This window comes from Flavobacterium gelidicaeli (assembly GCF_013294005.1).
Taxonomy (GTDB): domain Bacteria; phylum Bacteroidota; class Bacteroidia; order Flavobacteriales; family Flavobacteriaceae; genus Flavobacterium.
The window spans coordinates 57672-220109 of the sequence record NZ_JABSNK010000007.1 but is presented as its reverse complement, the minus strand read 5'-3'; the positions used below and the strand labels follow the sequence as shown (position 1 = coordinate 220109).

General features: G+C 34.0%; 135 protein-coding genes, 1 tRNA gene, 1 pseudogene and 2 riboswitches (1 of these 139 cut by a window edge). Of the genes and pseudogenes, 64 read left to right on the top strand and 73 right to left on the bottom strand.

Translation table 11 applies throughout. The annotated features are described in order from the left end of the window. Positions 1-808 precede the first annotated feature (808 nt). Positions 809-2044, bottom strand: a complete 1236-nt coding sequence (locus HNP99_RS12455; RefSeq protein WP_173853714.1) for an ABC transporter permease — start codon at positions 2042-2044, stop codon at positions 809-811. Between the two features lie 77 nt (positions 2045-2121). Here HNP99_RS12455 and HNP99_RS12450 point away from each other — a divergent pair, with 77 nt between their 5' ends. Beyond that, complete coding sequence (locus HNP99_RS12450; RefSeq protein WP_173853713.1) at positions 2122-3384, top strand: exo-beta-N-acetylmuramidase NamZ family protein; 1263 nt, start codon at positions 2122-2124, stop codon at positions 3382-3384. Between the two features lie 2 nt (positions 3385-3386). Here the strand turns inward: HNP99_RS12450 and HNP99_RS12445 are convergent, their stop codons facing one another. Continuing rightward, positions 3387-3881 carry a YkgJ family cysteine cluster protein gene (locus HNP99_RS12445; RefSeq protein WP_173853712.1) on the bottom strand — a complete coding sequence of 165 codons (495 nt, stop codon included), beginning with the start codon at positions 3879-3881 and terminating at the stop codon, positions 3387-3389. A gap of 82 nt (positions 3882-3963) precedes the next feature. Here HNP99_RS12445 and HNP99_RS12440 point away from each other — a divergent pair, with 82 nt between their 5' ends. Together HNP99_RS12440 and HNP99_RS12435 are read left to right on the top strand one after the other, a co-directional pair. Further along, entirely contained in the window at positions 3964-4671 is a 708-nt protein-coding gene (locus tag HNP99_RS12440; RefSeq protein WP_173853711.1) for a class I SAM-dependent methyltransferase, read from the top strand. A 69-nt stretch (positions 4672-4740) separates the two neighbouring features. Next, the gene (locus HNP99_RS12435) at positions 4741-5226 is read left to right on the top strand and encodes a YfiT family bacillithiol transferase (RefSeq protein ID WP_371810471.1); all 486 of its coding nucleotides are present in this window, start codon (positions 4741-4743) and stop codon (positions 5224-5226) included. Positions 5227-5304: 78 nt separating this feature from the next. Here HNP99_RS12435 and HNP99_RS12430 read toward each other — a convergent pair whose 3' ends face one another. From HNP99_RS12430 to HNP99_RS12395, 8 genes are all read right to left on the bottom strand, one after another. Further along, positions 5305-5709 carry a DUF2059 domain-containing protein gene (locus HNP99_RS12430; protein WP_173853710.1) on the bottom strand — a complete coding sequence of 135 codons (405 nt, stop codon included), beginning with the start codon at positions 5707-5709 and terminating at the stop codon, positions 5305-5307. Positions 5710-5765: 56 nt separating this feature from the next. Further along, complete coding sequence (locus HNP99_RS12425; RefSeq protein ID WP_173853709.1) at positions 5766-6398, bottom strand: 7-carboxy-7-deazaguanine synthase QueE; 633 nt, start codon at positions 6396-6398, stop codon at positions 5766-5768. A 128-nt stretch (positions 6399-6526) separates the two neighbouring features. Next, the gene (locus HNP99_RS12420; RefSeq protein ID WP_173853708.1) at positions 6527-8197 is read right to left on the bottom strand and encodes a tetratricopeptide repeat protein; all 1671 of its coding nucleotides are present in this window, start codon (positions 8195-8197) and stop codon (positions 6527-6529) included. 22 nt (positions 8198-8219) lie between these two features. Further along, positions 8220-9149: a PstS family phosphate ABC transporter substrate-binding protein gene (locus HNP99_RS12415; RefSeq protein WP_173853707.1), complete on the bottom strand. Its 930-nt coding sequence runs from the start codon at positions 9147-9149 to the stop codon at positions 8220-8222. Between the two features lie 233 nt (positions 9150-9382). Continuing rightward, positions 9383-10183 (bottom strand): energy transducer TonB, encoded by an 801-nt coding sequence (locus HNP99_RS12410; protein WP_173853706.1) that lies wholly within the window; start codon positions 10181-10183, stop codon positions 9383-9385. 40 nt (positions 10184-10223) lie between these two features. After that, entirely contained in the window at positions 10224-10769 is a 546-nt protein-coding gene (locus HNP99_RS12405; RefSeq protein ID WP_173853705.1) for an ExbD/TolR family protein, read from the bottom strand. 19 nt (positions 10770-10788) lie between these two features. Then, a complete protein-coding gene (locus HNP99_RS12400) occupies positions 10789-11400 on the bottom strand; it encodes an ExbD/TolR family protein (RefSeq protein WP_173853704.1) in 612 nt (203 codons plus the stop codon). 37 nt (positions 11401-11437) lie between these two features. After that, positions 11438-12256: a MotA/TolQ/ExbB proton channel family protein gene (locus tag HNP99_RS12395; RefSeq protein WP_173853703.1), complete on the bottom strand. Its 819-nt coding sequence runs from the start codon at positions 12254-12256 to the stop codon at positions 11438-11440. 375 nt (positions 12257-12631) lie between these two features. Here HNP99_RS12395 and HNP99_RS12390 point away from each other — a divergent pair, with 375 nt between their 5' ends. Together HNP99_RS12390 and HNP99_RS12385 are read left to right on the top strand one after the other, a co-directional pair. Then, the gene (locus tag HNP99_RS12390) at positions 12632-14176 is read left to right on the top strand and encodes a helicase HerA-like domain-containing protein (protein ID WP_173853702.1); all 1545 of its coding nucleotides are present in this window, start codon (positions 12632-12634) and stop codon (positions 14174-14176) included. A 55-nt stretch (positions 14177-14231) separates the two neighbouring features. Beyond that, a complete protein-coding gene (locus tag HNP99_RS12385) occupies positions 14232-14594 on the top strand; it encodes a cupin domain-containing protein (RefSeq protein ID WP_173853701.1) in 363 nt (120 codons plus the stop codon). A 75-nt stretch (positions 14595-14669) separates the two neighbouring features. Here the strand turns inward: HNP99_RS12385 and HNP99_RS12380 are convergent, their stop codons facing one another. Together HNP99_RS12380 and HNP99_RS12375 are read right to left on the bottom strand one after the other, a co-directional pair. Beyond that, positions 14670-16007, bottom strand: coding sequence for an FAD-dependent oxidoreductase (locus HNP99_RS12380; protein ID WP_173853700.1), 1338 nt, complete (start codon positions 16005-16007; stop codon positions 14670-14672). Between the two features lie 273 nt (positions 16008-16280). Next, a complete protein-coding gene (locus HNP99_RS12375) occupies positions 16281-18665 on the bottom strand; it encodes a penicillin acylase family protein (RefSeq protein ID WP_173853699.1) in 2385 nt (794 codons plus the stop codon). Positions 18666-18825: 160 nt separating this feature from the next. On the opposite strand from HNP99_RS12375, the gene HNP99_RS12370 reads away from it, so the two are divergent. Beyond that, the gene (locus HNP99_RS12370) at positions 18826-19470 is read left to right on the top strand and encodes a flavin reductase family protein (RefSeq protein ID WP_173853698.1); all 645 of its coding nucleotides are present in this window, start codon (positions 18826-18828) and stop codon (positions 19468-19470) included. A gap of 82 nt (positions 19471-19552) precedes the next feature. On the opposite strand, the gene HNP99_RS12365 is transcribed toward HNP99_RS12370, so the two are convergent. Beyond that, complete coding sequence (locus tag HNP99_RS12365) at positions 19553-19978, bottom strand: YMGG-like glycine zipper-containing protein (RefSeq protein ID WP_173853697.1); 426 nt, start codon at positions 19976-19978, stop codon at positions 19553-19555. A 226-nt stretch (positions 19979-20204) separates the two neighbouring features. Here HNP99_RS12365 and HNP99_RS12360 point away from each other — a divergent pair, with 226 nt between their 5' ends. Beyond that, positions 20205-21767: an AsmA family protein gene (locus tag HNP99_RS12360; RefSeq protein WP_173853696.1), complete on the top strand. Its 1563-nt coding sequence runs from the start codon at positions 20205-20207 to the stop codon at positions 21765-21767. Between the two features lie 44 nt (positions 21768-21811). On the opposite strand, the gene kynU is transcribed toward HNP99_RS12360, so the two are convergent. The 5 genes from kynU to HNP99_RS12335 all read right to left on the bottom strand — a co-directional run bounded on the left by kynU (position 21812) and on the right by HNP99_RS12335 (position 27377). Continuing rightward, positions 21812-23083, bottom strand: coding sequence for a kynureninase (gene kynU / locus HNP99_RS12355; protein WP_173853695.1), 1272 nt, complete (start codon positions 23081-23083; stop codon positions 21812-21814). A 341-nt stretch (positions 23084-23424) separates the two neighbouring features. Further along, positions 23425-24474, bottom strand: a complete 1050-nt coding sequence (gene queA, locus HNP99_RS12350; RefSeq protein ID WP_173853694.1) for a tRNA preQ1(34) S-adenosylmethionine ribosyltransferase-isomerase QueA — start codon at positions 24472-24474, stop codon at positions 23425-23427. A gap of 193 nt (positions 24475-24667) precedes the next feature. After that, positions 24668-25906, bottom strand: a complete 1239-nt coding sequence (locus HNP99_RS12345; RefSeq protein WP_173853693.1) for a 3-phosphoshikimate 1-carboxyvinyltransferase — start codon at positions 25904-25906, stop codon at positions 24668-24670. Between the two features lie 79 nt (positions 25907-25985). Next, positions 25986-26312, bottom strand: coding sequence for a nucleotide pyrophosphohydrolase (locus HNP99_RS12340; protein ID WP_173853692.1), 327 nt, complete (start codon positions 26310-26312; stop codon positions 25986-25988). 72 nt (positions 26313-26384) lie between these two features. After that, positions 26385-27377, bottom strand: coding sequence for a helix-turn-helix domain-containing protein (locus tag HNP99_RS12335; protein WP_173853691.1), 993 nt, complete (start codon positions 27375-27377; stop codon positions 26385-26387). Positions 27378-27487: 110 nt separating this feature from the next. On the opposite strand from HNP99_RS12335, the gene HNP99_RS12330 reads away from it, so the two are divergent. The 3 genes from HNP99_RS12330 to HNP99_RS12320 are packed head-to-tail and all read left to right on the top strand — an operon-like array spanning position 27488 to position 32138. Next, positions 27488-29857 carry a TonB-dependent receptor gene (locus HNP99_RS12330; RefSeq protein WP_173853690.1) on the top strand — a complete coding sequence of 790 codons (2370 nt, stop codon included), beginning with the start codon at positions 27488-27490 and terminating at the stop codon, positions 29855-29857. A gap of 60 nt (positions 29858-29917) precedes the next feature. Then, entirely contained in the window at positions 29918-31081 is a 1164-nt protein-coding gene (locus HNP99_RS12325) for a PepSY-associated TM helix domain-containing protein (RefSeq protein WP_173853689.1), read from the top strand. A 10-nt stretch (positions 31082-31091) separates the two neighbouring features. After that, positions 31092-32138 carry an alpha/beta hydrolase gene (locus tag HNP99_RS12320; RefSeq protein ID WP_173853688.1) on the top strand — a complete coding sequence of 349 codons (1047 nt, stop codon included), beginning with the start codon at positions 31092-31094 and terminating at the stop codon, positions 32136-32138. 93 nt (positions 32139-32231) lie between these two features. Here HNP99_RS12320 and dtd read toward each other — a convergent pair whose 3' ends face one another. From dtd to HNP99_RS12290, 6 genes are all read right to left on the bottom strand, one after another. After that, positions 32232-32684: a D-aminoacyl-tRNA deacylase gene (gene dtd, locus HNP99_RS12315; protein ID WP_173853687.1), complete on the bottom strand. Its 453-nt coding sequence runs from the start codon at positions 32682-32684 to the stop codon at positions 32232-32234. Next, entirely contained in the window at positions 32681-33661 is a 981-nt protein-coding gene (rsgA, locus tag HNP99_RS12310) for a ribosome small subunit-dependent GTPase A (RefSeq protein WP_173853686.1), read from the bottom strand. The genes dtd and rsgA overlap by 4 nt, the downstream gene beginning before the upstream one ends. A gap of 141 nt (positions 33662-33802) precedes the next feature. Continuing rightward, positions 33803-34885, bottom strand: a complete 1083-nt coding sequence (locus HNP99_RS12305; protein WP_173853685.1) for a bifunctional 3-deoxy-7-phosphoheptulonate synthase/chorismate mutase type II — start codon at positions 34883-34885, stop codon at positions 33803-33805. Positions 34886-34952: 67 nt separating this feature from the next. Further along, entirely contained in the window at positions 34953-35810 is an 858-nt protein-coding gene (locus HNP99_RS12300; protein WP_173853684.1) for a prephenate dehydrogenase, read from the bottom strand. 155 nt (positions 35811-35965) lie between these two features. Beyond that, on the bottom strand, positions 35966-37111 hold the full coding sequence (locus HNP99_RS12295; RefSeq protein WP_173853683.1) for a pyridoxal phosphate-dependent aminotransferase: 1146 nt from the start codon (positions 37109-37111) through the stop codon (positions 35966-35968). 37 nt (positions 37112-37148) lie between these two features. Continuing rightward, the gene (locus tag HNP99_RS12290) at positions 37149-37982 is read right to left on the bottom strand and encodes a prephenate dehydratase (protein WP_173853682.1); all 834 of its coding nucleotides are present in this window, start codon (positions 37980-37982) and stop codon (positions 37149-37151) included. Between the two features lie 444 nt (positions 37983-38426). Here HNP99_RS12290 and gldA point away from each other — a divergent pair, with 444 nt between their 5' ends. Next, complete coding sequence (gene gldA, locus HNP99_RS12285) at positions 38427-39323, top strand: gliding motility-associated ABC transporter ATP-binding subunit GldA (RefSeq protein WP_173853681.1); 897 nt, start codon at positions 38427-38429, stop codon at positions 39321-39323. An 84-nt stretch (positions 39324-39407) separates the two neighbouring features. Here the strand turns inward: gldA and HNP99_RS12280 are convergent, their stop codons facing one another. The 12 genes from HNP99_RS12280 to HNP99_RS12225 form a co-directional block, all read right to left on the bottom strand. Further along, positions 39408-40190 (bottom strand): hypothetical protein, encoded by a 783-nt coding sequence (locus HNP99_RS12280; RefSeq protein ID WP_173853680.1) that lies wholly within the window; start codon positions 40188-40190, stop codon positions 39408-39410. Positions 40191-40278: 88 nt separating this feature from the next. Then, positions 40279-41235 (bottom strand): methylenetetrahydrofolate reductase [NAD(P)H], encoded by a 957-nt coding sequence (gene metF / locus HNP99_RS12275; RefSeq protein WP_173853679.1) that lies wholly within the window; start codon positions 41233-41235, stop codon positions 40279-40281. 81 nt (positions 41236-41316) lie between these two features. Then, positions 41317-43998, bottom strand: coding sequence for a methionine synthase (gene metH, locus HNP99_RS12270; protein WP_173853678.1), 2682 nt, complete (start codon positions 43996-43998; stop codon positions 41317-41319). A gap of 863 nt (positions 43999-44861) precedes the next feature. Continuing rightward, positions 44862-45188, bottom strand: a complete 327-nt coding sequence (locus HNP99_RS12265) for an NTF2 fold immunity protein (RefSeq protein WP_173853677.1) — start codon at positions 45186-45188, stop codon at positions 44862-44864. A gap of 26 nt (positions 45189-45214) precedes the next feature. Next, positions 45215-46216: a homocysteine S-methyltransferase family protein gene (locus tag HNP99_RS12260; protein WP_173853676.1), complete on the bottom strand. Its 1002-nt coding sequence runs from the start codon at positions 46214-46216 to the stop codon at positions 45215-45217. A gap of 248 nt (positions 46217-46464) precedes the next feature. After that, a riboswitch (SAM riboswitch) is annotated at positions 46465-46584 on the bottom strand. Positions 46585-46677: 93 nt separating this feature from the next. After that, the gene (locus HNP99_RS12255; protein ID WP_173853675.1) at positions 46678-47730 is read right to left on the bottom strand and encodes an NAD(P)/FAD-dependent oxidoreductase; all 1053 of its coding nucleotides are present in this window, start codon (positions 47728-47730) and stop codon (positions 46678-46680) included. 248 nt (positions 47731-47978) lie between these two features. Then, positions 47979-48563, bottom strand: a complete 585-nt coding sequence (locus HNP99_RS12250) for a precorrin-2 dehydrogenase/sirohydrochlorin ferrochelatase family protein (protein WP_173853674.1) — start codon at positions 48561-48563, stop codon at positions 47979-47981. Further along, a complete protein-coding gene (cobA, locus tag HNP99_RS12245) occupies positions 48550-49344 on the bottom strand; it encodes a uroporphyrinogen-III C-methyltransferase (RefSeq protein ID WP_173853673.1) in 795 nt (264 codons plus the stop codon). The genes HNP99_RS12250 and cobA overlap by 14 nt, the downstream gene beginning before the upstream one ends. Next, positions 49337-51427 (bottom strand): HEPN domain-containing protein, encoded by a 2091-nt coding sequence (locus tag HNP99_RS12240; RefSeq protein WP_173853672.1) that lies wholly within the window; start codon positions 51425-51427, stop codon positions 49337-49339. The genes cobA and HNP99_RS12240 overlap by 8 nt, the downstream gene beginning before the upstream one ends. Before the next feature lie 219 nt (positions 51428-51646). Then, complete coding sequence (locus HNP99_RS12235) at positions 51647-52891, bottom strand: sulfate adenylyltransferase subunit 1 (protein ID WP_173853671.1); 1245 nt, start codon at positions 52889-52891, stop codon at positions 51647-51649. Positions 52892-53059: 168 nt separating this feature from the next. After that, positions 53060-53959, bottom strand: coding sequence for a sulfate adenylyltransferase subunit CysD (cysD, locus tag HNP99_RS12230; RefSeq protein ID WP_173839282.1), 900 nt, complete (start codon positions 53957-53959; stop codon positions 53060-53062). A 110-nt stretch (positions 53960-54069) separates the two neighbouring features. After that, positions 54070-54771, bottom strand: a complete 702-nt coding sequence (locus HNP99_RS12225; RefSeq protein ID WP_173853670.1) for a phosphoadenylyl-sulfate reductase — start codon at positions 54769-54771, stop codon at positions 54070-54072. Positions 54772-55084: 313 nt separating this feature from the next. Between HNP99_RS12225 and HNP99_RS12220 the strand changes: the two genes are divergently transcribed. Continuing rightward, positions 55085-55873 carry a sulfite exporter TauE/SafE family protein gene (locus HNP99_RS12220; RefSeq protein WP_173839280.1) on the top strand — a complete coding sequence of 263 codons (789 nt, stop codon included), beginning with the start codon at positions 55085-55087 and terminating at the stop codon, positions 55871-55873. An 83-nt stretch (positions 55874-55956) separates the two neighbouring features. Here the strand turns inward: HNP99_RS12220 and HNP99_RS12215 are convergent, their stop codons facing one another. The 7 genes from HNP99_RS12215 to HNP99_RS12185 form a co-directional block, all read right to left on the bottom strand. After that, positions 55957-56367, bottom strand: a complete 411-nt coding sequence (locus tag HNP99_RS12215) for an RrF2 family transcriptional regulator (RefSeq protein WP_173839279.1) — start codon at positions 56365-56367, stop codon at positions 55957-55959. A gap of 75 nt (positions 56368-56442) precedes the next feature. Then, on the bottom strand, positions 56443-57615 hold the full coding sequence (locus tag HNP99_RS12210; RefSeq protein ID WP_173853669.1) for a trans-sulfuration enzyme family protein: 1173 nt from the start codon (positions 57613-57615) through the stop codon (positions 56443-56445). A gap of 100 nt (positions 57616-57715) precedes the next feature. Beyond that, positions 57716-58162 (bottom strand): OsmC family protein, encoded by a 447-nt coding sequence (locus HNP99_RS12205; protein ID WP_173853668.1) that lies wholly within the window; start codon positions 58160-58162, stop codon positions 57716-57718. Positions 58163-58265: 103 nt separating this feature from the next. Then, a complete protein-coding gene (locus tag HNP99_RS12200; protein WP_173853667.1) occupies positions 58266-58952 on the bottom strand; it encodes a hypothetical protein in 687 nt (228 codons plus the stop codon). 60 nt (positions 58953-59012) lie between these two features. Continuing rightward, entirely contained in the window at positions 59013-62399 is a 3387-nt protein-coding gene (thrA, locus tag HNP99_RS12195; protein ID WP_173853666.1) for a bifunctional aspartate kinase/homoserine dehydrogenase I, read from the bottom strand. 80 nt (positions 62400-62479) lie between these two features. Then, positions 62480-62588, bottom strand: a riboswitch (SAM riboswitch). A gap of 180 nt (positions 62589-62768) precedes the next feature. Then, on the bottom strand, positions 62769-62972 hold the full coding sequence (locus tag HNP99_RS12190) for a hypothetical protein (RefSeq protein ID WP_173853665.1): 204 nt from the start codon (positions 62970-62972) through the stop codon (positions 62769-62771). Between the two features lie 543 nt (positions 62973-63515). Then, positions 63516-64790 carry an O-acetylhomoserine aminocarboxypropyltransferase/cysteine synthase family protein gene (locus HNP99_RS12185; protein ID WP_173853664.1) on the bottom strand — a complete coding sequence of 425 codons (1275 nt, stop codon included), beginning with the start codon at positions 64788-64790 and terminating at the stop codon, positions 63516-63518. Between the two features lie 857 nt (positions 64791-65647). Here HNP99_RS12185 and metK point away from each other — a divergent pair. Further along, on the top strand, positions 65648-66898 hold the full coding sequence (gene metK / locus HNP99_RS12180) for a methionine adenosyltransferase (RefSeq protein ID WP_173853663.1): 1251 nt from the start codon (positions 65648-65650) through the stop codon (positions 66896-66898). Between the two features lie 178 nt (positions 66899-67076). On the opposite strand, the gene HNP99_RS12175 is transcribed toward metK, so the two are convergent. Beyond that, complete coding sequence (locus HNP99_RS12175) at positions 67077-67598, bottom strand: outer membrane beta-barrel protein (RefSeq protein ID WP_173853662.1); 522 nt, start codon at positions 67596-67598, stop codon at positions 67077-67079. Positions 67599-67767: 169 nt separating this feature from the next. On the opposite strand from HNP99_RS12175, the gene HNP99_RS12170 reads away from it, so the two are divergent. Both HNP99_RS12170 and HNP99_RS12165 read left to right on the top strand, forming a co-directional pair. Continuing rightward, positions 67768-68559 (top strand): hypothetical protein, encoded by a 792-nt coding sequence (locus HNP99_RS12170; protein ID WP_173853661.1) that lies wholly within the window; start codon positions 67768-67770, stop codon positions 68557-68559. Further along, positions 68559-69173, top strand: a complete 615-nt coding sequence (locus tag HNP99_RS12165) for a deoxynucleoside kinase (protein WP_173853660.1) — start codon at positions 68559-68561, stop codon at positions 69171-69173. The genes HNP99_RS12170 and HNP99_RS12165 overlap by 1 nt, the downstream gene beginning before the upstream one ends. A gap of 309 nt (positions 69174-69482) precedes the next feature. Here HNP99_RS12165 and HNP99_RS12160 read toward each other — a convergent pair whose 3' ends face one another. From HNP99_RS12160 to HNP99_RS12150, 3 genes are all read right to left on the bottom strand, one after another. Beyond that, positions 69483-70013 carry an inorganic diphosphatase gene (locus HNP99_RS12160; RefSeq protein WP_173853659.1) on the bottom strand — a complete coding sequence of 177 codons (531 nt, stop codon included), beginning with the start codon at positions 70011-70013 and terminating at the stop codon, positions 69483-69485. A 284-nt stretch (positions 70014-70297) separates the two neighbouring features. Then, entirely contained in the window at positions 70298-72784 is a 2487-nt protein-coding gene (locus tag HNP99_RS12155; protein ID WP_173853658.1) for a DUF5686 family protein, read from the bottom strand. Between the two features lie 71 nt (positions 72785-72855). After that, a complete protein-coding gene (locus HNP99_RS12150) occupies positions 72856-73836 on the bottom strand; it encodes a pyruvate dehydrogenase complex E1 component subunit beta (RefSeq protein ID WP_173853657.1) in 981 nt (326 codons plus the stop codon). Between the two features lie 269 nt (positions 73837-74105). Between HNP99_RS12150 and HNP99_RS12145 the strand changes: the two genes are divergently transcribed. From HNP99_RS12145 to HNP99_RS12130, 4 genes are all read left to right on the top strand, one after another. Beyond that, entirely contained in the window at positions 74106-74852 is a 747-nt protein-coding gene (locus HNP99_RS12145) for an electron transfer flavoprotein subunit beta/FixA family protein (protein WP_173853656.1), read from the top strand. Positions 74853-74924: 72 nt separating this feature from the next. Continuing rightward, the gene (locus HNP99_RS12140) at positions 74925-75893 is read left to right on the top strand and encodes an electron transfer flavoprotein subunit alpha/FixB family protein (protein WP_173853655.1); all 969 of its coding nucleotides are present in this window, start codon (positions 74925-74927) and stop codon (positions 75891-75893) included. Positions 75894-76051: 158 nt separating this feature from the next. Beyond that, entirely contained in the window at positions 76052-76678 is a 627-nt protein-coding gene (locus HNP99_RS12135; RefSeq protein WP_173853654.1) for a bifunctional nuclease family protein, read from the top strand. 87 nt (positions 76679-76765) lie between these two features. Further along, the gene (locus HNP99_RS12130; protein ID WP_173853653.1) at positions 76766-77590 is read left to right on the top strand and encodes a thymidylate synthase; all 825 of its coding nucleotides are present in this window, start codon (positions 76766-76768) and stop codon (positions 77588-77590) included. Here the strand turns inward: HNP99_RS12130 and HNP99_RS12125 are convergent. Next, positions 77587-77883, bottom strand: coding sequence for an isoamylase early set domain-containing protein (locus HNP99_RS12125; RefSeq protein ID WP_173853652.1), 297 nt, complete (start codon positions 77881-77883; stop codon positions 77587-77589). The two genes, HNP99_RS12130 and HNP99_RS12125, sit on opposite strands and share 4 nt — an antisense overlap. A gap of 235 nt (positions 77884-78118) precedes the next feature. Between HNP99_RS12125 and HNP99_RS12120 the strand changes: the two genes are divergently transcribed. Further along, complete coding sequence (locus tag HNP99_RS12120; protein WP_173853651.1) at positions 78119-78448, top strand: 2TM domain-containing protein; 330 nt, start codon at positions 78119-78121, stop codon at positions 78446-78448. Positions 78449-78460: 12 nt separating this feature from the next. Further along, a complete protein-coding gene (locus HNP99_RS12115) occupies positions 78461-78943 on the top strand; it encodes a dihydrofolate reductase (protein ID WP_173853650.1) in 483 nt (160 codons plus the stop codon). Positions 78944-79145: 202 nt separating this feature from the next. Here the strand turns inward: HNP99_RS12115 and HNP99_RS12110 are convergent, their stop codons facing one another. Continuing rightward, entirely contained in the window at positions 79146-79463 is a 318-nt protein-coding gene (locus HNP99_RS12110) for a hypothetical protein (RefSeq protein WP_217424418.1), read from the bottom strand. Between the two features lie 228 nt (positions 79464-79691). Here HNP99_RS12110 and ubiE point away from each other — a divergent pair, with 228 nt between their 5' ends. Together ubiE and porT are read left to right on the top strand one after the other, a co-directional pair. Further along, the gene (gene ubiE / locus HNP99_RS12105) at positions 79692-80423 is read left to right on the top strand and encodes a bifunctional demethylmenaquinone methyltransferase/2-methoxy-6-polyprenyl-1,4-benzoquinol methylase UbiE (protein WP_173853649.1); all 732 of its coding nucleotides are present in this window, start codon (positions 79692-79694) and stop codon (positions 80421-80423) included. Positions 80424-80448: 25 nt separating this feature from the next. Then, on the top strand, positions 80449-81153 hold the full coding sequence (gene porT / locus HNP99_RS12100; RefSeq protein WP_173853648.1) for a type IX secretion/gliding motility protein PorT/SprT: 705 nt from the start codon (positions 80449-80451) through the stop codon (positions 81151-81153). 11 nt (positions 81154-81164) lie between these two features. Here porT and HNP99_RS12095 read toward each other — a convergent pair whose 3' ends face one another. Continuing rightward, complete coding sequence (locus tag HNP99_RS12095) at positions 81165-81893, bottom strand: TrmH family RNA methyltransferase (RefSeq protein ID WP_173853647.1); 729 nt, start codon at positions 81891-81893, stop codon at positions 81165-81167. 36 nt (positions 81894-81929) lie between these two features. Between HNP99_RS12095 and tamL the strand changes: the two genes are divergently transcribed. The 3 genes from tamL to accD all read left to right on the top strand — a co-directional run bounded on the left by tamL (position 81930) and on the right by accD (position 86561). Continuing rightward, positions 81930-84494, top strand: a complete 2565-nt coding sequence (gene tamL, locus HNP99_RS12090) for a translocation and assembly module lipoprotein TamL (RefSeq protein WP_173853646.1) — start codon at positions 81930-81932, stop codon at positions 84492-84494. Between the two features lie 67 nt (positions 84495-84561). Beyond that, a complete protein-coding gene (gene fbaA, locus HNP99_RS12085; protein ID WP_173853645.1) occupies positions 84562-85629 on the top strand; it encodes a class II fructose-bisphosphate aldolase in 1068 nt (355 codons plus the stop codon). Between the two features lie 77 nt (positions 85630-85706). Continuing rightward, the gene (accD, locus tag HNP99_RS12080) at positions 85707-86561 is read left to right on the top strand and encodes an acetyl-CoA carboxylase, carboxyltransferase subunit beta (RefSeq protein ID WP_173853644.1); all 855 of its coding nucleotides are present in this window, start codon (positions 85707-85709) and stop codon (positions 86559-86561) included. Between the two features lie 156 nt (positions 86562-86717). Here accD and HNP99_RS12075 read toward each other — a convergent pair whose 3' ends face one another. The 3 genes from HNP99_RS12075 to HNP99_RS12065 all read right to left on the bottom strand — a co-directional run bounded on the left by HNP99_RS12075 (position 86718) and on the right by HNP99_RS12065 (position 89522). Beyond that, positions 86718-87671, bottom strand: a complete 954-nt coding sequence (locus HNP99_RS12075) for an ISAon1 family transposase (protein ID WP_371810470.1) — start codon at positions 87669-87671, stop codon at positions 86718-86720. A gap of 13 nt (positions 87672-87684) precedes the next feature. Next, complete coding sequence (locus tag HNP99_RS12070) at positions 87685-88047, bottom strand: ISAon1 family transposase N-terminal region protein (RefSeq protein ID WP_173853643.1); 363 nt, start codon at positions 88045-88047, stop codon at positions 87685-87687. A gap of 224 nt (positions 88048-88271) precedes the next feature. Further along, positions 88272-89522: an ABC transporter permease gene (locus HNP99_RS12065; RefSeq protein ID WP_173853642.1), complete on the bottom strand. Its 1251-nt coding sequence runs from the start codon at positions 89520-89522 to the stop codon at positions 88272-88274. 197 nt (positions 89523-89719) lie between these two features. On the opposite strand from HNP99_RS12065, the gene purH reads away from it, so the two are divergent. The 6 genes from purH (at position 89720) to rodA (ending at position 96940) form a co-directional block, all read left to right on the top strand. After that, on the top strand, positions 89720-91246 hold the full coding sequence (purH, locus tag HNP99_RS12060) for a bifunctional phosphoribosylaminoimidazolecarboxamide formyltransferase/IMP cyclohydrolase (RefSeq protein ID WP_173853641.1): 1527 nt from the start codon (positions 89720-89722) through the stop codon (positions 91244-91246). 54 nt (positions 91247-91300) lie between these two features. Then, positions 91301-92329 carry a rod shape-determining protein gene (locus tag HNP99_RS12055; protein WP_173853640.1) on the top strand — a complete coding sequence of 343 codons (1029 nt, stop codon included), beginning with the start codon at positions 91301-91303 and terminating at the stop codon, positions 92327-92329. A 102-nt stretch (positions 92330-92431) separates the two neighbouring features. Further along, positions 92432-93256, top strand: coding sequence for a rod shape-determining protein MreC (gene mreC / locus HNP99_RS12050; protein ID WP_173853639.1), 825 nt, complete (start codon positions 92432-92434; stop codon positions 93254-93256). After that, entirely contained in the window at positions 93249-93755 is a 507-nt protein-coding gene (locus HNP99_RS12045) for a rod shape-determining protein MreD (RefSeq protein WP_173853638.1), read from the top strand. The genes mreC and HNP99_RS12045 overlap by 8 nt, the downstream gene beginning before the upstream one ends. Then, complete coding sequence (mrdA, locus tag HNP99_RS12040; protein WP_173853637.1) at positions 93752-95686, top strand: penicillin-binding protein 2; 1935 nt, start codon at positions 93752-93754, stop codon at positions 95684-95686. The genes HNP99_RS12045 and mrdA overlap by 4 nt, the downstream gene beginning before the upstream one ends. Before the next feature lie 18 nt (positions 95687-95704). Continuing rightward, positions 95705-96940, top strand: coding sequence for a rod shape-determining protein RodA (gene rodA / locus HNP99_RS12035; RefSeq protein WP_173853636.1), 1236 nt, complete (start codon positions 95705-95707; stop codon positions 96938-96940). A gap of 15 nt (positions 96941-96955) precedes the next feature. Here rodA and HNP99_RS12030 read toward each other — a convergent pair whose 3' ends face one another. The 3 genes from HNP99_RS12030 to HNP99_RS12020 are packed head-to-tail and all read right to left on the bottom strand — an operon-like array spanning position 96956 to position 101159. Continuing rightward, on the bottom strand, positions 96956-97792 hold the full coding sequence (locus HNP99_RS12030) for a DNA/RNA non-specific endonuclease (protein WP_173853635.1): 837 nt from the start codon (positions 97790-97792) through the stop codon (positions 96956-96958). Between the two features lie 24 nt (positions 97793-97816). Further along, positions 97817-98923, bottom strand: a complete 1107-nt coding sequence (locus tag HNP99_RS12025; RefSeq protein ID WP_173853634.1) for an ABC transporter permease — start codon at positions 98921-98923, stop codon at positions 97817-97819. A 13-nt stretch (positions 98924-98936) separates the two neighbouring features. Next, entirely contained in the window at positions 98937-101159 is a 2223-nt protein-coding gene (locus tag HNP99_RS12020; RefSeq protein WP_173853633.1) for a carboxy terminal-processing peptidase, read from the bottom strand. Positions 101160-101367: 208 nt separating this feature from the next. Between HNP99_RS12020 and surE the strand changes: the two genes are divergently transcribed. The 5 genes from surE (at position 101368) to HNP99_RS11995 (ending at position 106170) form a co-directional block, all read left to right on the top strand. After that, entirely contained in the window at positions 101368-102147 is a 780-nt protein-coding gene (gene surE, locus HNP99_RS12015; protein WP_173853632.1) for a 5'/3'-nucleotidase SurE, read from the top strand. Beyond that, on the top strand, positions 102140-102412 hold the full coding sequence (locus tag HNP99_RS12010) for a hypothetical protein (RefSeq protein WP_173853631.1): 273 nt from the start codon (positions 102140-102142) through the stop codon (positions 102410-102412). Before surE ends, HNP99_RS12010 begins: the two co-directional genes overlap by 8 nt. Positions 102413-102483: 71 nt before the next feature. Further along, positions 102484-103596, top strand: a complete 1113-nt coding sequence (lpxB, locus tag HNP99_RS12005) for a lipid-A-disaccharide synthase (RefSeq protein ID WP_173853630.1) — start codon at positions 102484-102486, stop codon at positions 103594-103596. Between the two features lie 6 nt (positions 103597-103602). Next, positions 103603-104100, top strand: coding sequence for a C40 family peptidase (locus HNP99_RS12000; RefSeq protein ID WP_173853629.1), 498 nt, complete (start codon positions 103603-103605; stop codon positions 104098-104100). 39 nt (positions 104101-104139) lie between these two features. After that, entirely contained in the window at positions 104140-106170 is a 2031-nt protein-coding gene (locus tag HNP99_RS11995) for a ComEC/Rec2 family competence protein (protein WP_173853628.1), read from the top strand. A gap of 3 nt (positions 106171-106173) precedes the next feature. Here HNP99_RS11995 and HNP99_RS11990 read toward each other — a convergent pair whose 3' ends face one another. From HNP99_RS11990 to HNP99_RS11965, 6 genes are all read right to left on the bottom strand, one after another. Further along, on the bottom strand, positions 106174-106632 hold the full coding sequence (locus HNP99_RS11990; RefSeq protein WP_173853627.1) for a thioredoxin domain-containing protein: 459 nt from the start codon (positions 106630-106632) through the stop codon (positions 106174-106176). A 100-nt stretch (positions 106633-106732) separates the two neighbouring features. Further along, a complete protein-coding gene (locus tag HNP99_RS11985; RefSeq protein ID WP_173853626.1) occupies positions 106733-107200 on the bottom strand; it encodes a thioredoxin family protein in 468 nt (155 codons plus the stop codon). A 41-nt stretch (positions 107201-107241) separates the two neighbouring features. Next, positions 107242-108792: a peptide MFS transporter gene (locus HNP99_RS11980; protein ID WP_173853625.1), complete on the bottom strand. Its 1551-nt coding sequence runs from the start codon at positions 108790-108792 to the stop codon at positions 107242-107244. A gap of 31 nt (positions 108793-108823) precedes the next feature. Next, positions 108824-110338 (bottom strand): peptide MFS transporter, encoded by a 1515-nt coding sequence (locus HNP99_RS11975; protein WP_173853624.1) that lies wholly within the window; start codon positions 110336-110338, stop codon positions 108824-108826. A gap of 22 nt (positions 110339-110360) precedes the next feature. Further along, on the bottom strand, positions 110361-111875 hold the full coding sequence (locus HNP99_RS11970) for a peptide MFS transporter (RefSeq protein ID WP_173853623.1): 1515 nt from the start codon (positions 111873-111875) through the stop codon (positions 110361-110363). A gap of 7 nt (positions 111876-111882) precedes the next feature. Beyond that, entirely contained in the window at positions 111883-114051 is a 2169-nt protein-coding gene (locus tag HNP99_RS11965) for a S9 family peptidase (protein ID WP_173853622.1), read from the bottom strand. A gap of 181 nt (positions 114052-114232) precedes the next feature. On the opposite strand from HNP99_RS11965, the gene HNP99_RS11960 reads away from it, so the two are divergent. Both HNP99_RS11960 and HNP99_RS11955 read left to right on the top strand, forming a co-directional pair. Further along, positions 114233-115549 (top strand): hydroxymethylglutaryl-CoA reductase, degradative, encoded by a 1317-nt coding sequence (locus HNP99_RS11960; RefSeq protein WP_173853621.1) that lies wholly within the window; start codon positions 114233-114235, stop codon positions 115547-115549. A gap of 121 nt (positions 115550-115670) precedes the next feature. Continuing rightward, complete coding sequence (locus HNP99_RS11955) at positions 115671-116582, top strand: GYDIA family GHMP kinase (RefSeq protein WP_173853620.1); 912 nt, start codon at positions 115671-115673, stop codon at positions 116580-116582. Positions 116583-117105: 523 nt separating this feature from the next. On the opposite strand, the gene HNP99_RS11950 is transcribed toward HNP99_RS11955, so the two are convergent. From HNP99_RS11950 to HNP99_RS11925, 6 genes are all read right to left on the bottom strand, one after another. Continuing rightward, complete coding sequence (locus HNP99_RS11950; RefSeq protein WP_173853619.1) at positions 117106-119202, bottom strand: peptidylprolyl isomerase; 2097 nt, start codon at positions 119200-119202, stop codon at positions 117106-117108. A gap of 107 nt (positions 119203-119309) precedes the next feature. After that, positions 119310-120569 (bottom strand): hemolysin family protein, encoded by a 1260-nt coding sequence (locus HNP99_RS11945; RefSeq protein ID WP_173853618.1) that lies wholly within the window; start codon positions 120567-120569, stop codon positions 119310-119312. 3 nt (positions 120570-120572) lie between these two features. Further along, positions 120573-120767, bottom strand: coding sequence for a hypothetical protein (locus tag HNP99_RS11940; protein WP_173853617.1), 195 nt, complete (start codon positions 120765-120767; stop codon positions 120573-120575). 17 nt (positions 120768-120784) lie between these two features. After that, entirely contained in the window at positions 120785-121339 is a 555-nt protein-coding gene (gene lptC / locus HNP99_RS11935; RefSeq protein WP_173853616.1) for an LPS export ABC transporter periplasmic protein LptC, read from the bottom strand. Between the two features lie 41 nt (positions 121340-121380). Beyond that, a complete protein-coding gene (locus HNP99_RS11930; RefSeq protein ID WP_173853615.1) occupies positions 121381-122631 on the bottom strand; it encodes a hypothetical protein in 1251 nt (416 codons plus the stop codon). Continuing rightward, positions 122624-123358: a type III pantothenate kinase gene (locus tag HNP99_RS11925; protein ID WP_173853614.1), complete on the bottom strand. Its 735-nt coding sequence runs from the start codon at positions 123356-123358 to the stop codon at positions 122624-122626. Before HNP99_RS11925 ends, HNP99_RS11930 begins: the two co-directional genes overlap by 8 nt. A gap of 99 nt (positions 123359-123457) precedes the next feature. Between HNP99_RS11925 and HNP99_RS11920 the strand changes: the two genes are divergently transcribed. The 10 genes and pseudogenes from HNP99_RS11920 (at position 123458) to acs (ending at position 135144) form a co-directional block, all read left to right on the top strand. After that, positions 123458-123530, top strand: a tRNA-Phe gene (locus tag HNP99_RS11920). Between the two features lie 610 nt (positions 123531-124140). Then, a pseudogene (locus tag HNP99_RS17880) lies at positions 124141-124236 on the top strand (transposase-like zinc-binding domain-containing protein); the annotation flags it as partial. 21 nt (positions 124237-124257) lie between these two features. After that, positions 124258-124560, top strand: a complete 303-nt coding sequence (locus tag HNP99_RS11915) for a helix-turn-helix domain-containing protein (RefSeq protein ID WP_173853613.1) — start codon at positions 124258-124260, stop codon at positions 124558-124560. 107 nt (positions 124561-124667) lie between these two features. Next, positions 124668-125906 carry a hypothetical protein gene (locus HNP99_RS11910; RefSeq protein WP_173853612.1) on the top strand — a complete coding sequence of 413 codons (1239 nt, stop codon included), beginning with the start codon at positions 124668-124670 and terminating at the stop codon, positions 125904-125906. Between the two features lie 26 nt (positions 125907-125932). Beyond that, positions 125933-126193, top strand: coding sequence for a DUF4212 domain-containing protein (locus HNP99_RS11905; protein ID WP_173853611.1), 261 nt, complete (start codon positions 125933-125935; stop codon positions 126191-126193). Positions 126194-126219: 26 nt separating this feature from the next. Further along, complete coding sequence (locus HNP99_RS11900) at positions 126220-127971, top strand: sodium:solute symporter family protein (protein ID WP_173853610.1); 1752 nt, start codon at positions 126220-126222, stop codon at positions 127969-127971. A gap of 266 nt (positions 127972-128237) precedes the next feature. Further along, positions 128238-130946, top strand: a complete 2709-nt coding sequence (locus tag HNP99_RS11895) for a sensor histidine kinase (protein WP_173853609.1) — start codon at positions 128238-128240, stop codon at positions 130944-130946. After that, positions 130943-131305, top strand: coding sequence for a response regulator transcription factor (locus HNP99_RS11890; protein ID WP_173853608.1), 363 nt, complete (start codon positions 130943-130945; stop codon positions 131303-131305). The genes HNP99_RS11895 and HNP99_RS11890 overlap by 4 nt, the downstream gene beginning before the upstream one ends. A 17-nt stretch (positions 131306-131322) precedes the next feature. Continuing rightward, complete coding sequence (locus tag HNP99_RS11885; RefSeq protein WP_173853607.1) at positions 131323-133224, top strand: AMP-binding protein; 1902 nt, start codon at positions 131323-131325, stop codon at positions 133222-133224. A gap of 12 nt (positions 133225-133236) precedes the next feature. Next, positions 133237-135144 (top strand): acetate--CoA ligase, encoded by a 1908-nt coding sequence (gene acs / locus HNP99_RS11880; protein WP_173853606.1) that lies wholly within the window; start codon positions 133237-133239, stop codon positions 135142-135144. 179 nt (positions 135145-135323) lie between these two features. On the opposite strand, the gene HNP99_RS11875 is transcribed toward acs, so the two are convergent. From HNP99_RS11875 to HNP99_RS11860, 4 genes are all read right to left on the bottom strand, one after another. Next, positions 135324-138224, bottom strand: a complete 2901-nt coding sequence (locus tag HNP99_RS11875) for an alpha-amylase family glycosyl hydrolase (protein ID WP_173853605.1) — start codon at positions 138222-138224, stop codon at positions 135324-135326. Positions 138225-138285: 61 nt separating this feature from the next. Then, positions 138286-139395: a SusE domain-containing protein gene (locus tag HNP99_RS11870; protein ID WP_173853604.1), complete on the bottom strand. Its 1110-nt coding sequence runs from the start codon at positions 139393-139395 to the stop codon at positions 138286-138288. 22 nt (positions 139396-139417) lie between these two features. After that, complete coding sequence (locus tag HNP99_RS11865; protein WP_173853603.1) at positions 139418-141022, bottom strand: RagB/SusD family nutrient uptake outer membrane protein; 1605 nt, start codon at positions 141020-141022, stop codon at positions 139418-139420. A 37-nt stretch (positions 141023-141059) separates the two neighbouring features. After that, complete coding sequence (locus HNP99_RS11860) at positions 141060-144035, bottom strand: SusC/RagA family TonB-linked outer membrane protein (protein WP_173853602.1); 2976 nt, start codon at positions 144033-144035, stop codon at positions 141060-141062. A gap of 226 nt (positions 144036-144261) precedes the next feature. On the opposite strand from HNP99_RS11860, the gene HNP99_RS11855 reads away from it, so the two are divergent. The 11 genes from HNP99_RS11855 to HNP99_RS11805 all read left to right on the top strand — a co-directional run bounded on the left by HNP99_RS11855 (position 144262) and on the right by HNP99_RS11805 (position 159410). Continuing rightward, complete coding sequence (locus HNP99_RS11855) at positions 144262-145296, top strand: LacI family DNA-binding transcriptional regulator (RefSeq protein ID WP_173853601.1); 1035 nt, start codon at positions 144262-144264, stop codon at positions 145294-145296. A gap of 191 nt (positions 145297-145487) precedes the next feature. Further along, the gene (locus HNP99_RS11850) at positions 145488-146840 is read left to right on the top strand and encodes an MFS transporter (protein ID WP_173839212.1); all 1353 of its coding nucleotides are present in this window, start codon (positions 145488-145490) and stop codon (positions 146838-146840) included. A gap of 79 nt (positions 146841-146919) precedes the next feature. Then, the gene (pgmB, locus tag HNP99_RS11845) at positions 146920-147576 is read left to right on the top strand and encodes a beta-phosphoglucomutase (protein ID WP_173853600.1); all 657 of its coding nucleotides are present in this window, start codon (positions 146920-146922) and stop codon (positions 147574-147576) included. A 69-nt stretch (positions 147577-147645) separates the two neighbouring features. Beyond that, positions 147646-149952 (top strand): glycoside hydrolase family 65 protein, encoded by a 2307-nt coding sequence (locus tag HNP99_RS11840; protein ID WP_173853599.1) that lies wholly within the window; start codon positions 147646-147648, stop codon positions 149950-149952. A gap of 221 nt (positions 149953-150173) precedes the next feature. Beyond that, the gene (locus HNP99_RS11835; RefSeq protein ID WP_173853598.1) at positions 150174-152561 is read left to right on the top strand and encodes a glycoside hydrolase family 31 protein; all 2388 of its coding nucleotides are present in this window, start codon (positions 150174-150176) and stop codon (positions 152559-152561) included. Positions 152562-152565: 4 nt separating this feature from the next. Next, complete coding sequence (locus HNP99_RS11830) at positions 152566-154224, top strand: alpha-amylase family glycosyl hydrolase (RefSeq protein ID WP_173853597.1); 1659 nt, start codon at positions 152566-152568, stop codon at positions 154222-154224. Between the two features lie 221 nt (positions 154225-154445). Continuing rightward, complete coding sequence (locus HNP99_RS11825; protein WP_173853596.1) at positions 154446-155003, top strand: NfeD family protein; 558 nt, start codon at positions 154446-154448, stop codon at positions 155001-155003. A 14-nt stretch (positions 155004-155017) separates the two neighbouring features. Beyond that, positions 155018-156544 (top strand): flotillin family protein, encoded by a 1527-nt coding sequence (locus HNP99_RS11820; protein ID WP_173853595.1) that lies wholly within the window; start codon positions 155018-155020, stop codon positions 156542-156544. Between the two features lie 127 nt (positions 156545-156671). Then, positions 156672-157349, top strand: a complete 678-nt coding sequence (locus HNP99_RS11815) for a glycerophosphodiester phosphodiesterase (RefSeq protein WP_173853594.1) — start codon at positions 156672-156674, stop codon at positions 157347-157349. Positions 157350-157378: 29 nt separating this feature from the next. Continuing rightward, complete coding sequence (locus HNP99_RS11810) at positions 157379-158599, top strand: BaiN/RdsA family NAD(P)/FAD-dependent oxidoreductase (protein ID WP_173853593.1); 1221 nt, start codon at positions 157379-157381, stop codon at positions 158597-158599. An 82-nt stretch (positions 158600-158681) separates the two neighbouring features. Beyond that, positions 158682-159410, top strand: coding sequence for a peptidase associated/transthyretin-like domain-containing protein (locus HNP99_RS11805; RefSeq protein WP_173853592.1), 729 nt, complete (start codon positions 158682-158684; stop codon positions 159408-159410). 122 nt (positions 159411-159532) lie between these two features. Here HNP99_RS11805 and HNP99_RS11800 read toward each other — a convergent pair whose 3' ends face one another. Continuing rightward, positions 159533-160009: a TspO/MBR family protein gene (locus tag HNP99_RS11800; protein WP_173853591.1), complete on the bottom strand. Its 477-nt coding sequence runs from the start codon at positions 160007-160009 to the stop codon at positions 159533-159535. A gap of 112 nt (positions 160010-160121) precedes the next feature. Between HNP99_RS11800 and HNP99_RS11795 the strand changes: the two genes are divergently transcribed. The 4 genes in view from HNP99_RS11795 to HNP99_RS11780 are tightly spaced (at most 33 nt apart) and all read left to right on the top strand, a layout consistent with a single transcriptional unit that may run on beyond the window. Continuing rightward, positions 160122-161225, top strand: a complete 1104-nt coding sequence (locus HNP99_RS11795) for a diphosphomevalonate decarboxylase (protein ID WP_173853590.1) — start codon at positions 160122-160124, stop codon at positions 161223-161225. A gap of 33 nt (positions 161226-161258) precedes the next feature. Continuing rightward, positions 161259-161477 carry a hypothetical protein gene (locus HNP99_RS11790; protein WP_173853589.1) on the top strand — a complete coding sequence of 73 codons (219 nt, stop codon included), beginning with the start codon at positions 161259-161261 and terminating at the stop codon, positions 161475-161477. Then, positions 161477-161773, top strand: coding sequence for a type II toxin-antitoxin system RelE/ParE family toxin (locus tag HNP99_RS11785; protein ID WP_173853588.1), 297 nt, complete (start codon positions 161477-161479; stop codon positions 161771-161773). Before HNP99_RS11790 ends, HNP99_RS11785 begins: the two co-directional genes overlap by 1 nt. 32 nt (positions 161774-161805) lie before the next feature. Further along, positions 161806-162438 carry the 5' portion of a mevalonate kinase family protein gene (locus tag HNP99_RS11780; RefSeq protein WP_173853587.1) on the top strand. 306 nt of this gene lie beyond the right edge of the window, so the window shows 633 of its 939 coding nt (coding positions 1-633); its start codon is at positions 161806-161808; its stop codon lies off the right edge, out of view.

The following is a 162438-nucleotide window of genomic DNA, read 5'->3' as shown; positions in this document are numbered from 1 at the left end:
TCAAACTCTTCATCGTATATTATTTGCTTATTACTAAGCTATTTATTTTTGACTGAAGATCTATTGGTTATACTCTAATCTATCTATTCTATTACTCTTATTCTTTTGTTCTAACATCTCTATTAAAACGGCTGTCAATTCAATATGTCTAGGAACGTGTTCTTATCTTTTTTTTAACCTCGTTTTCATGTTAAACATGTTTCCCGAAGCGGGTGCAAAAGTAATAAACTCTTTTATTTCTCACAAGCTTTTTTTAAAATAATCTGAAAATAAATTCTCAACTTATTTCGTTTTGCTTGTCAAAATGTAAAGAACTTATTCGCTGTTGCGGGTGCAAAAGTACTGACTCTTTTCCGTTAAACAATACTTTTGATTGCCTTTTTTTAATGTTTTTATAACTTTAATTTTAAACTACTGGGAATCTTGTCTTTGAAAAAGAGTTGCTGGTGCGGTTTTGTGTAAAAGTAGGAATTATTACTGTTGTAGATTGGGTTTTTATTAGATTTACATCCTGTTTATGGTTTTCTCAAAGGTGCAACTCGTTTAAAAAACCTTTCATTAAACTACTTTACAGTCAAGAGCTACTTTGCAGAAGCTACTAATCCTCTTAACACAACTCAGTTATTACCTTTTATTACTAAATGTGATTTGAATAAACTAATTACTCCTTATATAGGTAGCAAAATCTTGATTCAATCACGCCACTCCTACCTAGCCCTGATAGTAGTGGAAATCCTAGGGAGCCGGTGTTCGGCGAACTAGATTGTAGCGGATAGCAGGAAATAGCTCCTGTAAATTAAATAAATAACTAATCGTAGCGTATTGCTTTTACTGGAGAAATCTTTGTTATTATGTAGGACGGGATCAGCAGCACAATAAAACAAACTGTTATTGTGAATAAATTCAATAGTGCTATGTAACCTAAATTAATATAAACAGGTGCTTGGTCTACATAATAATTTTCAGGATTTAGTTTTATTACCCCAAAATACTGCTGGATAAGCAAAATTACAATTCCAATTAGATTACCCCAAAACAATCCACGTAAAATAAGATACGAAGCGTTATATAAAAATATTTTACGCACAGTCCAGTTATTAGCTCCCAATGCCTTTAAAATCCCTATCATTTGTGTGCGTTCGAGAATTAAAACTAACAATGCTACCACCATATTTATTGTTGCCACAATAATCATTACTACTAATATGACGATTATATTAAAATCAAACAATTGCAACCACTCAAATATATAACTGTATTTTTCGATAATTGTTTTTGTATCCAGCGTAGAACTTGTTTGTTTATAAACCTGATCACCTACCTCTTTTATTTGATCAAAATCTTTAACAAAAACTTCAAACGCTCCTACCTGATCAGCTTTCCATTTATTTATGCGTTGCATGTGACGAATATCCCCTACTATATAGGTAGCGTCAAACTCTTGAAAACCTGAATTAAAAATACCCGTAATTTTAAACCTTCGAATATTAGGTAACTTATTCTCTCCTTCCTTCATAAAGAAAGTATTAAAAGCATCACCAACTCTTAAATGCAATCTATTTGCTAAGAATTGTGAAATAACCACATCCTCATTCAAATTTTTCGAAAAATCAGGCAATTTCCCTTCAACGAGATATTCCTTTATATTATCCCATTTATAATCGGCACCTACTCCTTTGAAAATAATTCCCTCAAAAGCATTTTCGGTTCTGATTATTCCTGCTTTGCTCGCAATAGCCTGTATGTGACTTACACCAGGAACGCTAGTAAATTTAGGATAGAAACTTTGGTTTTTAGAAATTGGAGTAAGTGTTGCGTCAGATTGATTACTATCGTAATTAGTAATTGTAATGTGCCCATTGAATGCAGCAATTTTCTCACGAATTTTCTGTTGTAACCCAATTCCAGTTGCCACTGAAACGATCATCATTACCATACCGATAGCAATAGCAGCTATCGCAATTTTTATAATTGGCGCAGATATACTACTTTTATAATCTTTAGCAGTTACAAGTCTTTTGGCTATGAAATATTCTAAATTCAATTTGATTGCGTTTCTAATTTGGCTCCAAAAATACAGCTAAAACACGAATTACACTAACTTATTCTACATCAAAAAAAATGATTCTATTTATAAAAAAAATCTCCATTACTTTAATTCCGTTATCCATTATGATTGCTTGTTCAGGATTAATCGATGGTAAAAAAAGCTCAGTTACCAGCGCGGTACAAGACACTATTGAGAGTAACGAGATACTAACTTCAGATACAACCGAAAAAACGCTAGTTAAAAATTTAAGCATAAGAACTGGTGCAGATAATTTTGAGGAGTATTTGCCGCTATTAAGAAATAAAAAAATAGGGGTGGTAACAAATCAATCAGGCATACTTGCAAATAAAACGCACTTAGTAGATTTTTTACTTTCGAAAAACATTAAAATTCAAAGTATTTTTGCTCCAGAACACGGTTTCAGAGGAACTGCAGATGCTGGTGAACACCTATTAGATGGGAAAGATAATAAAACTGGACTTTCGATTATATCATTGTATGGGGATAATAAAAAACCAAAAGCAGCACAGCTTGTTGGGATTGACATTATGGTTTTTGACCTCCAAGATGTAGGCGCCCGTTTTTACACTTACATCTCTTCATTACATTATATCATGGAAGCTTGCGCAGAAAACAATATAGAATTAATGATTTTAGACAGACCTAATCCAAATGGAAATATTGTTGACGGCCCTATTTTAGAAAAAGCCTACTCCAGCTTTGTAGGAATGCACGCAATACCACTACTACACGGGATGACAATAGGAGAATATGGTAAAATGATTAACGGTGAAAAATGGTTAAAAAATGGCGCTCAATGTAAACTAAACGTAATTCCGTGTACAAATTATAACCGGAATATGCCTTACAGCCTACCTGTAAAACCCTCCCCAAATTTACCAAATGATCAAGCTATAAACTTATATGCAAGTTTGTGTTTATTTGAAGGCACCAACGTAAGTGTAGGGCGTGGAACAGAAAAACAATTTCAAATATATGGATCTCCTTATCTTCCAAAAACCGATTTTAGCTTTACACCAAAACCAAACATTGGAGCCCAAAACCCAGTTTATAACGGCACAGCATGTTATGGCGAAGATTTAGCGGCTACAGCCAAAGTAAAACAACTTGAAATTAAATGGTTAATTAAAGCATACAGTAACACTGCCGATAAATCAAAATTCTTCAATTCATTTTTTACAAAATTGGCCGGTACCAAAAAACTACAAGAACAAATTAAAAATAATATTTCTGAAGAATCAATAAGAGCTAGCTGGAAAAAAGGCTTGACAGACTTTAAAATTAAAAGATCAAAATACCTGATTTATAAATAAAATTATAGTGGTAATTTTTTCTTCATTTCTTCAACAATATTATATGCCGCTGGACAAATAGGAATATTTTTTAGTGTTAAGTCGGTTATTTGTTGAAACTTCTTTCTATCAGTATGAGGGAATTCCCTGCATGCTTTTGGTCGGACATCATATATGAAACAAGAATTATCTGCATCTAGAAAATTACAAGGAACAGTTTGCAATACATAATCTTGTTCCTCATCCATACGCAAATATTGCTCTATAAACTGCTGTGGTTTTTGTTTTAGATATTTAGAAATACGCTCAATATCTGCTGATGTAAATAACGGTCCCGTTGTTTTACAACAATTAGCACAATCTAAACAATCTGTCCTTTTAAATTCAGCGTCATGTATATCTTGCATTACATAATCCAATTTTTTAGGCGTTTTCTTTTTCAGCTTATCAAAATACTTTTTGGTTTCGATATGCGTATCTTTGGCTAGTTTCCCGAGTTCGTTTAAAGAAGGTTTCAAATGATCTATTTTTTTTTACAAAACTAGCACTTTTAAAACAATGTTCTGGGATTAAACCATTTTCAATTTTGAAATACATATTATGAAAGACCTTTTTGGCAGAGCCATACTTGATTATCAAACAAATAATTCCCCTGAAGACCTACTTACAGAGACCAGTATATCCGAAGAAGATGAAATGAGCGTGTCATACCTCTTTAGAACACATGACGAAATGCCTAAAATCGAACAACATGCTTTATCGCTAGCGAAAGGAAAAGTTCTTGACATAGGTTGTGGTGCAGGTAGTCATAGTTTGTACCTACAAAAAAATCCAGATTTAGAAGTTACCGCTATCGATATTTCTATAAAAGCTATCGAAGCCTGTAAATTAAGAGGAATAAAAGATGCACGGGTACATGATTTCATGAATCTAGAAGGAGAAAAATTTGACACCATTTTATTATTAATGAATGGAACTGGTATTTGTGGAAAATTAAAAAAGTTACCAAAATTTTTATCTCAATTAAAATCATTATTGAGTCCGGGGGGGCAAATATTAATTGACAGCTCGGATATTATTTACATGTTTGATGAAGATGAGGATGGTGGAAAATGGATTCCGTCAGAAAATGATTATTATGGAGAAATCACTTTCAACATTTCTTACAAAGGAGAAAAAGAAGCACCTCTAGATTGGTTATATTTAGATTACAACACACTACAAAATGCTGCTTTCGCCAATGGACTACAGTCGGAATTATTAATGGAAGGAGAACATTATGATTATTTAGCTAAATTATATCATTAATAAAACAGCTATGAAAGACGAAACTCTAGAAAATTAAAATATCCAATTGGAAAATTTTAAGCACCCGAAATTTATTCCGCAACATATTTATCAGCAAAAATTGAAGAAATCGCTAGTTTCCCCGAAAGGTTAAGAGTAGTTGTCACGAATTTAATTGAAGAACAGCTTGACACAAACTATAGAAATGAGGGCTGGACCGTTCGTCAAGTAATTCACCATTGCGCCGAAAGTCACATGAACTGCTATATAAGAATAAAATGGGCTTTAACAGAGAATAATCCGGTCATAAAATCATACGATGAGAACTTATGGTCCACATTAGATGATAGTATACAAATGCCTATTCAACCATCACTTTCTATACTTGATGGATTGCATTATAGACTAGCTTATATTATGCGAAATTTATCAATAACAGATTTAGAAAAATCATTTATTCATCCTGAAAGCGGTGCTACAGTAAAAATAAAACATATGATAGGAACGTATGCATGGCATAGCAATCATCACTTGGCTCATATAACCGAATTAAAGAGAAGAAAAAATTGGAAATAATCAAAGCTCGTTAGCACAACTAAAAAAGCCAAACAATTTAAAATTATTTGGCTTTTTATAAATTAAGAGTCACTAAAACTACTGTGCGTACTTAGCCATTATTCCTTGTAAGTCTGTGCCCCAAGTTTGAGATGCAGCTATAATTTTTTGCGTAAAAGTACCCATATTACTACTCATCTTTTTTCCAACAGGACTTTCATAAAAAGCAATCATGTCTTTAACATCCTTTTCATTGTACATTTCCACATAGATATCAGCCATTGAATCATAAAGAGCTGGTAGTGTAGCGTCAAACTCTTTCAAGAAAGCTTCCCGTTTATCTGTAGGAATCATATTTATGATTTGATCCTTAGCTACTTTTATTGAAGAATCACTTCCGCTTAAAGTAATTAATTTCATTACTTGAGCTTTAGTAGCTGGTGCTTGCGCAAAATTTACTTGAATTACACATAATAAAATTGCTGTAAAAAAAAGTCTTTTCATAATAGAAATAATATTCATTGGTTAATATTCTACTAATATAGTACTATAAAATTAAATTACGGAATATTTAAATACTTATGCGTTTGTAAGGAAACACGCCATTTAGGATTATTCATTACATAATCTACTATAAGAGGAGTCATCTCTTCTTTTTTACTCCATTCTGGCTGTAAAAACAAAATAGCATTATCATTTACCAACTCTGCTTGCTCTTCAGCAAAAATAAAATCGTGTTTATTATGAATAATCACTTTCAGTTCATGTGCATTATCATACACAGTTTGGGTGGGTAATTTATTCTTTTTTGGAGAAAGGCAAATCCAATCCCAAGTACCTGACAAAGCGTATGCTCCTGAAGTTTCAATATGTACTTTTCTATTATTCTCTTTTAACTTTTGCGTAAGCAATGTCATGTCCCACATAAGAGGCTCTCCACCTGTAACGACTACCGTTTCTGCATATTTACTCGCATTGGCTACAATCAAATCTAATGCTGTAGGTGGATGTAATTCCGCATTCCAACTTTCTTTAACATCACACCAGTGGCAACCTACATCGCATCCACCAATTCTAATAAAATAAGCAGCAGTTCCTGTATGATAACCTTCACCCTGGATGGTATAAAATTCTTCCATTAACGGCAGCATTGCTCCTTTGTTAACTTCTAATTGTATTTCTTTTGATAACATTTTTTTAATTTAAAGGGCAAAGATAACTAATTATAAAAGGACTTAATTAAAAACAGCAATAGACTTAGATATAAAACAAAAAACCCGATAGTTAATAACTATCGGGTTTTAATATTAATATTGGTATCTTATTTATTAAGAATACCTAAAGATTGAGTTGCATAAGCGTTTGTTGGGTCAATCGTTAATGTCTTTTGGAAATATTCTTTAGCTTTTGGTTTATCAAAATTTGCATAACCTGCCGCCATAGTATTATAACATTCCACAAGTTTAGATTGAACTGCTGGCTTAGCTAATTCTTCAGGACCTTTTTTAGTGACTAGATCAATATATTGTTGATAATACATGATCATCGCTTTATCATCTTCTAATAAACTATTAGTTCTAGCACGAGAAAGGTAAACATCTTGTGTATCAGGAGACGCTTTAATTACATTTCCATAAGCAATATCCGCTTTTTTAAGTGCAATAGTATCCTTTACAACTCCTGCTTTTGCATTATCAAAATAGATTGCATTTCCTAAATAGTAATTATCATATAAGAAACCATTAGTTTTAGGATTAGATGTTGCAATTTCTAAAATCGCAGCAGCTTCTTTATATAATTTTTGCTCATATAAATTCTTACCTACCTCACCTAAATCATTAGTAACTGATACTTCCATATCAACTGCTTTTTTAATATTTACAATTCCTTTTTCAAAAAGAACTGGATCGATAGCTGAACCATCAGCATTTGTACCTTTTTTAATATTAGATAGACCTAAATATAAATAATCTAAATTGATAATTTTATTATCAGCACCTGCTGTAAAATCTTCTAATGATTTGATCGCTAAATCAACATTCCCATTTTGGTAAGCCGAATATCCTAAATAACGTAAGATACGTGGATTTACTTTATCCAACTCTTTCATTTTATTAGCTTCAATTTCTAAAGCTTTATAATCTTTAGCTAATATCAAAAAGTCAGCATGACGCATACGAGATGCCAAAGAGTAATCAGTCAAAGTCATGTACTTTTCGTAATATCCTAATGCTTTTTTCAAGTATTCATCTTGTCTACCTGGAACATTTAATCCCCATAAATAGTATGTTTCAGCTAATTCACGGTAAAGAGGACCATAGTTAGGGTTTGTTGCTAATACTTCATTATAAGCCGCAACCGCTTCAGTGTATGCTTTTGCACCTTTAAGCAAAACACCTAATTGTACTTTAGCTCTAATTAAACTATTATCAGCTTGAAAAGCATTACGGTAGTTTGAATAAGCTTCATTTTGGTTTTTATCGCCATAATAAGCATCTCCAAAAGCTAAAAGAATTTGAGGCTCTTGACCATTTTTTTCCTTAGCTAAATTTAAAGTAGCAATAGCACTTTTATAGTCTGGTTTCGTAGAATTCATGTAAGCTCTCGCAACATATTGGTATTCTTCAAAATCTTTTCTTCTCATTTCCTTGATCGCTAAATCAAAGTTTGTTTTTGCAGCTGCTTTATTGCCGTTATCAAGATCTATTTGTCCTAGACCAATACGATTAAAATGCTCATTATCTTTAGCAGATAAACCACTTTGATAAGCCATTTTAGCAGAATCTGCTATATTTTGATAAAGGTAAACATTTCCTAAAAGGAAGAATGCTTTACCCTCTGAAGGATCTGATTTTACAATTGATTTCAAAGTTACCTTCGCATCTTGGTATTTTTCGGCGTCAATTTCTTTTTTAGCTTGATCAATGTTTTGAGCATAACTAGCCGTCATTCCGGCCAAAAAGGCAACTCCTAGAATTTTAAATTTGTTCATTTTAACTTTATTTGATTTATTCTTATTCATTTTCTTTATCTTTTGATGCTTTGTTTATAAATATAATTTTACGTCCTGGTGTACGTATTGGGTATAAACCAGACTTCAAAATTATTCTTTGCCCAATATCTCCAGCAACAAAGGAAGAGAAACCCATTCCTAAGCCAGATGATCCTTGACAATTAATTATATACAAATCACGTGCCAAAGGATAGATTTCTTCAGCTATATTATTTTGTGTAGGCGAAACATACACATCACTTTTAAGTCCTTTAACGCTTAAAGCTTTAATTTGACTTACATATTTTTTACCAGTTGGAGTAGGTTGGTACAACCAGTTAAGTCCTACAACACCAACCATTCCATCATTTTCAGAAACAAACTTTATAACATCTTCATTTGTCTTAAATGAAAAAACTCCTGTTTCTGGCAGATCTTTTATACCAGCTAGATCAGTGATGTATCTAACCGTACTTGAATTAGGATTATCAAAGACCAATCCTTTGATATTCGTTACTGATTTCCCTTGCATAAAACTAACAACATCTTGTAATGCAATCAATGTATCCTTAGTATTTTGATTTGCTATAAACGCAATAGCGTCTTTACCAATTTTAGTTACTCTAGGGAAAATTTTTTTTAATTTGAAATTTTTAATCTCATTCTCATTTAAGTCTCTTGAAAGAACGGCAATTCCAGAAGTATCATTTAAAAAAGCTTGAACCACTTCTTTTTCTGACTTAGCAATAAGTGTAATTTTAGCATCATACCTACTTTCAAAGACCGCAATTTGATCTTCAAGAATTGGTTTAAAAGATTCATCAACTAATATACTAGCACTTCCTTTAAGAATTGTTTCTTTATCTGCTTTTTCATCTTTACAACTAAAGACAACTGCAGAAACAAATAAAAGCAAAAAAGCGATGTATGGAATTTTATTAAACTTTTTCATAGATTAATCTTTGTTATTATAAATGATTCGAACAAATCTTATAAAAGAGTAGACGATTAAAATTACTCCAAAAGCAATCCTATAAATTCTAGGCATTTCTAAAGGAAATTTCTTCATAAAGATAATAAATAATCCTAAAATAAAATAAAAGATAAAAAACAAAATCCCTATAACGAGAAGAAATCGCTCTTTTGGCGATTTCTTCTGAATATTTTTAATAATATTATCCAACATTAATCTGCAGTTTGAATAGTAATTGGTAATGAGTAAAGCACCCTTACTGGTTTTCCATTTTGTACTCCAGGATTCCATCTTGGACATTTGTTTAAAACTCTAATAGCTTCTTTTCCTGTTCCATAACCAATATCTCTTAAAACTTTAATATCTGTTAATGAACCATCTTTTTCAACTACAAAAGTTACATAAACTTTTCCTTTAAGTCCTTCCTCTTCAGGTGCACGATAGTTATCTCCTACAAACTTGTAAAATTTAGCCATACCACCTGGAAATTCAGGTTTTACTTCAATTCCTGCTGTACTATAAATTTCATTATCTACTGCATCAACTACTATAGCAGGTCCTTTTCCAACTGGAGCTACTGTTAAAACAGCATCTGGATCCCCTTTAATAGTTTCAGCACCAAGCTTTTTTTCCTTGATCTCGACAATCTTTGGTGGCTCTTCAGTCACTTCTTCTGCCTTAGCTACGACTGGCTTGACGAACTTTACTTGATCCACTTTTGGTGGCGGAGGTAATGGTGGCGGCGCATTTAACTTAGGTGGCTCAACTTTTTTAGGCGGTAATTTTATTGCAGTAATCTTAACGTCTCTTACAACATCATCATTCTCAGTTTCAGGTAAGAGATCTGCAATAAGCGGTGCCGCTAAAGCTACTGTAAAAATAATAGCACCAAAAATAAGCGCTTTTATTGTTGTACCTCTATTAGTCTTTCTTAATTCATAAGCTCCGTAAGTTTTATTACGTCCCTCAAAAACTATATCAAGCCATTGGTTTTTTAATATATCTAATTTCATTTTTCTTAATTATTAGGTTATTAAGAAAACAAGATGAATCTTATTTTCCTTCCAACAATTTTAGTTCCTCAGGCGACAAATCGTTAACGATAGTATAGGTAGGTACATCAGATATAACCATTTCATCCAGAATATCAATCATGTTTTTATAACTTGATTTCTTACTTGGTTTAATAATTACAATCATCCCTTTTTCCTTATCACCAGTATATTCAAATACTGATTTCTTTCTAACAAGTATTTCTTTACGAATACCGTCTTTACCATATGCCATGTCCTTAGGCCCTGCAATTGGAGTAGCCAATAAACCCATATAATATACTAGTTTATTATCCTCTCCTAACATTAAAGTCATAGTACGATTCTCATCAACTTTAATATCTTCATTATCTTTAACAGGATCTTTATCTGGCAATCCCAAGCTCATCGATTGAGGTTTAGACAACGTTGTGGTAAGCATAAAGAAAGTAATCAATAAGAAGGCTAAATCCACCATAGCAGTTAAATCTACTTTTGAATTTTGTTTTTTACTCCTTACTTTTCCACCTTTTCCGCCTCCACCGTCGCCGGTATTTAATTCAGCCATTTTAGTGTCTTTTTATTAATTAAAATTCTTCTCCTCTTAAGCCAGTAACCAAACTAAAGCTGTTGATTTTTTGCTCTTGACAGATATCCATTACTTTACGAATTTCATCATATCGCTCTTTTGCATCTCCTTTTATAGCGATTTGCAATTCTTTATCATTCACTTCAATATTAGCAATTCTAGCATTGTAGATCCACTCTTTCAATTGATTATCTGTAGAATCCATAGGGATCCCTGTTTGACCAGCTTTAATCCTGTCTGAAGACTTCATGTCGATAATTTGCTTAAGACTTTGAATTGGAACACCAAAACCATCCATTAAAGCAAATTTATCTTTGTCCTCATCTGTAAAGGAAACACCGTATTTTTCACTCATAAGCTCAAGAGTTTTTCTACGAACCTCTCTACCTTTTAAATCAAAAAACACCATTCCTTTTCCTACTGTCATAGTAGCCAAATCAGATTCTGGCAACTTAATCAAAACAGTAGAAGATGGAGTATCTACAGGTAGCGCCTCAGGCAACTTAGCTGTTGAAGTCATTACAAAGAAGGTAAGCAAAAGGAATGCGACATCACACATCGCAGTCATATCCGTAGACCCCGGATTTTTTTTTATTTTTATTTTAGCCATTCTTTTGGTTTTTTATTTGATATAAATATCAATATAATTATTGCTTCAAACTTCCTCTGAATCTTCTGTAAGTATTTACAATAGAAACAGCAGCTTCATCAATTGAGTAAGTTAAATCATCAATTTTAGAAGTAAAGAAGTTATAAGAGATAATTGCTACAGCAGATGTACCAATACCTGTTGCAGTATTAATAAGTGCCTCAGAAATACCATTTGCTAGAGCCGCTTGATCAGGAGTTCCTGCCGCTGCCAAAGCACCAAATGCTTTAATCATACCTGATACCGTTCCTAATAATCCAATAAGAGTACCTAAAGAAACTAAAGACGAAATAATTGTCATGTTCTTTTGTAACATTGGCATTTCAAGTGATGTAGCCTCTTCAATTTCTTTGTGAATTGTTTCAGACGCTTCTTCACTGTTGAAACCTTCTTTTTTAACTGCTTGGTATTTTACTAATGCTGATTTAATTGCATTTGCAACAGAACCTTGTTGTTTATCACATGCTACAATCGCTTCGTCAATTTCACCTTGTTTGATACTTGCTTGTACTTTAGTCATAAAAGTATCTAATTTAGTTTTTCCAGCTGCCTTAGATATAACAATATATCTTTCGATAGAAAACACAAGAACCATTAATAACATTCCTAATAATACTGGCACAACAGCCCCACCGTGATAAACTTGACCTAAAAGATTCAAGGGATGTCCTGTTTCAAGATTTCCTCCTTCAAAATTCGCAGGATTACCCATAATGAATTTCCAGATCATCACACCAACACCAATACACGCAACAATAATAAGTCCTGAAACCATTCCTCCACCGTTTGAAGTGCTTTCTTTTTTAACGTTTGCCATTTTTTTTAATTTTAATAGTTTTAAATAATTTATTTTAGTTGTAATAAACTTGTAGTTCCGCAAATTTATATGTTTAGTTGAAATAAAAAAACTTTTTTTAATTTTATTCGAATTAATTTTAGTTAAAAAAAAATCAAACAAAATTAATAATTAAACTTTTATCAGTTTACAAAGCATAAATTGGGTTTTTTAGAAAAATAACACAATAAATTAGGAATAAAACCTCCATTTACACAACAATTATAACGTTGTAGTAAAAAAATCTTTTTTTAATTATTAGCAATAAAAAAGGAATTAAATTACAGTTAACGCTATAAAGTACAATATAAGAAAAATAATAATATCTTGCATATAATTATAACAACAAATTCAATTATGAATAGCACAGAAGATTTTATAAAACACATTAACGAAGGATACACCTCTAAAGGAGAGAGCATTACCCTTGGAGGAGCAATTCTTAATGGAGAAGCTATAGCAGATGCCTTTGTAAAAATACCTTTAAAGACATTAAATAGGCACGGATTGATAGCTGGAGCTACTGGAACTGGAAAAACAAAGACAATTCAAGTATTTTCAGAGCAATTATCGTCTTTTGGAATCCCTGTACTAATGATGGACATCAAGGGAGACTTTAGTGGAATTGCTAAAGAAGGAGAAGAAAAATCCTTTATTACTGACCGCCACGCCAAGATCAACCTGCCGTATCAAGTTGCTAAATTTCCAGTTGAACTTCTAACACTATCAGAACAAAATGGCGTTCGCCTTCGGGCTACAGTTTCTGAGTTTGGACCTGTACTTTTTTCTAGAATATTAGATTTAAATGATACCCAGTCAGGGGTAATCTCCATAATATTTAAATATTGTGATGATAATAAGATGCCTTTATTAGACCTTAAAGACATCAAAAAAGTAATTAATTACATTACTGAAGAAGGAAAAGAAGAGATTACAAAGAGCTACGGAAAAATATCTACATCGACTACAGGAACTATTCTACGTAAGATAATCGAATTAGAGCAACAAGGCGGAGATATCTTTTTTGGTGAAATGTCATTTGATATTGAAGATTTAATGCGCATTGATGAAAACGGAAAAGGCTACGTAAATATTCTTCGTTTAACTGATATACAAGACAAACCAAAACTTTTTTCAACATTCATGCTAAGCATGCTTGCCGAAATATACCAGCAAATGCCTGAAAAAGGAGATTCAGAACAACCTGAATTGGTTATTTTTATTGATGAAGCACATTTAATTTTCAATGAAGCCAGCAAGGCATTATTGGAACAAATAGAAACAATCGTTAAATTGATCCGTTCTAAAGGAGTCGGAATCTACTTTGTAACACAAAACCCAATGGATGTGCCTAGTGGTGTTCTAGCGCAGTTAGGTTTAAAAATACAACATGCTTTAAGAGCCTTTACAGCAAATGACCGAAAATCAATTAAGCAAACTGCTGACAATTATCCTACTTCCGAATACTATAACACTAGTGAAGTTTTGACGAGTTTAGGTATTGGAGAAGCCTTAGTTACTGCTTTAAATGAAAAAGGAATCCCTACTCCTCTTGTTGCAACTATGCTTAGAGCACCTATGAGTAGAATGGATATTTTATCAGAAACAGAAATTCAAGAAATCAACAATAAATCGAGATTAGTCAAGAAGTACAGTGAACTTATTGATCGTGAGAGTGCGTATGAAATGCTAAACAAGAAAATTACGGTTATCGAAAACGAAGCTGCTGCTGAAGCTCAAAAAGAAGCCGATGAAAAAGCGGAAGAAAAGGCAGCAAAAACCAGAACAACTAAATCTAACAATACAACTAGTGCAGTAAGCAAGTCGGTTATTAAAGTACTTACTAGTGCCACCTTTATTAGAGGTGTATTTGGTGTACTGACAAAAATATTCAAAAAGTAAAATCATTTATAACCTCTCTTAACTAATTAGGAGAGGTTAACTTATTTTTAGCATTATGAAGCAATACTTAATACAAAACAACCCCTTTATTGTTCCAACAACTGACGGAAAACGTATCGAAGAACACCACGGACTTGCAGCAACAAACAATCCTGAAATCTCGATTGCACACATGGTTGCTCCTCCAAAATGGGCAGAGCCATTTCAAACTCCAGAATTTGAAGAGTACACCTATATAATAAGAGGTAAAAAACAATTTATTATTGAAGACGAAACCATAATTCTAGAAGCTGGACAATCTATCAAAATCGAAAGAAATACGCGCGTGCAATATTCAAATCCTTTTGATGAAGAATGTGAATACATTGCAATTTGCAAACCCGCTTTTGACTTTACTAAAGTCCATCGCGAAGAATAAAACATTACACAAAAAAAACCAACTTACTTTTTTAAAATAAGTTGGTTTTTTTTTGTATTTTAATTCACGTTAATATTACCCTAACAGCGCTAATATTTTATCTTCAATTTCTTTACTGTCCCAGATTTCATCAATGTTCTCAGTTTTCAAAACTTTTTGCATTATTTCGTTTTGCAAATCACCAATCGCAAGCGCTTCTGCATACGGGCGATCACTAAAAGTCACTCTACTGTATAACGGAATCCATTTTTCAGGATGCCTCTCTGAGAATAATTTTTCAATTTTCTTTTGCAACAAGAATTTATCATCAGCTGTTTTAGAGCTCATCTCCATAAAATTACGATAGGACAATTCTGCTATTGCATCAGCATTTGGTTTACGAGAATCTTGATATTCTGAGAATATTTTTTCCCAATCATCTCCGTATTTCTCCATCATTTCATACAAAACAGAAATATCTTCAAAACCTGCATTCATCCCTTGTCCATAAAATGGAACAATCGCATGACACGCATCCCCAATTAAAGCCACTTTATTCTCGTAAGTCCAAGGAAAACATTTCATAGTCACTAAAGTACTCGTAGGGTTTTTAAAGAAATCTTCAGTCAACATAGGAATAACCTCTATGGAATCCGGAAAATTCTTTTCAAAAAAGCTCTCAACATCCTTCACCTCTTTCAAAGAATCAAAGGAGTTCTCCCCTTCAAAAGGCATGAATAAAGTACAGGTAAAACTTCCGTCAAGATTAGGCAGTGCAATCAACATATATTCGCCACGAGGCCAAATATGAAATGAATTCTTATCTAATTTATGTGTTCCATCGGCATTAGCCGGAATATTCAATTCTTTATAACCAATATTTAAAAATTCTTGCGAATAATTAAACATACTCTGGCGTTGCATGCGGTGTCTTATTCTAGAAAAAGCACCATCAGCTCCAAAAACCATATCGTATTGCTTCTCTTCCCAAACTCCTCGCTCTGTTTCTCCAGTATGTAAAGTCGCTTCTTTTAGCGTAACATCCCATATTTTTTCATCAAAGAAAAACTCTGCTCCAGCAGCTTCGGCAAGATCAATCATTTTTCTATTTAAAATCCCCCTTGAAATCGAATAAATCGCCTCTCCTTCTTGTCCATAAGACTGAAAATTAAGTTTATCAACTAAGTGAATTGCGCGTTTATCCATTGGGATCGCAATGTCTCTAACTGCATCACCCACACCTACTCCATCAAGTGCTTTCCAGCCCCTGTTAGACATTGCCAAATTAATGGAGCGTCCCGAAAAGATGATTTTACGAATATCTGGACTTCGATCATAGATATGAACCGTGTGTCCAGCTTTTTTTAGATAAATTGCCAGCAATGAGCCAACTAATCCCGAACCTACAACAGCAATTTTAAGTGGAGTTTGCATCAAAAAAATTCTAATTATAAGTTCGTAAAAATAAGTATATAATATAAAGAAGCCATTAAAAAAAACATAAAATTTAAATTATTAGCAACAAAATAATGATTTGGGCGTGCCCTTCGCTAAAAAGCTTCGGTCGGGTTTTTCGCTGCAATCTTTTTATCGTTCCTCAAAAAAGGATTTCCACTACAACCCCTCACGCAAAAGCGCCAATAACATTATCCCTAAAACAACAAATTCTATTTTCTAAACCCAAAATAAAACTTTTTAAAACAATTTCTATTTTGCTTTAAAAACCAACTTAGTACCAGTCTTTACAATCTCCTCTTTGTTCATTTTCATCTTTCTAAATTTTCCTTCGTTATACAATTTAGCCTGGTCGTTATAATGTTTGCTAAAAGGATTTCCAGATTGTCCAGTTGGTAATATACTCCAACTGTTTTCTACATCCGAAAAATCTATAATTATCCTAGTAGAGGGACCTCCTGTCACAGTATATTCTTTGTCGTTAGTATAATGAAACATTTGATTGTTTATCACTTCATTAGAGCCCGAAACAGCAAACGGACCTACATTAAAAATTTTGCGTAAAGCAGCAACCTTACCTAAAGGATGCTTAAACTCTACATTATGAACCGTACTCCAACTCCATTTTTCAACCGTATTCCCTAATTGCTTTTCTAACGAACCAATAGCCTGCTTGAACGATTGGGAAACAATCTGGCTACGTGTTTCTTTTTTACCCTTAGTTGTAACATTATCCCACCACAAAGACTTTTCGTTTTCAAGCAACTTAGCAATTGCTTGTTTCATAATGTGGGTGCTTAAAAATTGCTCAAAACCATCAGCTCCTAATTCATCCTCAAAAGTATTTTTTAAATAAAAATAGATCCATTTATTATAAATTGTTGGTGCAATATCAGTAACATCATTCCTGCCACTCCAGTTTTTTAAATATTCTAATGCTTTGCCCTCATTTTTAGTAAGCTTTTTTAAAGCTAAATTATGAATCAATTCGGCCGCCACAATTGGCGAAACTGGAGACGTGTTATCAGTAAGCATTTTTGAGACAGCCTCTTTATCCCAATCCGACTTTGGATCTAATAAATTTATGATGCGTTTTGCTCTGTCTTCAGGTAAATAATAGCCTGGATATAGGAACCCATCAACTGCTTCGGGCTGATTGTTTGCTGAATAAACATAATTCCAATCGGGATTCATTGCCGAAGGATTTTTGGAGAAATCCAAAAACTCTTGAATATCATCATTACCTGATGCTCCGTTTAAAATAAAATTAGAATTCACTCCTTCCTTATGTTTATATAATTTCCCGGTAGCCCACCAAGCAACATTTCCTTTAGCATCACCATACATAATATTTAAACCGGGTGCTGCAATCAACTTAACACCACGTTGAAAATCGGTTATATTTTTAGCATGAGACAACGTATAAACCGCATCTAATATTTTTATGGGTTGTTGTGTATAGATCCAGGACATAGCTACTGGATTTTTAGAATTTAATCCTTTAATCAAATCATTCATGATTGGTCCATGGCGACTCACTTTTACATTCAATACGCAATCACTAGTATCTTTAACTTTTATGATCTTTTTTATAATAGTATAGTCAGCAAAACCGGTTGGAGTTTTGTATTGATTAGCGTTCGCACTGTTATTTTCTTCTTGGTACAAATCAATATCATCATTTTCAAACATAGTCAAACCATAGGCATAATCACGATTGTGTGCTAATAAAGGAAACGGAGTACCGGCTAAGTAGCAACCATACAATTCAAATTCAGGCGTAACAATATGTGCTTCATACCACGTTCCTGGTTGCGAAAACCCAATATGCGGATCATTAGCAAAAAGCACTTTACCACTTTTAGTCTTCTTACCTCCTATTACCCAACTGTTGCTTCCTATAAATGGTGGAATAGGAGATTTATTCAGTAAAGCAGCAACCGACTTTGAAATCGCAGCATATTCCTCTGGTTTGCTCTTCGAATTTTTAATTTTTACCGAATTAAATGCGCCGTCAATACCTAAATCTTTCAGGTATTCCATGCCATATTTATTACGAATATCAGTCATTAAAGGATCTGATTTTTGAGCCATCGCAAAACTGAATGACATATAACCAAAAATATTATAAACATCTTTTATAGTAAACTTTTCTTTTTTGACACCTAATAATTGAAACTCAATAGGCGTAACCTCTTCATCCATGTATTGATTGATTCCGTCTAAATATGCCATCGTTAATTGATAGCTAGGACTATTTTTATCAAGAGTAGCAATTGCTTTTGCAGAAGCTTCTTCAATTCCTAATCCTGCAAAAAACATATCATTATCTATTGCGACACTACCAAAAATGGCTGATAATTTACCCGGTGCTATCCTGCGCATTAATTCCATTTGCCATAATCTATCTTGCGCATGCACATACCCTAAAGCAAGCATAGCATCCTTAGGGTTATCAGCATAAATATGCGGAATACCATAATCATCAAAGTACACTGTAGTTTCTTTATTTAAATCTTTTAATAAAACTTCGCCTTCATACTTAGGTTTGAGATAGAAAATATAGCTTATTAAGGCTATTGCCAAAAGCAAAATAACAACTACTAAAACTAAAAGACTTTTCTTGATTATTTTCATAATAGATAATAAATTGAGTATAACAAATATAAATTATTTCAGAAGCAAAAACAGTTTCTTCAACTAGCTAGTCATTTTAAAATACAATAAAACTACACTTGTTTAATTTTATTGTATTTTTGTTAAACAAAAAAAACACTTTATCTTTAAATAAAAGAATATGAAGGAAATAACAGCAGCAGCTATTGCTAAAATGCAAAAGATAGAAAGACTCAATTTAATCAACTCTTGTACGGGATATAAATCAGCTAACTTGATCGCTACTAAATCTGTTAACGGAATAAATAATGTAGCCGTATTTAGCAGCATTACTCATTTAGGAAGTAATCCAGCTTTGATTGGTTTTATTATGAGACCTACAACTGTTCCTCGAGATACATATAAGAATATTACAGAGACGGGATATTTCACTGTTAATCACATTACAGTCACAATGATTTCTGATGCACATCATACATCGGCAAATTATGACCCCGATGAATCAGAGTTTGACAAAACAAATTTACAGGAAGAATTTAAAACGGATATAGCAATTCCTTTTGTAAAAGGCAGTCCTGTACAGTTATATTGTAAATATCTTAATGAATATTACATTAAAGAAAATGACACAGTACATGTTATAGCTAGCATTGAAAAATTATTTTATAATGAAGAACTCGCTGACAAAGATGGATGGTTACAAATTGACAAAGAAAATGTAGTAGCGCTTAACGGACTAGACGGATATTGCTTACCCAAATTAATTGACCGTTATGAATATGCTAGAAGAGATACACCTACAAAATCCTTTTACAGTAAAGAATAATTAAATAATGTCATTACTTAAAAGCCATAAAAAAAGCGCTTAGAATTAATATAACTCTAAGCGCTTTCTATAATAAAAAGGATTACTTTTTCTTTCCGTCAATAATTGCACCTGTTCCAGCACCAACTCCTGCTCCAGCTAAGCCACCAATAATAGCACCTTGTCCTTTTTTCTTGCTGATAATTGCACCTGTTGCAGCACCTACTCCAGCTCCTATAACAGCTCCTTTTGCAGTACTACTCCAACCTTTCTTTTCAGTAGTGGTTGTAGTGGTCGTTGCATTAGTAGACGCTGTAGTGTTTGCTGGCTGATTCACGACAATAACCTCTTTTTTCTGTGTTTCCACTTTAGCCATTTCCGTTTGCATTGAATCTATTACTTTTTGTTTTTCAATCTGGATTTTCATTGAATCAATACTAGCCTGTTTAGCATCTTTGATATCCATTGACCCTTGATTTCTACATGAAACAATCGCTAACGATAGTAAAACAAAATAAAGTGCTCTCATAATAATAATTTTATATTTATAATCCAGCAAAGTAAAGCTAATAATAGGCGTAAATTGTTATGTCATACCGTAAATTACTTATACAATTACAAGTTTAAAATTTTTATATGCACTAAAAGCTACAAAACTAGTATCCAGTCTTATAATGTTACAACTCTTCATTAAAATAGCATTAATTATTTTAGGAAGATAAGAGTACTTTTATACGACAATTAAAAAACATTGGATGAATAATTATAAAAAAATAGCCATAGCAATAATTGCTTTATTGAGTTTGCTCGTAGTATTGAATATTGGTTTGAATTTTTGGATTAATAAACAGCTACCCAAAATCATCTCTGATAAAAACGAGACTCCTTATGCTATTTCATATACTGACCTTTCTATAAATCTTTTATCGAGAACAATCTCTGCCGAAGGAATTGCTATTATTCCAAAAAAGAGAGACACAGTAGTTAATGAAAAACTTGGAATCTATTCTAAAATAAAATCTATAGAAATTAATGACTTTAAAATTTGGCCTATATTATTTAACAACAAAATAAAAGCGAGTAGTATTACAATTAATACTCCGCAAGTGTTACTTTATAAAAAGACTGAAAAAGCCATCAATAACTCCAAAAGTTTAAGCTCAGAGGTTTTTAAACCCTTCCAAGAAATCATTGTTGTTTCAAAAATCAAACTTCTTAAAGGAAACCTCAAAATTATCCATACGCAAACTAGTCAACCCATTTTAAGTATCAATAATATCAATTTAGAAATTAACGGAATAGTCATTAATGAAACAAGTTTGAATAATACGATTCCATTTATGTTTGATGATTACAATATAAGTGGTGATAGCTTGTATTACAAAACAAATGAATTTTATCATTTGACCGCTCAAAACATACAAACTACCAATAAAGACTTAAAAATCAGTAAATTTAAATTAACTCCAGAATATAGCCGAAGAGAATTTACCAACAAATTAAGTAAAGAAAAAGATTTATTTACACTACAATTAGACTTGATAAAAATTACCGCCTTAGACTGGGGATTCAAAAATAAGAAACCCTATTTTAACGCAAGTAAGATCGCTATTGAAAAATTAGCAGCTAATATCTACAGGAACAAAATACCTACTGATGATTTAAGTAAAAAACCGCTTTACAATAAGTTATTACGTGATTTAAAATTCCCTTTAAAAGTAGATACACTTGCTATTAAAAACTCCTTATTAGTTTATGAGGAGGAAATTGATTTTACAAAAGGCCCTGGAATACTCACTTTCAATGAATTTAACTTAATAGCAACAAACATACAGAGTGGTTTTGAACAAAAGAAACTTAAGGATATTAAAATTGCCATTAACTGTAAGTTCATGAACAACTCCCCTTTTAAAGTGCATTGGAATTTTAATGTATTAGATAAAAAAGACCGTTTTAATTTTACAGGGAAAATTACTAATTTAAATACCGCTTCACTTGCTCGATTTACAAAACCGTATATTAACGCAACCACCAAAGGAACTTTTGACTACTTAGAATTTAAAATTGACGGTAATGATTATAACTCCTATGAAACTGCTGCATTACAATATCATGATTTAAAGGTCACTTTGTATCAAAAAAATGGGTCTAAGAAAAAAAGCATTATTAAAAGTGTTATTGCTAATTTAATTGTAAAAAATGATACTGATGATAAAACTACAACCACGACGGTTAAAACAGAAAGGATACCTGAGAAATCCTTCTTTAATTTCTTATGGCTTAATGTTGCAGGAATTTTGAAACAAATCGTAATTTAAAACAAAGCCCCCATTTTCAACAATGAAAATGGGGGCTTTGTCTATTATTTTAAAATTCCTTGTTTTAATATTTGTCCAAAATTATACATGTCCTCAAAAGAACAATATAACGGTACGGGCGCTAACCGAATCACATTAGGCTCACGCCAATCAACAATGACTCCGTTTTCCATTAAGTAATCAAACAAACTGCGTCCTTCTCCATGTAATAAAACTGACAATTGGCTTGCTCTTTCTGATGGATTAGAAGGAGTAATTATCTCAAAACTACTATCAACTTCTTTGTCAATTTCTTGAAGAATGAACTCTAGATACGAAGTTATTTTATTTCTTTTTTCTATTAGAGCATCCATTCCAATTTCTGCAAACATATCTACTGAGGCTAAGTAGGGTGCAAGTGATAAAACGGGTAAATTACTTATTTGCCAGCCATCAGCACCGTGAACCGCGTCAAACTTAGGCTCCATTTTAAAACGTCTTTCTTTATTATGTCCCCACCAACCCGCAAATCGAGGTAAGTTAGCATTGTGATGTTTTTCATGCACAAATACTCCGGAAGCATTACCAGGTCCTGAATTCATATATTTATAACTACACCATGCGGCAAAATCCACATCCCAATCGTGCAATTCTAGTTTAATATTTCCTGCTGCATGCGCAAGGTCCCAACCTACTTTTGCCCCTGCTTTATGACCAACAGCGGTAATTGTTTTCATGTCAAAAACTTGACCAGTGTAATAATTAACACCACCTATTAAGACTAAAGCAAGCTCATCTCCTACTTCTTCAATTTTAGCGAGCACATCTTCCAGTCGAATATTATGTTCTCCTTCTCTGCGTTTGATTTCTACAATAGCATCCTCGGGTGCATAGCCGTGAAAATCAACTTGGCTTTGAAACATATACTGATCAGAAGGGAAAGCTTTTTCTTCGCAAATGATTTTAAAACGCGTTGCAGTAGGTTGGTAAAAAGAAACCATCAATAAATGAAGATTCACCGTTAGTGTATTCATAACGGTAACTTCACTAGGTAAAGCGCCTACTATTTTACTAAGTGGCGCGGCAAAACGTTCGTGATAATCCCACCAAGGTTTTTCGGCATAAAAATGACCTTCTACAGCAAGATTTGCCCAATCATCCATCACTTCATCAACATAGGCTTTAGTCCGTTTTGGTTGTAAACCCAGCGAGTTTCCTGTAAAATAGACAACTTCTTTGTTGTTTACTTTAGGGAAAATAAATTCTGATCTGTAATTATGTAGTTTGTCTTGCGAATCTAATTGTTGCGCAAAAGCTTTAGTATTTTCGAAAGTCATATTTTAATTTTTGTTTTGTAAAAATAACAATTAAAAGCGGGCTATCAAATGGGTTTTATAGCTTTAACAAAAATCAATTGTGTTTATTTTGACAAGTAATATTACAAATTGGAATGAAATTTATTCCAATCTTTAACAATGTACGTTATTAAGAGCAAGGTTTTGCGTGAGGGATAGTCGTGGAAATCTTTTTTTATAATGTAGCGGTAGCGGAATTAAAAAAAGATTGTAACAATAGCCCGACCCTTTTGGGTCACGCCCAAATTTAAGTAGGAATGGAGCAAAAAAAAATCTCGCCAATTTACTGACGAGATTTTTAATGAATTAACCTTTATGGTTTTTTAGATAATCAACATTGCATCACCGTAAGAGTAGAATTTATAGTGCTCTTCGATTGCTATAGCGTACGCTTTTTTCATCAAATCGTGACCACAAAAAGCGGAAACCATCATTAATAGCGTTGACTTAGGTGTATGGAAATTAGTTATCATACAAGTAGGAATAGTGAATTCATGAGGAGGAAAAACAAATTTATTTGTCCAACCATCAAATGGATTCAATGTTCCGTGAGATGATACAGAGCTTTCAACAGCACGCATAGAAGTAGTTCCTACTGTACAAATACGTTTTTTATTAGCTTTTGCATCATTTACAATATCACAAGCTTCTTGATTGATTTTTAACTCTTCTGAGTCCATTTTATGTTTAGATAAATCTTCAACCTCAACTGGGTTAAAAGTCCCTAAACCTACGTGAAGTGTTACCTCAGCAAATTTAATTCCTTTGATTTCTAATTTTTTTAATAGGTGTTTAGAAAAGTGTAATCCTGCTGTAGGAGCTGCAACTGCACCTTCCTCTTTAGCATAGATTGTTTGGTAACGCTCCGCATCTTCGGGAGTTACTTCTCTTGAGATATATTTAGGAATTGGAGTTTCTCCAAGTTCTGTTAATTTGCTTCTGAATTCTTCGTAAGAACCGTCGTAAAGAAAACGCAACGTTCTACCACGAGAAGTTGTGTTATCAATAACCTCAGCTACTAATGAATCATCATCACCAAAATATAATTTATTTCCAATTCTGATTTTACGTGCTGGATCTACTAATACATCCCAAAGGCGTTGCTCTGCGTTAAGTTCTCTCAATAAGAAAACTTCGATTCTTGCTCCCGTTTTTTCTTTATTTCCGTACAAACGTGCTGGAAAAACTTTAGTATTATTCAAGATTAAAACATCCCCATCATCAAAATAATCAATTACATCTTTGAACATTTTATGTTCGATAGTTTGTTTTTTACGATCAATAACCATAAGACGTGCTTCATCTCTGTTTTCTGAAGGGAATTCAGCAAGAAGTTCTTTTGGTAAATCAAATTGAAAATGTGATAATTTCATTTATATTTTATATTAGAGTTAACCCTTTGACGATGCTCAGGGTGACAAAAAGTTAATTGAAAAACAAATAACTAAGCGGATGCAAATATACGACTGTGGAATAGGCGTTGTCAAGTATTTTAGTGTTTAATTTAGTTTTATTATTTAAAAATCACTATAGAATTGACGAATGCCTTGTAAACACTGTAGTTTTTTATTGAATTTGAGCTACTTTAAAATCTAATTTTTTCATGTCTTCCCAAAAATCAGGGTAGGATTTAGACACAACCTCAGCATTTTCTATAATTATGGGCACTTTTAAAGCCAGTGGAGCAAATGCCATTGCCATTCTATGGTCATTATATGTTGCAATTTTTATATTTTGATTGATTACTGTTGTAGATTCCAGCGTTAAACTATCATTAGTAACAGAGATATTTGCTCCTAGTTTTGTTAGTTCAATTTTTAAGGCTTCTAAACGGTCTGTCTCTTTAATTTTTAAGGTATGTAAGCCTGTCAAATGACAACCAATACCCAGACCCAGACAGGTAACCACTATTGTTTGCGCAATGTCTGGCGTGTTGTTTAGTTCGAAATTGACTATTTTATGGTTAAAATTAGCTATTTTAGTTAAGGTTAACGTATTGTTTTCAAAATGAGAGTCAACACCTAATTCTTTATAAATACCTACTAGGGCAGAATCTCCTTGTAAACTATTTTCTTTATAACTACTAATTTTTATAGAAGCGGAATCAGCCAAAGCTACTAGACTAAAAAAGTAAGAAGCGGAACTCCAGTCAGACTCCACAGTCATTACTTTAGCATCAACAGTCGCTACCGGAAATACTTTAATTACATTTCCTTCAAAACTAGTTTTTATAGCCAAATCATTTAGCAAAGCTAAAGTCATCTTGATATAAGGAATTGAAGTTATCTCGCCTTCAAGAGTTAATTCTATTCCGTTTTTTAATGTTGGAGCAATTAATAAAAGTGCTGAGATGTATTGGCTGCTTACATTGGCATTCATGCTCACTTTTGAAGCGATAATGTCTTGGCCTTTTATTCTTATTGGTGGATAACCCGATTCGTTCTCGTATGAAATTTGAGCACCTAATTGTTGTAAAGCGTCAACCAAAACTTTAATAGGACGTTCTTTCATTCGGGTTGACCCTGTAAGCACTACTTCGCGACCTTCTCTTGAGGCGAAATATGCAATTAGAAAACGCATTGCTGTTCCCGCGTGATGAATATCTATTTCTTGACAATTGGAAAAATCTTTACTTTCTAATGCTTTTTGCATTACTTCACTGTCATCAGAATTTGAAGTATTGGCTAATGCGATTTTTGGAAACAATGCTTGTAATAATAACAACCTATTGGTTTCACTTTTTGATCCTGTAACCGCTATGTTAGCTTGTAAGTTGGAATGATCAGTTTGTAATAATAAATTCATTTTAAAAATATTGATTGGTCTGTTCTACAAATTTATTTTAAATAAAGTTGCCGCCAAAGTTTTATAACTACTTATAACATTATTTTAGTTTATCGTTGTTTTTATGGCGGTCTTTATCACGAACTGACTTTAAATCCATCTTTTTATCAAAGGCTGCCTGCAAATCAATACCTGTTTGATTTGCTAAACACATCACCACAAAGACAACATCGGCTAATTCTTCGCCTAAATCTTTGTTTTTATCGCTTTCTTTTTCAGATTGCTCTCCGTAACGACGTGCAATAATACGAGCAACCTCTCCTACTTCTTCCGTAAGTTGTGCCATATTTGTAAGTTCGTTAAAATAACGAACACCGTGTTCTTTGATCCAGTTGTCTACGTCTAGTTGGGAATCTTTTAAGTTCATAATTTTTTAAATTTGGTTAAAATGATCAAAGCAAAAATACAGCTATTAACAGCTTCATTAAAATTAAATGAATTATTTATTTTTTAATTTACTAGGCAAATACCCAAAATGTTTTTTGAAAGTTACTGTAAAATGATGCGGGTTTTTGTATCCTAAGTCTTCTGATAGTAATGCTATCGAAATATCATTTTCTATTAAATACTGTTTAGCATACTCCATCCTTATTTCAGTCAAAAATTTAAATACAGTAGTTTTATAAATAAGTTTAAAATATTTTTTAATTTTAAAATCATTCAGTCCCACACCTACTGCTAAACTTTTCAAAGTATGTTTTTTTTTAAAATCTTTTTGCAGCATATTTTCTACAGCTTCAATCTTTCTATAATCTTCTAAACTAATCTTTGTCGTTTTTTCAATAGCGTCATTATTAATAATTAAGGAAAACAAATGGGATAACATTTCGACTACTTTTGATTCTAAGAACGTTTTTTTTATCTTACCTTGATATTTGCATTGCAAGATATCTTCTATCAAGTTGTACAATTTAGGTGAGATACTTTTACTAGTATTCCACATAGTAAAAGCTTTCTCTTCATTTATTGCTTCCGCTAAAAAGGGTACAGTTCCCTCAAAATTAGGATAGAATAATTCCATTAAATATGCAGCGGTAAATGTAATTTCGAGAGTCTTTCTTTTTTTAGTTTCATATCTCAAATTCCCTTTTATTTTAGGGAGATAAAATAAGTTGTAATGTCCGCTTGGAATATACACTGATTGTTCATCGGGGTTTTCGGGTGTGTACCTATTGTCTCCTTCAATTTCAAAATGCAACTTGATGAATGAAAAATCATGTTCAATTTCCATTTCATAGGAACCACTACTAATTTTAACATCACGACTTACAAGGTGAATTCCGTTTAAACGAGTATCTGCATTTGTTCCAACAATCCCATTGCTATCAATACGAGACGTTTTCTCTATAAATTTCTCATTCCCTATTGGAATAGGGTTGGTCACAACAACGGTGTTATCATTAAAAATAATACTCTTCATAATCGTTTTCATATAATCCGTTTTGCGTTTATTTTAATCCGTTTTACGATAGTTTACTGACTTACTTATCGTTTATTTTTGCACAAATTTAACTATTTTTAATAAATCTAAATAAGTATAATATGATTTTTTGTAAAAAACTGAAACGAAAAACAATTTTACCCCTACTATTATTCTTTTCACTGCTGTTCACTAGTTTTTCACAAGCACAATTGAAAGCAGGAACCATTACAGGTAAAGTATTAACAGCAGACCATCACATAGGTAAATCAGCAACTGTTTTGGTAACTGAGACCGCTGTATCAGTATTCACTGATAGTGAAGGAAATTTCACTATCAACAACTTAAATGAAGGGACTTACACTTTAAAGGTTAGCCTTTCTGGTTATGAAACTGCAAGTACTACCGTTTCTGTTATCAAAGATCAAACTGCAGCAATCAAAATTGAACTTAAAACGTCATTAAAACAACTTGAAGAAGTCATAGTAGTTTCGGCAGCACAAAAATTTGCTGAGAAAAAGAGTAGTTATGTATCACGACTACCCATTAGCAATTTAGAGAATCCGCAAGTGTACACGGTTGTACCAAAAGAACTTTTTGAAGAGCAAATTGCCGTTGATTTTAAAAGTGCTTTGAAAACGGCACCCGGATTGAGCAATATAACACAAAGTGTGGGTTCTGGTGGTGTGGGTTTAAGCATCAGAATGCGTGGTTTTAGTGGTGCATCTGCAGCTGGCTCCATTCGTAACGGAATGAGTACTAACTGGGTTACCTTAAGCGATCCTGTAAATTTGGAAAGCATAGAAGTCATTAAGGGCCCTTCTGCAACTTTATTTGGTTCTACTTTAACTACCTACGGAGGTTTAATAAACCGTGTAACCAAAAAACCTTTTAGCACTTTTAAAGGTGAAGTAAGCTACACCACCGGAAGTTGGGCATTAAGTCGAACTACTGTAGACATTAATACCCCTGTTAATGAAGATAAAACCATGTTATTTCGCATAAATGCCGCCGTTGACAACCAAAAAACGTGGCAAGATTATGGTAAAAGCAGTACTGTAGTAATTACTCCTTCTTTTGCTTATCAAATCAATGACCGTTTAAAGCTAGATTTTGATTTAGAATTATACAAAGGAAGCTTAAACTCTACTTCAATAGGTTTAGGATCTGGAACAACGACAACGGCTAATAGTTTAAATGACCTTCAATTTGATTTTAAAAGATCTTTCACAACTGATGAATTACAAAATGAGGCCAAAAACACTAATGTATTTGCAAAATTAACATACAGATTATCAGATACTTGGGAGTCACAAACCAACTTTTCGAATGCCTTTACAGACAACAAAGCCAACTACTTATTTCTTTTAATAAACAGTGACGAGGATTTGCAAAGACGTTTGTATAACATCAACAGTACTTTTAAAACATCTCAATTACAGCAAAACTTTATTGGCGACTATAAAATTGGATCTGTTAGAAACCGATTATTGGTAGGGTTAGACTACACATATGTTAGCACCAATGACAACCGATGGCTAATAAACTCCTACGATGTAGTAAAAATAAACGAAGATCCCGCTTTTATCAATATGGAGAAATACCGAGCATTAATTGCTGCCATGTCTGCTCCCACGACAGCGAATAACAGAGACCTAAGAACAACCAGCGCTTACGCCTCTGATGTCGTTAACGTCTCAGACCGACTAATTGCAATGGCAAGTATCCGTTTTGATCATTATGAAAATTTAGTATCCGACTACAACCAAAATGCTTTTTCACCAAAGATGGGATTGATCTACCAAGTGGTAAAAGATAAAGTATCCTTGTTTGGAAATTACATGAATGGATTTAACAATGTATCCCCAGCGACAACAGCCGCCAGCCCTACCGAAACAGTTGACTTTAAACCCGAGCAAGCCAATCAAATTGAGGCCGGAGTTAAAGTAGAACTGTTGAAAGGGAAATTGAACGGAACACTTAGTTACTACGATATCTCTGTACAAAATAAAGTACGTACAGATCCAGATAACAGTTTATATTCTGTTCAAGATGGAACACAAAAAAGTAAAGGATTTGAAGCGGACTTGATTGCTAACCCAGCAAGAGGGTTGCATATCATTTTAGGGTATGGCTACAATGACAGTAAATATACTAAGGCAAATGCTTCTGTGGAAGGAAACAGACCTTACTCTACACCTGCAAATGTAGCCAATCTTTGGATTAGCTATAAAATACTTGATGGTCAAGCCAAAGGTTTAGGGTTTGGTTTTGGTGGAAACACGCAAAGTGACAGCTTTATAAATGATGCGAATACGTTCACAGTAAATGGATATACTGTTTGTGATGCTTCCGTATTCTATGAAAAACCTAAATTAAGAATTGGATTAAAATTAAACAATATTGCTAATAAAGAATATTGGTCCGCAGATTACTGGGCAACGATGATGCCTACAAGACAGTTAGTTGCAAACGTTACGTTCAAGTTTTAATTTTTTTTTTGGCCAAATCAGTCGCTCAAAAAGCGATTGGTTTGGTTTTTTAACTTATTTATGAAAAATTCAATCTTAAAACAGGGAAAAAGAAGCCCTAATAGAAAAAGCCGCTGGAGTACATTTAATGCTTGGTTGCATTTATGGCTGGGTCTTAGTTCCGGTATTATTGTTTTCGTAGTGTCAATAACGGGAGCTCTTTTTGTTTTCTGTGACCCTATAATTGATGCTTTAGCTTACGATTCTTTATATGTAAATGAAATAAAAGATACACGGCTGACGCCAGAAGAACTGATTTCTGCATTCAAAAAAGAAAACCCTGATAGAATACCTAGTTATTATATTATGTATCGTGACCCAACAAGATCCGTAAAAATGGGATCGTATACAAAGGAACGTAATTTACAATTTACGTGGATGGATCCCTACACGGGTAAAACACTCACGAATGGAAGCGCCTATAACTTTTTTTATATTGTAGCTCATATTCACAGTGGAGAGATGCCGTTTGGTAAAGCAGGGGGATTGATTGTAGAAATAGCAGTCTGGATATTTTTAATCGAATTACTTACAGGTATTATTTTATGGTGGCCTAAAAAATGGAATAAGACAACTAAGAAGCAAAGCTTCTCGATAAAGACAAATGCCAGTTTCAAACGTTTAAATTACGACTTACATAACGTACCCGGTTTTTACAGTCTACTACCTGCACTAATGATTACTGTAACAGGCTTAATCGTGGTGAACAAACCATTGAACAACATTACTCATAAAATACTTGATAGGACATCGAAACCCTTTACTAAAATAAGAAAACTTAGTCCTGAATATAATCCAACAAAAACGTTCTCCCCCTTAACACCAGTAGTAACTGCTCTTTTTGAAAAAAATGCGTCCGTGGAACAAGTAAAGCTATCAGTTCCTAAAAAAGATAGTATTACTACCTTATTTGCTGTCGCAGCGAAAGACATAGGATTAAAAGGAATTGAAAACGGAAAAACGTACCTCATTAATCGCTACACCGGAAAAGAAGTAGAAATTCCAATGCAACTAATGAACGGACTAGCTATAGACAACATGAATATGAACTTACACATTGGTTTTTGGGTAGGTTGGCTTGGAAAAACACTAACATTTATAGTTGGAATAGTTTGCAGTTGCTTGCCTGTTACCGGATTTTTAATTTGGTACGGAAGAAGAAATAAAAAGAAATCCATTGCCTAAAATACTACAGATGAAAAAACTATCCACATTATCCTTACTTTTATTTTATACCCTGACCTTATTTTCGCAAGAAAATATTACCATTGGAACTACACATACTTTACATTCAAAAATACTAAATGAAGATCGAAAAGTTTTGATTTACCTTCCTGATGCTTACAACAATAAAGAGTACCAATTGGCAAAATATCCCGTCGTTTACCTATTAGATGGTGAACAAAATTTTCATTCCTTTACGGGAATTTCATCTGAGCTATCAAAAGCTCCCTATGCCCACATTCCACAAATGATTGTAGTTGCTATTTGTAATACCAACAGAACGCGAGATCTGACCCCATCGCTTGCAGGCGAACAATCTTTTTTTACAAAAAACAACAAAAAAATACAGCAAACTGGAGGCAATAATCTTTTTATAAATTTCATCGCAGAGGAATTACAGCCTTACATTGATTCTAATTTTAGAACCTCGGGTTATAAAGTATTAAATGGACATTCATTTGGGGGATTAACAGCTATAAATATCCTTTTAAATCACACCGAATTATTCAATGCTTATGTCATCATAGACCCTAGTTTATGGTGGGATGATGAACTTTTAAATAAACAAGCAGACTCGCTACTAGGAACAACCGACTTTAAAAAAAGAAATGTATTTATTGCAATGGCACAACATAAAGTAATAGCCCAAGATGCAACAACAAATATGGAACGTGGAATTAACAACTTCAAGCACTTATTAGAAACTAAAAAACCAAATAATCTTCGTTGGGGATTTCATTTTTATGAAAAAGAAGATCATGGCACCATATCTATTCCTGCAGAATATGATGGTTTACGGTTTTTGTTTGAAAATCATTTAATTAAAGTAAAGGAAGCAGTGAATAAACCCGAACTAGTAGAACAAAGTTTTCAAAAACTGTCCGCTCAAACAGGTTTTAATTTTTATCCATCGCAAACCTTCTTAGAATGGATGATTAATTATTGCACGAGAATTGAACAACCAAAACAAGCGACCCCATTTGTAAAAATGTTTAATAAATATTATAATGCAGAATAAAAAATTGAAACTAAATCCCTATTTCAGTACTGACAAATTACAATAACAATCGGAGCTCTCCCGTGTGTCCTAGTTAATGTCACACAATATTAATTATTCTCTATTTTTTGAATCTATGAGTATCGTAACAGGACCGTCGTTTAACAAACTTACTTTCATATCGGCGCCAAACTGCCCTGTTTGTACTTCTTGAGTGACTTCCTTTTGAAGTGTTGCTACAAATGCTTCGTAAAGTGGTATTGCTACTTCTGGCCTAGCGGCCTTTATATACGAGGGGCGGTTCCCTTTTTTGGTTGCAGCATGTAGTGTAAATTGACTTACAACCAAAACCTGTCCATCAATATCTTGAACGGATAGATTCATCACTTGACTTTCGTCTTCAAAAATGCGAATTTTAGTGATTTTACCTACCAACCAATCAATATCGTTTTGATTGTCTTCCGTTTCAATTCCGACCAGAATTAGCAAGCCTTGTTGAATGTCGGCTACCACCTGGCCTTCAATTGTTACAGAAGCAGTACTTACTCTCTGAATTACAATTCTCATAACCCTCTAGTTTTATCACTTTCAGCTCTGTCTTCATTGTAAATATCCGTACGATAGTGCTCTTCGTCTCCTTCTAGTATTTTTAAATAACTGTTGTAACGTGACCAAGCAATTTCATCTCTATCCAACGCTTCTTTAACGGCACATTTAGGTTCTTCTTTATGCAAGCAATTGTTGAACTTACATTGGTCTTTCAATTTAAAGAACTCAGGGAAGTACCCCCCTATTTCTGCTGGCTCCATATCTACCATTCCAAAACCTTTAATTCCTGGTGTATCTATAATTCTAGCATCAAATGACAAATCATACATCTCAGCAAATGTGGTAGTATGTTGTCCTTGTTTACTAGCGTCTGAAATAGTTTTTGTTTTTAAATGTAAAGATGGCTCCATAGCATTTACCAATGTTGATTTACCAACACCTGAATGCCCTGAAAACATACTTACTTTGCCTATCATCATTTCTTTCAAGGCTTCAATCCCCTTCATTTCAGTAGAAGAGACCCGAAGGCACTTATAACCTATTTCTTGATACACATGTTGCATATACAACTGTTCATCAAGCGTAGCTTCATCAAAAGTGTCAATTTTATTAAAGACTAAAACCGTTTCTATTCCGTATGCCTCAGCAGTGATTAGAAACCGATCAATAAAATTAAAAGTAGTTGGCGGATTATTTACTGTAATCAATAAAAAAACGCGATCAATGTTTGATGCAATAATATGCATCTGATGCGATAAATTTACTGATTTACGAACAATATAATTCTTTCTTTCATGAATATGATGAATCGTACCAGTTACTGTGTCTGAAGTTTCTTCTAATTCATAATCCACCACATCACCTACGGCAATAGGGTTTGTGCTCTTAATCCCTTTGATTCTAAACTTCCCCTTCATCCTACACTCAATAAAATCTCCTTGATCTGATTTTACGGTGTACCAACTTCCTGTAGATTTATAAACGATTCCTGTCATGTTGCAAAGATAAAATTTTGTTTCAAGTTTGTTCTGTAGTCTCTAAATAAAGTTTAAAGTTTTTAAACCCCAATTACATAAAAAAACTCCACAGCTTAAAAACAAGTTGTGGAGTTTTATTTTATAAAATACAGACTGTAATTATGCGTTAAGCACTTTGTCCTGATGACCAATACTCTCTTGGTGAATTGCTTTAAACATTCTAAGAACAAATTCTTCCGAAAGTCCTTTTTTCTCTCCTTCAAGAATCATTTTTCCTAAAATTTCATTCCAACGCTTATTTTGCAACACAGCAACATTCGCTTCTTTTTTCACCTGACCTATTTCGTCAGCGATTTTCATTCTTTTTCCTAATAACTCTAATAAGTTAGCATCTAGAACATCAATATTAGCTCTTAATTTTGTCATTTTATTAGTAAATTCATCCGAAGCATCGTTTACTTTTCTAACTCTTAAATCTTTGAAAATTTGTTTTAAAGTATCTGGCGTTACTTGTTGCGCAGCATCACTCCATGCATTATCTGGATCAGTATGCGTTTCAATGATCATACCATCATAATTCAAATCTAATGCTTCTTGTGTTACCTCAAGAATCATTTCACGATTTCCTGTAATATGAGATGGGTCAATGATTAAAGGTAAATCAGGAAATTTATTTTGCAATTCAATAGCAATTTGCCATTCTGGAATATTTCTGTATTTTGTTTTTTCGTAAGTAGAAAAACCTCTATGAATAACTCCTAAGTTTTTAATTCCTGCATTATACAAACGCTCTACTCCACCTAACCATAAAGCCATATCTGGATTTACTGGGTTTTTAATTAAAACGATTTTATCAGTTCCTTTCAATGAATCAGCAATTTCTTGCACTGCAAATGGATTTGCTGTAGTACGAGCTCCAACCCATAAAACATCAATATCATGTTCTAAAGCTAATTTACAATGTGCAGCAGTCGCAACTTCTGTCCCCATCAACAAACCAGTTTCAGCCTTAGCTTTTTGCAACCACTTTAATCCTATTTCTCCAACACCTTCAAAACCTCCTGGACGAGTTCTTGGTTTCCATATACCTGCTCTAAATACACTAACGTCCGAATCTTTCAATTCATGTGCAATTTTCAATACTTGTTCTTCTGTTTCAGCACTACAAGGTCCCGCGATCACAAATGGGTGAGTTAAATTAAATTCATTCAACCAATTTCTCATTTCTTTCTTGTTTTCCATCTTTTCTAATTTTATTATTTTTATTATTTTTTTATGTGTTGTTCTCTATTATTCTGTTTAAACAGACTTACCTTTTACTATTCATCCCGTTCAAAATTTCTTTTATTCTATTTACGCTTTCCATCTCTTCAAAAATAGCGTCGTAATCATCATTTATCAACAAGTCTTTGAACTGCGTTAAATTAGAAATATATTCTTCTAACGTCTCTACAACTTGCTCTTTATTTTGTCTAAAAATTGGTGTCCACATTGCTGGAGAACTTTTAGCTAATCGTACTGTACTTTCAAAACCTGAACCTGCCATATCAAATATATCTTGCTCGTGTTTTTCTTTATTAATCACCGTTTTCCCAAGCATAAATGAGCTAATGTGTGATAAATGCGACACATAAGCAATATGTTTATCATGCGATTTTGGATCCATATAACGAATTCTCATTCCTATAGCCTTAAATAAATCCAATGCTTTCTCTTGCAACTTAAACGCCGTACGCTCTACTTCACAAATGATATTTGTTTTCCCTTCATACAATCCTCTAATCGCAGCTGATGGTCCTGAAAATTCTGTCCCAGCAATGGGATGCGTCGCAATAAAATTCCTCCTTTTTGGATGTTTTGCAATCGCTTCACAAATTGGGCTCTTAGTCGAACCCACTTCAAAAACAATCGTATTTTCTCCTATGCTATCTAAAACTTGCGGTAAAACCACTAATGCAACATCTACCGGTACTGAAACAATTACAAAATCTGCTGTTGCAATAGCCTCCATTTTCCCTTCAGCCGCTATAACACCTAGTGCAATCGCCTCGTCAACATGCCTTTTATTGGTATCTATTCCGTAAATAGCCGCCTCAGGATGCACCGCTTTAATATCCAGCGCCATAGAACCACCTATCAATCCTATTCCAATTATATATACGTTCATTTTATATTTTATTTGTAGCTAATCCTGCTATCCGCTGTATCTTTTTCTGGCAAAAAAGCCAGAAAAAGGATGCCGCTTCTATCAGGGCTAGGTATTCCCTTTCTCAATAAATTTTAGTTATACCTACAATTACATTACTACCTATTATTAGAGTACTAAAATCTATCTATCGCTTCTTGCACTTTCGTTTCATCTACGCACAATGAAAACCGAATATACCCTTCTCCATTACTACCAAAAATAGTTCCCGGTGTAATAAATAAATGCTTCTCATATAGAATAGCATCGATAAATGCTTCTGCAGAAGCAACTCCATCTGGTAATTTAGCCCATACAAATAATCCAACGCCCTCTTTATATACTTTACAATTCAGCTTTTCAGCCAACTGCTCTGTTAGCACTCTTCTTCTTTTATAAATTGCATTTTGTTCTTCAAACCAAGATTTTCCACAATTTAACGCTGCAATTGCTCCTTTTTGAATTCCGTAGAACATACCGCTATCCATATTGCTTTTCACTTTCAAAATTGCATCAATAGCTTCCGCATTTCCTAAAACCATTCCTACTCGCCATCCTGCCATGTTGAATGTCTTACTCAAAGAATTTAGTTCTAATGCAACATCCTTTGCACCTGCAACTTGCAACAAACTCATTGGTTTATCATTCAAAACAAAACTATACGGATTGTCATTAATTAACAATATCTCATGTTTTTTGGCGAAAGCCACTAACTTTTCAAACAAAGCAATACTTCCTCTTGATCCCGTAGGCATGTGAGGATAGCCTATCCACATGATTTTTACTTTCGATAAATCTAATTTTTCTAGCGCTTCAAAATCGGGCTCCCAATTCGTTTCCTCTTTCAAATCATAATAAACAGGCACAGCTCCCACTAAATTTGTCACTGAAGTATAGGTTGGATATCCAGGATTCGGAATTAAAACATGATCACCTTCATTTAAGAACGCCAATGAAATATGCATAATTCCCTCTTTTGAACCCATCAAAGGCAGTATTTCGGTCAATGGATTAATAACCGCACCATAATTATTTTTGTAAAAATCAGCCATGCCCTGACGTAATTCAGGAAGCCCTTGATAGCTTTGATATTGATGTGCATTTTCATCAGTAACTGCTGACTGTATTGCCGCAATCACTTCTGGTGACGGACTCATATCAGGACTACCAATTCCCATATTGATAATTGGTTTCCCTTCAGAAGCTAACTGCCTCACTTCTCTTAACTTAGAGGAGAAGTAGTACTCTTCTATAATATCTAAACGTTTTGCTAATTTAATCATGGTCTGTTTTATTACTTTGCTGCTAAATCTTTGTTGGTTATGATAAGGGTTTTGTGTTTTTATACTCTCCCAATACTTTGAAATATTCTGCCATAATTTCTAATAACGACTTTGTTTTAGCATAATCACTGTATTTCTCAAAAGTGACATCCACAAAAAAAGAATATTTCCAAGGCGTTTCAATTTTTGGCAATGATTGTATTTTGGTTAAATTCATTTTACAATCACTCAATACATTTAAAACTGCCGCTAGACTACCCCGTTTATGATCTAATTCAAATTTTAAAGAAGCCCTATTAATTGCTTCTTGCGGCACAAATGAATTATCTTTTTTAAGAATTACAAAACGAGTCATGTTATCATTTATCGTTTGAATCTCTGGTGCCAAAATTTCTAAATCATACATTTTAGCAGCCGTTTTACTTGCAATTGCCGCTATCCCTTTTATATTATTCTGCTGGATTCTACGTGCCGTTTCTGCAGTATCCTTATCTTCTACTCGTTTAATATTTGGATACTTTTTTAAGAAATCCATACATTGCAACAAAGCCATTGGATGTGAGTGTACCTCAGTAATATCTTCAATTTTTTGACCACCTAAAGCCATTAAATTTTGATGAATTCGCAAATAATGCTCTCCTATAATGTGTAAATTATTCTTATCAATAAGTGCGTAATTTGGAATAATAGGTCCCGCAATCGAATTTTCAATTGCCATTACCGCTTGATCTGTTTTTCCAGATAACAAACTGTCTACCAGCTCGTCAAAAGACAAACACTCATCAACCTGAACATCTTCTCCAAAATATTCTTGCGCCACTTGATGGTGAAAAGAACCTTTAATCCCTTGTATTGCGATTTTTATTTCCATTTATTCCAAAAAAAAATCCCGATTCGCATCGGGATTGTATATTTATAATTATAATTTAATTTTCTAATTAAATAACCATACGACAATCCCTATCCTCTTTCCAGAAGAAATAATAAGTATTGCTAAAATAAAATCGGTTGTTTAACATGATTCCTGTATTGATTACTTTGCGAATGTATAACTAATTTTTAGTGCGCCAAAAAAAAAACGCCATTTTAGCAAACTAAAAAAGAATTCTTTAAAAAATGCCTTTTAAATTACACATTAATTAAAAAAACAGCCTAAACTCTTTTTTAAAAACAGCGTAAATACTTCAACAAGAAGCCACTTTAAATTGGCATTGCATCAGAAAGCCATTTTGTAATAATAATATCTTGATGAATTGGAAAAATAAAAACAGCAAATCATTGTTTTTCTTTTTACTTTTGCTACAAATAATTCATCATGTCAATAGCAGTAAATAACATCTCAAAAAGTTACGGTACACAAAAAGCACTAGATTCTATCTCTTTTTCTATTCAAAAAGGAGAAATTGTAGGTTTCCTAGGTCCTAATGGTGCTGGAAAATCAACTTTGATGAAAATATTAACAACCTATCTTGCTGCAGATAGTGGTACCGCTCTCGTTAACAATCAAGATGTAACAGTAAATCAAAAAGCGGTTCAGTTATCTATAGGGTATCTACCAGAACACAATCCGTTGTATTTAGATTTATATGTTAGGGAATATTTAGCCTTTAATGCTGATGTTTATAAAGTTGCTAAATCAAGAATTGAAGAGGTGATCAAACTAACAGGTTTGACTACTGAAAGCCATAAAAAAATTAGTCAATTATCTAAAGGTTACCGTCAACGTGTAGGCTTAGCAAACGCGTTATTACATAATCCAGATGTTTTGATTTTAGACGAACCTACCACCGGTTTAGATCCCAATCAGCTAATCGAAATTAGAAATGTTATTAAAAATGTAGGGAAAGACAAAACCGTTTTCCTTTCTACGCATATCATGCAGGAAGTAGAAGCAATTTGTGATCGCGTGATTATCATTAATAAAGGTAAAATTGTAGCCGATAAAAAATTAGATAATTTAATATCAGAAGAAGCGGAGCAAGTTATCGAAGTAGAGTTTGATTTTAAAATTGAAGAACAAGCAATTGCTAAAATCGAAAACCTTGTTAGTTTTAAAAATACCCATGATATGATTTGGGAGTTAACTTTTAAAACCGACAAGGATATGCGTCCTGCCGTTTTTGATTTTGCTACAGCAAATGGTTTAAAAACACTTCAACTGAATCAAAAAAACAAGAATCTGGAAGCGATTTTTAGAGAAATCACAAAATAAAACATTTGCTTTTTAGCTAAATAAAAACACGCTCGTTAAAATTAATTTAACGAGCGTGTTTTTTTATATAAAGAAACTTAATATCTATGTTTTGGGCAATGGTGCTCCAACGGCAATATCACATCTATGCCCCTCTTTTCCATGTGCTGGATTCATTCCTGATGGAGTCGCAGCATCAGTAGTTCCAGTTGCCAACAATGAAGGCAAAGCAGGTTGTACATTTATTTGCTGTGATACTTGTCCTGAATTAGCGGCAGGTGCTTCAGGTGATTTTGAGTTTAAAGGTGCTCCAACAGCAATATCACATCGGTGATTTTTTTCTCCATGTGGTGGGTTCATTCCTTTAGCTGTCGTTGTTTTAGCAGCAGTACTTGCTTGATTTACCACATAATTAGGAGTTTGAACTGGCGCTGCAGCTTTTGAATTTAAAGGTGCTCCAACGGCAATATCGCATCGGTGATTTTTTTCTCCATGTGGCGGATTCATTCCGCTAGCAGTTACGATATTACTTGGTGTGGCAGTAACTACTTGTTGGGTTTGTACATTTGTGTTTTGAGTAGGAGCAGTTCCGTTTGGAGCTGAGTTTAAAGGTGCGCCAACAGCAATATCACATCGGTGATTGGGTTGCCCATGAGCAGGATTAATTCCGCTTAAAACTGTAGTAGTTGCAACCGAATTGCTTTCATGAAATAAGTTATGATCTCCTGATGTAGCTGTAGTCACCGGAGTAGTATTCGCTGTTAATGCAGTTTGCTGTGTAAAAGGAACTAATAATCTTGGATCTCCTTCGTTTTTTGCGGTTTCATCATTTTTACATGAAGTTGCAGTAATAGCAATTAGTAAAAAAGCACCATAAAAATATTTCATATTCAAATTGATTTATAAATAAATTGCAATATAAGATTTTATTACAACACTACCTAAATCCAACATACACACCATATAAAAAATATCCTTAAAAAAGTTTACTCGCAATTTGTCTAATATTCTCTGATTTCCCCATAGAATAATAATGCAAAACAGGAACACCAGCCGCTTTCAACTCTAATGACTGTTGAATTGCCCATTCGATTCCCACTTGTTTCACATCGCCATTTGTCTTGCATTTATCTACAGCATCAATTAAATCTTCTGGCAAATCTATCCTGAAAATTTGTGGTAAAACATGCAAATGCCTTTGTACGGCCAATGGTTTTATACCCGGAATAATAGGCACCATAATCCCCATTTCTCTTGCCTTGGCTACAAATTCGAAATATTTAGCATTGTCAAAAAACATTTGCGTAACCACATAGTCTGCACCACCATCTACTTTTTCTTTCAATCTTTTTAAATCCGAAAGCAACGAAGGAGACTCTAAATGCTTTTCAGGATAACCTGCCACACCAATACAAAAATCAGCTTTATTGTCTACATGCATTACATCATGCAAATATTGCCCTTCATTTAGCAATTTTATTTGCTGCACTAAGTCAACAGCGTAATTATTCCCACCTGGTTTTGGTACAAAAGATTGTTCATCTTTCATCGCATCACCACGCAAAGCCATAACATTATTGATTCCTAAATAATGACAATCTACTAATAAATATTCTGTTTCTTCCTTGGTAAAACCACCACACAATACATGGGGAACGGTGTCTACATTGTATTTGTGTTTAATGGAAGCACAAATACCCAATGTTCCAGGTCGCATTCTTGTTAGTTTTTTATCTAATAATCCGTTTCCTTTATCCACATAAATAAACTCCTCACGAGAAGTAGTTACATCAATAAATGGTGGTTTAAACTCCATCAACGGATCAATATTATCGTACAATTCCTGAATCCCTTTTCCTTTTTGAGGCGGTATAATTTCAAATGAGAATAATGTTTTCCCTTTTGATTCTTCTATATGTTGTGTTACTTTCATTTTATTTTTTGTTTCAGGTTTAAAGTTTAAAGTTTAAAGTTCTCTTGAGCAACTTGAAACCTTAAACTTTAAACAACTTTTCTAGTCTGCTATATTCGGGTTCAACCATTTAGTTGCCATATCTGTAGAGATACTTCTTCGTTTGGCGTAATCGATTACTTGGTCTTCTTTTATTTTCCCAAGTCCGAAATACTTACTTTCTGGATTCCCAAAATAATATCCCGAAACAGATGATGCTGGCCACATTGCCATACTCTCAGTTAAGGTTACTCCTATTTCTTTTTCGACATTCAGTAATTTCCAAATTGTGGGTTTTTCTAAATGGTCTGGACATGCAGGATATCCTGGTGCAGGTCGAATTCCTTTATAGGTTTCTGCAATCATATCTTCGGTGCTCAATGCTTCATCAGCCGAGTATCCCCAAATTTCTTTACGTACTTTTTCGTGTAAATATTCAGCAAAGGCTTCTGCAAAACGGTCCGCTAGTGCTTTTACCATAATCGAATTGTAATCGTCTAAATCTTTTTCGAATTCAGCTGCCCATTCATCAACTCCAAAACCAGTAGTCACACAAAAAGCACCCATGTAATCTCTCACTCCATTGTCTTTTGGCGCGATAAAATCAGAAAGAGCTATATTTGGCGCACCTTTTGTTTTTTGTGATTGTTGGCGTAATGTCAAAAATGTTTGTAATGGTTTTCCGTTTTCATCTGTCAGCTCGATATCATCATCGTTAATTTGATTCGCAGGGAAGATTCCGTAGATTCCTTTGGCTGTCAGTTTCTTTTCTTTCAAAATCACAGCCAACATTTCTTGTGCATCCGCAAAAACCGAAGTTGCTTGTTCCCCAACTACTTCATCCGTTAAAATCGCTGGATATTTACCAAACAATTCCCATGTTCTAAAAAAGGGCGTCCAGTCGATATACGGAACCAATACATCTAGCTCTACTTCAATAACTTGTTCACCAATTATATTTGGTTTTACAGGAGTAAAATTATCCCAATCTAATTGCAATTTATTTTTTCGAGCTTGTTCAATTGTCAAGAAGTTTTTATCACGAGAACGATTTAAAAACGTTTCTCTAAACGCATCATATTCCGCTCTTATATCACTAGCATATATTTTTTTATCTTTATTCAACAAGCTTCCAGCTACAGTTACCGCTCTCGAAGCATCGTTAACATGAATGACTGTTTCTCTATACTGCGGTGCAATTTTCACAGCGGTATGCGCACGCGAAGTCGTTGCTCCACCTATCATTACCGGAATTTTCATTCCACGTTTGTCTAATTCTTTGGCTAGATATACCATCTCGTCTAGCGAAGGTGTGATCAAACCACTTAGTCCAATAATATCCACTTCGTGTTCTATGGCAGCAGCAATGATTTTTTCTGGCGCGACCATAACACCCAAATCCACAATCTCATAATTATTACAAGCCAACACCACAGAAACAATATTTTTACCAATATCATGGACATCTCCTTTTACAGTTGCCATCAATATTTTTCCGTTCCCTTGTTTGTCACCCGCTTGTTTACTCGCTTCGATGTACGGCAATAAATACGCCACCGCTTTTTTCATTACACGCGCCGATTTTACCACTTGCGGCAAAAACATTTTACCCGAACCAAATAAATCTCCCACCACGTTCATTCCCGTCATCAAGTTGATTTCGATTACTTCAATAGGTTTTGTGGCAGCCTGTCGCGCTTCTTCAACGTCTAGTTCTATAAAAGCATCTACTCCTTTTACCAGCGAGTGCGTGATTCTTTCTTGAACCGTTCCTGAGCGCCATTCTTGAATTGCCTTTTCATTGCTCTTTACATCGCCTTTTACATTCTCAGCAAAGTCTAATAAGCGCTCCGTAGCGTCATCGCGTCTATTCAGGATCACGTCTTCAACATGCTCTAATAAATCTTTTGGAATATCATCATAAATCGTCAACATCTCTGGGTTTACAATCCCCATCGTCATTCCGTTTTTGATCGCGTGATACAAGAAAACCGAGTGCATCGCTTCCCTAACCGTATCATTACCTCTAAATGAAAACGACACATTACTCACCCCACCGCTTATGTGTGCGTGCGGTAAATTTTCGCGAACCCACTTGGTTCCTCTAAAGAAATCCAAAGCGTTCAATCGGTGTTCTTCCATTCCTGTAGCAACCGGAAATATATTCAAATCGAAAATAATATCCTGAGGCGGAAAACCCACTTTATCAACCAAAATATCATACGAACGTTGGCAAATTTCGACTCTACGATCGTAATTATCAGCCTGACCTGTTTCGTCAAAAGCCATGATAATCGCTGCAGCACCGTAACGCTTAATCAACTTAGCATGATGAATAAAAGCCTCTTCGCCTTCTTTTAACGAAATCGAATTCACCACACTTTTTCCTTGTACTACTTTTAATCCAGCTTCGATAATATCCCATTTCGAGCTATCAATCATGATAGGCACACGCGAAATATCCGGTTCGGCAGCAATTAAATTCAGGAATTTTGTCATGGCATATTCGCCATCCAGCATCCCTTCATCCATATTAATATCGATGATTTGCGCGCCGCCTTCCACTTGCTCCTTAGCAATACTTAGTGCTTCTTCGTATTTTTCTTCCTTGATTAACCGAAGGAATTTTCTAGAACCCGTCACATTGGTACGTTCCCCAATATTCACAAATACGCTTTCGGGCGTAATGATCAAAGGCTCTAATCCCGCTAATACAAGGTTTCTTCTAGTTTCTTGTTCTGCCATTTTTTCTTAAATTCCTGAGTTACTATCCCAATAGCTATCGGGAGCTAGTCTCTAAGTTTATATTTTGTGCTTTTTAAAAAGCTGTTTTTTTTCATTATTATTTGGGCGTGACCCAAAAGGGTCGGGCTATTCGTTCCCGCTCTTTTTCTTAAATTACCTCGGATTTCAACCCGAGACAATTCAAGAAAAAGGAGCTCCACTTTTATCCCTCACGCAATTTTGTGCATTCTATGTCATTGCGAGGAACGAAGCAAAGCAATCTCACTCAGCATATCTCATCAACATTATTTCAATTACCTGATTTCCTTTAAGGAAGAATCACTTCACTTACTCTCGATACGTGATTCCTTCGTTCCTCGGAATGACTAATGCGAATTTTCTTGTCATTGCGAGGAACGACGCAATCTCACTCAGTATATCTCATCAACTTTATTTCAATTACCTGATTTCCTTTAAGGAAGAATTACTTCACTTACTCTCGATACGTGATTCCTTCGTTCCTCGGAATGACTGATACGAGCTTTCTTGTCATTGTGAGGGACGACGCAATCTTACCCAACATATCTCATCAACATTATTTCAATTACCTGATTTCCTTTAAGGAAGAATTACTTCAGTTACTCTCGATACGTGATTCCTTCGTTCCTCGGAATGACTAATGCGGATTTTTTTGTCATTGCGAGGAACGACGCAATCTCACTCAGCATATCTCATCAACTTTATTTCAATTACCAGATTTCCTTTAAGGAAGAATTACTTCAGTTACTCTCGATACGTGATTCCTTCGTTCCTCGGAATGACAAATTTGACTAATTTTATTTTTCAAAAACGCTTAATTTCAATGTTTTGAAGGTTAAATAAAATCACTTACCGTGAAACATTTCAACAACCTTTCCATCTTTTGCAGATATACTAATATCGAAAACCCCTCCGAAACCTACACTCCAAAAAGTTCCCTCAAGATGCCATATGGAATCCTTTTCAATTGTCACTCTATACGGTCTTTCACCTTCAATTTTATCTTTCCCATATGATTCAAATAAAACTGATTCTGCTATCCCAACTGCCGTTTCTTCTTTAGTTACTAAACAATCTTCACAAATAATATTTTTTTCAATCACAGAAGTAGTCTTTGCTACCTGATTACAACTTAAAACCAAAAAGCAAACTAAAACTAAAAGCTTCCTCATAATAAAATGTTTATAGAAACAATAATTTACATAACCGCTACCGAAACTCTTGGTTTATAATCCTTAGCGATATCTGCAATTAGCCTGATGTGTTCTGGGGTTGTACCGCAACATCCACCTATGATGTTTACTAAATTATCGTCAAGGTATGTTTTTATCTGGGCTTGCATTTCTGCGGGGGTTTCGTCGTATTCTCCAAAAGCGTTTGGCAATCCTGCATTAGGATGCGCTGATACATTGAAGGCGGTGTTTTGGGACAAAGTCTGTAAATATGGTTTCAGTAAATCGGCACCAAGGGCGCAATTGAAACCCACACTTAACAACGGAATATGCGAAACAGAAACTAAGAATGCTTCTACCGTTTGTCCCGAAAGTGTTCTTCCTGAAGCATCGGTGATTGTTCCGGATACCATGATTGGAATATCGATATTGCGTTCGTCTTTTACTTCTTCGATGGCAAAAAGTGCGGCTTTGGCATTTAGTGTGTCGAAAATAGTTTCGACTAATAAAATATCACTTCCGCCATCAATTAACGCTTCCACTTGTTGCTTGTAAGCAATTCGCAAATCATCAAAAGTTACGGCTCTGTATCCTGGATCGTTTACGTCTGGTGACATACTCGCTGTTCTATTTGTGGGCCCGATTGAACCCGCTACAAAACGAGGTTTATCTGGATTTTTGGCGGTGAATTCATCGGCTACTTCGCGGGCTAGTTTAGCCGACTCATAATTCAATTCATATACATACTCTTCAAGGAAATAATCGGCCATACCGATGGTGGTTCCTGAGAACGTATTGGTTTCAACGATATCAGCTCCGGCTTCAAAATACGCAGCATGCACCGCTTTTATAGCTTGTGGCTGTGTTAATGATAGTAAATCGTTGTTCCCTTTTAGAGAATGTGGAAAATCTTTGAAACGCTCTCCTCTAAAATCTTCTTCAGAGAAATTGTAACGTTGCAACATAGTTCCCATGGCTCCATCGAGGATGAGTATGTTTTTTTTAATGGCTTCGTGAATGCTTGACATAACTTTTTATTTCTTGTAAATCACAATCGGAATTGAGATAAATACTTTTGATTAATAGTTCTAAAAGTTCACTATTGTTTGTCTTTAGCCCTGATGGAAGCGGCATCCTATTGTGCCGGTGTTCGGCGCAATAGATATAGCGTACAGCAGGAAGGATCGTGGTTAAAATGCACCGTTGATCTGCTCTAAAAAAATAATATCGATAAGTTGTCAAGAAAAGGTTTGAGAAATACGTGAGACGTATTCTTGTGTTATCTATCTTAGAAACTAAAAAAAATCAGTTTAAAGTAGAATGTAGCACCTTCTTTATAATATAAAGGGTTGCTAAGGTTTCATCGGGTCTTTCCCTCCGCCTTTCGTGATAACGATCAATAAATATAGGAACACTGCAAAGAAAAGACATAGCGCTATTACTTGCAAGTATTAGCGCTATATTTTTTAACTTGTATTTATGTTTTTTGTTAAACTATTGCTTTAACAACAGCTTTTGGTGCTTCTTTACGAGTTCCGTCAAATCCGTCCACTCCTGAAACTGTAGTATATTTCAATACATAACGTTTTCCGGGATTGATAATTTGGTAGGCCGCTTGACACATTAATGTTGCTTCATGGAAACCACAAAGAATTAACTTCAATTTTCCTGGGTAGGTATTTACATCACCAATGGCAAAAATACCTGGAATATTCGTTTGGTAATCTAAAGCATTATTTACTTTGATAGCATTTTTTTCTATTTCTAATCCCCAGTTTCCTATAGGACCTAATTTTGGCGTAAGACCAAAAAGCGGAATAAAGAAATCGGTATCAATAGTACGATTGGCTCCATTTTCCTCGATTACAATCGACTCGACGTGCTCTGCTCCATTCACTCCTACTACCTCAGCTGGTGTAATCATACGAATTTTTCCAGCATCTTTTAATTCTTGTACTTTTTCGACAGAATCTAAAGCTCCACGGAATTCATTACGACGGTGAATCAAAGTCACCTCTGAAGCGACATCTGTCAAGAAAATACTCCAGTCTAATGCTGAATCTCCTCCACCGGCAATAACCACTCTCTTATCTCTGAACTCTTCTGGATCTTTAATAAAATACTTGATTCCTTTATTTTCGTAGAAATTGATTCCGTCGATTAATGGTTTTCTAGGTTCAAAACTTCCTAAACCTCCAGCAATAGCAATTACCTTAGCGTGGAACTGAGTTCCTTCGTTTGAAGTAACAATAAAACTTCCGTCTTCTTGTTTATCGATAGTTTCAGCACGTTCTCCAAGTGTAAAACCTGGTTCGAATTGCTTGATTTGTTCCATCAAGTTATCTACTAAATCTCCTGCTAAGACATCAGGAAAACCTGGGATATCATAAATAGGTTTTTTAGGGTACAACTCTGATAACTGCCCTCCTGCTTGTGGTAAAGCATCTAAAATATGGCATTTTAATTTTAATAATCCTGCTTCAAAAACTGCAAAAAGACCAGTTGGGCCTGCTCCTATTATTAGGATATCTGTTTCAATCATGTTCGTATTAATTTTTCCTCCCCCCATCCCCCTCCAACCCCGATAGCTATCGGGAGGGGTGACTGGGTGGAGTTTCTTTTGTTATACTAGTTCTTACTTATTATTATTATTTTGCAAAGGAACGATTGAATATCTCTCATTCAAATGATAAATATCATCCGAACACTTTACTCTTAATTCTTAAATCTTTCCTCTAACCTCAATTCTCTTTATTCTTGGCTCTTGCCTATTGACTCTTGCCTCTAACTTCAATTCTCTTTATTCTTCAAACTTTCGGTGATCTCATTCATCTTCTGAACTTTCTCTTCAAAATCTCCTTTTAGCGTTTTGCGAAATTCATTCAAGTTTTCGACCATTGTATTAATGTCCTCTGGAATTACTTCTTCAAAAAACTCTCTTAATCTTTTGGCTGTTGTTGGTGATTTTCCATTGGTCGAAATAGCAATTTTCACATTTCCTTTAGTTACAATTCCGCCTAAATAATAATCACATAAAGGTGGCGTATCGGCAATATTGCAAATCAAATACCGCTCTCGAGATAAATCATATATCTTTTTATTTACTTCAAGATTATCCGTACAAGCAATAACCATATGCCTTTTCTTGAGCATCTTTTTCTTGAATTTCTTCATGGTTAATTTTACCGAATTATGCTTGTTGACCAGCTCAACTAACTCTGGTAAAAAACGCGGAGCAACTACCTCAACATTAGCATTAGGACTGGATTTTAGTAAAAAAGATAGTTTCTCTAAACCTACATTTCCGCCTCCAACAATCAATACATTAAGATTGTTGAGTTTTAGAAATACGGGATATAATTCATTCCTTTCCATATAATACTTGTTTGTTGCTAATGGATTTTAATTCTTTATAAAACCCAGTGCTTTTCTTGCTATCTCCTACCACTTCTCCAATTACAATAATCGCGGGAGAACTTAGATTCTTGTCAGCAACTACTTGCTGAATCGAATTTATTGTTCCTATTCCAATTTTCTCTTCTGGAGTGGTTCCGTTTTGAATAATCGCAACTGGTATTTCCCCTTTAGATTCTTTTTTGAAAATTGCCACAATTTCATGCAATTTACTCATTCCCATCAAAACAACAACAGTTGCTGATGATTGAGCCGCCAAAGCCACATCTGTTGATAATTTTCGCGCCGAAGTTGTCCCTGTTATTACCCAAAAACTCTCCGAAACGCCTCTTTTTGTCAAGGAAATTCCTTGCGAAGCAGGTACGGCAATCGAGGAAGAAATTCCAGGAACAACAAATGTAGGAATTCCAAAGCTTTCTACATAGTCAATTTCTTCACTTCCTCGTCCAAAAATAAAAGGATCACCACCTTTAAGACGAACGACATGACCATAAGTCAAGGCATTATCTACAATTAGTTGGTTGATTTGATCTTGCGTGTACGCGTGGCATCCTTTTCTTTTCCCAACAAATATTTTCAACGCTTTCTTTGGAGCGTAACTTAATAACTCGTCATTTGCCAAAGCATCATATAAAACCACATCGGCTTCAGCAAGTGCTTTTGCTCCTTTTATAGTAAGCAAATCTGGATCTCCTGGACCAGCTCCTACTAAAGTTACAATAGGTTTTACAATTTTATGCATTTGCTAAATCTTTTGTTCTGTAGGTTTCTATATTTTGAAAAAAAGCAATTGCTTCTTGTATGTATTTTTTGGCGAAAGCCTCAGAAGGTTCGTTTTGATTAATTTGGTATACTAAATCTTTGAAGTTTGTATCTAAAGTGATTTTGTTACTTTCTACAAAAACAGTGTCAAACAAATTAATGATTCCTGCATGGTGGTTTGTTTTTTGGTTTTCAGCCAATAACAATGCTTTAGCACCGTTAACAAAACCAGCATAAGCCAAGTAAATAGCATCAGCCCAATTTTTATCTTCGAAAGCCTCTTGAGCAAACGTCAATTTATCTTTTGCTTCCAAAATTAAAGTGGCAACCAAGTCAATTACAACTCCCGCACATTCTCCTACTCCAACTGCTTTTACATAATTATCTGCATTTCCCCAATCGATAAAATCTTCGTCAGTAAGATTAGTCACATCTGCCAAGGGTTTTAAGAATTCGTAAAAATACTTTTCTCCCTGCGCATCGTAGTAATCTAAGAAAGATTTTCCGTTAGCATTCGCTTCAAAATCGTTTAAAATAAATCGCAATGCATCTGGTCCTCTACGACTTGGAATTTTAATTACTTTATCAGAAAAACGTCCTTTTCCATCTCCTAAAATTCCACCACCAAGCAATACTTGTAAAGCTGGCGCTACTAATTTACCAGAGTTGATCGACATTCCTTGAAAACCTATTGACGACATGTTATGTTGCCCACAAGCATTCATACAACCGCTGATTTTAATTGTAATTTCGCGATTCTCTTTGTATTGCGGAAACTCTAATTTCAATACGCGTTCTAGCTCTTCGGCAATTCCAGTACTACTTGCAATCCCAAGGTTACAAGTATCTGTTCCTGGACAAGCGGTAATATCATTAATTGTATCGTAACCTAAAGTAACAAAATCTAGTTTGGCTAATTCTTGGTAGAAGAATGGTAAATTCTCTTCTTTTATATTTCTAAGAACAATGTTTTGTTTTAGTGAAAAACGCAATTCATTAGCTCCGTAATTTTTAATTAATTCAGCTAAAGCTCTTGCTTTGTCTGTATAAAAATCTCCTAACAGCACTTTGATTCCAATCGCAACATAACCTGCTTGTTTTTGAGCAATCACGTTCGATTTTTTCCAAGCTTCGTAAGCAGCTGCATCATCAATGGTTACTGCAGGTACTTCTAATAAAGGAGCTGGAATTGCACCATCAAAAGCGGTAGTGTCTATTTCGTATGACTGGTAGGATAATGCTTTTTTCTCTTCCTCTACCAAACGTAAAAACTCTTCTTTACCAATGTCTTTGATTAAGAATTTCATACGTGCTTTTAAACGCTTGGCTCTTTCACCATGACGGTCAAAAACTCTTAAAACTCCTTCGGTAGTTGGGATGATTTGGTTTACCGGAATAAATTCGGATAACAATTCGGCGTGATGTGGTTGCGATCCTAATCCTCCTCCTAACATCACTTTAAAACCACGTTCCCCATTTACAATCTTTGGAATAAATCCTAAATCATGTAAATAACTCAAGGCAGTATCTTTATCTGAAGAAGAGAATGATATTTTGAATTTACGTCCCATCTCTTGACAAATAGGATTTCTCAAGAAAAATTGAAACATGGCGTGCGCATAAGGCGAAACATCGAAAGGTTCGTCTACATCAACACCCGCTAATTCACTTGCTGTGATATTACGTACGGTGTTCCCGCAGGCTTCACGCAATGTGATATCGTCTTTGGCTAAATTTGCCCAAAGCTCTGGAGTTCTATCTAAACTCACATAATGAATTTGGATATCCTGACGCGTTGTGATATGCAAACGCCCTGTTGAGTACTCATCAGAAACTTTAGTAATACGCTGCAATTGTTCGCTTGTCACCTTACCAAAAGGCAATTTGATACGAATCATTTGCACGCCTTCTTGACGCTGCCCGTAAACTCCACGCGCTAAACGCAGACTACGGAAACGCTCATCATCAATTTTACCGTCTTTGAATAATGCTATTTTTCTTTCTAAATCGATGATCTCTTTTTGAACAATCGGATTTTCTATTTCGGTTCTAAAACTTTCCATACCTATTTTTACTATTATCCTCCCCCCGGCCCCCTCCGAAGGAGGGGGAGCCATTGAGGAGCTTTATTGTGTTATATAATCTGATTGTATTTTTAATAACCAGAATAAAAATCAACCTATTTTGTTGTTCAAGAAATAAGCCTTATACCCACAAAGCTTATCTACAAACATTTTCTACAATCTCTCCCTCCCCTTCGGGGAGGGCTGGGGTGGGGATCCTTATCGTATAAACCCTACTCCCGCAGTCGTATTAGTTGCTGCATCAATTAAGATAAAAGCACCGTTTGATTTATTATCGTTGTAAGCATCAAAATAAATTGCTTTGCTTAACTTGATGTTTACTTCTCCTATTTCGTTAATTGCTAATTGAGATGCTTCTGTTGTTCCTGAAAAATCAGTTGCAATCACGTTTTTCACGCTATCAATTTTAGCTAAAACTCTATTCGTATTGTGTTGTACAAAATATTTTGCGCCTGGAATTAGCTTTTTACTGTCCATCCAACAAACTGTAGTATTGATATCTTTTTCTACTTTAGGCAACTCAGATGATTTTACAATCATGTCTCCTCTAGTTACATTGATATCATTTTCTAATTCGATAGTAATTGAAGATCCTACTGAAGCTTCGTCAAATTGTTTATCGAAAAAGTGAATGTTGGTTACTTTCGATTCTGTTAAAGAAGGCAAAACCGTTACAGCATCTCCTACTTTAATATTGTTTCCGTACAATTTACCAGCGTATCCTCTAAAATCGTGGTACTCTTCTGTTTTTGGACGAATAACGGTTTGCACTGGGAAACGTGCTTTACCTTTTTCATATACATCAGCTGGCTCTAAAGCCTCTAAGTGTTCTAAAATTGTTTGTCCTTCGTACCAAGGCATGCCACCTAAAGATTCCACGACATTATCACCCGTCAAAGCACTCAACGGAATGTAACTTACGTTTTGCTCTTTGAAAGTACTTTTGGCGTTTAATGCTTCAAAGTCGGCTTTGATTTTATTAAAAACTTCCTCTGAATAATCAACTAAGTCCATTTTATTTATAGCAACAATTACTTCTTTTACTCTCAACAAATTATTGATAAAAAAGTGACGGTAGGTTTGCTCAATAACCCCTTTACGAGCATCAATCAAAATGATAGAAACTTGTGAAGTCGAAGCTCCAGTTACCATGTTACGCGTGTATTCAACATGTCCTGGAGTATCAGCAATGATGTAACTTTTCTTAGCTGTAGAGAAATAAATATGCGCCACATCAATCGTGATTCCCTGTTCTCTCTCAGCCACTAAACCATCCGTAGCCAAAGAAAAATCTAGATAATCATATCCTTTTTGCTTGCTGCTTTTTTCAATTGCTTCTAATTTATCTGTAGTCAAAGATTGTGTATCGTATAATAATCTCCCGATTAAGGTACTTTTTCCGTCATCTACACTTCCTGCTGTTGCTATTTTTAAAACTTCCATATTCTTATTTTTCCCCACCCCGGCCCTCCCCGAAGGGGAGGGAGACGAGTCTGGTATGTTTTTATGAACTAATATATTTTTTATTTTCTTCCTTTAAAGATCAAAACTCGAAATTACTACTAATCGGCTTTGACCTCCTCCCCTTCGGGGAGGGTTGGGGTGGGGATTCTAAAAGTATCCTTGTTGTTTTCTTTTCTCCATCGCTGCCTCTGAACGTTTATCGTCAATTCGAGCACCTCTTTCAGAGATTGTAGAAGCTCTAATTTCGCCTACTACTTCTGAGATTGTTGCTGCATACGAATCAACTGCTGCAGTACAACTCATATCACCCACTGTTCTAAAACGAACAATGCGTTCTTCAATTTCTTCGTTTTCTTCTTGGTACACATATGGAGAGTGTGACCAAATCATTCCATCTCTCAAGAATACTTTACGCTTGTGTGAAAAGTAAATGGAAGGAATCTCGATTTGCTCTTGTTCGATGTAACTCCAAACATCCAATTCTGTCCAGTTCGAAATAGGAAAAACACGTACGTTTTGACCGTTTTCGATTTTACCATTTAATAAATCAAACAATTCTGGACGTTGGTTTTTTTCATCCCATTGACCAAAGTCATCACGAACAGAAAAAATACGCTCTTTAGCTCTCGCTTTTTCTTCATCACGACGAGCACCACCAATACAAGCATCAAATTTAAACTCTTCGATTGCGTCTAATAAAGTGGTTGTTTGCAAACTGTTTCTACTAGAGTATTTCCCAGTTTCTTCAACAACCTTACCTTCGTCAATTGCATCTTGTACATTACGAACGATTAATTCTAAACCTAATTCTTTTACCAATCGGTCTCTAAATTCTATTGTTTCTGGAAAATTATGCCCCGTATCTACGTGCAATAACGGAAACGGAATCTTAGCAGGAAAAAACGCTTTCTGCGCTAAGCGAACCAATGTAATTGAATCTTTTCCTCCAGAAAAAAGCAAAACTGGCTTATCAAATTGAGAAATTACTTCTCTAAAAATGTATATCGCTTCGCTTTCTAATGCGTTTGTTTTTAATATTGAACTCATGTCTTTTGTTTTATCCTCCCCCCAACCCCCTCCGAAAGAGGGGGAGAGCAAACGGAGTTATATTCGTTTATAAATCTTAATTAGAACCTCTATCTACTTATTTTTGAACTTTATTTCCCGTGTAAACCACATTCTTTATGGCTTGATTCCCACCACCATCTACCGGCTCTAATGTCTTCACCTTCTGCGATTGCTCTGGTACAAGGCGCACAACCTATGCTAACAAATCCTTTTTTATGCAAAGCATTTTGAGGAACATTATTAAGCTCTATATAATCCTCTACTTCTCTCAAAGTCCATTTTAAAAGCGGATTGAACTTGATAATTTCAAATTTCGAGTCATATTCAAAAAGATGTAAATCATTTCTGTTGTCTGATTGCTCTGCTCTTAATCCTGTAATCCAAACTGAATTTCCTTTTAAGGCTTTAGTCAATGGTGCTACTTTTCGAATAAAACAACACTCTTTTCTATTGTCAACCGACTCATAAAAACTATTAGGACCTTTTGCATTCAATAAGTTTTGAACATCAGTCGCTTCAGGAAAATATACTTCAATGTGCTTTTTGTATTTCTTTAATGTCTTATGAAAAACATCATAAGTTTCTTGAAACAACCGACCCGTATCTAAAGTGAAAATAGTGATAGCCGTATTACTATTTGCAATCAACGCCGTGATCACTTGATCTTCTTGCCCGAAAGACGTAGAAAAAACCACCTTATCTTTATATTCCTCTGCCAAAAAAGCAAAAGTCTCTTCAATTGAAAAGTCTTTTGTTTTGTCTATTAATGCTTGTACTATTATTGCGCTCATTTGTCTAATTTAATAAAAATCCATTACCCTATCGGATTAGTAGATTAGATTACAAAAGTAACACTTAAATCCTAACAAAAAAATAAAAACAAGTATTTTATTTACTCTCGAATTTTGTCTGAAGTCTTAAACAATAGCGGTTTACAGCAGTTATTAAATATTTCTAAAAAATACTGCTCTCCAAATTACTATTTCAAAATACAATGGCTATTTCAATAACATATTCGCAAAATTGAATAAAAATATTCATTAGTCTACTTCCCCTATAGGATAATAATAAAATAGTAGTTAATTTTGTCCAAAATATTTTGTTATGGATTTTCAGTTGGGTTTGATCATTGCAGGTTTGACGGTAGGCTTTATAGTGGGACTCACAGGTGTAGGTGGTGGTTCATTGATGACTCCTATATTATTGTGGTTTGGCATCCCTCCCACAACGGCGGTTGGTACTGATTTACTATATGCTGCTTTCACAAAAATGGGAGGTATCTATGTGCACCATAAAAAGAATAATATTAATTGGAAAATAACTGGATGGCTTTCTCTTGGAAGTGTACCAGCGGCATTAATTACCTTATGGATTTTACATAGTATAAAGGCGGATATCTCCTCATTGAATTCAGTAATCAAATATAGTTTGGGTTGGGCACTTCTATTTACTTCAATAGCGGTATTGTTCAAGAAAAAATTATTGGCTATCTCTCAAAAGCATTCTGGAAACAAATTTCACACTGAGAGTCGTACGCAAAATTGGTTAACTGTGGCGATTGGAGTATTGCTAGGAGCTACGGTAACTTTAACCTCTATTGGCGCAGGAGCTTTAGGGACAGTGACATTGTTCTTTTTATACCCACTATTAGCAACACCAAAATTAGTGGGTACCGAAATAGCTCATGCCGTTCCCTTAACTTTAGTCGCAGGACTTGGTCATGCCAGTATGGGAAATTTAGATTTGGGTTTACTAGCGCAACTACTAATGGGGTCGCTACCAGGAATATTTATAGGAAGCATGTTAAGCGGTAAAGTTCCTGATTTATTTTTACGAAATGCAATTGCAGGAATGTTATTCTTTGTAGGTTACAAATTAGTTTTCATGGCTTAATTTAAAATTTAAGATGTGAAAAGCCCCTTACTAGAAAATAGCAAGGGGCTTTTTATATTTTAACCACAAATGAATTCACATATTTAAAAGGCAATATCTGCCAGTGTATTATTCTCTAATATTTGTAGTGTATTATCTCTTACTTCAGTCATTAATTTTCGAACTGCACAAGAAACCTCATCTTGACAGTCGTCACACTTTTCATAAAAATTATGACTAGCACATGGCAATAAGGCAATCGGTCCTTCAAGGATTCGGTATACTTTGGCCATATTAATGTCCTTTGGCTCTTTGATTAAATAATAACCTCCGCCTTTTCCTTTTTTAGCACCTAAAAAACCAGAATGACGTAATAGCAATAATATACTTTCTAAAAACTTAACAGAAATATTTTCACTTTTTGCAATATCAGCAATGGCAACCGGTGTTTGATCTTCTTGGCGAGCCAAAAAAGTCAAAGCTTTGATTCCGTATTTAGTTTTCTTTGAAAGCATAATTTAGTAACTGATATTTATTTCATTATTGATACCAAATCTACAATCTAATTTTCGCAATAACAAGCACCCAATTTAATCTAAAGCCTGATTTAAATCTGCAATGACATCAGCGACTGTTTCTAATCCTACAGATACACGTACCAAACCATCTGAAATACTAACTTTTAAGCGTTCCTCCACAGATAATTTACTATGCGTTGTAGAGGCAGGATGTGTAACAATGGTTCTTGTGTCACCTAAATTTGGCGAAAGCGAACACAGTTTTATCTTATCTAAAAAATTTCGACCTGCTTCCAGTCCACCTTTTATTTCGAAAGCGACAATGTTACCACCAGCTTTCATTTGTTTTTTGGCGATTTCGTGTTGCGGATGCGATCTCAAAAACGGATATTTCACTTTATTTACATTGGGATGCTGCTCTAAGAACTCAGCAACTTTCAATGCATTTTCGCAATGTCTGTCTAATCGAATAGCCAAAGTCTCCAAACTCTTTGACAAAACCCAAGCATTAAACGGTGATAATGATGGCCCTGTTAATCGGCTGAATAAGTATATCTTCTGAATCAACTCAGGATCTCCCACTGTTACTCCGCCCAAAACGCGTCCTTGTCCGTCCATTAATTTCGTAGCAGAATGCACTACTAAATGCGCTCCCCATTTTATAGGTTGCTGTAAATAAGGCGTCGCAAAACAATTGTCGATGATTAAAATCAGATTGTGCTTTTTGGCAATATTTCCCAGCAATTCTAAATCGATAATATCAACCGCAGGATTTGTTGGTGATTCTGCGAAAAGAATCTTTGTATCTGGGGTGATAAAACTTTCGATAGTTTCTGGTTTATTGATGTCAAAATAGGATGTTTGAATGTTCCATTTTGGAAAATAGTTCACAAACAAGGAATGCGTCGCTCCAAAAACACTACTTGACGAGACAATATGATCACCAGATTGCAATAAAGCAGCCATGGTCGAATACACCGCAGCCATCCCAGAAGCAAAGGCAAAACCAGCAGTTGCTCCTTCCATTTTGCATACTTTTTCTACAAACTCATTAGTATTTGGATTGCTGTAGCGGCTGTAGATATTTCGGTCTTTTTCTTCTGCAAATGAGGCACGCATGTCTTCTGCATCTTCAAATACAAAACTTGAAGTCAAGTACAAAGGAACCGAATGTTCTAAATATTGTGTGCGTTCTAATTGGGTGCGGATGGCTTCGGTTTCAAAACCGAAATTATTATTTTCCATAAAATAGCCCCCTCACCCCCAAAGGGGGAATTGATACTGGGGTGATTTAAATTGTTACTAAATATTATTAATTCTCTCAGATTGTGATTTTCACCATAATCTATAGCGTTCCCCCTTCGGGGGTTAGGGGGATCCCATTCAAAATTACTTTGTAATGTATTGTCGCTGTTGGCTCCAATGTTTTAGAAACCGAGCAATATTTATCAAAAGAAAGTTGGGCAGCTTTTGCAGCTTTGTCTTCTTTTATATCTCCTTCCAACGAAAACACCAAATAGATATCCTTAAAAGGTTTTGCTTCGCCTACTTGCACGCGTTCTCCTTCGACCTCAGCTTTGAATGAAGTGATTACTTGGCGTTGTTTTTTTAGAATCGAAATCATATCAATGGCACTACATCCAGCAACACCCATTAATACTAATTCCATTGGGCTTGGTCCTTGATCATCGCCTCCAAATTCTGGGCGGCTGTCTACGTTTACTATATGTCCTCTTTCGTTTTTTAATTCGAAATGGAAATTGTCATTTACTCTATTTAATGTAATTTTCATACTGTTTTTTTTGAACGTTGCTCTTGTATCTTTTGAAAGCCTATAAACCGACTTTAAAAAACGCCAACAACTTATATTTTTTTATTTCTTAGATAAAACTTTATTATTTTTTCTTTTTAGGACTAGCTTTTTCCGGAGCTTCTACTTTAATAGGTTTATTACAATCGTTGGTTTCATACAACTCAATTAACTTGTTTATCAAAGTATTTTTTTTGAAGTTTTCAGCATTAACGGCAGCTAAAAATTTGGGACAATCTTTAAACAATAAATCACAATGTTTTCTAACTGATTTATCCATTCCAACGTTAACAGACATCATGTCAGACAAATAAAAAACAAAAAACACACCATCTTCTTTTTCTTTACCCATGTAAAGAATTGTACCGCCACCCATTCCTGTACTAGTCCCATTTGAAGGGTTGTATCTAAGTGTTGACACAGCAATATCTACTGCAAGCTTAATACCCTTTGAATAAACAACATAAAGCCAATATTTTTTGTCTGTTTGCTTAATTCCTTTTTCTCCTTTGTCCGTTTTAATAAAAAGTCTTTCAGCTATGGTTATATTACCTTCGCTATCAATATACGCTATTTTTTTAAGACCTTCACTTAGTATTTTTTCGGTATCTCCCTTTTCAGTAAGTCTAAACTTAACTTTTGAATCATTTATTTCAACCATTTCTGCAAAACCTTCTTTTGTGGTACCATTTTCAAAAGTAAGTGTTGCTTTTATAAACTTTGCCTGCATGCTAATTGACATTAGACAAAAGAGAACAATAATTTTTTTCATTTTTTTTTAATTTTTTTTTAAACTCAAAAGTACTTAATTTTGGGATCTAAATATCCCATTTTATCCCTTATCCGATAGTCTCAAAATATCTCCAAAAACGCCTCTTGCAGTAACTGCTGATCCAGCTCCAGCTCCTTGTATTACGATTGGTCGGTCTCCGTACGATTCTGTGTAGATTTCGAAGAAAGAATCCGATCCTTTTAACCCACCCAAAGCGGTATCCGAAGGTACGGAAACTAATTTTACTTCCAAAATTCCTTTGTCATGTTGTAAATCTCCAGACAACTCCCCTATGTATCTCAAAACATGATTCGGTTTTTGATCTTTCTTTATTTTATCATAAATAGGATCAAACTCTTTCAATTTAGTCAAGAAATCGGCAGCGCTACCTTCACGTAAGTGTTCCGGAATTAAATTTTGGATAGCTACCTCATCAAACTCGTTTTGTAAATCCAATTCTCTGGCTAAGATCAATAGTTTTCGACCTACATCATTCCCACACAAATCTTCTCTTGGGTCGGGCTCTGTGAATCCACTATCAATTGCTTCTTTTAATATTTCGCTAAACGGAACATCTTTGGCAGAGAAATGATTGAACAAATAACTCAAAGTTCCTGAGAATACCCCTTTAATTTTTGTAATGTTTTCACCCGAAAGGTGTAGCAACTTAATAGTATCAATAAGCGGTAAACCGGCACCAACATTGGTTTCGTACAAATAATTCTTTTGATTTTCGGCTAGTACATTTCGTAATTCTTTGTAAAAGCCATAACTCAAGGTATTGGCTACTTTATTAGACGAAATCAAATCAAAACTATGCTCTGCTAACGGAATATAATTTTCTACAAACGTAGCGCTCGCAGTATTATCAACTGCAATCAAATTCTCTAAATGATGTTCGTTTGCATAAGCGATCACATCATCAATAGTATACGAAGCGCCATTAGTATCAATTTGGTTTTTCCAGTCAGCGGCAACTCCGTTTTTATTTAAAAGCACTTTCTTAGAATTGGCGATAGCAAAAACATTCAGCTTAACGTCTTTTCTTTTTTCAATGGCTTTTGCCGATTCCAGAATTTGGTTAATCAATGTTCCTCCCACTAATCCATGTCCAAAAATGGCAATATTAATTTTCTTGGCTACACCAAAAATTTCTCCGTGAATTACGTTTAACGCTTTGTTGAGTTCAGACTTTCTAACCACCAAACTCACGTTTTTACCCGTAACGGTATTATTGAATAAAATAGGAACGATTTTGTTTTTAATCAAAGCCGTGTACGGTTTATGAAATGTACTTAAATCTTGCCCGATAATCGAAATAACAGATACATTGTCAACAACCGTAATTTTATTGACATCTTTAGAATAGAAATCATTTTCGAATTCTTTTTCTAATTCGATCATCGCTTTTGTGGCTTTATCAGCCGCTACTACAAGACCAATTCCGCGTTCTGATGAACCTTGAGAAATGATACTTACACTAATATCATTGTCACCCATCACTTTAAAAATACGGGCATCAACACCAGTTTTCCCTAACAAACCTCTTCCTTCAAGATTAACCAAAGCCACATTCTCTAAAACAGACAAGGTTTTAATTCCGCTTGCATTAGAGTTTGACGTAATTAAAGTCCCTTTGTTTTCATGATTGAAGGTATTCAAAATACGGAGTGGAATGTTTTTTTCTAACAACGGAATGATTGTTTTGGCGTGCAAAATATTCGCCCCAAAGTTGGCCATTTCATTCGCCTCATTATAGGATAACGATTCGATTTTTTTAGCATCGAGAACCAACTCAGGATTGGCCGTGTAAATTCCGTCTACATGAGTGAAGTTTTGCAATTCCTCAGCATTGATATAATTTGCGATTAATGATGCTGTATAATTACTCCCATTTCTTCCCAAAGTAGTCGTTTCTTGTTTCGCGTTCGAACCAATAAAACCCGTAAGTACTAAAACCGAATCTTTATTTTCTTTAAAAACTTGAATAACATTCTTTTTCGAAATCGCATCTACTGGCTGCGCATCACCAAAGTTTGAGTCGGTAATTATCAATTCTCTTGTATCGGCCAGCTTTGCAGGAATGTTTTTTTGGTTTAACAAAAAAACTACTAATTTTGCTGCAAGCACTTCTCCTTGCGCTAGTACTTGGTCTTTAATTTTGTCGCTATAATCACCAATCAAGCTTACGCCTTCAAATAGTTTGTCTAATTTATCAAACTCTGCCGAAAAATCGACTGCATCAAAACCATCCTTTTGATAGGTTTTAAAACTTTCGAGCAATGGTTTGTAATTCCCGTTTTTGGCAGCAATTGTCAAGATATCGTCTAATTCATCGGTTGCTTTCCCTCGTGCCGAAACAACAACAGCAATTTTCTCTTCTTGCTTTATTTTACTCTCAATAATATCTAAAACTTTATTGATCCCTTCGCCATTAGCCAAAGATTTTCCACCAAATTTTACTATTTTCATCTGCTTTTTATTTTTGAAAACAACTTCTAATAAATTGTCTAATTGTTCGTATTCCATCAAGAAAGCATCATGACCATGTGCAGAGTCAATCTCACTGTAGAATACATTATTTTTAAATTTCTTGATTTCCATGTAGGTTTCTCTATTCTCCTTTGCTGTAAAAAACAAATCAGAATTAATTCCTACGATATAAATATTAGCTTCTACTTTTGAAATGATTAATTCCAATGACTCGTGATTCCGAGTAATATCAATCGTTTTTAAAAGCTGATTCATCATTTTGTAAGCCGCAAGCTGAAATCTTTTCTCTAATTTTTCTCCATGATAGTTCAACCAACTCTCCACTTGAAAAGTCTCTAGTTGTACATTGATATCGCGATTGAATTTTTCCTTAAAAGATTCTGGCGTGCGGTAACACAACATGGCATGTATGCGCGCATCTTCGATTGGTTTTTTAGAATTATTAAGGATTTGCTCTTGCAAATAACAATTGGCAATCAACCAATCTGTAGCTTTCCAATCTGTGGCGATGGGAATAAAATTTTGCGCCAGTTTAGGCTCTAAGGCCAAAATTTCCCAGGCAATTCCACCTCCTACCGAACCTCCGATAAGGGCAAATAAAGAATCAATCTTTAAAACGCGAAGTCCTTCGATAAAAATTCGAGCAATATCTCTAGCAATAAAATCTCTGTAGTTCTCAATGGTAGCTGAGTTGAAACCATTACCAGGCACATCAAAGGAGACGATGGTATATTTTCGAGTATCAATTGTTTTGTCTATGCCTACAATATCATTCCACCAACCCGACTCTCCAATCACTTGAGAATTTCCAGTCAAGGCATGATTAATTAAAATAATAGGTGCAGTATGCAGGGGCGCCCCAAAAACCTGATAACTTAAGTTTAAGGTAGCATAAACAGCACCATTGTGTGTGGTGAAATTTTGTATGGCTATGTGTGTTGGTTTATTTTCCAATGTCAAATCTTTTATTGATTTTGATTTGTATTTGGAAATATTAAAAAGAAAAAACTAGGTGAATACTAGAGAAATTCTTGTTGTTATCTTTCCACTTTTGGGAGTGGTAGAATGCAGCACCTTCTTCGATTTCTCAAAGGGTTGCTAAGGCTTCATCGGGTCTAATCCCTCGTCCTTTCTTTATAACATTTCAATACGTGTGTGAACTTAAAGATACAAATTAACTATTATTTTTTTTAACAAGCAAATAATAATAGCGTCCTTTTAGGATATAAAACATAATGTAACAAAAAAACGTAAGACATCACTGAACATAACAATTCAGAAATTACTTGCGTGTAAATCACTATAGAGATAGCTAGTTATCAATTAGATAAAAAGAGTATCGTTTTCCTTTGAATACATCAAAAACTGTAACGAATTTGGCGATTTATTTAAATCATTAGCATTTGTATCATTGATGCCAAATCTTGGATGAACTAAATCATCAACTGTAATTTTTATAATATTTTTTTTAGCCTTTAAATTCTTTAAAAAACTTACTGCTCTGGTAATTCTACTAATTGTCCCCATGTGTCTACTTATTTAATTGTTGTTATGTTTATCCTTGCTTGTTTATTACTCTTTATTCTATTTAAATACTATAAAAAAACCCTTTTGGGTGTATACCAAAAGGGTTTAAGTTATAATAACTTATACTTTTGGTGTATCAACAAATTTTCACAAATAAGGTAATCAGTAGCGATTTATTATTTCTAAAAAAATGTTTTCCCATATTAATTATCTTTAAATTCTAAATTATTTTAATAAAAAAGCCCTCCAATAATATAGGAAGGCTGATGCTTAATTATAGATATAATGTAAGGCAATCACTTCCTTGCGGATGATTCCGAAATAGTTTTAAAATTTACAATAATGATTAAATTCATCTTTGGTATTTTCTCGAGACAAATTTCAGTATTTTTTTCCTGTTTTCCTAATGATATTCAACATTTTAACGCTTATTTAAGCAAAATATTATAATGTTATAAACCGAGATTATAATAGTATAAAACTCACCTTACATTTAGTCCTAAAAACTGTTTTTAATCGATAATAATCGCTCTTTATAAATTCTTACAAAAAATCAAAAACTGCTTTTAAGTCGGATTTTAAATCATCAATATCTTCCAAACCTACAGATAGCCGAATTAAATCCTTAGAAACCCCCGAAGCCAATTGTTGTTCATCTGATAATTGTTGGTGCGTTGTACTTGCTGGATGAATAATTAATGATTTTGTATCTCCAATATTAGCCAATAACGAAAACAACTTTGTATCATCGGCTACTTTTTTTGCCGCTTCAAAACCACCTTTTAAACCAAAGGTCACTAAACCGTTTTGTCCCTTTGGCAAATAACGTTTCGCTAATTCGTGGTATTTGCTTGATTGCAATCCTGGATAATTAACCCAAGCCACTTGATCTTGACTTTCTAACCATTGCGCTAAGGCTAATCCGTTTTCGCTGTGTCTTTTTACACGAACAGCTAATGTCTCTAAGCCTTGAATGATTTGAAACGCATTAAACGGACTCAAAGCAGCTCCATAATCACGTAGTCCTTCTATACGCACTCTTGCTATAAAAGCAGCGTTTCCTAAAGCTTCATGATAAACCAAACCATGATAACCAGCATTAGGTGTTGTAAACTCTGGAAAACGACCACTACTCCAGTCAAAAGTTCCCGCATCAACTATAACACCTCCTAAAGAGGTACCATTACCTGATATGTATTTTGTCAAAGAATGAATAACAATATTTGCTCCGTGCGCTATTGGATTCAGTAAATAGGGAGAAGCAACCGTGTTATCTACAATTAAAGGAACTTTTAATGCTTTTGCTTCAGCTGAAATAGCTTCAATATCTAATACATCTAACTTTGGGTTACCTAAACTTTCGATAAAAAACACTTTTGTATTCTCATTCGCTGCCTTAGTAAAATTAGCTGGGTCAGAAGGATCTACAAAAGTGGTTGTAATTCCTAGTCGTGGTAAAGTTGTTTGCAATAAGTTGAAGGTTCCACCATACAAACTGCTCGAAGCCACAATGTGGTCTCCCGTTTTTAACAACACTAATAAAGCTGTTGTGATGGCCGCAGTACCTGAAGCAGTCACTACAGCTCCTATTCCGCCCTCTAATGCAGCCAAACGTTGCTCCAGAATGTCATTAGTAGGATTATTAAGTCTCGTATAGATATACCCAGCTTCAGAAAGTCCGAACAAATTAGCAGCATGTTCTGAATTATCAAAAACATACGATGAAGTTTGGTAAATAGGCACTGCTCTCGTTCCTGCGTGCTTTGTTACATCATGACCTGCATGCAATGCGTTTGTTTCAAATTTATTAGTACTCATAATTAGTTTATTTATTAGTGTTAATACGATTATTAATTTCAAAAAAAAACCTCCCAATATCATGGGAGGCTTTGCAAAAAATCTTAGTTATATTTAGATTCAAACAATAGAGCATTCCCAGGAAGTATCCTGAAACTTAGTGCACATCATTTGTTTAATTACAGCCATTGTTATTATTTTATATTCCAAATTTGCAAACTAATTACCAAACCACCAAACTATCTCAACATAATTAACAAATTTATTAGTATTTGTTGTTTTTTAATAATATTAAAACAAATTATAAAGAGACCTTGAAATAATTTATACCATTATAACTAAAGTAATATTAATTTGAAGCAGAAGATTCCGTATTCAAGAACATCACTCCTGCTCTTCGCTAAATCTCCTGTATTTGCTAGCGCAATACAAGAGGATACCGCTGCGATCAGGGCTAGCAAACAAGATCTCATTTTAAAAACACAACCCTGATTGTACTATTATTATAAACGCGCTCAATTACAAATTAAAACAGCAACGTTCACATTTAACCTGATCAAATGACCGTCTTGAAAATACAATAAGAGCTCAATTTATCATCGTAAATACAGTCTAATAACGTTATTTTTCACTTTAATCAATTGTCATGCTTTTATCTTAAAAAAAAAGTTAAGTTTAATTTGCAATTCAAAATCGTTTCATACCTTTGCACTCTAATACAAGAGGAAAAATTTGAACTGATTGCAACCTCTTCATAATGAAATGAATTCATTATGGATGCTGAAAAATTTTCAGTAGAAAAAATGCTAAAGCAGAAACTCTACTTTAGTATTTCCCGCAATTATTTTTCCTCCGTTAATTTTAAATTTATATTTATTATGGCATATTTATTTACGTCAGAATCTGTGAGTGAAGGACATCCAGACAAAATTGCAGATCAAATTTCGGACGCATTAATCGATAACTTTTTAGCATTTGATGCTAATTCAAAAGTAGCATGTGAAACTTTAGTAACTACAGGTCAAGTAATTTTGGCTGGAGAAGTAAAGTCAAATACCTACTTAGACGTACAACAAATTGCTCGTGATGTAATCTCAAAAATAGGTTACACTAAAAGCGAATATATGTTTGAAGCAAATTCTTGTGGTATCCTTTCGGCTATACATGAGCAATCTGCGGATATCAATCAAGGTGTTGATCGCTCAAGCCCAGAAGAACAAGGTGCCGGTGATCAAGGAATGATGTTTGGTTACGCTACAAATGAAACAGAAAACTACATGCCACTAGCATTAGACCTGTCTCATAAATTACTAAAAGAACTAGCCATATTAAGACGCGAAAACAATGAAATTACTTATTTACGTCCTGATGCTAAGTCCCAAGTTACTCTAGAATATAGTGAGGATAACAAACCAACGCGTATTGAGGCGATTGTTATCTCTACACAACACGATGATTTTGCTGAAGAAGCGATTATGCTTGCTAAAATCAAAAAAGACATCATTGAAATATTAATCCCAAGAATCATTGCTAAAAATCCAGCTAGCGCTCATTTATTTAATGATACTATTCAATACCACATTAACCCAACGGGTAAATTTGTTATTGGTGGGCCTCATGGTGATACTGGTTTAACTGGTAGAAAAATCATTGTTGATACATATGGAGGTAAAGGTGCACACGGTGGTGGTGCATTTTCGGGTAAAGATCCAAGTAAAGTAGATAGAAGTGCTGCTTATGCTACCCGTCATATCGCTAAAAATCTAGTTGCTGCAGGTGTAGCTGACGAAATTTTAGTGCAAGTTTCTTATGCTATTGGTGTTGCAAAACCAATGGGGATTTTTATAGAAACATACGGTACATCAAAGGTGAATTTAACTGATGGTGAAATTGCTAAAAAAGTAGAAGCAATCTTTGATATGCGTCCTTACTTTATTGAGCAACGTTTAAAGTTAAGAAACCCAATCTATAGCGAAACAGCTGCTTACGGACACATGGGACGTACGCCAGAAACGGTAACAAAAACTTTCTCAGCACCAGGAGGATTAACAAAGACAGTTAACGTTGAGTTATTTACTTGGGAGAAATTAGATTTTGTTGATCAAGTCAAAACAGCTTTTGGATTGTAATTTAAAAACATACTTAAATTTAAAAACGGCTATCTATTAAGATGGCCATTTTTTTTGCCATATTAATCAGAGTGAACTCGTATAACATTACGAATTCGCAAGTTTCCCATTACTTAAAACATAAAAAAGGCTGCTTCTAGAAAGAAACAACCTTTTTAAAATTATCTAAATTGTTTAATTACAATTTGTATGTGATACCAGCTCTAACACCACTAGTTGAAGTACCTCCTCCTAATTGTAAGTTTACACCAAAGTTATCTGTGAAAAAATAACGACCCCCTACATGTAATCCTAAACCAATATTATCTGGAGTATTATCATAAATAACAATACTATTATTATTATCATCATCGTTTTTTGAAAACCAATTATAATAATTCAAACTAGCTCCTGCATAAACATCCCACTTACTTGGAACATTAAGTAATTCATTAAAATGGTAATTCCCATTAGCCTGTATTCCTAATGCATTTTGGCTATAATCGTAACCATATCTAGTTTCTCCCCAAGATTGATAAGATAGTTCCGCTCCAATAGTAATATTAGGAAGAAGGCCATAATCAAGACCCACATATCCTAATCCTCCCCATCCTGAAGATCCTAATCCACCATTCAATTGTATCCCACCTTTTTCTAAAGGTGCCTGTGCATTGACAAAGCCAAAAGCAAATAAAGATAATAATAAAGCAATTTTTTTCATTCTTTAAGTTTTAAATTAAGCTTCACATCATGTGAAAACCGATAAGTAAAAGTAGTATTTTTCAACTAAAAAATTTATTTTTAAGTTGAAAAAACTTATAATAACAATATTAAATGAAATAACGAAGATTGCGACTTATTATTATGCGGTTTATTGTAATTTTACTTTTATGAAAAAACTGCTTTTTTTATTCCTTGTTTTACAATTCACTTTTGCGAAAGCGCAGAGTGAAAAAGTTAATATTACTAAAATAAATACCTTTCCATTTCAAGCGGAACAGTTTATTGGTTTTGACTCTTATCAATTTTATTATTTTATCGAAAACAATGTTTTGCACCGAATTAAAGACCACAAATCCTTAGAATACAAAAATATTTCACTGGGTAAAATTACCCAAGTAATTATAGAAAACCCACTTAAAATCATTCTGTTTTACGGAGACTTTAACACAATCATAATACTAGACAACCAACTTAATGAAATCCAGAAAATTAATTTGACAGAGAATAATATCCCCATTATTGCAAGTAGTACCGGGATTGCAGTACAAAATCAATTGTGGATTTACGATAGTTTAAACCAGCAAATTGGACTTTACAATTACCTAAAAAATAGTTTCCGTTACATCTCAACTTCTTTCCCAGATCAGTCAAAATATGAGCAATCAGACTTTAATAATTTTTACTGGATAGACAAAAAAAACAATTGGTATAGTTGCGATATTTTTGGTAAAATAAACTTGATTGCTAAAATCCCTGATTTTGAAATGGTTAAAATATTAAATGAAAAAGAATACATCTACTTTAAAAACGGAAACTTTTTTTATGTAGATGTAAATAAAAAAGAAATACAACAATTTGAAATTTTGGAAAAAACGTTTAAAAATTTCTATTACAAAGACCAAATTTTAGCTATTTTTACATCAGAAGGAATTATCAATTATAAAATCACAACACCGTAATGCACATAGCAGTAGCAGGAAATATAGGTTCTGGAAAAACAACTTTAACACGTTTGTTAGCAAAACAATTTAAATGGGAACCCCATTATGAAGACGTCGTTGACAATCCTTACTTAGATGATTTTTACCATCAAATGGAGCGCTGGTCTTTTAACTTGCAAATTTACTTCTTGAACAGTCGTTTTAGACAAGTAATGCAAATTCGCGAAAGCGGTAAGAAAATCATTCAAGATAGAACCATTTATGAAGATGCGCATATTTTTGCTCCCAATCTTTTTGCCATGGGATTAATGACCAACCGTGATTTTCAAAATTACTCTTCGCTTTTTGAATTAATGGAATCAACAGTTAAAGCTCCTGATTTATTAATTTATTTAAGAAGCTCAATTCCCAACCTAGTGGGACAAATTCATAAAAGAGGACGTGAATACGAGAACTCCATATCAATAGATTATTTAAGTCGCTTAAACGAGCGCTACGAAGCTTGGATCCACACTTATGATCGTGGAAAATTGTTAATTATAGATGTAGACAACATTAACTTTGTAGATAATCCCGAAGATTTAGGAACAATTTTTAATCGAATTGATGCCGAATTAAATGGATTATTTTAGTTTATTATATCATCATACATGCTAAAGAAGTGGTTGCTTCATAATAAGAAGCAACCTCTTTCTATTTATTAAAGAATGGATTATCCCCAAGTTAAACTATTATACCTAATTTTTGCTGTTCCAGAAGATTGGCAAAACTCAGCTGTTTTAAAATAATACACATTATCAAAACTTGAACCCAAGCTTTAATAAAAAGCTGATTTTTAAAACAATTAAAAAAGAAATAAAAATAGCATCAAAAAGTTATAAGCATAAAAAAAAAGCAATATTCAATTAAGAATATTGCTTTTTGAACTTTATATCGTAAAATTATTTAATACTAAATAATCCTGCTGGTTTGTTTTCTAATGCATTAAAACGGTCTGTACATTTTTTAATAATGTCATGCGCTTCAGTAACATCTCCCCATCCACCTACATCAACAGTTTTGTTTTCAAGGTCTTTGTATACTCTAAAAAAGTGTTCAATTTCTTTAATTAAATGTGGGTTCATATCAGACAAGTCATTTAATGAATTCCAAATAGGATCAGAAACTGGTACACAAATTACTTTCTCGTCTGGTCCTTTATCATCAGCCATATGAAAAACACCAATAGGCTTCACTTCCATTACACATCCAGGAAAAGTTGGTTCAGTCAATAAAACCAATACATCTAATGGATCTCCATCTAAAGCTAGTGTTTCAGGAATAAATCCGTAATCAGCTGGATACATCATTGATGAATATAACATTCTATCAAAACGCATTCTTTTTATTTCAAAATCGTACTCGTATTTATTTCTACTTCCTCTTGGAATTTCGATTAAAACATCGAAAGTGGTTATTTTGTCTGCTGTCATTTTATTATTTTGTTATCTTATGTACTTTTTATGCGGAGGCAAAAGTAGTTTAAAATCCTTTTTATTACAAGAATTATCACAGTTAAAACGCAATACCGCAAAAGCTTCCTTATTTATTTGTCACTAATTAGGTTATCCATTTCGATAAAAATCCCAACTACAAGTTTAAATATTGTTATCAAAGTTAAACTATTTTGGCCTACGCCAAAGTTTTTAAGAACAATTGGTGCTTTTACACTAAAATACTTTTACATCTGTAAGCTCTAAAATCAGTAGTGTAGCTATTAGAAATAAAAACCAAAAGAACCTTTAACTGTAAACTTTTGAGCATCTGGTGTGTTTAGGTAATTCCCTCTCCAACCAAAATCAATTCTAAAAACCTTGAAGATATTACCAATACCAGCGCTATATTCCCAGTAAACACTTTCTGGAGCAACATAAGTCAAGCCAGATGCATTTATTGCTCTATTAGCATCAGAGATTGTTCCGTAAACTCCTTTAGCACCTATAATCTCTCTCCAATTGAGTTTGCGCATAAACGGAATTCTGGAAAAAAGTCTTCCTCCAAAATTATGTTCCCATTGCACTGTAGCATATTGATCAGTTACAAACTCATAGAAATTAAGATTACTAAATGTATTCTCAATAGTAAAATAAGTTTGGTTTCCAGGAATCACACTCATCAATCCTAACGGAATAGTTCCAAATGTTTTACCCGCCTCAACTATAACATTAGAACGCCCTAATGGCCCTATTATTATAGGTTGCTTATAATACAACTGCAATCTGTCATACTGAAAATCACTACCTAACAATCCTTTGAATCCATGACTGTAGTTTACATAGAAACGACTAAACGGACTATCAACATCTGACCTTTCTACACCATAACCTATTGTCTTTCTATTTGGCGTAAACTCAACTTGAAAATTCACCTCAGATTGTTTTACTCTACTTTCTACAACTGTATTGGCTGCATCAGTATAATAATCCAAACTAAAGCTATCCGAAGCTGCCTCTAAGGTTCTATAAGAAAAACCGGTTTGAAAAGTAAGGTTTTTAATAGGCTCCATTTCGATACCTACATTAGTCAAATTAATATTGGTAAGCTTACCGTTGCTCCCTGTAGAAAACAATGATGACGAAGCAAAACTTCTACCTAGAACATCATTTGTTGTGGTCAAACTCGCACCTATTTGCTCAATATCTCTACGATTACCTCCAGAGATAATAATACGTTTCTTTTTATCAATCATCCATTTACCTGACAACCCGTATTTGAATTTATTATCATCAAATCCGTACGCGGTGTACCCTTGTAAACGCCAAGCATCATTAGGTCCAAAATAAGTTCTACCTCCTACTCTCAATCGAACTCCCTCTACCTCATTATAACCAAAAGTAGAAAATATAGGTCCATAATCAAAATGACCAAACTGCATGTATCCACTTCCTAGAATAGAAACTAAATTATATAAATTCTTAAACTTCTTGACGGTTTGTAGGGTGTCAAGCATTTTATAAACCCCTTTTTCATCTTTATTTAGATTCTCGAACCGGTTTTCATCCCAGTATTCATCTGATCGATTATAAACATCATTATCTATATAATTAACTTCCTCCTTATAAAAAGCGGCTGGTTTCTCTATATTAAATTTATGACTATCATAAAGTGTGGTTCTTTTTCCATAAACCCCTTTAGACCCTTCTTTTTTATTCAAAGCAAAGTCTGACATCATATAATCACGTGTTAATAAAAACACTGAATCATTTTGAACATCAAATTCTTGCTCAATATAAATTTCTTTCACCCAGTTAATATTAGCACTTCTAGTGACAGCCATATTAATTTTCTTAATCGCATAGGTGGTATCATTTACCCAAAAGTCACCTTTAAAAGTCAACTCATTTTTTCTTCTTGGATAAAAAACAATATTATAACACCACTTTTTATCTATGTAAGCACTGTCTCTTAAAATGTAATTGTAAACATCAATTCCAGTTTTTGATAAAGGACTTGTAAAACTCTTGTCAAAAAAAGTTAAGTGATTGTTATAAATATCGTAGTCAGAATACAAATCTTTTACAAAAGACAAAATTTGCTGGTTATCACTAAAGCCCGAATTTTTATTAGCATTAAGCTTCTCTTTTACTTTTTTAAGTTTATTATTTCCGTAAACTTCAGATAATGTCTCATTTATAAAAATTGGTAAATAGGTTTTTCCAGTAACTCTAGACGTATCCATATGGTCAAAAATAAACTCCATACCCTTGAAAAGCTTATTTTTCATGAAAGCACTATCAATAGTATTCATATCAAACTCAACCTTTTCATATTTCTCCATTTGATATTGATCAAACTGATACAAACCGTTTTTACGCTTTCTTTCCCAAATCTTTCTAAGAATATCAAGTGCAGGATTGTCTTTTTTAGATGTTTTACCAGTAAAAATCACCACTTCATTCAGCGTTTCCGTCTCCCCCAGTTTAACTTTTAAATTATAACTTACCGCTTGCAGCAAATTAATTTCTCTATCATTAAAACCTACAGACGATACTGTTAAAACAGTATAAGTACTAGGTGATTCTAAATAAAAACGACCATCTTCATTAGAAACAATCCCTTCGCTAGAACCTTTAAAGGCAACATTAGCAAAAGGAATAGGCAAGTTATCTTTATCAAGAATAACACCGCTTACTTTAGTTTGCCCAAACAAACTAGTAGCAACCATCATCAATAAAAACAAACTTAAAAAAATATATTTTTTCATAATTCAACTTTAAAAAAAAACTTCATCACACTAATGTATGATGAAGCTTTAATAGTATTATTTGCAATGTATTATTTTTTATACATTACTTTTTTAACTGCCTTAACAACATCATCAGCATTAGGCAACCACTCCTTTAATAAAACAGGAGAATATGGTGCTGGTGTATCAGCAGTAGTAATTCTTTGTATTGGCGCGTCAAGAAAATCAAAAGCACGTTCTTGAACAATATATGTAATCTCCGAAGCAACACTTGCAAAAGGCCAAGCCTCTTCAAGAACCACCAAACGATTTGTTTTTTTAACCGACTTTAAGATCGTGTCATAATCCATAGGACGAACCGTTCTTAAATCAATAATCTCACATGAAATTCCTTCTTTGGCTAATTCCTCAGCAGCGATATGTGCTTCTTTGATAATTTTTCCAAAAGAAACAATCGTCACATCAGTACCTTCACGTTTTATATCAGCTACTCCTAGTGGAATTATATATTCTCCATCAGGAACCTCACCTTTATCACCATACATTTGTTCTGACTCCATAAAAATTACAGGATCATTATCACGAATGGCAGCTTTTAAAAGCCCCTTAGCATCATAAACTGTAGATGGAACAACTACTTTAAGACCCGGAGTGTTAGCAAACCAGTTTTCTAATGCTTGTGAGTGTGTCGCACCTAATTGACCTGCAGATGCAGTTGGACCACGAAAAACGATAGGAACATTAAATTGTCCTCCAGTCATTTGACGCATTTTAGCTGCGTTATTTATAATTTGATCAATACCTACTAAACAAAAGTTGAAAGTCATATATTCAACAATAGGACGACAACCATTCATCGCTGAACCTACAGCAATACCAGTAAAACCTAACTCAGCAATAGGAGTATCAATAACTCTCTTTGCACCAAATTCATCAAGCATACCTTTAGATGCTTTATAAGCACCATTATATTCAGCAACTTCTTCACCCATTAAATAAATGGACTCATCATGACGCATCTCTTCACTCATCGCTTCGCAAATGGCCTCTCTAAATTGTATCGTTCTCATATTTATATTGTATATGTGTATTTTTCGAAAAGCAAAAATAAATATTTTAAATCACTTTTATGCATAAAATTCTTTAAAATAATTAGAAGCTATTTCCGGCTATCCGCTTTATCTTGCTGTGGCTAAAGGAGCCACAGCAAGGATACCACTCCTATCCGGGCTACGAAATCGAAATAGTGTTAAAAAAAATATTATGCACGCATAGTATATTATTCAAATTATTATTTTAAATTTGTAAAAGAAATTACGAAAATTAAAAACATACAACCATGAAAATATTAGTTTGCATCAGTCACGTTCCTGATACTACTTCGAAAATTAATTTCGTCAATGGCGATTCAGAATTTGACACAAATGGAGTACAATATGTAATCAACCCAAATGACGAGTTTGGTTTAACAAGAGCTATTTGGTTTCAAGAGAAACAAGGAGCTACAGTTACAGTTGTAAATGTAGGAGGTCCTGAAACAGAACCAACTTTAAGAAAAGCACTTGCAATAGGAGCTAACGAAGCAATTCGTGTTAATGCTAATCCTACTGATGGATTTTTTGTTGCAAAACAATTAGCCGAAGTAATCAAAACAGGAGGTTACGATTTAGTAATTGCTGGTAAAGAATCATTAGACTACAATGGTGGTATGGTTCCTGGAATGATTGCTGGAATCCTTGGATACAACTTCCTAAACTCTTGTACGGAATTAACTGTTGATGGAAATAACGCAACAGGAGTTCGTGAAATTGACGGAGGTAAAGAAACTGTTTCTACAACATTACCATTAATCATTGGTGGTCAAAAAGGATTAGTTGAAGAAAAAGATTTACGTATTCCTAACATGAGAGGAATTATGACCGCTAGATCAAAAGCATTAGCAGTAGTTGAACCAGTTGACGCAGCTGTAAATACTAAAGCAGTGAAATTTGAAAAACCAGCTCCAAAATCAGCAGTGAAATTAGTTGCTGCAGATAATTTAGATGAGTTAATCAATTTATTACACAACGAAGCGAAAGTAATTTAATTTAAGACCTCTCTTTCACATAGAAATTGAATCTTTAAATAATTACATTTTCCAATCTTTAAATTTAAAATTATGTCAATATTAATATATGCAGAATCAGCAGAAGGAAAATTCAAAAAAGTAGCTTTTGAATTGGCTTCTTATGCAAAAAAAATAGCTGAATCTTTAGGAACAACAGTTACAGCTGTAGCAATAAATGCTGGAGACGTTTCTGAATTAGCAAAATACGGAGTAGACAAAGTATTAAAAGTAAACAACGATAAACTTAAGGGTTTTACTGCAAAGGCTTATGCTGATGTAATTAAACAAGCTGCTGAAAAAGAAGCGACTAAAGTGGTTGTTCTATCTTCTACAACTGATAGCATTTACTTGTCTTCACTTGTAGCCGTTGCTTTAAATGCTGGTTACGCGTCTAACGTTGTTGGACTTCCTGTAAGTACAACTCCTTTTCAAGTAAAAAGAAATGCTTTTTCAAACAAAGCTTTTAACATTACTGAAATTACAACTGATGTAAAAGTATTAGGATTAGCCAAAAACTCTTACGGGATTTTTGAAAACGCAGCAACTTTAACAGAAGAAGACTTTAACCCAACTATTGCCGATAATGACTTTGGAGTAAAAGTAGAATCAGTTGAAAAAGTTTCTGGAAAAGTTTCTATTGCTGATGCTGACATCGTGGTATCTGCAGGTCGTGGATTAAAAGGACCAGAAAACTGGGGAATGATTGAAGAATTAGCTTCAGTACTTGGTGCTGCAACTGCTTGTTCAAAACCAGTTTCTGACTTAGGATGGAGACCTCACTCTGAGCACGTAGGACAAACAGGAAAACCTGTTGCTACGAACTTATATATCGCTATTGGAATCTCTGGAGCAATTCAACATATTGCAGGTATCAACTCTTCTAAAGTAAAAGTAGTTATCAACACTGATCCTGAAGCACCTTTCTTTAAAGTAGCTGATTATGGTATCGTAGGAGATGCCTTTGAAGTAGTTCCTCAATTAATTGAGAAACTAAAAGCATTCAAAGCGCACAACTCATAATATAATAATTTATTAAAAAATTAGCTGCCAAAAAAGATAATTGTATCTTTGTTTTTGGCAGCTTTTTTTATGCCCATTTTTTAACAAAGAAAGCACCAAATCTAATTCCATATTAAAAACTTTAAATTAAGTACCAAGTACTTTACATTACAGCAATTATGAGCTTAGTTAAATTGTCAATTAAAGGAATTTCTTATAGTCAAACTCAAAATGGTGCGTACGCGCTTATTCTAAACGAGGTTGACGGCGAAAGAAAACTTCCAATTGTTATAGGTGCATTTGAAGCACAATCTATTGCTATAGCTCTAGAAAAAGAAATCAAACCACCACGTCCATTGACTCATGATTTATTTAAGAATTTTGCCGAGCGTTTTGATATCGTAGTTAAACAAGTGATTATTCATAAACTTGTAGATGGCGTTTTCTACTCTAGTATTATTTGCGAAAGAGATAAAATTGAAGAAATTATAGATGCTAGAACATCTGATGCTATTGCTTTAGCATTGCGTTTTAACGCTCCTATTTTTACTTACAAAAATATTCTTGATAAAGCAGGTATTTATCTAAAAGCAAACCCACTTGAAACAGATAGTGATTCGCAAGAAATTGATGACATCCTTTCTAATCCAGAAACTTTTGGAACTGAAACCGATAATGACCAATTAGGTCGCACCTACATGAAACATAGTTTAGAGGAATTAAATGATCTATTGCAACAAGCAGTAGAACATGAAGATTATGAAAAAGCGGCAAAAATAAGAGACGAGATTTCTAAAAGAGACTAATAACTCCCTACTATTTGTTTGATTTTATTTTGGCGAAACCCATTAATTTTCAACAACATTATATTTTATTACAAAGCAACAATTCAAATGAAGCAATATTTAGATTTAGTACAACACGTAATGGAAAACGGTTGTCAAAAAGGAGATAGAACCGGAACTGGAACAAAAAGTGTATTTGGATACCAAATGCGTTTTGATCTAGCCGAAGGTTTTCCAATGGTAACTACTAAGAAGTTACACCTAAAATCTATTATTCATGAATTGCTATGGTTTTTAAAAGGCGACACTAACATTAAATACCTTCAAGAAAACGGAGTAAAAATCTGGGATGCTTGGGCAGACTCTAACGGGGATTTAGGCCCTGTTTACGGTCACCAATGGCGCAACTGGAATAGTGAGGAAATTGATCAAATTACTGATTTAATTACCGAATTAAAAACCAACCCTAATAGCCGCAGAATGTTAGTTTCTGCATGGAACCCTTCTGTATTACCGGACACCACAAAAACATTTGAAGAAAATGTAGCTAATAACAAAGCAGCGCTTCCACCCTGTCACGCATTTTTTCAGTTTTACGTAGCAGATGGAAAGCTATCTTGCCAATTGTATCAAAGAAGTGCCGATATTTTTCTGGGCGTACCATTTAACATTGCTTCTTATGCACTATTTACAATGATGATTGCACAAGTATGTGACCTAGAATACGGAGAATTTATCCATACTTTTGGCGATGCACACATCTACAATAATCATTTTGAGCAACTAGAGTTACAACTATCTAGAGAGCCAAAAAAATTACCTAAAATGCTTTTAAATCCTGAAATTAAAAACATCTTTGATTTTACATTTGATGATTTTACTCTAGAAGGTTATGACCCGCATGCAGGAATAAAAGGAAGCGTCTCAGTTTAAACTACTAAAACTCCATTTTCAGACCCAGCATAATCATTCCATTTATAATAATCTGCTTCTGTTTCATTAACATAAGCACCATCAATCATGTACTTAAATTCATACGAAGCGTCTTTATTTAAATCAAAAACACCTTTAAAATTTCCGTTTTTCAATTTACTCAAAACTCCTACTTCAGGATTCCACTCATTAAAATCACCTACAACCGATGCTTTTTCAGCATTACCTCCAGCAATTATAAATGTAACTTTACATACTGGTTTTGACTTTACAAACCGCTTTTTTAAAGACATAATTATTTCATTTTTAATATATTAGCTAATTTAATATAAAATATCACTCATAGTAAAATTCGAGTACGATTTATAACAAATTACAAATGGGTGTTAAATTTTAATTAATTCAATAATTTTACAGCCCTAATATTTATCAGAATAAAAAAACAGAACCATCACAGCTCAAATATTACACAACATGAAGTTGAAAATTACGTTTTATACTTTATCTTTATAACCAAAATTATGCCTTATGGAAAAAGAACAACATGAATTATATGAATACGCCCGTAGAAGAATTAAACAAAAAAAAGGGCTTTACTATCATTTTGTACTTTTATTTCTAGTAAGCTTATTTTTATTTATAGCGATTAAACTGTTTAATTTTAGCGCTGAATCCAATTTATTTATCTGGATAATTACGGCTTGGTTTTTTATTTTCCTACTGCATTTCATTAAAGTTTTCATCACTGATCGTTTTATGAATAAAAACTGGGAAAGAGAGCAGATTGACCGTTTAGTTACTTTACAACAAAACAAAATAAATGAATTACAAGATCAAATAGAAGATACTACTAAATAAAGTTTACAACCAATGATTACAATGATTGCTGCGGCAGCTAAAAACAATGAACTAGGAAAAGACAATAAATTAGTTTGGCATTTGCCAGATGATTTTAAACGTTTTAAAGCAATTACTTCAGGTCATTATATCATTATGGGAAGAAAAACATTTGAAAGCTTTCCAAAACCGCTACCTAATAGAACACATGTTGTAATATCAAGGCAAAACAACTACAAACCGGAAGGCTGTATAGTAGTCAACAGTATTGAAGAAGCAATTAAAATTTGCCCTCAACAAGAAGAAGTATTTGTAATAGGAGGTGGAGAAATATACGCTTTAGCAATGCCCTTAGCAGATAAGATTGAACTCACTAGAGTGCATCACAAATTTGAAGCAGACGCTTTCTTTCCTGAAATCAATAGTAAAAACTGGAAACTCAGTAAATCAGAATTTCACGAGAAAGATGAAAAACACCTGTTTGAGTTTACTTACGAGACTTACTTAAGAAAATAAAAACACTTCATGAAATAAATTACCCCAAAAAAAGTTTACTGCTTTTTTTGGGGTAATTTCATTTATAAAAAGTACTTAAATACAATTATAAACAAAAAAAGCCCGGTGCACTACCGGACTTAATTTGATTTTCAAATTATTTCTTTAAAAGAAACCCTTTGAAATAAGGTTTTTACTTTGAACAATGATTAGGAAAAATGACTTATCCCTGAAATAATATTTGATAACATAACAAAATTATTACAAACGTTAAAAACACTCCAGAAGCGAAGGTAATAACATTAGAAATTTTTTGAGAGTACATCTCAAAAAAGCCTTTAATACCAAATACCACGAAGGTACTAAAGACAAAGAAAATTAAAATTTCCAAAAACAAATTTAATCCTAAGAACGTATTTTGCGTAGTCGTTACGCTGCCGTGATTTAACACAGCTCCATCAAAAAAGCACACAAGGCCAAGCGATAAAATTAACGCAAGTAACAACCACTTGATTTGAGCCACTAATCCTTTTTTAATCATTCAAAAAATACCTTATATTTTTACAATGTAAAACTCGTTATTAAAAACGTACCTCACAATACCCACTTTTAGTGATATTTCAATTTATTTTCACAAAAAAATCCATTACTACTTACTTTTGACTCAAAAACCTAAAAACCAAGCTTAACGTATATATATTTATAGAGAAATCTAAAAACTAGATAACAATAAAATCAGATTGTAGTATATTTGTGAAAATTTAAAAAAATGTCAAAAAACATCACCCCATATAAAGACTCATCCCTTGGTAAAAAAGAACAAGTAGCCCAAATGTTCGATACTATCTCTGGAAATTACGATAATTTGAACCGTGTTATTTCATTTGGTATCGACATTAAATGGCGTAAAAAAGTATTGGATATTGTAAGTAAAAAAAATCCTGAAACTATTTTAGATATTGCAACCGGAACAGGTGATTTAGCAATATTAATGGCACAAACAAAAGCAAAAAAAATTATCGGATTAGATATTTCTGCAGGAATGCTTGAAGTAGGTGATAAAAAAATTGCTGCAAAAAACTTATCTAACATTATAGAAATGGTTTTAGGTGACTCAGAGAACATGCCATTTGATGACAATCACTTTGACGCAGTAACAGTTGCCTTTGGAGTTCGCAACTTCGAAACTTTAGAAAAAGGATTAACTGAAATATTAAGAGTACTGAAACCTAATGGCGTATTTGTAATTTTAGAAACTTCGGTTCCTGATAAAACACCTTACAAACAAGGGTATAATTTCTATAGTAGAAACATCCTTCCATTAATAGGAAAACTATTTTCTAAAGACAATGTTGCCTATGGTTATTTATCAGAATCGGCTGCTGCTTTTCCTTATGGCGAAGCTTTAAACAATATTTTAAGAAAAGTTGGGTTTATAGATGTTGTAGCTTTGCCACAAACATTTGGTGTTGCTACAATTTATTCTGCATCAAAAAAATAATTAGTCCAGATACTATATAAAGTCTATGAAAAAAATAGTCCTACTTATACTCCTTATTATTGCAATTAAAGGGAACGCACAATTCAACAAAGGGATGTTTAGTAAAAACCCTATTCTTAACTTGGAGAACTTTCAAAAACAACGCGTTTATTTTGGGTACTACCTAGGATTCAATAGCTTTGATTATAAAATTGATTATAAAACTGTAGGTCCAGACATACAAACAATAAAAACTACTGGTTTTAACGTAGGAGTTGTAGGTGACCTACGATTACACGAATACATTAGTCTTCGTTTTGAGCCAGGACTGTATTACTCGAAAAGAAATTTGCAATATCCTGGTTTTACAAATGAAATTGACGCAATAAGAGAAGTAAACAGCACCTACATTCACTTTCCGCTATTGGTAAAGCTTATGGGATTGAGAGCAGGAAATGTACGCCCTTATGTACTGGGAGGACTATCAGCAACGCTTAATCTATCTAGTAATGAAAAAGCACAAGACGATAATCTAGAACAAAAATTTAGAGTTAAATCCTGGACTACTAATTATGAATTAGGTTTGGGTATTGACATTTTCACAGAGTACTTTATTTTTTCACCATCTGTAAGAGGTGTTTTTGGCTTAGGTGATGAGCTTGTTCGAGACAAAGACCCAAATAGCCCATGGACTAGCAACATTGAATCAATAAAAAACAGAGCAATCTTAGTTAATTTTACTTTTCACTAAAATAAAATCAACTAATTATTCCTCCTAAACTCACTTAATACAATTGCTGTTGCGGTAGCAACATTTAAGCTTTCCGTTTTTTGGATGTCTCCAAAACGCGGAATTGAGAGTCGGTTTATAATTATTTTTTCAATTTCTTCCGAAATTCCGTTAGCTTCATTCCCCATTACCACGATTCCTTCTTTAGGTAAAGTAGTTTTATAAATAGAATTCCCATCCATAAATGTACCAAAAAGAGGTAATTTGGCTTCAGCCAAATAAAGGTTTAAATCTACATAACTAACATTAACCCTACTAATAGATCCCATTGTAGCTTGTACTACTTTTGAATTATAAAGATCAACTGTTTCATTAGAACAAATTAACTGCTTCACTCCATACCAATCACATAAACGCAAAATAGTACCTAGATTACCTGGATCCCTAACATTATCTAAAGCTATAATTAGGCCTGAAGAAATTATTTCTTTATGTGTTGGAATTTTAAAAACCGCTAAACAGGTATTAGGATTTGCTAACGCACTTATTTTTTTTAAATCACTTTCATGAATAAGCGTTCGCTTTGATGACTCAACGTTATCAAAATCATTTTGAGTAGAATATAAATGATCTAATTCTAAGTTAGAATCTAACAATTCTTGGATTACCTTTACACCTTCTGCAAAGAACAGTTTGTGAGCTATTCTATACTTTTTTTGCTGTAAACTTGTTATAAGTTTTATTTGGTTTTTACTAACCATAAAAATATGTACTTTTGAATTAAATATTTTAAACCCTTGAAAAAAATTTCAGCAAAAATATCACTATTTATTCTAATAGGAATAATAATATCCGCTTGTAACACTGAAAAAAGAGTTCCTGACGGAAAAATGCGACTTGTAAAAAACAAAATTGTTGTAAATGACAAAGTCACAAGTGAGGAAAACGCTTATAATCAGTTATATCAAAAACCCAATAGTACTTTTGTGCTGGGATACCCATTACGTTTAAATTTATACAATTTAGCAAATTTAAACCCAGACTCAACTTATCTAGCAAAATTTAAAAATCACCCAGGATTATACGAGCGTCAATCAAAATTCCTTTCGGCAAAACAGGTGGACCGGTTAGGAAAATCTTTTCTTTATCACGGCATTCATGAGTTCTTAAAAAAAGTAGGTGAACCGCCAGCAATTATTGATACATCAAAAACTTTTAAATCAGTTACACGCTTGAAATATTATTATTTCAACAAAGGGTATTTTGATGTAACTACAAGCTATAAATTAGATACTATAAAAAATAAAAAAGCAAAAATTAGTTACCTAATAGATACTAAAAAACCATACCTACTTGACTCTTTAAAAACCACAATTTCTACACCCGTTTTAGATTCGCTATACAAAACGCAAGTATCAAACTCGTTGATCAAGTCAGGTATGCAATATAAAACTGCTGATTTTGACGAAGAAAAAAACCGTATCGCTACTCATTTTAGAAATAATGGAGCTTATTATTTTCAGCCCACTTATGTAAGTTTTAACATTGACACCATTAACAAAGTAAATAAGGCCAATGTAAATTTAATCATTAACGACTATACCTATCAAAATAAAGATTCTACAACCACAGAGCCTTTTAAACTATATAAAATTAGTGATGTGAACATCTATACCGATTACGTTACTAATAAATCAAATCAAGTTTTTAAGGATAGCGTAACCTATAAAAACTTTAATTTATACAGCCAAGAAAAATTAAAATACAAACCATACGCCATTGCTGATGCAATTTTCATTACTAAAGGTTCCAAATATGCTGATTTTAAAACCGTCCTAACAACACGTTATTTAAATAATTTAAAAATATTTAATTATCCAAGTATTCAATACGAGGTTGATAAAAGAGACAGTACAGCAAGTTCGCTTATAGCAAAAATTTATTTGACTCCCAGAAAAAAATATAGTTTTGGTGCTTTTTTTGATATAACCCATTCAAACATTCAAGATATTGGTATTTCACTTAGTCCTTCAATAACTATTAGAAACGTTTTTAATGGAGCCGAAACACTTGAGCTTTCAGGTCGGGCAAACATAGGTTCATCAAAAGATTTAGCAAACCCTAACAATCAGTTCTTTAATGTCTCGGAATATGGTGCCGACTTAAAACTAAGTATTCCAAGGATATTCTTGCCTTTCTCTACAGAGAGGATTATTCCTAAAAGCATGATCCCGTCTACACTTATGTCGCTTGGTCTCGCGAGACAAACTAATATAGGTCTAGACAAGGAAAACTTTACTGGAGCAGTTACCTACAATTGGAATCCAAAGAGAAACAATACAGCTCGTTTTGACTTATTTAATGCACAGTTTGTTCGCAATCTTAATCCAGACAACTATTTTAATGTTTATGGTTCTTCTTATGATGCGCTAAATGCAATAGGAAAAACGTACAACACTATTAATGACTATTTTGACAATACAACTGATAAAAACTTAATCATTCAGTCAGGCACAACAGGTTTTACAAACGCAGTACTGAATAATTCTACAGGATTGACATCAACAGATGATGATTATCAATCTGTAAAAAGTATTGAAGAAAGAAGAGTTCGTTTGACTGAAAATGATTTTATATTAGCCACCAGCTTTACCTATACAAAGACCACTAAAAAAGATTTACAAGACAAAACTTTTTATCTATTTAAAACTAAAATCGAATCGGCTGGATCATTATTATCCTTAATTGCTGATGCTACAAATCAATCGGTCAACGCCAATGGGAACCGAGAGATTTTTAATTTAGAATACTCAGAATATATAAAAACAGAATTCGATTATATCAAACATTGGGATTTAACTAAAGAGAAAGTACTTGCCATTAGAAGCTTTTTTGGTATAGCAATTCCGTTTGGCAATTCTGACAACATTCCATTCTCAAGAAGTTATTTCTCTGGTGGATCGAATGATAATAGAGCTTGGCAACCTTATAGCTTAGGACCAGGACGCAGTGGCGCTGTGAATGACTTTAATGAGGCCAACATGAAAATAGCTTTAAGTGCTGAATTTAGATTTAAAATATTAGGAGATTTTAAAGGTGCACTATTTGTTGATGGCGGAAATATATGGAACGTACTCGATAATGTAACTGATGAAAAATCCACATTTAATGGATTTAAAAGCCTAAAAGACATTGCGGTAGGATCAGGAATTGGATTACGATATGATTTAAATTTTTTAGTAGTAAGATTTGACTTTGGATTTAAAACCTATGATCCAGCAAATGAAACAGAAAAAAAATGGTTTAGAGATTATAATTTTGGGAACTCTGTTTTAAATTTTGGAATAAATTACCCCTTCTAATGCTATTTAATTCTTATTTTTGCAGTCTTGAACTAATAACAAAAAAAAACCACTAAAAAATTTTACAATGGCACACAACATCAAACCAGGAGTAGCTACAGGAGATCAAGTACAAGAAATTTTCAATTATGCGAAAGAAAAAGGCTTTGCTCTACCTGCAGTAAACGTTACTGGATCTAGTACAATAAATGGAGTTTTAGAAACTGCTGCAAAATTAAACGCACCTGTTATTATTCAATTTTCTAACGGAGGAGCACAGTTTAATGCTGGAAAAGGACTTTCTAACGCAAACGAGAAATCAGCTATTGCTGGAGGAATCGCTGGAGCAAAACACATCCATGCATTAGCAGAAGCTTACGGAGCTACAGTGATTGTTCATACTGACCACTGCGCTAAAAAACTTTTACCTTGGATCGACGGATTATTAGATGCTTCAGAAGAACATTTTGCTGCAACTGGAAAACCATTGTTTAGCTCTCACATGATTGACTTATCAGAAGAGCCAATTGAAGAGAACATTGAAATTTGTAAAGGATACTTAGCTAGAATGAGCAAAATGGGAATGACATTAGAAATCGAACTTGGAATCACCGGAGGTGAAGAAGATGGTGTTGATAACTCTGATGTTGATAGCTCTAAATTATACACACAACCTGAAGAAGTAGCATTTGCTTACGAAGAATTATCTAAAGTAAGTCCTCGTTTTACAATTGCAGCAGCTTTTGGAAACGTACACGGAGTTTACAAACCAGGGAATGTAAAATTGACTCCAAAAATCTTAAAAAATTCTCAAGATTTTGTTCAAAAGAAATTCAACACAGGAAACAACCCTGTTGATTTTGTTTTTCACGGAGGATCAGGTTCTACACTTGAAGAAATCAGAGAAGGAATTAGCTACGGAGTGATCAAAATGAATATTGATACTGACCTGCAATTTGCATACACTGAAGGAATTCGTGATTACATGATCAAAAACATCGATTATTTAAAAACACAAATTGGTAATCCTGAAGGAGCTGATATTCCTAATAAAAAATATTACGATCCAAGAAAATGGATACGTGAAAGCGAAGTGACTTTCAACACAAGATTGGAACAAGCATTTGCTGACTTAAACAACGTGAATACACTATAACAAAAAGTTTAAAGTTTCAGGTTTAAAGTTTAGTAAAACAATTAAACTTTAAACCCAAAACAAAAAAAACAATAAATATGGCTTGGTTTAAAAGAAAAGAAAAAGGAATTACGACGGCTACCGAAGATAAAATGGATGTTCCAAAAGGACTTTGGTACAAATCACCTACCGGTAAAATAATTGATGCTGACGAGTTAGAACGCAATTTATTTGTAAGCCCAGAAGACGGCTTTCACGTTAGAATTGGTAGTGCAACCTATTTTGAAATTTTATTTGACAACAATGAGTTTGTTGAATTAGATAAAAACCTAACCTCTAAAGATCCTTTACATTTTGTTGATACAAAAAAATATGCAGATCGATTAAAAGATGTCATGGAAAAAACCAAACTTAAAGACGCTGTGCGTACAGGAGTAGGAAAATCTAAAGGTAAAGAATTAGTGATCTGCTGTATGGACTTTGCATTTATTGGAGGATCTATGGGAGCTGTTGTTGGTGAGAAAATTTCGAGAGGAATTGATCATGCAATAAAAAACAAACTTCCATTTGTAATGATTTCTAAATCTGGAGGTGCCCGTATGATGGAAGCTGCTTATTCATTAATGCAATTAGCTAAAACATCAGTAAAACTAGCACAACTAGCCGAAGCAAAATTACCGTATATTTCATTATGTACTGATCCTACTACTGGAGGAACAACGGCATCTTACGCAATGTTAGGAGATATTAATATCTCTGAGCCAGGCGCTTTGATTGGATTTGCAGGGCCTAGAGTTGTTAGAGACACAACTGGTAAAGATCTACCAGAAGGTTTTCAAACATCAGAATTTTTATTGGAGCACGGTTTCTTAGATTTTATTACACCAAGAAAAGAATTGAAAGACAAAATCAATTTATACATTGATTTAATTCAAAACAATACTGTTAGATAATTCTGAATTATTTAATAAACTAAAAAATCCCAAGAATTTACTTCTTGGGATTTTTTTTTGTGCTATGAAGCCAAAACGCTTATTCTTTATTTACCGTTACACCAATATTATTTATAGAAAAACGGATCATAACGAAAACCTGTGGGGAAGTAAAAATTAGGCATATATATTTGTTAGCCTAAAAAGGAAGAACTCGATGTTTCTTACTCCTCTAAATTGAGACCTAAAAGCTTTTATCTTTGCGTTAAAAGATTCTGCAGACGCATTTGTACTTCTGTTATCAAAGTAGTTTAGTATTGTTTGATAATGATTCTGTATCGTTCTAGATATTGTATTAAAGGATTTAAATTCTGCTTGATTTACTTTTTCATGCCATTTAGCTAATCTGGTTAGTGAGTATATTTTATCAGTTGTGTTTTCAAAAACATTTCGTAAATCTTGAGCTAATCCGTACGCTTTTTCAATATCGGGGTATAATTCGAATAGCAATTTGGCTCTTTCCGTTTGGTTTTCTGACCATTTTGATTTGTTTTTATACAAGATGTATCGACTTCGGGCTAGTAATTGCTTAATGGTATCTCCATTTGATAAAATTGTAGGTTCGAATTTTTTCTTGTTTTTCTTAGCTTTTTCTATAGCCTCGTTTTCGTGGTCTATTGCTTGCCAACGGTATTTTATTCTTATTTCTTGTAAAGCCTCTGTAGCTAGTTTTTGTACATGAAATCTATCAGTAACTCGTGTTGCATTTGGGAAGCATTTCTTGGCGATTAGACCCATATTTCCTGCCATATCTAAAGTGATTTCAGTGACTAAATTTCGTCGCTTAATTGGGATTTTTTCAATGATTGAAATTACTGTTTCAGCTTTAGTGCCAGCAATCATAGCTACTATAGCTCCTTTTCTTCCTTTTGCAGTTTTGTTTGTCAAAATAGTATAGAGTTCACCATTGGATAGTGAAGTTTCGTCTATAGACAAACGTTTGCCAATATTTTGGGCAAATAGAAGCCATTGTTTAGCATGTGGTTTTTGATCCCAAATTTTAAAATTACTTAAAAAATCCTTGTATTGATGTTGTAGATTTTTTCCTTTAACTCCATAAAAAGAGGCTATGGCATTACAGTCATTAGCCTTGGAATCTATTGATCTCTTTTAAAAAAGACGCAAACTCTTGTGTTACTCGAGTTCCGTCTGCTACTAAATTCCAATCTCTAAATACAACTTTACCAGTGTCTTCGTTAAGCCATCTTCTGCGTGTGATATGAAGATAAACCTGATGTCCTCGAATGGGAAAATCTTGAACTGTTATTTCATCAAAGAATCCCTTGGAACTTAATTTGTCATTACGATATTCTTTAGGGGTGGAATTAATCTCTTTTAAGTATAAATGCAAAACTTCATCTGCTTTCTTATATGAGGTTAACTCAAAATAGTCAACAATAATTTCGGGTAGTAATAATTTGAGAAGTTCGGTAAAAGAATCTTGCATTTGTATCTTATTTTTAAAAACACAAATATCCCTTTTTTAATATTTCCCCACAACTTTTAGACTTGATCCAGAAAAACCCTTTTGTAAATTCAGTAAAACCATAAACATTTATTTAATTTCGATTCGTTTAATGCAACAAAAATTAGATTGGACTATATTGTACTTAATTTAGTTTTCTACGAAACTAAATCACTTTATAAATTTTAGACAAAGCAATCTACGAATTACATTCCCGTTCTAATCGCTTCAACAGGATCTAATTTAGACGCACTTATTGCAGGAAGAATTCCAGCTATTAAACCAATTAAAGCCGCTAAACTTGTTCCTAGTATTATATTTGAAGTGCTTAATACAAACTCAAAATCCAACAAGTTTGTTAAGATAATAGATATCAACCAAACAAGTATTAATCCAATAATCCCTCCAATAACAGACAGAATAACTGCTTCAAACAAAAACTGAAATAAAATAAACCTATTTTTCGCGCCAAGCGATTTCTGAATTCCTATTAAATTAGTACGCTCCTTAACCGAAACAAACATAATATTCGCTATTCCAAAACCACCAACTAATAGCGAAAATCCACTTATTATCCAACCTACAAAATTCATCTGACCTATTATTCCATCAATTAAATCCGTAAATCCAGACATTACATTAATGAAAAAATTATCAATTTCACCTGCTTTTAGTCCGCGTACGTTTCTTAATTTCTGAGACACTTCTGCTTTATACGCATCCATATCAACGCCTTTATTGGGCTTGATTAAAATAACCGGAGTCATTGAATCATTATTATCACCATACAACCTTCTTAAGAAATTCACTGGAATATACGCTGATGTATCATCATTATCTCCAAACATTCCCTCTCCTTGCTTTTTTAAAACCCCAATAACCGTAAAGCGTTGTCCGTACAAACGAACATTTTTACCAATAGGGTCTAATTCATCAAAAAGCCCGCTTGCTATTTCACTACCCAAAACAATCACAGCAGTACCTGAATTAGATTCAGATGCATTGTAAAACCTCCCCTTCTCAAACTCTAATCCTTGAATATCAATTAACTCATTAGAAGCCGGAGTAATATTCACGTCACTTACTAATTTAGACTCATATTTTATACTTTCATTTTTTACAAAAAGTTGGTACGCAATTTCATCCGTTTTCGTCAATGCTCCTTGCAAATAAGTATACTCATCGTATTTGACATTAGGAAATTGCTCTCTTTTCCATTTCGGAATTTCAGAGGGACCAAAAGAAAAACGCATTAAATAAATGGTATTTTTATCTAAACTACTCAAGTCTTTTGTGATTTTTTTATCCAAAGAATCTACTGCAGCAAGTACCGCAATGATAGATAAAATACCAATTGTCACTCCTAACAAAGAAAGTAATGTTCTTAGCTTATTATTTGTTAAAGCACTTATTGCAAAAGCAAAACTCTCTTTTAATAATCGAAAATAGACTATCATAATGTAATAATTTCTGTTAAAGTAAAATTCTATAATTTAAATTCAAAAACCTAATGAAATAAGTAATCCTTGCATATCTGCACTTTGATTTTGCTTGTTATCGAAAATTAGCAGAGTATTAACAAATTATCTCTTTTTCAAATAGTTTAATTTTCAGTTTAAAAAACTATTTTTGCACCTTATAACTACAACTAAACATGGACACAACAAAAACAATTAAATCTGCATTAATTTCAGTATTTTCGAAAGAAGGCCTTGAACCTATTGTAAGACTACTAAACAGTCAAAACGTTACACTTTATTCAACAGGAGGAACAGAAGATTTTATAAAAAACCTTGGAATTCCAGTTGTACCGGTTGAAGACGTTACTTCTTACCCTTCAATTTTAGGTGGAAGAGTTAAAACATTACACCCAAAAGTTTTTGGAGGAATCTTAAATCGTCAAGACAACGAGAGTGATGTGCAACAAATGAAAGAGTTTAACATCCCACAAATTGATTTAGTAATTGTTGACTTATACCCATTTGAAAAAACTGTCGCATCTGGCGCAAGCGAATCAGATATAATTGAAAAAATTGATATTGGTGGAATTTCTTTAATTAGAGCTGCTGCCAAGAATTTTAAAGATACTGCAATCGTAGCTTCAGTAGACGAATACAGCTTATTACTCGAGATGATTAGCACTCAAAATGGCGCTACAACTTTTGCAGATAGAAAACTATTAGCTACAAAAGCTTTTCACGTTTCTTCACATTACGATACCGCTATTTTCAACTACTTTAACACTGATGAAACAGTATATAAAGAAAGTATTGCTGAAGGACAAGTTTTAAGATACGGAGAAAACCCACATCAAAAAGGTTATTTCTTTGGTGACTTTGACGCTATCTTCAAAAAAGTACACGGAAAAGAATTATCATACAACAACTTACTTGATGTAGACGCAGCTGTAAATTTAATCAATGAATTTAAAACTGATGGACCTACATTTGCAATTCTAAAACACAATAATGCTTGTGGATTAGCATCTAGGAAAACAATTAACGAAGCTTACGTAGCCGCATTAGCTTGCGATCCTACTTCAGCATTTGGAGGTGTTTTAATTTCGAATACAAAAATAGATGTAGCAACTGCAACAGAAATAAACAAGTTGTTTTGTGAGGTGGTAATCGCTCCAGAATACGACAAAGAAGCTATTGCAATTTTACAAGAAAAAAAGAATCGTATAATACTAATTCAAAACGAAGTAGCATTACCAGCAAAACAAGTGAGAACTTGTCTTAACGGTTTGTTAATTCAGGAAAGAAATGGGATTACAGACAATAAAGACGATTTAAAAACCGTTACAATAACAAGTCCAACATCACAAGAAATTGAAGATTTGATTTTTGCCTCTAAAGTGTGCAAGAATACAAAATCAAATACGATCGTTTTTGCAAAAAACGGAACCCTTATTTCATCTGGAACGGGACAAACTTCAAGAGTGGACGCCTTACTTCAAGCAATTGAAAAAGCAAAAACATTTGGATTTGATTTACATGGAGCTTCTATGGCCAGTGACGCCTTTTTTCCATTTCCTGATTGTGTAGAGATTGCAAAAAATGCAGGAATCACAGCTGTAATTCAGCCAGGTGGATCAATAAAAGATGAATTAAGCATCAACTATTGTAACGAAAATAAACTTGCAATGGTATTTACAGGAACACGTCATTTTAAACATTAATTTGTTTAACTTTGCTAGCTCTTAATTTTTAACTTTTAAACCCCTAAAAAACTTATGGGATTTTTTGATTTCATGACTGAGGATATCGCGATAGACCTTGGTACAGCTAACACTTTAATCATACATAATGATAAAGTTGTAATTGACAGCCCATCAATTGTTGCCAGAGACAGGATTTCTGGTAAAATCATTGCCGTTGGTAAAGAAGCCAACCTGATGCAGGGTAAGACACATGAAAACATTAAAACAATAAGACCTTTGAAAGACGGTGTAATTGCGGATTTTGATGCTTCAGAAAAAATGATCAGCATGTTCATAAAGAGCATACCAGCATTGAAAAAGAGGATGTTTACTCCTGCTCTAAGAATGGTAGTATGTATCCCTTCTGGAATTACAGAAGTAGAGATGAGAGCGGTTAAAGAGTCCTGCGAGCGTGTAAATGGTAAAGAAGTTTACTTAATTCACGAACCAATGGCTGCTGCTATAGGAATAGGAATTGATATCATGCAGCCTAAAGGAAACATGATTGTTGATATAGGTGGTGGAACAACTGAGATTGCTGTAATCGCATTAGGCGGAATCGTTTGTGACAAATCTGTTAAAATTGCAGGTGATGTTTTTACAAATGATATCGTTTATTATATGCGTACACAACACAATCTTTTTGTTGGAGAAAGTACTGCTGAAAAAATAAAGATTCAAATTGGAGCTGCTATAGAAGATTTAGAAACAGCACCAGAAGATATGTCTGTTCAAGGTAGAGATTTATTGACAGGGAAACCCAAACAAGTTGACGTTTCTTATAGAGAAATTGCAAAAGCATTAGACAAGTCTATTCAAAGAATTGAAGATGCCGTTATGGAAACCTTATCTCAAACTCCTCCAGAATTAGCTGCTGACATCTATAACACCGGAATTTATTTAGCTGGTGGAGGTTCTATGTTAAGAGGTCTTGACAAAAGAATTTCACAAAAAACAGATTTACCTGTTTATATTGCTGAAGATCCATTAAGAGCAGTTGTTAGAGGAACCGGAATGGCACTTAAAAATATCGGGAAATTTAAAAGTATCTTGATAAAGTAAGAATATTCAAAAGGTATTATTTCACTAAAATAGATTTTTATATTTGATTTTAGTGAAATAGCACCTTGAGAACTTCTTTAAATAATAAAACAAAGACAAGAAATGCAGCAAATATTTAATTTCATATTTAAAAACAGTAATCGTTTACTGTTTTTGCTGTTATTATGCATTTCATTAGCACTCACAATACAATCTCATTCGTACCATAAAAGCAGAGTAATTAGTTCTGCTAATTTTTTAAGCGGTGGTGTTTACGAGAAAATTAATAATGTAAGTGAATATTTGAATTTAAAAACGCAAAACGAGGCGCTGGCTTTAGAAAATGCACGACTAAAAAGTGTGATTTTTAAATCAAAAGACTCTACAGCGATTAAAAAATTTCAAAACTTAAAAACAGACTTACCTGATGATATCATGGTATCTAAAGTTATTCACAATTCTTTTAATGTTCACGAAAACTTCCTGACCTTAAATTCTGGAACTCTTGCAGGTGTTGAGCCTGATATGGGAGTAGTAAACAACTTAGGAATTGTAGGAATAGTCGATAAAACATCTCCTAATTACGCTACTGTAATTAGCATCTTGAATGTTAAATCACGTATAAACGCAAAAGTTAAAAAATCAAACCATTTTGGATCTTTAGTATGGAATGGAAAAAATACTGGATTCGTTCAATTAATAGACGTACCGAGGTTGGCTGCTATAAGAAAAGGAGATACTATCGTTACAGGAGGACAATCGGTTATATTTCCTGAAAACATAAATATTGGAACAATTTATAAAGTAGAAATAGACGAGCAAACTCATTATTATACTATAACTGTTAAACTATTCAATGACATGACTAATTTAGGCCATGTTTATATTATCAAAAGCAAAAACAGAGACGAACTTAATAATTTAGAAAAAACAACGAAAGATGAATAGCACTTTGTTAGTCAATATTTCTCGGTTTATTTTATTATTAGCCGTTCAGATAGTTATTTTTAACAATATGACATTTTTGGGTTTTATAATGCCCTTCCCTTACCTATTGTTTATTATACTATATCCAGTAAACGGAAACAAATCAGGATTATTAATTGCTAGTTTTTTTCTAGGATTAGTAATGGATTTCTTTTCTAATTCAGGAGGAATTCATGCCACAGCTTGTTTGTTACTAGCTTACATGAGACCCTCAATATTTAAATTTTCATTTGGCGTCAGTTATGAATACCAAACCATTAAATTAAATGATTCTTTAACACCCGAACGATTTTCATTTATATTAATCTCGGTTGTATTACATCATTTTACACTGTTCATATTAGAAGCTTTTCAAATTAGTTTCTTCTTAGACATATTAATACGTGCTTTATTAAGTACCGTTTTCACCACTATCAGTTGCATTATTATAATATACCTTATTAAGCCTAACAAAAGATGAGAAAATTTCTGCTGCCTTCATTAATAATCATTGCAGCATCTTTGCTACTAATCCGCATTTTTTATTTGCAAGTCATCAACGATACTTTCAAATTAAAATCAGAAAATAATGGTATTAAGAAAAAATTCGAATATCCTGAAAGAGGCTACATCTACGATAGAAATGGCAAATTATTAGTTGCAAACCAGGCGTCGTATGACATCATGGTTATTCCTAGAGAACTTAAAAAAATTGACACTTTAGAGTTCTGTGAACTATTAAAAATTACTAAAGAGGATTACATCAAGAAAATCGCTAAGGCGAAGGTGTATAGCCCAAGACTTCCATCAGTATTTTTATCGCAATTAAATAAAAGTGAATTCGCTGCTTTTCAAGAAAAAATAAGAAAATTTGAAGGCTTCTACTTTCAAAAAAGATCCCTACGAGATTATGAGGTAGATTATGGCGCTAATATTTTTGGCTTCATTACTCAAGTAAATGAAAAGTTAATTGCTAAAAAACCGTACTATAATAGCGGTGATTTAATTGGTAAACAAGGAGTTGAAGAAAATTACGAAGAAATTTTACGCGGGATAAAAGGAGTAAAATACATTCAAAAAGACAAATACAACAGAGAAATAGGTTCGTACAAAGACGGTAAATATGATACAATAGCCGTACAAGGAGAAGACATCACACTATCTATAGATGCTGAAATTCAAAAATATGGTGAACAGTTAATGATTAATAAAAGAGGAGGTATTGTAGCTATAGAACCTAGTACAGGTGAAATATTAGCTTTAGTAACAGCCCCTTCTTACGACCCTTCCATTTTAGTGGGAAGACAGCGCTCAAAAAACTACACTTTATTGTATCATGATTCAATTGCAAAACCTCTTTACGATCGAGGTCTATTAGCTGAATACCCTCCTGGATCGCCTTTTAAAATCCTTACTGGGTTAATTGGTCTGCAAGAGGGGGTTATAGATGAACAAACCACATTTATGTGTCACCACGGATTTAGCTATGCACGAGGCCGATTCATGAAGTGTCACGGTTTTGGCCCACACAGTTTAAATAACGGAATATATAATTCATGTAACACCTATTTTGCACAAGTATACATGCGCACTATAAATAAATATGCGAAACCAGCTTATGCAGTAGACGTATGGAGCAAGCACGTACGTAGTTTTGGATTAGGACAATTTATGGGTTATGATTTACCTACTGGAAAAAGAGGAAATATTCCGGATTCTAAAACCTACAAACGTATTTACCCAAATGGTGGCTGGAGAAGCACAACTATTATATCCAACTCTATAGGACAAGGAGAAGTTTTAATGACCCCTATTCAATTAGCAAACATGATGGCAACAGTTGCCAATGAAGGATATTATTACACTCCTCATATCATAAAAAATATTAAGGGCGGTAAAATAGAACCTAAGTTTACTGAAAAACATGTAACCACTATTGACCGAAAGTTTTTTAAACCCGTTATTCAAGGATTATTTGATGTTTACAATATGGGGACTGCAAGAAGTTTACGCGTAGAAGGGATTGACATTTGTGGTAAAACAGGAACTGCTGAAAATTATGCCAAAATAAATGGTAAACGTACAAAACTTGAAGATCACTCTATATTTGTAGCCTTTGCACCAAAAGACAATCCAAAAATTGCGATTGCGGTTATGGTAGAAAATGGTGGATATGGAGCGACAATCGCAGGACCTATTGCAAGTTTAATAATCGAAAAATACCTGCGAAAAAAGATATCAAGAGTTGACTTAGAAACAAGAGTCTTAAAAATAAGCTTAAGAGATCGTTATGCTAAATTAGGAGGTATGAAAGAAGCAAGCGCTATTGAAACTACACCTAAAAACAATTTCGAAAAAAAGCCTACAAACGTAGATACTGCTGCAATAAGCGACAGCACATCTAAAAACTAATATAGCTATTCATTTCAAATGAAAAATCAAAGCATTAAAAAAAACCTTGACTGGACGTGTATTATCATATACATATCATTAGTTGCGATGGGATGGATTAACATCTACTCTTCCTCGTTATCAGCGACTGATGATACCGCTCAAAAACAACTTATATTCATCTTATTAACAATTCCGTTAATTTTTATAATCTTAGCTGTTGATGGTAAATTTTATGAAAAATACGCTAGTATTATTTTCGGTGGCGCGCTACTACTGCTTGCCGGATTATTCCTTTTTGGGAAAACTATTGCCGGACAACGCTGTTGGTATGCAATAGGAAGTTTTACATTACAGCCATCAGAGTTTGCTAAAGCAGCTACAGCATTGGCTTTAGCCAAATTCCTCAGTGATTCGCAAATAAACTTAAAAGAAACCAATAGGCAAATTCAAGCATTAGCTATTGTGTTCTTACCAGTAATGCTTATTTTACCACAGCCAGACCCTGGAAGTGCTCTTATCTATAGTATTTTTATAATTGTACTTTACCGCGAAGGGCTACCTTCTTGGTATGTGTGGACTGGTTTTATAGCTATTTTATTGTTTGTTTTAACGCTTGTTATCCAACCTATATATATTATTCTAGCCTCTTTATTAATTATTTTAATAATTTACTACAGATCTAGATTAGGAGATCGCAATCCTATTGCAAGCTTAGTGATCTTCGGATTAATAAGTGGATTTGTTTTATCAGTAAACTATGTATTTAATAATGTATTTAAACAACACCATCGTGACCGTTTTAATATATTATTAGGTAAAACAGTCGATTTAAAAGGAATTGGATACAACACTAATCAATCTGAAATTGCTATTGGATCTGGGGGTTGGATAGGAAAAGGTTTTCTAGAAGGCACACAAACTAAAGGTGGTTTTGTCCCAGAACAACATACTGATTATATTTTTACAACAGTAGGTGAAGAATGGGGTTTCTTAGGTTCGGTAACGGTAATCATATTATTTGTAACTTTATTTCTTCGCGTTATTTATTTGGCCGAAAGGCAAAAAACAAAATTTAGCAGAGTATATGGTTATTGTGTAGCAGGAATATTATTCATTCACTTCTTTGTGAATATTGCTATGGTTATTGGTATATTTCCAACAATTGGAGTACCATTACCTTTCTTTTCTTATGGAGGTTCAGGTCTCTGGGGATTTACAATTTTGCTGTTTATATTCCTAAAAATGGATGCTAACAAAGTAAATGAGTGGTAGTATTAAATCTTTTTTTTAATTAAAAACCCATGCTTTAATACTGCTATTTTTCTCTAAATTATTTTCAACAGCATCCTCTAGTTTAGGAAAGAAATCAATACCAGTCATTTTTTCGATACTATCCACAGATACTACAAAATCATACAAAGGTTTATTGCTTTTTACATTAGGAATCAAGAAAGCAATCATTTTATATTTTCCATTTGATTCATCAAGAATAATTTTATAGAAAAAATCAGGAACCACTACCTTTTCCGTACCTATGGTTTTAGAGGTGTTTTTTAACACTCCTCCTGTAACAACATAAACCCCATCATATCTTTGTGCCCAATAGCGTACTTTTTGCTCCAAACGATTCCATATTCCGCCATTAAAATCATGATTTTGTGGAGAAATATTAGAAGTATAAAACGTATCATCATAAGCCGATTTACTAAATTCCATATCTCCTGCTGGACAAAGATGCCCCTTATCATACCCAGACCTTTTATAATTCCTCCAGTCAGCTGATTGTGATTTTACTTTAGGATCTTCAATAAAATAAGGTCTTTTAAAATCATTATTAATGATGTAATTTTTTTTTAGTTCGTAAGCCAACCATTCTGCCTGCTCAGCATCTTCATTATAAGACAACGTGTAATAATCGTGTTTTATAATTTGATTATTCGTAGCAGTAGGCAAATAATCAAAAACAATATCCCCTACCGTTTGCCCTGCTTTAACTCTAGTATCATTTCTTACATCAAGACTATCCAATAATGTGACGTTATCTTGATATGCAGTTCCTTTTTTACAAGAAACTAAAGCAACTAAACATACTATTGAACTTAAAAACAGTTGGTTAATTCTCATATTTATTTTTAATTATAACATTTATTATTGTTTTACATCTAGTGCATCGCGTAATGCATTACCCATCATCATAAAAGCTAAAGTAAGCGACATAATTGCTAAGCCAGGCACCATTGCTAAATAGGGTTTCCCCAAAATAATATAACTGTAATGATCTTTGATGATACTCCCCCAACTAGGTATTGGCGGCTGTGCTCCTAATCCTAAAAAGCTTAATCCACTTTCCACAAGAATAGCACTAGCAAAGTTTGCTGCCGAAATCACAATAACGGGAGCCATAATATTAGGCAGAATATGATTGAATATAATTCTGAAATTACCAAAACCCAATGCTTTTGCCGCAGTTACATATTGCATTTCTTTCACGCTAATTACTTGTCCTCGAACCACACGCGCAACCTCTACCCACATGGTCAAACCTACGGCAACAAATACCTGCCAAAATCCTTTACCTAGAGCAAGTGTAATTGCAATTACTAATAATAACGTAGGAATAGACCATATAATATTTACTACCCACATAATAAGCGCATCCGTTTTCCCTCCAAAATAGCCACCAATAGCACCAAAAAAGATACCTACAACTAAGGAGATAACTACAGCAACAACACCAATAGAAATCGAAACCCTTGAACCTATTAACATTCTGCTCAAAAGGTCTCTACCATATTTATCAGTACCCAAATAAAAAGTTCTACTTGATATAAATTTACCTGCTGCCGCTTCAATTGACGTCTCTCCAACAAAAGTTTTCAAAGAAACTTCTTTTACCATTTGAAGAGATGGCTCGTCAGAATAGGCTACGTATTCAATTACATTATTCTTGATTTTATAACTCGATATGGGAATTTCAGTCAAACTATTGGCACCGCCAAAAAAATAATCAGAAAAACTACTTTCAATTTTATCCCCCAAAGGAATTGCCATGATTTTCACATTAAAACCTGGTGGCTTTGAGTGAATTGATAAATGCATTTGGTTTGCATTAGCTGATTTATCTGGCGCTAGAACATAAGCAAATACAGATACAAAGACTAAAACAAGTATAAATGCAAAACTAAAAACGCCCCAAAAATTCTTTTTGAATTTTTGGAGCGCAATAGCTGTTAAAGATTGTGTATTATTATTCATTTATAAACTACTACTATGATTTTACTAATTTATCGTTTTTTAGTTTATCGTTTTTCATTTTTGTCATGCTTCGCTTTTGATCAACACTTGTTTGTAAATCATCAAGAACATTTAAAGCCTCTTCGATATAAATATCTTTAGCTAAACTTTCATGCCATCTTTCTCGCTTTTCTTTCAAACTAGGATCTTGATTCATTTCAGTAACTTCATAAGGTAAAGATGTAAATTCCAAACCATTTTTATACTGAGAAAGCGGACGGTATTTTTTAGCTTTATCTTCAATTTCACGTTGAGCAACTTTAAACTTTTCCATGTTTAAACTGTACGTATTATCATTACTACGACTATCAATCCATTTTGCGTTTTCTTCCATCAATTGAAACTGTGGATTACTTGCAATACGTTGTTTACTATTGTTAATAGCTAAATTAAATCGCTGTGTTTTATTCCAAATAGTATATTGTGCTGGATCAATTTTATCCCATGGCATGGCATTATCAACATCACGTTCTCCCATTTTTAAATAAGCATAACGGTCTGGCATAACCACATCACTACTTACTCCTTCAAGTTGAGTAGACCCACCATTAATTCTATAAAATTTTTGAGTTGTTGTTTTCAAAGCCCCTAAATCACCTACAGTACTACTTCTAACAAACTGATTCAAATCAATTACATTTTGTACTGTTCCTTTACCATATGTTTGTTTACTACCAATTATAATTCCTCTTTTGTAGTCTTGTATAGCTGCAGCCAAAATTTCTGAAGCCGAAGCAGAGAAACTATTAACTACAATAACTAAAGGTTTGTCCCATTCAATTTTTGGGTCTTTATCATATAACACTTCTTTTTTTCTACCAGAAGATTTAATTTGAACAATAGGCCCTTGCTCGATAAACAATCCCGCAATATCAACAACTGTAGATAAAGATCCACCACCATCATCACGAACATCAAGAACTATTCCGTCAACATCAGCTTCTTTGAATCGCTCTACTTCTAACGCAATATCTTTTCCAGCATCTCTACCGTCTTTATTTTCGAAATCAATATAGAATTTTGGTAAATAAATAACCCCATATTTCAATCCATTTTTCATTACTACACTTGACTTAGCATAAGTCTCTTCAATTTCAACGATATCTCTAATTATTGAAATTACTTTTATAGTTCCATCAACTTTTTTAACGGTAAGCTTCACTTCAGAACCTTTTGGTCCTTTTATTTTCTTTACTACATCATCAAGACGCATTCCTACAATATCAACAGGTTTTGCATCGCCTTGAGCAACTTTCATTACAATATCACCAGCTTCAAGATCTTTACCTCTCCATGCAGGACCACCAGAGATAAGATCAGAAATCTCGGTATAATCATTTTTCTTTTGTAAACGCGCACCAATTCCTTCAAGTTTACCACTGATACTTACGTCAAAACGTTCTTTTTCTTCAGGAGCAAAATAATTTGTATGTGGATCAAAACGGGCAGTAATCGAATTGATATACACTGAAAACCAATCTTCTCTATTCAAATCATTCATAAACCCAAAATACTCATCTAATGATTTTTGAGCATTTTCGCGCGTTTCTTTTTCTAGTTCAGCGTACGATTTAGATTTATCAGTATTAGTTATTTTTGTGTCTTTATTTTCCGGGTCAGCTTCTTTTTTAGCATTTTCTTCTTGCGTTTTTAAACGATCAGTTAATGAAGACAAAGTCGACAATTTGATCTGCTTGCGCCATCTTTCCTTTAATTCATTAGAATTTTTAGCATAAGGCGCTTTTTCATAATCCGTATCAAAAGACTCATCAACTTTATAATTAAAAGGTGATTTTAAAATACCACAATAAATATTTTTACTCTCTTGCATTCTTTTCATCAAGCGTGTATAAGTAAGATTAAAGAACGTTAAATCTTTATTCACTAACTCATCATCTAATTGTGTTTCGTATTTAGAAAACTCATCTATATCAGACTGTAAGAAAAAACGTTTAGAAGGATCTAAAGCTTGTACATAATCTTTATAAATACCCCTAGAAAAGTTGTCATCTATCGCAGCAGGATTATAGTGTCCTTTTTCTACAACAAACATTAATAATTCTAAAAGTAACTTGTCTTTATCCGGGTCTGGTTCGTCTCCTGATTTAATTTTAAAAGCAAACAATGTCGCTGAAAGCGCAACAACTGCTAGGAGTATTTTATAATGTCTTTTCATAAAGATAATAATTGTATTCATTCATTTTTTAAACTAAGTTACGGTAAAAACTATGCCAGCAACCGTGAACTGCCTATAAATTTTTGTTAAAGATATAAAAATGTTTTTTTGTTTTAGCTTTAACGGTCGAAGTTAATAAAATTTGTTTCCTTTGTTTATGATTACTTGATTTAGAAACACATTTTGTAATCGAGATAAAAAATACAATTAAAATTCAAATTAAAAAAATATGTCAAAGACTAAACCATTAATTTTAGTGACTAATGATGACGGAATAACAGCTCCCGGGATGCGTGCATTGATTGCAGTAATGTCTGAAATAGGAGAAGTTGTAGTAGTTGCACCAGACAAACCACAAAGTGCAATGGGACATGCCATTACTATAAATAGCACATTGTATTTAAATAAAATATCTAAAGAAGGTGCTGACATAACGGAATATAGTTGCTCCGGAACACCGGTTGATTGTGTAAAATTAGCAGTCAACGAAATTTTAAAAAGAAAACCAGACTTATGTGTTTCAGGAGTTAATCATGGATCTAATTCTTCTATAAATGTGATTTATTCCGGAACAATGAGTGCTGCAGTTGAAGCAGGTATTGAAGGAATTCCAGCTATTGGTTTTTCCCTTTTAGATTACGACTGGAATGCCGACTTTGAAACCATAAAACCTTTTATAAAAAAAATAACTCAGGAAGCATTACATAACGGACTACCTAAGGATGTAGTGTTGAATGTGAATTTTCCAAAATTAAAAAAGGAGCAAATAAAAGGAATCAAAGTTTGCCGTCAAGCGAAAGCAATATGGGCTGAAAAATTTGATAAAAGAGTAACACCTCAAGGAAAAGACTATTACTGGCTAGCGGGTGAATTTATAAATTTAGACAAAGGCGAAGATACCGATGAGTGGGCGCTTGCAAATGGATATATTTCAGTTGTACCAGTACAATTTGACTTAACTGCGCATCACACAGTACAACAACTTAACAACTGGAAATGGAATGAATAAGTTAGCTGTTTTTTATGGTTTATTATTGGGTTTTGCTGGCACTTTGTTAGGTAGTTATATCTTTGTAACCTTATTTACTGAATATACTTTTTATACAGGTGTTCAAATAATAAAAATGCAAGGTTCATTAGGCAAACTTATTACTTTAGGATCAATTCCAAATCTTATAATTTTTGCCATTTTATTAAAAATGAATAAAGATATTATAGCACGTGGAATTATTTTATCTTTATTAATAATGACTTTAATTACGGTATTAATTTAAACACATCGTAATTAAATTACCGAGTGAGTTTTGGATTTTGGATGTTGCAGTTTTACACTAATTGTTTTTAAATGAAATATTATATTATAGCCGGAGAGGCATCAGGAGATTTACACGGATCTAATTTGATTAAGGAAATTCTCAAAGAAGATAATAACGCTCGAATTAGATGTTGGGGTGGTGATTTAATGCAACAAGCTGGAGCTGAATTAGTCTCTCATTACAAAGAGCGCGCTTTTATGGGTTTTGCGGAAATCATAAAAAACCTATCTTCTATTCTGAAATTTATTGACTTTTGCAAAGAAGACATTGAAGCTTTTAATCCCGATGCTTTAATTTTTATTGATAATTCAGGCTTTAATCTCCGAATTGCAAAATGGGCAAAACCAAAAGGCTATAAAACATTTTATTACATTAGTCCACAAGTATGGGCTTCAAGACCTGGAAGAGTAGAAACAATTAAGAATACAATTGATCACATGTATGTGGTATTACCTTTTGTAAAGCCCTTTTATGAAAAATACGATTACGAAGTAGACTACGTAGGACACCCATTAATTGATGCTATTCAAAATCAAAAAAACATAGATGAACCTACTTTTAGAAAAGAAAACAACCTAGACCACAAACCCATAATTGCCTTACTTCCCGGCAGCCGTAAACAAGAAATCACAAAAATGTTAACAGGAATGTTAAGTATTGTTGATGATTTTCCTGATTATCAATTTGTCATTGCTGGTGCACCAAGTCAAGATTATGCCTTTTATAAAAAATTCATTATTAATAAAAACATTAAATTCATAACAAATAAAACATATGATTTACTGAAAATTTCCACTGCAGCATTAGTAACATCAGGAACAGCAACTCTTGAAACTGCGCTATTTAAAGTTCCTGAAGTAGTTTGTTATAAAGGTAGCTGGCTATCATACCAAATTGCAAAACGTATTATTACCTTAAAATACATCTCGCTTGTAAATCTTGTTATGGATGAAGAAGTAGTAACCGAATTAATACAAGACGACTTTAACTATAAAAACATTAAAAAAGAGCTTACTAAAATTTTAGAACCTAATTATCGAAAAACACTTCTTACTAAATATGATGTACTCGAAGAAAAGTTAGGCGGAGTTGGCGCAAGCAAAAAAACTGCTGAGTTAATCGTAGCAGAATTAAAAAAATAAATTATTTTGAAAAACCTTTTATATCTACTTGCTTTCACAATAGTTTTTAGCTCTTGTAAATCGAGCTCAATTGTCACTAGTAAATCTTCAAAAAAAAGCACAAAATCAAGCAATCAACTAGCCGAAAATATTATTGAATCGGCTACTGATAATTTAGGAATAAGATATAAAACAGCAGGCACAACAAGAGCAGGGTACGATTGTTCTGGATTGGTTTTTACAGTTTATAGTGAATATAATGTAAAACTTCCTAGAACTTCAATTCAGCAGTCTCAAACGGGAATAAACTTAGGAAAAGATATATCAAAAGCCGAAAAGGGAGACTTAATTTTCTTTAAAACAAATAACCGTTCCCAAATAAATCATGTAGGAATTGTAACTGAAGTGTATGATGATGAACTCCAATTTATCCATACCTCTACTTCAAAAGGAGTAATTCTTTCTTCAACAAAAGAAGCATATTATCAAAAAACATTTGCACAAATAAATCGCGTACTTTTTTAAAAATCTGACTATCTAATTATAATTCTGTACTTTAGAAGAATGAAAGTACTAGAATTTCCATTAACCCAAATTACAATAGCTTTTATACTTGGTATAATTGCTGCAAATTTAACTGCTTTAAATAGTACTTTACTATTTGGCTTACTTTCATTATCATCACTAATTTTAGTAGTTTTTTATTTTATTAAAAAACGCATTATTGCACTTAATCTTTACTTTGTCTTTTCCGTTTATATCGTTTCTTTTTTTATTGGAATCACCACACAAATTACACATACTGATACTTTACAAGAAAGTCATTACACCAATAATCCATTAGCTTTTACCGCAAATCAAGAAATAGAACTCGTTCTTCACGAAAAGCTAAAAATGTCAACATATTCAGAACGCTATATCGCTTTTATAACAAAAATAAATGGCAATAAAACCACTGGAAAAGTCATTATAAACTTCCCAAAGCAAAAACAAACTGCCCATTTACTAACCGGAAGCTATATTAAACTAAAAACAAAATTGCTCCCTCACAAAACAGTTTTAAATCCTAATCAATTTGATTATGGTAAATATTTAGAGCGAAAACAAATTAATGCGCAACTGTACACTAACGATAATACTGTTGTTATAGGCAAAAAATTAAAAGAAGACATTTGGTTTTATATTTCCAATTTAAGAAACACTATTATAAGTAATTTAGAAAATAAAGGATTCCACAAAACCGAACTAAGTGTCGCAACTGCTTTGATAATGGGACAAAAACAAGACATTTCTCCTGATATTTTACAAGATTATCAATATGCAGGAGCAATACATATTTTATCGGTTTCTGGATTGCATGTTGGTTTTTTATTGTTGTTTATGAAATTTATTTTAAAACCCATTCCTAACACTAAAAAAGCTTCATTTATAAAATTAGTCATCACCATTGCCGTCTTACTATTCTTTGCGTTATTAGCAGGATTATCTCCTTCAGTGGTGCGCTCAGTAACTATGTTTTCTTTTTTAGCAATAGGATATTATTTGAAACGAAAAAACTCCATCTACTATACCCTAATAATTTCAATGTTGCTTATCCTACTTTTTCAGCCGTCATTTCTATTTGACGTAGGCTTTCAACTGAGTTACCTCGCGTTATTTTTTATTCTTTGGTTACAACCAATACTCTTTAAACTATGGAAACCAAAGAACAAATTACTTAAATACGCATGGAATTTACTCACCGTTGCCTTTGCAGCACAACTAGGAACGTTACCTCTTAGCATTTATTACTTCCATCAATTTCCTGGATTATTTTTTATAACCAACCTAGTTGTCATTCCGCTATTGAGTATTATTATGGTTTTGGGAATTATAGTAATGTCATTAGCCGCTTTTGGATACACTCCTATAATTTTAATAAAACCATTTGAATGGAGTATCTTTTATTTGAATAAAATCATCAATACAATTGCATCTGCAGAACAATTTATAATTAAAGACATTCCGCTAAATGCAGCTTTATTGATCAGCTTATATTTAGCTATAATCACTCTTACACTTTGGTTACAAAAACCAAAACTCAAACAACTTGCATTTACTTTAATAGCTATTATGATACTACAGCTAACTTATTTTCAAACACAATGGAACATAGGTAACCAAAAAGAATGGATTGTTTACAACTCTAGCAGGAACACCATTATCACAAAAAGAATGGGTAAAGACATTGCAATTTATGGTAATGACAGCATTTTAAAAGCTAAAAAAGATATTTTGAAAACTTATGAAATAGCCAATTTTAGTACGATAATAAGCAAAGAAAAAACACCAAATATATTCTACTTTAAAAATAAAAAAATATTATTAATAGATGCTTCAGGAGTATATATAGAGAAAAGCAAACCAGATATAGTTGTTTTGACACAATCGCCTAAAATAAATTTAGAGCGCTTAATTAATAAACTAAAGCCTAGTATAATAGTAGCAGACGCATCAAATTATAAAACAGTTCAAGAACTATGGAAAAAGACTTGTGAGAAACAAAAAACCCCTTTTCACGCTACTGCAGAAAAGGGATTTTATATACTAAAATAGCGATTAATAATCAGATGGACCACTTAAAACTTGTTTAGCATTAGCAATCCAAGCTTTAACTCCACCAGGTCTATAACCTGTTTTACCAATTAACTGGTAATTAATTCTCTCTTTACGAATGTCAGCTTTCGAAAAACATATAGTTGGTACTTCCTGCACACCAAAAGCTTTTTTTAGAGATAAATTACGTTCTAAAAATTCATTATTAGGACTATCAGTAAGGTCTAATTTCACTAAAATAACATTATCTCTTGACCAAAGTGCAAAATCTAATGTGTTAAAAATTTGTGCTTCTAAAACGCCTTTACTTGAGTAATCATCAGTAAACAAAAGCAACATTGGCTTCCGCTCTGTATTACTTATTGGAATTGCACTAACAACATCAGTATTCCAATTAATAACTTGAGAATTCATACTAAAGCAAAATAACAATAAAAGCGAAAAGAGTAATTTCTTGATCATATGGTTTGTTTTGGGGATATTTAGTAAAACTAACAAATAAACCAATAATTCCCAACAAAAGAAGAGATTACTTTAATATAATTAACTAAAAAAGGAAAAACTACGATTTATTTCCATTTACAATCTTATCAGCTACTGCTAACCAAGCTGTTGGACCGCCAGCAACATACCCTGTACTACCCAAACCTTCAAAATTCACTTTATCGTTTTTAGTTATTCCCTTAGCAAAATGAATTGTTGGAAAACCTTGAATACCGAAAGCTTGCTGTAATTCAATGTTTTGCGCTTTAATTTCATTAGTTTGAGGAGTTCTTCTTGGATAATCTAATTCTACCAAAACAACATTTTCACTCGCCCACTTTTTAAATTCTGGAGTTAACAAAACCTCTTTTTGCAAACGAATACACCATCCGCACCAGTCACTACCAGTAAAGAACAATAATAAAGGTCGCTTTTGTTTTTCACTAACAGCAATTGCTTCTTTTACATTAGTATGCCAAACTAGTTCTTGAGATTGCGCAAACTGCACCCCAAAAATCAATAAAAATAGTATTACAATTTTTTTCATTTTATTATATTTTAAATAATCTTTTTCAAGGAAAATACTTTTTACTTTACACCGTGCATTAATTTTTTCATCAATGGAGACAATAACACCATCAATAAACCAGCTCCAACAGGTACAATTGTAAAAATCAAAAAGAAAGTAGACAAACTATACTGATGTGTAATTGTTTCAATCATTCCTCCCATTGATCCTGCAATTTTGTTTCCCATACCAATGAAAAGGTAATAAACTCCAAACATGATGCCAATCCATTTAGCAGGAACCAATTTACTTACATAAGACAATCCTACCGGAGAAATACACAATTCACCTAGTGTATGGAATAAATAAGCAGCAATCAACCAGAACATACTTACTCGAACTACTGATACCGCACTAGTATCAATACCCATACTTCCATATGCTAAAAATCCAAAACCTAAACCTAATAAAGTAAGTCCTAATCCAAATTTCATAGGACCAGAAAGATTGTATCTACTCTCCCACCATTTAGAAAATACTGGTGCAAAAACAACTATAAATAACGAATTTAATATTCCGAACCATGTTGCTGGCACCTCAGTACCTGTAGCAGAGAATTCTCTACCTACTTTCCAAAGAACAATTGCCCAGATTATCACAAAACTGATAGACAAGATTATATTTCCTTTAGAATATCTTTTAAACGTTTTAGAAAATAATTTAATCAATACATAAGTAATAATCAATAAAGGAACTATTGTTAATAAAGTATCGGCTATTTTAAATAATGAAGCACTACTACCAAACAATTCTCTTTGCGTAAATTTCTCAGCAAAAATAGTCATTGAACCTCCAGCTTGCTCAAATGCAGCCCAGAAGAAAACGGTAAATACTGAAAAAATCAAAACCGCAATAATACGATCGCGAACAATATTAGCAGGTACTTTAACTTGTGCTGCTTTGTCTAAAGATTCTTGCTTAGAAGCTGCTGTTGGTTTTAAACCAATATTTCCAAAAATGTCCTGTGTAAAATAAAATTGTAACATCCCGAAGAACATAAATATTCCGGCTAGACCAAATCCCCAGCTCCAAGATATTTTTTCTCCAATGTAACCACAAAGCATAATTCCTAAAAATGCCCCAGCATTTACTCCCATGTAATATAAAGAGTAAGCACCATCTTTTTTCTCAGGATGACTTTCATAAGCATTAGATATTATCGAAGTCATATTAGGCTTAAACAAACCGTTCCCTACAATCAAACAACCAATACCAATATACAACATAAGTGGCGTTTCAAATGCCATTGAAGCGTGACCCAAAGTCATTGCTAAAGCACCTAAAATTACTGCCCAACGATAACCTAAATATTTATCTGCTAAAAAACCACCTATTACAGGAGTAAAATAAACCGACATGGTATACGTACCGTACAATCCTAAAGCATCCTCTACACTCCAGGCCCAACCACCTTTGGCAATTGAAGAAGTTAAAAACAATACTAATAAAGCACGCATTCCGTAATAAGAAAAACGCTCCCACATTTCTGTAAAAAACAAAACGAATAATCCTGCGGGATGACCTAAAACAGAATCTTTAAAAAATTGATCCGAAGAAGTATCTTGACTCATATAAATATATTTAATTGTAATCTAATAATTATTATTTTTCGTTATCCTCAGCACCGTGAGTTAAACGATTAAGTGGTTTTAGCAACATTAAGAACAAGGCACCTATGACAATAGTAAAAACTAAAATACCCATAAAAACAGCATACTCACCTAAAGCACTCGCTGATTCTCCAATAATTCCCGCTACTTTATTCCCTAAACCTGTTGCAGCAAAATAAACTCCCATCATTAACGATGCGTATTTAACTGGCGATAATTTAGTAATAAAGGATAAGGCAACTGGTGAAATACATAGCTCCCCAATAGTATGGAATAAATATGCCATTACCAACCATAACATACTTGATGAACCTACTTTTTCGAATTCCATTGTAGCAAATACCATGAATAAAAAACCAAAACCCATGATAATGATACCAATCGCCATTTTAAAAATTGAAGAAGCTTCTTTTCCTTTTAATTTTCTTTTGGCCCAAAAAGAAGCCACAATAGCAGCAAAAATAATGATAAAACCTGCATTCAAACTTTGAAACATTACCGTAGGAACTTGCATTCCTAATAGCATTCTGTCTGTTTTAGAATCAGCATATAAGTTCATTAACCCTCCAGCTTGCTCATAAGCTCCCCAGAAAATAATTACCATTATAAACGATAATAGTAAGACTAAGAAACGGTCTTTATCTTGTTGCGAATCTAATTCTTTGTAAATCATCATCATTAAAGCAGCAATTACTGTCAAAAAGATAAATAATAATCCAAATCCCCATCCTAGACTATACCACCCAAAAAGAGATACAATTGCCAAAGCAATAGTAACCGTTAATTGTTTTTTGGAAGTCAATAAATTCTGAAAAAGCACTCCATAAGAACTTTCGTCAACTTCTTTTTTGTCTTGAACTTCTAAATTACCAACATGTGTCAAGTATTTTTGCCCCCATACATAAACAACAAGTCCTAAAACCATTGCAATTCCGGCTAAACCGAAACCAGCATGCCATCCGTATTGTGCTACAACAAAACCAATAACCATAGTTGCTAGAAGAGATCCTGTATTAATTCCGATATAGAAAATACTGAATCCTTTATCTCTACGAATATCACCTTGTGCATATAACCCTCCTACCATGGTAGAAATATTAGGTTTTAATAAACCAACACCTAAAATCACTAATCCTAAACCAGTATAAAACGCCCATGTATCTGTAAAAACTAATACACCGTGACCAACACAAAGTATAACTGCTCCTAAAAGAACAGCCTTCTTTTGCCCTAATAACTTATCAGCTATCATTCCTCCCGGAATAGACATAACATAAACTAACATTGTGTACCAACCATATAAAGCAAGTGCTTCTTGGCTAGTCCAACCCAAACCTGGTCCTCTTGCGTCACCCATTGTTTCAGTTGTCATATAAAGCACTAGTAAAGCTCTCATTCCGTAATAAGAAAAACGTTCCCACATTTCTGTAAAAAACAAGATATACAATCCGATCGGGTGACCGAACAATGTTGATTTTAAATGAGCATCTGCAGTAGTGTTTGACATATTTTGTTTTTTGGTTTGTATTCTATTTAACTTCTTGCATTAATTTTTTCACCAGAGGAGAAATTGCAATTAAAATAACACCTGCAATTAATGCATAAATTGCTAAGTCTTTATATCCATCGGCATAAACCGATAATTTTTCTAAATTCGTTGCGTGTTCTGAAGCTTCGGCAATATTTGCACCTAATAAACCTGCAAAGTATTGACCATACGCACTTGCTAGAAACCACATCCCCATCATTACTGCTTGGGTTTTATGTGGAGAAAGCTTTGTCATTACTGACATTCCTATTGGCGATAAGCATAATTCTCCAAAAGTAATTATAAACCAACCAAAAGTAAACAAATCTAAAGAAGTTTTCCCATTTGCGTCAGCAAAGAATTTTGTGTAATAAAAAACATAAAATCCTCCAGCCAAAAATAGGAAACCTAATCCAAACTTAACCACCGTATTGGGTTCAATTTTTCTTTTGTGCATCCATAGCCATACCAAACCTACTAAAGCAGCAAAAATAATTACAAAAAATGAATTCGCTGAATTGTTAACTCCGTTAGCGTCTAAAGGTATCCCAAGTACCGTATTATCTAAATTATGTGCTGCAAATAAACTTAAAGAACCACCACTTTGTTCGAAAAAAGCCCAAAAGAATATTGAAAAAATAATAAATACTAAAGCTGCAAATAATTTTTTATTTTCTGAAATAGATAAATTTCTCATTTCGTAAAACAAATACAATAAGGAAGCAGGTCCAATGATAAACATGAATATATCCGTATATTCTGTATTAGAAACCATGGTCATAATAATAGGAATTATTACTAATGATCCTATATAGGTAACTATTTCAAGTGTTTTTCTTTTCGATTTTTCTAAATCGGCTAAAGGAGAAAGTCCTATATCTCCCAAATTTTTTTGGGTTTGTGTAAAAGTCAATAAACTAATTAACATTACAAAAGCCGCAAAGCCAAAGGCTACATTCCATCGTAAATGTGGCGGAACTATTGAGGTTAACATTGATCCATTTGCAACAGCGATACATAGATATCCACCTATTAAAGCGCCTAAATTCACTCCTGCATAAAACAATGAAAAACCAGCATCACGCCTGTGATCATCATCTTTATATAATTTCCCTACCATTGTAGAGATATTTGGCTTAAAAAAACCAGTTCCAATAATGGTGAAACTTATTCCAAAAAAGAAAAACTGCTTCGGATCATACGCCAGAATCATACTTCCAACAATCATTAACAATCCTCCCCAAAAAAGGGATTTTCGATAACCTAAAATTTTATCGGCAAACAAACCTCCAATAAAGGTAAACGCATAAACAAAAGCTTGTGTGGCACCGTATTGCAAATTAGCAACCCGATCATTCATAGCAAGCTCACTTACCATAAATATAACCAACATTCCGCGCATTCCGTAGAAACAAAAACGTTCCCACATTTCGCTAAAAAACAAATACCACAATTGTTTTGGATACTTGCCTTTGAAGTTTTGAATTTCTTCTAAAGATAAATTTGTTGCGCTCATTACCCGATTACAAGTTAGCTTTGATAAAATTAGTCATTTTGTTATATAACTGAATTCTAGTCATACCACCATATATTCCGTGATTTTTATCTGGATAAATTTGAGAATCAAATTGTTTGTTAGCTTGAATTAAAGCTTCCATCATTTGCATCGAGTTTTGCACATGTACATTATCATCTCCGCTACCGTGAATCAATAAAAACTTCCCTTTTAAGCCATCTACATAATTTATAGGCGAATTATCATCGTATCCACTTGCATTTTCTTGTGGTGTATGCATGTATCTTTCAGTGTACACACTATCATAAAATCTCCAGTTTGTTACTGGTGCAACAGCAATAGCCATTTTAAAAGTATCATTCCCTTTAAAAAGACAATTAGAAGCCATAAAACCACCAAACGACCATCCAAAAATTCCAATTCTTGCTTTATCAACATAAGGATAATCACCAATTACTTTAGCAGCATCAATTTGATCTTCTACCTCATATTTTCCTAATTCTAATTGCGTTACTTTTTTGAAGTCGGCTCCTTTGAAACCTGTTCCCCTACCATCAACACAAGCAATAATATAACCTTGTTGCGCTAGCATCATGAACCAATACTCATTTGAACTTCCCCAAGCATTAACTACTTGTTGCGATCCTGGCCCTGAATATTGATACATGAATACTGGATATTTCTTTGCAGCATCAAAATCTTTTGGCTTGATCATCCAAGCGTTTAACTCATTTCCTTTAGCCGTTTTTAAAACAAAAAACTCTTTTTCAGGTAAATCATATGCTTTTAAACCATTGGATAAAGCCGCATTATCTTCAATAACTTGTAATTCTTTTCCAGCTTTAGCTTCGTTTAAAGTAAACACGGTAGGTTGAGCAGCACTTGAAAAAGTGTTTATAAAGTATTTAAAATTTGGACTGAAGGTTGCATCATTTGTTCCAACTTTATTAGCTAAAACTTGTTTGCTCTTTCCGTTTAAACCAATACTATAAACAGCTCTATTAATAGAACCATTCTCTGTAGATTGGTAGAAAATAGTACTTGATTTTTCGTCAAAACCATAATACGAAGTCACTTCCCAGTTTCCTTTAGTAACTTGATTTTTTAATTTCCCGTTTTTATCATAGACATAAATATGGTTGAAACCGTCTTTTTCACTAGTCCATATAAAACTATTGTCTTTCAAGAAGGTCAAATTATCAGTAATATCAACATAGGCTTTGTCTTTTTCGTTCAAAGCAACTTTTACAGCCGCTGTAGTTCCGTCAATAAAAAGCAAGTCCAAATTATCTTGGTGACGATTTAAAACCTGAGCTGATAATACATTGGCATCATTTGTCCATTGCATGCGTGCGATATAGAAATCTTCGTAATTCCCTAAGTTGACTGCCTTAGTAGTATTTGCGGAAGCGTCATAAATATGTAACGACACTAGCGAGTTCTTCTCACCTGCTTTTGGGTATTTAAAAGTTTCAACTGTAGGATACAAAGCAGTACCAAACATTGACATAGAAAATTCAGGAACTTCACTTTCGTCAAAACGAATATAAGCTAATTTCTTACTGTCTTTACTCCAGTCAAATGCTTTTACAAATGCAAATTCTTCTTCGTAAACCCAGTCCGTAATTCCGTTTATGACAGCGTTTTTCTTTCCGTCAGTAGTGATTTGCGTTGTTTTTTTAGTTGCCAATTCATACACAAAAAGATTATTGTCTTTTGCGTAAGCGATCATCTTACCATCTGGAGAAAACGTAGGCTCTTGAATTTGAAAGTCAAACAACTTTGTTAATTCTTTATTTGTAGTATTAAATAAATAATAATCTGCTGTAAAAGAGTGGCGAAAGATTTGATTTGAGTTACAAGCTAACAAAATCATTTTTTCGGTAGCGTCAAATGTGTAACTATCAATCGCTGGTAAAGTAGCGTAATCTTTAGTATTAATTAAAGTAGCGGTCTTTTTTAGAGTAGCAAAATCGTATAAATCGATTTGCATTGTTCTCGTTGATCGATCATAATTTAAGACCGTGTATTGATTTGAATTTTTCAAAGATTGTAATTCATCCATTCCTTGCGTGCGAAATGCACCTGTGTAAATTTCTTCAACCGAAATTTTTTGCTGTCCGAAAACAGTAAAACACAAAAATAAAAATAAGACCGAGAATTGTTTAGATTTCATACTATTGATTTATATGTAAAAAAGAGTTCAATTTTAGTGAAAATTTTACAATTAATTTACATTTTGGGTGTTAAATATTCAAAACAATATTTCATAGGCAGTTGTAAACCTACTAATTTAATCGCTTTCAAAAGCACTAAATCAGTATATTTGCGGTAAATTACATTATAATCAATTGAAAATGAATAACCCTATCGCTGGATTTTCAAAATTATCCAAAGAAGAAAAAATAAACTGGATTGCAAAAGAATACTTTTCGTCTCCTACTGATGCTATTGCATTAATTAAAAACTACTGGAATACAGACGAAAAACTACAGAAATTACATGATGAATTTATTGAAAACACCATCACAAATTTCTATATACCATTAGGCGTTGCTCCAAATTTCTTGATAAACGGTAAATTTAGCACTGTTCCTATGGCTATAGAAGAAAGCTCTGTTGTGGCTGCGGCTTCAAAATCGGCTAAATTTTGGTCCACTCGTGGCGGATTTAAAGCTACCGTGATCGATACTGAAAAAATAGGCCAAGTGCATTTTATCTATAAGGGAGACGAATCTAAACTAGCCTTATTTTTCGCTCAAATAAAAAATAAATTTTTCTCTAATACCGAAAGCATAACTAGAAACATGCAAAAACGCGGTGGCGGAATTTTAGATATTAAACTAAACGATAAAACAAATTTACTACCAAACTACTTTCAGCTTCATGCCACTTTTGAAACTAAAGACAGTATGGGTGCTAATTTTATCAATTCATGTTTAGAACAATTTGCCAAAACTTTAAAAGACGAAGCACAAGGTTACGCCCTTTTTAATCCCGAAGAAAAAGACATTCAGGTAGTCATGAGCATCCTTTCAAACTATGTTCCCAACTGTATTGTTCGCGCAGAGGTTTCTTGCCCAGTAGATGATTTAAAGGAAAAACAAATAAATAATCCCTTAGATTTTGCACAACGCTTTGTGCAAGCAGTACAAATTGCCGAAGTAGAACCATTTAGAGCAGTAACACACAACAAAGGAATCATGAATGGTGTTGATGCAGTTGTCCTGGCTACAGGAAATGATTTTAGAGCCGTAGAAGCTGGAATTCATGCTTACGCCTCTAAGTCTGGTCAGTACACTAGTTTGTCACACGCTAAAATTGAAAACGGAATATTTACTTTTTGGCTCGAAATCCCATTAGCTTTAGGAACCGTAGGCGGACTAACTTCGCTTCATCCTCTAGTTAAACTGTCACTTGAAATGTTAGAGAATCCATCGGCTAAAGAGTTAATGCAAGTAGTTGCCGTTGCGGGTTTAGCACAAAATTTTGCTGCTTTGCGCTCTCTTACAACAACCGGAATTCAAGAAGGCCACATGAAAATGCACCTCAATAACATCTTGAATCAGTTTGACACTAACGACAAAGAACGCCATGCGATCAACAAACATTTTAAACACAATACCGTTACACATAGCGCTGTGGTAGCTTTCATCGCCGAATTACGAAAATAATTTTTAGGAGCTAATCACGCTATCCGCTATATCCAGCCTTTTTTTCGTCCCTCTCTAAAGGCTGGGATGCCGCTACTATCGCGGCTGAAAAAAAGACAAAAATAGGAACAAATTTAGTACAATGAAGAACACTTATTACAGCAACGGAAAACTACTAATCACCGGAGAATACCTGGTTCTAGACGGCGCAAAAGCATTTGCATTACCTACAAAATTTGGCCAAAGCCTAACAATTGAACAAGGAGACAACCAAGTCATCCACTGGAAAAGTTACGACAATGACAAAAGTGTTTGGTTTGAAGACTGTATTTTATTCAACGAAATCATAGCGCCAAAAAACAGCTACTCATCTGTAAAAGATACCTTAATTACTATTTTACATCAAGCCTACCTAGTAAACCCTAATTTTATAAACAATAAAAAAGGGTATCGTATAACTACTGAACTTACTTTCCCTAGAAAATGGGGACTAGGAACATCATCTACATTAATTAACAATATTGCACAGTGGCTAGAAATTGATGCATTTGAACTGCTTAATACAAGTTTTGGGGGGAGCGGTTATGATATTGCTTGCGCTCAAAACAACAACCCTATTATCTATCAATTAGACAAAGGTAAACCTGTAGTTAAAAAAGTAAATTTTGATCCTGAATTTACAAAAAACATTTATTTTGTATACCTTAATAAAAAACAAAGTAGTAAAAATGCCATTGCTAATTATCAAAAAAACAAGAGTCACCATTTAGATAAAGATATTGCTACAATCAACGCGATAACCATTGATTTACTAAACGCAACTAACATTGAGCAACTTAACCAAGGTATTGTAAAGCATGAAGCTAAAATGAGTCATATATTAGAAACTACCACTATTAAAGAATCTATATTCCCAGATTTTCATGGAGAAATAAAAAGTCTAGGCGCATGGGGAGGAGATTTTGTAATGGTCATTTCCCAATTAGATCCAATAGATTATTTTAAAGAAAAAGGTTATGAGACTCTACTTACCTATGCTGAAATGATATTATAACGTCATCTCCTAATGAATTAGACTCTTAAAAAAACCTGATACTCTCATTATAAAATTAGAGTATCAGGTTTTATTATTTAATATTGCAAGCCAATTTGAAAATTTAAGACTGCTTTGCGCCATTATTATTTATTTACCCTTGGAAGTATCTTAAAAAGTTTGAAGAGTTATTATTACTAATTTGCCTTTTTTAATCAGTCACAGCGCATTTATAGGGATTTTTAACAGCATTAAAATTACCCACAAACTTAACTAAAACAACACAAACTGTAATTTCACGCATTTGATTTGGCAGACTTAAAGTCTACAATGGTCGTTTGCAAAAAATAGTAAAAATCAGCGCAGACTAAATTGATTCCCACAGAATAAAACCTTTTGATTACATTATTTTGAGGTCAAAATTTTATAAGCTAAAGCAATATAATGTACTTAAAGCACATAGTCTTCAACTCCATTTAAGGCATAAAAAAACCCGATACTAAGTATCGAGTTTTTTTATGGAATTAATAATAACTACTTAATATTAGTAATTAAATTGTTTTCTATTGTCTTTAATCTCAGCGTTATCTTTAAGAGCAGGTAAAACTCTGTTTACATCTCCTGCAGATTGTGCTTTTAATTTAGCAATATAAGGTGCAAAATCTTTAATAGATGGTGCTTTTACAGTACTCATGTTTTTTACAACATAAACTCCTGTAATTCCTTCAATAGGACCAGATATTTTATTAGCAGCTAATGCAAATGCACTACCTACTACTTGTGGTTCTTGACCAGCACCCACTAATGTTGGGTTATCAAGAGTTACGTCAGTAGCTTGTTGTATTGTTGAACCAGCTGTTTTAGCAATTGCTTCAAGAGAGCTTCCCGTCATTTTTCCTTTGATGATAGCCGCTTTTTTCTTGTTTTTAAGAATTGACTCCACATAAGGTCTTGCTTGTGTCACAGATGCTAAACCTGAATCGTCGATACTCTTAACACGAGCAATAACGTGACCAACATTAGCAACTTCAAAACGTTTAACAGTTCCTACTTTAGAATCATCTTCAAAAGCCCATCTTACAATAGTTCTTTGATTTCCTAATGGTCCAAAGTTCTCTTGCATTGCAGTAATCGTTGCAGGAGCAGCAATAGTTAGACCCATATCTTTAGCAACTTTAGTAAAGTCTTTATCTGTAGCATCCATTTCAAACTTAGTTGCTTGTGTAAAAACTCTATCAGAAGTAGCTTCAGAAGCTTCAACTTTTTGTGCAATTGTAGCTAAACGTATTCCGTCTTGCTTGTCTGTAATTTTTATAATATGAAATCCAAAAGGAGTTTCTACTAAACCTACTTTTCCAATTCCGTTATTGAACACAAAATCATTAAATGGTTTAACCATTTGGTTTGGTCCAAAATATCCTAAATCTCCACCTTGTTGTGCTGATGAATCATCAGAACTACTAAAAGCCAACATTAAGAAACTATCCGGATTAGCATTTACTTGTGCCAAAATTTCTTCTGCTTTAGCTTTAGCTTCTTCTTTTGTTCTTTTTTCTTTTTGGTTTGGAACCTGAGTTCCTTCATAACTAATTAGGATATGACTTGCTTTAGCATTTACCCCTAATTTTTTACCCATTGATTTAGAAATACAATAGTATTTTCCAAACATATAAGGTCCATAAACTTCTCCAGGAGCAAGATTAAATAATTGATCAGCATCAACAGCTGGCAAATCTTTCTTCGCAATATAAGTAGAGTCATAAGCAACATCAGAATTTGAATTTACAAATTCAATTGTGTTTTTAGCTGCTTTAAATCCTGATAAAGTATCGTTTTTATTTGTTGCTTGGTTATAAACAACACTTCCTGACAACAATCCTGTTATTTTAGCTTTAACCTCAGCAACATCTTCTTTAGAAGGTTTGTCTTCGATTAACACATATTCTACTTCACGAGATTCATCAGCTTTGAATTTTTTCTCGTTTTTCTTCATGTAGTCAGTAATTTCAGCATCAGTAATTTTTACATCACTGTCTTTTACTGTCGAATATAAACCAGCAACATAAGCAAAGTTCACTTTGTTAGCTTCCATTTCATATTTCAATTTCCCTTCACTAGCAGTTGTATATACAGCTGATTTGATCAAAGTATTGTAAATTTGAAACTTTGCATTTAACTCTGCATCTTTTTCTCTGTCTTTTAAAAACTGAGCTTGTGCAGGGTTCGCTTTAAAGTATTCTTTAAATTTGTTTAAATCAAACATTCCAGCAGCATTCATAAACATTGGGTTTTTACCAATACTTTGATCTGCTTGTAAAACTTCTAAGATATGTTTTTCACCTACTCTCAATCCTAATTTATCAAACTCAGATGTTAATAAAGCAACCGAAACTTCTTGATCCCATACTTTATTTGCTGCAGCAGTAGAAGAGATTCCTTCACCACTTTTTTCAACATTACTAACTTTGAGTCTGAAGTCTTCAAATGAAATACCATTTCCATTAATACTTCCTACGTCTTTTGATGTACTGTTGAAACTACCACTTTTGAATAAATCACCGATGATAAATGCAAATAAACCTAATGCAATAACTGCAATCATTAAAGCGGAACGTTGTCTAATTTTTGATAAAACTGCCATTTTTATTGTTGTTAATTTTATATTCAGTTTGCGAAAATACAATTATCTAATTAATAATTATACTAGTAGCGTTTTATTTTACAAAAAAAATATTTTTATAAAATAAATTACTCTTTTATGGTTAATTTAACCAATTCAATTTTCTTGTTTGTTGCCTCTTGTATTTCAAAATGATAGTTCCCTATCGTAATCTCCTCACCTACTAGCGGAATATCATTAGCAAAATCTACGATAAAACCTCCTAATGTTCCGTAGGAATCACTTTCAGGAATGGCTAATTTATAGGTTTGATTTAAATATTCAACATCAAAACGTGCAGAAAATACAAATTGATTTTCTCCAAGCTCTTTTTCTATCAGTTCCTCATCTGAATCATGCTCATCTTCAATCTCCCCAAAAAGCTCTTCTACAATATCTTCGATAGTAACAATTCCAGATGTACCTCCGTATTCATCCAAGACAACTGCAACACTCTTGCGCTTCTTTGTCAACAAACTCATGACGTCTTTTATAAATATAGTTTCAGGAACAAATTCAACCGGAATAATTATAGAGCTAATCGTTTCAGGTTTTTTAAACAAGTCAAATGAATGTACATACCCTAAAATATCATCGAGTGAATTTTGATAAATCAAAACCTTAGAATACCCTGTTTCTATAAACAAATCCTTTAAACTCTCAATAGAATCAGTCATTTCAATGGCAACAATTTCTGTTCGCGGACTCATTACATCTCTCGCTTTTACACTTGAAAAGTCTAACGCATTTTGAAACATTTGAATCTCCGAATCTACTTCGTCATCATCTTCAACCGTACTCATTTGCTCATTAATGTAATCCCCCAATTCAATTTTTGTAAAAAACAACTGCACTTGATCACCATCAGTTCTAAAGAATTTTTTCAATACAAAATCTGAAACCCAAATGAAAAAAGTAGAAATAAAATAAAAAAGCTGATAGAAAAAGTATGCGGGAATAGCAAAAACTTTAATTAAGGTATTTGCATATATCTGAAAAAATACTTTAGGTAAAAATTCTGCAGTAAGCAACACTAATAAAGTTGATAAAACAGTTTGAATCAACAAATTAGAAAGATCTGAAAAATGATAAACTAATGAATTAATCCAGCGCATTAACAACTCACCCATGAAAAAACCATATACAACTAAAGCAATATTGTTTCCAATAAGCATTGCTGCAATAAACTTAGACGGCTTTTCAGTAAGTTTAGTAAGTATTTTTGAAAGGAAATTATCTTGTTTCTTTTCGATTTCAAGATAAATTTTATTTGAAGAAATAAAAGCAATCTCCATTCCAGAGAAAAAAGCACTCAGTATTAAGCATAATATAATAATGCCAATTTCCATAAATTATGATTTATTATTACGGTCTGCCATTTTTTTAGCAAATTTCCTTCTGAAGAAAAACATAAAAACAGCAAGTCCTGCAATTAGCAGACTTAAAACCGGTGTCGCCTGAGGATCGCTCCATTTAGCAATGCCATCATAGATAAAATAGCCTGCAAAAATAAGATAAATGTAAGGCGTGTATTTCATGTAAGTCATAGGGTAATTTTTAAATTTTATTCAGCTGAATCAAATTCACCTGTTATTTTCTGTGAATTTACTATTTTAAAATCCCTACTAAAGTCAATACCTTGACCGTTAGAAGATCCTTTAATATCGGTAAATTTAAACCTTTTTTCAGTAAAAAACCATTCATTTTTCTGATCGTAATACAATTGCTCTGTTTCAAGCAACTGCCCTTTTTCGGTAGCAATTTTCACTTTTCCTTGTAAATCAATGATACCAGTCTCTTTATACGAAATAGCATAATTAGACGTTACTCTAGTTTTTTGTGCTTTATTATCATAAAAAGTCACATCAATCCCTTTTGGGAATTCAGTAAAAGGAAAACTAACACTTGAAAAATCAAGCATTTTAGGACTAATTAAGATCACTTTTATCAAGCCTGAATCAGTGTATTTTAAATCCACATTATCAGCATCACCACTAGGTGTGAATTCAGTAAAATTAATCTTTTGCACCTCCTTAAAGTTACTTTCGCACCCTAAACACAGAGTCACAGCAAGAGCCGTGACTAAGAGTAATATTCTATATTTTTTTAATATAATCATTTATAAATACTGACTAAGAAACACATACATAATCATTTTTATTAATCAAACTTTCTTTTATTAAACCACTTATCGCTAAATGAAAATCCAACACTAATATTAGCATAATTTTCCTGTACTAAACCTGCATTAGTCGTTCCTCTTTTCCCTAATTCTAAACCAATATTGATATTAGAAAAAGTTCCAGAAACCGGCATCCCTATACCTAAAGTCAACGCCATATCATTAACTGACTCCGAGTTAATTACCAATCCAGTTTTTTCGTAGCGTAATCCTCCTCTATAAACAATGCGTTTAAGGTAATTATTAAACGAGTTGTAATTTGGAATAAAATAACCTCCTAAACTCACACTTCCGTAACGACCGTATTCCACATTTGAAGCCATATTATAACTGTTTGCCTCGCCTGGTGATTTTTGATACGAAACCTTACCTCCTATAAGCCATCTTCTTGCTTCTCCAATACCAGCACTTACTGACAGTTTACTTGGGAAAGTTAATTTATTCTTTGTTGTTTCTTCGCCTAAAACATCAACAGTTGAAATATCGAAATTAGAATTATAGAATGCTGTAGAAATATTTCTAGTATTTCTAGAATTCAAAGTATTTTCTAATGTATAATTAATCGCTCCGTAAAGATTCAATTTATCTGTAAATTTTCTTTGATACATAGCGCCAAGATTAAAATTAACCCCAGATAAATTAGCTGTATTCATTTCACTTGTCCCAATAGTAACTCCAGTTATATACTCAAAACTAGTCGTTTCTATTCTTCCAAAATTATAATTAACATCAACACCAACACTAAAATTAGGATTAATTTTATACCCTACACCTAAAAAAGCTTTATTCAAACCACCTGATCCGTTATACCTGCTGCTAATTGCATCAGTAACAGTTGACAAAGATTGTATTTTATATCCTACTGAAGAATAAGGAATCAAACCAAAACCAACCCCTAATTTACCCATAGGTAATCCTACAGCGAGATAATCTAAAGTTGTTCTTCTTGCTTTTTCTTCATTAGTATCAGATTTTAATCTTGTTGTATTATAAGTACCTCCAACAGTAAAAGTAGTTAGTTTTAGGTGAGCAAAACTTGCTGGGTTTTCTAAATTAATATGAATACTATCTTGTTCTACTGAAACACCACCCATAGCACGGTTTTCTGCAGTTCCTTTAAACCTAACTTCACCAATACCGTAAAAAGAATATGGTGATGAAGAACCCTCTTGAGCAAAGGAAACTAATGACAAAAGCAAACAAGCGCTTATAATAATTTTTTTAATCATTTTTGATTTTATATTGAAATGTTTGGTTTAAACTCTCTAAAAGAAAATTTGAATTGGCAAATATGGTATTTTTTAATCGTTTAGCCAAAAAAACTGTATCGCCGCCCGTTAAAATTATTATAAAATTTATGCTCAGTGCTTTATATTCATCTATAAAACCATCCATTTCATAGACCAATCCATTTACAACACCTGAATGAATTGACTCTGAAGTACTGTCGCCAATAAATCCCACAGGACTTTCTAATTGCAACAACGGCAACTTTGAAGTAAAATTATGCAATGCTTCATAACGCAATCGCAACCCTGGCGAAATGGCACCCCCCAAATAATTATCATTTGCATCAATAAAATCATAAGTAACACATGTACCTGCATCAATTACTAACCTGTTTTGATTAGGGAATTGCAATGTGGCTCCTGTTGCCAATACCATTCTATCAATACCTAATGTTTTAGGCGTAGCATATTTATTTACAAAAGGAAACAAGTCATCATGTGAAACAAAGTGCACAATAACGTCTTTATCAAAACTTAAAAAAAGTGTTTTAGCAACATCACCCACCGAAGCCACTACCAAATTCTTGATTCCTTGAAAATTAAACAGAATTTCTTTAATTTTTTTTTCAAGATCATTTTTATCAAATACAAAAAACTCCAACATGGTATCCTGCTCAAAAACAGCACCTTTAATTCTTGTATTTCCTATGTCAATTGTTAAAACCATAAACTCCTTTTTGATCCCGCAAAGGTACGAATAGATTTTTTTTTAAAATTATATTGCACAAACAAAAAAACATTCTATATTTGCAACCGCAATACGCAAGGTACCTTAGCTCAGATGGTAGAGCAATGGACTGAAAATCCATGTGTCCCTGGTTCGATCCCTGGAGGTACCACAAAACCCACTAAGCAATTAGTGGGTTTTTTGTTTCAAGTAATATCAGTACTATTTTCAAAATAGTTTGAGCTGTATCGAGAACTTCAATTGCATCTCGACAGTACTAGATGTAAAAAAATTAAGTTTGACAATATTGTACTTATTTTTAATACGAACCTATGCATTGCTTTATACCTTTTACAGCAAATCAACTGATAACTTTTTACCCGAAAAACTCCTAATTTATCTAATGGCTTTAATTTTGGAATTACAAAAATCTTTAAATCAAGAACCAAACTTGCGGAATAAGATTTCTTTAAAAAGAAAATTTGTTCTGTGAGTCATCAAGATTAATTTTACATTGACCATCTTTAATCTGAAATAATTATCCCTTCAGTCGCAATTACCCCTTTTCTAACTCAGCCTTAAATCGATAATCAAAACCAACTTACTTGGTTGCATTATTATTTTATCAGAAATCACTTTGGATATTAGTTTTACAAAAAAAATATCAAAACCCCAACAAAATCAAGTATTAGATAGTATTTTCGTAAATTAAACAATATATTTTTACATTATTCTCTTTCACATTATTACTAATTTAGTATATTTATGCAAATTAAATATACATGGAGATATTATCGTGCCCAAAATGCCAAGACAATCACATCATTAAAAGTGGCGTTGTCAACAATAAACAAAGGTATCTATGTAAAAAATGCAACTACTTTTTTACTGTTAATAAAATGGGAAAAAAAATAGACGATTACTATGTTACTAAAGCTTTACAACTCTACCTTGAAGGATTAAGTTATCGAGAAATTGAGCGTATTATAGGGGTTTCACACGTTACCATAAGCAACTGGGTAAAGTCATTCAATATAAAAAAACCATCACACGGCAACTACCATCCTACTTACAAGATATTTAACCACTTAGAATTAGTAGAATACATTAAAAACAAAGATTTATTATCCGGTGCAGGAATGATTATAACCGAACTTGGTGACAAGTTTATGCTTATAAAATGGGAGCGTTTCAAAGATTAACTATACTACTTTACAATTATATATATCTTATTTTTTTTTCTTAACAAAAAATTAGAATTTGGTACTATTAAAACTAACCATTTTATTAACCAAACTTATAATTTATCATGAAAAAAATTTATTCGATTGCGGTAATTATGTTGCTATCACTTAAAGGTTTTTCTCAAGGCTCTCCTGATTATGGTGCCGGAATGAAATTCAACTTAAATGATGACGGGTCTAAATATCTTAGAGTATTATCTTGGGCACAAGTATGGGGCCAGTATAACTCTGACCGTCCTCTTGATGGAAACGGAAATGAACAAGCTGATCTTGACTTCAGCGTTAGAAGAGCACGTGTTTTACTATACGCTCAAATAAACAAAGACTTTTTAATTGTAACTCACTTTGGATTAAACAGCCTCAACGCTACGACACTTAGCCCAACTGGAAAAGGTGATGGCTCCCAATTATTTATGCATGACGCCTACGTGCAATATAGCCTTGGCAAAAACAACGCTGTTGGTGGTGGTCTACATTACTGGAACGGAATTTCTCGTTTAAACAATCAAAGTACTTTAAATTTAATGACACTCGACAATCAAAGGCAAGCCTGGGCAACGCTAGGGTTATCTGATCAGTTTGCGAGACATATAGGCGCTTACGCAAAAGGAGCATTTGGTAAATTTCAATACCGAGTTGCCATAAACGGCGCCGCTACAAACAACTTACAAGCAACAACCGTACCTACAAATGGTGGTGCTGCAACCTATACCGGAACAAGACTTTTAGGCTCTAAAGAAGCTGGAAGAACATATGCTGGTTATTTTGAATATGGCTTTTTAGATGCCGAAAGTAACTTCCTCCCTTATAAAGTAGGAACCTATTTAGGAACTAAAAAAGTATTCACCATAGGAGCTGGATTTTTTGCACATCCTAACGGTGCTGTAATTGCAGATCTCGCAGGAAATTTAAGCGGAGAAAACGTCACTATTTTTGGACTTGATGCTTTTTATGACGCACCTATAGGTATACAAGGCGCTGCGCTTACTGCTTATGCTTTATACCAAAACTCTGATTACGGAAAAAACTACACCTTAGGGACTACTTACGAAACTGGATCTATGCTTCACGGACACGTAGGCTACGTTATTCCTGGAAAATCAAAAACCCGTTTCCAACCTTATCTTTCCTATGATAACCGAAAAATAGACGCCATAAATGACAATGCTTCTCAAATAGGTATTGGAGCAAATGCCTTCTTTAGCGGACATAATTCTAAACTTACACTAGAATACCAAACTTTAAAATACGCTACAAACAAAGCCGTAAACACTATTACGCTTCAAGCAATGATTTACCTATAATCTATTCATTTTTAATCTAAAGTATTATGAGCACTAAACAAGATAAAGCGTCAGCTTATTGGAAGGAAAACCTAAGATACCTTCTTATTTTATTAAGCATTTGGTTTGCTGTTTCCTATGGAGCAGGAATCATTTTTAAACAAGCACTCGACTCCATAAAATTAGGTGGCTTCCCACTGGGGTTTTGGTTTGCTCAACAAGGTTCAATTTACATATTTGTCATATTGATATTTGTCTACGTTCGGTTAATGAACAAACTAGATAAAAAATACGGATACGACGAATAATTTTTAAACTATAAAAATAAAACATCATGGATTTACAAACTTGGACCTACATAATTGTTGGAATAACATTTGCACTTTATATCGGAATTGCAATCTGGTCGCGTGCAGGAACTACTAAAGAATTTTATGTTGCTGGAGGAGAAATTTCACCACTCGCAAACGGGATGGCTACTGCCGCTGACTGGATGAGTGCCGCATCATTTATATCGATGGCTGGAATTATTTCCTTTGATGGCTACGATGGAGCTGTTTACTTAATGGGATGGACGGGCGGATACGTTTTACTAGCGCTTTTACTCGCACCCTATCTTAGAAAATTCGGTAAATTTACTGTTCCTGATTTTATTGGAGAACGTTATTACTCTAACAGTGCCCGTACGGTGGCTGTAATTTGCGCACTTGTAGTCTCTTTTACTTATGTTGCTGGGCAAATGCGTGGCGTAGGACTAGTATTCTCTAAATTTCTAGAGGTTGATATTAATACCGGAGTAATTATAGGGATGATTATCGTACTTTTTTACGCAACCTTAGGAGGAATGAAAGGTATCACCTATACGCAAGTAGCACAATATTGTGTGTTGATTTTTGCTTTTATGGTTCCTGCAATTTTTATTTCGATCCAAATGACAGGAAATCCAGTTCCACAATTAGGAATGGGAAGTACCGTTACAGGAACTGATACGTATTTACTAGATAAATTAAATGGATTATCAACTGATTTGGGTTTTGCCGTTTACACAGATGGAACCAAATCAATGATTGATGTTTTTGCGATAACACTTGCCTTAATGGTAGGAACAGCTGGATTACCACATGTAATTGTTCGTTTCTTTACCGTAAAAAGAGTGAAAGATGCAAGAAAATCAGCTGGGTACGCTTTAGTTTTAATAGCCATTTTATACACTACTGCACCTGCTATTGCTGTTTTTGCAAAAACAAATTTAATTGAAACCGTAAACGGAAAAGAATATTCATCAATGCCTGCTTGGTTTACTAAATGGGAAACTACAGGATTACTTGCTTTTGATGATAAAAACGGAGATGGAAAAATTCAATATTATAATGACAAATCTACTGATACTGCATTTTTAGCCGCTCAAGAAGCAAAAGGAAATAAAGGAAGTGAATTGACCATTGACAAAGACATTATGGTACTTGCAAATCCTGAAATTGCTAACTTACCTAATTGGGTTATTGCATTAGTTGCAGCTGGAGCTTTGGCTGCTGCTTTATCTACTGCTGCTGGATTATTATTAGTGATTTCTGCATCAGTATCTCATGATATTATTAAGAAAATGATCAACCCAGATATTTCTGAAAAAGGAGAACTTTGGGCTGCTCGTGGAGCCGCAGCTGTTGCTGTTGTGATTGCTGGTTATTTCGGGATCAATCCTCCCGGGTTTGTCGCCGCCGTCGTCGCATTAGCATTCGGACTGGCTGCCGCATCACTTTTCCCTGCGATTATACTTGGTATTTTTGATAAAAAAATGAATAAAGAAGGTGCTATCTCAGGAATGGTAATCGGGTTATTGTTAATGCTTTTCTATATGTTGAAATTTAAATTCGGATTATTTGATGGCGGAAAAGATGCTGTTGCTGGCTTAAAATCAAGCTGGTGGTTCGGGATTTCTCCTGAAGGTTTTGGAACAATCGCCATGGTTGTAAACTTTGCTACTGCTTTCATCGTTAAAAGCTTCACTCCTGACCCTCCTAGTGATGTTCAAGATATTGTAGAAAATATCCGTATCCCATCTGGAGCTGGCGATGCTACGCACTAGTTGTTATTTAATAGATTAAAATAATTTTTAAACAATACAATCTCTACATTTGTTTGTAGAGATTGTATTATTTAATGCCATGAAAAAAAGACACGAACAAAAATTAGTTATTTTATCACTGCTAATGTTATTGGTATTGAATATTCCGCTGTTGTTGTTATTTGATAATGCCTCAGCTGTTTTAGGCTTCCCTGTTATTTATTTGCACATTTTCTCTGCATGGCTATGTTCAATCCTCATCTCTTTCATTATTATAAAAAGGTATTATGAGTAGTCTCGGCCTCTTATTAATTTTAACCATCTATGTATCAATATTATTTTACATAGCACATTGGGCTGAAAAAAAGAGTCGGTCTAAATGGACAAATAACGCCTACATTTATTCCTTTTCTCTTGCCGTTTACTGTTCTGCATGGACTTATTATGGCAGTATTGGTGTAGCTGCAGACTCAGGCTTGAGTTATTTAACAATTTATATAGGCCCCATTATTATCATTCCTACTTGGATGATTATTTTAAAAAAAATAATCCGAATTTCAAGAGTGAATAAAATAACCAGTATTGCTGATTTTATTTCTCTTCGTTATGGCAACAGCAGGTTTTTAGGAGCACTAGTAACTCTAGTGTGCATCTTTGGGGTTTTACCCTACATCGCACTGCAACTAAAATCTATTTCAGATACCTTTAATATCGTCACAAAAACCCAATCAAGCACTAATATTTTTAGTGACACCACAACTTATGTTTGTATTGCATTAGCTTTATTTGCTTCTTATTATGGTACAAGATATGTTGATGCTTCAGAAAAAAGACGCGGTATTGTTACCGCTGTAGCAATAGAGTCTATTCTTAAATTAATCTTCTTTTTGATCATCGGGATTTACGTTACTTACTTCGTTTTTGATGGATTTGATGATATTTATACCAAAGCTTCATTACTAGAAAATTTTGATAAAAAAAACACCATCGGCGGACTATCCGAAGGAATCAATTGGTTCTTTCTTTGTATTTTATCCATGTTTGCCATTTTTCTTTTGCCAAGACAGTTTCACACAGCTATTGTCGAGAACAATAAAGAAAAACACATACAAACAGCCATTTGGTTGTTTCCATTATACTTATTGCTATTTAATATTTTTGTTTACCCAATTGCTTGGGGCGGAAACATACTTTTTGAAGGACAAGGATTAAATGCAGACACCTATTCCTTATTAATTCCGCAGTTTTTCAACAATAAATTCCTGACTGTATTGGTGTTTCTGGGTGGTTTTTCAGCAGCAATTTCCATGATTATTGTATCCTCCATTTCTCTGGCCACAATGTTAAGTAACAACCTACTTATTCCGTATGGATTTGTAGGATCTTTAGAAGATATTTCCGAAGAAAAAAACAGCAAACGCATTGTAATCAGTAGAAAAATAGGCATCTTCTCGTTGATTATTTTTGCCTATGCCATCTATCGCGGTTTCGTTCTTGATTACTCTTTAGTATCCATTGGCTTGGTCTCTTTTGTTGTAATTGCACAACTCGCACCTGCCTTTTTTGGTGCAATATTCTGGCGTAGGGGTTCTAAAAAAGGTGCTGTAACCGGTATAATTCTAGGATTTCTAGTCTGTTTATACACCATCTTGATTCCGTATGCCATCGGTGTAACTAAATCTTCAAGCACCTTCATTCAAGAAGGGCCGTGGGGAATTACAATGCTCAAACCATTTGAGATTTTAGGCTTAAATTATTTAGACCCTATTCAACATGCCTTTTTCTGGAGTATGCTATTGAACGCCATGAGTTACCTCGCTGTTTCTGTGAGTTTTAAAGGCAATTACAGAGAACGCAATTATGCCGAAATGTTTGTAGATATTGACAAATACATCACCAATCATGAAAACGCATTTGTCTGGAAAGGAATTGCGTATGTATCTGACATTCAAAAAGTTCTAAAACGTTTTCTAGGCGAAGCAAGAACAAAACGTGCATTGACTATTTTCAACCAAAAATACAATGTAGACAAAAACAACAATACGGCTGACGCCAAATTTATAAAGTTTGCCGAGAATTTATTGACGGGTCACATAGGTACGGCTTCCGCCAAAATTTTAATAGCGAGCGTAATTAAAGAAGACAAAATAAGTTTACCCGAGGTACTCCGAATTCTGGAAGAGTCAAAAGAAAACATCATTATCAATAAGAAACTAACTGATACTTCAAAGGAACTTAAATCGATTTCAGAAAAATTAAAAAATGCCAATCAAGAACTAGTTAATAAAGACATTCAAAAAGATGAATTTTTAGATACCGTCACACATGAGCTACGCACCCCTATTACAGCAATTAGAGCGGCAAGTGAAATCCTTCATGATGATGACGATATTCCACCAGAAATTAGAAAACAGTTTTTAAAAAGTATCATCACAGAGTCAGATCGTTTGAACCGTTTGATTGATAAAATTTTAGACTTAGAAAAATTTGAAACTGGCAAACAAAAGCTTTACCTTTCTAAAAACAATATTTCTAAAACCATAAAAAACACTTTAGAATCAGTTAATCAACTTATAAAAAACAAAAATATAAGTATCGAACTTCATTCAACTTCAAATGAAGTAAAAGCTTTTTATGACGAAGAGAGAATCATTCAAGTCATACATAATTTACTTTCGAACGCTATAAAATTTTGCTCAGATACAGCTGGTAAAATCACGATTACTATACTTGAAAACAATCAAAATGTAGTAATCAAAATTCACAATAACGGTAAGGAAATAAAAAAGGAGGACATGGATTCTATATTTGACAAATTCTATCAATCCCGAGATCAAAATGTAAAAAAACCTATTGGTAGCGGTTTAGGTTTGGCTATTTGCAAACAAATTATCGAACACCATAAAGGAAAAATCTGGACAGAAACCACAAAAAATGGCGCTACCTTTATTTTCACTTTACCCAATTACAACACCACGGAAAAAAATATCATATGAAAAAAATTTTAATTGTAGATGACGAACCTAACATTGTGATGTCACTCGAATATACTTTTAAAAAAAATAATTTCGAAGTTTACATTGCACGTGACGGTCAAGAAGCACTAGACATCCTGGAAAAACAACTTCCAGATATTATTATTCTAGATGTAATGATGCCTATGGTAGATGGTTTTGCTACTTTAGAACAAATAAAAAAAGATAGTAAACTGCAGCATTGCAAAGTCATTTTCCTTTCGGCAAAAAACAAACAGCACGACATTGACAAAGGACTCGAATTAGGAGCCAATTTATATGTGGTAAAACCTTTTTCGATAAAAAAACTAGTAGAACAAGTACAAGAATTAACACAATAATTTACAATAGTAACCGTATGAATTACAATAATTTTTACACAGAAAGCATTCGTGATCCCGAAAAGTTTTGGGCTACACAAGCAGACACTATTGCCTGGTACAAAAAACCAGAGACGATTTTGTCTGAAGATAAAAACGGCTATCCGTTATGGTATAAAGATGGCGAACTTAATCTTTGTTACTTAACAATCGATAAACATGTAGAAGAGGGTTACGGTGATGAAATCGCCTTAATTTACGATTCTCCCGTAACGCAAACCGTCAAGAAATACAGCTATAGCGACATCAAAACAGAAGTTGCAAAACTAGCTGGCGGCATGCTGGCTTTAGGATTAAAAAAGAATGATACGGCAATTATTTACATGCCTATGATTCCGCAAACAGCATTTGCCATGTTGGCTTGTGCTAGAATTGGCGTGACGCATTCGGTCGTTTTTGGTGGGTTTGCTCCTCATGAGCTGGCCATTAGAATCGATGATTGCAAGCCTAGAGTGATTATCACTGCCTCATCAGGAATAGAAGTTGACCGCTTAATTGCTTACAAACCATTAGTAGACGAAGCGATAAGCCTTGCCGAACACAGACCGAAAAAAGTAATTGTTTTTAACCGAAAACTGGGCGCTAAAGTTCCGTTTAAAAAATACGATGTGGATTATGAAACGCTCGTTTACGGTTCAGAGGAAACTCCTTGCGTTCCTCTGCCCGCGACACATCCTTTATATATTCTATACACTTCGGGCACCACCGGAAAACCAAAAGGGATTATTAGAGACACTGGTGGTTATGCCGTAGCACTTTTATTCTCAATGAAATATATCTATGACGTACAACCAGCTGAGACTTTTTGGGCTGCATCTGACATGGGTTGGGCTGTAGGACACAGCTACATTCTTTACGGCCCTTTGTTGAACCGAAATACAACGGTAATTTTTGAAGGAAAACCAATTAAAACTCCTGATGCAAGTACGTTCTGGAGAGTCATTGCTGATCATAAAGTAAACACGATGTTCACTGCTCCCACAGCCATTAGAGCAATTAAAAAAGAAGACCCTGATGGTGACTTTATAAAACGATATGATTTAAGTTGTTTGAAAAATCAGTTTTTAGCAGGAGAACGTTGCGACAATGCTACGATAGAATGGTTTCAAAAACACATTCCTATTCCGGTAATTGACCACTGGTGGCAAACAGAATCTGGCTGGCCTATGGTGGCAAACTCACTAGGATTAGAAAAAATGCCTGTAAAGTCTGGATCAGCAACGAAAGCGGTCTGTGGTTATGATATTAAAATTTTTAATGAAAACGGAGAGGAAGTTGGGACTAACGAAGAGGGCTTAGTAGTTATTAAACTCCCTCTTCCGCCGGGAAATATGTTAGGTATTTGGGGAAACGAAGCCCGTTTTAAAGCAAGCTACTTTGATAAATTTGATGGGTATTATCTTTCTGGTGACGGTGGTTACAAAGACAACGACGATTACATTTTTATAACAGGAAGAGTTGATGATGTGATAAACGTTGCTGGTCACCGATTTTCGACCGCAGAGATGGAAGAAATCGTATCTTCACATGAGCTAATTGCGGAGTGTGCGGTGATAGGAATTCATGATGAGTTAAAAGGACAAGTACCTTTTGCTTTGGTTGTAACCAAATTAAATGCCACTATGAGCCATTTTCAATTGCAGCAAGAAATTGAGAATTTAGTGCGACAACAAATTGGGGCTGTTGCCTCCCTAAAAAATATAGTAATTGTAAAACGATTGCCCAAAACGCGCTCCGGAAAAACATTGCGCAGGTTATTACGCAGTTTATGTGATGGCGAAGAATACCAAATTCCATCTACCATTGATGATGAAAGTATTATCGATGAAATAAATAGCGTTTTAAAAGAACATGAAATTGGTTGTTATAAAATTAAATAAAACTTAAAAATTATGAGCCGTTATAAAATAAATAATCTAGAAGAATATTTTAAAGAATATAAAAAATCAGTTCGAGAGCCTAAAAAATTCTGGGACAAAATAGCTTCTGAAAATTTCACTTGGTACCAACAGTGGGATAAAGTAGTCGATTTTAATATGGCTGAAGCCGAAATAAAATGGTTTACCGAAGCTAAAGTCAACATTACAAAAAACTGTATCGATAGGCATCTGGCAAAAAAAGGCGATAAAACCGCTATTATTTTTGAACCAAATGATCCAAAAGAAGATGCTTTGCACATCACTTACAATGAATTGCATCACCGCGTAGGTAAAATGGCCAATGTTTTGCGCGATCAGGGAGTAAAAAAAGGCGATCGCGTTTGTATTTACTTGCCTATGATTCCTGAATTAGCGGTTGCTACTTTGGCTTGTGCTAGAATTGGAGCCATCCACTCAGTTGTCTTTGCCGGATTTTCAGCATCAGCAGTAGCTACTAGAATTAAAGACAGCGACTGTAAAATAGTCATCACCTCTGATGGTGGTTATCGCGGAAACAAAACAATTGATTTAAAAGAAATCATTGACGAAGCCTTGACTGATTGTGCCTGCGTAGAAAATGTTTTAGTAGTTAAAAGAACGAACAATCCTGTGACTATGAAAGAAGGTCGCGATCAATGGCTACAGCCTCTTTTAGACGATGCATTAGAGAATAATGTGGCTGAAATCATGGATGCCGAGGATCCATTATTTATATTATACACTTCTGGCTCAACTGGAAAACCAAAAGGAATGGTGCATACCACAGCAGGATACATGGTGTACACGGCATATACTTTTAAGAATGTTTTTAATTATGAAGAGAATGATATTTACTGGTGTACCGCTGATATTGGTTGGATTACTGGACATTCTTATATCCTTTATGGTCCGTTATTAAACGGAGCTACAACGGTAATTTTTGAAGGTGTACCGTCTTACCCTGATTATAGCCGTTTTTGGGAAATTATCGAAAAACATAACATTACACAGTTCTACACTGCTCCAACTGCTATTAGAGCTTTAGCAAAAGAGAGCTTGGACTATGTACAAAGATTTCCCTTAAAAACATTAAAAGTAATTGGCTCCGTGGGAGAACCAATTAACGAAGAAGCTTGGCACTGGTACAACGATCACGTGGGAGACAAAAGATGTCCTGTTGTAGATACCTGGTGGCAAACAGAAACGGGTGGAATTATGATTTCGCCAATACCTTTTGTAACCCCTACAAAGCCAACCTATGCAACTTTACCTTTACCAGGAATTCAACCTGTTTTAATGGATGAAAAACGCAATGAAATTGAAGAAAACCAAGTGGTAGGTAGTTTGTGCATTAAATATCCTTGGCCGGGAATTGCGCGCACTATTTGGGGAGATCACAAACGTTATAAAGAAACCTATTTCTCTGCTTTTCCTGGTAAATATTTTACTGGTGATGGTGCTTTGCGTGACGAAGTAGGCTATTATAGAATTACAGGAAGGGTTGATGATGTGGTTATTGTTTCAGGTCACAACTTAGGAACTGCTCCTATTGAAGATGCCATCAACGAACACCCAGCAGTAGCCGAAAGTGCTATTGTAGGTTTTCCTCATGATATAAAAGGAAATGCTTTATATGGTTTTGTAATTCTTAAAGAATCAGGAGAATCACGAGACAAGGAAAACCTTAAAAAAGAGATTAATCAACAAATTTCGAACCAAATAGGACCTATTGCTAAACTTGATAAAATACAGTTTGTTTCTGGCTTGCCTAAAACACGTTCTGGAAAAATCATGCGTAGAATTTTGCGTAAAATAGCCGAAGGTGATTATTCTAATTTTGGAGATACCTCAACGTTATTAAATCCTGAAATTGTTGAAGAAATAAAAGAAGGAAGAATCTAATTTTTTATATCGAGCGCAATCGAGATGCAATAATAATTATCTACTCTGCTCAAACTAACAATTGGATTATTTTATAAATAGTATTGACATTAAAGCTACTTCCTTGACTGAAGTAGCTTTTTTTTATATAAAAAAAGCTGCCTTTTCAGACAGCTTAACCAAAATAAAAAAACAAATTACTAACTTTTTACCAACTTCATTACCTGAAGTTGCTGTTCTTGATTATAGACTTTTACCATGTAAACACCCTTTGGTAAATCATTTACATCGTATTGATGGTCTTTAGAAAAATTATCTTTAAAGGTCTTTATCAATTGTCCAGTAAACGAATATACTTGTACATTTATTGCTTCAATATTGATCATAAAATAATTTGATGTAGGATTAGGAAATATAAAAACCGAATTGTCACTTTCAAAGTTTGTAATGGCCAATGCTGCTACTTTATTTCCATAAATCCTGAAATCTCCTGCGGCAATTGACATTGGATCGTTAACATTAGTCACATTGATTGTTGAGTTATCCATTAAATTGTACCAGGTTCCCGTGTATGGAAAACCAGTAGGCACATTTTGAGTAGTTACATCAAAATTAGCCATGATTAACACATCTTTTAATTGCGTAGCTGCCAAAGCTGTATTAGTGATTTTAATATTTTGTAGTAATGTACTAGAAGTACTCATTGTTGCCGTACCCGCAAAAATAGGTTCAGAGACCTTCAAGGCAATTATTTTTGCCCAATCATTGTAAATTTTGCTTCTAGCGTTATTTTCCAACCAGTTATTTACCCATTGCGGTTGTGGCTTTGTATCTAATTTACAATCACCCGCAGTAGCATCTGATGGTGTGTTTAGCGTTCCGTTATTACAACTAAATATTGATGTCTCCCAACCAAGTTCTCCAAAATGCCAAATCATTTTTGGTCCTGGAACCAATAACGAAACCGCTCCTATAGTAGACATTCTTGATAAAGCCACATCTAAATTTTTTACATTATGAGTTGTATTTGTAGCATTACCATACTGTAGGTTTTTATACATCAAGCGTTCTTCATCATGACTTTCGGCATAACCTACTAACCTGTTTGCTGCAAAGCCACGACTAGCACTTGTCATTCCTGAAATAGTAGCAGCATATCCCATAGAAAGCTCATTGTAATTATCCGTCATTTTTCCCCACATCATAATTCCCTTACTGATTCCGTCTGGTTCACCAGAGATTCGGTAATTTGCCCATTGTTGCTCTTCTTGATTGGTTCCTAAATGCTCAAAAATAGTATAATGCGTAGGATCTAAACTCCATGAATAATCGGCATAGGTTTTTAGCACCGCTACTCTATCTGCCTGAAATTGATTTGTACAATAATCCTGACCTCCAGCAACTGCTGCAGGGCAATTTTGAGTAAAACCCTTAGTTAAATCCCAACGGAAACCGTCAATTTTAAACTCTTCGACCCATTGCTTGATGACACGTTTTACATAATTTTGAGTTCGTGGCAATTGGTGATTAAAATCTTCTCCCACGTTATAACTGTGTTTTGCTTCGGTATTGAAATACGGATTTTCGACTGTAGGAGATCCCCAACCGTCGCCATCAGGATCGTTCATCCACATTCTAACCATTGGGTTTCTACCAAAAGCGTGGTTTAAAGCAACATCCAGAATTACGGCTATACCGTTTTGATGGCACAAATCAATAAACTCTTTCAGCTTATTTGAAGGTCCATAAAATTTATCTAGAGCCATGTGAAAAGAGGTATTATAACCCCAACTTTCGTTGCCTTCAAATTCCATTACGGGCAATAACTCAATAGCGTTAATTTTTAGATTTTTAAAATAGTCAATCTTGTCAATAAGGTCTTGAAAATTTCTATGCGAATCAAAATCACGTACAAGCACTTCATAGATTACTAATTTTTCTTTTTCAGGTTTTACAAAATTAGTTGTTGCTGTACTCCATGGGTAAACCGTTTGCCCCGTTTGCAAAACGGTAACTTCACGCTCTTGCCCTGTTGGGTAAACAGGCATATTAGGATATGTAGTACTCGGGATTCCAGCATCATCAAAAGGGGATAAAACCAACGTAGAGTAAGGATCTGCCGTTTTTACTAGAGCAGGAGAATTTGCAATAGGAGTTGCATCACCCACCCAATATTGATAAGTATTTATTGCTCCCGAAACTAAACCCGTTAGCGTTAACCAGAATTTGCCATTTACAGGATCTTTTTTCATCGAATAAGTAGCTGTAGGCTGCCACATATTGAAGCTTCCGGCAACATAAATAAAATCTTTGAAAGGTGCATCAAGTACTAAAGTAGCTTTTGTTGCATCCGTAGTATTGTAATTAATCCCATCTACTAATCCTACAGGCATCACTTCAGAAATAGTTCCTGGATTGACTATAACATTAAATTTCTTGGTAATTGTTGTTGTTCCTTGTGTAACTACTAATTCGTAATTTTGATTTCCTGATAAATTAGTGTGTGAATAGCTATAACTTGTAGTAGCTGAATTAGCATTAATACTTACTCCGTTTACTTTTAAATTATAACTCGCATTCCCACCAGAATTGGTAGCTGCAATTGTAAAACTACTTCCCGAAGTGATAATTGTAGTACTATTTTCTGATGGTGAATTTAGTGTAACTTGAAATACACCCACCTCAGCTAATATGTCTTGTGATTTTTTATCTCCACTACCGTCTTTGGCTTTGACCAAAAAACCTATTTTACCAATAGCGGTAGTATTGTAATAGGTTGTAGGAGTGATTGTTTTTGTATACACATCTAAAGTTGCATTATAAACAAACTTACTCGCCTCATCAGATGCAGTCCATGAACCATTTACTGGAGTTCCTTTTTGTGTTGTATCATTTGTATCAAAAGCCCAAGCCCAAAGGTACAATGCATTTCCAGTTACTCCCCAAGCTGCTTCGTTAATACTACTTCCGTTTATAGTAATAGTAATTGAGGCTGTTTCTTCGAAAGTAGCTGGATTAATGTTATAAGTCACCGTTTGTTGTTGAGCAAATACAGCTACATTTAATAAAAAGCATGCGATTAAAAGTAATGTTTGTTTCATAGTTTTGGCTTTAATAAAAAGGGCTATCCAAATTAGATAGCCCTTTCAATATTTAAGTATTTTATTCTTGATTTGGTATCATTAAATAACTACCATCTAAATCATTAAAGTAAATTTTGTATTTAGACTTGGTTACAGGAATATTATCAGCAGTACCTCCGCCTGAAAAAGCTTTAGAACCACCCCAGCTAACATCCCAAGCATCATTAGCTCTAAACTTAGCTTCTCCATCATTTAATGCCGTAACCCCAAGGCTCCAAACATGTGTATTAAAACCTGATTGAGTCATCGCTGTAGAAGCATCCCAACTATTAGCAGTACTACTACCTATAATACCAACTGTAGTAAAACTAGCTGCAGCCGTTGCGTCATAAGCAACTAATGAAGCTTCTAAAGTATTTGTATTCATTGTAAAAGTATAATAACCTGCTGTTGCAATAATAAATGTCCCAGGATCAGATTCTGAAGTAAGTGTTTTAATTCTAATTTTTGTATTATCGCTTCCTTTACCCAATTGTGGTAACCAGCTACCAAGTGTTGAAATAAATTTAAATTCACCTGCATTAAAATAACCGCTAAACTTATAAACGTTAGTATCTGTACCACTTCTAAATAAAGGTTGGTGTACTGTAGTTGCATCATTATCCCATCCTCCCGCTACTGCAGATCCAATTAAATACCAATCAGTAAATGGATAAGCGATCAATCCTGAATATGCATTAATACTAATTGTAATTGATTTTTCAGAAGTCATGGCTACGCCACCTGAAACACTTGACTTTATTTTCACATCAAACAAAGTAGGCACTCCTGGCTCTGCACCTAACTCAATAGCAGCTTGATTTAAATTTTTCACAATAATAGCAACCTGTGTTGTATTACTTGTAGTTGCTAATGTTAAAGCATTTTCAAAATCACCGTCTTTTTTATCTATCAACAATGTGTAGCTAACGACCACATTGTCTGAATATTTTGCAGCAGACCATACAAATCTGTCTACTTCATTCGTTCCATTTTCTTCAGTTAAAACATATTGCTTAGCCGTTTCTGGAGCTAACAATTCAGGTGTTGACACTGACTCAATAACAGGTCTACTTTCTACATCATCTGCATTACATGATACTAAAAGTACACTAAGAAATGCGATCAAAATTTTATAGTTATTTTTCATTTTTATAGTTTTATAAGGTTAATTAGTATCCTGGATTTTGTTTTAATGTTGGGTTTGCTTGAATATTCCTTGCTGGAATAGGCATCAAGTCTCTATATGATGCAGTAGAATTACCATTCATAGAACCACCTTTCCATTGCCAGATTTTAGCACTACCGGTGAATTTACCAAAACGAATTAAATCAGTTCTTCTATGACATTCCCAAAATAACTCTCTTCCTCTTTCGTCTAGAAGAAAATCAAGTGTTAAATCAGCTGTGGTAATTGCTGTTGCATTTGCTCTAGCTCTAATTTTATTTACATAACCTAAAGAAGTGGCAATATTACCTGTAGCAGCTCCTCTTAAAGTAGCTTCAGCATACATTAAATAAGCATCTGTTAATCTAAACATTGGGAAATCAATATCTGGGATATCGTTTCTTTGTGCCGCTGTTCCGTCGGCATTTTTATTAATGTATTTAGTTACTGCATAACCATCTGTAAAAGTTCCTACGTTGTTGATATCTAGTGACTGTCCATCTGTATAAAACAAACCTCTTTTATCAGCGATTCCGTTTGCGTCAGGAAAAAGATTAACAAACTCTCTACGAGTTCTAATCCCTTGCCATCCACCATCCATACCACGGCTAGCAGCATCCATGCTACCACCTATAGAAGCGTGCATGATAAAACTCATTCCACCACCAGTTGCTCTAATCGCATTTCCATCTCCTACAATAGGAAAAATCACTTCGTTTTGAGCACCGTTTCTGTCGTTATCTGCAGAAAATATATTTTTGTAAACAGGAGCAAATGTGTAATTTGAGCTTGTAATAATCTCATTAGTTAATGTAGCTACTTCACTAAACTTATCCTCTCCTATATAAACTTGAGCGTTTAAATATACTTGAGCTAATAAGAATTTTGCCGCAGTTTTATCAATTCTACCATATTCATTAGATCGAGAATCAGCTAGACTACTATCTAAATCTATCAATTCTGATTCTACAAAGGCAAAAACCTCTGCTCTTGTTTTTTGCTCAGGATAGAAAAAACCAACTGGATCTTTCTCAGTAGTAATAGGTACATTACCAAATAAATCCATCAGGTTATAATAAGAGAAAGCTCTTAAAAAACGTGCCTCAGCTCTAAAAGTGGCTATTTCAGCTTTCAAACCTGCATCGACACCTCTAGCTGTTAACTTCTCATCTGTGGTTTGTCTTAAAAATTCATTAGCAACACTGATATGATAAAAAGCTCTTGAATAAGTTCCTTCAAGAAACTCATTTGCTGGTGACCAGGTTTGTGCATTCAATGTAGGTAAAGTTCCATCAGCCCAAGCTATAATTGCTTCATCAGTAGGAAATTCTTGCGTTACAAAAAGCAAACGCAAATAACTACTAAAGTCCCCTCCTATTCCAGCAATATCAGCTGCTCCATCTCCATCATTACCTCCCACATACAAACCAGCATATAATTTTGCTAGTACTTGTTTGTAGGATGCTGGATCTTGAAAAAAGGTTTCAGATAAAAATTCATCATCATCTCCGGGTGTAACATCCAAGTCACTCGTACACGATGAAAGCGCCATACTCACTCCCATAATAAAAAGAAGGAAATAAGATATATATTTAAATGATATTTTCATTTTGTTTATTTTTAAATTTTTATTTATCAGTATACTATTAGAAATTGGCATTTACTCCAAACAAGAAAGTTCTCGCTCTTGGGTAAACATTATTATCAATTCCATTGAACTTTTCTGGATCTAAACCGTCATATTTTGTCAAAGTCAAAACATTTTGAACACCAGCAGTAAATCGTAATGAAGCTGCTTTTAATAATGTTTTATCAAAAGTATATCCAAGAGTGACATTATCTAATTTTATAAAAGAAGCATCTTTTACAAAATAATTAGACAAGTATCGCTGTGTACCATTGTCTTCAAATTTAAAACCTGTATTGTAGTAATCAGCACTTACGTTAGATAAATCAGTTTGCCTTCTTAAACCTGCATCTGAATATCCTAAATTAGAACTTACATTATCAAAGATATAATTCCCTAAGCTAGCTCTCCAGTTCATTGTAAAATCAAACTTTTTATAGTTTAAAGTTGAAAAGAAACCAAAAGTATAATCGGGTGCCGGTTTATGATATCTGTAACGGTCAGCTGTATCAATTTTTCCATCATTATTTCTATCTACATAAGCTCCTGCAATGGGTCTTTTATCAGCATCATACAATTGTTCATATACAAAAAATGAATTTGGTGTAAACCCTACAGAGTTAATTTGAATTTTATTTCCGTTACCTCCAGAGATATTATCTCCAGCTAAATAACCTTGAAATCCTGGAACTGTAATCCCTAACTCTGATATTTTTTGATCAATATAAGTAGTATTGAAAGCAACATTCCATCTTAAATTGTCATTCTTAATAATATCCGACTCAATACTAAACTCTACTCCTTTAGTTCGTACACTTCCTATATTGAAAAAACCTTGATTTCTAATGTTTGCACCATCAGGAATTGCTATATCAGCTAGTAAATCAGTTGATTTTTTATCAAAATAATTAACAGATCCCGTTATTCTATCATTAAAGAATCCATAGTCTAAACCTACGTTCATCTCTGCTAATTCTTCCCATTTAATATTTTCATTGTATCCTTCTGGTCTTGCAGTAGCATATATTGTATTCCCAAAAACATATTGTGAATTAATAGTTCCTAAAGTTACTCTACGTAAATAATCGTACTGCGCTGAAATATCTTGCTGACCCGTTGTACCGTAACCAACTCTTAATTTTAAGGTAGAAAGCGTTTCATTGCCTTTCAAGAATGCTTCATCAGACAAATTCCATGCAAAAGCAGCTCCTGCAAAATTACCCCACCTGTTTTCTTCTGAAAAACGTGAAGTACCATCTCTTCTATAGTTTAAAGTCAATAAGTAACGACTATCAAAACCTAAATTTAAACGTCCAAAATAAGATTGCAAGTTGATATCTGGATCTGTAATTACATCTTCATTAGGATTAGGTTGTCTAGTTTCTCCAGATTGGTATTTTTCTTTTTGAAACAATTGATAATTGTAACCTGCTGTAGCATCAATTTTAAATTTACCTAAATCTTTAGTATAATTAAAATACGCATTTAAGTTTTTATTTTGAAGCGCATCAGTATAAGTAGAATAGTTTCCTAAATTAACGTATCCTGGATCACTAAACGCTTTTGGCTGATATCCTAGAACACTTTCAGTACTTACATTAGTAAAACCACTACTATCAAATCTATCAATACCAGCTTCAACAACCACTCTTAAATCTTCAAAGAAATGCAATTTATAATCTAACCTAACATTTCCCCATTTTCTTGTAGAAGTGGATCTACGTTCATCTTGATTTAATCTTGCTACTGGATTTCTTGCAGGTAATAACGGTAAATTTCCGTTAGACTCTAACCATTCAAAGTAACCTCCGTAACGAGAACCCGCTTGATAAACTGGTTGTGTTGGATCATAACCTATTGCACTTCCAATAACACCACCTTCATCTTGAAATCTATTTTTACCAAAAGATAAGTTTCCGCTAATATCAATTTTTAAATGATTATCAAACAAAACTGGATTTAATGATAATGACGTTGTTGTTCTTTCAAAAGAAGTGTTTTTAAGAATACCCGGGTTATCAACATTACCAACTGATAATCTTATTGGCAACTTTTGGAACAAAGCACCACTTACTGATATATTATTATTAACGGTTAGTGCAGTATGAAAAATTTCATCTTGCCAATCCGTGTTAGCTGTACCTAATAACGCTTTTTGAGCATCTGTTCCTTTTTCGTTTACTAAAGCTCTATATTGATCTGCGCTTAAAACATCAACTGTATTAGCTACAGTATTAATACCTACCTGAGAACTAAAGTTTATTTTTATGCGTCCTTTACTTCCTTTTTTAGTTGTTATAACGATTACTCCATTTGCCGCTCTAGATCCATAAATAGCTGCTGCAGAGGCATCTTTTAAAACAGTAAACGACTCTATATCATTAGGGTCAATTGTAGATAGTATACTCGTTGAACCCGAAGGAACATTATTACTTAAAGGCAAACCATCTAATACAATCAATGGCTCATTAGAAGCACTCAAAGAAGACCCTCCACGAATACGAATATCTGCCTTTGCTCCTGGAGACCCTCCACCAGTTACATTTACTCCTGAGATACGACCACTGATTAAACTTTCTGGAGTTACGTTTTGTCCTTTGTTAAAATCCTTTGCTGCTATTTGAGAGACAGATCCCGTAGCATCTTTTTTCTTAACTGTACCATATCCTACTTGAACAATCACTTCTTGAAGCATGTTTTGATCTTCTTCTAAAGCAACTGTTAATGATTTTTGACCAGTATAAGAAATTATTGAATTTTTGTATCCAATGAAAGAAAAAACAACTTTATCGCCGTTCTTAACTTTTAACAATTGAAATTTACCATCAAAATCTGTTGAAACGCCATTTATTGCGCCTTGAATATTTACATTTACTCCTGGAATAGGTTGTCCTGATGCTTTATCAACAACAACACCATTAAAAGTAGTCTGAGCTAGAATACTAAAAGGCAGTAGTAATAATAAAAATAACAACTTTTTATAAATTGTTTTCATACTTTTTGTTTAAATTAATTAGTTTTAATTGAATTTTACTCTTACTTCGAATGTTAAATTTATGTAAATTTTAAGATGCTCGACAATCACAATTTTAGAAAAGGTTACGAAAACGTAATAGTGTTGAAAACTTTCTGAATAATCTAATTTATTAATGGGAAAATTGCCATTAATAAAAACAAATCCTACCTTTATTACGAATTAATTTTTTATCAGATTTATAATTATGAAAAGAAAAGTTACACTTAAGCAAATTGCAAAAGAACTAGACGTCTCTATTTCTACCGTTTCAAAATCACTTAGAAACAGTTTAGAAATAGGAGAGGAAACCAGATTGAAAGTACAAGCATTTGCAAAATTTTATAATTATAAACCTAATAACATTGCACTTAGCTTAAAAAATCGCAAAACTAAAACAATCGGAATCATTATTCCTGAGATTGTACACTACTTTTTTTCTACTGTGATTAATGGTATTGAGCAGGTCGCAAACGAAAATGGGTATAGTGTCATCATATGCCTCTCTGACGATTCATTCGATAAGGAAGTTCGAAATATGGAAATGCTTGCTAATGGTAGTATTGACGGCTTCATAATGTCGTTGTCTAAAGAGACGCAACTTAAAGGAGACTTTCACCACATTACCGAAGTTATCAACCAAGGCATGCCAGTAGTTATGTTCGACCGCGTTACAAGCGAAATATTATGTGATAAAGTAATCATCGATGATAAATCAGCAGCTTATGAAGCAGTACAAACCTTAATCGACAAAGGGCGCAAGAAAATTGCTTTAGTAACCACTGTAGACTATGTAAGCGTAGGTAAATTAAGAACAGATGGCTATACTAAAGCATTGCTTGATAACGGCTTGCCTTTCAACGAAAACCTCATCATCAAGATCGAAGATGTAGATACTTGCGAGGTGATCATTGGTAAACTACTAGAAGACAAAGCAATTGATGCGGTTTTTGCTGTAAACGAACTCTTTGCCGTAACCAGTATTAAAGCAGCAAATAAAATGGGATTAAATGTCCCCGAAGATCTAGCGGTAATTGCTTTCACCGATGGTATTATTTCTAAATATTCTACTCCTACAATTACCACTGTAAGTCAAAGCGGAAAGAAAATGGGAAACAAAGCCGCTAAAATGCTTATTGATCGTTTAGAAACTGAAGAGGAAAGCGAAGAGGAAGAGGAGGTTGAAAACTATAAAACCGAAGTAATTGAAACCCATTTGGTCGAAAGAGAGTCAACAAATTAAAACTATTCTGCTATACTATTCATTACTACAACCTTGTAGTTGTTAATCTTTGGATTTTTTTAGATCCAAAAAACAAATGTTTGAAATTAATTTCTACATTTACCCCAATCAAAGCTTTTACTTTTACTTCGAAAAATAAGTTAAGTTTTGATAAGCATCGCGCTTATCGTATTAATATTTAAATTACGATAATGGAAAAGCGTAAATTAAGTTTTTGGGAAATCTGGAACATGAGTTTCGGATTCTTGGGAATACAAATGGGATTTGCTCTTCAAAATGCAAATGCGAGTAGAATTCTTCAAATTTTTGGTGCCGATGTTCACGAGCTGTCATGGTTCTGGATTATTGCTCCTTTAATGGGACTTATCGTTCAACCCATAATTGGTCATTATAGTGACAAGACTTGGGGAAAATTTGGACGTAGAAAACCTTTCTTTTTAATTGGTGCAGTATTAGCCTCAGTAGGTTTGATATTAATGCCACAAGCCGAAATTTTCATCGCATTACTGCCTGCCTTATGGGTTGGAGCTGGAATGTTAATGATTATGGATGCCTCTTTCAATATTGCTATGGAACCTTTCAGAGCTTTAGTGGGAGACAATTTAAGAACAGATCAAAGAACATTAGGATTTAGCGTTCAAACGGCCTTAATTGGTTTTGGAGCCGTAATAGGTTCTTGGCTTCCTTATGTTTTGACTAATTGGTTTGGTGTTTCTAATCGAAATGAAGATGGCGGCGTTCCTATGCATTTGATTCTTTCATTTGTCATTGGTGCAGTAATCTTAATTGGTTCGATACTAGTAACCATTTTTACTACTAAGGAATATTCACCTGAAGAATTAGCCCAGTTTGAAGACGAACAAGCACATCAAGAAACAGCAGTTGTAGAAAAAGAATCAAGTCTTCTCGATATTTTTGAAGACTTTAGAAAAATGCCTACTACCATGCGACAATTGAGTTGGGTGCAGTTTTTCTCTTGGTTTGGACTTTTTGGAATGTGGGTTTTTACAACTCCTGCTATTGCGCACCACATCTACGGTCTGCCTATTAACGATAGTAAAAGTGAGGCGTATCAAACAGCCGGTGACTGGGTTGGTGTCCTTTTTGGAATCTACAATTTGGTTTCTGCATTTTACGCTTTTGCACTTCCTTATATCGCTAAGAAAATAGGTAGAAAACTAACGCATTCTATTTCTTTAACCATTGGTGGTCTTGGTTTAATCTCTATGTATTTCATGCCTAACGAAGATTGGTTAATCCTTTCTATGGTAGGAGTAGGAATTGCATGGGCTAGTATTTTATCAATGCCATATGCCATCCTTGCAGGTTCTATTTCGCCTTTAAAAATGGGAGTTTACATGGGGATTTTCAATTTCTTTATCGTGATTCCGCAAATTATCAACGCTTTAATTGGTGGTCCACTGGTTAAATACTTCTATCATGACGATGCTATTTTTGCACTGGTAACTAGTGGAGTGAGTTTTCTCATCGCCGCAGTTCTGGTAGTAAAAGTAAAAGATGTCGATGATGTTGTAAAAAAATAATCAGTCCAGACTTATCCTGATTTAATCCTTAAGCAAAACTGCTTAAACCACTTATTTTCCACAAAAAATTATTCTCGACATGCGTACAAAAGCATTTATATTCGACCTCGACGGAGTAATCGTCGATACGGCAAAATACCATTATTTAGCTTGGCAAAAAATTGCTCAAGAACTAAACATAGACTTCACATTAGAGCATAACGAACTCCTTAAAGGCGTAAGCCGTGTTCGCTCTCTTGATATTATCCTCGAACTAGGAAACGTTCAGGCTTCACAAGAAGACAAGAACAAATGGCTGGTTCAAAAAAACGACGAATATTTAAGCTATTTAGTCGATATGGATCAAAGCGAAATCCTTCCTGGTGTGATTCCAGTCTTAGAATTTTTAAAGCAAAACAACCAACCTATCGCTTTAGGTTCGGCGAGTAAAAACGCAAGACCTATTCTAGAAAAAACGGGCATCATCCATTTTTTTGATGCGATTGTTGACGGCAATGATGTCTCTAACGCCAAGCCAGATCCTGAGGTTTTCTTAATCGCAGCAAAACACTTGAACAGCAATCCAGCGGATGCAATTGTATTTGAAGATTCGGTTGCGGGTGTTCAAGCAGCTAACATTGCCAAGATGATCAGCATAGGAATAGGAGAAGAAAAAACACTACACGAAGCACAGTATATTTTTGAGGATTTTACTCAAATAACGACCCGCTTCATTCAAGAATTAATCAACAAATAAGGCGCAAGTATTTCCTTGGCTGTATCTCGTGACAGCAATAAAACTTGAACTACAAAACTATCAAACAAAATGAATCAAGATTATATAAAACCCGATAATTGGTCTATCATCGAAGAAGGATTTGACGCAGAAAGCGTAAAGTCATCTGAAAGCCTTTTCAGTATAGGAAATGGCGCGATGGGACAACGTGCTAATTTTGAAGAAACCTACACTGGCGCTACTTTTCAAGGTAGTTATATTGCCGGAATTTACTATCCAGACAAAACTAAAGTGGGCTGGTGGAAAAACGGCTACCCGGAATATTTTGCTAAAGTATTGAATGCACCTAATTGGATTGGGATTGATATCGAAATCAACGATGAAATTTTCGATCTTAATAAATGCAGCGAAATAAAAAAATTCCGTCGTGAGTTGAACATGAAAGAAGGTTGGTACAGCCGCTCATTTGAAGCCACTTTAAAAAACGGAACGGAGATTGCCGTAAACGTAACGCGTTTCTTGGCTTTAGACTTAGATGAGGTAGGGATTATTAACTACGAAATCACGACATTAAACAAAGATGCAAAAATAGTTTACAAACCTTATATTGACGCTGGTGTTACTAATGAAGATGCTAACTGGGATGAAAAATTCTGGGAACCTCTTGATGTAAAACACACCGGTAACGAGGCCTTTGTAACTGCACAAACATTCAAAACGCATTTTAAAGTGACCACTTTTATGCAGAATAGTGTTTTTGAAAATGGTAAAAATCTAAACCTCTCTCCTACCAACTTCAATACTACTGCAGACAAAATTCAAAGTCTGTATGCGGTGATTGTAGCAAAAGGAAAAACATCTTCTATTCAAAAAATTGGTGGGTACACCGTTTCTTTAAATCATAGCAACACGCAAACAGCTGCCGAAAAAGCAATTCAAGCGGCTTTAGCCAAAGGGTACAATCAATTGTTGCAAGATCAGCTTGCTGCTTGGGCAAAGATTTGGGAAATGTCAGACATTACTATTGATGGTGACGTGAAGGCACAGCAAGGAATTCGCTTTAATATATTTCAGTTAAACCAAACCTATTTAGGTAAAGACAGCCGATTAAACATTGGTCCAAAAGGATTTACTGGAGAGAAATATGGTGGATCCACTTATTGGGACACAGAGGCCTATTGCATACCGTTTTACATGGCGACAAAAGACCAGCAGGTTGCCCGTAATTTATTGACGTATCGTTATAATCAATTGGACAAAGCCATCGAAAATGCCGAGAAAAACTTAGGCTTTAAAAATGGTGCTGCCCTCTACCCTATGGTGACGATGAACGGCGAAGAATGCCACAACGAATGGGAAATCACGCACGAAGAAATTCATAGAAATGGTGCCATCGCTTTTGCGATTTTCAACTACCACCGTTTTACTGGTGATTACTCCTATATTCCCGAAAAAGGATTAGAAGTATTGATTGCTATCGCTCGTTTCTGGCATCAGCGCGCTTCTTTTTCGAAGGATAAAAACCAATACGTAATACTAGGTGTGACTGGTCCTAATGAGTACGAGAACAACATCAACAATAATTTCTACACTAATTATATTGCAAAATGGTGTATTAATTATGCATTCGAACAAATTCAAAAAGTAGCTTCAGAATATGCTGATGATCACAGTAGAATTATCGAAAAAGTAAACCTAAGTGATAGCGAAATCCAAGAGTGGAAAAAAGTAGCGGATAATATGTATTTCCCTAAATCAGAAGCGTTGGGAATCTACTTGCAGCAAGACGGTTTCTTAGACAAAGATTTGGTTCCCGTTAAGGATTTAGACAAATCACAACGTCCTATAAATCAAAAATGGTCGTGGGATCGCGTGTTGCGTTCGCCTTACATAAAACAGGCTGATGTATTGCAGTGTTTCTACTTTTTTGAAGATCACTTTTCGAAAGAAGAACTACATAAAAACTTCGATTTCTACGAGTCTTTCACGGTGCATGAGAGTTCGCTTTCGCCCTGCGTACACTCTATTCAAGCTGCCTTGTTAGACAAAATGGATATGGCATATACGTTCTATTTACGAACATCTCGTTTGGATCTAGACGACTACAACAAAGAGGTTGAAGAAGGCTGCCACATCACGTCAATGGCGGGAACTTGGATGAGTATTGTAGAAGGTTTTGGAGGAATGCGCGTTAAAAACGACAGCTTACATTTCTCTCCTAAAATCCCTAAAGAATGGGACGGTTATTCGTTCAAAATTAATTTTAGAAACCAAATTTTGAAAGTAATTGTAAACCATAACGAAACCCAAATCACGCTTGAAGGTTCACAAGATCTTACCGTTTATGTCAATGACAAACCGCTTCTAGTTCGTGCAAACGAACAAGCTATGGCATAAGATTATCAATAAATGAATGATATCGAGGCATTACCCAAATGATTTTTTCAAAGGACGCAATGCCTCCCTATTATTTAAAAAAACCGCTTACTTAGACTACTTTAAGTAGCAAGAACACTATTTTTTTGCTTGTAATTATTAGAAGCTATTTCCTGCTATCCCCTTTATCTCTTCACTACGTTACGAGGATATCGGTCCTATCAGGGCTAAAAAAAAGTACCATGAACAAATTCCTTCTCAGCATCATACTACTGGTTTTTACAATCACATTTTCATTTGCGCAAAATGCAAACCGGAAATACGAAGGCCATGCTACAAACAAAAATACTCTTGAAGTAAACACCTCAGACGGCAAGTATATTTTCACGCCCTACGCTACTACTATCATTGCCACTACTTTTATTCCAAAAGGAGAAACAAATACTACTCCTTCTCATGCAGTTGTAATGCAAGTAGAGAACGGAATAGCCAAAATTAAAGAAACAAAAAACAGTCTTACCTTTAGTACCAAAGGGATTAGCGTGAAGCTCACCAAATCACCTTTTCAGATTAGTTATTTCTATAAATCGAAAGCACTTCTCTCTGAGAAGAATGGCTACATAAAAAAAGACAGCACAGAAGTCCTCGATTTTAATTTAGATAATTCAGAAGCATTGTATGGAGCAGGCGAACGTGTTTTAGGAATGAACCGCCGTGGCAACCGTTTGCAATTATACAACCGTGCACATTACGGTTATGAAACGCATTCAGAGTTAATGAATTTCACCATGCCACTGGTAATGTCGTCAAAAATATATGCCGTTCATTTTGACAATGCCGCCATTGGGTACTTAGATTTAGACAGTAAAAAAGACAACACCCTAGCATACGAAACAATCTCTGGCCGAAAAACCTATCAAGTAATCGCCGCTGATTCTTGGACCGATTTGATTACTAGTTACACCACCTTAACAGGAAAACAACCCTTACCTCCTCGTTGGGCGTTTGGGAATTTTGCTAGTCGTTTTGGTTACCACACCCAAGCTGAAACCGAAGCAACAATTCAAAAATATAGAGATGAAAAAATTCCTGTAGACGCTGTAATTCTGGACTTATATTGGTTTGGAAAAACCGTTCAAGGAACGATGGGGAATTTAGATTGGGACAAAGAAAGTTTCCCGGAGCCTACAAACATGATTGCCAACCTTGAGAAAGCAGGCGTCAAAACAATTCTGATCACTGAACCTTTTATATTAACTACGTCAAGCAAATGGCAAGAAGCAGTCGATAAAAAAATCTTAGCCACAGATAGCAATGGCAAACCCTTTACCTATGATTTCTATTTTGGAAACACAGGAATCATCGACATTTTTAAACCTGAAGGCAAGCAATGGTTTTGGACTATTTATAAAAATTTAATCAATCAAGGCGTTGCTGGATTGTGGGGTGATCTTGGCGAACCTGAAGTATTTCCGTCTGCTGCGATCACGGTAGCTGGAAAAGCAGATGAAGTTCATAATATCTATGGGCATAATTGGGCAAAACTTGTTCAGGACGGTTATAAAAAAGATTTCGCACAGCAAAGACCTTTTATATTAATGCGCGCAGGATATTCTGGATCACAACGATACGGCATGATTCCCTGGTCAGGTGATGTTAGCAGATCTTGGGGCGGATTGCAAGCACAAACAGAAATCGCACTCCAAATGGGAATGCAAGGACTTGGTTACATGCATTCTGACTTGGGCGGTTTTGCTGGAGCTACAGACGATAGTGAATTGTACACACGCTGGTTGCAATATGGCGTTTTCCAACCTATTTTTCGCCCACATGCGCAGGAAGACGTTCCTTCTGAACCTATTTTTAAAGACGAAATTACAAAAAACAGAACGCGTAAAGCCATCGAATTACGCTATCAAATGATTCCATATAATTACACCCTAGCTTTCGAAAACAATCAAAAAGGAACGCCATTGATGCGTCCATTACTTTTTGAAGAACCTACAGATACGGTTATCCAAAAAGTAAACGAAACCTATTTATGGGGAAATGACTTTCTGGTAACTCCGATTACGCATGCAGGTATAGCTAGCAAAACGATTTATTTCCCTAAAAGCAGCAATTGGTTTGACTTTTATTCTGATAAGAAATATGCAGCAGCGACAACTGAAAACATTGCTGTAGTACCTGAGCAGATTCCGGTATTTGTGCGAGGCGGTGCTTTTATCCCTATGGCTGATTTGGTGCAAACTACGCGTGATTATACTACTTCAAAAATAACTCTACATTACTATAAAGACAGCGATGTAAAAGCAAGCTCTGGCAGAATGTACCATGATGATGGTAAAACTCCGGAAGCTTTCGAAAAAGGAAACTATGAGATTTTACATTTTAATGCCAAAAATAAAAGCAATATCTTGAGCTTTGAATTAACCACCACAATTGGCGCTAATTACACTGCTATAGATCGCCAAATCCAGTTGATTATTCACAACAGCGATGCTGAACCTAAAAAAATTACTAGCAATAGAAAAGCAGTAGATTTTAATTGGAACAAAAAAGAAAAGACACTTACTATTCCCGTGCAATGGACCAAGGGAACATCAGAAAAAATAAAAATTAAATTCTAATAAAATGAAAATATACCCTCTATTTTTTTTACTAGCGACTGTCGTTTTAACCGTAAGTTGCACCGCTACTAAAAAAGTTTCCAATAAAAAAGCAGCAAAAACTCCCTTTGTATGGGAAGCCGCTAGCGTTTATTTTTTAATGACAGACCGATTTAACAACGGTGACAAAGCAAACGACCAGAATTACAACCGCACGAAAACTAGCGGAAAATTACGCGGTTTTCAAGGAGGAGACATCAAAGGGATTTCGCAAAAAATCGATGAAGGTTATTTTGACAAACTCGGAATCAATGCGATTTGGTTTACTCCAATAGTCGAACAAATTCATGATGGCGTTGATGAAGGAACGGGATACAGCTACGGATTTCATGGGTATTGGACGAGAGACTGGACCGCTTTGGACCCTAATTTCGGAACCAAAGAAGATCTTGCAGCCCTTGTTGAAAAAGCACATGCCCACGGCATCAGAATTATTCTTGACGGCGTAATCAATCACACAGGACCGGTAACTCCTGAAGATTCGGTGTGGCCAAATGATTGGGTACGCACAGACCCACAATGTGACTACAAAACCTTTGAAACTACAACCGCTTGCACCCTAGTTAAGAACTTACCCGATATTAAAACTGAGAGCGATCAAGAAGTGGAGCTCCCTCCTTTTTTAATCGAAAAATGGAAAGCAGAAGGCCGTTACGAAAAAGAAGTCGCTTCGCTAGATGCCTTTTTTGAAAGAACAGCATACCCTAGAACACCTAAGAATTACATTATAAAGTGGCTGACAGATTACATCGCTGATTACGGAATTGACGGTTACAGAGCCGATACCGTAAAGCACACAAATGTGAGTGTATGGAGTGATTTCAAGACGCAATGTGAGTTTGCTTTTGCAACTTGGAAAAAAAATAATCCAACAAAAGTTTTAGACAACAATCCTTTCTACACTATTGCTGAGGTCTACAATTACAACATTAGCGCCGGGAAATATTTTGATTTTGGTGACAAAAAAGTAAACTATTATGACAATGGTTTTAACAACATGATCAATTTCGAATTCAAATCAGATGCTTTGAAAGACTATGAGTTCATTTTCTCTAAATATGCAAGTATTTTGAATGGTGAACTAAAAGGATCGAGCGTATTGAACTACTTATCGTCTCATGACGATGGAAGTCCGTTTGACGCAGCACGAACAAAGAACAAAGAAACGGCCACCAAATTATTACTTTCTCCAGGATTAGCACAAGTTTTTTATGGAGATGAATCGGCTCGTTCTCTTATTGTAGCAGGCACTGAAGGCGATGCAACATTGCGTTCCTTCATGAACTGGGAAGACATCAAATCAAATCCTGCAACTCAAGCGGCACTTTTACATTGGCAAAAACTAGGACAGTTTAGAAAAAACCACCCATCGATTGGTGCTGGCGTACACCAACAAATTACCGCGCAACCGTATGTATTCTCGAGAACATTTACTAAAGGCGATTATAGTGATCAGGTAGTCGTAGGACTAGATTTATCGATTGGTAAAAAAGAACTATCTGTTGGTGCAATTTTCGATAACGGAATAACGTTAAGAGATGCGTACTCTGGTAAAACGGCCATTGTAACAAACGGAACCGTTACTATTGATAGCCCGTTTGACATTGTACTATTAGAAAAATAAAATCTATCACAGTTTTAAAATTCTTTTATTGCTACTAATCTGTGACAAAAAAATTACCCGAAGAATACCACAAATACTTCAAGCAAAAAAGCACAAATCGATTCTCGTTTGTGCTTTTTTATTTTTCTAAAAGCCGCTTTTAAAAATAAAAATTATATTTTCTTTAACATTTGTAACATTTGTAAAAAATATCGTCTAATTTGGACACCCAAACCATTATTATGAACTTTTTAGAAAACTACGAACCCTTGCTAAAAGCTTTCTGGTACATTGCGCTACCCGTAAGTTTGTTTTTTAGTCTGCAAACCATCATGACATTTGTTGGTTTAAGCGATGGAGAAACCGACGTGGATTCAGACACCGGCGATGTAGAGATGCCATTTGAGATTTTCACCTTACGCAACTTAATCAACTTTTTATTGGGTTTCAGTTGGACAGGAATTTCCTTTTACAACACCATAGAAAACAAAACAATATTGATTGTTGTTGCGCTTATTGTTGGGTTGTTATTTGTTGCTATCTTCTTTATGCTAATCAAACAAATTTTAAAACTATCAGAGAACAACAGTTTTAAAATTGAAAGTACCTTGAACCAAACTGCGCAAGTCTACCTGACCATTCCTGCAGAAAAATCAGGACGAGGCAAAATATTGATCAGTATAAAGGGAGCATACCATGAGCTGGATGCCATGACGCTAACTTCCGAAAAAATCCTTTCAAATACTTCCGTGAAAGTCGTTGCTATAGAAAACAACGTATTAATTGTAGAAAAAAACTAAATTTAAAATAACCCATGACTGAAATTATTATTATCGTTGTTGCCGTACTTGTTGTTTTTGTAACCTTCCTTACGCTTATTTCTCGTTACAAAAGATGTCCTTCAGATAAGATCCTTGTTATTTATGGTCGCACAGGCGGCACCTCTGCAAAGTGTGTGCATGGTGGCGGTGCATTTATCTGGCCAGTTGTTCAAGATTACCAATATTTAGACCTAAAACCACTTTCTATTGATGCTAATTTAACGAATGCACTATCGCGTCAAAACATTCGTGTCGATGTTCCTTGCCGATTTACCATTGCCATTTCAACAGAAAGTGAAAGCATGAACACGGCTGCCGAACGTTTATTAGGCCTACAACCTGAGCAAATTCAAGAATTAGCTAAAGACATTTTATTTGGTCAATTGCGTCTGGTAATTGCTACAATGACTATTGAAGAAATCAACTCAGACAGAGATAAATTCTTAGAAAACATTTCTAAAAACGTTGATTCTGAACTTAAGAAAATTGGTTTAAAACTAATCAACGTTAACGTTACTGACATCAAAGATGAGTCGGGATATATTGAAGCTTTAGGAAAAGAAGCTGCTGCAAAAGCCATCAATGAAGCCAAAATTTCTGTTGCAGAACAAGAGAAAATTGGAGAAACAGGAAAGGCATTGGCTGACCGTGAGAAAGACGTTCAAATTGCAGAAACACATAGAGATCGTGACGTAAAAATCGCGATCACAAATAAAGATAGAGAAGTAAGTATTGCCGCTGCATTTAAAGATGAAAGCATTGGTAAGGCTGAAGCACAGAGAGACACCCGTGTAAAAACATCTGAAGCAAATGCGATTGCGATAAAAGGAGAGAATGAAGCTCGCATTGCCATTGCACAGTCTGAAGCAGCACGTCGTGAACGTGAAGCAGAAGCATTGAGAACAGCATTAGCCTCTGAAAAAGTACAAAGTGCAAAAGCATTAGAAGAGTCTTATGTTGCAGAGCAAAAAGCAGAGGAAGCCCGTGCCGAAAGAGAACGATCTACTCAAAACGCCAATATTGTAATTCCGGCGCAAATTGCCAAACAAAAAGCAATTATTGACGCTCAAGCAGAAGCCGAAAAAACAAGAGAGTTAGCAAAAGGAGAAGCTGATGCTATCTTTGCAAAAATGGAAGCGGAAGCAAAAGGTTTGTACGAAATTCTAACAAAACAAGCAGAAGGATACCGCGAAGTTGTTAGCGCTGCTGGAGGTGACCCTACAAAAGCATTCCAATTATTGTTAATTGAAAAATTACCTGAATTAGTAAAAACCCAAGTGGAAGCGGTTAAAAATATCAAAATTGACAAAATCACTGTTTGGGATTCTGGAAATAATGGTGACAACGGAGCAGGTTCAACTGCCAACTTTGTATCAGGAATGATGAAAACAGTCCCACCATTGAACGACCTATTTAACATGGCTGGATTAAACCTACCTACTTATTTAAAAGGAAACGATACTGCGGAAGAGGCAAAACCTACAACCTCAAACGAGAACAGTACACCAACTGAAAAATAAAATAATGTAGAAAGTCCAAATTAAATTTATTTATAAATTTGGACCTCTATTTTTCGAAATAAAAAAGCACAAATCGAATCTGGTTTGTGCTTTTTTATTTTAGTTACCTTTGCCAAAAATTAGTAGCATGTTAAAGATCGGCCATCGCGGTGCTAGAGTTTATGAACCTGAGAATACTTTGATTGGTTTTCAAAAAGCATTAGCGCTTACTGTGGATCAAATCGAACTTGATATTCACAGCAGTGTTGATGGAGAAATCATGGTAATTCATGATGAAACAGTCGATAGAACGACCAATGGCAGCGGTTATGTAAATAGTTTTACGCGTTTAGAATTACAGCAATTCCAAATTGAAAGACAGCAGTATATTCCAACATTAATTGAAGTTTTAAATCTTATTGATCGAAAATGCTCCATTAATATCGAAATAAAAAGCAATGGATTAGCTGACAAATTAGTTGGCATAATTGAGCAATATGTAACTGAAAAACAGTGGAAATATGGCGATTTTATCGTCTCTAGTTTTGAGTGGGATAATTTGGAAAAAGTCCGCTTGCTGAATCCTACTATTCCAATTGCCGTATTGACGGAGACGAGTATTGAGGACGCTTTGGCTTTCGCCAAAAAAATAAAAGCACAGGCAATAAATCCCGATTTTCAGATGCTCTCGACAGAAAATGTAAGTCAGATGCAACAGACTGGGTTTCAAGTTTTCCCTTGGACGGTGAACGAAATCGAAGACATAAAAAGAATACAATCATACAAAGTAGACGGAATCATCTCTGATTTTCCCGATCGATTATAAATTTTGCTTCAAGCAAAAACAACAAAAACATGAATCAAGATTTTGATATAATAGTAGTAGGTGGTGGTGCAGCAGGTTTTTTTACAGCCATTAATATCGTTGAGAAAAACCCAAAGTTAAAAGTAGCCATATTAGAACGTGGTGCCGAAGTTTTGCAAAAAGTCCGCATCTCTGGTGGTGGGCGTTGCAATGTTACCCACGCCTGTTTTGAACCTAATGAATTAGTAAAATTCTACCCTCGTGGAGAGAAAGAATTGCGAGGACCTTTTCATCAGTTTTGCTCAGGTGATACTATCGAATGGTTTGAAAAACACGGTGTCGAATTAAAAATCGAGGATGACGGCAGAATGTTTCCGGTATCTAATTCGTCACAAACAATTATCGACTGTTTTCTTGAAGCCACTACTAAATTAGGCATCAAAGTATTGACAGGACAAAGTGTACAGTCTATTTTCAGGCCCGAAATCGCAGGAGAAAGCGTTTGGAAAATCGAAACACAATCGGAAAATTATATTACCGAAAAATTAGTTTTAGCCACAGGAAGCAATCCTAAAGTTTGGGATATGTTACAAACCTATGGTCACGCGGTTGTGAATCCCGTGCCTTCCTTGTTTACCTTCAATATCAAAGACCCTCGAATTAAAGAATTACCCGGAGTAGCAGCCTTAGCGACGGTTAAGGTCAAAGATAGCAAACTAGAATCAACCGGTCCTTTATTAATTACCCACTGGGGAATGAGCGGTCCTGCAGTTTTAAAATTATCCGCTTGGGGTGCCCGAATCTTACATGACAAAAATTATCAGTTTACCATTTATGTGAATTGGCTGAATGATGTAGATGCAAATGATGCCGAGATAAAATTAAAAGAACTCAAACAAGAACATGCTAAAAAAGCGGTATCTAAGAAATCACCGTTTGACTTCCCAAACCGTTTGTGGGAAAGTTTAGTACTTGCTTCAGGAATCGAAATCGAAACAAAATGGGCTGATCTATCCAAAGCGCAACTGCAAAACCTAGCAAACCAATTAACAAACGGAAGCTTTCAAGTCAATGGGAAGAGCACTTTTAAAGAAGAGTTCGTAACCGCTGGCGGAATCGATTTAAAAGAAATCAATTTTAAAACCATGGAAAGTAAGTTGCACAACAACCTATATTTTGCAGGAGAAATTGTGAATATCGATGCGATTACTGGTGGATTTAATTTCCAAAATGCTTGGACTAGTGGGTTTATTGTGGCGAGTGCTGTTTAATTTAACAAGACATTACCTCTTTACTAAGTTTTCATTAAGACTATTTTAATAATTTTACAATTACTTTAATAGATATAAACTTATGAAGATAAAACTACTCAGCGCTTTACTATTGCTAAGCTTTCAACTTTGCTTTTCTCAAAATATTAAAGGAAAAGTAATGTGCAATAGTTATATCATACCTAATGTAGAAGTCATTAATTCCTTTACAAAAAAACTCACTACAACTGATGCTGAGGGAAATTTTTCTATTGATGCAAAAACAAACGACCTTTTAGTATTTGTTTCAAAAGAACATCAATTAAAAAAACTCACTATAAATCCTTTGCTATTCATAAACAACGAACTTATTGTTGAATTAACTTTAAACGCCGAAGAGTTAAATGAAGTTGTCGTAACTAACATGCCTTCTATAAAATTGAGCAAGGATGACAGCTGGGAGCAAACTAAATTAGATCAATACACCTTAGAAAAAAGAACTGCTGCTCCAAAAGTACAAGGCGTTTACACAGGCGAACTAGTTAACGGTGTTGACTTCATGCGAATAGGCGGAATGCTTTTAAGCCTATTCATTAAAGATAAAGAACCCGCAAAAAAAGAACCAGCTGAAGTTCTATTTAAAGATTTTGTAAAATCACATTGTAATCAAAGTTATTTTGAAAAAACATTGGATATTAAACCCGAAAAGATAGGTTTGTTTATGGAGTTTTGTGACGCAGACCCAAGATCTAAAAGCATTACTACAAGCAAAAATGTTTTGACTTTAATGGATTTTCTCCTCGAAAAAAAAACCGCTTTTAAAAAACTATAGATTAAAGCAACTAAACAATTTTCACTTCAACCTATAGTGAAATCTCAATAAAAAAAGAATCAAATAACTGTAAATCAACACTCCTTATTTTGGCTTCGAAACATTACTTTTTATAATTAAAACTATCGATTTAGCCACCAAATACTTTCATTTAAAACTAAAGCAAAACTCACCCACGCCAAATAAGGCAAGAACAAGTATCCTGCAATTTTATTTATTTTACTAAACTGAGTGTAGGTTTCAAAAATCATTAGCCACAATAAAATAATCTCAATTCCAGCTAACAAAGGGTTGTGCAAACCAAAGAACAAATAGGACCACAATGCATTTAAAGCCAACTGAATTGCAAAAACAATCAATGCTTTTCTAACCAACTCTTTTTCTGCCTCTATACGGTCCCAAACTAATCCTGCAGCAATACCCATCATGATATACAACATACTCCACATAGGAGCAAAAATCCAATTAGGCGGGTTAAAACTTGGTTTTATTAATGTAGGATACCAAGTTGTCACCGCTGATTGAGTTACAATTCCGGAGAAATAACCAATTACGAGACAAGTAACAACAACCGTAAGTATTTTTGTAATCTTATTCATTTATATAATTTGTTTGAGAATTCAAAATTAATCAAAAATCAAGAGTTTTTCAACAAATAAACCAATTGATGTCTAAGTCAAAAAAAGTATCTTTGTAAAAATTTCACCATTCATGTTGACAACAAACGATTTTATCCCACAACCCTATTCTCATACTTTAGAAAACGGCGAATTTCAATGGAGTGCGCCTAGTAATATTGCCTTAGTAAAATATTGGGGAAAAAAAGACAATCAGATACCTGCTAATCCCTCAGTGAGTTTTACTTTGAACAATTGTAAAACAATTACTAAATTGGCTTTCGCCAAAAAGCATATTGCAACATCGTCCAACGCAAGTTCAGAGGATTTTTCATTTGATTTGTTATTTGAAGGGCAACCGAAAGAAGATTTTAAACCAAAAATTAAGAAATTCTTAGAAAGAATCGAAGTCTATCTTCCGTTTTTAAAAGAGTATCATTTTACGATAGACACAAAAAACACTTTTCCGCATAGTTCAGGTATAGCTTCATCAGCGTCAGGAATGGCTGCGCTTGCGATGAACTTGATGAGTTTAGAAAAAGCCCTTAATCCTGCAATGACCGATGCGTATTTTTATCAAAAAGCCTCTTTTCTAGCCCGATTGGGATCAGGGAGCGCTTGTAGAAGTGTCAAAGGGCAAGTGGTTGTATGGGGAAACCAAGCGAATATTGCAGGCAGTACTGATTTATTTGGGGTGGAATTCCCTAACGAAATCCATGCGAACTTCAAGAACTACCAAGACACTATTTTACTTGTAGACAAAGGCGAAAAGCAAGTCTCAAGCACGGTAGGCCATGATTTAATGCATAACCATCCGTATGCCGAGAGGCGTTTTGCTCAAGCACATGAAAACTTAGATGCTTTAAAAGCGATCTTTAAGAGCGGGGATTTAAACGCCTTCATTAAAGTAGTAGAAAGCGAAGCGCTAACATTGCACGCGATGATGATGACTTCGATGCCTTATTTTATTTTAATGAAACCAAATACGTTGCAGATCATCAATGCGCTTTGGAAATTTAGAAACGAGACTAAAATACCGGTATGTTTCACCCTAGATGCAGGAGCAAATGTGCATGTATTATACCCCGAAAACGTTAGCGAAAAAGTTTTGCAATTTATTAAAGACGAATTAGTTGGCTATTGTCAAAATGGGCAGTACATTTGTGATGAAATTGGAAATGGAGCAATCCTATTATAATTTTCGTATCTTTAGGAGATTAAAGCGCTAAGTATGGATATTCAATTAGAAAAACAAGAAATTATTGAGCAGTTATTGCAAACCAATGACGAATCACTAATTGCGTCTATCAAATCCCTTTTAACTAAAGACAAGAAAGATTTTTGGGAGGAGTTGTCGCCGGAAGAGAAAGAAGGAATTGAAGAAGGAATTGAAGATTTTAAAAATGGTAATACAACATCTTGGGATGACTTCATAATCAACTATCTTTAATGCGAAAGGTGGTAATTTCGAAACGAGCAACATACGAATTAGAAGATTTATTTGATTTTCTTGACTATAAATGGTCTATCGATATTCGTAAGAAAGTCGCACAGAAATTGAATAAAAATATTGAGAAGATCAGATTAAACCCTGAATTATTTCCAAAATCAACAGTAAGAAATACACGAAAATGCGTGGTTTCAAAACAGATAAGCTTGTATTATGACTTTGACGAAAAAAATTTAAATATTCTTCGCATTTTCGATACAAGACAAGACCCAAATAAGATTAAAAAAATAGAATAATTACCAACCCCAAATTGTTAATTTAAAATAATATGAAAGGACCTTTATTTTACTCAAAAATATTACTCTTTGGAGAATACGGAATTATTCGTGACTCTAAGGGATTATCTATTCCCTATAATTTTTACAATGGTGCTTTAAAAACCGACGAAAATCCATCTGCAGAAGCGATTGCTTCTAATGCGAGTTTGAATCGTTTTGCAAACTACCTTGAAACGCTACAAACAGAGCAACCCCAGTTGGTCGCTTTTGATTTAGCTACTTTAAAAAGTGATATCGCTACCGGCATGTACTTTGACTCTAGCATTCCACAAGGATATGGTGTAGGAAGTAGTGGAGCGCTAGTAGCTGCTATTTATGATAAATATGCTCAAGACAAAATCACGGTTTTAGAAAATCTAACGAGAGAAAAATTATTACAGTTAAAGAATATCTTTTCCCAAATGGAAAGCTTTTTCCATGGAAAAAGTTCTGGTTTAGATCCTTTAAATAGCTATTTAAGCATTCCGATCTTGATTAATTCTAAAGACAATATTGAAGCAACTGGAATTCCGAATCAGAGTTTTGACGGAAAAGGTGCTGTCTTTTTATTAGACTCTGGAATTGTAGGTGAAACTGCTCCTATGGTTAACATTTTTATGGAAAACTTAAAAGACAAAGGTTTC

Bases quoted from the DNA above. Each gene is read 5' to 3' on its own strand.
- HNP99_RS11900 (WP_173853610.1), top strand. From the start codon at position 126,220: ATGGATTTACAAACTTGGACCTACATAATTGTTGGAATAACATTTGCA.
- HNP99_RS11925 (WP_173853614.1), bottom strand. From the start codon at position 123,358: ATGGTTTTAACAATTGACATAGGAAATACAAGAATTAAAGGTGCTGTT.
- HNP99_RS12255 (WP_173853675.1), bottom strand. From the start codon at position 47,730: ATGATTGAAACAGATATCCTAATAATAGGAGCAGGCCCAACTGGTCTT.
- HNP99_RS11795 (WP_173853590.1), top strand. From the start codon at position 160,122: ATGTTGACAACAAACGATTTTATCCCACAACCCTATTCTCATACTTTA.
- HNP99_RS12265 (WP_173853677.1), bottom strand. From the start codon at position 45,188: ATGAGGAAGCTTTTAGTTTTAGTTTGCTTTTTGGTTTTAAGTTGTAAT.
- ubiE (WP_173853649.1), top strand. From the start codon at position 79,692: ATGTCAAAAAACATCACCCCATATAAAGACTCATCCCTTGGTAAAAAA.
- gldA (WP_173853681.1), top strand. From the start codon at position 38,427: ATGTCAATAGCAGTAAATAACATCTCAAAAAGTTACGGTACACAAAAA.
- cobA (WP_173853673.1), bottom strand. From the start codon at position 49,344: ATGCATAAAATTGTAAAACCTATTGTAACTTTAGTAGGAGCTGGTCCA.
- HNP99_RS12375 (WP_173853699.1), bottom strand. From the start codon at position 18,665: ATGAAAATAATCAAGAAAAGTCTTTTAGTTTTAGTAGTTGTTATTTTG.
- kynU (WP_173853695.1), bottom strand. From the start codon at position 23,083: ATGACTTTCGAAAATACTAAAGCTTTTGCGCAACAATTAGATTCGCAA.
- HNP99_RS12120 (WP_173853651.1), top strand. From the start codon at position 78,119: ATGGAAAAAGAACAACATGAATTATATGAATACGCCCGTAGAAGAATT.
- HNP99_RS12295 (WP_173853683.1), bottom strand. From the start codon at position 37,111: ATGATTAAATTAGCAAAACGTTTAGATATTATAGAAGAGTACTACTTC.
- HNP99_RS12290 (WP_173853682.1), bottom strand. From the start codon at position 37,982: ATGGAAATAAAAATCGCAATACAAGGGATTAAAGGTTCTTTTCACCAT.
- HNP99_RS12070 (WP_173853643.1), bottom strand. From the start codon at position 88,047: ATGCAAGATTCTTTTACCGAACTTCTCAAATTATTACTACCCGAAATT.
- HNP99_RS11800 (WP_173853591.1), bottom strand. From the start codon at position 160,009: ATGAATAAGATTACAAAAATACTTACGGTTGTTGTTACTTGTCTCGTA.
- metK (WP_173853663.1), top strand. From the start codon at position 65,648: ATGGCATATTTATTTACGTCAGAATCTGTGAGTGAAGGACATCCAGAC.
- HNP99_RS12140 (WP_173853655.1), top strand. From the start codon at position 74,925: ATGTCAATATTAATATATGCAGAATCAGCAGAAGGAAAATTCAAAAAA.
- HNP99_RS11980 (WP_173853625.1), bottom strand. From the start codon at position 108,792: ATGAGTCAAGATACTTCTTCGGATCAATTTTTTAAAGATTCTGTTTTA.
- HNP99_RS11960 (WP_173853621.1), top strand. From the start codon at position 114,233: ATGAATAACCCTATCGCTGGATTTTCAAAATTATCCAAAGAAGAAAAA.
- HNP99_RS12185 (WP_173853664.1), bottom strand. From the start codon at position 64,790: ATGAGTACTAATAAATTTGAAACAAACGCATTGCATGCAGGTCATGAT.
- HNP99_RS11945 (WP_173853618.1), bottom strand. From the start codon at position 120,569: ATGGAAATTGGCATTATTATATTATGCTTAATACTGAGTGCTTTTTTC.
- HNP99_RS12390 (WP_173853702.1), top strand. From the start codon at position 12,632: ATGAATAGCACAGAAGATTTTATAAAACACATTAACGAAGGATACACC.
- HNP99_RS12420 (WP_173853708.1), bottom strand. From the start codon at position 8,197: ATGAACAAATTTAAAATTCTAGGAGTTGCCTTTTTGGCCGGAATGACG.
- HNP99_RS12395 (WP_173853703.1), bottom strand. From the start codon at position 12,256: ATGGCAAACGTTAAAAAAGAAAGCACTTCAAACGGTGGAGGAATGGTT.
- HNP99_RS12365 (WP_173853697.1), bottom strand. From the start codon at position 19,978: ATGAGAGCACTTTATTTTGTTTTACTATCGTTAGCGATTGTTTCATGT.
- HNP99_RS12110 (WP_217424418.1), bottom strand. From the start codon at position 79,463: ATGATTAAAAAAGGATTAGTGGCTCAAATCAAGTGGTTGTTACTTGCG.
- HNP99_RS12065 (WP_173853642.1), bottom strand. From the start codon at position 89,522: ATGATAGTCTATTTTCGATTATTAAAAGAGAGTTTTGCTTTTGCAATA.
- fbaA (WP_173853645.1), top strand. From the start codon at position 84,562: ATGGCACACAACATCAAACCAGGAGTAGCTACAGGAGATCAAGTACAA.
- pgmB (WP_173853600.1), top strand. From the start codon at position 146,920: ATGCGTACAAAAGCATTTATATTCGACCTCGACGGAGTAATCGTCGAT.
- HNP99_RS11930 (WP_173853615.1), bottom strand. From the start codon at position 122,631: ATGATTAAAAAAATTATTATAAGCGCTTGTTTGCTTTTGTCATTAGTT.
- HNP99_RS11840 (WP_173853599.1), top strand. From the start codon at position 147,646: ATGAATCAAGATTATATAAAACCCGATAATTGGTCTATCATCGAAGAA.
- HNP99_RS11865 (WP_173853603.1), bottom strand. From the start codon at position 141,022: ATGAAAATATCATTTAAATATATATCTTATTTCCTTCTTTTTATTATG.
- HNP99_RS11950 (WP_173853619.1), bottom strand. From the start codon at position 119,202: ATGGCAGTTTTATCAAAAATTAGACAACGTTCCGCTTTAATGATTGCA.
- HNP99_RS11905 (WP_173853611.1), top strand. From the start codon at position 125,933: ATGAGCACTAAACAAGATAAAGCGTCAGCTTATTGGAAGGAAAACCTA.
- HNP99_RS11825 (WP_173853596.1), top strand. From the start codon at position 154,446: ATGAACTTTTTAGAAAACTACGAACCCTTGCTAAAAGCTTTCTGGTAC.
- HNP99_RS12150 (WP_173853657.1), bottom strand. From the start codon at position 73,836: ATGAGAACGATACAATTTAGAGAGGCCATTTGCGAAGCGATGAGTGAA.
- cysD (WP_173839282.1), bottom strand. From the start codon at position 53,959: ATGAGTTCAATATTAAAAACAAACGCATTAGAAAGCGAAGCGATATAC.
- HNP99_RS12200 (WP_173853667.1), bottom strand. From the start codon at position 58,952: ATGAAAAAAATTATTGTTCTCTTTTGTCTAATGTCAATTAGCATGCAG.
- HNP99_RS12145 (WP_173853656.1), top strand. From the start codon at position 74,106: ATGAAAATATTAGTTTGCATCAGTCACGTTCCTGATACTACTTCGAAA.
- HNP99_RS12440 (WP_173853711.1), top strand. From the start codon at position 3,964: ATGAAAGACCTTTTTGGCAGAGCCATACTTGATTATCAAACAAATAAT.
- HNP99_RS12400 (WP_173853704.1), bottom strand. From the start codon at position 11,400: ATGGCTAAAATAAAAATAAAAAAAAATCCGGGGTCTACGGATATGACT.
- HNP99_RS12205 (WP_173853668.1), bottom strand. From the start codon at position 58,162: ATGAAAATTACATTAAATAGAGTAAATGACAATTTCCATTTCGAATTA.
- HNP99_RS12405 (WP_173853705.1), bottom strand. From the start codon at position 10,769: ATGGCTGAATTAAATACCGGCGACGGTGGAGGCGGAAAAGGTGGAAAA.
- HNP99_RS12345 (WP_173853693.1), bottom strand. From the start codon at position 25,906: ATGAATTTATTATTACAAACTGATCATTCCAACTTACAAGCTAACATA.
- HNP99_RS12430 (WP_173853710.1), bottom strand. From the start codon at position 5,709: ATGAAAAGACTTTTTTTTACAGCAATTTTATTATGTGTAATTCAAGTA.
- HNP99_RS11815 (WP_173853594.1), top strand. From the start codon at position 156,672: ATGTTAAAGATCGGCCATCGCGGTGCTAGAGTTTATGAACCTGAGAAT.
- HNP99_RS11990 (WP_173853627.1), bottom strand. From the start codon at position 106,632: ATGATCAAGAAATTACTCTTTTCGCTTTTATTGTTATTTTGCTTTAGT.
- HNP99_RS12235 (WP_173853671.1), bottom strand. From the start codon at position 52,891: ATGGAAGTTTTAAAAATAGCAACAGCAGGAAGTGTAGATGACGGAAAA.
- HNP99_RS11955 (WP_173853620.1), top strand. From the start codon at position 115,671: ATGAAGAACACTTATTACAGCAACGGAAAACTACTAATCACCGGAGAA.
- accD (WP_173853644.1), top strand. From the start codon at position 85,707: ATGGCTTGGTTTAAAAGAAAAGAAAAAGGAATTACGACGGCTACCGAA.
- HNP99_RS12250 (WP_173853674.1), bottom strand. From the start codon at position 48,563: ATGGAAAGGAATGAATTATATCCCGTATTTCTAAAACTCAACAATCTT.
- mreC (WP_173853639.1), top strand. From the start codon at position 92,432: ATGCAGCAAATATTTAATTTCATATTTAAAAACAGTAATCGTTTACTG.
- HNP99_RS12170 (WP_173853661.1), top strand. From the start codon at position 67,768: ATGAAAAAACTGCTTTTTTTATTCCTTGTTTTACAATTCACTTTTGCG.
- HNP99_RS11810 (WP_173853593.1), top strand. From the start codon at position 157,379: ATGAATCAAGATTTTGATATAATAGTAGTAGGTGGTGGTGCAGCAGGT.
- HNP99_RS11940 (WP_173853617.1), bottom strand. From the start codon at position 120,767: ATGACTTACATGAAATACACGCCTTACATTTATCTTATTTTTGCAGGC.
- purH (WP_173853641.1), top strand. From the start codon at position 89,720: ATGGACACAACAAAAACAATTAAATCTGCATTAATTTCAGTATTTTCG.
- HNP99_RS12300 (WP_173853684.1), bottom strand. From the start codon at position 35,810: ATGAACGTATATATAATTGGAATAGGATTGATAGGTGGTTCTATGGCG.
- HNP99_RS11995 (WP_173853628.1), top strand. From the start codon at position 104,140: ATGAAAGTACTAGAATTTCCATTAACCCAAATTACAATAGCTTTTATA.
- HNP99_RS12125 (WP_173853652.1), bottom strand. From the start codon at position 77,883: ATGTCTTTAAAAAAGCGGTTTGTAAAGTCAAAACCAGTATGTAAAGTT.
- HNP99_RS12450 (WP_173853713.1), top strand. From the start codon at position 2,122: ATGATTCTATTTATAAAAAAAATCTCCATTACTTTAATTCCGTTATCC.
- HNP99_RS11820 (WP_173853595.1), top strand. From the start codon at position 155,018: ATGACTGAAATTATTATTATCGTTGTTGCCGTACTTGTTGTTTTTGTA.
- HNP99_RS12025 (WP_173853634.1), bottom strand. From the start codon at position 98,923: ATGAATAATAATACACAATCTTTAACAGCTATTGCGCTCCAAAAATTC.
- HNP99_RS11785 (WP_173853588.1), top strand. From the start codon at position 161,477: ATGCGAAAGGTGGTAATTTCGAAACGAGCAACATACGAATTAGAAGAT.
- rodA (WP_173853636.1), top strand. From the start codon at position 95,705: ATGAAAAATCAAAGCATTAAAAAAAACCTTGACTGGACGTGTATTATC.
- HNP99_RS12220 (WP_173839280.1), top strand. From the start codon at position 55,085: ATGGATTTTCAGTTGGGTTTGATCATTGCAGGTTTGACGGTAGGCTTT.
- surE (WP_173853632.1), top strand. From the start codon at position 101,368: ATGTCAAAGACTAAACCATTAATTTTAGTGACTAATGATGACGGAATA.
- HNP99_RS11830 (WP_173853597.1), top strand. From the start codon at position 152,566: ATGAAAATATACCCTCTATTTTTTTTACTAGCGACTGTCGTTTTAACC.
- HNP99_RS12115 (WP_173853650.1), top strand. From the start codon at position 78,461: ATGATTACAATGATTGCTGCGGCAGCTAAAAACAATGAACTAGGAAAA.
- HNP99_RS12240 (WP_173853672.1), bottom strand. From the start codon at position 51,427: ATGGAAAGTTTTAGAACCGAAATAGAAAATCCGATTGTTCAAAAAGAG.
- HNP99_RS12415 (WP_173853707.1), bottom strand. From the start codon at position 9,149: ATGAAAAAGTTTAATAAAATTCCATACATCGCTTTTTTGCTTTTATTT.
- HNP99_RS12160 (WP_173853659.1), bottom strand. From the start codon at position 70,013: ATGACAGCAGACAAAATAACCACTTTCGATGTTTTAATCGAAATTCCA.
- HNP99_RS12135 (WP_173853654.1), top strand. From the start codon at position 76,052: ATGAGCTTAGTTAAATTGTCAATTAAAGGAATTTCTTATAGTCAAACT.
- HNP99_RS12260 (WP_173853676.1), bottom strand. From the start codon at position 46,216: ATGTCAAGCATTCACGAAGCCATTAAAAAAAACATACTCATCCTCGAT.
- lpxB (WP_173853630.1), top strand. From the start codon at position 102,484: ATGAAATATTATATTATAGCCGGAGAGGCATCAGGAGATTTACACGGA.
- HNP99_RS12010 (WP_173853631.1), top strand. From the start codon at position 102,140: ATGAATAAGTTAGCTGTTTTTTATGGTTTATTATTGGGTTTTGCTGGC.
- metH (WP_173853678.1), bottom strand. From the start codon at position 43,998: ATGGCAGAACAAGAAACTAGAAGAAACCTTGTATTAGCGGGATTAGAG.
- HNP99_RS11895 (WP_173853609.1), top strand. From the start codon at position 128,238: ATGAGTAGTCTCGGCCTCTTATTAATTTTAACCATCTATGTATCAATA.
- HNP99_RS12370 (WP_173853698.1), top strand. From the start codon at position 18,826: ATGAAGGAAATAACAGCAGCAGCTATTGCTAAAATGCAAAAGATAGAA.
- rsgA (WP_173853686.1), bottom strand. From the start codon at position 33,661: ATGACAGGAATCGTTTATAAATCTACAGGAAGTTGGTACACCGTAAAA.
- queA (WP_173853694.1), bottom strand. From the start codon at position 24,474: ATGAAATTATCACATTTTCAATTTGATTTACCAAAAGAACTTCTTGCT.
- HNP99_RS12335 (WP_173853691.1), bottom strand. From the start codon at position 27,377: ATGAAAACGATTATGAAGAGTATTATTTTTAATGATAACACCGTTGTT.
- HNP99_RS12155 (WP_173853658.1), bottom strand. From the start codon at position 72,784: ATGAAAAAATATATTTTTTTAAGTTTGTTTTTATTGATGATGGTTGCT.
- HNP99_RS11835 (WP_173853598.1), top strand. From the start codon at position 150,174: ATGAACAAATTCCTTCTCAGCATCATACTACTGGTTTTTACAATCACA.
- HNP99_RS11875 (WP_173853605.1), bottom strand. From the start codon at position 138,224: ATGAAACAAACATTACTTTTAATCGCATGCTTTTTATTAAATGTAGCT.
- mrdA (WP_173853637.1), top strand. From the start codon at position 93,752: ATGAGAAAATTTCTGCTGCCTTCATTAATAATCATTGCAGCATCTTTG.
- HNP99_RS11855 (WP_173853601.1), top strand. From the start codon at position 144,262: ATGAAAAGAAAAGTTACACTTAAGCAAATTGCAAAAGAACTAGACGTC.
- HNP99_RS12045 (WP_173853638.1), top strand. From the start codon at position 93,249: ATGAATAGCACTTTGTTAGTCAATATTTCTCGGTTTATTTTATTATTA.
- HNP99_RS12190 (WP_173853665.1), bottom strand. From the start codon at position 62,972: ATGGGGACAATTAGTAGAATTACCAGAGCAGTAAGTTTTTTAAAGAAT.
- HNP99_RS12380 (WP_173853700.1), bottom strand. From the start codon at position 16,007: ATGCAAACTCCACTTAAAATTGCTGTTGTAGGTTCGGGATTAGTTGGC.
- HNP99_RS12330 (WP_173853690.1), top strand. From the start codon at position 27,488: ATGATTTTTTGTAAAAAACTGAAACGAAAAACAATTTTACCCCTACTA.
- HNP99_RS12210 (WP_173853669.1), bottom strand. From the start codon at position 57,615: ATGGAAAATAATAATTTCGGTTTTGAAACCGAAGCCATCCGCACCCAA.
- HNP99_RS11870 (WP_173853604.1), bottom strand. From the start codon at position 139,395: ATGAAAAATAACTATAAAATTTTGATCGCATTTCTTAGTGTACTTTTA.
- HNP99_RS11890 (WP_173853608.1), top strand. From the start codon at position 130,943: ATGAAAAAAATTTTAATTGTAGATGACGAACCTAACATTGTGATGTCA.
- HNP99_RS12030 (WP_173853635.1), bottom strand. From the start codon at position 97,792: ATGAGAATTAACCAACTGTTTTTAAGTTCAATAGTATGTTTAGTTGCT.
- lptC (WP_173853616.1), bottom strand. From the start codon at position 121,339: ATGATTATATTAAAAAAATATAGAATATTACTCTTAGTCACGGCTCTT.
- porT (WP_173853648.1), top strand. From the start codon at position 80,449: ATGAAAAAAATAGTCCTACTTATACTCCTTATTATTGCAATTAAAGGG.
- HNP99_RS12215 (WP_173839279.1), bottom strand. From the start codon at position 56,367: ATGCTTTCAAAGAAAACTAAATACGGAATCAAAGCTTTGACTTTTTTG.
- HNP99_RS11805 (WP_173853592.1), top strand. From the start codon at position 158,682: ATGAAGATAAAACTACTCAGCGCTTTACTATTGCTAAGCTTTCAACTT.
- HNP99_RS12320 (WP_173853688.1), top strand. From the start codon at position 31,092: ATGAAAAAACTATCCACATTATCCTTACTTTTATTTTATACCCTGACC.
- HNP99_RS12175 (WP_173853662.1), bottom strand. From the start codon at position 67,598: ATGAAAAAAATTGCTTTATTATTATCTTTATTTGCTTTTGGCTTTGTC.
- HNP99_RS12305 (WP_173853685.1), bottom strand. From the start codon at position 34,885: ATGGAAAACAAGAAAGAAATGAGAAATTGGTTGAATGAATTTAATTTA.
- HNP99_RS12340 (WP_173853692.1), bottom strand. From the start codon at position 26,312: ATGAACTTAAAAGATTCCCAACTAGACGTAGACAACTGGATCAAAGAA.
- HNP99_RS12225 (WP_173853670.1), bottom strand. From the start codon at position 54,771: ATGAGCGCAATAATAGTACAAGCATTAATAGACAAAACAAAAGACTTT.
- HNP99_RS12325 (WP_173853689.1), top strand. From the start codon at position 29,918: ATGAAAAATTCAATCTTAAAACAGGGAAAAAGAAGCCCTAATAGAAAA.
- HNP99_RS12165 (WP_173853660.1), top strand. From the start codon at position 68,559: ATGCACATAGCAGTAGCAGGAAATATAGGTTCTGGAAAAACAACTTTA.
- HNP99_RS12360 (WP_173853696.1), top strand. From the start codon at position 20,205: ATGAATAATTATAAAAAAATAGCCATAGCAATAATTGCTTTATTGAGT.
- HNP99_RS12385 (WP_173853701.1), top strand. From the start codon at position 14,232: ATGAAGCAATACTTAATACAAAACAACCCCTTTATTGTTCCAACAACT.
- HNP99_RS11790 (WP_173853589.1), top strand. From the start codon at position 161,259: ATGGATATTCAATTAGAAAAACAAGAAATTATTGAGCAGTTATTGCAA.
- metF (WP_173853679.1), bottom strand. From the start codon at position 41,235: ATGAAAGTAACACAACATATAGAAGAATCAAAAGGGAAAACATTATTC.
- HNP99_RS11965 (WP_173853622.1), bottom strand. From the start codon at position 114,051: ATGAAATCTAAACAATTCTCGGTCTTATTTTTATTTTTGTGTTTTACT.
- HNP99_RS11985 (WP_173853626.1), bottom strand. From the start codon at position 107,200: ATGAAAAAAATTGTAATACTATTTTTATTGATTTTTGGGGTGCAGTTT.
- acs (WP_173853606.1), top strand. From the start codon at position 133,237: ATGAGCCGTTATAAAATAAATAATCTAGAAGAATATTTTAAAGAATAT.
- HNP99_RS12410 (WP_173853706.1), bottom strand. From the start codon at position 10,183: ATGAAATTAGATATATTAAAAAACCAATGGCTTGATATAGTTTTTGAG.
- HNP99_RS12020 (WP_173853633.1), bottom strand. From the start codon at position 101,159: ATGAATACAATTATTATCTTTATGAAAAGACATTATAAAATACTCCTA.
- HNP99_RS11860 (WP_173853602.1), bottom strand. From the start codon at position 144,035: ATGAAAACAATTTATAAAAAGTTGTTATTTTTATTATTACTACTGCCT.
- HNP99_RS12095 (WP_173853647.1), bottom strand. From the start codon at position 81,893: ATGGTTAGTAAAAACCAAATAAAACTTATAACAAGTTTACAGCAAAAA.
- HNP99_RS11915 (WP_173853613.1), top strand. From the start codon at position 124,258: ATGGGAAAAAAAATAGACGATTACTATGTTACTAAAGCTTTACAACTC.
- HNP99_RS12280 (WP_173853680.1), bottom strand. From the start codon at position 40,190: ATGAAATATTTTTATGGTGCTTTTTTACTAATTGCTATTACTGCAACT.
- HNP99_RS11910 (WP_173853612.1), top strand. From the start codon at position 124,668: ATGAAAAAAATTTATTCGATTGCGGTAATTATGTTGCTATCACTTAAA.
- HNP99_RS12425 (WP_173853709.1), bottom strand. From the start codon at position 6,398: ATGTTATCAAAAGAAATACAATTAGAAGTTAACAAAGGAGCAATGCTG.
- HNP99_RS11850 (WP_173839212.1), top strand. From the start codon at position 145,488: ATGGAAAAGCGTAAATTAAGTTTTTGGGAAATCTGGAACATGAGTTTC.
- HNP99_RS12055 (WP_173853640.1), top strand. From the start codon at position 91,301: ATGGGATTTTTTGATTTCATGACTGAGGATATCGCGATAGACCTTGGT.
- HNP99_RS12130 (WP_173853653.1), top strand. From the start codon at position 76,766: ATGAAGCAATATTTAGATTTAGTACAACACGTAATGGAAAACGGTTGT.
- dtd (WP_173853687.1), bottom strand. From the start codon at position 32,684: ATGAGAATTGTAATTCAGAGAGTAAGTACTGCTTCTGTAACAATTGAA.
- HNP99_RS11975 (WP_173853624.1), bottom strand. From the start codon at position 110,338: ATGTCAAACACTACTGCAGATGCTCATTTAAAATCAACATTGTTCGGT.
- HNP99_RS11885 (WP_173853607.1), top strand. From the start codon at position 131,323: ATGAATTACAATAATTTTTACACAGAAAGCATTCGTGATCCCGAAAAG.
- HNP99_RS11970 (WP_173853623.1), bottom strand. From the start codon at position 111,875: ATGAGCGCAACAAATTTATCTTTAGAAGAAATTCAAAACTTCAAAGGC.